Origin of the sequence: Paracoccus angustae, assembly GCF_042648745.1 — a bacterium.
Taxonomy (GTDB): Bacteria; Pseudomonadota; Alphaproteobacteria; order Rhodobacterales; family Rhodobacteraceae; genus Paracoccus; species Paracoccus angustae.
In genome coordinates, this window is sequence record NZ_JBHRXY010000002.1 from 108520 (window position 1) to 330212 (window position 221693).

A 221693-nucleotide genomic window follows, 5' to 3' on the forward strand; every position below is an offset into this window, starting at 1 on the left:
GTCAGCCCGGTGCCGGTCAGGTGCAGATGCGCCGGGTCGTCGTGATCCAGCGGCAGCAGGACGCGCCCGTCCGCCAGGGCGGCGGCCAGATCCACCGCCTCGCCCTGCCCGCGCGCCTTGACCTCATCGGCCAACCTGCGGCCGGCGGCGATGGCGGCCTGCGCCAGGTCGCGGGTGGATGCCGCGCCGGGCACGATCCAGGCCCTGTCGCCAGTCCGCGCGGCGACAGCCCGGTCCCCGCCGGGGCTTTTCAGTTGCGACAGAAACATGGCTCAGCCTTGCTTGTTCTTGTTGTAAACGTCGAAAATCACGGCGGCGAGCAGCACCAGCCCCTTGATGACCTGCTGGTAGTCGATGCCGATGCCCATGATCGACATGCCGTTGTTCATCACGCCCATGATCAGCGCGCCGACCACGACCCCGATGATGCGTCCCGATCCCCCCGCCATCGAGGCGCCGCCGATGAACACCGCCGCGATCACATCCAGTTCGAAGCCCACGCCCGCCTTGGGCGTGGCGCTGTTCAGGCGCGCGGTGACGATCATCCCCGCCAGCGAGGCCAGCACGCCCATGTTGACAAAGGTGAAGAACACCAGCCGCTCGGTCTTGATGCCCGACAGCTTCGCCGCCTTCTCGTTTCCGCCCAGGGCATAGATGCGCCGCCCGGTTGTCGTGCTTTCCGTGAAGAACGCATACAGCACGATCAGCACCGACATGATCAAGAGCACGTTCGGCAGGCCCCGGAAGCTGGCCAGCTTCCAGCCCACGAACAGCAGCGCGATCACCACCACCGCGTTGCGCGCCCAGAAGAAGCCCGAGGGTTCGGGGGCGATGCCGAACTCGGCCTCGCGCGCGCGGCCCCGGATGCCCGCCCAGACGATGGCGGCGGCGGCCACGGCGACCAGGATCAGCGCGGTGTAGTTCGGCTTGTCCGCCCCGAACAGGTCGGGGATGAAGCCGGTGGACAGCGCCTGGAACGAGCGTTCGAACGGGCCGATGTTCTGGCCGCCCAGCAGCCACAGCGTCAGGCCCCGGAACACCAGCATCCCCGCCAGCGTCACGATAAAGGACGGGATGCGCCAATAAGCGATCCAGTAGCCCTGCGCGGCGCCGATCACCCCGCCCACAACCAGCACCATGGGGATCACCAGCAGCACCGGCAGGTCGTATTGAACCAGCAGCATGGACGCCACCGCCCCGGTGAAGGCCGCGACGGACCCCACCGACAGGTCGATATGGCCCGCGACGATCACCAGCAGCATCCCCAAGGCCATGATGATGACGTAGCTGTTTTGCAGGAACAGGTTGGTGATGTTCTGCGCCGACAGGAAATCCACGCCCTGAACGGCGCGCACGATGATGAAGAAGAACAGGACGATGGCGATCAGCGCCAGCATCATCCCGTTCTCGCGCAGGTGGCTGCCCAGATGGGCGCCGATGCCCGTCGCGGCGGGCTTGTTGGTCTCGGCGGTGCTCATGCGGCCTCCCCCTTCATTCCGTCTTGCAGGATCAGGGCCATGATCCGTTCCTGGCTGGCCTCGGCGCGGGTCAGTTCGCCGGCGATCCGGCCCTCGTTCATGACATAGATGCGGTCGCACATGCCCAGCAGCTCGGGCATCTCGGAACTGATCATCACGACGCCGTGGCCCTGCCCCGCCAGTTCGTTCATGATGTTGTAGATCTCGAACTTGGCGCCCACGTCGATGCCGCGCGTGGGTTCGTCCAGGATCAGCACCTTGGGGTCGGTGAACAGCCACTTGGACAGCACCACCTTCTGCTGGTTGCCGCCCGACAGGTTCACGACCCGCTGGAACACCGTGGGCGTGCGGATGTTCATGGCCTTGCGGTATCGCTCGGCCACCTGCTGTTCGCGGCCCCGCGACAGCACCGCGCCCTTGGCGATGCCTTCAAGGTTGGCCAGCGAGATGTTGCGCAGGATCGGCTCGTCCAGGATCAGGCCCAGGGCCTTGCGGTCCTCGGTGACGTAGGCCAGGCCGGCGTCAATGGCCTTGGACACGGTGGACAGGTCGGGCCTGGCGCCCGCCAGGCTCACCTCGCCCTTGATGTCGCGGCCATAGGAGCGGCCGAACAGGCTCATGGCGAATTCGGTGCGACCCGACCCCATCAGGCCCGCGATGCCCACGATCTCGCCCTTGCGCACGGACAGCGACACGTCTCGGATCACCTGGCGCGGCTGGTCGGGGTGCATCACGGACCAGTTGCGCACCTCCATCAGCACCTCGCCGATCTTCGGCGCGCGGTCGGGATAGCGATGCGCCATGTCGCGGCCCACCATGTCGCGGATGATGCGGTCCTCGGTGATCTCGCTGCGGTCCAGGGTGGATACGGTGGACCCGTCGCGGATCACCGTCACGCGGTCGGCGACGCGGCGGATCTCGTTCAGCTTGTGGCTGATGATGATCTGGGTGACGCCCTGGCTTTTCAGTTCCAGCATCAGGTCCAACAGCTTCTGGCTGTCGTTTTCCTGAAGCGCGGCGGTGGGTTCGTCCAGGATCAGCAGGCGCACGTTCTTGGCCAGCGCCTTGGCGATCTCGACCAGCTGCTGCTTGCCCACGCCCAGCTTTTCGACCCTGGTGGTCGGCGCCTCGGTCAGGCCGACCTTTTTCAGCAGCGCCTCGGTCTTCTGATAGGCCAGCGGCCAGTTGATCACGCCGCCGGTGGCGACCTCGTTGCCCAGAAACAGGTTCTCGGCCACCGACAACAGCGGCACCAGCGCCAGTTCCTGATGGATGATGACGATGCCCGCGTGTTCGCTGTCGCGGATGTCGCGGAACCGGGCGGGCTTGCCGTCGTAAAGGATCTCGCCGTCGTAGCTGCCATGGGGATAGACGCCCGACAGCACCTTCATCAGCGTCGATTTGCCCGCGCCGTTCTCGCCGCAGATGGCGTGGATCTCGCCTTCCCGGACCGACAGGTTCACGTTGCTCAGCGCCTTGACGCCGGGAAAGGTCTTGGTGATGCCCTGCATCTCGAGGATGGCCGTCATCGCGTTCCTCCCTTCGGAACGCGGCCCCGGGCAGCGCCGGGGCCGCGACGCATCACTTCAGCTGGTCTTCGGTGTAATAGCCCGAATCGACCAGAACCTCGCGCCAGTTCTCCTTTGTGACCGGCACCGGCTCCAGCAGATAGGACGGGACCACCTTGACGCCGTTGTCATAGGTTTCGGTGTCGTTGATCTCGGGCTCGGTCCCTTTCAGGACGGCATCCACCATGCCGACCGTCACGCGGGCCAGTTCGCGGGTATCCTTGAAGATGGTGGAATACTGCTCGCCCGCCTCGATGGATTTCACCGACTGCACCTCGGCGTCCTGGCCGGTGACGATGGGCATCTGCATGTCGCCCGACCCGTAGCCCACGCCCTTCAGCGACGACAGGATGCCGATCGACAGCCCGTCATAGGGCGACAGCACCCCGTGGACCTGCTTGTCGGCATAGTTCGAGGACAGCAGGTTGTCCATCCGCGCCTGCGCCACGGCCGGATCCCATCGCAGCGTGCCAACCGTTTCCATGCCGGTCTGGCCCGACCCGATCACGATGGAGCCGTCGTCGATCAGCGGCTGGATCACCGACATCGCCCCGTCATAGAAGAAGAAGGCATTGTTGTCGTCGGGGCTGCCGCCGAACAGTTCGACGTTCCAGGGCTTCGCGTCGGGGAAGCGTTCCTTCAAGCCGTCCACCAGCGTGGTCGCCTGCTGGACGCCGACCTTGAAGTTGTCGAAGGTCGCGTAATAGTCCACATGTTCCGACCCGCGGATCAGCCGGTCATAGGCGATCACCTTGATGTCGGCGGCGGCGGCGTTTTCCAGCGCGTTCGACAGGGTGGTGCCGTCGATGGCGGCGATCACCAGGACGTTCACGCCCTTGGTGATCATGTTCTCGACCTGGGCCAGCTGGTTCGGAATGTCGTCCTCGGCATATTGCAGGTCGGTCTCGTAGCCGGCTTCCTGCAATTGCTTGACCATGTTGTTGCCGTCGTCGATCCAGCGGGCCGAGGATTTCGTGGGCATCGCGATGCCGATGGTTTCGGCCATGGCGCCGGTCGCCAGCCAGGAAACCCCGATCGCCAGCGCGACCGCAGCGGTTCTGAACTTCATCTGTATCCTCCCCTGGCGCGGCGTCGCCGGCCGCGCATCCTCCATAGGTCAGAAAGATGTAGCGCAAGGTCTTCATGCCGGTAAAATGATAAAATCGGCAATCTGCATACCGGATCGGATATGTCCTTCCACGCCCTGAAACCGGCCCAGCTTCGGTTGATCCACGAAGTCGCCCTGCACGGCCAGTTGCAGCTGGCCGCCGAGTCGCTGGCGATGACCCAACCCGCCGCATCGCGCATGCTGGCCGAGGCCGAACGCCAGATCGGCGCGCCCTTGTTCATCCGCCAGCCCAAGGGCATGGAGCCGACCGAGATCGGCACAACCGTTCTGCGCCGCGCCCGTGTGATCCTGCGCGAGATGGCCAGCATCGAGGCCGACGTGCGCGCGCTGCGCGGCGGCTATGCCGGGACGGTGCGGGTGGGCGCGGTGACGGGCCCGGCGATCAGCTATCTTGTCAGCGCGATCCGCCGCATCAAGGAGGAAAGCCCGGGGGCCGACATCACCGTGGACGTGATGCCGTCGCGCGACCTGCTGCTGCACCTGGCCGCCGGAGAGATGGATTTCGTTCTGGGCCGGATCCTGCCCGAATTCGACAGCGACAGCTTCAACATCCTGCCCATGGCGGATGAAAAGGTGGCGCTGATGGCCCGGGCCGACCATCCGCTGGCCCGCGCCCGGCTGGTCACGCTGACCGAACTGGTGGGCCAGCAATGGATCATGCAGCAGCGCGGCGCCCCCATCCGCGAGGCGACGCTGGCGGCCTTTGCCGGCGTCGGGCTGTCCGAGCCCGACAACATCGTCAACAGCCCCTCGCTTTTGCTGACCATCGCCTATCTGGCGCAGTCGAACGCGATCACGCCCGTGTCGCGCGAGGTCGCCGAACTGCTGATCCAGCCGCCGGTCGGGGCCGGGTTCACGATCCTGCCGACGCCTCGGCCGATCCGGGTGTCGCCTTATTTCCTGCTGGATCTGAAACGCCGCCCCTTGTCGCCCCTGGCGAAGCGGCTGCGGGACGCGGTGGCGCAGATGTCGCGCAGCCCCATCAGGAACGCGGCGGCGCTGTGACCTGCCTGCGCCGCGCGATCTCGTAGGCGATGGCGCCGATCACCGTGGCCGCGATGATGACCAGGGCCAGCGCGTTCACGGCAGGCGTCAGGCCGGTGCGGACCTTGGTGGCGATGAACACGGTCAAGGGCGTTTCAAAGCCGCGCACGAACAGGGTGGTGTTGTAGTTCTCCACCGATTGCAGCACCGCCAGCCCGCCCGAGGCCAGCAGCGCGGGCCGCAGAAAGGGCAGCAGCACGCGGCGGAACACCATGGGGCGGGACGCGCCCAGGCCAAGGGCCGCTTCCTCCTGCGTGCGGTCGAAGCGTTGCAGGCGGGCCATCACCATCAGCATCACATAGCAGATGATGAAGGTCGTCTGCGCCACCACGATCAGGGCGATGCCTCCGCCGACGCCCGCCTGCCGCCACAGGATCAGCGTGGAAATCCCGATCACCACCCCCGGCGTCAGCAGGGGCGAGACCATCACCGCATAGGCGAAGCCGCGCGCCCGCGCGTGCAGCGTGGTCAGCACCAATGCGGCGGCGGTGCCCACCGGCAGCGCCACCAGCACCACGAAAAACGCCACCACCGCCGAGGTCCGCAGCGACCGCCACATCGCCGCATCCGCCCACATGGCGAAAAACCAGTCCAGCGTCGTGCCCTGCCAGGGGATCACGGTCGGAAAGCGGCTTTCGTTGAAGGCCGCGATCCCCATGATGAGCAGCGGCGCGAACAGGTAAAGAACAAAGACCAGCAGATACAGGACGAACAATCCCCGGAAAATGCGGTCGGCGGTCACTTCGCCACATCCGTCAGGTTCACGCGGAACACCCGCAGCGTGACCAGCACCACGGCCAGGCACAAAACCAGCAGCGTCAGCGCATAGGCCGCGCCCCGGTTCCAGTCGCCGCCCTCGAAGAACCAGTTGTAGATGATCTCGGTGAACCAGCGGCTGCCGGGCGACCCCAGCAGCGCGGGCGCGACATAGGATCCAGCGGCCAGCATGAAGGTGAAGACGCAGCCCGTGGCGATGCCCGCCTTGGCATGGGGGATGACCACGCGCCGGTGGATGCGGACGGTTCCCGCGCCCAGGTCGCGCGCGGCCTCGAGCTGCGACTTGTCCAGGGATTCGATGGCGTTGTAGATCGGCAGCAGCATGAACAGGATATAGGCATAAACCATTCCCGCCAGCACGCCGCCGTCGCCCTGCCAGCGGACCGGCGCGTCGATCAGCCCGATCCCCTGCAACGCCGCGTTCAGCGGCCCGCGATAGGCCAGCAGGATGAACCAGGCCAGCGTCCGCAGCACCTCGTTGATGAAAAAGGGGATGATCACCAGCATCAGGGCCACGGACAACTGGCCCGGCGTCGCGCGCTGCGCCATCCAGAAGGCGACCGGATAGCAGACGGCCAGCGTCAGCGCCGCGACCAGCGCGCTGGCCCAGACCGTCTTGAAAAAGATCGCGCGATGCACGCCCTCGTTCGCCAGATACAGGAAGTTGTCCAGCGATCGCACGTCCCGCGGCCCGCCCTGCTGCAAGGGCGGCAGGTTCGGGCGCAGGGCATAGTCGATCATCATCAGGTTCGGCGCCAGCACCATCGCCGCCAGCCAGACCAGCACCAGCGCCAGGAAGACCGTTGCCAGCCCGCCCCCGAAGCGCGCGTAAAGATCACGCATCCGCCAGAACCACGGCATGTTCGGGGGCGAATGAAAAGCTGGCATCCGTTCCCGGCGCAGGCGCGTCGGCCAGCCGCGTGGACGGAACCGCCGCCGTCAGGGCCGCCCCGTCGGGAAACTGCCCGTGGACCAGGGCAAAGGCCCCTTCGAAATCCATGCGGCTGACGCGGGCGCGCAAGGTGTTGGGGCCGACGCCCGGCATCAGCGCCTCCGGGCGGACATAAAGGGTCGCGGCCTGCCCGATGGCGACCGCACCCTGCGCGCGCCCGTGCAGCGGACCCAGGGCGGTATCGACGCGGGCCATGCCCTCGCCCATGGCGCCGACGCGGCCCGGGATGGCGTTCGTCTCGCCCACGAAACGGGCCACGAAGGGGGTGGCGGGATTGTCGTAAAGCTCGCGCGGCGTGGCGACCTGTTGCAGCAAGCCGTTGCTCATCACCGCCACGCGGTCCGACATCGCCAAGGCCTCGGACTGGTCGTGGGTGATATAGATGAAGGTGACGCCCGTGCGCCTTTGCAGAGCGCGCAGTTCCGCCCGCATGTGCTGGCGCAGCTTCAGATCCAGCGCCGACAGCGGCTCGTCCAGCAGCAGCACGCCCGGTTCGACGGCCAGCGCGCGGGCAATGGCGACCCGCTGGCGCTGACCGCCCGACAGTTCGCCCGGCATCCGGTCGCCATAGCCCTCCAGCGCGATCAGGCGCAGCAACTCATCCGCCCGCTTGCGGCGCTCGGCCCGGCCCATGCCCCGCGCCTCCAGCCCGAAGGCGATGTTCTCCCAGACCGGCATCAGCGGGAACAGCGCCAGCGACTGGAAGATCATCGCGGTCGGCCGCTGGTTCGGGCCAAGCCCGCGCATGTCGCGCCCGCCGATCAGCACGCGGCCCTCGGTCGGCTCCAGAAAGCCCGCGATCATGCGCAGGATGGTGGTCTTGCCGCAGCCCGACGGCCCGAGGATGGAAAAGAACTCGCCCGCCTGAACGGCGAAGGACACGCCGCTGACCGCGCGCGTGGACCCGAAGCTCATCCCGATCCCGTCAAGCTCGACCGAATGCGACATCCGTCCCCCGTTGCGTCAAAGGCAGGGGGTCTGCCCCCTGCCCCGGTTTGTCAGGCCGACAGGAAACGGTCCTGGTATTCGTTGCGCTTGGTCACGTACCAGTTTTCCTGGATCGGCCACCACCACAGCTTGTCCAGCGCGTCGCCCGGATAGGCGGCGGCGAAAAAGGCCTTGGCCTGATCCGACAGCAGATCCGCCGATCCCACGGCGGTCGAGTTGATCGCCGTCGCGTTGGTGTACATCGCCCCGGCTTCCGGGGTCAGAAACCAGTTGATGAAGGCATAGGCGTTGTCCAGGTTCTCGGCCCCCGCCGGGATCGACAGCCCTTCCATCCAGGCCAGCGCGCCTTCCTTGGGCGCGACGAAGCCCACCGGCAGCCCTTCCCTGGACAGCGCGGCGGCGGTCGAATCCCAGGTCTGGCCGATCGCCGCGCCGTTGACGCGGAAGGCGCCCTGGGCCTCGTTCTCGTTGTTCCAGAACTGGATGATGTTGCCCTTGCGCGCCACGGCCTCGGCCAGGATCGCGTCGAAGATCTCGACCTGGGCTTCGGGCGTCTTGAAGGCGTCCAGCAGCGGGCGCGGCAGCTTGCCCTCGGCTTCCAGCCACAGGCCCAGGCCCACAAGCGCGGAATGGGCGCGCACCGTCGCCTTGCCCGCCGCCGATTCACCCCAGATGTCGCCATAGGAGGCGCTGCCGTATTCGAGCGGCATCTGGTCGCGGTCGAAAGCCACCGCCTCGGTCCCCCAGTCGGTCGGCACCTGATACCGCTTGCCGTCCACCACCGCGCCCAGATTGGTCGAGTTCTCCCAGGCCGAGGGCAGCACCTTCGCCACCTCGATCTTCGATTCGTCCAGGGGCTGGACCAGGCCGAACTCGACATAGTTCGGCACCCGGTCCACGGTCGGCCAGATCAGGTCGAAGCCCGCGCCGTTGTTGGCGCGAAGCTGGTTCAGCAGTTCGTCGTTGGTGCCATAGGGCGTGTAGTTCGGCTTGATCCCGGTGGCCTTTTCAAAGGCGCCCAGGATCTCGTCGTTCAGATAGCCCGCCCAGGCGAAGATGTTCACGGTGCCCGTCCCTTGGGCAAAGCCCGGCCGGGCGACCAGCGGCGCGGCCAGCGCGAGGCCCGCGGCGGCGCCCGCGCCCTTCAGAAGCCCGCGGCGATCAAGTCTGCTCATGTTTACCAACCCCCGATAGCGCCGCCCGGCCGGGCCTTGCCCGCAGGACGGCAGGATCCATGACCGGCCGCCCGGGGGCGCCGGTCAATCGGCGTGAAGCATATCCCGGCCATGTGACAGGTCAAAGACTCTTTGATCTTCCACCGGAAAAGCGGGCTGTTCTAGTGGCGCGACAGCAGGGCGGCGGGCCGGGACCGGGCCAGGGCCTGGGTGATCAGCCCGGTCAGCACCGCCTTGATGATGTCGCCGGGAACAAAGGCCACGACCAGCACGGCGCATTCGGCCAGGGTCTTGTCCAGCGCGATCGACATGCCGACGATGCCGAAGGCATAAAGCACGACAATGCCGCCGAGGATCGAGGCCAGGGCGACCGTCACCGCCAGCGACCCGCTGCGCAGCCGCTCGACGATCAACCCGGTCACGAAAGCCGCGACCGGCCAGCCCAGGAAAAAGCCCGAGGTCGGGGCGACGAATGCGCCAAGCCCGCCGCGCCCGCCCGCCAGAAGCGGCAGGCCAAGCGCCACCAGCGCCATGAACAGCAGCACCGCCAGCGCGCCGCGTTTCGCCCCCAGGATCGCGCCCGCCAGCATGACGCCCATGCTTTGCGCCGTGATCGGCACGCCAAAGGCCAGCGTCAGACTGGGAACCAGCCCAAGGGCCGCGATCAGCGCCGCGAACAGCGCGACCCGGGTCATGTTGCGTTCCATTCTCTCAGTCCCTCCCATCAGGAATGTCGTTCAGGATGCCGCCCCGCGCGCGCAGGGCCTCGGCCACGTGATCGGCGTCGTCCAAGGCCAGCGCCGCCATCGGCATCACGATCCGCCAGCCGGGCCTGCGCCGCGACCGGGCGCGCCAGGACAGGGCCAGCCGCTGGCCGTTTTCCACCAGCATCGGGGTAAAGCGCAGGACCATGGCGATGGCAAGCGTCACCGCGCGGGTGGGCAGGCCCAGGCGGCGCAGGGGCGCCAGCAGCCCCGTCAGCACGGCGATCATGTCGGTCAGCCGCGTGGTCATGGTCACGAAATTCGCCAGCGCCAGCGCGGCCAGCAGGCGCAGGGCGATAACGATGCCCGCCTGCGCCTGGCCGGTCAGCCCGTGCCACAGCCCGATCAGCAGCAGAAACGGCCAAAGCATCCGCAGATGCCGCAGCCCCTGCCGCAGGAAGGTCGGGCCTGCCGTCAGATACAGCGCCAGGATCGCCAGAAGGGCCATGGCCAGCACCCCGGGCCTGTCGGTCAGGAACAGCGCCACCGTCAAGGCCGACAGCGCCAGCAGCTTGCCCCCCGCCGGAATGCGGTGCGACCAGGTTTCAGCAGGCGAGGTGAGCGAGATCATCAAGGCCCCCCCAGTCCCGCATCTGCGCCTCGAACCGGGGCAGCACCGCGTCCGGCGGGCCGTCGGCGATCAGCCGCCCCCCGTCCAGCCATAAAATCCGGTCAAAGCCGCGAAGCTGGCCCGGATCGTGAGTGACCATCACCACCTGGGCCGCGATCCCGTCCAGATAGCGCATCAGTTGCAGCCGCGTCGGGATGTCCAGGCCCGAAAAGGGCTCGTCCATGACGATCACCCGGGGCTGCATCGCCAGCACGGACATCAGGCACAGAAGCTGTTTTTGCCCCTGCGACAGGCCGTGGGTGGCGGCGCTTTCCCAGTGGGCCTTGCCGAAGCGGTCCAGCATGGCCCGGGCCGCGGCCTCGGCATCGCGCTGACGCCGGCCCTGCTGGGTCAGGCCAAAGGCGATTTCCTCGAGAACGGTGGGAAAGATGATCTGGTGATCGGGATTCTGGAAAATGATTCCGACACTGGACAGCGCGGCGCGGCGGTCGGCGGCCATGTCGATCCCGCCGATCCGGGCCCGACCCGCATCCGGCGCGATCAGCCCGGCAATCACCCGCGCCAGCGTCGTCTTGCCCGAGCCGTTGCGCCCGACCACGCCCACGCGCGGTTCGTCCAGCCGGGCCGAGATCCCGTCCAGCACCGTCCGGCCCGCCATCGCCACGCCGATGGCCTGCAACTCCACACTCATCGCCCGCCGCTCCGGGCGGGCCGTTCTTCGGGTCGTGATCCCATCTGCCCAAGGCTTCCGCTGCGTCCACCCCGCGCATCTGCCCCGGAACGGGTCTTTCATGCAAGCCCGATGCCTTACTGATAGCTGCGCACCAGGGCCCCCGCGATCATCGACCAGCCGTCCACCGCGACAAAAAAGGCCAGCTTGAAGGGCAAGGACACGACCACCGGCGGCACCATCATCATGCCCATGGCCATCAGCACCGCCGAAACCACCAGGTCGATGATCAGGAAGGGCAGCGCGATCAGAAAGCCGATCTCGAAGGCGCGCTGGATTTCGGACAGCATGAAGGAGGGGATCAGGACCGACAGCTGCCCGCTGCGGTCGCCGCTGCCCGGCGCGATCTCGGCCAGGCCCGCCAGGGTGTCGGGATCGGTGCGCGCGGCCATGAAGTCCTGGAAAGGCACGATGCCGCGGCGGATCGCCTCGCCCAGGGTGATGGCGCCGTCCTGCAAGGGGGCGCCCGCGACGGACCAGGCCTCGCGCAGAACCGGGTCCATGATGAACCAGGTCAAAAACATCGCCAAGGCGACGATCAGCATGTTCGGGGGCGAGGATTGCAGCCCGATCGACTGGCGCAGGATCGACAGCACCGTGACGATAAAGGGAAAGCAGGTGATGGTGATGGCGATGCCCGGCGCCAGCGACAGCGCCGTCAGCGTGCCCACCAGCAGGATCGCGTTCTGGCCAAGGCCTTGACCCAGCTGCCCCGCGATCTGGCCCAGCCCGTCCTGCGCCAGGGCCGCGGCGGGCAGGAACCCCAGCCCCGCCGCCAAGGCGTATCTGCGGATCATGCGGCGCCGGGAACGGGCAGGATCCGCACGCAAAGCCGGTCCTCGGCCGAGCCGTCCGCCGTCAGCTCGCCCCGCGCGATAACCTTGTCGCCCACGCAGATCTCGACCCCCTCGTCGATGGACTGGTCCAGCAGAAGGATGTCGTCGGGCCGCAGCGCCGACAGCTGCGCGACGGTCTGGCGGGTGCGGCCAAGCCGCACGGTCACCTCCACCTGGATGGCGTCGGTGTCGATCAGGTGGTTCAATGCGTCCATGATGCTTCGTCTCCGTCCGGTTTGGGCCCGTTGATTTCGGCCATCAGCGCGCGGATGCCCTCGGCCACGCGCGCCGGTTCCAGTTCGATCCGGCCGCCTTGCAGCGACAAGGCGATGCGCTCGGATTCCGATTCGGCGACATCGATGCCCTCCAGCCCGCAATCGGCGAGGCAGCGCTCCACCATGGCGCGCAGCGACGGACCGCAGGCGATGGAGGCGCGCAGCGGGGACGCCAGGCGCGACAAGCGCAGCAGTTCGGCGCTCAGCGCCGCTTCCAGACGGCGCGATTCCGCGGCGGGGGCCAGGCAATCGAGGATCTGCGTCAGGATCGGGGCCAGCGCATCCACCGCCTCGCGGCGCAGCTCGGCCCGGCGCGTCTCGTCATCGGCAAGCGCCCGGGCCAGCCGGTCCAGCCCGGCGCTCAGGGTGCGGGCCTGTTCGTCCGCCTGGCGGGCGGCGCCTTCGGCCAGTCCGTCCGCATAGGCCTGGTCCAGCGCCTCGCGGCTGAAGGTCAGGGCCGCCCCCTGCGCCGCCACCGCGGCACCGAAGGATTCGAGTTTGAACACGGCAAGGGTCACAGCGCATTCTCCTTGTTGTCGATCCAGCCGGTCAGGATCTTGACGCTTTCGTCATGGCGTTCCTTCATCATGTTGCGCAGCCGGGCGACCGGATCGCCGGGGGGCAGCGCCAGCTGTTCGGGCGCGCGGGGGGCGGGCTGCGCGGCGGCCACGGGTTCCGCCACGGCCTCGGTTGCGGGCAGGATCGTGCCGGTCAGGGCGGGCGCGTCCAGCGCCGGGGGGCTGTTGTCCAGCGCGGGCCGGGCACGGCCCTTCAGAACCGGGCGCAGCACCAGGAACACCACCGCCAGCGCGAACAGGCCGATCATCAGGATCCGCGCCAGGCCGTTCAGCTCTAGCCGGTCCAGAAAGCCGGGCGCGGCGGCGGTTCCGGCCTCGCCCAGGCCCGCGAAGGGCAGCGACTTGACGGTGATCAGGTCGCCCCGCGCCTCGTCATAGCCCACCGCCGAGGCCACCAGTTCGCGCAGCACGTCCAGTTCGGCCTGCTGGCGCGGCACCATCTGCACCTCGCCTGCGGCGGTCTCCTCGGGGACGCCGTTGACCAGCACCGCAACCGTCAGCCGCCGCGTGGCTCCGGGCTGGCGCGACACCTCGCGCGTCACCCGCGTGACCTCGTAATTGGCCTGCTGGCGGGTTTCCTGGCGGTTCGCCTCGGACCGGTCGCCCTGGGCCTCGTTCCCGTCGGGCAGGTTCGAGGCCGCGGTCACCGCGCCCGATCCCGTGCTGTTGCTTTGATCCGTCGTTTCCTCGGTCACCTGCGAGATCATCGCCCGCCCTTCGGGATCGAAGCGCTGCTCGGTCAGCATCTCGGTCTCGGTCACCACGTCCAGGTTCAGCTCCACGATGGCGTTGCCGATGCCGACATGGGGTTCCAGGATGCGCTCGACATTGCGCTTCATCTCGGCCGCGCGGTCGGCGCCGGGCTCATCCTCCCCCGAGGCGACGATGCCGGTCCTGGTGTCGATCACCGTGACCGATTCGGGCGCCATGCCCGGCACGCCCGAGGAGATCAGGTATTTCAAGGCAGCCGCCTGGTCCCGGCTGACCGCCTGGCCGTTGGTGCCAATGGTGACGGAGGCGCTGCCCTTGCCGTCGCGGCGATAGCCGCGCCCCGATTCGATCGCCAGGTGGACGCGCGCGGTCTTCACGTTGGGCAGGGCCAGAATGGTCCGGGCCAGCTCGCCTTCCTTGGCGCGCCAATAGGCGGCGTCGAACATCTGCGAGGTCGTGCCGAAACCCGACATGCCGTCCAGCAGTTCGTATCCGGCGCCGCCCGCGGCGGGAAGGCCTTGCGCGGCCAGATCCATGCGCAGCTTGTCGCGGCTGGCGGCATCCACCCAGATCGCATCGCCGCGCACCTCGTAGGCCACGCCCGCGCGTTCGATCCCGGCCACCACCTCGCCCGCCTGGGCGGAATCCAGCCCGCCGTAAAGCAGGCTCATCGCCGGGCGGTTCGCCACCCAAGCAAAGCCCGCGACGGCCAGAAAGGTTGTCAGAAAGGCCGCCACCAGGATGGCCTTCTGTTGTGAGCTTCGCTCGTTCCAATAGTCCTGCAATTTTTGCAAAACCGGCCCCTTCGAATCAGCGTCAGGTTCTTTCGTCCCGCCTTTGATGACATGGCCCGCGTTAAGATTCGGTTAGTCGCGAAGTGCTAATTCCGTCTTGTCACGACGGAGAATCACCATGACCGATGCGACCGCCGCCGCCGATCCGCCCGCCAAGGCCTCCGGCAAGAAGAAGCTGATCCCGATCCTGGCCGCCGTGGCGCTGGCGGGGGGCGGCTTCGCCTCGACCTATCTGGGGCTGTGGTCGCCCGCCGCGATGCTGGCCCCCAAGCGGGAAGCCCCGGCCGTCCCCGCGACCGTGTTCGTCGCCGTTCCGGTGATCGAACTGGCCATTCCCGGCGGCTCGGGCCAGAGCCTCGTTCTTGCCGCCAGCATCGAGACCGACAGCGCCCACAAGGCCGAGGTCGTGCATCTGATGCCGCGCGTTCTGGACGCCTTCAACGCCTTCCTGTCGGGCATCGACCCGGCCGCCTACGACAAGCGCGGCGTGCTGGAGATCATCCGGGCCGAGCTGGTGACCCGGTCGCGCTATGTGCTGGGCAACGAGGCCCTCAAGGATTTGCTGATCACGGAGTTCCGCTTCAAATGACCCTGGACCATGCCTTTCAAGCCGCGCTTCTGGCGGCATCCCTGGGACTTGGCACCTTCTGCCTGATCCTGTCGCGCAGGTTGCGGCGGCTCAATGACCTGGAAACAGGCCTGGGCGGCGCCATCGCCGTGATGGCCTCCGAGGTGGACAGGCTGGAACGCGCCATCCGCAGCGCCAAGAGCGAGGCCACCGAGGCCGGCGAGACCCTGTCGCGCGAGATCGCCGCCGCCCGCAAGGAGCGGGCGCTGTGGGATCTGCGCCAGAAGATCACCCAGGCCCAGGCGGCGCCCGCCGTCCCCGCCCCGGTCGTGCCGCTGCGCCGGCTGCGCAAGCGCGTGGTGGCCGCCGATGCGTAGGCCCCTGCTGGCGCTGACCCTGGCCTTTGGCCTGCCCGCGGGCGCCGCGATCTGGCAAGGCGGGGACCTGTCGCGGTTCTTCGCGGCCCGGGCCAGTTCGGGCGATCTGCTGCAAGGCTGCACCGATGTCCCCGAGGCCGTGGCGCTGGCAACCGAACTGCGCGACCGCGCCCTGCGGATCGAGCGCTACATGGAGGCGCTGGAAACCAGAAAGGCCGAGATCGCCGCCGCCGAGGCCACGCTGCGCGCCCGTGCCGGCGAACTGCGTCAGCAGAAATCGGGACTCCAGTCGCGCCGCAACGGCGCGTCTCAGGCGGTGCGCGAGGACATCGACCGCCTGATCGCCGTGTACGACCAGATGAAGCCCGCCGAGGCGGCTGCCGTCCTGACCAACCTGCCCCCCGATTTCGCGGCCGAGATCCTGATGCGCGTCCAGCCGGAAACCGGCGCCCGCATCATCGCGGCGGTCGAGCCGCGCCAGGCCGCGCTGCTGACCGCCCAGATGGGCGCGCGCAGCGCCCGGAACGACTGAAGGAGAACGCCCATGTTCGGCATCGTAGGCATCGTCGTGACCTTTGCGATGGTTTTCGGCGGCTATATCCTCGCCGGGGGCAAGATGGGGGTGATCACGCATTCGCTGCCCTTCGAGATGATGATGATCGGGGGCTCGGCCGTCGGATCCTATCTGCTGACCAACGACAGCCACACGCTGAAGCATACGCCAAAGGGGATCATCCAGGCCTTCAAGGGCGCCAAGTGGACCGAATCCGACCACCAGGACGTGCTGTGCCTGATGTTCCAGCTGCTCAAGATCGCGCGCGAGAACCCCGTCGCGCTGGAACAGCATATCGAGAACCCGGCGGAATCGCCGATCTTCACCGCCTATCCCCGGCTTCTGGCCGATCACGACGTGGTGTCGCTGATCGCCGACACGCTGCGCTCGGCCAGCCTGAACTATGACGATCCCTACCAGGTCGAGGAGATCCTGGCCCGCCGCCTTGCCGGTCTGCGCGAGGATTCGATGCATGTCCCCCACGCGTTGCAGAACGTGGCGGACGCCCTGCCCGCGCTTGGCATCGTTGCCGCCGTTCTCGGCGTCATCAAGACCATGAGCGCGATCGACCAGCCCCCCGCCGTCCTGGGGGGCATGATCGGCGGCGCGCTGGTCGGCACCTTTCTGGGCGTGTTCCTGGCCTATGGCTTCGTGGCCCCGCTGGCAGGCCGGCTGGGCGGCGTCATCAAGCAGGATCTGGCCTTTTTCGACGTGATCAAGTCGGTGCTGATCGCGGGCCTTCACCAGCACGCCACCAACCTGTGCGTCGAGGTCGGCCGCCAGGCCGTGCCCGACCATGTGCGCCCCAGCTTCGACACGCTGGAAGCCGCGCTGCGCGACCTGAAGAAGGCCGCGTGATGATCGGGGCGCTGGTGATGGTGATGGGACTCGCGGGCACGGCGTCAGCCGATCCGGCCCTGCTGCCCCCTGCCGCGGCCCTGGCCGACGAGGCGACGGACTGGCTGCTCGAGGGCGAATCCCTGCCCCCCGACTATCGCACGCGCTTGATGCGCATGCCGCCCGAGGCGCGGCTTCAGGCGCTGGTCTTCCTGCGTCGCACGGGCCTTTTGACAACGGACCCCTGGACGCTGTCCGATGTGCTGGATCCCGCGCCCGCCGATACAGGTGACGAATGAGCGCCGCCTCCCGGCTCAGATCGCTCGACGCCTCGGTTCTCGTGACCGGGGGGCTGGTGCTGATCGTCATGTCGATGGTGATCCCGCTGCCGCCGGCGATCCTCGACTTCGGCTTCGCGCTGTCCATCGCGGCGGCAACGCTGATCCTGGTGATGGCCTCGCTGGTGGACCGGCCGACCGATTTCCAGGCCTTTCCCATGCTGCTGCTGGTCACGCTGGTGATCCGGCTGTCGCTGAACGTGTCGTCCACGCGGCTGATCCTGACCCAGGGCCAGACGGGCCCCGAGGCCGCGGGCCACATCATCAACGGCTTTGCCAGCTTTGTCGCGGGCGGGTCGCTGATGGTGGGGATCACGGTCTTCGCCGTGATCTCGATCGTGAACTTCGTGGTCATCACAAAGGGTTCGGGCCGCATGGCCGAGGTCGCGGCGCGCTTTGCGCTCGATTCGCTGCCGGGCAAGCAGCTGGCCATCGACGCGGATCTGAACGCCGGCGCCATCGACCACCAGGAAGCCAAGGCCCGCCGCCTGCGCGACCAGCAGGAGATCAACTTCTTCGGTTCGCTGGACGGAGCGTCGAAATTCGTCAAGGGCGACGCGGTGGCGGGCATCGTGATCACGCTGGTCAACCTGCTGGTGGGCCTGGGCATCGGCGTCGTGGCGCACGGAATGCCCGTGGGCGAGGCGATGGCCACATATTCCCACCTGACCATCGGCGACGGCCTGGTGGGCCAGATCCCCGCCGTGATCACCTCCATGGCGGCGGCGCTGCTGCTGTCGCGCGGGGGCGCGACCGAGACCACGGCGCGGCTTTTGTCCAGCCAGCTGATCCGGAGCTGGCAGCCTGCCGCCGTGGTCGGGGCGGCGATGCTGCTGATGTCCTTCGTGCCCGGCATGCCGCGCCTGCTGTTTCTGGCGATTGCCGGTGCGCTGGCGTTCAGCGCCTGGCGGCTTTACCGGAAAGGCATCCTTCCCGTTCTGCCCGAACCCGCGGCGGAAACCCCCGCCCCCCGCCCCGCCGCCCGCATCGGCGACGTGCTGGACACCGACGAGATCAGCGTCGAGATCGGCAGCGACCTGGTGCTGATCGCGCTGGACCAGGCGCGGGGCCTGGGCAGCCGGGTCACCAACCTGCGCATCCACATCGCCCGCGCCTACGGGCTGATCCTGCCCGACGTGCGCATCACCGACACGGACGACCTGCATCCCGGCGATTACCAGATCCGCATCCACGGCGTCGTGCGCGGACGCGGCAGCCTGCGACCGGGCGCGATCCTGGCGCTTGGCCCCGATCACGTGCTGCAAGGCCTGGCCGGCGATGCGGTGCGCGAGCCCGTTTATCTCAGCCCCGCGCGCTGGATCGACCGCAACGCCCAGGACGACGCCGCCACGCGCGGCGCCACCGTCGTGACCCCCATGGAGGTTCTGTCCACCCATCTGATGGAGGTCGTGAAGGCCAACCTGTCCGCGCTGCTGACGCTGGGCGCCATGCAGCGCCAGATCGAGGAGCTGAAGACCCTGTCCGACAGCGCGCGCGCCGAACGCAACCGGCGCTATTTCGACGGCATGATCCCCGACAAGGTCTCGCCCGAAACGCTGCTGGCGGTTCTGCGCGCGCTTCTGGACGAAAAGGTCTCGATCCGCAACCTGCCGCTGATCGTCGACGCCATGGCCGAGTTCCGCGGCATCGAGTCGATCGAAACGCTTTACGAACTGGTGCGCAAGCGGCTGCGCGGCCAGATCACCCAGCAATACAGCGATCCGGCGGGCGGCATCTCGGCCCTGCAACTGCACCCGGCGTGGGAGGCCGAGTTCGTCCGCGCCGACAGCGAGACCGGCCGCACGGGCGGCGGCGCGATGACCCCCGCCTTGTCGCGCAAGCTGCTGGAAGCCGCGCGCCGCGCCCTGGCGGCGGTGGAGCCGGCGCTGCAAACGGTGCTGGTCGCCCCCGACCACCGGCGCCGGATGCTGCGCGCGGTTCTGGGGTCGAACGGCATCGCCATCCCGGTGCTGGGGCTGGAGGAGATCGACCCCGGCGCGGAGCTGCGGCTGGTCGGCACCATCGAGGTCGGGTGATGGGGGACCAGCTTGCCCAACTGCTGCCGGGGTTCGGCTGGTCCTGGGTGCTGGTCTATCTGCGCGTGCAGGCGCTGGTGCTGGTGCTGCCCGGCCTGGGGGAACGCGCCATTCCTGTCCGCGTCCGCGCCGCCGCCGCCCTTGCCGTCACGCCGATGCTGGCCGGGCTGGTCCCGCCTGCCGCCGAGCCCGGCGGCCTGTTGCCGATCCTGGGCCAGGCCGCGGGGGAAACGCTGATCGGACTGGCCGCGGGCATGGGCCTGCGGCTGCTGGCCTTGTCGCTGGACATCGCGACCTCGGCTATCGCGGCCACCGCGTCCTTGTCGCAGCTGGTCGGCGGCCAGAACGAGGCCGCGCCCCATCCGATCGGCAATCTCGTCCACCTGGGGGGGCTGGCGGTCCTGATGGCGCTTGGCCTTCCGGTGATGCTGGTGCAGCTGATGGCCGACAGTTTCGCGGTCTGGCCCCCCGGCGGCTGGCCCGATGCGGAGGGCCTGGCGGCCGAGGCGATCCGCCTTGTCGCCCGCAGCTTCTGGATCGCCATGCTGCTGGCCGCGCCCTTCACGCTGGGCGGCTTCATGTTCCAGGCGTTGTCGGGCGTCATCAACCGGGTCATGCCCGCCCTGCCGGTGATCTTCATCGGCTCGCCCGCCGCGATCATGCTGGCCCTGGCGGCCCTGGCGCTGCTGGCGCCGGTGCTGGTCGGGCTCTGGGCCGACGCGATCCTGGGCCATGTCCTGCCGGGCGCGCCATGAGCGAGGAGAACGACGACAAGCCTTTCGAGGCTTCGGACCAGAAGCTGCGCAAGGCGCGCGAAAAGGGCGACATCCCCCGGTCGGCGGAACTGAATGTCGCCGCCATGTATCTGGGCGCCTGGCTGGCCTTCGCGGTGGGCGCGGGCCTTGCGGTCAGGGCCTGGCTGTCCATGGCGACCCGCGCCCTGGGGGCCGAGGGCTGGACGCCGGGCACCGCGGCGGCGACCGCAGCGGCTCTTGGCCAATACGCCGGATGGGCGGTTCTGGGGCTGGCGGCCGTGCCCGCGCTGGCGATCCTGGTGGCGCTGGTGGCGGTGCGCGGGCTGGTCTTCGCTCCGCAGAAGCTGGCCTTCGACCTGAACCGGATCAACCCGATGAAGACCGCCGCGCAGAAATTCGGCAAGTCGGGTCTGGTCAATTTCGCCATCTCGCTGGGCAAGGCGGCGCTGGTCTGCGCGGGCGGCTGGTTCCTGTTCCGCAGCCTTCTGGGGCATCTGGCGGCAAGCCCGCTGGCGGGCGACCGCTGGACCGCGGATCTGGGCGTCATTCTGGGGCGGGTGCTGGCCCTGGCGCTGGCGATCTCGGTCCTGTTCGCGGGGCTGGACATGGGCTGGCAGTGGTTCGACCACCGCCGCAAGAACCGCATGACCCGCAAGGAGATGGAGGACGAGTTCAAGGAGTCCGAGGGCGATCCGCATTTCAAGGCCGCCCGCCGCCAGCGCGCCGTGGACATCGCCACCAAGCAGATGCTGGCCGACGTGGCCCGGGCGGACGTGGTGATCGTGAACCCCACCCATTACGCCGTGGCGCTGGAATGGAAGCGCGGCAGCGGGCGCGCGCCGGTCTGCCTGGCCAAGGGCACCGACGAGGTCGCGGCCCGGATCCGCGAGCGTGCCCGGGAACACCGCGTGCCGATCTTCCCCGATCCGCCAAGCGCCCGCGCCATTCACGCCACCGTCGAGATCGGCCAGGAAATCCGCCGCGAACAGTTCGCCGCCGTCGCCGCCGCGATCCGCTTCGCCGAAAAGATGCGCGAAAAGGCGAAAGCCGGATGGTGAGAGGCACATGACAAAGGAAAGCGACAGGCTGGCGCAGCTCGAACGCATCGCTCGCATCAAGGCGGAACGCGAACTGAAACGCTTCGCGGCCTTCAGCCTGCACATGGCGCAGGCGCAGAACCACGCGGGCGCCATGCGCACCGCCCTGGACCAGAGCTATCGCAGCACCGCGCCCTTGTCGGTGGCCGAGGCGCGCATCGCCAACGCCCAGGCCGGCCGCAGCGCGCGCGAATTGCGCCAGGCCGAGGCCGAGGTCGCGCGGATGCTGCCGCGTTTCGACGCTGCCCGCCGCGACGCCGCCCGCGAATTCGGCCGGGCCGAGGTGCTGCTGTCCTTGTCGGCTTTGCGCCGCGCCGATGAAAAGGCGCCGCGCTACTGACCATGCCTTTCGCGGGGCGATGTTCGCATGGCGCGGTGCGGTGGCGTCGGGCGGGGCTTAACCCCCTTTCAGGCCCGGCGTGGCCGGACCAGGCAGCCCCGGGGGCGGCGAAAGCGGCTGCCCGGGCCGTCAGGCAGGGCGAGGCTCGACCCCATCATCGGCCGGCCGGGCGCAGCGGCACGGGCCGGCGAATGATCATTGATCGGCCTGCCCCGGGCCCATCGACTCCAGGTCGATGTCCACCCAGACCAGCCGGTGGTCCGAGGCAGCCTCGACCGCCGGCGCCAGCGGATCGCCCGGCGCGGGCCAGACCACGCCGCTGCCGGTGACGCGCAAGGTCTTGGCGGGCAGAATGTAGTCCACGCGCAGGTTGCCCGGGCCGGCGGGATCGAAGACGCCCGTGTCCAGCGCCGGATCGCCGCGATGCCCCGCGTTGACGCCGGTCTGTTCCGGCTGGAAAGCCCCCCTGGGCCGGGGATCCTGCGCGTGATCCAGCAGCGCCATCATCGCCTCGGGCCGTCCCTCGCCGTCGGCCAGATCCAGGTTCGGATTGCCCGCCAGCACAAAGGGTGCAGCGGGCAGGTGGCGCAGCCAGAAGGCGGCCTCGTCATGGTTGCGGCGGCCGTTGCGGTCCTCGGGGCCGTCGAAGACCGGAGGCGTGGCCGACCAGGCCAGCAGGTGCAGCGCGCCCCGTTCGGTCAGCACCGGCACGTCCCAATGCGCGGTCGAGGACAGGCGCTGGACCGCCGCCGCGTCGGGCGCCAGCGGGGGCATCAGTGCGCCGGGCAGGTCGCGCCACAGGACCGCCGAATGATCCGTCGCGGATCCCAGCGGCAGGCGCGACAGGATCGCCATGCCGTTCTGACCGGAAAACTGCCCGAAGCCCTGCGCGTCTTCGGCCCCGCCCCGCCGCCCATCGCCATTCGCGTCCAGGCCGGTCGGCATGCCGCTGTTCGGGCGGGCGGCAAAGCGGTGCGGCATGGGATGGCCCGCCTGTTCCAACGCCTCGGCAAAGGCGGCCAGCGCCAGCCCCTCGCCATCCCAGTCGATCCCGGTCAGCACGATCACGTCGGGCGCGGCGGCGGCGATCACCTGCGCCGCCGCCAGCACCTGCGGATCGGCCCGGCGGATGTCGCGCAGCAGCAGGCCCGGCCCCTTGCGGGTCAGGCCGGGGTCATAGGTCGCCACCCGCAGATCCTGCGCGGCGGCCCCGGTGGCCAGAAAGGCCGTCACGATCCAGACAAAGGCTTGCATCGCGCAGGAATTGCACGGGCCGCGCCCCGTGCCAAGCCCCGGACCGACATGCCTGCCGGCCCTTGCGCGTCGCGCCGGGCTTGCGGGCGTCCGCACCGCAAGCAGGCCCCGTCCAGATGCAGGACTGCGACGCCGCCGGGCAACAGGTGGCAACAGATTGCCCAAGGATCAAAGCCGGACTTGCATTTGCGCCAGAAGCAAACATGTGATGCCGCGCAAACGCCCCCTGGCCCCGAGTTCCCATGTCACCCCATCGTCCAAGCCGCCGTCACCTGTTGCAAGCCGCCCTGGGCAGCGGGGCGTTTCTCCTGCTGCCGCATCCGGCCCGGGCCCAGGGAACGGCAGGCGGCGAAAGCCTGCCCTTTTCCTTTGATCTGTTGCGCGGCATGGCGCGCGATCTGGCGGCCAAGCCCTATGCCGCCCCCGAAATCGCCGATCCCCAGATCCTCGATCAGGTGGACTACGACCGCCACAACCAGGTCCGCTTCCGCCCCGACCGCAGCCTGTGGCAGGGCCAGGGCGACATCTCGCCCGTGCAGGCCTTCTTTCCCGGCATGTATTTCCGCAATCCCGTGCGGATCCATACGGTTGAAAACGGCATGGCGACCGAGGTGCCCTTCTCGCTGGACCTGTTCGAGATCCCCGAGGGCAATCCGGCCCGCCAGCTGACCCGCACCAAGGGCTTTGCGGGCTTCCGGGTCCAGGACGCCAGAACCGGGATCGACTGGATGGCCTTTCTGGGCGCGTCCTACTGGCGCACCTCGGGATACAGCGGGCAGTTCGGCCTGTCGGCGCGGGGGCTGGCCATCGACACGGCGATCCCCGACGGACCCGAGGAGTTTCCGCTGTTCACCCAGTTCTGGCTGGAACCTGCCCGGAACGGCGACCTGACCGTTTATGCGCTGCTGGACAGCCCGCGCGCGACCGGCGCTTACCGGATCGAATCGCGCCGAGGCAACGGGGTCGCGCAGGATGTCACCGCCACGGTCTTTCTGCGCGACGCCGTGGAACGGCTGGGGATCGCGCCGCTGACCTCGATGTTCTGGTTCGGCAAGAACACGCCCCATGTTTCGCCCGACTGGCGGCCCGAGGTGCATGATTCCGACGGGCTGGAGATCCTGGCGGGCAACGGCGAACGCATCTGGCGGCCCTTGAACAACCCGCCGGGGACAATGGTGAACAGCTTCGCCGCGCCTTCGGTCAAGGGGTTCGGGCTGATGCAGCGGGAACGCGATTTCGCGCAATATCAGGACGACGGGGTGTTTTACGAGAAACGCGCCAGCGCTTGGATCACGCCCAAGGGCGATTGGGGCGACGGCGCGGTGGTGCTGGCGGAGCTGCGCACCGACGACGAGATCCACGACAACATCGTGGCCTTCTGGCAGCCCGCCGGCCCGACCGCGAAGGGCCAGCGGCACGATTTCGCCTATCGCCTGGATTGGGTGCGCGACAACCCGGCGGTCAGCCCCATCGCCCGTTTCATCGCCACCCGTCTTGGCGCGGGCGGCATTCCCGGCCAGCCCCGGCCCAAGGGCGTGGTCAAGGTCGTCTGCGACTTTGCCGGGCCGAACCTGAAGGGCCTGGACCGAGAGGACGGGCTGACCTTGTCCGTCTCGACCGGGCAGGCGCAGGTGTCGAACGCCGCGGTTTACCCGGTTGTCGGCACCGACTATTGGCGCGCGCTGTTCGACCTGTCCTTTGCGGAAACCGGCACGGCGCCCATCGACCTGCGCGCCTATGTCGATCAAGGCGGCACGGCGATGACGGAAACGCTGATCCTGCAACTGTTCCCGTCGCAGTTGCGCGCCCTGCTGGCCCGCACCCCGTAGGCGGTGCCCCGTCCCTTGGGGCGCGCATCAGTGCGCCAGCATATCCGCCACGATCCCCCGGGCATCCAGCGAAGCCGGATAATAGGTGGGCCAGTTCGTCACCTCGGCCAGCAGGGCGGCGCGGTTGTCGCCCCAATACAGGTGGAAATGGTCCGACGGCTCGGGCGCGATGCGGTGGTCGCTGAACTGGATGAAGCGCGGCGCGGCCGGGTCGCCCCCGGCCTTCCTGAAGACGAAGCGCACGCCCCGGTTGCCCTTGGCATAGGTCAGGATCTCGAACCCGTCGCCTTCATACCGGCCTTGCGCCGACTGCCCGCCCCGGTGGAACGTCACCCGGTCGCCGTGGAAACGAGACGGAGCGGGCCATGCCCGCCCCTGTGTCCGTGGTTCCCGCGATCCGCTCAGCGATACAGATCGCCGAACCGGTCGCGCAGCAGGTTCTTCTGCACCTTGCCCATGGTGTTGCGCGGCAGTTCGTCCACGAACAGCACGCGCTTGGGCTGCTTGAACTTGGCCAGCCGCCCGTCAAGCGCCGCCAGCACGTCCGGCTCGGTCAGGGCGTCCGTCCCGGTCGGCACCACCACCGCCGTCACCCCTTCGCCGAAGTCGCGGTGCGGCAGGCCGATCACGGCGGATTCGGCCACGCCGGGAAGGGCGTCGATCTCGGCCTCGATTTCCTTGGGATAAACGTTGTAGCCGCCGGTGATGATCAGATCCTTGCCGCGCCCGACGATGTGCAGATAGCCGCGTTCGTCGAACTTCCCCAGATCGCCGGTGATGAAGAACCCGTTCGGGCGCAATTCGGCGGCGGTCTTTTCCGGCATCTGCCAATAGCCCTTGAAGACGTTGGGGCCGCGCACCTCGATCATGCCGATCTCGCCCCGGGGCAGTTCGGCGCCGGTTTCGGGATCGGTCACGATGATCTCGACTCCCGGCAGGGGCAGGCCCACGGTTCCCGCGATCCGGTCCCCGTCATAGGGGTTGGACGCGTTCATGTTGGTTTCCGTCATGCCGTAGCGTTCCAGGATCGCGTGGCCGGTGCGGGCCTGCCATTCGCGGTGCGTTTCCGCCAGCAGCGGCGCCGAGCCCGAGATGAACAGCCGCATATGGGCGGTGGTGTCGCGGTTCAGCCGGTCGTCCTGCAACAGCCGGACATAGAAGGTGGGCACCCCCATCAGCACGGTTGCGCGCTCCATCAGCGCGATGACCCGGTCGGGGTCGAATTTCGGCAGGAAGATCATCGAGGCGCCGGAAAACAGCGTCACGTTGGTCGCCACGAACAGGCCGTGCGTGTGAAAGATCGGCAGCGCATGGATCAGCACGTCATCGGCGGCATAATGCCAGGCGTCGCGCAGGGCCGTCGCGTTGGACACCAGGTTGCCGTGGGTCAGCATCGCGCCCTTGGACCGCCCCGTCGTCCCCGAGGTGTAAAGCAGCGCCGCCAGATCGTCGGCCTTGCGCGGGACGGTGGCGAAATCCGGCGCGGCGCCGGCGGCGGCTTCCGTCAGGCTGCCCTGCCCGCCCGCGTCCAGCGTGACGATCCGCGCGCCTGCCCGGCTGGCGGCGTCGCGCAGGGCGTCGGCCCGGGCGGGATCGCAGACAAGCACCGCGGGGGTCGCGTCGCCGATGAAATAGTCGATCTCGGCGGGCGTATAGCCGGTGTTCAGCGGCAGGAAGACCGCGCCCGCGCGCAGGGTCGCCAGATACAGGATGATCGCCTCGACCGACTTTTCCACCTGCGCCGCCACCCGGTCGCCGGGCCGGACGCCCAGCGAGACAAGGGCGTTGGCCATGCGGCCGGCGCGCCCGATCAGGTCGCCATAGCTGATCCTCTCGCCCCCGGCGGTCTCGATGGCGGCGGCCTGCGCGTCGGCGATGCCGGTTTGCAGGATGTCGAACAGGTTGGCGTTCATGGCTTTTCTTTCTTGGTCGTGGTTTGTGCATCGGCCAGGTGGCGGCGCACCGCATCCGATGCGGCGATGTCCGTGCGTTCGGCGAAAGCCTCGTGGTTGGCCTCGATCCGGCTCGGATCGTAAAGGTAGTTGACCATCAGCCCGTGCGATTGCTTCAGGCCGTTGGCCGACACGTCGCCCCCGAAGTTCAGCCGCTCCAGGCAGGCGCCGTTGCCCAGGTGAAAGCGGGCGACGGGATCGACCGCGCGGCCCTTGGCGTCGCGGGCGCGCAGGAAATAGATCGCGGCCGCCGTCAGCAGCGGTTCGCGCAGCGCCTGCGCCGCCTGGGTGTCCACATGCCAGCCGGGCTGGTCCAAGGGCTTCAGCGCGGCGCGCAGGCCGTCGTCCAGCATGTCGCCCCCTTTCCGCGCCTGCGCCAGCCAGGCGGCAAAGCCCGGAACCGGGGACAGGGTGACAAAGGTTTGGATGTTCGGCAACTCGGCCTTCAGTTCCTCGACCACCTGCTTGATCAGGAAGTTGCCGAACGATACCCCCGCCAGCCCCTTCTGGGTGTTCGAGATGGAATAGAACACCGCCGTGGTGGCCTGATCCGCGTCGATGGGGGTGCGGTCTAGATCCAGCAGCGGCGCCACCGTTTCGGGAATGGCCCTGGTCAGCGCGACCTCGACGAAGATCAGCGGTTCGTCCACCAGCTGCGGGTGGAAAAAGCCGTAGCAGCGCCGGTCGGTCGGTTGCAGGCGGTTGCGAAGGTCGTCCCAGTTCTGGATGGCGTGGACGGCCTCGTAGCGGATGATCTTTTCCAGGATCGCGGCGGGGGTGTTCCAGTCGATATGGCGCAGCACCAGAAAGCCCCGGTTGAACCAAGACGCGAACAGATGCGCGAAATCGCCGTCCACCCGGCGCAGAACGGGGTTGTCCCCGAGGTGGCGCAGCAGTTCCTCTCGCATCCGCACAAGGGCCGCCGTGCCGCCGGGGGCGAGGTTCAGGCGGCGGAACAGTTCCTGGCGGCGGGGTTCGGCGGCCCGGTGCAGGGCCTCGATGGCCTCGGCGGAACCGGGGTCGCGCTGAAGGGCGGCCAGCGCCTTCTCGACGGCGGTGCCGTCGGGTCCGAAACGGTCGGCCAGCGTTGCCAGGAAGTCCAGGCGCTTGCCCTCGTCGGCTTCCTCGAAGGCGGTGACAAGGGCGCGGGCAAGGGCCACGCCCGAGGCCTCGCCCCGGCGCGACAGCAGCAGCTCGCCCATCTCGGGCAGGCCGGGGGGCGCCGTCACCTGCCCCGCCGGATCGCGCCAGCGCAGCAGGGCGCGGCCCCGGTCGGTCAGCATCTCGAACAGGTCTCCGAAGCGGCTTGGGCGGGGGGTCTGCACGGTCCTGGTCACGCTTGTCTCCTGTGAAAGGGTGCCGCCGGATCAGCCCGGCAGCACGACGAAGATCAGCCACAAGACCACCGGGGCGAGAACCGTCACAATGGCGCCATAGCTCAGCAGCTTGCGGAAAAAGGCCTGCCGGTCGGTGCCATGGGCATTGGCCAGCACCAGCGCGCCGTTGGTGGAAAACGGGCTGACATCGACAATGGTGGACGCGACCGCCATTCCGGCGATAAAGCCGATCGCGCCGACGCCGCTTTCGCCTTGCAGGAAGGGCACCGCCAGCGGGATCAGCGAACCCAGCACGGCGGTCGATGACGCAAAGGCCGACACCACCGCGCCGATGAAGAACAGCATCAGCGCGGCCAGCATGGGCGAGGCCATGCCCGCCACCGATTCGCCCACGAAGTCGATGGTGCCCATCCCTTGCAGCACCGCGACATAGGTGCTGACGCCGGTGATCAGCATGATCTCGGGCCAGGCGACCTGGGCCATGGCGCGTTTCTGCATGGTCGGGTTCCACAAGGCCAGCGCCAGCCCGATGGTCAGCGCGACAAAGCCGATGTCCAGGTTGAAGGCCAGCACCAGCACCGCCAGCAGAACCAGCCCGGCCAGGGTGAAGAACTGATAAGGGGTGCCGTCGGGCTGGTCGCCTTCCTCGACCTCGGCCACGAGGCGGTTCGAATCGCCGCCCGCTTCCTTGCTCACGCGCCTGGTCAGGGCCTGCGCCTCGCTGTCGCCGAAGATCTGCGGGCCGGTGGCGGCGCGGGCGATCTCGACATGGGGGACGCGCACGGCCTCGATGGTGTCGCGGGCCGACATCAGGCTGCGGCCGCCCAGGAAAACGAACAGGATCCCCGCCACCGCCGCGTTCACCAGAAAGCTGGCCGCAAAGGTGGTCAGCGCCGACAAGGGCAACCCGGCCTCCTGGACGACGCCGTTGGTGATGCCGCCATAGATGCTGATGGGCGAGAACCCCCCCGCCTGCGCGCCATGAACCACCATCAGGCCCATCAGCAGCGGGCTGATGTGATACCGGAAGGCAAAGCCAAGCGCGATGGGCGCCACAATGGCGACCGCGCCGGGGCTGACCGCGCCCACCGCGGTCAGCAGGGCCGAGATCCCGAACATGATCCAGGGGATCGCGCCGATGCGGCCCTTGACCGCGCGCACGGCCATGCGCACCAGCCAGTCGATGGTGCCGTTGTTCTGGGCCAGCGCGAACAGCCAGGTGATGCCGACAAGGGTCAGGAACAGCCCGCCCGGAAAGCCCGCGATGATGTCCTTGGTCGCCTGCCCGGCCAGCAGCGTGCCGACCAGAAAGGCCCCGACAAAGGCCAGAACGCCCATGTTGATGGGCCAAATGGTCGCAACCACGAACATCAGCACAAGGGCATAGATGGAAACAAGATGTGGTGTCATGCGGCTCTCCCCTTTTCCTGCATGAACGGCGTCGGGGATCCGCCTCCGCACGAATCCTCCTCCCGCAGGTCTTATACCGCTTGCCGAAAATGATGTATATAACAGGAGCGGTGATGGATGTTTCAGTGGACCTCGGCTAGGATGGCCGCACGGAGGATCAGCCCCTTGTCCAGCGTTCCGAACACCCTGCGCATCCGGCGCGCCCTGGAAGACGCCATTGTCCAGGGCCGTTTCCTGCCCGGCACCCGCCTGGATCCCGAGGCGCTGGAGCGCGAATTCGACTGTTCCCGCACCCCCATCCGCGAGGCGTTCCAGCAGCTGGAAGCCTCGGGCCTGGTGCGCGTCATGCCCAAGCGCGGCACCTTTGTGACGCAATGGTCGCCCGAGGAACTGGCCGAACGCTTCGAGGTCATGGCCGAGATCGAGGCAAGCTGCGCCCGCCTGGCGGCCCGGCGGATCAGCGAGGCCGAGCTGGCCGCCCTCCGGCAGGTGCATGACGACTGCCGCCGCCTGGCCCTCGCCGGCGAGGTCGAGGCCTATTACCACCGCAATTCCGACTTTCACCACTGCATCTACCGCGCCACGCACAACATGTTCCTGACGCAGGAAGCCGCCCGGCTGCACGCGATGCTGCAACCCTACCGGCGGATGCAGTTGCAGGTCCGCCATCGCATCGGCCGCTCGTTCACCGAACATGACGCCATTGTCGCGGCGATCGGGAACGGCGATGCCGCGGCGGCGGCCCGCGCGCTGCGCGATCATGTCATCGTGCAGGGCGACCGCTTTCACGACCTGATCGCGGCGATGCGGCAGACGCTGGCCTAGAACGCAGGGCGGGCTGCCCCCTTTGCAGGGTTCAGCCTTGGCCGCGGCGGCGGATCAGCCGGAACAGGATCGGCGCGCCGGTCAGCACCAGGATCACCCGGGCGATGTGATGGGCCACCACAAAGCCCAGATCGGCCCCCGCGATCAGGGCCAGCATCGACATTTCCGCCTGCCCGCCCGGCATAAAGGCCAGAAAGCCCTCGACCGGCGGGGCAAGCCCGGTCAGGGTCACGAATTCCGTCACCGCCCCGGCCAGGACCGCCAGGATCAGCACGAAAACCGCGCCGCCTGCAACGGTTTCGCGCAGCTCGCGCAGGGTCACGCCGACATAGCTCACGCCGATGCTGATGCCGATCAGGAACTGCGCGGCCAGCAGCGCCTCGCGCGGGGGGCGCATGTGCAGGATGCCCGCCAGCGACAGAACCGCCGCGACGATCAGCGGCCCCAGGATCGCGGCGCCGAACAGGCCGATCCGTTCAGCGCCCTTCCAGCCGACAATGGCCGCGGCGGCCATGATCAGAAGCTCGGACGGGGGGATGTCCCCGGCGGGCTGCCCGACCGGATGGGTCAGCTCGACCCCGTAGACGGTCACCAGCAGCAGCGGCCCGACCAGCATGATGACCAGCAGCCGCGTGACATGGACCAGCGAGACCTGGCGCACGTTGGCCCCCGCCTCGGCCCCGAAGATGGTCATGTCGGCCGCCCCGCCCGGCATGGCGGCATAAAAGGCCGTCACCAGGTCGAAACCGCAGAAGCGGCGAAAGAACGGCACGCCGACCAGGCCGATGGCGGCGATGTAGAACGGGACGATCGCGACCGAGGCCAGCATGGACGGCAGTTCCGCCACAAGCGCGGGCGTGACCGCCGCACCGATGGCCACGCCCAGCACCGACCGCGCAGCGACCGAGATCTGGCCCAGGCCGATCAGCCGAACGCCTGCCAGCGCCGCCGCCAGCGAAGCCACCATGGGGCCGAACAGGAAGGGCAGCGGCAGGCGCAGCAGCCAGAACAGCCCGACCCCGACCACGCCCACCAGCACCGTCGCCGCCTGCCGCGCGCGCCGACCGTCTGCCCTTTCCATCCGCACCCTCGTTCAGACCTCGTTCCGGCCTGACGCCAGGATGCAGAACAGCGTGATCACCGCCGCCGCCGCCATGTAGTAGCCGACATGGGCCAGGCCATGGTTCTGCTGCAACCAGGTCGCGGCATAGGGCGCCAGCGAGGCCCCGAAGATCCCCGCGAAGTTGAAGGTGATCGACGACCCGGTATAGCGCACCCGCGTCGGGAAAGGCGCGGCCAGCGCGGCGCCGATGACGCCATAGGTCAGGCCCATCAGGAACATGCCCATTGTCACGAACAGGTAAAGCCCGCCCTCGCCCCCGCCCGTCAGCGGCGCCAGAAAGAACGAAAAGCCGCCGATCAGCACCGTGACGACGATCAGGAAGGGCCTGCGCCCCACCGCATCCGCGATCCTGCCCGCGACGGGGATCGCGATGCCGAACACGACCGAGCCGTAGATCTGCATCAGCAGCGCGTCGGTAAAGGCGATCTGGCGCACCTTGACGTTGTAGGACAGCAACCAGGCCGAGCAGATGTAGAACAGCACGAAGGTCACCAGCGCCACGAAGGTGCCCAGGAACAGGCTGCGCTTGTGGTTGCGGAACAGCTCGACCACGGGAACGGACACGCGCTGGTCGCGCTTGACGGCCTCGGCGAATTCGGGCGTCTCGGTGATCGACAGGCGGACCCACAGGCCCATGACGATCAGAACGATCGAGGCCAGGAAGGGCAGGCGCCAGCCCCAGGCCAGCAGGTCGTCCTGGCTCATGAAATGCAGAAGCACCCAGAAGAAGCCCGAGGACAGGAACAGCCCGACCGGCGCGCCAAGCTGGGGGAACATGCCATACCAGCTGCGCTTTCCCTCGGGCGCGTTTTCGGTCGCCAGCAGGACCGCGCCGCCCCATTCGCCGCCCAGGCCGAAGCCCTGGCCGAAGCGGCACAGCGCCAAAAGCGCGGGCGCGGCGACGCCGATCTGCGCATGGGTCGGCAGCAGGCCGATGGCGACGGTGGAAATCCCCATCGTCAGCAGCGCCGCGACCAGCGTGGCCTTGCGCCCGACGCGGTCGCCGAAATGGCCAAAGACGATCGCGCCGAAGGGACGCGCGAAAAACGCGATGGAAAAGGTCGCAAAGGACGCCAGCAGCGCCGTTGTGGCGTCCGACGCCGGAAAGAACAGGGTCGGAAAGACCAGCACGGCGGCGGTCGCATAGACGTAGAAGTCGAAGAACTCGATCGTCGTGCCGATCAGGCTGGCCAGCAGCACCCGCGCCGGAGAGTTGACCGGGCTGCCGGCGCGCGCCGCCAAGGGCGCGGAAATCGTCTGATCAGTCATCGTTCATTGATCCGCTTGTTGCATAAAGGCCCGGCATCGCGGCAGATGCCGGCGCGGGGCCTGCGCTAGCGCAAACCCTGCGCAAGGGGAATGCCGGACGTGCCCGAAATTGCGCGCGCATGGCGGGTTTGCGGCCAAGGATTGCCCCGGTGGAGGGGGGGGCGGCGCCTGTCCGGTCAAGGGGCGGGCCAGGCGCGCTCCTCCGCCTCGGCCAGCTTTCCAAGGATGTCCTGGATTTGATACGGCTTGGTGGCGACCGGAATGTCCGAAAAGCTGTCGGGCAGGTCGAAGTCGCTGCCATAGCCGGTGGCGAAGACAAAGGGGATGCCCCGGCCCCGCAGCCGTTCGGCGACGGGCAGCGAGGTCTCGTCCGCCAGGTTGACATCCAGCACCGCCAGATCGGGCGGATCGCGGTCGATCACCGTCAGCGCCGCCTCGACCGAGGCGGCGCGCCCGCTCACCTCCAGCCCGTGGTCCTGCAACTCGGCCTCCAGGGACAGGGCGATCAGGGTCTGGTCCTCGACCAGCAGCACGCGCCGCCCGGCCAGCGGCGCGGCGGCAGGCCCGGCGGATGCGGCGCGGCCCGCGCGCGGGGCGGCCTGGACCCCGGCATGGCGCACGAAGCGGGCGGGCAGCATGAAGCGGGCGGCCACGCCGGTGGGGCGGAACTCGATCCGGCTTTCGCCTTCAAGGTCGAAGGGCAGCGATTGTTCCACAAGGGCGGATCCGAAGCCCGACCGCACCGGCGGGGTCAGCCCCTCCATCCCGCCTTCGGTCCAGTCGATGCGGCAGTTCCCGTCCCCGTCGAGGTGCCATGAGACCGACAGATGCCCGCTGGCCCGCGACAGCGCGCCGTATTTGGCGGCGTTTGTCGCCATCTCGTGCAGGATCAGTGCCATGACCGAAAAGGCCCGCCCGTCCAGGGCCACCGCCGGGCCGTCCAGGCGGATCGCCCGCCCCTCGCCCGCATAGGGGCCAAGCTCGGCCGCCAGAAGATCGCCCAGAAGGCCGCCCTCGTCGTCGCGGACGATCTGGTCATGGGCATAGGCCAGCGCCTGGATGCGGCCGCGCAGCGATCCGGCATAGCCTTCCAGCGTCTCGCCCTCGGCCGGCTTGCGGCTGACCAGGGACTGGATGACGGCCAGGATGTTCTTGACCCGGTGGTTCAGTTCCCGGTTCAGGACGCGCTGGCGCACCTCGGCCCGGGACCGCTCGTCGGCCAGCATCTCGCTGCTGAACAGCAGCACCTCGGCCACGGCGATGCGCAGGGCCTCGGCAAAGCGGCAATCGGCCTCGGACCAGGGGTGGCACTTGTCGCGGACGGTTTCCTTCCAGATCGCGAAGCTCTTGCGCGGGGTCAGGCGGTCGCCGAACCGGCCGGTGTCGTAGGTCTTGTTGGGATCGCCGCCCCAGTCCAGCGTTTGCACGGCTTCCTTGCGGAAATAGAACATGAAGTCGCGCGGCCGCCGGGACAAGGGAATAACCATCGCCCCGGCGGCCAGCCCCCAAAGCGCGGCGGCATCGGGCAGCAGGGCCATCAGATTGTCGGTGTGGAACACCTGCCCTTCCGGCAGATCGAGCGCCAGCGCCAGAAGGGGCGCGGCCTCGGTTTCGGACGGGGCGTGGCCGACGGCGGTCCAGTGGCCGTCGAACCACATGGCGACGCCGTCGGCGGGGATCAGCTCGGCCAGGTGCGGCAGGCGGTCCCGCAGGGCGGGGCCCGCGTCCTCGGCCCGGACCGCGTTGGCCAGCAGTTCGTCCAGCGCCCGGCGGGCGGCCAGTTCGGCATCGCGCGCGTGCCGGCGGTGCAGCGCGTCCAGGTGCATCGAGAAGAACTCGCCCACCATTTCCGCCGCCGCGCGGTCCGCCATGTTCAGCACCTTTGGCGCATAATGATGGCAGGCGATCAGCCCCCACAGCGCCCCGTCGATGATGACCGACACCGACATGGAGGCGGCCACCCCCATGTTGCGCAGGTATTCGCAATGGATGGGCGAGACGCTGCGCAGATGGGCATAGGACAGGTCCAGCGGCCCGGCCTGCGGCTCGAGCGACAGAACCGGGACGGGCGCATAGGACGCGTCGCCGATGACGCGGATCGGGTTTTGCAGATACAAGGCGCGCGCCTGCCGGGGGATGTCGCTGGCCGGGAAATACTGGCCGCGGAAGCTTTCGTGGCAGTCCAGCTTGGCCTCGGCCACGACCTTGCCCGCGCCGTCCTCGCCCAACTGATAGATCATCACCCGGTCATAGCCCAGTTGCGCCTGGATCAGCGGTGCGGCCATCTGGACCAGCCGGTCGGCGTCCGAGATGCCGCGCAGGCGCTCGACCACCGTGCGCGACAGGCTGATCTGCCGGCCAAGCCGGCTGGCGGCGGGCTCGAACTCGATAACCGTGCGGCTGTCGTGGCGGTGGATGGTGGCGTCCAGCGCGCGGCCGTTCACGTCCAGGCCGAAGACCACCGCCGGGCGCGGCCGGTTCCCCGAAGTGGCCAGCGCGTTCAGCAGCGCGTGCGCCGGCTCGCCGCCGATCGCCTCGGGCAGGGGCAGGTCCAGCGGCAGGCCGGGCAGGCCCAGCATCGCGGGGGCGTTTTCCGAACAGAACAGGATCCGCCGCGTGCCGTTGTCGCAGGCCAGCAGGCAGCCGTGCGGCTGGATGCTGCCGGGGATATGGATCGGCTCGCGGTCGCAATTGGTCAGGTCGATCGGCTGTCCGGCAAGCGCGGGATCAAAGGCGGTGTTGTCGTTCATGCAAGGGCTTTCACGCCATAGGCGCGCAGCGCCAGGCCGAAAACGGCGCGCGCGGCGGCGGTTGCCTGGGGCGCGGAAAAACCGCCCGCTTCCAGCCAGGCCAGAAAATCGCGCCAGCGCGCGGGGGATGCGGTCTGCGCCGCCAGATGCCGCGCGCCGTGATCGGGGCCGAAGCCCAGGGCCGCCGCGCGCCGCGCCAGCAGGCGCCCGCCAAGCGCCGAGCCTTCCAGCACATAGCAGGCCGCCGCCCGGGCGGCAGGGGTCGGCAGGGGCGACGCGTCGGGCGTGGCGGGCACGGGCAGGCGCAGGTCGGCCAGATCCTGCGCGATCAGGGGCGCCAGGGGCTGGATCCGCCACCCCTCGACCTGCGCCAGTTGCGGCTCCAGCGCGGCGCGGAAGGCATGGCTGCCCGCCAGAAAGGCGGCATAGGCTTTGGCATCGCCAAGACCGCCGATGTTCCGGTCCAGCGTCTCGTGCAGGTCACGCGTGGCCTTTGCCAGAGCGCGACGGAGTGTGCCGTCTTGCATCGATCCCGTGCCACATTGCAGATATTGCACAAGACATAGCGGGCATTGCGGAAAGGCCGCAATAGGGGTTTTTCGGGCCTCCGCTTAAGGAATGTTAAGCATTCGCGGGTCAATAGCCCTTCCGGCGATCCACCAGATGCAGAACGGGACGGCCCGCCATGGCGCGGCGCAGGTTCTCGACCGCGACGGGCGCGGCGGTTTCGGGGCGCGTCTCGGCGGCGATATGGGGGGTGACGGTGACCCGGGGATGGGACCAGAAGCGGTGGTCCGGGGGCAGCGGCTCGACCCGGAACACGTCCAGCACGGCATGGGCCAGGCAACCCCGATCCAGCGCGGCCAGAGCCGCGGCGTCGTCCAGCACCGTGCCCCGGCCCGGGTTGATCAGCCAGGCCCCCCGCGGCAGCAGCGCCAGCCGGTCCGCGTCCAGAAGGCCCCGCGTCTGCGGGGTGTCGGGCAGCAGGGTGATCAGGATCTCGGCCCTGGCCAGCGCCCGGTCCAGCCCGTCGGGGCCGAAGACCTCGACCCCCGGGACCGCCCGCCCCGAGGCGCTGAAGCCCGCGACGCGAAAGCCGATGCCGCCCAGCATGGCCGCCACGCTGCGGCCCAGTTCTCCCATCCCCAGGATCGTCACCTGCCGCCCGTCCGCCAGAGGCGGCGTCAGGCCGTTGCGCCAGGCGCCGTCCTGGGCATAGGCGTCCATCCCCAGATGCGCGCGCAGCGTCCAGCCGGTGCAGTATTCCGCCATGCCGCGCGCCAGCCCCGGATCGACCATGCGCGCCAGGGGCTGCGTCAGGGTCGGGTTTGTCACGATGCGCTCGACCCCGGCCCAAAGGCTTTGAACAAGCCGCGCGTTCACGAAGGGCGACAGGTCGTTGATGGGACCGCCCGGCGCATAGATGATCGCGTCGATGCCGGCCGGGTCGGCGTCGCGCACCAGTTCCATCTCGGGCGCAAGGCGCGTCAGGACGGGCGCCCAGTCCGGCCAGATCGCGTCGGGGGCGGCGAACAGGACGCGCATCGTCATCGTGGCCCCATCATCGCGGCCCCATTATCGCGGCCTGTGGACATGGGCGGCCTGCACCAGCCCGAAGCCCAGCAGCAGGATCATCAGCGAGGTGCCGCCATAGCTGACCAGCGGCAGGGGCGATCCCTTGGCGGGCAGCATCCCCATCACGGTGGCCATGTTGATCGCGAAATACAGAAAGAACGTGCCGCTGATGCCCACGGTGATCAGCGCGGCGAACCGGTCGCGGTTGGTCAGCGCCGAATACAGGCAAAAGCCGATGATCAGCGTGTAAAGCCCCAACAGCGACATCGCGCCCACGAAGCCGAACTCCTCGGCCAGAACGGTGAAGATGAAGTCGGTGTGCTTTTCGGGCAGGAAGTTCAGCCGCGACTGCGTGCCCTGCATGAAGCCCCGGCCCGACCAGCCGCCCGATCCCAGGGCGATCTGGCTCTGGATGATGTTGTAGCCCGCGCCCAGGGGATCGGCGGTCGGGTCCAGAAAGGTGTCGATGCGGCGGAACTGGTAGTCCTTCAAAAGCTGCCAGTCGGTGCCCCGGCTTTCCAGCACGGTCGCCACCAGCCCCACGGCGGCGGCGATCACCACGCCGAAATACCACAAGGACACGCCCGCCGCGAACATCACGATGCCGCCCCCCGCGACCAGCATGATCGAGGTGCCCAGATCCGGCTGGATCAGCACAAGCCCGGTCGGCGCCAGGATCAGCACCACCGGGATCAGCACCCACAGCGGGCGCGACACGCGATGGGGCGGCAGCCAGTCGTAATAGGCGGCCAGCAGCAGCACCTGCGAGATCTTCATCAGCTCGGACGGTTGCAGGCGGATCGGGCCGATGTCGATCCAGCGCTGCGCGCCCATGCCGATGGTGCCCACCAGTTCCACCGCGACCAGCAGCAGCACGCAGCCGACATAGGCGGGGATGGAAATGCCGCGCCAGAACCACATCGGCACAAAGGCAAGCGCGATCATGATCACCATGCCGGCGGCGAAACGGTACATCTGCGGCTCGGCCCAGGTATCGACCCGGCCGCCCGCGACCGAGATCAGCATCAGGAACCCGATGGAGGCCACCGCGGCGATCAGGAAGACCAGCGGCCAGTTCAGATACAGGATCTTGCGGATGCCGGTCGGGGTCTGGGCGACGGTATAATCGAGATAGGACATGGCGATCAGGCCCGCGTCAGACGGGGCGCATCGGGCGCGAACAGGTGCATGGCGTTGTGGCGTTCCTCCATCGCGGCGCGCTGATCGTCGGGCACCGCGTCCAGCGGCGGCAGGCCGCCGTTCAACGCATACAGCATGATGTCGCGGGCGACCGGCGCGGCCACCGCCGAGCCGCCGCCGCCATGTTCCACCACGACCGCCGCCGCATAGCGCGGCGCGTCAAAGGGCGCATAGCAGACGAACAGCGCATGGTCGCGGCGTTCCCAGGGCAACTGGTCGTTGGACACCACGCCCCGCGCCCGTTCGGCGGCGGTGATGTTGCGGACCTGGCTGGTGCCGGTCTTGCCGGCCATGCGCCAGTCCTCGCGGATGATGCGGGACCGGCGGGCGGTGCCGCTGGCCGAATTCATCACCTCGTCCATGCCCAGGCGGGCGACGCGCAGATGCGCGGGGTCGATGTCCAGGGCCGGAAAGTCCGGGACCGGCTGGGGCACGCCGTCGATGGCGCGGACCAGCCGGGGCTTCACCTCGCGCCCCGAGGCGATGCGCGCGGTCATCACCGCCAGTTGCAAGGGCGAGGCCAGCACATAGCCCTGCCCGATCGAGGCGTTGAGGCTGTCGCCCACCTGCCAGGCCTGCCCGTGCCGCGCCTGCTTCCAGGCCCGGTCCGGGGCGATCCCCTCGGCCACCGCCGACATGGGCAGATCGTGGCGCTGGCCCAGGCCCAGCTTGCGGGCCATGGCGGCGATCCGGTCGATGCCGACCTTTTGCGCCAGTTCATAGTAATACACGTCGCAGCTGTGCGACAGGCTGGTCACGGCATCGACGCTGCCATGGCCGCCCCTGCTCCAGCAATGGAAGCGGCGCCCGCCCGCCGTGGTGTAGCCGGGGCAGTAGAAGCGCGACCCCGCGTTGATCACGCCCGCCTCCAGCCCGGCCAGCAGCGTGACCATCTTGAAGGTCGAACCGGGCGGATAAACGCCCTGCACGGTCTTGTCGGCCAGCGGGCGGTGGTCATGGTTCATCAGCGCCCTGTAGTCGGCCGAGGAAATCCCCCGCACGAACTTGTTGGGATCGAAGGAGGGCGAGGAACAGATCGTCACGACGTCGCCCGTCTGGGCGTCGATCACCACGGCCGCGGCGCTTTCGGCGCCCATGCGCTGCGCGGCGTAGTTCTGCAACTGCGCGTCGATGGTCATCTGCACGGTCGCGCCCTGCTCGCCTTCCTGGCGCGACAGCTGCCGCATCTCGCGGCCGGCGCTGTTCACCTCGACCCGGCGCTGCCCGGCCTTGCCGCGCAGGTGATCCTCCATCCGGGCCTCGAAGCCGACCTTGCCCAGCTGGAACTCGGGCAGCATCAGGACGGGATCGGGGTTCTCGATCTTGGACAGGTCGTAATCCGAAACCGGCCCGACATAGCCCAGCACATGCGCCAGATCGCCCGCGCGCGGATACACGCGCGACAGGCCCGATTCGGGCGTGACCCCGGCCAGCGCGGGGGCGTTCACGGCGATGGAGCTGAACTGTTCCCAGGTAAGGCGGTCGGCCAGAACGATGGGCGTGATCGCGGTGCGCCTGGAAAACTCGTTCAGCAGTTCGGCCATGCGGGCGTCGCTGATCGGGATCAGCTGGGCCAGGCGGCGCAGCACCGGTTCCACGTCGCCGCCCGCTTCCTCGCGCGTCAGGGTGACGCGGTAGTTCTGCTCGTTTCCCGCGATGACGATGCCGTTGCGGTCGTGGATCAGCCCGCGCGCGGGCACCAGCAGGCGGATCTTGATCGAGTTGCCGTCGGCCAGCATCCGGTACTGCTCGGCATGTTCGACCTGCATGGAGCGCAGCTTCAGCGCCAGCGTCGTGACCACGCCCAGCTGGATGCCCGCCAGCATCAGTCCCCGACGCGTCAGGCCGCGGCCGCCTCCGTCGGTCTTGCGGGGCTTGCCGGTCATCGCGCGGCCCTTGTCTGCTCGGCCTCGCCCGGGGCGATGCGGCGCAACCCGATCAGCGCCCGCGCCGCCAGCACCACGGGCGGATAGGCGGCAACGGTCGCGATATAGTGCAGGATCACCTGGCCCAGGGCCGGAACCGGCATCATGAACAGCACCTGTATGATACGATAGCCCAGCATCATCATGCCCATCAGGACGGCGATGCGCAGCCATTCAACCACGAATGGCCCGTCGCGCCAACGCCCTTCACGCAAGCGTGCGGCCTCGGACCCCAACAGCACGATGGCGGGCCAAAGGCCCAGGGGATGGAACAGCACAATGTCCTGGACGACGAAAACCAGCGCGATCACCGGGGCCGCCAGCTGGTCGGGACGGCGCAGCACCCAGGCAAGCGTCAGGCACAAGCCCAGGTCGGGACCGGGCAGCCGCACCCCGCCCGCCGACAAGGGCAGCAGGCGCAGGAACAGCAAAACCGCCATTGCCGCGCAGAACAGAACCGTGCCGGCCAGCACCGGCCTTTTCATCACTCGGTCCCCGTGGCCAGGGGGTCGGACGCCGCCGCCGCCTCGACCGGCGATGTCGGCATCTGCGGGCCGATGAAGCCCCGCTCGCCCGGGGTGATGACCGCGTCCGAATCGGCCACGGTTTCCGCCGGATGGGACCGCAGCACGCGCAGGAATTCCAGCCGCCCGTAATCGGCGGCCATGCGCAGCCGCATCCGCCCGTCGCTGCCCTGCACCACCTGCCCCGCCAGCAGCCCCGGCGGGAACACGCCCCCGTCGCCCGAGGTCACGACCCGGTCGCCGGGCCGGACGTTGTCCGGCGTCTCGATGAAGTCCAGAAAGGGCAGCGGCGTGTTGTCGCCCGTCAGCAGCGCCCGTTCGCCCGAGGGCTGGATGGAGACGGGAATGCGCGAGGACGGATCGGTCAGCAGCACCACCCGGCTGGTCCGCTTGCCCACGCCCGAGATGCGGCCCACAAGCCCCAGCCCGTCCATGGTGGCCCAGCCTTCGACGATGCCGTCGTCCGCGCCCACGTTCAGCAGCACCGACTGCCGGAAGGCCGAGCCGCTGTCCACCATCACGGTCCCGGTGACGCTGGTCAGCGCCGGGTCGATGCGGACCTTGTTCAGCGCCATCAGCTTGGAGTTTTCCTGTTCAAGCTGAACCGCGGCTTCCTTCCAGGCCTGCATCTTCTGCAACTCTCGCCGCAGTTCCTGGTTCTGCTGGTAGATCCGGGCATAGGACTGGAACCCGCCGATCATCTGGCCTGCCTGCGTGACGGGGGCCATGGCCCAGTCGAAGGACGGCACCACCCGGTCGACGATGGCGATGCGCATCGCCTCGGCCCGGGGGCTGTCGATGCGCCAGAACAGGAACAGCGCGATCAGAACAAGCGTCATCAGCGCGATCAGCACGCGCCGGACGGGTGTGGCGAAATCTGGTCCCTTGCGTGCCATTCACGCAGCCTTTTTCCGGGCCGCCCTTCAGCTGTCGTAGTCGATGACGTGGCGCAGCTGCTTTTCGTATTCAAGCGCCTTGCCGGTGCCAAGCGCAACGCAGTTCATCGGCTGGTCGGCCAGCGTGATCGACAATCCTGTCTGCTCGCGCAGCGCCAGATCCAGATCGCCCAGCATCGCGCCCCCGCCCGTCAGGATCACGCCCCGGTCCACGATGTCGGCGGCCAGATCAGGGGGCGTGGCTTCCAGCGCGACCATCACGGCCTCGCAGATGGCCTGCATGGGTTCGGCCAGCGCCTCGGCCACCATGGCCTGGCTGATCTCGATTTCCTTGGGGATGCCGTTCAGCAGGTCGCGGCCGCGCACCATGATCGTGGCGCCGCGCCCGTCGTCGGGCATCCGCGCCGTGCCGATAGAGGTCTTGACCCGCTCGGCGGTCGATTCGCCGATCAGCATGTTCTGGTTGCGACGCAGATAGTTGATGATCGCCTCGTCCATCCGGTCCCCGCCGATGCGGACCGAACGGGCGTAAACCACGTCGCCCAGGGACAGCACCGCCACCTCGGTGGTGCCGCCGCCGATGTCCACCACCATGGAGCCAGTGGGTTCGGTGATGGGCATTCCCGCGCCGATGGCCGCCGCGATCGGCTCCGCGATCAGCCCGGCCCTGCGCGCGCCCGCCGACAGCACCGACTGGCGGATGGCGCGCTTTTCAACGGGGGTGGCGCCATGGGGCACGCAGACGATGACCTTGGGCTTGGAAAAGCCGCTGCGCTTGAACACCTTCTTGATGAAGTGCTTGATCATCTGCTCGGCGCTGTCGAAATCGGCGATGACGCCTTCGCGCATGGGCCGGATCGCCTCGATGGAACCGGGGGTGCGGCCCAGCATCAGTTTCGCGTCCTCGCCCACGGCCAGCACCTGCCGCTTGCCGTCCTTGACGTGATAGGCCACGACCGAGGGCTCGTTCAGGATGATGCCTTTGCCCTTGACATAGATCAGCGTGTTCGCCGTCCCGAGGTCGATTGCGATGTCGGTCGAAAACAAACCGCCGAATGCCATGCCCGTTATCCTTTCGCGCCGGTTTCACCGGCTGTGCCTGTTTCTTGCATTGCGCCATGGCCACGACGCGCAGGGGCGCACGCGGCGGTGCCACCATATAGAATCCTCCGGGGCGGCTTGAAAGCCCCGTTCAAGCATTGCCGCCGCGAAGGACAGGCAGGCCCCGGACGCATGAAAAAGGCGCCCATGACCGGCATGGGCGCCCTTGCGCGGGTCGGTTGGCGTCAACGGGCCTTGCGGCGGCGGCGCAGGAAGGCCAGGGCGGCCAGACCGGCGGGCAGCAGCGCCGCGCCGGCGGGCAGCGGCACCGGGGCGGGCTGCGTTTCGGCCACGGCATTGCCCGGCACGGCGATGTTGTAGGTCAGGCCACCATGCGACGTGTGGGTGTTGAACAGCATCAGATAAAGCGCGCCATCGAAATCGTCGCCCAGCGTCAGCGTATAGGTGAAGTCCTGGCCGCGATTCCAATGCTCCATGCTGAAATTGGCCAGATCGGTTCCTTCCCACGCGCTGTATTGCAGCGGCGAGAACTTGTAGAGCACCCGCCCGCCGGACGAGAAGCTGTTGTTCGACGTGTCGCCGGACACCTTGGGCGCGAACGACAGCGTGACGGTCTGGGCACCCTTCCTAAGCGAGGTAAAGGCAAGGATGTCATGATCGTTCTGCCACCCCCATGTGCCGGAAATGCTGTCGTTGCCCTCGGCAACCACCGTCGGGTTCGTCCAGTCGGCAGAAAATTCGCCGAAAGTTCCTTCGTTCAGCGTTGCGGCGGCGGAAGCACCCGCCGACAAAAGCGAAATCGTGGCGGCAAGACAAAAAGCTCGCATCTTCATCCTCGTGAACCGGCGCCCATGCGCCGCAAAACAATACCATAAAGACGCGACAGCCTTTTGCCTGCCACATCCGACACATTCGCCGTCAGTTTTGCTGATGATCGAAGTGCGGCCTGTATCGCACCGGTTAACGCATCCGTCAATCTGCCGGCACACGCATGACGGGTATCTTTTTGTACAGGGTTATTGCATGCATCCCTGCAACCGTCGGGGCCGGGGTGCGATCCGAATCAGAATGCCGCACCCCGCCTGTTCTTCGTGTCAGTGCGAATACATGCTGATTTCCTTGCCGTCCTTGCCCGCGCGGGTGCGCCGCACGATCAGGTGGTTCAGCGCGCCCACATAGGCCTTGACCGAGGCCAGGATGGTGTCGGTGTCGGCGGCCTGGCCGTTCACGATGCGGCCGTCCTCCTCCATCCGCACGGACACGGTGGCCTGCGCGTCGGTGCCCTCGGTCACGGCATGGACCTGATACAGCTTCAGCATGGCGTTGTGCGGGAAGATCTGCTTGACCGCGTTGAAGCAGGCATCGACCGGGCCGTCGCCCGTGGCGTGCACGGTCTTTTCCTGCCCGTCCACGATCATGGTCAGATCCGCCGACTGCCCGTCGCTGCCGCAAACGACGCGCAGGTGCTTGACCTGCAAGTGATCGTCGCCGGTATTGGCCGAGGCGTCCTGGACAAGCGCCACGATGTCCTCGTCGTAAACCTCTTTCTTGCGGTCGGCGAGCGCCTTGAAGCGGACAAAGATGTCCTTCAACTGGTTGTCGCCGACATCATAGCCCAGGTCGGCCAGCTTGGCGCGCAGCGCGGCGCGGCCCGAATGCTTGCCCATGGCGATGTTGGTCTCGTTCAACCCGATGTCGGCGGGGCGCATGATCTCGAAGGTCTCGACGTTCTTCAGCACGCCGTCCTGGTGGATGCCGGATTCGTGCAGGAACGCGTTCTTGCCGACGATGGCCTTGTTGAACTGGACCGGAAAGCCCGACACCTGCGCCACCCGGCGCGAGATGCCCATGATCCTGGTCGTGTCGATGCCGGTGGTGAAGGGCATGATGTCGTGGCGCACCTTGAGCGCCATCACCACCTCCTCCAGCGCGGTGTTGCCGGCGCGCTCGCCCAGGCCGTTGATGGTGCATTCGATCTGGCGGGCGCCGGCTTCCACGGCGGCCAGGGCGTTGGCGGTGGCCATGCCCAGGTCGTTGTGGCAATGGGTGGCGAAGACCACGTTTTCCGACCCCGGCACGCGCTCCAGCAGCATGCGGATCAGGTCGGCCGATTCGCGGGGGGCGGTATAGCCCACGGTGTCGGGGATGTTGATGGTGGTCGCGCCTGCCTTGATGGCGATTTCCACCACGCGGCACAGATAGTCGTGTTCGGTCCGGGTCGCGTCCATGGGCGACCATTGCACGTTGTCGCACAGGTTGCGGGCATGGGTCACGGTCTGCTCGATCCGCTCGGCCATCTGGTCCATGTCCAGGTTCGGGATCGCGCGGTGCAGGGGCGAGGTGCCGATAAAGGTGTGGATGCGCGGGCGGCGGGCGTGCCTGACCGCTTCCCAGCAGCGGTCGATGTCGGGCAGCTGCGCGCGGGCCAGGCCGCAGATCACGCTGTTCTTCGCCTGCCGGGCGATGGCGCTGACGGCGGCGAAGTCGCCTTCGGACGCGATGGGAAAGCCCGCCTCGATGATGTCCACGCCCATCTCGTCCAGCATCTGGGCGATTTCCAGCTTTTCCTCGTGGGACATGGTGGCGCCGGGCGACTGCTCGCCGTCGCGCAGCGTGGTGTCGAAAATGACGACGCGGTTCTTGTCGGTCATGGGGATGCTTTCTTACGGAGGTTCTGTTGCTGGGATGGCCCGGGCACGTCCTGGCTGAGCGGCGGCCCGGAGACCCGCTCAGCGCAGCGTAAGAAGCAGCAGACCGCGGAGGTTCACGGCCAGACGCGCGCCAAAGGGCGCGGTCGGGGCGGCGGGAATGTCCAGCATCCGGGTCATGGCGGGACTATGCCGTCATGGGTGCGGTTTGAAAAGGGGAAATTGCCCTGGGGCTGCGGCCCGAGGATCACCATCCGCGACCAGGCATTCTTCTCGAACAGGACAGCGACGCGTTCCGGTGACCTGCAATCCGAATGAAACCCCTGCTTCAGGTCCATCAAGCGCCATGAGATCGAAAGGTTAGCAAGCATCTTGCCTTTGCGATCAAACAGACCGACGCGAATAACACCGTTATCGCTGAAGTCCTGATCCATCTGGCCGATCAGGGCCGCATTGGGGGTCTCTTCGAACCCCGTATCGAAACAGGGCGCGACAAGGCAGACCGTCGCGGCGTCGGCCAAAAGGATGCGATCCAGCGTGACCGAGACACCTTTGGTGCGCAGGGTGCGAATGGCGGCACGGTCGAAAGGCCATGGGGCCGCGCCAGCAACCATCCGATCAGACCGAGCCCCGGCAAGCCAAAGACACCAGCGGCAGGCTTGGAAAGGCTCCCCGCAAATGCGGCCGGGTCATCACGCCGCCCCCCGGGCCTGGTCCAGATCGTCCAGCACCTGCCGCAGCCGGTCCCGGTCGGGCGCGGGCAGTCCGTCCAAGCCCCTTGAAACGGCGATCCGCAGTTGCGCCGCCGCCGCCTGCCGCGCGGTGTCCGGTCCGATGCGGGTCAGCGCGTCCAGCGCCTTGACCAGGCGGGTCAGCACGTCGATCTGGCCCGCCGCGTCGCGGGCGATCAGGCGGAAGGCGTCGTCGTGGATCTCGTCGTAACGCAGCGGCGGCACGCGCAGCCGGGGGTATTGCGCCCGGTGCAGTTCCGCCTTGTGCCAACCCTCGGACCACAGCGTCAGCAACCGCACCTGCCTTCCGATCACGTCGATGGCGGTGCCGGGGTCGTTCACGGCGGGGGACAAGGCGCGCAGGGCAACCTCGGCCAAGGCGATGATGCCGAAACGCGGATCCTGGTCGAAGGACCGCGCCGGGGCAATGGTGAAGGGGCGGCGGATGGCGGCGGCCAGATCCTCGGTGACGGGCTGGTCCACGATCACGGCCAAAGGGGTGCCGTGATACAGGAACGTGCCGGGAAGGACGCGGATGTCCAGGCGGAGATCGCGCTTTTCGCAAAGGTCGGACAGCGCGGCGGTGTCGATGAATTCGACATAGCCCACCTGGTCCGACAGGACGGCGGGCGCGGTCGGCGCGTCGGGGGGCAGCGGGCGGCCGCCCAGGAAGGGCAGATCCAGCCGCGCCTCCATGGACCGGCGGGTGGCCTCCTCCAGCCGGTCGATGGTGTCGCCCACCCGGCCCAGCTTGGTCAGCTGGTGGATCCAGCGCAGCAAGGCCAGCACGATCAGAACGATCACCAGCACCGTGGTCACGAACAGCAGCGCCCGGCCCTGCGGGCCGTAGACGCTGACCCGCAGCGCGACCAGGCCGACGATGCTGAACAGGAACGACCCGATAAAGGTCGCCAGCACCGACTGGATGAAGTCGTCCTCGGTCAGCAGGCGGGTGGCGCGGGGCGTGGCGTTCGAGGTGGCCGACCCATAGGCCGAGGTCAGCGCCGTGACCGAGAAGGTCGTGACCGCCAGCATGGACGAGGCGATGACGTTCAGCAGGCTGTCGATCGCCTCGGCGCTGATGTCGATGGGCAGCGGCCAGGGCAAATAGATGGCCAGGGTGGCGGCAATGGCCGCGAACACGCCAAGCACCGCATAAAGCGAGACGCGGACCCACAACGTCCGGCGCAGCCGCGACAGGATCCAGCGCAGCCGGGACATGCTAGGGGATCCACCGGACCTTGGTCAGGTCGTTGGCCTGCGTGGGGGCGTTTTCCCACAGGCCCTCGATCCGCGCGTCGGCCACGCCGGTCTTGGCCAGCTGGAACAGAAAGGCGTTGACGTGATCGCGGGCGATCATCTCTTGCGCCTGTTTGTACAGGTCGCCGCGCTGCTGCGGCGTCACCGCCGCCTGCAACCGGTCCATCAGCGCGACGAACTCGGGCCGGGCATAGCGGAAGTAGTAGTCGGGCCGGGCGTAGATGTCGATGTCCAGGGGCTCGGTATGGCTGATGACGGTCAGGTCGAAGTCGCCGTTCTTGAAAACCGTTTCCAGCCATTGCGCCCATTCCATGTTGTCGATCCGGGTCTGGATGCCGACAGCGGCAAGCTGGGCCTGCACGATCTCTCCGCCCCGCCGGGCGTAAGGCGTGGGCGGCAGGGCCAGGCGCAGGGCGATGGGGCCGACGCCCGCCTGGGCCAGCAGGGCCTTGGCCTTTTCGGGGTCGTGATCCGAAAGGCCGGTCAGATCGACGTAATCGGGGTGATGGGGCGCGAAATGGCTGCCGATGGGGGTGCCGTAGCCGAACATCGCGCCGTCGATGATGTCGGCGCGGTTGATCGCATGGGCGATGGCCTGGCGGACCTTGATGTCGTTCAAGGGCGCCCGAGCGTTGTTCATGGCCAGGATCGTCTCGCCCTCGGTGGTGCCGACCATCACCTTGAAGCGGGGATCGGCCTGCAATTGCGGCAGGGTTTCGGGCGCGGGATAGTTCGGAAAGGCGTCCACGTCGCCCGCCATGACCGCCGCGAAGGCCGCCGAGGGGTCGGGGATGAAGCGGAAGGTCGCCGTTTTCAAGGCGGGCTTTTCGCCCCAGTAGCCGTCAAAGGCGGACAGCACGATCCGGTCGCCCTGCACCCAGCGGTCGAACCGGAACGGGCCGGTGCCGACGGGCGTCGTCGCAAGGCTGGAGGCGCTGGCCGGATCCAGCATCACCGCATCGCCCCAGGCCATCTTGAAGGGAAAGTTGCCGTCGGGCGCCGCCAAAGTCACGCGCACGGTCAGCGGATCCAGGGCCTCGACCGCTTCGATGCCCTGGAACAGCACCTTCTGGGCATTGGTCGAACCGGGCGCCCGGGCGCGGTCCAGGGTGAAGACCACGTCGCCCGCGTCGAAGGCCGCGCCATCGTGGAAGCTCACGCCGTCGTGGAGGTGGAAGACATAGGTGCGGCCGTTGTTCTCGACATCCCAGCGTTCGGCAAGGGCGGGTTCGATGGTGCCGTTGGGGCCGAAGCGGGTCAGGCCTTCGAAGACATTGGCGTACACGACCTCGTCCGTGGCCGCCGCCGCCCCGCCGGTGGGGTCGAGGTTCGGCGGCTCCAGCACCATGCCCAGGGTGATGGCGTCCTGGGCGTTCGCGGGAAGCGCCAGCAGAACCAGCGCGGCGGCGGATTTCAGAAGATCACGCATGGTCGTCCCCTTCAGGCGCGTTCGGGTATAAGCTGCTGCGCGGCCCCCGCCAGCAGCAGCCACAGCGAGGTCACGACCAGACCCCAGTTGGCCCAGCTGTCGGGGTGAAACTCGACCCAGGCGGCGCGGGCGGCAAAGACGCACCACAGGATCGCGATCGGCAACGAGACCGCCCGCCAGCGTTCGGTGCGGACCGGGTGGATGAACTTGATGGGCAGAAACATCGCCACCGTCAGCGCCACGATGATCAGAAGGATCACCGTCCAGTGCGGGTCGGTCGCGAACAGCACCAGCACCACCATGTTCCAGCAGCCCGGAAAGCCGGAAAAGCTGTTGTCCCTGGTCTTCATCCGCGTGTCCGCGAAATAGATCACGCTGCCGTAAACGATGACAATGATCGCGAACCAGCCGGTCCAGCCGGACAGCAGGCCCGACTTGAACAGCGCATAGGCCGGAATGAACACATAGGTCAGATAGTCGATGATCAGGTCCATCAGCACGCCGTCGTAGTTCGGCGAGTGGATCTTGACGTCGTAGCGCCGCGCCAGCGGGCCGTCGATGCCGTCGACCACCAGGGCCACGACCAGCCACAGGAACATCAGCGACCACTTGCCCTCGACCGCGGCGAGCATCGCCAGCATGGACAGAACGGCGCCGGTGGCGGTCAGCAGGTGGACGGACAGGGCTTTGTGTTGCGTCTTCATGGGCAGGTTCTGGCAGCTTGGCGGGGATCACGCAACCGTGCTTGGACCCTCAGCGCAGGATCGGAGGGCCTTTCGGCCGGCTTGGCGGCTCGGCGGGCGGGGTCAGGTCGAAGCGCAGGACGCCCGCGGGCAGCGCGGAATCGGTAAAGCTGACATCGACGCCGCCGGGCTGCGGGGGCAGAAAGGCCAGCGTCTCGGCCAGGGCCTTGGCGATGGCGGGCTGGTGGGCGGGATCGGCGCCCGCGACCAGCACGACATGGCCGTTCCCCGCCCCGGCAAGCGCCGCGCCCGCGATCAGCCCGCGCATGTCGCCCAGGCGTTCCGCCAGGGGTTGCGCCAAGGCCTCGATCACGGCGGGCGCGGGCGGGATCAGGCGCAGGCGGACGTCGGCCGGTTCGGGCGCGGCGGAAAGCGCGCCGGTCAGCCAGTCCAGCATGGCCGCGTCCAGCAGCATTTCCGACGGATGGCCCGGATTGACCAGCAGCCCGGCGCCCCCGGATTTCAGCAGGCCCGCCAGCACCCGCCCCGGCATCGCCGCATAGGCCACGGGACCGCCGAAGAAGCCCGCCAGCCGGTCCTCGGTATCGCAGGCCAGGGCCACGGGGCCGGCGTCCAGCGGAAAGATGCGCAGTTCCACCCGGTCGTCCGCAGGCTCGGCCGCAAGGGCCACGGCCAGTTCGGTGTCCGCCAGCCGCGACAGCATCCGCGCGCGCTGCGGGGCGTCTGCATCGTGGAAGGGATACGGGGCAAGGTCGTCAAGCGCGGTCATGGCGGGCCTTTCGGCGAAAAGGGCATGACCCTGCCCTAGGACGGCCGTGGCGGATCGTCCAGCCCCCGGTTGGCCGGGGGATCAGGACATCCTCGGGTTTCCCCGCCCGCGGCGGGGGGCGGGCGCTGGCCGGGCCTTCCAGGCCCGGCGGCGTCGGGCCGACGCGACGTGGCGAAGACGGCGGCCTTTGCCGGTCCAGGCCCGGGGCTGACGCAAGCGTGATTCCGCAGCGACGGCGGGGGCGTCCATATATGGGCCATGAACCGCCGCGCCCTTCTGCTGACCGCCAGCCTGTCCCCGCTGCTTGCCGCGTCCGCCCTGGCGCAGGCGCGCCTGTCCCCGATCCTCGACGATGCGGAGCGCCTGGAAAACCTGCGCGCCATCGCCGTCTGGCGGGGGGGCGGGGAAATCGCCGCCCGGGGCTATCACGGCTTTACCCCCGACAGTCCGACCAACATCAAGTCGGCGTCGAAGTCGATCATCTCGGCCCTTGCCGGGATCGCCATAGACAAGGGCGAACTGGACGGCCCCGACCAGCCCATCGCGCCGATCCTGCGCGACGCGTTGCCAGCCGATCCCGACCCCCGCCTGGCCCGGGTGACGCTGGGCAACCTTTTGTCCATGCAGGCTGGGCTGGAACGGCAGTCGGGCGCGAACTACGGGGCCTGGGTCAGCAGCCGCAACTGGGTCCGCGCGGCGCTGGCCGCGCCCTTCACCCAGGATCCGGGCGGACGGATGCAGTATTCGACGGCCTCGACGCATCTGGTTTCGGCGATCCTGACGCGGGTGACGGGCCGGTCCACGCTGGATCTGGCGCGCGACTGGCTGGGCGCGGTGCCCGGTTTCCGCATCACGGGATGGGAGCGCGATCCCCAGGGCATCTACCTGGGCGGCAACCAGATGGCGATGAGCACGCGGTCCCTGCTGGCCTTCGGCGCGCTTTACGCCGACGGGGGCCGCGCGGGCGGGCAGCAGGTCGTGCCCCAAGGCTGGATCGCCGAAAGCTGGCGGCCGCGCACCGCGTCGATCTTCAGCGGGCAGGGCTACGGCTATGGCTGGTTCATCGGTCAGGCCAGCGGGCGTCCCGTGCGCTATGGCTGGGGCTATGGCGGGCAGATGATCTATGTCTTTCCCGCGGCGGGGCGCCAGCCCGCCGTGGCCGTGGCCGTGACCTCGGACCCCGACCAGCCCTCGGCGCGGACCGGGTATCGCAACGACCTGCACCTGCTGGCCGACCGGATCGTGCAGGCGGCATAGGGACAGGCCCCGGCGCCGGGAACAACCGCGCCCCGGCGGCGGTTGACCCCGCATCCCCTGCGCAGGAGGTGAGGATGCCCGACCCCGACAAGGATCCCGACAAGAACATGGACGACAAGAACATGGACATGGACCAGACCACGCGCCCTTCGCTGCGGAAAGGCGACGGCCCCGTCGAACCGTCCGGCAGCGCGCGCCAGCCCCGATACGACCGCAACACGACCCCCGACGCCGCCAGCGGCGACCCGACCGAATAGCGGCTTGGGGGGCGGTCGTCAGTCGACGATGTCTGCCGCCTGGAAATTGCCCAGGTTGCCCAGCAACTGCCCGATCAGCGAGATCTCGGTCACGCTGCCGTCGGTCACGCGGCGCGACAGGGTGACGACGCGGCCGCGTTCAAGCCCGAAGCGTTCGACATTGGTGACAACGCCGTCGGGGGCGAAGGACACGGCCACGACCTCCCGGCTGATCTCGCGCGGCTCCAGGGCGCCGTAATGGCGCCAACGGGAACCGACGTAATACCAGCCCGAGCCGGTCAGCAGGCCCTGCGCCGAGGGGCGGCCGATCAGGCCCTGCAACTCGTCCACGGTGGTCTGACCGACGACGACCTGCGACAGATCCTCGGGCGCGGGGATGAAGCCGTGGTTGCGATACACCGGCGCGCAGGCGGCAAGGCCAAGGACGGCCACGAAAGCCAGAACCATTAGATGCCGGATGGCTGTCATTCCGTCTTTCCTTTGCGCAGGGGCTGTTGACGCGGCCCGCCCGGCTTAGCAAACTCGGGCACCGCGCTCAAGAATGACAATCCCGCCGCGGGGTTGGCGCCGATCACACCGGCGGCAATCCCGCCGGCACCGCCCCCGAGGCCCGCCATGAACAGTCCCGCCCCGCAACCCGAACGCCTGCGCACGGCCCATCTGAACCCGCGCGCGCCGACCCCCTTTTCCCTGACGCCCGAAGCGCCGCGCTGCGCCGCCATCGCGGCCGAGCTGCGCATCGACGCGCTGTCGCAGCTGTCCTTCGAGGGCGAGATCCGCGCCGAGGGGGGCGACGCCTGGGCGCTGAAGGGCCGGCTGCGCGCCCGCGTGACGCAGCCCTGCGTGGTCACGCTGAAGCCCGTCAGGACCATCCTGGACGAACCGGTCGAGCGCCACTATTCGCCCCACCTGACCGCGCCCGAGGGCGACGAGGTCGAGATGCCCGACGACACGCTGGAGCCCTTGGGCCAGTTCATCGACCTGGCCGCCGTGATGATCGAGGAACTGGCGCTGGCCTTGCCCGAATACCCCCGCGCCGAAGGCGTGGCCTTCGACGCGGCGCCCGCCGATCCCGCGCCGGACACCCGCCGCCCGTTCGCCGGTCTCGACAAGCTGCTGCGCGGGGGGGGCGCGGATTAGGCGATTCCCCCGGCTGCCGCGCCACCGTGGCCTCCGCGCCACAGGGGGCCGGGTTTTCGCCGCCGGAACGCGGGCGGCGCTGGCGCAAACCGCGGCTTGCGGCGCAATAAGCCGGGCCTGCCCCGCCGCAAGGGGTTGCGGGCGGGGCCGTCATGGCGTATCTGCGCGGTTCATTTACGAATTCAATCCCAAAGGGTGCGCAAGGACGCATGCGCGTCGCACCCCGCCAAACCCGAGGTTGTGACATGGCTGTCCCTCAGAATCGCGTTACCCGGTCCCGCCGGAACATGCGCCGCGCCCACGATGCCCTGGTCGCCGGCAACCCCAACGAATGCTCGAACTGCGGCGAACTGAAGCGTCCGCATCACGTCTGCCCGTCCTGCGGCCATTACGCCGACCGCGAAGTCGTGGCCCAGGCGAACGCCATCGACCTGGACGACGACGCGGCCTGAGCCGGGTTTGGCATCCGCGCCAGATGACCGACCGTGACGTGACCCATCGTGAAACGCCTGCCTCCGGCACCGGGGGCGGCGTGGTGATTTCGGTCGATGCGATGGGCGGTGATCGCGGCCCCGCGGCGGTTGTCGCGGGCATGGCCGAAAGCGCGGCCAAGAACCCCGAGATCCGGTTCATCGTGCATGGCGACGAGGCCGAGCTTCGCCGCCTTGTCGGGCGCAGGAAGGCGCTGGCCGGACGCTGCGACATCCGCCATGCCGGGGGCGTCGTCACCATGGACGACAAGCCCAGCCAGGTGGTGCGCAAGGGCGACGGCACGTCCATGTGGTCGGCCCTCGAATCGGTCAAAACGGGCGAGGCCGGAGCCGCCGTCAGCTGCGGCAACACCGGCGCGCTGATGGCCTTGTCGATGCTGCGCCTGCGCAAGCTGCCGGGCGTGAACCGCCCCGCCATCGCCTGCCTGTGGCCGTCCTTGAACCCGCAGGGCTTCAACATCATGCTGGACGTGGGCGCCGACATCCGGGCCGATGCGCATGACCTGCTGCAATATGCGCTGATGGGCGCATCCTACGCCCGCAACGGCCTGGGCCTGGCGCAGCCGCGGGTCGGCCTGCTGAATGTCGGGACCGAGGAACACAAGGGCCGGGCCGAACTGAAGCAGGCCCAGGATCTGATCATGGCCGCGACCGAGGCGGGGCGGTTCGATTATGTGGGCTTCGTGGAAGGGGGCGACCTGCCCTCGGCGCGCGTGGATGTGATCGTCACGGACGGTTTCACCGGCAACATCGCCTTGAAGACCGGCGAAGGCACGGCCAAGCTGGTCGGCACCCTGCTGAAGGACGCCTTCGCGAATTCGATCATGTCCAAGTTTGCCGCCCTTCTGGCGATGACATCCCTCAAGCGCCTGCAAAAGCGGATCGACCCGCGACGCGTGAACGGCGGAATCTTTCTGGGCCTGAACGGCACGGTTGTGAAGTCGCACGGCTCGGCCGATGCGACGGGCGTGTCGGCGGCGATCAAGCTGGCCTTCACGCTGGCGAAATCGGGCTTCCAGGACCGGCTGGCCGCGCGCGTGGCGCAGGCCGCCGTTGCCGCCGCCCCAGATGCCGAGGCCGCATCGTGACGCTGCGTTCCGTGGTGCGCGGCACCGGCCATTACCTGCCCGAACGCGTGGTCCCGAACAGCTGGTTCGAGGAACGGCTGGACACGACCGACGACTGGATCCGCACCCGCACCGGGATCGAGCGGCGCCATTTCGCGGCCGAAGGCCAGGCCACCAGCGACATGGGCCTGCGCGCCGCGCGGGCGGCCCTGGACAGGGCGGGCCTTGGGCCCGACGACATCGACGGGATCGTTCTGGCGACCTCGACCCCCGACCACACCTTTCCGGCCTCGGCCACGATGATCCAGTACGGCCTGGGGATGACGCACGGCTTCGCCTATGACGTCCAGGCCGTTTGCGCGGGCTTCGTTTTCGCGCTGGCCAATGCGGACGCGATGATTCGCGGCGGCATGGCCCGGCGCGTCCTGGTTATCGGATCCGAGACCTTCTCGCGCATCATGGACTGGTCCGACCGCGGCACCTGCGTGCTGTTCGGCGACGGCGCGGGCGCCGTGGTGCTGGAGGCGCAGAACGGCGAAGGCACCAGCGACGACCGGGGCATTCTCGCCAGCGACCTCAACAGCGACGGCCAGTACCGCGAACTGCTTTATGTCGATGGCGGCGTGTCCACCACCGGCACGGCGGGGCAGTTGCGGATGCAGGGCAACCTGGTCTTCCGCCACGCGGTCGAGAAGCTGGCCAAGACCGCCCATGTCGCGCTGGACAAGGCCGGGCTGACGCCCGCGGACGTGGCCTGGCTGGTGCCCCACCAGGCCAACGCGCGGATCATCACGGCAACGGCGCAGAAGATGGGCCTGCCGATGGACAAGGTGATCCTGACGGTGGCCGACCACGGCAACACCTCGGCGGCCTCGATCCCGCTGGCGCTGTCCGTGGCCGACGGCCAGGGCCGTTTCAGCCCCGGCGACGTGATCCTGACCGAGGCGATCGGCGGCGGCCTCAGCTGGGGTTCGGTCGTCCTGCGCTGGTAGGCGGCTATTTCAGCTGCGAATCCTTGCTGGCGCGCCGGTTGATGCCGCCGGACGGGCGCCGGGCCTTGTCGTGCCCGGACTGGCATTCCACGCAAAGCCGCACGCCGGGAACGGCGCGGCGCCGCGCCTCGGGGATCGGCTCGTCGCAGTCGATGCAGGTGGCGGCGCTTTCGACGGCGGCAGCGACGCGGCCCGCGCGCAGGCGGGCGCGGGCCACGGCCTCGGCCGTGGTGATCTCGATCTGGTCGTTGACCGCGTCGTCGCGGGCCCATCCTCCGGCCATTTTCCTGTTCTCCGGCTTGGCGGAAAGATAGTCCGGCGGCGCCTTTTTCAACGTCCGCCCTTTTCCGCCGACCCCCGCAGCGGCCGATCCGGCGACCCGTGCTGGAACGAAAAGGCGCGCTTCTCGTTGACAGGCGAAAGAATTGCCACCATCCTTGTGAAATCTAAGGGGAAAAGTCATGAGTGACAAGACGCTGACTCGGATGGACCTCGCAGAGGCCGTCTTTCGGGACGTGGGTCTTTCGCGTCACGAATCCGCCCAGCTGGTCGAATCGGTGCTTGAACACATTTCCAACGCGCTTGTCAGGGGCGAACAGGTGAAGATCTCGTCCTTCGGCACCTTCAGCCTGCGCGACAAGAACGAACGCATCGGCCGCAATCCCAAGACGGGCGAGGAAGTGCCGATCACCCCCCGCCGCGTGCTGTCCTTCCGCCCCTCGCATCTGATGAAGGACCGCGTGGCGGCCGGAAACAAGGGCTGAGGGGCGGTTCGGACCGAATGACGAAGGGCGCAGACGCATTCCGGTCGATTGGCGAGGTCGCAAGGCTTCTGGGCGTGGCACCCCATGTGCTGCGCTATTGGGAAACCCAGTTCCCGCTGCTGAAACCGATGAAGCGCCCCGACGGGCGGCGCTATTACCGCCCCGAGGACGTGCGGCTGGCGGCGGGCCTTTGCACCGTGCTGCGCGACGAGGGCCTGACGATCCGGGGCGCCAAGAAGCTGCTGGCCCGCGACCGCGGCGCCACCGTCCGCGAACGCGGGCAAGAACGGCTGGCCGGTCTCGCCGACCTCGACGAGGCCGACGAGGCCGACGAACTCCTGCCCGAGACCGACGGCCCCGAAGCCGAAGGCGATGGGGCGCTTCATGGTCCCAGGTCGCGCCATCGCCGTCGCAGGACGGCACCGGGCAAGACGCCGCTGTCGGGATGGCTGGCCGATGTGGTCGCCCTGAACGCCCGCCTGCGCGATCTTCGCCCCGCCGATGCCGCCGCGCCCCGGCAGCGGGCGACGCTGGCCCGTTTGCGCGAGGCCCTGGCGCGGATTTGCTGACATTCCCGGGTCGTGACGCGCAGATTTCCGCATCGCGGCCCTTGTGCAGCGCCGCCGGATCGCTCTATACGGTGCGCGTCGGGCCGTGGCGCAGTCTGGTTAGCGCGTCCGTCTGGGGGGCGGAAGGCCGCGAGTTCGAATCTCGCCGGCCCGACCATTTCGAAAACGCCCATCCCCTTGCGGGGATGGGCGTTTTCGCATGAAGGGGACTGGCATGAACGGCGTTCTTCCCGACAGCGGCATCCGCGATCTGATCCAGAGCGGCGCGATCACAGCGGAGCCGGCGATCATCCCCGGGCAGATCCAGCCCGCCAGCCTCGACCTGCGGCTTGGAACGGTCGCCTATCGCCTGCGCGCCAGCTTTCTGGCCGGACGGGGAAGCCGGGTGATGGACCGGCTGGCCGACCTGCGAATGCACCAGATGGACCTGACCGGGGGCGCGGTGCTGGAACGCGGCTGCGTGTATCTGGTCCCGCTGCTGGAACGCTTGTCCCTGCCCGCCGGCCTGACGGCGGTCGCCAACGCCAAGTCCTCGACCGGCAGGCTGGATCTGCTGACCCGGCTGGTGGCGGATGGCGGCACCGAATTCGACCGCCTGCCGGAAGGCTATGACGGCCCCCTTTACGCCGAGATCTGCCCGCGCAGCTTTTCGGTGCTGGTCCGCCCGGGAATGCGGCTGAACCAGTTGCGGCTGCGGCGCGGCCAGGCGGTGCTGACGGATGCCGAACTGCGCGACCTGAACGCCCGCGAGCCTCTGGTGGGCGGCCCGGCGCTGATCGACCAGGGCCTGGGCTTTTCGGTCGACCTGAAGCCCTCCGGCGGCGATCTGGTGGGCTATCGCGCCCGTCCCCACAGCGGGGTGATCGACCTGGACCGGATCGGCGCCTATGAGGCGCGCGACTTCTGGGACGAACTGCGCACGGCGGACGGCCGCCTGATCCTCGACCCCGGCGCCTTCTACATCCTGGTCAGCCGCGAATCGGTGGCGATCCCTGCGGATTACGCGGCCGAGATGGCGCCCTATCTGGCCATGGTGGGCGAATTCCGCGTCCATTACGCGGGCTTCTTCGACCCCGGCTTCGGCGTCGGCACCGCAGGCACCGGCGCGCGCGGCGTGCTGGAGGTCCGCTGCCACGAGGCGCCCTTTGTCCTCGAACACGGCCAGGTCGTGGGCCGCCTGGTTTATGAACGCATGGCTGCCCGTCCCGACCGGCTTTACGGCGCGGGCATCAAGTCGAACTATCAGGGCCAGGGCCTGAAGCTCGCCAAGCAGTTCCGCTAGGGCTTTTCACCTTTGTCCATACATCCCACGGGGGTCCGGGGGTGTGAAACCCCCGGCCTTCGGGGGCTACAGCGTCCCCGTCTGCCACAGCCGGACCTTCAGCCCGCCATGCGCCACCACCGGCCCGGATTCCAGCGGCAGCCCGGTCGCCTTGGCCAGTCCCCCCTCGCCGGTCACGATCCCCACGCGCCAGCCCCCCAGACGTTCCTTGAACACCTGCCCCATCGCGGCGTGCAATCCGAACAGCGGACCCTTGTTGCCGATGCGCGCGCCGTAAGGGGGGTTCACGATGACGATGCCGGGCGGCCCGTCGGGGCGCTGCAACTCGCCGATGGCGCGGCATTCGAAGCGCGTCAGCCCCGCGACCCCCGCCCGCTCGGCATTCACCTGGCTCATGCGGATGGCGCCCGCATCGCGGTCGCTGCCGAAGAACTGCGGGGGCGCGGGGCGCGGCGAGGCGGCGGCCCGCATGCCTTCCCAGCCAGCGGGATCGAAGCTGGCAAGCTGCTGGAACCCGAAAGCCCGGCTGCGGCCCGGCGCAAGGCCCGCCGCGATCTCGGCCGCCTCGATCACGAAGGTGCCCGACCCACACATCGGATCCAGCACCGGCTGGCTGCCGTCGAACCCCATGGCGCGCAGGAACATCGCGGCCATGGTTTCGCGCATCGGGGCCTTGGCGACGGCTTCCTTGTGGCCGCGCTTGTGCAGCGACTCGCCGGTCGTATCGAGGCTGATCGTCACCAGATCGTCCTCGATCCGCGCCTTGACGACCAGGGCGGCGTCGGGGGCCAGGGGCGCGCCCAGTTCCTCGGCGATGGCACGCTCGATCCGCTGGGCGGCGGCGCCGGCGTGATAGATGCGGCTGGCCTTGCAGGCGGCTTCCACCCGCACCGGCACGTCGCGCCGCAGAACGGACGCCCAGGGGAACTTCCGCGCCCGCTTGTCCAGTTGCGCCAGATGCAGCGCGCGGAACTGGCCCACGCGCGCCAGCACCCGCGTGGCGCCGCGCAGCCACAGGTTCGCGCGCCACACGTCCGGCCAGCCGCCGGTGATCGTCACGCCGCCCGGCTGCACCACCGGTTTCCAGCCAAGCTCCGCGGCTTCGGCGGCCAGGGGCGCCTCCAGCCCGGGCGTCGCCACCAGAAAGATCTCGAATCGGTCATCCATCGCGCAGCCCTAGCCCGGCCGCGCGGCAAAGGCGAGGGTCAGCGCCCGATGCGGCGGGTCAGGCGGGCGGCCTGACGGGCGCGCTTGACGCCTGCGCGCATGTCGCGCGCCCGCTTGGCGGAAACCTTGGCGGGCTTGCCGCCGGATTTCGCGATCCGGCCGATGCCCTTGTTGATGCCCCAGGCCATGGCGCGGCGGGTGATCATGCGGGTCAGCATGTTGATGATGGAATCAAGGCTCATGCGGTCGGTCGTCCTCGAACAAATCCTCGGCAAAGGAGGCCGCAGCGATATTGTCATCCTCGTCCCCCGCGGCAAGGGGGGCGCGCAAGCCTTCGGCCGGCGGACGCGCCTCCAGCAGGCCCGCCGCGCGCAGTTCGGCAAGCCCCGGCAGGTCGCGCGCGGATTCCAGGCCGAAATGATCCAGAAAGGTTTCCGTCACCACGAATGTCGCGGGCCGTCCCGGAGTCATCCGCCTGCGGCCGATGCGGACCCATTCCATCTCGATCAGCTGGTCCAGGGTGCCGCGCGACACGGCCACGCCGCGGATTTCCTCGATCTCGGCGCGGGTCACGGGCTGGTGATAGGCGATGATCGCCAGCGTCTCGATGGCCGCGCGCGACAGGCGGCGCTGTTCCACCGTTTCCGTCTGCATCAGGAAGGACAGATCCGGCGCCGTGCGGAAGGCGTATCCGTCGCCGATCCGCTCCAGCACCACCCCGCGCCCGGCATAAGCGCGGCGCAGCCCCGCCAGCGCCTCGGCCGGATCGCAGCCCGCGGGCAGGCGACAGGCCAGTTCGCGCACCGTGACCGGGCGGGACGAGGCGAACAACAGCGCCTCGACCATGCGCTCCTGCTCGGCCATGGAGGGGGGGATAGCGGGCGCGATGGCCGGGGCGGCTTGGGTCGGGGGGGCTTGATCGGTCACGGCTGGTCGGGCGTCGGGGGTTTGCGGCGAAAGCGGATCGGCGCGAAAGGGTCGCTTTGCCGTATCTCGATCCGGCCCTGGCGCGCAAGCTCCAGCGAGGCGGCAAAGGTCGCCGCCGTGGCCGACCGGCGGCGCGCGCCCTTGGCGTCCCAGCCTTCGGGCAGGAAGTCGGACAGGTCCGTCCAGTCGCCCGCATAGCCGATCATCCCGCGCAGCCGTTCCAAGGCCTGCTCCATCGTGAAGACATCGCGCCGGTCGAAGGCATAAGGGCGGAACTCGCCGCGGGTCTTCAGCCGGGCATAGGCGCGCATCAGGTCGATCAGCCCCGCCTGCCATTCGGTGCGCCGCGTCCGAGCGACCGTTTCGGGCGCGCCGCGTGGAAACCGGCCGATCCCCAACCGGTCGCGCGCCATCAGCCGCGCCGCCGCCTGGCGCATGGCCTGCAGGCGCTCCAGCTGAAAGGCCAGGTGGGCGGCCATGTCCTCGGCGGTCGGGCCTTCGATTTCGGGGTCGGGGGGCAGAAGCAGGCGGGACTTCAGAAAGGCCAGCCAGGCGGCCATGACAAGGTAATCGGCGGCCAGTTCGATCCGCAGCGCGCGGGCCTGTTCGACAAAGGCCAGGTATTGCTCGGCCAGATGCAGCACCGAGATCCTCATCAGATCGACCTTCTGCACCCGCGCCAGCGTCAGCAGCAGATCCAGCGGGCCTTCGTAGCCGTCCACATCGACGATCAGGGCCTCGTCCGCGCGGCGCTGCGCCACGGTCTCGGCGTCGGGAACGGCGCGCAGATGGGGGATGTCGGATCGGGTCACGGGTTTTTTCGCCTTGGGCGGGGCGGCAAGGTGGGCGGGGCGGCAAGGGTCGGCCAGGGCGGCAGCCCTGTCAAGCGGGGATCAGATCAGGCGGTGGCCGCCGTCAGGCTGCGCCATTCGGCCATCAGGGCGGCCGGATCGCTGTCAGGCGGCGCGCGGCGCTGCGCCAGCGCGGCGGCCGCGCGGCGCCGTGCCTGGGGCGTCATCGCCCCGGCGGCGGCGGCGACCCCCTCCATGCTGGCGATCGTGCCGTTGCAATGCAGCACCAGGTCGCAGCCCGCGGCGATCGCGGCCGCCGCGCGTTCGGGTTCGGACCCCGAGAGCGCGTTCATGGTGATGTCGTCGGTCATCAGCAGCCCGTCAAAGCCGATGCGGTCCCGGATCAGTCCGATCATCCGGGCCGATGCCGTGGCGGGCGCGTCGTCCAGCGCGGTGAAGCGGATATGCGCGGTCATGCCCATGGGCAGGTCGCGCAGGGCGCGGAACGGGGCGAAGTCCATCGCGTCCAGGTCGTCCGGCCCGGCCGTGACGGTGGGCAGGCCGTGATGGCTGTCGGCCATGGCCCGGCCGTGGCCCGGCATGTGCTTCATCACCGGCAGGACGCCCGCCGCCAGCATTCCGTCGGCGGCGGCCCGGCCAAGGGCGGCAACGGTGCCGGGGTCCGCGCCGAGACAGCGGTTGCGCAGGAACGGATGGGTGTCGTCCTGCGCCACGTCCAGCGTGGGCGCGCAGTTGCTGTCGATGCCCGCGGCGCGCAGCTCCCGTCCGATCAGGTGATAGCGCAGCCACATCGCGCGCGGCCCGGCCGCGGCCTGATCCAGCGGCGCGGGCCAGTCGGTCCAGTGGGGGCCGCGCAGACGCTGGACCCGGCCGCCTTCCTGATCGACGGTGATGACCGCATCGCGCCCCACCGCATCGCGCAACTGGCCCGTCAGGCGGCGCAGCTGGCCGGGATTGTCCACGTTGCGCCCGAACAGGATGAATCCCCAGGGATCGGCCGCGCGGAAAAAGTCCCGCTCGGCCGCCGTCAGCGCGGTTCCGGCAATGCCCCCCAGGATGGTGGCGTTGGCAGGCATCAGTTCAGGGCAAGGCAGTCCGTGCCCGCCGATTTCAGGGCGGCGCAGAACTGGCGGGCTTCGGAAAGCGAATCGAAGCCCGCGACGCGCAGCCGCCAGAAGGTGCGGCCATTCGACTGATGCTGCTGGATGACCTGCTGCTTGCCGCCGAAAACGACATGCTTGTTCATCAGCCGGTTCCATTCGCTGGCGGCGATGGCGTTGCTGTCGAAGGCGCCCAGCTGGACCTGCGGGCCGCTGGCCTGCGACACGGCCGGGGCCGCCTCGGGGCGGTCTTCCGGGGCCTCGGCCGGGCGGCTTTCGGCAGCCACGGGGCGGGCATCGGTGGCGGTGGTGCCGGCGGAAGCCACGCGGGTGCTGCGCGGGCGCGGCGCGGGCCGGGTCGAGGCGGTCAGCACGCCGGGATTGGCCTCGGCCTGGGCCTGGACCAGGGCCTCGGCGATGGCCGCGGCCTGGGCGGGGGCGCCGTTCTCGTCGGTCAGGGCCTCGTTCACGGGGCCTTCGCTGGCGGGGGCGTCGATAATGGTGGCGTTCTGCACGGCGCTGTCGGCCAGGGCCAGCCGCTGGGCCTCGGCCTCGGCCCGGGCTTCGGCAAGGGCGCGGGCCTCGCTGTCGGACAGCGGCACGATGGGATCGCCCGCAAAGCTCAGCGGAACCTCGGGGGAGGTGGCAGGCTCGCGGGCGGTGGCGCCCAGCTGGCCCATGGCGACATCCTCGTCGGACAGGCCCACGGGCGCGGGGGCGATGGCGACCTGCTGGGCGGGCTGATGCTCGACCCCCTCGGCCACGGTGTTGACCGCATAGCCGGTGTAGTTGGTCAGCTCGCCGCCGGGTTCGGAAGGCGCGGTGCGGGCATCGCCCACGATGGCGCGGATCACCGGAACCCCCGACACGTCGCGCGACACCAGCTGCCAGCCCCAGACCATCAGCCCGACCATCAGCGCCACCGACGCGACCGCGCCCAGGTAATGGGTCAGCCGCGCGAAGCGGGCCGTCAGGCCCTCGCCGGTCTGCCCGTCCCCGCTTGGCCCGACCTGGTCGTCCCAGCCACGCTGATCATACGAGAATTCGCGCTTCACCTTGTGACGCGAGAACACATAGCCGCCTTCGCGGTAATCCATCACTGCCATAGCCTGCCTGCCTGCCGGTTGATCCGACTTGAACTTGACTGCCCGTTCCGACCGGCTGGGGCGCCTTGTATCTCAGCGCATTTCCTTGGCCGGCGTGACCCCAAGGATAGCAAGACCACTTGAAATAACAACGCCAACTGCACGCACCAGCGCGATTTTTGCTTGCGACGTGGCCGGATCGCCATCCTGCACGAAACGCAGGGACGTGTCGTCGTTGCCGCGATTCCACAGCGAATGCAGGTCGGAGGCGATGTCGTACAGGAAAAACGCCACCCGATGCGGCTCGTGGGCGCGGGCCGCATGTTCGACAAGCCGGGGCCATTCGGCAACTTTCCGCGCCAGATCCAGTTCCGCCGGATGCGCCAGAATCGCCAGATCGGCCGCAGCCAAAGCCGAATCACTCACGTCGATGCCTGATTCGGTCGCCCGGCGCAGCACCGAATGAACCCGTGCGCTGGCATACTGGACATACCAGACCGGGTTGTCCTTGGACTGTTCCAGCACCTTGGCGAAGTCGAAATCGAGCGCCGCGTCGTTCTTGCGCGTCAGCATGATGAAGCGGGTCACGTCGGCGCCCGCTTCCTCGACCACGTCGCGCAGGGTGACGAATGTGCCCGCGCGCTTGGACATCTTGAACGGCTCGCCGTTCTTGAACAGCTTCACCAGCTGGATCAGCTTGATGTCCAGCGGCACGCGCCCGTTCGACAACGCCGCCACCGCCGCCTGCATCCGCTTGACGTAACCGCCGTGATCGGCGCCGAACACGTCGATCAACTGGTCGAAGCCCCGGTCGATCTTGTCCCAGTGATAGGCGATGTCGGGGGCGAAATAGGTCCAGGCGCCGTCCGATTTCTGGATCGGCCGGTCCACGTCGTCGCCATGGGCGGTGGACCGGAACAAAAGCTGCTCGCGCTCCTCCCAGTCTTCGGGCAGCTTGCCCTTGGGCGGCTCCAGCACGCCGCGATAGATCAGGCCCATGGACCGCAGCCGCTCGATCGCGGCCTCGATCCGGCCGGTGCCGTAAAGCGCCTTTTCGCTGGAATACACGTCCATGCGGACGCCAAGTGCGGCCAGGTCGGCGCGGATCATCGCCATCATCGCCTCGGTGGCGAAATCGCGGACATCGGCCAGCCAGTCGGATTCGGGACGGTCCAGCAGACTGTCGCCGTATTTCGCCTTCAGCGCCTCGCCCACGGGGATCAGGTAGTCGCCGGGATAAAGCCCTTCGCGGATCTCGGGCTCCAGCCCGTTGGCCTCGCGGTAACGCTCATAAGCGGACCGGGCCAGCACGTCGACCTGAGCGCCGCCGTCGTTGATGTAGTATTCGCGCGTCACCTCATGGCCGGAAAACGACAGCAGGTTCGCCAGCGCATCGCCGAAGACCGCGCCGCGCACGTGGCCCACGTGCATCGGCCCCGTCGGGTTGGCGCTGACGAATTCCACGTTGACCCTTTGCCCCGCGCCGATAGCCGAGCGTCCGAACGCCGCGCCTTCGCGGATGGCGGCGCCGACCACGCCCTGCCAGACGGCAGGCGACAGGCGCAGGTTCAGAAAGCCCGGCCCCGCGACCTCGGCCGCCGCGATGCGGGGGTCGGTCAGGCGGGCGGCCAGCCGATCGGCGATCTCGCGCGGCTTCATGCCCGCCGGTTTCGCCAGCACCATCGCGGCGTTGGTGGCCATGTCGCCATGGGCGGGATCGCGCGGCGGCTCGACCGCGACATTGGCGAAATCAAGGCCCCGGGGCAGCTCGCCCGCCTGCGTCATCTGGTCCAGCGCGGCCAGGACGACGCCGCGCAGATCGGTGAATAGGTTCATGGTCGCTTTCCTGACTGTCGCCCGCCGGTTACCGCCTGGAACGGGGCATGGTCAACCGAAAGCCCCCGGAACGGGGCCATTTACGCAAGGTTTCCGGGCGAAAACATTGACGTGGCCGCCCGCTTGGTCTAAGTCGCTGCATGGCCCGCATCCGGCGGGCCGGCTGAGGGGGCGTTCGAGTCTTGCGTCCCATTGCAGGCCGCACCAGCCATCCGGGCAACGCGGCAATGGAACGCATCGCGCCAGACAAGCGGCGCGCAAGTCTTGGAAAGCCCCTGAATGACCAAATTTTCCGATCTGAAGCTGGACCCCAACGTCCTGAAGGCCGTGTCCGAGGCCGGGTACGAAACGCCGACGCCGATCCAGGCCGGCGCCATCCCGCCCGCGCTGGAAGGCCGCGACGTGCTTGGGATCGCGCAGACCGGCACCGGCAAGACGGCCAGCTTCGTGCTGCCGATGATCACCATGCTGGGCCGCGGCCGGGCGCGCGCGCGGATGCCGCGTTCCCTGGTGCTGTGCCCAACCCGCGAGCTGGCCGCCCAGGTGGCCGAGAATTTCGACACCTATGCCAGGCACACCCGCCTGACCAAGGCGCTGCTGATCGGCGGCGTCAGCTTCGGCGAACAGGACAAGCTGATCGACCGGGGCGTGGACGTGCTGATCGCCACGCCGGGCCGTCTGCTGGATCATTTCGAACGCGGCAAGCTGCTGCTGACCGGCGTGCAGATCATGGTCGTGGACGAGGCGGACCGGATGCTGGACATGGGCTTCATCCCCGACATCGAACGCATCTTCCAGCTGACCCCCTTTACCCGCCAGACGCTGTTCTTCTCCGCCACCATGGCGCCCGAGATCGAGCGGATCACCGACACCTTTCTGCACGCCCCCGAGCGGATCGAGGTCGCCCGCCAGGCCACCACAAGCGAGACGATCACCCAGAAGCTGGTCGAGCTGACGCCCTCGCGCCGGGATCTGGCCGCCAAGCAGAAGCGCGACCTGTTGCGCGCCCTGATCGACGCGGAAGGTGAGAAGGTCACAAACGCCATCATCTTCTGCAACCGCAAGACCGACGTGGACATCGTCGCCAAGTCGCTGGCCAAGCACGGCTATGACGCGGCGCCCATCCATGGCGACCTGGACCAAAGCCACCGCACCCGCACGCTGGACAATTTCCGCGACGGCAAGCTGCGCCTGCTGGTGGCCTCCGACGTGGCGGCGCGGGGCCTGGACATTCCCGCGGTCAGCCATGTGTTCAACTACGACCTGCCTTCCCATGCCGAGGATTACGTCCACCGCATCGGCCGCACCGGCCGCGCCGGACGCAAGGGCAGCGCCTTCAGCATTGCCACTCCGTCCGACGAGAAGTATTTGTCCGCCATCGAGAACCTCGTGAAGCAAACCTTGCCCCGCGCGCCTCTGCCCGAGGGCTTCACCCTGTCCGAAACCGACCGCAATGCCGGGCGCGAAGACCGCCGCGGCGGCCGCGACCGCGACAAGGGCCGGGGACGCGACAAGTCCCGCGGCCGCGACGAGGAACGGCGCGAGCCGCGCGAGGAACGCCCGGCCGAAGCGGCGCGCGAGGAACCGCGCCGCGAGGACCGGCGGGACGATCGCCGCGACCAGTCGCGCGACCGCCGGGGCCGCCGCGAAGACCACCGCGGCCCCGCGGTGGTCGGCATGGGCGATCATGTGCCGGAATTCATGCTGGTCGAACTGCGTCCGGCCCTGGCGTCCATTGCCGCCGAACCCGAGGAACGCGCCGAAAAGCCGGTCGAGGCCGTCGAGGCCGCCGCCCCGGCCGACAAGCCGCGCCGCGGCCGCAACCGCCGCAAGAAGGCCGATCCCCGGACCGACGCCGCGGCGCCCGCCGAGACGCCGGCAGCCGAAGCTGCCGAAGCCGTGACGGAAGTCCCGGCCCCCGCCGATCGGGACGAGCCCGCGGCCGAAGCCCCGGAGGCCGCGCCCGCCGAGACGGCAGCCGAACCCGCCGCCGGGACGTCCGAGGCCGATGCCCCCGCCGATGAGCCCCCTGCGGCCGAGCCGGTGGCCGCCGAAGCGCCCAAGCCCAAGCGCGTCCGCCGCAAGAAGGCCGAAGCCGAGGCTGCGGAACCTCCCGCCGAGCCTGCGGAAAAGCCTAAGCGCACCCGCCGCAAGAAGACCGAGGACACCGCCGAGGCGGAGGCCGCCGAAGCCCCCAAGCCCAAGCGCACCCGCCGCAAGAAGGCGGACGAGGCCCAGGCCGCCGAGCCTCAGCCCAACGCCGACGCGGACGCCTGATCGCCGCCCATGCGCGCCCTGACGGGACGAATGCCGCTGCGGCGGCTTGGGGTTGATCTGGCGCTTGGCCTGATCGCGGCCCTTGGCCTGCCGCCCTTCGGCCTCTGGATCGCCACGCCGGTGGCGCTTGCGCTGCTGATCCACCGCGCCGCCCGGACGGACAACGCCTTCTGGCCCCTGCTGGCCGGAGGCCTCGGCTGGTTCGGCCTGTCGATGAGCTGGATCGTCGAGCCGTTCCTGGTCGAGCCCGAAATTTATGGCTGGATGGCGCCCTTCGCGCTGGTCCTGCTGGCGCTTGGCGGCGCGCTGTTCTGGGCCGTTCCGGCGGGGCTGGCCGCACGCCTTGCACGCGGCGCCCCCCGCCGCGCCCTGGCCATTGGGGCGGCGCTGGTGCTGTCGGACTGGCTGCGCGGCTGGATCTTCACCGGCCTGCCCTGGTCGCTGACCGGCCATGTCTGGATCGACACGCCCGTTGCGCAAACCGCCGCCTGGACCGGGGCGATCGGGCTGAGCCTGATCACGCTGGCCCTGGCCGTTCTCCCCTCGCTGCTCCGCCTGCTGCCCGCCGCCGCCATGGCGCTGGCGCTGACCGGCGGGCTTTGGGCGGCGGGACTGGCGCGGCTCGCGCAGCCCCTGCCGCCGGACACGCGGACCGTTGTCCGCGTCGTCCAGCCCAATGCCGAACAGCGCCTGAAATGGGATCCCGAATGGGCAACGGCGTTCTTCCAGCGCCTGCTGGACCTGTCGGCGGCGCCCGGCCGGCGCGATCTGGTGATCTGGCCGGAAACGGCGGTGAACTTTCTTCTGGAGGATGCGGGTCCGGTCCTGCCCGCCATGGCCCAGGCGGCAGGCGCGCCGCTGGTGATGGGCATCCAGCGGCGGGACGGCAGCCGCTTCTACAACAGCCTGGTCACGCTGAACCCGGACGCGACGGTCGGCGTTCCCTATGACAAGTTCCACCTTGTCCCGTTCGGGGAATACGTCCCCTGGGGCGATGCGCTGGCCCGCGTCGGCATCGGCGCCTTTGCCGCGCAGCAAGGCAACGGCTATTCCGCGGGCCCCGGCCCGGCCATCATGTCCGCGCCGGGGGTGCCCCCCTTCCAGCCGCTGATCTGCTATGAAGCGATCTTCCCGCAGCACCTGCGCGAACTGGACCGCCGCCCGGCATGGCTGCTGCAAGCCACGAACGACGCCTGGTTCGGCCGGTTCTCGGGGCCTTATCAGCATCTCGCCCAGGCCCGGCTGCGGGCCATCGAATCCGGTCTGCCGCTGATCCGCGCGGCCAACACCGGGATCAGCGCGGTGATCGGCCCGCGCGGCCAGATCCGCCAGTCGCTTGGCCTTGGCGTCCAGGGCAAGATCGACGCCACCCTGCCCGCGCCCCTGCCCGAAACCTCGTGGATGGCCTGGGGCGGCGCCCCCGCCGTCCTGCTTGCCTTGGCCGCTCTCGCCGCCGCGCTTGTCCGCCGCAGGTCGGGCTGACCCCTTCTTCTTTGCACAAATACCCGCGGGGGAGTCCCCGTCAGGGGACGGGGGCGGCAGCCCCCCGCCCGCCTTCAATCCTTGAAGAACCGGCTGTCCTTGACCTGATCCCAGGCCCAGACGACCTCGGCCAGCCGATCCTCGTCCGAGCGGTCGCCGCCGTTCATGTCGGGATGCAGATCCTTGACCAGGGACTTGTATTGCTTGCGGATCTCGGCCCGCGTCCAGCTGTCCTTGGCCTCCAGGATGTCCAGCGCCTTGCGCTCGGTCGGCGGCAGCTTGCGGCTGGCCTTGGCGCGCGCCTCGGGCGCGGTGCCGTTGGCGCCCAGGATTTCCAGGGGGTCGCTGACGCCGTGACGCGCCCACTTGTCCTCTTGCGCGGCCCGGCCAAAGGGCTTGGTCGGGCGTTCCCAGACGGTGGCGTTGTCGATGAACTGCTGGAACTCTTCCTCGGACTGGCCCTGGAAATAGTTCCAGTTCGCGTTGTATTCGCGCACATGGTCCTTGCAGAACCAGAAATAGTCGTCCAGGTGCCGGGGGTTCTTGGGCGCGCGATACTGGCCGGGCTCGTCGCAGCCCTGCTTGTCGCAGATGCGGGTCGAGGTCTCGAAGGCGCCCGACATGCCGCGGCGACCCTTGTTCTTGCGCTTCTTGTCCTTCGCGGCCGAAATATCGAATCCGAACGGGTCGTTCCTGCTCATTGGGGCACCTTTGCGACTCGGAGGCGGCAGTTTAGGGTTTTTGACGCGACATGAAAGGTCTTGACGGATGATTGCCGACGAAATGCGCCAAAGGCTGGCTGTGCTGAACCCCACGCGGCTGGAGGTGATCGACGAAAGCGAAAGCCACCGCGGCCATGCGGGATACCGCGACGGCGGCCAGACCCATTTCCGCATCCGCATGGCCAGCCCCGCCTTTGCGGGCCTCGGCCGGGTGCAGCGGCACCGGCTGGTCCACCGGACCCTGGGCGACATCGTGGACCGCATCCATGCCCTGGCGCTCGACCTGTCCGAGGGGTGAGGCATCGGCGCCGACAGGCTTGCCGCCGCGGAATGGGCCGCGTAAGACCCGGGCAAGCTGTCGCAACGAGGGATGGACATGACCGCGCCGAAGGATTTCAACGACCGGATGCTTTCGCTGGGCCTGGCCCGCGTCAGCGAGGCTGCCGCCCATGCCTCGGCCCGGCTGATCGGGCGCGGCGACGAAAAGGCCGCCGACCAGGCCGCCGTGAACGCCATGCGCGACCAGTTGAACATGCTGGACATCAAGGGCATCGTGGTGATCGGCGAGGGCGAGCGGGACGAGGCCCCGATGCTCTATATCGGCGAGGAGGTCGGCACCGGCGAGGGCCCAGAGGTGGACATCGCGCTGGACCCGCTGGAGGGCACCACGCTGACCGCCAAGGACATGCCGAACGCGCTGACCGTGATCGCCATGGCCCCGCGCGGCACGCTGCTGCACGCGCCCGACGTTTACATGGAAAAGCTGGCCATCGGCCCGGGCTATCCGACCGACGTGGTCAGCCTTGAGATGTCGCCTTCGGAACGCGTCCGGGCCCTGGCCAGCGCGCGCGGCGTCGAGGACAGCGACATCACCGTCTGCATCCTGGAGCGCCCGCGCCACGAGGATCTGGTGGCCGAGGTCCGGTCCACCGGCGCGGCGATCCGGCTGATCACCGACGGCGACGTGGCGGGCGTGATCCACTGCGCCGAGGCCGAACTGACCGGCATCGACATGTACATGGGATCGGGCGGCGCGCCCGAGGGCGTGCTGGCGGCATCGGCGCTGAAATGCATGGGCGGGCAGATGTGGGGCAAGCTTCTGTTCCGCAACGACGACGAGCGGGGCCGGGCGCGCAAGGCGGGCATCGCCGACCTGGACCGCATCTATGCGCGCGACGAGCTGGTGACGGGCGACGTGATCTTCGCCGCGACGGGCGTGACAAACGGCTCCATCGTGGCGGGGGTGAAGCGGGAACCGAATTATCTTCAGACCGAGACGATCCTGATGCGGTCGAAAACCGGTTCGGTCCGGCGGATGATCTATCGCAACCCCATCAAGTAAGGGGGGCTTTGCCCCGCCGCGCGTTCCGCGCGGCTCCCCAGGGTATTTGGACAAAGAAGAAGGTGCAGGCGTGACGTTTCTGGGAATCGAGCGATCGCTGACGAACCGGCGGTGGATCGGCCCGGACAGCGCCGCCGACCGCCTGGCCGAGGGGCTGGCGCAGCGCACCGGCCTGCCTCTGGCGGTCGCGCGCATCCTGGCCGACCGGGGGGTCGGAGCCGATGGCGCCGAGGGTTTCCTGGCGCCCCGGCTGCGCGACCTTCTGCCCGATCCCTTGTCCCTGCGCGACATGGGGATCGCCGCGGAACGTCTGGTCGCGGCGGCGGTGAATGGCGAACGCATCGCCATCTTCGCCGATTACGACGTGGATGGCGGCAGTTCCGCCGCGCTTCTGCTGGACTGGCTGCGGGGCCAGGGGCGGGACGCGACGCTCTATGTCCCCGACCGCATCGACGAGGGCTATGGCCCGAACGCCCCGGCCATGGCCGGGCTGGCGGCAAGCCATGACCTGATCGTTTGCGTCGATTGCGGCACGCTGAGCCACGACGCCCTGGCCGCCGCGACGGGCACCGACATCGTCGTGCTGGACCACCATCTGGGCGGGGAAACCCTGCCCCCTGCCCTGGCGGTCGTGAACCCGAACCGCGCGGACGAGGACGGAGCCCTGGGCCATCTTTGCGCCGCCGGCGTGGTCTTCCTGACCCTGGTGCAGGCGGGCCGCGTTCTGCGCGCGCAGGGGCGGCCGGAACCCGACCTGATGGCGATGCTGGATCTGGTGGCGCTTGCGACCGTGGCCGATGTGGCCCCCCTGGTGGGCGTCAACCGCGCCTTTGTGCGGCAGGGCCTGGCGGTCATGGCGCGCAGGCGGCGGCCCGGCCTGGTGGCGCTGTCCGACGTGGCGCGCCTGGACGGGCCGCCGGGCGCGTTCCACCTGGGCTTCCTGCTGGGGCCGCGCATCAACGCGGGCGGCCGCGTGGGCCGCGCCGATCTGGGCGCGCTGTGCCTGTCGTGCCGCGATCCCCGCGAGGCCGGGCGGCTTGCCGCCGAGTTGGACATGCTCAACCGCGACCGCCGCGCCATCGAGGCCGCCGTGCGCGACGAGGCCCTGGCCCAGGTCGAGGCCCGCGCGGATGCCGGCCTGTCCTGGGCGGCGGGCCAGGGCTGGCACCCGGGCGTCGTGGGCATCGTCGCCGCGCGGGTGAAGGAGGCGACCGACCTTCCCTCGGTCGTGATCGGGATCGAGGGCGGGATCGGCAAGGGATCGGCGCGGTCGGTTCCCGGCGTGGACCTGGGCCGCGCGATCCATCGCCTGGCCCATGAGGGCCTGCTGATCAAGGGGGGCGGACACAGCATGGCCGCGGGCCTGACCGTTGCCGCCGAGATGATCCCCGCCGCCATGGCGCGCCTTTCCGACCTGATCGCGGACGACCTGTCGCAGCGGACGGGCGCGCGCGACCTGCGCATCTCGGGCCTGATGGAATGCGCGGGCGCCACGCCGCAGGTCTATCGCCAGCTCGAGGATGCCGGGCCTTACGGCCAGGCCGCCCCTGCGCCGCGCTTCGCCTTTGCCGATCAGCTGATCGACAGCGCCGGCACCATGGGCGACAGCCACCTGCGCCTGTCCTTCCGCAGCGCGGGCGGTCCCGCAATGGACGCCGTGGCCTGGGGCGCGATGAACGGCCCGCTTGGCCCGGCCCTGCTGGGCGCGCGGGGCCGGCGGTTCCATCTGGCGGGCAGGCTGGATCTGTCCACCTGGGGCGGGCGCGAAAGGCTGCGCCTGCGGCTGGAGGATGCGGCCCCCCTCTGATCCCGTCTGGTCACCGCCCGAGCCCGCCGCTAACCTGCCCCCCGACACGGACAAGGGAAACGCGATGAAACTGACCTGGCTTGGACATTCCGGCTTTCGCCTGGAGATCGAGAATGCCGTGATCCTGATCGACCCCTGGATTTCCGGCAACCCGGCCTTCCCCGAGGACCGGCGGGCCGAGGCCATCGGCGGCGCCACCCACATCCTGCTGACCCACGGCCATGGCGATCATTCCGGCGACACGCTGGCCATCGCCAAGGAGCTGAAGATTCCCGTTGCGGGCATCTATGACCTGATCAGCAGCTGGGTCACGCATCACGATGTCGAGGGGATCGGCTTCAACAAGGGCGGCACCGTCGATCTGGGCGGGGCCAGGGTGACCATGGTGAACGCCAGCCATTCCAGTTCGCTGACCGGGGCCGACGGGCCGATCTACGCGGGCCACGAATCGGGCTACATGATCGCGGGCGAAGGGCATGTGATCTATGTCTCGGGCGACACGGACATCATGGCCGACATGGCCTGGATGGGCGAATATCACAAGCCCGACATCGGCATTCTATGCGCCGGCGGGCATTTCACCATGGACATGAAGCGCGCGGCCTGGGCGGCGCGGAAATACTTCGACTTCAAGACGGTGATCCCTTGTCATTACAAGACCTTCCCGCTGCTGGAACAGTCGGCGCAGGCGCTGATCGAGGGGTTGCCCGGCGTGCAGGTCATCGAACCTCGGGTCATGAAGGCGATCGCGCTGTGAGCTTGCAGTCCTTCGACGACCCGGCGGGCGGCGCCGATCATCCGGCGCGGCTGGCGCAGTTGCGCGCGCGTCTTGCGGCGGACGGCCTGGACGGCTTCATCGTGCCGCGCGCCGATGCCCATCAGGGCGAATACGTGGCCGATGCCGATGCCCGGCTGGCTTGGCTGACGGGCTTCACCGGCAGCGCGGGATTCGCCATCGTGACGCCAGACCGGGCGGGCGTCTTTATCGACGGCCGGTACCGCGTGCAGGTCAAGGCGCAGGTGGATCCGGCGCATTTCACGCCCGTGCCCTGGCCGGACACCAAGCCCTCGGACTGGCTGCGCGAGGCCCTTCCCGCGGGCGGCCGGCTGGGCTTTGACCCGTGGCTGCACACCCGGCAGGAAATCGAGACGCTGGAAAAGGCGCTTGCGGACAGCGGCATCGGCCTGATCGCGGCGGACCGGAACCCGCTGGACGCGATCTGGGCCGACCGCCCCGCCCCGCCGGTGGGATGCGCGCGCGCCCATGACGACGCGATTGCAGGCGAGACCTCGGCCGAGAAGCGCGCCCGCCTGGCTGCCCGACTGCGCAAGGAAGGCCAGGCGGCGGCACTGCTGACCTTGCCCGATTCGATTTCCTGGCTGCTGAACATCCGGGGCAGCGACGTGCCCAAGAACCCGGTCGTGCAGTCCTTCGCGGTCCTGTCCGACGACGGCCACGTGGCCCTGTTCGCCGATCCCGCCAAGTTCGACGACGCCCTGCGTGCGCGTCTGGGCAACGAGGTCGCGATCCTGCACCCGGACGGGCTGTCCCCCGCCCTTCTGGACCTGGAAGGCCCGGTCCGCATCGACCCCGCCACCGCGCCCGAGGCCGCCTTCCGCCTGCTGGAAAGCGCCAACACCCAGATCGCGCGGGCCGCGGATCCCGCGATCCTGCCCAAGGCGCGCAAGAACGCCGCCGAACTGGACGGAATGCGCGCCGCCCATGAACGCGACGGCGTGGCCATGGTGCGTCTGCTGGCCTGGCTCGACGCCCAGGATCCGGCCGGCCTGACCGAGATCGACGTGGTCGAGAAACTCGAATCCCTGCGCCTTGAGGCCGGGATCATCGACACCAGTTTCGACACCATCTGCGGCGCGGGGCCGAACGCCGCCTTGCCCCATTACCGCGTCACCCGCGCCACCAACCGCCGCCTGGCGCAAGGCGAGGTCCTGCTGATCGATTCGGGCGGCCAATATCCCGACGGCACCACCGACATCACCCGCACCGTGCCCTTGGGCGATCCGCTGCCCGACGCCGCTGGCCCTTATACGGCGGTCCTGCGGGGCATGATCGCCCTCAGCCGGGCGCGCTTTCCCGCAGGGGTGGCCGGGGCGCACCTGGACGCGCTGGCGCGCCAGCATCTCTGGGCGCGGGGGCTGGACTATGACCACGGCACCGGCCATGGCGTCGGCGCGGCGCTTTGCGTCCACGAAGGGCCGGTGCGCATCAGCCGCGTCAGCACCCTGCCCCTGGAATCCGGCATGATCCTGTCCAATGAACCGGGCTACTACCGCGAAGGCGCCTTCGGCATCCGCATCGAGAACCTGATCGCCATCGTCGAAACCGAAGCCGAACCGGGCCGCGCCATGCTGGGCTTCGAGACGCTGACCCTGTGCCCCATCGACCGCCGCCTGATCGACATCGCGGCCTTGTCGCGGGACGAGGTCGAATGGCTGGACGCCTATCACGCGCGGGTCCGCGACACGCTGTCCCCGCATCTGGATGATGCCACGCGCAGCTGGCTGGATCAGGCAACCCGACCGCTGGATGTGTCCCGCATAAGGGAAAAATGCTGAGCCTGCTCATTGGCCACCTGGAAAAGAAGGCCGCTGGCCGCCCATGGTTGCGGGGCCTGATAGCGGCAATTCTCGCAGCCTTGTGGGCCTTGTTCCTTTATGGATTGATGCCCAGGAAGTGAAACGGATCGAACAGGATCAATGATCGGATTTCGGCAGGACGTGCCGGGATCGCCCTGCCGCCGCATCCATCATTCTTCTTTGTGAAAATACCCTCGGGGGTCCGGGGGCAGACAGCCCCCGGCGGTCGCGGGACGCAAATCACAGCGCGTCCAGGATTCGCGCCGCTTCGTCCTTGCAGGCCGTCAGCGCCCCCCGATCCTCGCCCGGAAAGAACCGGGCGCGCACGGCGGTGGGCATCGGCGCGGGTTCGGCGATGACCACGCGCGGCCCGATCTGGGCGGCCTCGGCCTGCCAGCTTCGGGCAAGCCCGATCTGGCCCGCCTTGGTTGCCCCATAGGCCCCGAAGAACTTCTGCCCCGCACGGGGATCGTCGAAAAACAGCGCCGTGCCGCCCCGCGCGCGCAGCAGCGGCTCCAGCAGCGCGATCAGCCCGCGCGTCACGTCCATGTTGACCAGCACGGACTTCGCCCAGTCCTTGCCATCGACATGCGGCGCGGGCGCCAGGGGCGCCGCATGGACCGCGCAATGCGCCCACAGATCCAATCCGCCCCAGCGGCCCAGCACGGCCTGCGCCAGTTGCTGCATCGCGGGCGCCTCGGCCACATCCATGGGGGCCAGGGTCGCGCTGCCGCCCGCACGGCGGATGCGGTTGTCCAGTTCCTCCAGGCCCCCGACGGTGCGGGCCACCGCCAGAACGTGAAAGCCGCGCGTGGCCAGGTCTTCCGCCAAGGCGGCGCCCAAGCCGCGCGATGCGCCGGTCACCAGCGCGATTTTCGAATTCTCTGTCATGGCCGATCCCTTGCCACCGGCCCTGCGCCTTCGCAAGACCCGCCATGCAAAGAGGCCCCCGAAGGGGCCTCTGACACACTGCGACCGATCAGCGCGCGCTGACGTCGATGTAATCGCGCTTGCCCTCGCCCACGTAAAGCTGGCGCGGGCGGCCGATCTTGTTCTGCGGATCGGCGATCATTTCCTTCCACTGCGCGATCCAGCCCACCGTGCGCGACAGCGCGAAGATCGGCGTGAACATCGAGGTCGGAAAGCCCATCGCCTCGAGGATGATGCCCGAATAGAAATCGACGTTGGGATAAAGCTTTTTCGAAACGAAATACTCGTCCTCCAGCGCGATCTTCTCCAGCTCCTTGGCGACTTGCAGCGTCGGGTTGTTGTGGACGCCCAGCAGATCCAGAACCTCGTCCGCCGATTCCTTCATCACCTTGGCGCGGGGGTCGAAGTTCTTGTAGACCCGGTGGCCGAAGCCCATCAGGCGGAACGGATCGTCCTTGTCCTTGGCCCGGGCGATGTATTCCGGGATGCGGTCCACGGTGCCGATCTCGCGCAGCATCTCCAGGCAGGCCTGGTTGGCGCCGCCATGGGCCGGACCCCACAGGCAGGCGATCCCCGCGGCGATGCAGGCGAAGGGGTTCGCACCCGACGACCCGGCCAGGCGCACGGTCGAGGTCGAGGCGTTCTGCTCGTGATCCGCGTGCAGCGTGAAGATGCGGTCCATGGCGCGGGCCAGGGCCGGATCGACGTGGTATTTCTCGGCCGGGACCGAAAAGCACATGTGCAGGAAATTGCTGGCGTAATCCAGTTCGTTCTGCGGATAGACGAAGGGCTGGCCGATCGAATACTTGTAGGCCATGGCGGCGATGGTCGGCACCTTGGCGATCAGCCGGATCGCCGCGACCTCGCGCTGCCAAGGGTCGTTGATGTCGGTCGAATCGTGATAAAATGCCGACATCGCGCCGATCACGCCCACCATGGTCGCCATCGGATGGGCGTCGCGGCGGAAGCCGCGGAAGAAGTTGTGCATCTGCTCGTGCACCATCGTGTGCCGGGTCACGCGGCGCTCGAAATCCTCCATCTGCGCGGCCGTGGGCAGGTTGCCGTAAAGCAGCAGATAGCAGACCTCCAGGTAATGCGACTGCGCCGCCAGCTGCTCGATGGGATAGCCGCGGTACCACAGCTCGCCCTTGTCGCCGTCGATAAAGGTGATGGTGGAATCGCAGCTTGCGGTCGAGGTGAAGCCGGGATCATAGGTGAACACGTCCGCCTGCCCGTAAAGCTTGCGGATATCCAGCACGTCCGGCCCCTGCGTGGGACGAAGGATCGGCAGCTCGTATTCGGCATCGTTGATCTTGAGTGTGGCGGTCGTCGCGTCGGCCATCCAAAGCATCCTTTCCGGCTGGGCCCGGCCGACCTTTGCGTTCGCGGTGGCGACTTCGCGCGGGACGACCTGGCAAGTGGGGACAGGCGGTCAGCCTGCCAAATCCGTCTGGTCCTGAAGCCGGGCCAGCGATTCCTCGCGGCCTAGCGCCGTCATCATGTCGAACACGCTGGGAGTCGCCGTCCGGCCGGCCAGGGCGGCCCGCAAGGGCGCCGCCAGCTTGCCCAACCCGACGCCGTTTTCCTCGGCGACCCGCTTGGCCGCCCCCTCCAGCTCGTCTCGCGTCCAGCTAACATGCTGCACTGCGGCAGTCAACGCGGACAGCATACCACGGGATACCGTGTCCAGAGACCTTGACGCCTTTTCGTCCAGATCCACCGGCCGGTCGATCAGCGCGAAACGCGCCTGCTCCAGCAGCTGCGGCAAGGTTTTCGCCTTTTCCTTCAGGGCGGAAAGCACGGGCGCCAGCCGGTCCTTCTGATGCTGCGCCAGGGGGGCCGCGCCGGTGTCCTGCAAGAACCGGTCCAGCGCCGCCAGCAGTTCGGCGTCCGGCATGGCGCCGATATGATGCCCGCTGACATGTTCCAGCTTCTTGAAGTCCAGCCGGGCAGGCGCCCTGTTGATGCCCGACAAATCGAACCAGGCGCGGGCCTGGGCGTCGTCGAACAGCTCGTCGTCGCCATGGCTCCAGCCCAGCCGCGCCAGGTAATTGCGCATCGCCGCCGGGGGATAGCCCAAGGCCGCGAATTCGTGCAGGCCCACGGCGCCATGGCGTTTCGACAGCTTCTTGCCGTCCTCGCCGTGGATCAGCGGGATATGGGCGAAGACCGGGCGCGGCCAGCCCATCGCGTCGAAGATCTGCACCTGCCGGAAGGTGTTGGTCAGGTGGTCGTCGCCCCGGATCACATGGGTGACGGCCATGTCGTGATCGTCCACCACCACCGCCAGCATATAGGTAGGCGTGCCGTCCGAGCGCAGGATGACCATGTCGTCCAGCTGGTCGTTGGCAACCCGGACCTGCCCCTGCACCGCGTCATCGATCGCCGTTTCCCCCTCGCGCGGCGCCCGCAGGCGGATCGCATGGGGGCCGGCCGGCAGGTCGGTCGCGTCGCGCCAGGGGCTTTGGAACGGCTGGCGGGGATTGTCCTCGCGCCATGCCGCGATCTCCTCGAGGGTCGAGAAGCACTTGTAGGCCGTGCCGTTCGCCAGCATCTGACGGGCCACCTCGGCATGGCGGTCGCGGCGCTGGAACTGGCTGATCGGCTCGCCGTCCCAGTCCAGGCCCAGCCAGGACAGGCCCTTCAGGATGGCCTCGGTCGCTTCGGGCGTGGACCGGGCGCGGTCGGTATCCTCGATCCGCAGCAGGAACTTGCCGCCCCGGCCCCGCGCGTAAAGCCAGTTGAACAGCGCCGTGCGCGCCCCGCCGATGTGCAGGTATCCCGTGGGCGAGGGGGCGAAGCGGGTAACGATCGGCGTGTCTGGCATGGCGGCTTTCCTCGGGTCGGGCATTAACGCTTTGGTAAGCTGTCCATGCCATCGTTCGGGCGCAGGAATAGAGAAGCCGGCGCGAAAGGACAAGAATGGCCGCCTCGGGCGACATGACGGCATTGCCGGGCTTTTCCGGGACGCGCGCGGCCCCGCGCCATGCGGATGCGCGGCCCGCCAGGCAGGCGGCCACGCTGCGCGCGGGGCTGTTTGCCTGGGTGCCGGTCTGCCTGGCCGCCGGGATCGCGCTGTGGTTCGCCCTGCCCGTCGCGCCAGGGCGCGCGACGTGGATCGCGCTCGGGTTTCTGGCGGCCGCGGCGCTTGGGGTCGGACAACTGGCCCTGCCCTGGGCCGAACGCGGGCGGATCGGCTGGCCCCTGGCCGACGGGCTGCGGATCGGGGCGACCGCGCTGCTGCTGGTGATCGCGGGCTTCGGCCTGATCGGGCTGCGGTCGGCCATGGTTGCCGCCCCCGTGATGGAATGGCGCTATTACGGCCCGGTCGAGGGGCGGCTGGTGGAAATCGACCGCTCCGCCCGCGACCGCATCCGCATCACGCTGGATCGGGTGGTGCTGCGCGACACCGGCCCCGACCGCACGCCCGCCAAGGTGCGGCTGTCGCTGACGGACGGCACCGACCCGCTGCCGCCCTTGGGGCAGCGGGTGATGCTGACCGGCCATCTTGGCCCGCCCCCCGCCCCGGCATCGCCGGGCTCCTTCGATTTCCGCTGGCTCGCCTGGTTCGAGGGATTGGGCGCCGTGGGTTACACCCGCACCCCCATCATGACCGTCGAACCGGCCGACGGCGGCCTTTGGGCCATGCACCGCGCCCGCATGGCGATCAGCCGGGCGATCCAGGACGGCATCGGCGGGCAGAAGGGCGCGGTGGCATCCGCCCTGATGACCGGCGACCGCTCGGGGATCGCCGAAGCCACGAACGAGGTCATGCGGGCCTCGAACCTGTATCACATCATCTCGATTTCCGGCCTGCACATGTCGATGCTGGCGGGCTTCGTTTACACCGCGCTGCGCATGGCCCTGGTTCTGGCGCAGGGACTGGGGGCGCCCCTGCCGCAGGCCGTCCACAAGATCGCCGCGCTTGGCGCGTTGCTGGCATCCGCCGCCTATCTGTGGCTGTCGGGCGGCGGGGTGGCGACCGAGCGCGCCTTTGTCATGGTGGCGGTGATGCTGCTGGCGATCATGGCCGACCGGCGGGCCATATCCCTGCGCACCGTGGCGCTCGCCGCGACGATCATCCTGGTCTACAGCCCCGAGGCCGTGACCCATCCCGGCTTCCAGATGAGCTTCGCGGCCACGGTGGCGCTGATCCTGTCGGCCGGTCCCTGGTCGCGCATATCGCACCATCTGCCCTTCTGGCTGCGGCCGGTGGCGATGCTGCTGGTGTCGTCGCTGGTGGCCTCGGTCGCGACCTCGCCGCTGGCTGCGGCGCATTTCAACCGGATGGCGCAATACGGGCTGATCGCAAACCTTCTGGCCGTGCCGGTGATGGGCGCCCTGGTGATGCCCGCGGGCGTGATCGGCGCGCTGCTGGCGCCCGTGGGCCTTGCGGGTCCGGCGCTGTGGGTGATGGGCCTGGGGACCGCCTGGATGCTGCGGGTCGCGGAATGGGTGGCGGGCCTCGGCGGCGCGGTGGTGGCCCTGCCCCTGCCGCCCGGGCCGGTGATCCCGCTGATGTGTTTCGGCGCGACGCTGGCGGTTCTGTGCTGGCGCGAGGGGCTGACCGCGCGCCGTCCCGGCCTGCCGGGCGCGGGCTTCCTGGCGGGGCTGGCGATGCTGGCGGCATCCGGGGCGATCTGGCTGACGGCCAGCCGACCCCTGCTGCTGGTCGCCCCGGAAGGCGAGGCGGCGGGCCTGATGACCATGCAGGGCCGCGCCGTGTCCAAGCCTTCCGGCGGGGCCTTCATCGTCGAGACCTGGCTGCAAGAGGACGGCGAGGTCGTCACGCAAGAGGAATCGGCCGCCCGTCCCGCCTGGCAGGGCGACAAGCGCGACCGCATGGCCGCGCTGCCGGGGGGCTGGCAGGTCTGGCATTTCACCGGCAAGGGGGCCGAGACGCGGGCGCCCGCCGCCTGCCTGCCGCAGCGGATCGTGGTCGTGGCGGCCAAGGTCGAAAAGGCCGACTGGCCCTGCGTGATGCTGGATCTCGGGCGGTTGCGGCGGACGGGGGCCGTCGCCGTCGATTTCGACGGCAACAACCCCGTCTTGCGCGGCGTCAACGACCTGCGCCGCAATCCGGGCTGACGCGGCTCAGATCCCGGCGTCGATGATCGCGCGGGCCAGAACCGGCACCGTGTCCCGGTTCAGCCCGGCGATGTTCAGCCGCGAATCGCCCACCATGTAGATCGCCGCGTCCGATTTCAGCTTCGCCACCTGCTCGGGCGTGGCCCCCAGGCGGGAGAACATGCCGCGATGCCGGCCGATGAAGTCGAAGCGGTCGCTGCCCGACAGGTCGCGCAGTTCCGACGCCAGTTGCGACCGCAGGCCCAGCATGGTGCCCCGGATCTCCTCGAGTTCCGCCGCCCAATCGGCACGCAGGGACTCATCGGACAGGATGGTGCTGACGATCCGCGCGCCGTGGTCGGGCGGGAAGGAATAGTTCTGCCGGTTCAGAAAAGCCATCGACCCCTGCGCCAGATCGCGCGCGGCGGTGTTTTCGGCCAGGGCGAACAGGATGCCGGTCCGTTCGCGGTAGATGCCGAAGTTCTTGGAGCAGGAGGCCGCGATCAGCGCCTCGGGCAGTCGCGCGGCGATCATGCGGGTGGCGGCCGCGTCTTCCTCCAGCCCGTCGCCGAAGCCCTGGTATGCCAGGTCGATCAGCGGGATCGCGCCGGATTGTTCCAGGATCGCCGCGACTTCCTCCCATTGCTCCATGGTCAGGTTGGCGCCGGTCGGGTTGTGGCAGCAGCCGTGCAGCAGCACGATGTCGCCCTTGCCCGCGCGGGCGATGTCGGCCTTCAGGCCGTCGAAATCGACGCCGCGGGTTTCGGCGTCGAAATAGCGGTATTCGACGAAGGGCAGGCCCATGAACTTCATGATCGACAGGTGGTTGGGCCAGGTCGGGTTCGAGACAAAGACCGTCGCCCCCGGATTGGCCAGGCGCGCCAGTTCCAGCGCCTGCCGGATCGCGCCGGTGCCGCCCACCGTCGCCAGCGACGCCAGCCGGTCGCCCGGCACGTCCTTCAGCACCATCCGCGCCATGGCGTTGCGGTATTCGGGTTCGCCCGCCAGCCCGGTATAGGCCTTGGTGGTCTGCGTGTCCCAGATCCGCCGTTCCGCCGCCTTGACCGCCCGCATGACCGGCGTGACCCCCTGCGGATCCTTGTAGACGCCGACGCCCAGGTCGATCTTGCCCTGCCGGGTGTCGGCCTTGAACTCCTCGATCAGCATCAGGATCGAATCGGGGGCTTGGGGTTGGAGGTTGGACAGCATTCAGGCGTCTCCGGTTGCGATGGGCAGGTCCGGGAAGCTGCCCCATTCGGTCCAGCTTCCGTCGTAAAGCGAGTGGTTGCGGTGCCCGATCCGTTCCAGCGCCAGGCTGAGAACGGCGGCTGTGATGCCGCTGCCGCAACTGGTGATCACGGGCTTCCCGAGGTCCACCCCGGCGTCCTCGAACGCGGCGCGCAGGGCGTCGGGCGATTTCATCGTGCCATCCGCGTTCAGCAGCCGTCCGAAGGGGACGTTGCGCGCGCCGGGGATATGGCCCGACCGCAGGCCGGGACGCGGCTCGGGCGCCTCGCCCCGGAAACGCCCGGGCGCTCGGGCGTCGACGATCCCGTGATCGCCCAGCTTGCTGGCCGCCGCCACCTGCGTCACGTCGCGCACAAGGCCCGCCTGGCGCTGCACGGTGATGTGGCGGTCGCGCAGAACCGGGGCCATGTCCTCGACCGGGCGGCCCTCGGCCTGCCACTTGGCGAAGCCGCCGTCCAGGACCGCCACGTCGGTCTTGCCCATCAGGCGGAAGGTCCACCAGACCCGCGCGGCGCTGCGCACGTCGGAATTGTCGTAAACCACGACCTGATGGCCGTCGCCCACGCCCATGGCGCGCATCCGCGAAACGAACATCTCGACCGGAGGGGCCATGTGCGGCAGGGCGGACCGCTTGTCGCTGATCGCGTCGATGTCGAAGAAGCGCGCCCCGGGGATATGGGCCGCGTCGTATTCGGCCCGCGCGTCGCGCCCGGTAGCGGGCATGTGCCAGCTTGCATCCAGGATGCGCAGGTCGGGATCGTTCCCGTGCGCCGCCAGCCATTCGGTCGAAACCAGCGTTTTCGGATCGTCCTGCATGGTCCCCCTCCGTCATGGCGCGGGACCGCTCTACAAGGGCGGCCGGGCTGGCGCAATGCTAACCCTGCTTCAGAAGCCGCTGCTTTTGCCGGTTCCAGTCGCGCTTGGCGTCGGTTTCGCGCTTGTCGTGGTTCTTCTTGCCCTTGGCCACGCCGATCTTCAGCTTCACAATGCCGCGGTGGTTGAAATACATCACCAGCGGGACCAGCGTCATCCCCTCGCGTCCGACGGCCTGCCACAGCCGCGCCAGTTCCTTGCGGCTGACCAGCAGCTTGCGCTTGCGTCGCTCCTCGTGGCCCCACACCCCGGCCTGCTTGTAGGCGGCGATATAGCCGTTGATCAGCCACAGCTCGCCGTCCTCGACCGAGGCATAGCTTTCGGCGATGTTCGACTGCCCGGTGCGCAGCGACTTCACCTCGGATCCGGTCAGGACGATGCCGGCCTCCAGATCGCTTTCGATGAAGTAATCGAAGCGCGCCCGCCGGTTTTCGGCGATGATCTTGTAGTTCTTGTCGGGGTCGTTAGCCATGGTGCTTTCAGATAGGCGCCGGACACCGTGCTGTAAAGGTGCACGAGAAAGGTGCACGAGGGTTGAAGGAAAAGGAACCGCCATGCTGGGACAGATCGCGTTCGGATCGGTTCTGATGCTGTGCAGCATCGGCATTGCCGGGCTGTGGATCTGGCTGCTGGAAACGGGCTTCGCCCGCTGGGAAGGATGGTTGGTGCGCGCGCCGCACCGGCCCAAGCTGATCCTGATCGTGCTGGCCTCCAGCCTGGCGGTGCTGGCCATGGTCACAATGTCGGTCTGGCTCTGGGCGGGGGCCTTTCACCTGCTGTCGATCTTCCGCGACTTCGAGGAGGCGATGTACTTCGCGCTGGTGACCTTTACCACGCTGGGCTACGGCGACGTGCTGATGCCGCCCGAATGGCGCATCCTGGGCGGGCTGGCCGCCGCCAACGGGCTGCTGAGCTTCGGGCTGATGACCGCGCTGATGGTGGAATCCCTGCGCCACGTGCGCGTGCGCCAGATCGAGTTCACGAGGAATGGCGCATGAGGCCGGGGCCGCTGAACCTGATCACCGACATCGAGGGCCTGCGGGTGGGCAACGCCGCCGACCCGCGCCTGAAATCCGGCGTCACCGTGCTAACCGGCGGCGCGCCCTTCGCGGCGGCGGTTCACGTCATGGGCGGCGCGCCGGGCACGCGGGAAACCGATCTGCTGGCCCCCGACAAGCTGGTGGCGCAGGTCGATGCGCTTGTGCTTTCGGGGGGATCGGCCTTCGGCCTGGCGGCCTGCGACGGGGTGATGGCGGGCCTGCGCGCGGCGGGGCGCGGGTTTGCGGTGGGTCCGGCGCGGGTGCCGATCGTGCCGGGGGCGATCGTCTTCGACCTGCTGAACGGCGGGAACAAGGGGTGGAACGACAACCCTTATCCCGCGCTTGGGCGGGCGGCCCTTGACGCCGCCGCCGCCGATTTCGTCCTGGGCACGGCGGGCGCCGGGACCGGGGCCGCGACGGGGAACCTCAAGGGCGGGCTCGGCTCGGCCTCGGCGGTGCTGACGAACGGGCTGACCGTGGGCGCCCTGGTTGTGGTCAATGCGCTTGGGCAGGCGACCGTGGGCCACACGCGGCAGTTCTGGGCCGCGCCCTGGGAATTGGAGGCCGAGTTCGGCGGCCTTGGCCTGCCCGCCAGCTTTCCCGCCGCCCGGGAACCGGCCCCGATGAAACGGATGGGAGAGGCCACAACCATCGCCATCGTCGCCACCGACGCGGCCTTGGACAAGCCGGCGCTGCACCGCCTTGCCATTGCCGCCCATGACGGCATGGCCCGCGCGCTGGTGCCCAGCCACACGCCTCTTGACGGCGATCTGATCTTCGCGGTTTCGACCGGGGCCAAGCCGCTGGCGGATCCGGTGGCCGGTTCCTTTCTGCTGGGCCACGCCGCCGCATCCTGCCTGGCGCGGGCCATCGCGCGGGGCGTCCATGCCGCGACCCCGGCGCCGGGCGACCGGCAACCCTGCTGGGGCGACCCGGGCGCATGAAAAAAGCGGCGCATGAAAAAGGGGCGGCGCGCGACCGGCGCACCGCCCCATCAGAGAGAGGGTCGCCAAGAGGGAAGGCTTAGCGATGTTCGTTCAACGCGGACATCCCCCGCAGGTTTCACGGCATGCGCGACTTTTTGACAACCGCGACACGCGCCGCGTGGTCCGCCTTGGCTTTGACAACGCCCGGCCTGCGTGGTGATCATCGGCCGACCGCCTTTGGAGCCACAGCCATGACCAAGCATTCCACCGACCTGAAGACGCTGCTGCGCGACCCCTCGCTTCTGGAAACCCGGGCCTTTGTGGCGGGCGAATGGGCCGATGCCGCGGACGGCGCGACCTTTGACGTGATCAACCCGGCGCGCGGCGACGTGATCGCCAAGGTGGCCGACCTGTCCCGCGCCGACGCAGCCCGCGCCATTCAGGCGGCGCACGAGGCGATGAAGGCCTGGGCCGCCCGCACCGCCAAGGACCGCGCGGGAGTGATGCGCCGGTGGTTCGACCTGATGATGGCGAACCAGGACGACCTGGCGCGCATCCTGACCGCCGAGATGGGCAAGCCCTTCCCCGAGGCCAAGGGCGAGATCGCCTATGGCGCCAGCTTCGTCGAATGGTTCGGCGAGGAAGCCAAGCGCGTTTATGGCGAGACGATCCCCGGCCACATGCCCGACAAGCGCCTCACGGTGATCCGCCAGCCGATCGGCGTGGTGGGCTCCATCACGCCCTGGAACTTTCCGAACGCCATGATCGCCCGCAAGGCCGCGCCCGCGCTGGCCGTGGGCTGCGGCTTTGTGGCCCGTCCCGCCGCCGAAACGCCGCTGTCGGCGCTGGCGATGGCGGTCTTGGGCGAACGCGCGGGCCTGCCCAAGGGGATTCTGTCGGTGATCACCTCGTCGCGGTCCAGCGATATCGGCAAGGAATTCTGCGAGAACCCGCTGGTGCGCAAGCTGACCTTCACCGGCAGCACCGAAGTCGGCCGCATCCTGCTGCGCCAGGCCGCCGACCAGGTGCTGAAATGTTCCATGGAGCTGGGCGGCAACGCCCCCTTTATCGTCTTCGACGACGCCGACCTGGATGCGGCGGTGGAAGGCGCGATGGCGTCCAAGTTCCGCAACAACGGCCAGACCTGCGTTTGCGCGAACCGCATCTATGTCCAGGCCGGCGTGTATGACGCCTTCGCGCAGAAGCTGGCGGCGGCGGTGGACAGGCTGCGCGTGGGCGACGGGCTGGACGACGGCGTGACCACCGGCCCGCTGATCAACGAGGACGCCGTGGAAAAGGTCGAGGAACATATCCGCGACGTGCTGGACGGCGGCGGTCAGGTCGTCACCGGAGGCACCCGGATGGAGGGGCTGTTCTTCCGGCCCACGGTTGTCACCGGCGTCACCGACCGCATGAAGGTCGCGACCGAGGAAACCTTCGGCCCCCTGGCCCCCTTGTTCCGCTTCGACACCGAGGAGGAGGTCGTGCGGAAAGCCAACGACACGATCTTCGGGCTGGCGTCCTATTTCTATGCCCGCGACATCGGCCGCATCACCCGCGTGCAGGAGGCGCTGGAATACGGAATCGTCGGCGTGAACACCGGAATCATCTCGACCGAGGTGGCGCCCTTCGGGGGCGTCAAGCAGTCGGGCCTGGGCCGCGAGGGCAGCCGCCACGGGATCGAGGATTACCTGGAATTGAAATACATCTGCCTGTCGATATGACAGTTCGCAACGATTTCGGGCGTTTGCGGGAACGCAAGGGGGGTGCCGCGCATTGACAGGCGAAGGCCCCGCCCTTTCGGTTCCGGCGGGGTCGGTTGGAAAAAGGGGAAGTGCATGGAAGGTTTTGGCTGGATCATGTCGATCATCCTGGGGGCTATCGCCGGGTGGATCGCGGAAAAGATCATGAAGACCGACACCGGTCTGCTGATGAACATCATCGTCGGCATCATCGGCGCGCTGATCGGTAATTTCATCTTCGACGCGCTGATCGGCAGCAGCGGCGAAGGCAGCATCATCGGGCAGCTGATCGTTGCCGTGATCGGCGCCTGCATCCTGATCTGGCTGGTGCGCATGGTGCGTGGCCGCGCCTGATCGTCCGCCGGAAAACGAAAAGGCCGGTGCGGCGATCCGCACCGGCCTTTTTCATGGCCCTTCGGAAGGGGCGGATCAGCGCCCCCCGTCCTCGTCGTCCTCGTCCCGTTCGGGCAGGTTGAAGAAGCTGTCCGCATTCAGATCCGGCTCGGGGGTCTTGTCCTCGTCCCGCGTCAGCGTGAAGCCTTCCAGGCCCGCGATGGACGAAGGCAGGCGCGGCTCGTCGCTCATCGCCAGCGAGGTTTCGGTGCTGACCAGCTTGCGGCGTTCGTCATCGCTCATCACCTCGCCCGAACCGCCCTTCTTGGCGGCCTTCTGGACGGCGGCGTCCAGCTCGGTCTGGCGGCACAGGCCCAGGGCCACCGGGTCGATGGGCTGCATGTTCTGGATGTTCCAGTGCGTGCGCTCGCGGATCGAGGCGATGGTGGGTTTGGTGGTGCCCACCAGCTTGGCGATGGCCGCGTCGGGAAGCTCGGGATGGAACTTGACCAGCCACAGGATCGCATTCGGACGGTCCTGGCGCTTGGACAGCGGGGTATAGCGCGGCCCGCGGCGCTTTTCCTCGCCCTCGGCGGCGGGGTTGTGCTTCAGGCGCAGCCTGTAGGCGGGGCTGGCCTCGCCCTTCCTGATCTCCTCGGCGTCCAGCTGGTGCGAGGCCACCGGGTCATAGCCCTTGACGCCCACGGCCACGTCGCCGTCGGCGATGCCCTGCACTTCCAGCTCGTGCAGACCGCAGAAATCGCCGATCTGCTTGAAGCTCAGCGTGGTATTGTCCACCAGCCAGACGGCGGTCGCCTTGGCCATCAGCGGCTTGCTCATGTCAATCTCCTTCGCATGTCTGCCCCGAACAGCAGGTTTCAGGCCGGAAAAACGGCTTTGGCGGGTGCCATTCCTCGTTTTCGGGGGGAATTGGCCGGTGATATAGCGATTTCGAGGCGCGGGGAAAAGAGGATTCGCATCGGAACCGTGGACGCGGCCGCGCCGGGCAGGCATGGTGCGGTCATGAAGGCTGCTTTTCTTGTCCCCGTTCTGGCCGCGCTGTGGCCCGCCCCCGCCCTGTCCGACGGCGTGGCGGGCGAATTCGACTATTACATCCTGTCGCTCAGCTGGCAGCCCGCCTGGTGCCGGACGACCGGCGACGGGCGGGACGCCCCGGAATGCCAGAACGGCAGCGGCCGGGACTTCGTGGTTCACGGGCTTTGGCCGCAATACGAACGGGGCTGGCCCGATCATTGCGAAACCCGCGAACGCGACCCGTCGCGGCGCGACACGCAGGCCATGGGCGACCTGATGGCCCCCGGCCTGGCGCTTTACCAGTGGCGCAAGCACGGCCGCTGTTCGGGCCTTTCGGCGGCGGGCTACTACGCGGCCCTGCGCGAGGCGGCCGAGGCGGTCCGAACCCCCGCTGTTTTCGACGACCTGCCGCGCGACATCGCCCTGCCCCCCGCCGTGGTCGAGGACGCCTTCATCGAGGCCAATCCCGGCCTGACGGCGGACGGCATCACCGTCACCTGCAAGGCCGAGGCCCTGGCCGAGGTGCGCATCTGCCTGACCCGGGATCTGGAACCCCGCGCCTGCGCCCCCGACGCCCGGCGCGATTGTGCCCGTTCCCGGGTGCTGATGGAACGGATTCGCTGATTGCCCTGGAACCCCGCCTCTGCCGGCGGTCTTGAACACGCCACAACACGGAACAGCCTGGACGCGCCATGAAGGAAATCGAACTCAAGCTGCACCTGACGGACGCCGCCGCCCGCGCCATCGAGGCCGCGGGCGTGCTGCCGGGCAAGCCGAAGACGGTCGCGCAGCGGTCCCTTTACTTCGACACGCCGGACCGGGCGCTGGCAAAGGCGGGGCTGTCCCTGCGGATCCGAAAGGCCAAGGGCAAGCGCGTCCAGACCGTCAAGCAGGCCGACCGGGGCGCCGCGGGGGTCTTTGCCCGGCCCGAACACGAGATGGCGGTCGCGGACGACAGGCCCGTCCTGGACGAGGCCACGCCGGTCGCCCGCGTTCTTGGCGCCAAGGCGTCCGAGCTTGCGCCGGTCTTCGCCCTATCCGCGAACCGCCGGATCTGGACGCTGGAGGAAGGCGGCGCCCGCATCCTGGCCATGATCGACCGGGGCGAGATCACGGCGGCCGACCGCCACAGCCCGCTTTGCGAATGCGAGCTCGAGCTGGTCTCGGGTCCGCCCGGCGCGCTTTTCGCCGTTGCCCGCCGCCTGGGCGCGGTGGCGCCGGTCAGGCTGGGCGTCCTGACCAAGTCCGAACGCGGCTATCGCCTGACGGGCTCCCTGCCCGTGGCGGTCAAGGCCGAGGAAGTGGCGCTTGACCGGGACATGACGGCGGCGCAGGCCTTTCAGCGGATCGTCCTGTCCTGTCTGCGGCAATTCCGCCTGAACGAGGATCTGCTGCTGGCCACCCGCACGCCCGAGCCCCTGCACCAGGCGCGGGTCGCACTGCGCCGGTTGCGGTCGGCCTTTACCATCTTCCGGCCGATGCTGGGCACGTCGGGCACCGCCCTGCGCGAGGAGTTGCGCTGGCTGGCGGGCAGCCTGGGGGATGCGCGCGACCTGGACGTGCTGCTGCCCCGCGCGCCGCGCGGACCGTTGCAGGACCGCATCCGCGCGGGCCGCGAGGCGGCCTATGACGCGCTGGCGGGGACGCTGGCGTCGGACCGCGCCCGGGCGCTGATGCTGGATCTGGCGGAATGGGTCGGCGGGGGCGACTGGCTGTCCGACCCGGACACGCGGGCCATGCGCGACAGCGACGCGCAGGATTTCGCCGCCGCGGCCTTGTCGCGGTTCCGGCGCAAGGTGAAAAAGGGCGGCCGCGATCTGGCGCATCTTGAAGACGAGGCCCGGCACGAATTGCGCAAGGACGCCAAGAAGCTGCGCTACGCGGCGGATTTCTTCGCGCCGCTGTTCGCGGGCGACCGGCGGAAAGGCCGCAGGCGATTCGGCGCGGCGCTTGCGGATTTCCAGGACCATCTGGGCGCGCTGAACGACCTGGCCGCGGCGCCCCTGGTGCTGGACCGCCTGGGCCTGGCCGACATGCCCGGGGCGGCGGACCTGGCCGATGCCGTGGACCGCGCGCCCCTGCTGGCTGCGGCCGAAAACGCCCACCGCGCCCTGGTCCGGGCGGAACGATACTGGACCTGAGGTCAGGCCGCCTCGTCCGCCACCTTCAGGACGATCTTGCCGATGTGCCGGCTGCTTTCCATGCGCCGATGCGCCTCGGCCGCGTCCGCCAGGGCGAATTCGCTGTCGATCGTCACCCGGACCGACCCGGCCGAGACCAGCGGCCACAGCCGCTTGCGCAGGGCCTCGGCGATCTCGGCCTTGGCGGCGTCCGACTGGGGGCGCAGGGTCGATCCGGTGACGGTCAGGCGCTTGGCCATGATGGGGGCGAAGTTCAGCTCGACCTTCGGGCCTTCCAGAAAGGCGATCATCACCAGCCGCCCGTCCGGCGCCAGGGCCTTGACGTTTCTGGCGATGTAGCTGCCGCCCACCATGTCGAGGATCAGGTCCGCCCCGCCCTCGGCGGCGACGACCTTGACGAAATCGTCCGTCCGATAGTTGATCGGCGTGGCGCCCAGGGCGGCGATGGCCGCGCATTTCCCGTCGCTGCCCGCGGTGGCGAAAACGCGCGCGCCCAGGGCGCGGGCGACCTGGATCGCCATCATCCCGATGCCCGAGGTGCCGCCATGAACCAGGAACCGCTCGCCCCCGGCCAAACCGCCGCGCGTCACCACGTTCGACCACACGGTGAAGGCGGTTTCCGGCAGGCAGGCGCCTTCGCGCAGCGACAGGCCATAAGGGATGCGCAGCGCGTGGTCGGCATGGCAGGCCACGTATTCGGCGTAACCCCCGCCGGGCACCAGGGCGCAGACCTGTTCGCCCTTGCGCCAGCGGGTGACGCCCACCCCCATGCCCACGATCTCGCCCGAAACCTCCAGCCCCGGCAGGTCGGACGCATCGGGCGGCGGCGCGTAAAGGCCCTGGCGTTGCAGCACGTCGGGGCGGTTCACCCCGGCATAGGCCACGCGGATCAGGATCTGGTCGTGGCGCGGCACCGGAACCGGGCGCAGGGCCGGGCGCAGCATGGTGGCGTCGCCGGGGTCCGCGATCTCGACCGCGTTCATGGAATCGGGGAACATCGTCTCTCCTGGTCAGGGTCGTGTGCGGCCGGGCAGGTCGCGCGGGCGGGGCGCGCGGATCCAGCCAAATGCCAAGCCGGCCAGCCTTTCCGCCCCGGGCAGCTTGCGCAAGCCGGATTTGATCTGTTCGAAGCGCATCACCCCGTCGATGCGGCGGTCGATGAAGGCGCGGGTCTCGGCATGGTCGGGCGAGGTGTCGCCCAGCCAGAACAGCACCGTGGCGCCGATCACCGCCGCCAGGGTCGCGCGCTTGGAATACCAGTTCACGTCGCGCGAGGTGTCGCCGAGCCCGGTCCAGATCACGTCCGCCGTTTCCCACACCAGCCGGGCCGCCAGCGCCGCGTTCTGCGGCAGGGACAGCGTGGCCGCCCCCGCGCGCACCAGTTCGGCATCGACCAGCATCAGCCGGCGCCAGATCGCCTCGGCCACGCGGTCGCGGAAGCGCCCGCCGGGCGGGGTCTGGGCCAGGCTGTCCCGCAGCATCGCGTCCGCGCGGCGGTGATAGGCGGCGGCCAGCCCCGCGCCGCCCTGGGGGAAATGCACCCGCGCCAGGTCGGGCGACATGTTCAGGTCGCGCGCCCCGGACAAAAGGGCGCGGTCGTTCATCCCCTCGAACGGGACATGGGTCAGGGCGGCGTCAAGAAGCGCGTCGCGGTCGGTCCGGGTCATGAAACAGCCTCCGTCTGGACAAGCGCGCCCGGCTTTGATAGGGGGGCGCATCCTGCAATCTTGCAACTCTAACCTAGGAAGGTGGTGACAACCACATGCAGGTCAACGTTCGCGACAACAACGTCGAACAGGCGCTTCGCGCCCTGAAGAAGAAACTTCAGCGCGAGGGCGTGTTCCGCGAAATGAAGCTTCGGCAGCATTTCGAAAAACCGTCGGTCAAGAAAGCCCGTGAGCAGGCCGAGGCCGTGCGCCGCGCCCGCAAGCTGGCCCGTAAAAAGGCGCAGCGCGAAGGCGCTCTCTGATCGCAGCGCGAAGGCGCTCTGCTAGACGACGCGATCCGCGTTATCTGCAAACCCCCGCAGCATCACGCCGCGGGGGTTTGCTTTCATCGCCACAGGTGCAGATCCAGCGCATCCGCCGTCGAGGGCACCATCAGCGAGCCGTGGTTTTCCCGCGGATAAGGGCGATACAGAACCTCCAGCCCGCCGACCCGCGACAGGATTTCCACCAGGGCGGTCGGATCATGCGGATGCCCTTGCCGCGCCCGCCCCGCCTGGGCGATCATCACCTGGATTGTCGGATCGACCGTTCCGCCCGCCGCCGCGACCCCTGCGGCGAAGGCCGCCGCCTCGCGCCGCGATTCGCCCGCGTTCCACCACACCGAAGGATCGGCGGCAACGAAACGCGCGAACAGCCGCGGGCGGCTGAACAGCGCGTGCAGCACGAACAACCCGCCCAGCGAATGGCCGTAGATCGTCATGTCGCGACGGTCGAGGGAATAGCGCCGGCCCAGTTCGGGCAGCAGGTCGCGCTCGATCATGGCCAGGAACGCGTCCCGCCCGCCGGTCTCGCGGTCGGCGGGGGCGGCGCGGTAAAAGGGGATCGGCACGACCGGCGCCATCGCGCGCGAGGTCAGGTCGCGCCAGCGGCGGTTCGCCCCCTTGTAGCCGATCCCGAACAGGATCACCGGCATCCGCGCCGCGCGGGCCTCGCGGTGGGCCCACAGATGGGGAAACGTCGTCGCCCCGTCCAGCGACAGGATCGCGGAATAGCCCTGCGGCGGCGGCGGGACATCCGGCAGGCCCACATGGATGCGCCATTGATCGCCGGCGGGGCCGAGGGCGAAACTGCTGGCGCGGGGATGAACGATCTCGGGGGGCGGGACGCGGCGGGGCTGCGCCAGGGCGGGGGCGGCGCCAGCCGCCGCCAGAAGGGCCAGCAGATGGCGGCGGCGCAGGCTCATCAGACCGGGATCGCGGTGGTGCGGAACACCGTGCGCAACGCGAACGACGAATGCATCTGCGCGACCCCCGGCAGGCGGGCCAGATGCTGGCGGTGGATGCGGGCGAAGTCGTCGGTATCCTCGACCACGATCTTCAGCAGGTAGTCGGCGGTCCCGGCCATCAGGTGGCATTCCAGCACGTCGGGAATGGCGCGCACGCCTTTTTCAAAGGCCTCCAGAACCTCGTCGGCCTGGCCGGACAGCGTTATTTCCACGAAAACGGTGGTCTGGCGGCGCAGCTTGCGGGCGTCCAGCAGCGCGACATAGCCGTGGATCACGCCCGCTTCCTCCAGCCGCTGGACGCGGCGGTGGCAGGCGGACGGGGACAAATGCACCCGCAGCGCCAGTTCGGCGTTGCTGATTCGCCCCTCTTTCTGAAGCAGGGACAGGATCCGGCGGTCTGTTGCATCAAGATCGGACATGGCGGGATATTCTTCGAAGAAACGTTCCGCCGCCAGAGGTTTTCCTTGTCCTGCCCGCCGTTCGGGCGGCAGCTTCGCAGCACCTTGCATCGGCCCCGTGCCAGACTGTCCGAAAACGAAGGGGGAGGAAGACGCCATGCAGATCGGCTGCCCGAAGGAAATCAAGCCGCAGGAATTCCGCGTGGGCCTGACGCCCGCCGCCGTGACCGAGGCCGCCTGTCGCGGCCACGGCGTGGTGGTGGAAACCGGCGCGGGCCTGGGCTCGGGGTTCACGGACCGGGATTATGCCGCCTCCGGGGCCAGCATCGCGCCGGACGCGAAATCGGTCTTCGATGCGGCCGACATGATCGTGAAGGTCAAGGAACCGCAGGCGGAGGAACGGCGGATGCTGCGCGACGGTCAGGTGCTGTTCACCTATCTGCACCTGGCCCCCGACCCCGACCAGACCCGCGACCTGCTGGAATCGGGCGTCACCGCCATCGCCTATGAAACGGTGACGGATGCGCGCGGCGGCCTGCCCCTGCTGGCCCCCATGTCCGAGGTGGCGGGTAGGCTGGCCCCGCAGGTCGGATCCTGGGCCTTGCAAAAGGCCAACGGGGGGCGCGGCGTGCTGCTGGGCGGCGTGCCCGGCGTGCGGCCCGCCAATGTCGTGATCATCGGCGGGGGCGTGGTGGGCACGGCGGCGGCGCGCGTGGCCGTGGGCATGGGCGCCAATGTCACGGTCACGGACCGGTCGGTGGCCCGGCTGTCCTATCTGGACGACATCTTCATGGGGCGGCTGACCACGCAGTATTCCAGCGCCGCGGCCACCGCCGAGCTGATCCGCGCCGCCGACATGGTGATCGGCGCGGTGCTGATCCCCGGCGCCGCCGCGCCCAAGCTGGTAAGCCGCGAGCAGCTGTCCGCGATGCAGCCCGGCGCGGTGCTGGTGGACGTGGCCATCGACCAGGGCGGCTGTTTCGAGACTTCGCGCGCCACCACCCACCAGGATCCGATCTATGAGGTGGACGGGATCGTGCATTACTGCGTGGCGAACATGCCGGGCGCGGTGGCGCGGACCTCGACCCAGGCGCTTGGCAACGCGACGCTGCCCTTTGTGCTGGCCCTGGCCGACAAGGGCTGGCGGCAGGCGGTGCTCGAGGATCCGCATCTGCGGGCCGGGCTGTCCACGCACGGGGGCCGCCTGACCTCGCCCCCCGTGGGCGAGGCCCTGGGGCTGGAGGCGATCACGCCCGATCAGCTCCTGGCCGGTTGACCGCCCTCAGGGCGCTTGCCCGTCCGGCCGGCGAAGGCCATCGCCTTGCCGTCACCGCCCGCGCCGGACTGGATGGACCCTTAAGGCCCGGCAGGCGCCCGCTTGCCGGTTCCGTCTGGCGGCGCGGTCGCAGGCGGGCGGGAAGACGCGCGCGTTTCCCGATCCCGCCGGGACCGCCGCGGATCTAAGGCCGGGGCAGCGGATAGTCCGAGGACCCCGACCGGTCGGCCAGAAGGTCGCGGATCTGGGCCAGCAGTTCTTCCTGGGTGGGGGCGGCCACGACGACCTCCTCCTGCTGGCGGACCGCCAGGCGTTGCAGGCGGTTCACGCCCTTGACCAGCAGGAACACCGCCCAGGCGATGATCAGGAAGTTCAGCACTGCCATCAGAAAGGCGCCATAGGCGAAGATCGGCGCCCCGGTCTCGCGGGCGGCGGCAAGGCTTGCATTCTCGGGGACGGCGATGTCGGTCGGCAGCACGAAATACAGGTTCGAGAAATCGACCCCCCCGGTCAGCACGCCGAGGATCGGATTGATGAGATCGGCCACCACCGAATTGACGATCGCGGTGAAGGCCGCGCCGATGATGATGCCGACGGCAAGGTCGATGACATTGCCGCGGGCGATGAACTCTCGGAACTCTCTGATCATTGGCAGGCTTTCCCATGTGACACGCGCCGCACCGGGCGCAAGGAAAGCATGCTGTCTGATCAATAAAAAAGCAATTCCGCGGATGAACTTGGCCCGCCCGCCGGGGCAGACGGGCCACGGCGCGGGATCAGTTCGCCTCGGCCAGCTTGCCGTCGATGATCTCCTTCATGTCCTCCCACGGCTGGTTCATGACCTTCTCGCCGCCGATGATGAAGGTGGGGGTCGCCTCGATCCCGTCAGCGGTGGCGTTCTGCTGAAAGGTCGCGATCAGCCGCTCGGCCTTGGCGGTGTCTTCCCAGCAAGCGGTCATCTGCTCCTCGGTCATGCCGGCCTTGAGCCCGATCTTGCGCAGGTTCGCGGCGATCTCCTCGCCCGTGCCGCCGGCCAGCCAGTCCTTCTGTTCGTCGAACAGCATGTCGGACACGGCATAGAACTTTTCGTCCCCGCCGCAGCGCGCGAGCACGCCCGCCCAAAGGCCCGGCTGGTCGAAGTAGACGTCGCGCTGGATGAACTTCACCTTGCCGGTATCGACATATTCGGCCTTCAGCTTCGGCCAGGTCTCGGCATGGAAATTCGCGCAATGGCCGCAGGTGAAGCTGGCATATTCGATCACCGTCAGCGGCGCGTCGTCGGACCCCAGGCTGATGTCGGGCAGGGTTTCGGCCTGCGCGGCGGGCGCGGCCTCCTGGGCCATGGCGGCCGGAGCGGCAAGGGCGAACGCCAGGGCGGCTGCGGCAGAGCGGATCAGCATGGAAAATCCTTTCGGTGGTTCCGGTGTCGTTTGGTTGCGATGTTCAGCGCCAGCCGGGCCATCGCCTCGGCCAGGGCGGGATCCTCGAACTGGCGGGCGACCTGGTCGGCGGCCTGGCGGCTGGCCGGATCGGGCGCGGCCGGCCTGGCGGCCGCCGGGGCGAAGACGGCCTGGCCTTCGGCGAACCCGCTGGCCGCCGTCTGGGTCAGCACGATCCGCTGCACGGCGTTGTAGCCGTAGCAGGCGTTCACCCGGTCGCGCAGCTGCGGCAGCTGCATCTCGACCAGGGGGGCGACGGGGCCGGTGGTCAGCAAGGTCAGCGTGGCGCCGAATCCGCCGCGCGCGTGGCTGATGCGCACGGGCCGGGTCATGGCGGCAAGCTGGGGTCCGGCGATCTCGGGCCAGTGGGTCAGCAGGCGGGCGACGGCGAAGCCCCGCCCCTCGGCGGCCTTCTGCACCCGGTCCGCCAGAAGCGTCGCCGCCTGCTGGAAGCCGCGCCTGCGGCGGGCCATGGGGGTGCGGGGGTGGTCGGGCGATCGTGCCATCATTGCCTGTCCGGGTATCACCCCCATATCCTTAATCAGCCCCGCCCCCGGAGGAAAGCGGGGGATCGGAACAAGGGCCTGAATATTGCGTGACACAAGGGTGATCGCCCCGCAGCTTCTGGACTGGTATGACCGCCACGCGCGCGTCCTGCCCTGGCGCGTGCCGCCGGGGGGCGGCGGGGCAGACCCTTATCGCGTCTGGCTGTCCGAGGTGATGCTGCAACAAACCACCGTGGCGGCGGTCAGGGCCTATTTCGAACGCTTCACGGCGCTGTGGCCGACGGTCCAGGATCTGGCCGCGGCGGACGACGCGCGGGTTATGGCCGAATGGGCGGGGCTCGGCTATTACGCCCGCGCCCGCAACCTGCTGGCCTGCGCCCGGGCGGTGTCCGCCATGGGCGGGTTCCCGCAAACGCGCGACGGCTTGCGCGGCCTGCCGGGGATCGGGGCCTATACCTCGGCCGCGATCGCCGCCATCGCCCATGACGCGCCGGAAACCGTGGTCGACGGCAATGTCGAACGCGTGGTGGCGCGGCTGTTCGCGGTGGAAACGCCCCTGCCCGCCGCCAAGTCCGAACTGGTGGCGCTGGCCGAAACGCTGACCCCGCAGCAGCGCCCCGGCGACTATGCCCAGGCGATGATGGATCTGGGCGCCACGATCTGCACGCCGCGCAACCCGGCCTGCGGCATCTGCCCGCTGATCCACCAGTGCGACGCCCGCGCCCTGGGCATCGCCGCCAGCCTGCCCCGCAAGGCGCCCAAGGCGGCCAAGCCCGACCGCGCCGGCATCGCCTGGGTGGCCCGCCACGGCGATGCCGTGGTGGTCGAGGAACGCCCGGCCAAGGGCCTGCTGGGGGGCACGCTGGCCTTCCCCTCGGCCCATTGGGACGGGCGCGACCTGCCGCCGCCCGGCGCCGCGGCGTGGCGAGAGATCGGCCATGTCCGCCATGTCTTCACCCATTTCAACCTGTCCTTGCAGGTGATGGCGGGCGATCTGGACGGCCCGCCCGCGCGCGGCCGTCTGGTGCCGCTGCGGCATATCGACCGGGACGCCCTGCCCGGTCTGATGCGCAAGGTCTGGGATATGGCGCGCGCGGAAATCGCCGCGTAACATCGCTGGCATGAGCGATTCAACCCCAAGCAGATTGCCGCCCGCGGCGCCTTTCTGGATGTCCCTGGTCATGCTGCCGTTGGTCGCCCTGGCGGCGGCCTGGGGCGGATCGTGGTGGATGCTGCTGCCCGCCTATGCCTGGTATCTGACGACCGCCCTGGACGGCGTGCTGGGGCTGAACACTGAAAACCCCGATCCCCGGACGGAAACCTCTGCGCTGTTCTGGCACCGCGCCGTGACGGTGATCTGGTTTCCGCTGCAATTCGCCGCGATCTTCGGCGGGATCTGGTATGCGACCCGTGCAGGCCACCTGTCGGGCCTTGAAAAGCTGGGGTTGTTCTTCGGCGCGGGCGTGCTGTCGGGCACCATCGGCATGGTTTACGCTCACGAGCTTCTGCACCAGAAAACCGCCGTGGAACGCTGGATGGGCGATCTGCTGCTGGCTTCGGTGCTGTATTCGCATTTCAGGACCGAGCATCTGCTGGTTCATCACGCCTGGGTCTCGACTCCCCGCGACGCGGTGTCGGCGCGCTATGACGAAAGCTTCTACGGCTTTTTCTGGCGGGTGCTGCGCGACGGCCCCGCCAGCGCCTGGCGGGCGGAAACACGGCTGCTGGCGCGGGCGGGCCGCGGCCCCCGGGACCGGCGCAATCCGTTCTGGCGCTACGGGGCGCTGCAAGGCGGGATGGTCCTGCTGGCCCTGGCCCTGGGCGGCGTGCAGGGCCTGGGGCTGTTCGCCTTTCAGGCCTTTGTCGCCGTTTGGCAGCTCGAGGTCGTGAACTATGTCGAACATTACGGCCTGACCCGAAAGCATCTGGGCGACGGGCGGTATGAACCTATCCTGCCGCGCCACAGCTGGAACGCCAGCCACACGGCCTCGAACTGGCTGCTGATCAACCTCCAACGCCATTCCGACCACCACTGCAAGCCCGACCGGCGCTTTCCCCTGCTGCAAACCTATGGCGAGAACGAGGCCCCGCAGCTGCCCTTCGGCTATCCGGCGATGACCTTTGCCGCCATGATCCCGCCCTGGTGGCGGCGGCGGATGAACCCGCGCGTCCGCGCCTGGCGCAGGCGGTTCTATCCCGAGGTGACGGATTGGGGACCGTATAACCGGGGCGAGCTGCCGATGCCGCGCAATGCGCTGTAGAGATGAACCGGCGAAGGCCGTCGCCTTCGCCACGCGATGCCCTGCCCATCAAGGCCGCCGGGCCCCGAAGGCCCGGCCGGCGCCCGCCCCCGCCCCCGACCCGCCCCCGGCGGGCGCTTTTCGCCCGCCGAGACGGGCGCCGGCCTACTGCGGTTGTGGTGCGGCACCGTTTTCAATGGCGCTGTCGCACCTGGGCAGGGGAAACGCAGTGCGTGTCCAGTTCCCGCCCATGCGAGCTTGCGCCACGACCACCCTTGTTCCCGGGGCGGCCCGCCGCGCGATCCATATCAGATCCCGCCTTGCAAAGGCGATGCACCCTTCGGTCCCAAAGCCCGGCCTGCGCCATTGATGCAGAAAGATCGCCGACCCCCGCCCCGGCACCGCCTCGGGCCAGTTCCAGTCGGTTGTCAGCACCAGGTCGTACAGCGGATCGGCCCGGCGCAGCCTTTCGTGGCTCGCCGCCAAGGGCGCGCGCGCGTGACGGTTGTATCCCGGATGGTCGGGGGCGTCGCACCACAGGTCGCCCGGGCCGATGGGTTGCGCCCATGCCGCAGGCCGCGCCAGGCGGTCGGGCCGGTACCACAGCCCGGTGATCCGCATCACCCCCGCAGGCGTGGCGCCATCCCCCTCGCGCTTGTCGCGCGCCACGCCGCGCTTGCCGATGCTGCACGGGAACAGCCGCCCGCGATACCGCACCCCCTGGGGCGTCAGCACCAGATCGTCCGGCCTCACAGCAGATGCCCCGACTTTTCGGCCTTTGTGTCCAGATACCCCTCGTTGAAGCGGTTGCGGCCGACCACCAGCGGCACGCGCTCGGTCACGGCGATCCCATGGCTTTCCATCATCGCCACCTTTCGCGGATTGTTGGTCATCAGCCGCGTCTGCGAAAACCCCATCCGCCGCAGCAGCGCCGCGCCGATGCGGAAATCGCGCTCGTCATCCTCGAACCCCAGGCGGTGATTGGCCTGCACCGTGTCGAAGCCCTGGTTCTGAAGCGCATAGGCGCGCATCTTGTTGGCCAGCCCGATCCCCCGGCCCTCCTGGTTCAGATACAGCAGCACCCCCTGCCCCGCCTGGCCCATGGTTGTCAGGGCCGCGTGCAGTTGCGGACCGCAGTCGCATTTCAGGCTGCCCAGCACGTCGCCCGTGAAGCAGGCCGAATGCAGCCGCGCCAACACCGGCGCGTCGCGCGGCGGGTCGCCGATCTCGATGGCGTAATGCTCGGCCCCGCCGTCGTCGGGGCGGAAGATGTGCAGGCGCGCGCGTTCCGCCGCGACCAGCGGCAGATTGGCGGCGGCGACCGGGGCCAAGGCGGCCTCGTGCGCCAGTTGCGCCAGCAGCGGTCCCGGCGCGACCTGCGTCAGACCCGGCAGGGGATCCGCCGCGACCACCAGCACGGCAGGCAAAAGCTGGGCCGATTTCGCCAGCGCCAGCCCGGCCAGATGCGGCGTGGCGTCGCCCTCGCGTTCGGTGAACAGCGGCCCTTTCATCGGCGTCATCAGATCGCCCGAAGGATCGGCCAGCGCCCGCAGCCAGGCGTGATCGGCGTCAGGCGGCACGATCACGCGGGCCAGCCCGTCGTCATAGGCCCGCGCCTTCAGCGTCTCGGCCCGCCGTTCGGTCAGCGCCAGCACGGGCCGCCCAAGCGCGCGGATCGCCTCCAGCCGCGCGGGCGCCAGCGTTTCCACCGCCGCGACCAGATGCCCGCCGATCATCACCGGCAGCCCCACGCGCAGATCGCTGCGCGCGCGCGACACGGTTTCGGCCAGGGTGGGGATCAGGCTCATCAAGGGTCCGGCAGGTTGAAACATTCTGAAACATAAGCGCCCTTCCCGACAACTCCATGTGAGATTTCCGACATGATGCTGGACGGGGCGGCGCGTCCTGCCCACCTGATCGCGCAACAAGCGAAGGGAGGCAACATGCCCGGACTGAAAAAGATCCTGCTGGTCGACGACGAGGAAGACCTGCGCGAGGCCTTGGCCGAACAGCTGATCGCCACCGACGAATTCGACGTGACCGAGGCGGGCACCGGCGCGGGCGCCGTGGACGCGGCCAAGGGCGCCATCTTCGACCTGGTGATCCTGGACGTGGGCCTGCCCGACACCGACGGGCGCGAGCTGTGCAAGAAGCTGCGCAAGCTGAACGTGAAATGCCCCATCGTCATGCTGACCGGCCACGACACCGACGCCGACACCATTCTGGGGCTGGACGCGGGCGCGAACGACTACATCACCAAGCCGTTCAAGTTCCCGGTCCTGCTGGCCCGCCTGCGCGCGCAACTGCGCACCCATGAACAGTCCGAGGACGCGATCTTCCAGCTTGGGCCTTATACCTTCAAGCCCGCGATGAAGATGCTGATCGACACGAAGGACCGCAAGATCCGCCTGACCGAGAAGGAAACCAACATCCTCAAGTTCCTGTACCGCGCGCAGGACGGCGTGGTCGCACGCGACGTGCTGCTGCACGAGGTCTGGGGCTACAACGCGGGCGTGACCACGCACACGCTGGAAACCCACATTTATCGCCTGCGCCAAAAGATCGAGCCCGATCCCAGCAATGCCAGGCTGCTGGTGACGGAATCGGGCGGGTATCGGCTGGTGGCGTGACGGAAAGGCCCGGCGATTGCGCCGGGCCTTTTAGTGGACAGATACCCACCCTTACGGCGCAGGCTCGAAGCGCAGCACGCCTGCCGGACACGGACCGGAACTCGTGTCCGACGGATGCGTAACGCCGTCCAGAACCGGCACCTCGGCGAAATCGAAGGGACTGATACCCTCGAGACAGGCCACATTGATGCCGAACTCCCGGGGGTTTGAACGCCTTTGGTGATGGGTGTAGATCCCGCAAGTCCTGCAAAAGTAGTGCTTCGCCGTGCCGGTGTTGAACTGATAAAGCGTAAGGTTATCCTCGCCGGCCAGGAACTGGATGTCTCCCAGCCTTGCCGAAACGGCAATCGCCCCGCGCATCCGGCAATAGGAACAGGTACAGCGGCGGATGGTGTTGAAGCCGTCCGCCAGATGGACCTGGAACCTGACCATGCCGCAGTGGCAAGCCGCGTTGAGCTTTCCGTCCTCGCTTGTCGCCATCAAAGCCTCCTGGTTTTCTTGCACCAGTCTGCAAGGGAATGTGTCGCCCGGCAACGCCTGTGCGCTCCGAGCGGAACCCGGCCGGGAAGCAGGCGTTGTAAGCACGAAGCCCAGTGGTCGGCGGATGCGGCCACGTCTCTCCCTCCCTTTCCCTGATGCCCCGGCGTTTTCCCGCGCCGGGGCTTCCTGTTGTCACCCCCGGCCATGCGGCGCGGTCCAGTCGATGTCCGGGCCGATGGGAATGATCCGGTGCGGGTTCACCATGTCGTGGCTAAAGTAGTAATGCCGCATGAAATGGTCGGGCCGCACCGTCTCGGCCACGCCGGGCACCTGATACAGTTCCCGCGCCCATCCCCACAGGTTCGGGTAATCCACGATCCGCCGCCGGTTGCACTTGAAATGCGTATGATAAACCGCATCGAAGCGGGCAATGGTGGTGAACAGGCGCCAGTCGGCCTCGGTGATGCGCTCGCCGGCCAGATAGCGGTTCTGGGCCAGGATGCCCTCGATCCAGTCCAGGCTGTCGAACAGCGGATGGACGGCCTTGTCATAGGCGTCCTGGCTGGTGGCGAAGCCCGCCTTGTAGACGCCGTTGTTCACCGTGTCGTAGATGCGGTCGTTCAGATGCCCGATCGCGTCGCGGAGTTCCCCGGGCCAGTAGTCGTCGCTGTTGCCCGTCACCCCGTCGAAGGCCCCGTTGAACATGCGGATGATGTCGGCGCTTTCGTTGGACACGATCCGGTCCCCGTCGCGGTCCCACAGCACCGGCACCGTCACCCGCCCCGAGGCCTTGGGATCGGCGCGCAGATACAGCTTGTAGAGATAAGGCTCGCCGAACAGCCGGTCGCCCGTCGCGCCGTCGAAGTCAGTGCGGAACTCCCACCCGTTCCACAGCATGTCGGGATGGACGACGGAAACGTCGATGTGATCCGCCAGCCCCTTCAGCGCCCGGAAGATCAGCGTCCGGTGCGCCCAGGGGCAGGCGTATGACACATACAGGTGGTATCGCCCGCTTTCCGCCTTGAAGCCGCCCTCGCCCGTGGGGCCGGGGCTGCCGTCGGCGGTCACCCAGTTGCGGTGCTTGGCGGTGTCGCGGACGAACTCTCCGCCGCTCGATCCGGTGTCGTACCATTCGTCCTTCCAGACGCCCTCGACCAGTTGGCCCATGCCTTTGTCCTCCTGTGACCGACAGGGCAACGGACCGCGCGGGCCTGCGGTTTCAGGCGATGGCCTGATCGCGCGTCTCGGTCCTGACCAGCAGCAGCGCCAAGGCCCCCAGCAGCAGCAGCGCGGCGAAGACGCCGATGGCAAAGCCGAAGCCCCGGGCGAAGACAAAGGCCAGCAGGCTGGGCGCCAGGATGCCGCCAAGCCGCGCCACCGCGCTGGCGGTGCCCATGCCGGTGCCGCGCAGGTGCGTGGGATAAAGTTCGGGCGTAAAGGCGTAAAGCGCGCCCCAGGTGCCCAGCAGCGCGAAACTCATCAGGATCAGCGCCCCCGCGACCATGGCGGTGCCGGCGGCCACCGTGAACAGCGCGCATCCGGCGGCGCTGAGCAGCAGAAAGCCCAGCAGCGTGGCGCGGCGGCCCACGGCCTCGACCCCCCATGCGGCCAGGGCATAGCCCGGCACCTGCGCAAGCGCCAGCACCACCAGGAATTCGTATCCGCGCACGAAGCCGAAGCCGTCGGTCGCAAGCTGGCCGGGCACCCAGACGAAGACGCCGTAATAGGACAGCGACACCAGGAACCACACCGCCAGCACGCCGACCGTCCGCGCCCGCAGCAGGTCCGAGAAGATCGAGGTCTCGGATCCCGTCGGAACCGCCGCCGGGACCAGTTCGGCATCCTGCGGCAGCGGCTGCATTCCGTTCGTCACCAGCACCTTGTCGATCACCGCCCTTGCGCCTGCTCCGTCCCCCTTGCGGATCAGGTACATGGGCGATTCCGGCACCCACAGCCGCAGGAAAATCCCGATCACCGCCGGGATCGCGGCCACCGCGAAGATCCACCGCCAGGGAGCCGCAGCCTCCTGGGCCACGGCGATCCAGGCCGTCAGCGCCACGACCACCGTGCCCACGGCCCAGAAGCCTTCCAGCCAGACCAGCCAGCGGCCCCGGTTCCGCGGCGGCAGGAATTCCGCCATCATCGCGTAATCCACCGGCAGCGTGCCGCCCACGGCCACGCCGGTCAGAAAGCGCAGCACCAGAAGCAGCGTGAAGTCCTGCGCGAACACCGACGCCAGTCCGAAGATCGCGTCCATTCCCACCGTCAGCACCAGGATGTTGCGCCGCCCGATCCGGTCCGCGATCCGGCCGAAGGCGAAGGCGCCCAGGAACATCCCCGCAAAGAACACCGTGCCGATCTGAAAGGCCGTCACCCGTTCGATCCCGAAGGTGGCGGCGACCGAGGGCGCGGCAAAGCCCACCGCGATCACCTGCATGGCGTCGGCGGCCCAGACCAGCCCGAAGATTCCCAGAAGCCGCCGCTGGAACCGTCCGGCCCCGCCGCGCGCCAAAGCCTCGTCCACCGTCAATCGCATTCTGTCCCCCTGGCTTGCCGGGGCATTGCTTAGCCGCAGTTTCCCCGATCACCAAGCAGCGATTGATGTTCCACGCTTTTTTCCTGCCGCCGCGTCAACTCGACTTTGGCCGCTCCCGCCGCTAGGGTCCGCGCCAAAGGAGCCTGCCGCATGTTCACCATCGCCACCTGGAACATCAACTCGGTCCGCCTGCGCGAGGGCCTGGTCGCCCGCTTGCTGCGCGAGGAGGCGCCGGACATCCTCTGCCTTCAGGAATGCAAGTCCCCGGTCGAGAAGATCCCCCTGGAGCAGTTCCGGGCGCTTGGCTACAACTGGATCGTGGCGCGCGGCCAAAAGGGCTACAACGGCGTGGCGATCCTGTCGCGCCTGCCGCTGGAAGATGCGGGCGACCGCGATTACGCGCGCCTTGGCCACGCCCGCCATGTCGCGGCCCGGCTGGAAAACGGCGTGACGATCCACAACATGTATGTGCCCGCGGGCGGCGAAATCCCCGACCGCACCGTGAACGAGAAGTTCGGCCAGAAGCTGGATTTCGTGGCCGAGATGCGCGACGTCTTTCACGCCGACAATCCGCGGAAGTCGATCCTGGTGGGCGACCTGAACATCGCCCCGCGCGAGGACGACGTGTGGTCCCACAAGCAGATGCTGAAGATCGTCAGCCACACCCCCGTCGAGGTCGATCATCTTCTGGCCGCCCAGGACGCGGGCAAATGGGTGGACGTGACGCGCCAGGACATCCCGGCGGGGCTGCTCTATTCCTGGTGGAGCTATCGCGCCAGGGATTGGGACGCCGCCGACAAGGGCCGCCGCCTGGACCACGTCTGGGCCAGCCCCGACATCGCCAATGCGGCGCATGCCAGCCGCATCCTGCGCCCCTGCCGAGGCTGGGACCAGCCCAGCGACCATGTGCCGGTGCTGGCATCCTTCGACCTTTGACGCCCATTCGTCTTCGCGCAGGTCTTTGCGGGGCTTCGAAGCGCCCTGGAAAAGGTCCGGCGGACCTTTTCCCGCGAAGAAGGGGCCGGCAGGCCCCAGGGGGGAGTGCGAAACCCCGGCCTTGCCGCCCCGAACAACCCTTCCCCTTCGGCGTTCCAACCCCCATATTGCCGCCAACCGTTCCGACCCGAACCATCTGGGGATCCCATGACCATGCTTTTCGACGGCGCGACCGACGCCCCCAAAACCGCCGATTTCATCAAGGACGTGACCGAGGCGACCTTCATGGCCGAGGTCGTGCAGGCCTCCATGGAGGTGCCGGTGATCGTCGATTTCTGGGCGCCCTGGTGCGGCCCCTGCAAGACCCTGGGACCGCAGCTTGAGGCCGAGGTCGCGCGCCACAAGGGCCGCGTCCGCATGGCCAAGGTCAATGTCGATGAAAACCAGATGATCGCCGCGCAACTGCGCGTGCAGTCGATCCCCACCGTTTACGCCTTTTTCCAGGGCCAGCCGGTCGATGCCTTCCAGGGCGCGGTTCCGCAAAGCCAGGTCAAGCAGTTCGTGGACAAGCTGGCCGCCCTGTCGGGCGACGACGGCGGGCTTGCCGAGGCCCTGGCCGCGGCCGAGCAGATGCTGGAGGAAGGCGCCTTCACGGACGCCGCCGAAACCTTTGCCGCCATCGCCGAGGAAGACCCCTCCAGCAACGACGCCTGGGCCGGCGTGGTCCGCGCCCATCTGGCGGCAGGCGATGCCGATGCCGCGCAGGCGGCGCTGGACCGGATCCCCGCCCCCGCCGCGACCAGCGCCCCGGTCGAGGCCGCGCGCGCCCGGCTGCACCTGGCCCGCCAGGCCGCCAAGGCCGGTCCGCTGGACGCCTTGCAGGCCCGGGTCGAGGCCGATCCCGACGACCAGCAAGCGCGGCTGGAATACGCCCAGGCCCTTCATGCCGCAGGCCAGGTGGCCGAAGCCATCGACATCCTTCTGGACAGCTTCCGCCGAGACCGCGACTGGAACGAAGGCGCGGCCAAGGCACAGCTTTTGACCATCTTCGACAGCCTCAAGCCCAACGACCCGCTGGTCCAGAAGGGCCGCCGCCGCCTGTCCTCGCTGATCTTCGCCTGATCCATGCTGTTCCGCTTCGATCTGCCCGCGCGCATCGCCCTGTTCCCCCTGCCCGGGGCGGTGCTGATGCCGCGCGCGCGGATCCCGCTGCACGTGTTCGAGCCGCGCTATCTGCAAATGCTCGACGACACGCTGAAGACCGACCACCGCCTGATCGGCCTGATCCAGCCCGAGGGTCAGAACGCTGACGGCGGACTGGCCGCCATTGGCTGCGCGGGCCGCGTGGTGGCCTTCTCGGAAACCGACGACGGGCGGCAGATGATCTCGCTGCGCGCCGTTTCGCGTTTCCGCCTGGCCGAGGTGAAGGACGGCTTCACCCCCTATCTGGTGGGCGAGGTGGACTGGTCCTCCTTCGGCCGCGACCTGAAGGGCCCCGAGGAGGATCCGGCGATGGACCGCGACGCGCTGTTCCCCCTCCTGCGCCGCTACATGGAGGCGCACGAGCTGTCCACCGACTGGGACGCCGCAGCCGAGGCCCAGGACGAGGCCCTGATCAATTCGCTGTCCATGGTGCTGCCCTTCTCGCCCGGCGACAAGCAGGCTCTGCTGGAAAGCCCGACCCTGGCGGATCGGCGCGAACTGCTGCAAGGGCTGATCGAATTCGCCCTGCATGGCGGCGACAACGAGGAACGACTGCAATGAGCCATCCCGACCACCCCGATGCCGGCCATCCCGGGTTCGACCGCCACATGCTCGAGGCGCTGGTCTGCCCCGTGACGCACGCGGCGCTGTCCTATGACGCCGCGCGGCAGGAACTGGTGTCGAAGGCCGCGGGGCTGGCCTTTCCGGTCCGCGCGGGGATTCCGATCATGCTGGTGGCCGAGGCCCGGCAGATCAAGGCGGATTGATGGTGGCCCCTTCGGACCCCTTTGTCGCCATCCGGGACGGGTTGCAGCCGCGCCTGCCCCTGTGGGTCAGGGGCGTGATCGTTCTGTGCTGCGCGATCCAGGGTCTGACGATCGCCGCCGACCTGTTGGGCTATCCCGTGGTCAGGCAGGCGGCCCTGATCTTCGGGGGCTTCTGGTCGCCGATCGTCTGGGCCGGGCACGGGGTCTTTCCCGGCCAGCTTCTGTCCATCTTCGTCACTTACGGCTTTCTGCATGGCGGGCTGCTGCACCTGGGCATGAACATGCTGTCGCTGGTGGCCTTGGCGCGGGAACTGAACCGCCTGATCGGCCCGCGCCGCATGGCGCTGGTTTATGCCGTCGCGCAGGTCGCCGCCGCCCTGCTGTTCGCGGCGATGACCCCCGACGGCGGGCCGATGATCGGCGCGTCGGGGGCGATCTTCGGGCTGGCGGGGGCGCTGATCGGCTTTGCCGCCGTGACCGGCTGGCGCCGCCGCCGTCCCCTGGGGCAGCTTTGGCGCGGCGTCGCGATGATGGTGGTGCTGAACGTGGCGCTGACCGTGCTGATGCCCTCGATCGCCTGGGAGGCGCATCTGGGCGGCACCCTGGCGGGCCTGGTCATGGGCGCGGCCATGGCCCTGACCCGCAGCCCGCGCTCCTCATTCTTCTGACGGCGTTTCCGCGCCTGCCTGCCCTTCCGCCGCGGCCAGGCGGCGCAGGGCCTGGCGGAACGGCTCGGCCGGAGCGGTTGCCAGCGAGGCGGCGGTAACGCCGGGATTTTGCGCAAGATGCTCGGCGACGATTTGGTGGCCCAGGCTGTGCCCGGTTCCCTTGCGCAGATCGCCCTTTCCGTTGAACCATCGGGCGTGGTCGTGATCGCGCCGCGCCCATTCGTTCATCGCCTGCCGCATCGCGCCCTGCGCAGGGCGGACGGCATCAAGGGCGTCCGGCTGCCCGCCCACGACCTGCAACACGAAATGTCCGGCCAGCCCCTCGCTGACCAGCGCCTCGCCCAGCGAACGGCCATAGCCCGGCCCGGTCCAGCGGACCAGATGCGCCGTCTGGCGGACCAGAACGCGGGCGTAGTGCGCGGGGTCGCAGCGGTCGGGGGTCACGGCGATCTCGATCACGCCGGGCGCGGGGCACTGGCCCTGGACCGCGCCATCGGCGGAACGGTCGGATTGCGGACGGACCACAAGATCGAAATCCGGCAGGTCGGCATGGTCCGACGCCCGCGCCACCGCTTCGCGGCTGGCGGCGCGCAGTTCCGACAGAACAGGCGTCAATTCCAGACGCGCGTTCAGAAAATGCAGGGTCCAGACGCTCATGACCGGCAACCTATACCGGAGCGCGGGCGGGCGCCAGCGCGGGCGCATGCACAAGATCATGGCGGATCGGCGAAGGCGTGCCAGGTTCGTTCCAGGGAACCGGCACGCAGGACCGCGGCGCGAGAGGTCACGGAAAGCCCGGAAAACGGGACGGAGGACATGATCATGCCCATGGACCTGGCGGACGACCCTGATCCTGATCCTGATCGCGATGGCCTTCGCCCTCACAGGCGCCCTCCGCCTGATCGCCTGGGCCTTTGCGCGACGGGGATCGAACCATTCGCGCCCGCCAGGCCCGTGGGCGAGATCTCAGGGCGTTTCTCGAAGCCAGCAGAACGCCTTTCCCCTTCCGCTTGTTGAGACCGAACAAGGAATTCGTCTACGCTTGCGGCCGGACGTCCCGCCAGCCGGGCGAGAAGCGGCCGGCGGATCCTGGAACATCACGCCAAGGAAGGAGGGTTATCATGAAAGCTGTCATCGCCATATTGCTCCTTTCCGCTCAAGGAGCATATGCCGCGTGGGATATCCGGCAATGCGCCGCGGATGTGAAAGACAGACACGGCATCAGAATCGAAGAAGCTATGAGGATTTGCGCCGGTTCCCAGGCAAAGCAAAGGGCACGGCGTCAGTGTGTCATCGAAAAGGTGAAAACCCAAGGCGTGACGCCAGAGACCGCTTTAAACATGTGCATGAACCGTTCGCAAAGATCGGATCAGTCGATCCAAGCTCCCCGGTTTGCCGTCATTCGATAAGCGGCAGTATCGTTCTTCAGGCAAAGCCGGGTCCATGGGCATTCCGGGCAGCCCATCGGCCGTGGCAGCAGCTTTCACGGTGCCCGGGCGAGCCTGCGGATCGGGGACCGGCGCTGATCCTGGGCGTGGACCGGCCGATGGAACATGATCCCCACGACGGCCTACATCTCCGGCGGCCCACATCTCCGGCGGCCCACATCGCCCGCGGCCGTCATCGCCCCCGATCTTTGCAAGGTCCGAAGGCTCACACCTCCGGCACCAGCACCTCGCGCTTGCCGACGTGGTTCGCCGCCGAGACCACCCCCTGCTCCTCCATCTGCTCGACCAGGCGGGCGGCCTTGTTGTAGCCGATGGCGAGCTTGCGCTGGATATAGCTGGTGGAACACTTGCGGTCCTTGGCGACGATCATCACCGCCTGGTCGTAAAGCGCATCGTCCCCGCCGTCGCCGCCCAGGCCCAGCACCGCGTCGATGTCGGAAGCCACCTCGTCCTCGGGGCCCTCGACCACGCCCGACTTGTAGGACGGCGGGCCGAAGGACTTCAGGTGCGTCACGACCTCCTCGACCTCCTCGTCGCTGACGAAGGGGCCGTGGATGCGGGTGATCCGCGCGCCGTTGCCCATGTAGAGCATGTCGCCCTGGCCCAGAAGCTGCTCGGCCCCTTGTTCGCCCAGGATAGTGCGCGAGTCGATCTTGGAGGTGACCTGGAAGGAAATCCGGGTCGGGAAGTTCGCCTTGATCGTGCCGGTGATCACATCGACCGAAGGCCGCTGCGTCGCCATGATCAGGTGGATGCCGGACGCCCGCGCCATCTGCGCAAGCCGCTGGATGCAGGCCTCGATCTCTTTTCCCGCAACCATCATCAGGTCGGCCATCTCGTCCACGATCACGACGATATAGGGGAAGGTCTCGGGCTTGAACTCCTCGGTTTCGAAGACCGGCTCGCCGGTGTCCTCGTCAAAGCCGGTCTGGACGGTGCGCTTGAACATCTCGTTCTTGGACAGGGCCTCGCGGACGCGGGTGTTGTAGCCCTCGATGTTGCGCACGCCCATCTTGGACATGCGGCGATACCGTTCCTCCATCTCGCCCACGACCCATTTCAGCGCCACCACGGCCTTTTTCGGGTCGGTGACGACGGGGGACAGCAGGTGCGGGATGCCGTCATAAACCGACAGTTCCAGCATCTTGGGATCGATCATGATCAGCCGGCATTCGTCGGGCGTCAGCTTGTACAGCAGCGACAGGATCATGGTGTTGATCGCGACCGACTTGCCGGACCCGGTTGTCCCGGCGATCAGCAGGTGGGGCATCTTGGCCAGGTTGGCCACCACCGGATCGCCGCCGATGTCCTTGCCCAAGGCCAGCGGCAAGGGCTGCGTGCCGTCGCCAAAGGCGCGGGACGCCAGGATCTCGCGCAGCAGCACCTTTTCGCGCCGCGCGTTCGGCAGCTCGATCCCGATCACGGTGCGGCCCGGCACGGTGCTGACGCGCGCCGACAGGGCCGACATGGACCGGGCGATGTCGTCCGACAGCCCGATCACGCGGCTGGCCTTCAGGCCCGGCGCGGGTTCCAGTTCGTAAAGCGTGACAACCGGGCCGGGACGGACCTCGGTGATCTGGCCCTTGACGCCATAGTCGTCCAGCACCGCTTCCAGCATCCGGGCGTTTTCCATCAGGACTTCCTCGGAGACCACCGCCTGGTCGCCCGCCGAGGGCGCGGTCAGCAGGTCCAGCGGCGGACGCTCGTAGGTGTCGAGCACGTCCTCGAAGGTCAGGTCCGGCCCGGCTCCCTCGCGCGCCGGGCGCGCGGGGGCGGGCTTCTTCACCGGCGGCATGGCGGCGCGCGGCGCGGTCGCGGGGGCGGCATCGGCCGGGGCCGGGGCCGATGCCGCCTCGCGGTCGTTTTCGCGCGTCAGGCGCGCCGCGACGACCGCCAGGACCGAGGGCTTGGCCCCCCGGGTGCGGATCGCGTCGCTGATGCGCCCGCTGACCTCCTCGGCCGAGGGCGCGTCGCCGTCGTAATCGGCGTCGCGCTCGATCAGTTCCGGCTCGGGCAGGTCTTCCTCCAGCTCGAAGGCGGGGGCGGCGGGCTTGCGGCGCGCGATGGTGGGCGCGCGCGGCGCCCGGTCCGGCGCGGCCTTGTTCTCGCGCCGCGCGGCCAGCCGATCCCTGATCCCGGCCGAGGCCGCCGCCCCTTGCCCGGCCGCCCGCACCGTCAGGTCAAGGGCGGTCAGCAGTCCGGTCACGAAGCGCCGCCAGAAGACGCGCAGCTCGGACCTTTCGAAGCCCAGAACGAAGGCCGCCATCGCCAGAACGCCCGCGGCGGCCAGCAGCCCGGCCAGGCGGATGCCGATCTGCGCCTTGACCGGCAGCAGGTTCAGCGTCGCGCCCATGATCATGTCGCCGAAATGCCCGCCCAGGCCATAGGATTGCTCCCATCCCGCGCCCGGCACCAGCGTGCTGCAATAAACCGAGGCCAGCGCCACCGCGATGGGCGTGAACAGCCCGCGCATGAACCGCTCCTCGCCCCGGTGCAGCATGAAGCGCAGGCCCCAGACACAGGCGGCAACGACCAGCATCCAGGATCCGTAGCCCGCGATCATCATCAGGGGCGAGGCGACATAAGCGCCGAAACTGCCAAGCGCGTTCTGCGCGGGTTCGTCGGTGGCGGACAGAAAGCTGGGATCCTCGGCCGACCAGCTGCCCAGCATCATGGCGATCACGATGCCCAGAACGATCAGAACCGCGCCCAGCAGCTCCTTGCCGCGCCGTTCCAGCGCCGCTTGGGTGGATTGGTCGAACAGCGGATCGCGGTGTTTTGCCTGCCAGCTTGCCATCGTCCCCTAGTCCTTCCCGCCGTTCGTTCCATCATACAGCACCGCGCGCAGCCGTTGCAGCGCCGGTTCCGTTTGTTCCGCGTCGGCCACCAAGGCCACGCGGATAAAGCCCTTGCCGGGATTGAGGCCGTCCACCTCTCGGGACAGATAGGCCCCCGGCAGCACCTGGATCCCCGCCTGCGCCCACAGGATCTTGGCGGCTTCCTCGCCATCCGGCACCGGCAGCCACAGGAAGAACCCGCCCTGGATCGGACGGTATCCGGGCACGTTGCCCAGCACCCGGTCGGCGATCGCGTATTTTCGTTGATACAGCGCGCGGCTGGCCGCCACATGCGCCTCGTCCCGCCAGGCGGCCTCGCTGACGGCCTGGGCGGGCAGCGGCAAGGGCGCCCCGGCATAGGCCCGCAGGCGGCGAATCAGGGCAATGCTTGCGGCGCTTCCCGCGACGAAGCCCGACCGCAGGCCGGGCAGGTTCGACCGCTTGGACAGCGAGTTGAAGATCACCACCCGGTCGGCCAGCCCCATCGCCGTCGCCACCGCCAGCGCGCCCGGCGGGGGGGCGTCACGCCAGATCTCGGAATAGCATTCGTCGGCAAAGACCAGGAAATCGTGCCGGTCCGCCAGGGCGATCAGGCATTCCAGATAATCCCGGTCCGCGATGGCCCCCTGCGGGTTGGCCGGCGAGCAGAGATAGGCGATGGCCGTCCGGTCCAGCACGGCCGGCGGCAGGGCGGCGTAATCGGGCAGGTTGCCGGTGTCGGGGGTGGCGGGCACGAAGACGGGCTCGGCCTGCACGGCCGCGGCGGCCACGGCATAGACCTGATAAAAGGGATTCGGGATCAGGATCGCGGGCCGCGCGCCGTTCTTGCGTTCCGGGCACAGCGCCAGCGCCGCGTTGAACAGCCCCTCTCGCGTGCCGTTCAGCGCCATGATGCGGTCAGGCGCCACGTCCAGACCATAGCGCGACCCCAGCCAGGCACCGATGGCCGACAACAGGCCCGGCGTGCCGTCGTTGGGCGGGTATTTCCCGAACCCCCCGATGCTGCCGGCCATCACGTCGGCCACGAATCCGGGCATGGCATGGCGCGGCTCGCCGATGGTCAGCACCGTCGGAGCCTCGCCGTCTTTCAAGCCCGGCTCGATGCCGGACAACAGCGCCCGCAAACGCGGGAACGCGTAGTCCGGCAGGTTCGAGAACCGCTCGGGGATCGCCATTCTGCCTCTCTTTCAGGGTCTTCGGCCCCGTTTATCACTGGAAACACTAGCGTGATCGCGCCCTTGCGTCCAGCGAAAGCCGGGCAGGAGGCCTTTCATCTTCGCGCAAACATCCTCGGGGATGGGTCCCGAAGGGACGGGGGGCAGACAGCCCCCTTCTTGCCGCCCTAACCCACCGCCAGCGCAGTCTCGATCCCTGCCGCGACATGCAGCAGATGCCCGTCCCGCCCCGCATGGCCCATCACCGAAAGCCCGCAGGCGGGGTGCCCGGTGGACAGCGTGCAGACCGGCAGCCCCAGCAGGTTGCCGATGCGGGTGTTGCGCAGGGTCAGGAGGTTCGCGCGGGCGAATTCGGCCCCGTCCGCCATCAGACGCGCGGCATCGGGCGGCAGGATCGGCACGGTAGGCAGCAGGATCGCGTCATGGCCCGAGGCCACCTCCTTGATCCACTTGCGCCGGATCCGCACCAGGCTTTCCCAGGCGGCGACGTAATCGGGGGCGCTGACATCGGCCCCGCCGCGGAAGCGGTCCAGGATCGGCTGCCACATCAGTTCCGGCGCATCCTCGATCTGCGCGCGCCAGATGCCATAGGCCTCGGGCGCGAACAGCGCGGGCGACAGCGGCATGGCCTTGGCCACCCAGTCCGAGGACAGCCGGGTGATCTGCGCGCCCGCCCGGGCCAGCCGGTCCACCGCATCCTCGAAGGCGGCGACGGGGCCTTCCTCGGCGTCCTCGAAGGGCAGGCCCTCCAGCACCATCAGGCGGCGCCCGGCGATGTCCGCGCCGGTCAGGTCGGCCGCCTTCGTTGCGGCCATCAGCGCGAACAGCTCGGCGCAGTCCTCGACCGTGCGGGCGATGGGGCCCACCACGTCGAACTTGCGGCACAAGGGCACCACGCCCTTTTCGGGCAGCGAATCATGCGTCGGCTTGAAGCCCACAAGGCCGTTCCAGGCCGCGGGCACCCGGATTGAGCCGCCCGTATCCGTTCCGATCGCCGCCGCCGCCAGACCCAGGGCCACCGACACCGCCGCCCCCGACGACGATCCGCCCGGCGCAAGGTCGGGGTCCAGGGCGTTCGGCGGCGTGGCCGTCCGGGGATTCAGCCCCAGGCCGGAAAAGGCCAGCTCCGTCATGTGGGTCTTGCCCAGGCAGATCGCGCCCTGGCGCGCGGCGCGGGCCAGCACAATGGCGTCCTTGCGCGGCACGCGGCCTTCCAGCAGCCTCGATCCGGCTTCCGTCACGGTGCCGCCGCTGTCGATGTTGTCCTTCCAGCTGATCGGCACCCCGTCCAGCAGCCCGCGGCGCTGTTCCAGCTTGGCCCGGTCATGGGCGGCCACGGCCTCGGACCGGGCGCGCGTCGCCGTGACGCGGGCATAGATGCGCTCGGCGTCGGGATGGGCCTTGACGGCGGCCAGATAGGCCTCGGTCTGGTCGATGGGATCCAGAAGCCCCGCCATGATCGCGCGCCCCTGCTGGGCCGCCGAGGCGCGCAGCCAGTCCATGCTCAGAAATCCACCGCGAGGCCGTTCTTTTCGTAATCGCCGAAGCGGACGGGTTCCGGCCCGTCGCGGCCGCCGTATTCCGGGGGCAAGGGCTGCGCGGCAGCGGCGGCCTTGCGGCGTTCGGCGGCCTCGGCCAGGGCGCGGATCGCCTCGGGCGGCAGGTCGGCCCGGTTGTCGTGCGAAAGCTCGCTCATGGAAACATCCTTCAACAAGGCGTATGGATCGCCATCAGTCTTTCAACAAGACATAGGCAAAGGAAAGCGGTTTGGCAAAGCAGGGCGTGGATATGGCTCGGTCGGGGGCATTGCGCCTGCTGGCGGGGGTGCGGGACGGGCTGTCGCTGGCGGACCAGGCGGGCGCGCTGAAGGGCCTGGCGCCCGCCGACCAGGCCCGCGCCGGGCGGCTTGCGGCCGCAGTCCTGCGCCACCGGTCGCGCGCCGACGCGGTGATCGCCGCCCATGTCAGCCGCAAGCCCGCCCCGCAGGTCGCCGACGTGCTGCGGCTGGCGGTGGTCGAGATGCTGGAACTGGGCGGCGCCGCGCACGGCGTCGTCGATGCGGCGGTGACGCTGACGCGCGGGCTCGGCCACAAGGGCCAGGCGGCGGCGGGCATGGTGAACGCCGTGCTGCGCAAGGCGGCGGGCCATGGCGGATGGCGCGACCTGCCCCCGCAGCCGATGCCGGGCTGGCTGCGAGAGCCCGTCGCCGCCGCTCATGGCGAAGCCGTGTCCCTGGCCATCGAGGCCGCGCATGGGGCAGGCGCCCCGCTGGACCTGACGCCGAAGCCGGGCGTGTCGGTCGAAGGCGCCGAGCCGCTGCCGACCGGATCCCTGCGCATTCACGGCCCCGTGCAGGTCTCGGCCCTGCCGGGATACGACCAGGGCGGCTGGTGGGTCCAGGATGCCGCCGCCGCCCTGCCCGCCCGCCTGCTGGATCCCCAGCCGGGCGAGCGAATCGCCGATCTTTGCGCCGCGCCCGGCGGCAAGACGCTGCAACTGGCGGCGGCAGGCGCCCGGGTGACGGCGGTGGACATCAGCCCCGCCCGCCTCCGCCGCGTGGCCGATAACCTGAGCCGCTGCGCCTTGTCGGCCGAACTGGTCGCGGCGGACGCGCTCGACTGGCGCCCCGATGCGATCCCGGACGCAGTCCTGCTCGACGCGCCCTGCTCGGCCACCGGCACGATCCGGCGCCACCCCGATCTGCCTTTCCTGCGCGACGGATCGGGCATCCCGGCGCTGGTGGACCTCCAGGCCCGCCTGATCGACCACGCCCTGTCCCTGATCCCGCCGGGCGGACGGATGGTCTATGCCGTCTGCTCGCTTCTGCCCGACGAAGGCGAGGCGCAGGTCGCCGCCGCCCTGGCCCGCCATCCGGGACTCGCAGTCGAGCAACCGTCCCTGCCCGGCACCGATCCCTCCTGGATCACCCCCGAGGGCGGCCTGCGCACGCGGCCCGACCATTGGCCGGACCGGGGCGGCATGGACGGCTTCTTCATGGCGCGGCTGCGCAAGCCGGGCTGACCGGCTCCTGCTGCGGACTTGAAGTATCCTCGGGGGGTCCGGGGGGCGAAGCGCCCCCGGGCGGCGCCACTGGACCTTTGGCCTCCATGGCGCTAAGCCACCGCCGAACCAGATGCGAGGCCCCCATGTCCCGTCCCGTGCCGATCCGACGCGCGCTGATTTCCGTTTCCGACAAGACCGGGCTGATCGACTTCGCCCGCAAGCTGGACGCGCGGGGGATCGAGATCCTGTCCACCGGCGGCAGCGCGAAATCACTGCGCGACGCGGGACTGACAGTTGTGGACGTGGCCGACGCGACGGGCTTCCCCGAGATGATGGACGGCCGCGTCAAGACGCTGCACCCGGCGGTCCACGGCGGCCTGCTGGCGCTGCGCGACAACGCCGAACACCTGGCCGCGATGGAGGCCCACGGCATCGGGCCGATCGACCTGCTGGTGGTGAACCTTTACCCCTTCGAGGAAACGGTCGCAAAGGGCGCCGCTTACGACGACTGCATCGAGAACATCGACATCGGCGGCCCGGCCATGATCCGCGCCGCGGCCAAGAACCACGGCTTCGTCACCGTGATCGTGGATGTGCACGACTACGACGCCCTGCTGGCCGAACTGGACGCCAACAACGACCGCACCACGCTGGCCTTCCGCCAGCGCCAGGCGCAGATCGCCTATGCGCGCACCGCCGCCTATGACGCCGCCGTCAGCACCTGGCTTGCCGGCGCCATCGGCGAGGAAACGCCCCGCCGCCGCGCCTTCGCGGGAACGCTGGCGCAGCCCCTGCGCTATGGCGAGAACCCGCACCAGCAAGCGGCCTTCTATGTCACGGGCGACAACCGCCCCGGCGTGGCGACCGCGAAGCAGTGGCAGGGCAAGGAACTGTCCTACAACAACATCAACGACACCGACGCGGCATTTGAGCTGGTCGCGGAATTCGACCCGGCCCAGGGCCCGGCCTGCGCGATCATCAAGCACGCCAATCCCTGCGGCGTGGCGCGGGGCGATTCGGCGCTGGATGCCTACAAGCGGGCCTTCGACTGCGACCGGACCTCGGCCTTCGGCGGCATCGTCGCGCTGAACCAGACGCTTGACGGGGCGACAGCGGAGGAGATCGCGAAGATCTTCACCGAAGTGGTCATTGCGCCGGACGCCGACGAGGACGCGAAACGCGTCTTCGCCGCCAAAAAGAACCTGCGCCTGCTGACCGCCGGCGGGCTGCCCGATCCGCGCGCCGGCGGGCTGGCCTTCCGCCAGGTGGCGGGCGGGTTCCTGGTGCAGGGGCGCGACAACGGCCATGTCGGGCTGTCCGACCTGAAGGTCGTCAGCGGCCGCCAGCCTTCCGGCGGCGAACTGAACGACATGCTGTTCGCCTGGACCGTCGCCAAGCACGTGAAATCCAACGCCATCGTTTATGCCAAGGACATGGCCACCGTGGGCATCGGCGCGGGCCAGATGAGCCGCGTGGACAGCACCCGCATCGGCCGCCGCAAATCCGAGGACATGGCCGAGGCGCTTGGCCTTGCACAGCCGCTGACGGTCGGCGCGGTTGTCGCGTCCGACGCCTTTTTTCCCTTTGCCGACGGGATCGAGGCCCTGGCGGAAGCCGGCGCCCGCGCCGTGATCCAGCCCGGCGGGTCCATGCGCGACGACGAGGTGATCGCCGCGGCGGACCGCCTGGGTCTGGCGATGGTCTTCACCGGCCAGCGGCATTTCCGGCACTGATGCAGCACGAACTTCCCCTTGATCCGACGCCCCCGGCACCGGCCCAGCACCAGGCGCCCAGGACGCGCAGGCCCCGCGCGCCGAAAAAGCCCGCGCCTCCGGTTCGCACGAACATGCGGCTGGTGGCCTGGACGGCGGGGCTGATCTTCCTGCTGGACCAGGCGCTGAAATACTGGGTTGTCCACGTGCTGCAACTGGACCGCCTGCGCGAGATCGACGTGCTGCCGCCCTGGCTGAACCTGCGCATGGCCTGGAACCAGGGCGTGAACTTCGGCCTGATGGCGTCGGATACCGACATCACCCGCTGGATCCTGATCGCGGTCGCGCTTGTCATCGTGGCCTGGGTCTGGATCTGGATCTGGCGGTCCGATGCGGGACGCTTCGCCCGCGTGGCGGCGGGGCTGCTGATCGGCGGCGCGCTTGGCAACGTGATCGACCGGCTTCTTTACGGCGCGGTGGCGGATTTCCTGAACATGTCGCTGCCGGGATGGCAGAACCCCTACAGCTTCAACGTGGCCGACATCGCCATCTTCGCGGGCGCCATCGGGCTGGTTCTGGTGCCGCAGAAGAAGGAAGCCGGAAAGCCCGCCCGCAAGCCGCAGGCGAGGCCCGCCGACAAGACCCGTGACGGCACCGGAAAATCCGGCTAGAACGGGGCGCAACAAAGGCAAGGGGCAGAACATGCAGGCTTTCGTCAGGGGCATCGCGGCAGCGGCCGTTCTGGGGCTTTCGGCCTGCGGCAGCAACCAGCTGATGAACATCGAGACCGGCCAGAACAGCCCGGACGAATTCGCCATCCTGCCGACCCGGCCCTTGTCCATGCCGCCCGACCTGGCGCTGCTGCCCACCCCCACGCCGGGCGGGGCCAACATCACCGACCCCAGCCCGAACGCCGATGCCGTGGCGGCCCTTGGCGGCAATCCGGCGCGGCTGTCCGACGGGGGCATCGCCGCCGCCGACGGCGCGCTGGTCGCCCATGCCGCGCGCCGCGGCAGCGACCCCGCCATCCGCCGGACGCTGGCCCAGGCCGATGCCGAATGGCGGTCGCGCAACAAGCGCCGCCCGCTGGAAGCCTTGTTCGGCACCACCGTGTATCAGCGCGCCTACCGCCCCATGGCGCTTGATTCGCGGACCGAACAGCAGCGCTGGCAACGCGCGGGGGCCATCACCCAGACCTCGCCCGCGCCCGTCGAGGAATGACGGCGGGCTTCGACCCTGCCCAACCCGGTTTCGGCGCGAACCCCTGGCCCGCTTATGCGCGGCTGCGGGCGGCGCCCGGCCTGCCCCTTTGGAACGGGTTCCGCCTGGCCGCGCGGTTCGCGGATGTGCGGGCCATCGCCTCGGACCGCCGGATGGTGCGGGGAACCGCGCTGTTCGCCCCCGAGATCCGGCGGCAGATGCAGGCGGCCGAGAATTTCCACGACATGCCGTTCCACGAACGCTTCGTGCAGACCTCGATGCTGGAACTGGACGGGCCGGACCACGACCGGCTGCGCCGGGCGGTTTTTCCCTTTTTCACCAAGACCCGGCTGGAAAGCCTGCGCTCCTTTGTCACCGGGTGGGTCGATGCCGCGCTGGACCGGCTGGTTGCGCGGGGCCGCTTCGACTTCATCGCCGATCTGGCCGCCCATCTGCCGGGACAGGTGATCGGCCATCTGATCGGCACCGATCCCGCGCTTGCCCCGCAGATGACGCGATGGTCCGAGGATACCGTCAGCTATTTCGACGTGAGCCGCCGCACGGCAGAGCGCAAGGCGCAGGCCGAAGGGGCGGTGCGCCTGTTCCACGACGCGCTGCTGGACCTCCATGCGGCCCGCCAGGCGCAGCCCCGCGACGACCTGATGACCGCGATGATCGGGGCGAAGAACGCGGGCCTGCTGAGCCATGACGAGCTGATCGCCACGATCATGCAGATCCTGCACGCGGGGCACGGATCGACCATCGACGTGATGGGCGGCGGGCTGCACGCGTTGCTGGCGCACCCGGACCAGATGGCCCGGCTGCGCGCCGATCCGGGCCTGATGCCGACGGCGGTGCAGGAAATGTTCCGCTTTGCCCCGCCGCTGATCTTCTTTCACCGCTACGCCGGCGAGGATCTGTCGATCTGCGGGCAGGCGTGGCCCAAGGGGGCGAAGTTCGGCCTGCTTTACGCCAGCGCCAACCGCGACCCCGAGGCCTTCCCGGACCCCGACCGCTTCGATGTGGCGCGCAGGCCGAACCTGCACCTGGCCTTCGGCGCGGGTCCGCATGTCTGCCTGGGCAACAACCTCGCGCGGTTGAACATGGAGATCCTGTTCGCCCGCCTGCTGGCCCGCACCCGCGCCATCGAACTTGCGGGCCCCGTCCCCTGGAAAACCGGCCTTCAGGCGCATGGCCCGCTGTCCCTGCCCATCACCATCGCCACACATTAGCGTCAGACAGGTTGCGCAATCTCCGGCGCCGGGCCAGATTTCCGCCCGAGCCCAAGGAGGTTTAGCCCCCATGCACCGCCCGACCCTGCCCGCGCTTCTGGTTCTGACCCTTGCCACCGCGCCCGCGCTGGCCGACATGCCCGAAGGCATCACCCATTTCACCCTGCCCAACGGCCTGGAAACCGTGGTGATCGAGGATCACCGCGCCCCCGTGGTCGTGCAGATGGTCTGGTACAAAATCGGTTCCGCCGACGAACAGCCCGGCAAGTCGGGAATCGCCCATTACCTGGAACACCTGATGTTCAAGGGCACCGACACGCTGGAACCCGGCGAACTGTCCAAGACCGTGACCGCCAACGGCGGTTCCGACAACGCCTTCACCTCCTATGACTACACCGCCTATTTCCAGCGCATCGCCTCGGACCGCCTGCCCCTGGTCATGGGAATGGAGGCCGACCGCATGGCCAACCTGCGCATCGGCGAGGACGACTGGCAGGCCGAACGCCAGGTCGTGCTGGAGGAACGGGCGCAACGCGTGGACAGCGACCCCGGCTCGCTGTTCGCCGAGGAGCGCAACGCCACCCTGTTCTACAACCACCCCTACGGCCGCCCTGTGATCGGCTGGCGCGCCGAGATGGAGGGGCTGACCCGCGACGACGCCCTGGCCTGGTACGACGATCATTATTCCCCGAACGAGGCGATCCTGATCCTCGCGGGCGACGTGACGCCCGAGCGCGCCCGCGAACTGGCCGAACGGTATTACGGCCCTATCCCCGCCAAGGGCGCCGCCGAACCCCGCGTCCGCCCGCAGGAACCCGTTCAACGGTCGCCCCGGCGGATGCAGATGACCGACCCCCGCGTGCCCCAGCCGGTGATGACGCGCAGTTACATCGCCCCCGAACGGAACCCCGGCGACCAAAAGGACGCCGCCGCCCTGACGGTGCTGGCGGAACTGCTGGGCGGGTCCATGCAGACCTCGGTTCTGGGACGGGAACTGGCGCTCAAGGGCAAGGCCCTGTGGGTGAACGCGGGCTATGACGGCTTTTCCGTCGATCCGACCAGCTTCGGCATTTCCCTGGTTCCCGCCGACGGCATGGCGCCCGAAGAGGCCGAGGCCGAACTGGACCGCGCGCTGGCGGACTTTCTGGAAACCGGCCCGGACCCCGCCGATCTGGACCGCGTCAAGACGCAGATCGAGGCCGCGCGGGTTTACACGCTCGATTCCGCGCATGGCCGGGCCTACGATTACGGGCAAGGTCTGGCGACCGGGCTGTCGGTCGAGGACGTGAACGACTGGCCCGACATCCTGGCCTCCGTCACCGCCGAGGACGTGATGGCCGCCGCCCGGCAGGTGCTGGGCAGCGAGGCCACAGTGACCGGCTGGCTGCTGCCCGCCGAGGCCGCGCAAACGCCCCCCGCCGCCCGAGCCGCACCCGCCCCTGCCCCCGCCCCGACCGACACCCCCAAGCCCGAGGTGCAAGGATGATCCGCGCCGCCATCGCCCTGTTGTTCGCCGTGCTGGCCGTGCCGGCCCATGCCATCGACATCCAGGAAGTCACCTCGCCTGGCGGCATCAAGGCCTGGCTGGTCGCCGACGACAGCATCCCCTTTGTCGCGGTGGAGTTCGACTTCAAGGGCGGCGCCAGCCTGGATGCCGAAGGAAAGCGCGGCGCCGTCAACCTGATGACCGCCACGCTTGAGGAAGGCGCGGGCAGCCGCGATTCCGTGGCCTTCGCCCAGGCGGTCGAGGATCTGGGGGCGCAGTTCTCCTTTGACGTGGGCGACGATTCGCTGTCGGTCGGGATGCGCGCCTTGTCCGAGAACCGCGACAAGGCCGCCGCTCTGCTGGCCGAGGCGCTGACCCAGCCCCGCTTCGACGATGCGGCGGTCGAGCGCGTGCGCGCGCAGGTGCAGTCGATCATCCGGGCCGAGGCGACCGATCCCCAAGCCATCGCCGCCAAGGAAATGTCCCGCCAGGCCTGGGGGGACCACCCCTATGCCACATCCATCAACGGCACGCGGGAAACGGTGGCCGCGCTGACGCGCCAGGATCTGGTCGCGGCCAAGAACCGCGTGCTGGCCCGCGACCGCGTGGTGGTGGGCGCGGCAGGCGACATCACCCCCGAGGAACTGGGCCTTTTGCTGGACAAGGTGCTGGGCGGCCTGCCGGAACAGGGCACCGCACCCTTGCCGGAACCTGCGCGGTTGCAGCTGACCGGCGGCGTCACGGTGATCGACTGGGACAGCCCGCAGACCGTTGTCAGCTTTGCCGGGCCGGGGCTGCCCATCGACGATCCCGATTACTTCGCGGCCTATGTGGCCAACCACATCCTGGGCGGCGGCGGCTTCAGTTCCCGCCTGATGGAGGAGATCCGCGAAAAGCGCGGGCTGACCTATGGCGTGGGCACCGCCCTGGCGACGGGCGTCTATGGCCAGACCTGGCAGGGCGGCATGGCGGGGTCGAACGCCACCACGGGCGAGGCCGTGGCGCTGATCCGGCAGGAATGGGACCGCATGTCGCAAGGCGTGACCGACAGGGAACTGGCCGACGCCAAGACCTTTCTGACGGGCGAATACCCCCTGCGCTTCGACGGCAACGGCAAGATCGCGGGGATCCTGGCCGGGATGCAGCTGATCGGCCTGCCCATCGACTATGTGAACACCCGCAACGCCAAGGTCGAGGCGGTCACCGCCGATGACGTGAAGCGCGTGGCAGGGCGGCTGCTGGATGCGGATGCGCTGCGCTTCGTGCTGGTCGGGCGGCCCGAAGGGATCGCGGCGACCGATGAGGCAGAGGCAAAGGCGGTGAACTGACCCGGGGGCTTGCGGAGCTTGCCGGATTTGTCCCGCGACGGCTCCGGCCGCGCCCGTCCGGGCGGTCACGCCCCCATTTGCGGAAACCCGGTCCGACGGCCCGCCCTGTCGCGCGCCTGCGACGGGGGGCCAATCGGTCCGGGGAATGTTCGCCGGACATCCGCCTGCCGGACATCGGCCACGGAATCTCTGGCCCCGCTGTCTTGCCCCTGCTAGATTTGGACGCATGAACACCCATGCCCACCATATCCGGCCCGTCATCCGGCAGCTGGACGAGGCCACCGCCAACCGCATCGCGGCCGGCGAGGTGGTGGAGCGTCCCGCCTCGGCGGTCAAGGAACTGGTGGAAAACGCGCTGGACGCCGGGGCCGCCCGCATCGACATCGCCATCGAGAACGGCGGCAGGCGGCTGATCCGGGTCTGCGACGACGGCTGCGGCATGATGCCGGAAGACCTGCCGCTGGCCTTGTCGCGCCATGCGACCAGCAAGATCGACGGCTCGGATCTGCTGGCGATCCGTTCCTTCGGCTTCCGGGGCGAGGCGCTGCCCTCCTTGGGCGCGGTCGGACGGCTGACGATCACCTCGCGGACGCGGGGCGGCGAGGGCGCGGTGATCGCGGTGGCAGGCGGAAAGGTCGCGCCCGCGCGGCCCGCCGCCGCCAATCCGGGCACGATCGTGGAACTGCGCGACCTGTTCTTCGCCACCCCCGCCCGGCTGAAATTCCTGCGCGGCGACCGGGCCGAAACGATGGCCGTGGCCGAATGCGTCCGCCGCCTGGCGATGGCCGAGCCTTTCGTGGGCTTCACGCTGACCGCCGACGGCAAGGAGATCTTCCGCGCCGATGCGGAAGGGGGCGCGTTGTTCGACGCGCTGAAAACCCGCCTGTCCCGCGTCATGGGCCGCGACTTCATCGACAACGCCATTGCCATCGACGCCGAACGCGACGGGCTGGTTCTGACCGGCTTTGCCGCGCTGCCCACCTATTCGCGCGGCGCGGCGGTGGCGCAGCATCTTTACGTGAACGGCCGGCCGGTGCGCGACAAGCTGCTGACCGGGGCGCTGCGGGCGGGATACATGGACGTGCTGGCCTCGGGGCGGCATCCGGCGGCGGTGCTGTATCTGACCTGCGACCCGCAGCTGGTGGACGTGAACGTCCATCCCGCCAAGGCCGAGGTCCGCTTCCGCGACCCGCAGGGCGCGCGGGGCCTGCTGGTCGGCGCCCTGCGGCACGGGCTGGCGAATGCCGGGCATCGCGCCTCGTCCACCCTGGGCGACGCGACGCTGGCGGCGTTTGCCGCCGAACCGGCGCCGCGCGCCTATCGGATGGACTACCGCCCCTCGGCCCCGGCGATCCGCGCCAGCCTGGATCTGCAAGCCCCCGTCGCGGGATTTGCCGAGGCCCCCTCGGCCCGCACCGAGGATCCGGCGCCGGTCCCGGCGGATGCCCCCCTGGGCGCGGCCCGGGCGCAGATCCACGAGAACTACATCATCGCCCAGACCGAGGACGGGCTGGTTATCGTCGATGCCCATGCCGCGCATGAACGGCTGGTTTATGAACGGCTGAAGGCCCAGGCGGCGGCCACAGGCATCGCCCGCCAGGCCCTGCTGATCCCCGAGATCGTGGATCTGTCCGAACCCGACGCCGCCCGCATCCTGGCGGTGGCGGCGGATTTGGCCGGCCTGGGCCTGGTGATCGAACCTTTCGGCGGCGGGGCCGTCGCGGTGCGCGAAACCCCCGCGATGCTGACCCCGCTGGACCTGCCCGCCCTGATCCGCGACATCCTGGACGATCTGGCGGACCAGGGCGCCTCGGACCGGCTGCGGGCGCGGCTGGATGCCGTCCTGTCGTCCATGGCCTGCCATGGCTCGGTCCGGTCGGGCCGGCGCATGGGGGCCGAGGAAATGAACGCCCTGCTGCGGGACATGGAGCGCACGCCCAAGTCCGGCCAGTGCAACCACGGCCGCCCCACCTGGGTCAAGCTGCGCTTGTCCGACATCGAGCGGCTGTTCGGGCGCAAGGATTGACCGCCGCCCCCAAGGGCGCGACAGTCGGCCCAATAAAGGAGCCGTGCCATGTTGCAGATCAGTCCTGAAAAGATCGCCCATATCATCATCCGCGCGCGCGAATACGACAGCGGCGTCAACCCTTGGGCGCATTCGGGCGGCAGGCGGCAGCACGGCGTCCAGAACGAGCTGCGCGGCTTCATCGCCAATCTCAACGAGGACGAGCAGGCCAGCCTGGTTGCCGTCATGTGGATCGGCCGCGAAAGCTTCGAGCCCGAGGAACTGGGCGAAGCCATCGAAACCGCCCGGATCGAGCGCACCACGCCCACCGAGGACTACCTGATGGGAGAGCCGCGCCTGGCCGACCTGCTGGAGGCGGGACTGGACGCCCTCGGCATCTCGCCCGAAGATGCCGAGGACGATCTGAACCGCCCCGTCTAGGACGCCTCTCCGGCGGGGGTGACGCGGATCAGCTTGCCGTTGTCCTCGTCGGTCAGCAGCATGATGGCGCCATCGCGGGCGACGGCCACTTCGCGCACGCGGCCGATGCCTTGCAGGTGCCGCGCCTCGCCCGTCACCCGGTCGCCGTCCAGTTCAAGGCGCACAAGCGCGCCCGCCTTCAGCCCGCCGGTCAGCAGGTCGCCCTGCCAGTCGGGAAACATCGCGCCGTCGTAAAAGGTCATCTGGCCCGGCGCGATCACCGGATCCCAGTAATAGACCGGCTGCTCGGTCCCCTCGAGCTGCGTGATCCCCTCGCCGATGGGTCCGCCGCTGTAGTCGATGCCATAGGTCACGCGCGGCCAGCCGTAGTTGCGGCCCGCCTGCGGGCGGTTCAGCTCGTCCCCGCCTTTCGGGCCATGCTCGATGGTCCACAGGCGTCCCTGGCCGTCCAGCGCCGCGCCCTGGATGTTGCGGTGGCCCCAGGACCAGATCTCGGGCAGGGCCTCGGCCACGCCGGGATCGCCCATGGGGGCGCCCGTTTCGGGGTCGATGCGCACCACCTTGCCAAGCGTCGTGGTCACGTTCTGCGACAAGACGCGCGCATCCGGGACGGATCGTTCGCCGGTGGTCACGAACAGCCCGCCCTGACCGTCATGGATCAGAACGGAACCGTAATGCTTGGTCGAATCCCAGGCGGGCTGCTGCTGCCAAATGACCTCGACGCCCTCCAGCGTGCCGTTGTCGGCCGACAGGGTGCCGGTGGCGACGGCAGTCGCGGTCTTGCCGCCGTCCCGAGGCTGGGCGAAGCTGATCCAGACGCGGCGGGTGTCCGCGAAATCCTCGGCAACGGTCACGTCCAGCAGCCCGCCCTGGTCGCGGGTGTCGATGTCCGGCAACCCGCCGATGGGGTCGGACAGGGCGCCGTCCGCGCCCACCATCCGCAGATTGCCCGCGCGTTCGGTCACAAGCCAGGCGCCGTCCGGCAGTTCGGCCAGGCCCCAGGGATGATCCAGCCCCTCGGCGATCACCGTCTGGTCCAGCGCCACGTCGCCTTCCAGCACCGGCGCGCGGGTCTGGTTCTCGAAGGCGGGCTGCTGGTCCGGGGCGTTGGGGGCGGCGGCGTTGAAATCCTGCGCCACGGCGCTTCCGGCAAGCAATGCCGCCGCGGCGGTCATGGCCGTCATGCTGGGAGAAAGTCGGGACATGCGAGTCTCCTGGATGTCGGGTGATCGCTGGCCGAACACCCCCGGGGGGCCGGCGTTCCGCCCCGCCCCATCACGTCTGTGTCAGGCCAGCCGCGCCATGCGGTCCTGGAACAAGGCGCCTGCCCGGCCCCATGGGCCTTCGTCGATCCGGTCCAGCCGCGCCAGCACCGGCAGAAGCTGCCGCGCGTAATCCTCGGAGCTTTCGCGCGGCAGCATCGAGGGCAGGTTGTCGATGGCCATCACGTCCAGGGGCGGATGGTCGGCCACCCGCAGCACCGGCTTGTCCCAGCCGGTCGTGCGGTCATAAACCCTGACCGGGGAAAAATCGCTGGTCGGATCGCAGGCCACGTCGCCGATGACCGTCAGGGCGCGGGCCAGAGTCGCGGCATCGGCGGGAACGAACACGGGCGCGCCTGGCTGGGCCAGGATCGCGTTGACGAACAGGTCATGGGCCAGAACCTCGGGGAAAGGGCCGCCATGGGCGGTTTCGGCCATGTCCCAGCGGGTGACGGGCACGTTCATCTCGGCCAGCAGGTCGGCGGCGCCGCTGCCCACGCGGCCCTTGGCGCCGATCACCAGGGCGCGCGGACGGGGACGGCCCGTGGCGTCCAGCTGCGCGCGGAGTTCGTCCAAAAGCCGCCCCTTGTCGGCTTGGGCGTGGACCGGCCCGCAGATCCCGCCCCGCTGCTGCGCCACCCAGGCCTTCAGGCTGACCGCCGCCCCCGCATAGCCCGCCCAGTGCCCGAAGGCCGCCAGGCGGCGGCCCGCGTCGTCCGTCAGGTATTCCAGGTCGTAAAGCCGCCCGCCCCCATCGGCGAACCGGCGCAGCAGAACCTGTCCCGCGGGCTGACCCTTGAAGGCATGGCCGAACATGACGTGGCGATGGCGCAGGGGGGTGCCGTCCTCGGGCAGCTCCTTCAGACCGAAGATGATGGCGTCACCGGGCGCGGTGGGCCAGCTTCCCTCGGGCGCGACAGCGGCGCCCGCGCGGGCATAGGCGTCCGTCGGCAGCACGCGGCGGGGGCTGTCCTCGACCGTGACGGCGAACCCTTGGGCAATCAGCGAGGCCACGCCGTCGGGGGTGATGCCCACCCGGTCCTCGTTCGGGCGGCTTTCGGCCCGCACCCACAGATGTGTCATCGCCAGTCCCCGATCCCTGATTGCACGGCCTTCTAGCGCGCCCCGTCAGGCGGCGGAAGGGAACCCCGCGGGCGCCATGCGTGTTCCACCCCGTTGCCATTCCCGTGCCCGGAGTTCTTCCGATGATCCTCAGCCGCCGCGCCAGCCTGATGCTGGGCCTTGCCACCGTCAGCGCCGCCGTCCTGCCCCGAATCGCCCTGGCCCAGACCGCAGCGCCCACCTCGTTCGCTTATCCCGTCGAAGGGGGCCAGGTCACCTTTCATCCGGTCGATCACGCCTCGATGGTGGTCGAAACGCCGGGCGGGGTGATCTATGTCGATCCGGTGGGGGGCGCGGATCTTTATCGCGGGATGCCGCAGCCCTCGCTGATCCTGATCACGCACGAGCATGGCGATCATTTCGACCTGCCGACGCTGCAAGCCCTGCCCCCTGTCGCGATCATCGCCAACCCGGCGGTCCACGGGATGCTGCCCGCCGACATGCAGTCGCGCGCGACCGCCATGGCCAATGGCGACCAGGCACAGGCCATGGGCATGGGGATCGAGGCGGTGCCCGCCTACAACACCAGCCCCGACAAGCAGCAGTTCCACCCGCAGGGACGCGACAACGGCTATGTCCTGACGGTCGGCGGCAAGCGGTTCTATATCGCGGGCGACACCGAGGACACGCCCGAGATGCGCGCGCTGGACGGCATCGACGTGGCCTTCCTGCCCATGAACCTGCCCTACACCATGACGGTCCAGCAGGCGGCCGACGCGGTCGCGGAGTTCAGGCCGGTTTCGGTCTTTCCTTATCACCACCGGGGCAGCGACGTGCAGGAATTCGCCCGCCTGGTCGAGGCGTCGGGCGCGGGCAGCCTGGTCGTTCTTGCCGACTGGTATCCCCGCGGCGAGGGCTGACGCGTCTTTACCGTTGCGGCGGGGCAGGTTAGCAATGCGGCCATGCTGCGATACCTGTCTCGCCGGATGATCGTGATGGGGCTGAGCCTGCTTGCGGCCTCGGCCCTGATCTTTTCCGTGACCGAGCTTGTGCCGGGCGACCCGGCCAGCTTCATGCTGGGAACCGGCGCGCAGCCTGAAACCCTGGCGGCCTTGCGTCAGCAGATGGGCCTGGACCGGCCCCTGGCCCTGCGCTACGCGGCCTGGGCGGGGGCGATCCTGCGGGGCGATTTCGGCACCAGCCTCACCTACAGGACGCCGGTTGCGGGCATGATCCTTGAACGGTTGCAGGTCTCGCTGCCGCTGGCGCTGATGGCGCTGGCCCTGGCGGGTGCCATGGCGCTGCCGGCCGGGCTTTACGCGGCGGGGCGGCGGGGCCGGGCGGGCGGCAGGCTGGTGATGGGGGCCACGCAGCTGGGCGTCGCGCTGCCCAACTTCTGGCTGGCGATGCTGCTGGTGCTGGTTTTCGCCGTCAAGCTGCGCTGGCTGCCCGCGGGCGGCTTTCCCGGCTGGTCCGATCCCCTGGCCGCGCTGCGGTCCCTGGTCCTGCCCAGCCTGGCACTCGCCTTGCCGCAGGGCGCGATCCTGGCCCGCGTGCTGCGGTCGGCCCTGGTTGAAACCATGGGCCAGGATTATATCCGCACCGCCCGCGCCAAGGGACTGACCAGCGGCCAGGCGCTGCGCCGCCATGCCCTGCGCAATGCGCTGATCCCGGTGCTGACGATCCTGGGGATGCAGTTCAGCTTCCTGCTGGCGGGCGCGATCATCATCGAGAACGTCTTCTACCTGCCGGGTCTGGGCCGGATGATCTTCCAGGCGATCACGCAGCGCGACCTGATCGTGGTGCAATCGGCCGTGCTGGTGCTGGTCGCCGCCGTGATCGCCGTGACCTTTCTGGTCGATCTGGCCTATGCCGCCGTGGATCCGAGGCTGCGCCGGGCATGAGGACCGGTCCCGTTCTTGGCCCCGTTCTTGGCCCCGTTCTTGGCGCCGCGCTGGCCGGGCTGGCGCTGGCGGCGGCCCTGCTGTCGGCGGTCTGGACCCCTTACGATGTCGGCCAGGTGGCCATTGCCGACAAGCTGCAACCGCCCTCGGCCGCGCATTGGCTGGGAACGGATCATTTCGGGCGCGACATCCTGTCCATGGCGATGCTGGGCGCGCAAAGCTCGATGGCGGTGGCGCTGGCCGCGGTCGCCATGGGCCTGGGCCTGGGCGTGCCGCTGGGCCTGCTGGCGGCGGCGCGGCGCGGCGGCTGGACGGACGATCTGGTGATGCGCGGCAACGACCTGGTCTTCGCCTTTCCGTCCCTGGTCATCGCGATCCTGATCGCCGCGGTCCGAGGGCCGTCGGCGCTGAACGCGATCGTCGCCATCGGCATCTTCAACATCCCGGTCTTTGCCCGCGTCACGCGCGGGGCGGCGCTGCCGATCTGGGTGCTGGACTACATCCGCGCGGCCCGGCTGGCGGGCAAGGGCGCGGCGCTGATCAGCCTGCAACACGTCCTGCCCAACATCGCCGGCCTTGTGATCGTGCAGGCCACCATCCAGTTCAGCCTGGCCATCCTGGCCGAGGCCGGGCTGTCCTATGTCGGCCTTGGCGCGCAGCCCCCCACCCCCAGCTGGGGCCGGATGCTGGCCGAGGCGCAGACCATGGTCACGCTGGCCCCCCATGCGGCGGTTATTCCCGGCCTGTGCATCCTGCTGACGGTGCTGGGCCTGAACCTGCTGGGCGACGGCTTGCGCGACGCGCTGGACCCGCGGCTGCGGGTGATGCGGTGATCCGGCTTGACGGCCTGTCCGTCGCCATCGGCGGGCATCCGGTCCTGGACGGGGTGTCGCTGGATCTGGCGCCGGGCACCATCACGGGTCTGGTCGGCGAATCCGGCAGCGGCAAGTCGATGACCGCGCTGGCGGTCATGGGACTGCTGCCCCGCCGGGCGCAGGCCTCGGGCCGGGTGACGCTGGACGGGCGGTCCCTGCTGGACCTGCCCGAACGCGCCATGTGCCGCATCCGGGGCCGACGCATCGGCATGATCTTCCAGGAGCCCATGACGGCGCTGAACCCGCTGATGCGCATCGGCGACCAGGTGGCCGAGGTGCTGCGCCTCCACAAAGGCCTGGGCCGCGCCGCCGCGCTGGCCCAGGCCCGCGAACGGCTGGACCGCGTGGGCCTTTCCGCGCCCCGCTTTCCCCTGGCGCTGTATCCGCACGAACTGTCGGGCGGGCAGCGCCAGCGGGTCGCCATTGCCATGGCGATTGCGCTGCGCCCCGGCCTGCTGATCGCGGACGAGCCGACCACGGCCCTGGACGTGACCACGCAGGCGCGCATCCTGGCCCTGCTGAGGTCTCTGGCGCGCCAGGAAGGCATGGCTCTGCTGTTGATCACGCATGACCTGGCCGTGGTGGCGGGCATGGCCGACCGGGTCGCGGTCATGAAATCCGGTCGCATCGTTGAAAGCGGGCCCACGGGCGCGGTGTTCCGCCAGCGCCGACATCCTTATACGCGGCAGCTGTTCGCGGCCTCGCGGCACAAGCCCGCGCGCAGCCCGCGCCCGGCCGCCGCACCGCTGCTGGAGGTCCGGGACGCCCTGCGCGAATACCGCCTGACCGGCGGCAGCCTGCGCGCGCTGGACGGCGTCAGCCTGACGGTCGGGCGCGGCGAAAGCGTCGGGCTGGTGGGCGAATCGGGCTGCGGGAAATCGACGCTGGCCCGGGCGGTCCTGGGGCTTGATCCCTTGCAGGGGGGGCGGATCCGGCTGGACGGGCTGGATGTCGCCGCCGGTTCGCGGATGCCGCCCGGCCTGCGGGCGCGGATGGGGGCGGTGTTCCAGGATCCCTTCGGCAGCTTTGATCCCCGCTGGCGGGTCGATCGCCTGCTGGCCGAGCCGTTCCACCTGACCGCCCGTCCCGCGGACTGGCGCGACCGCGTCGGCGCGGCGCTGGCCGAGGTCGGGCTTGGGCCGGGCGACGCCCGCAGGTTCATCCACGAGTTTTCGGGCGGCCAGCGCCAGCGGCTTGCCTTGGCGCGGGCGCTGATCATCCGTCCCGCGCTGATCGTGCTGGACGAGGCCGTCAGCGCGCTGGATGTCCGGGTCCGGGCGCAGGTGCTGGATCTGCTGGCCCGGTTGCAGGCCGATCACGGGCTGTCCTATCTGTTCATCAGCCACGATCTGTCGGTGGTGCGCGGCATCGCCGACCGCGTCCTGGTCATGCAGGCGGGCCGCATCGTCGAGGAAGGGCCGCCCGAGCAGGTCATCGGCGCGCCCCGGCATGATCATACGCGGTCGCTGGTGGCGGCCATGCCGGAAATTCCGGCAGAATGGAGGCAGGGCCGACCGGGCGGGTCTGGGAAACATGCGCTTCCCCCGCCGCCGTGATCGGGTGCCATCCCGCAACCCCGGCAGGCCGGCGCCCGACGGGGGCGGGGCGGGCGCCGACCGGGCCTCGGAGGCCTGGCGGCACTTGTGATGCCGGCATCGCGTGGCGAAGGCGGTGGGCTTCGCCAGCCGGGGTCAGCTCAGATACCCGCCATCCGAATCGTCGCCCGATTCCCCGACCAGCTGGGCGAAGTCCGGCAGGACAATGGTGCGCTTGCCCTGAAGCTCGATCACGCCCTCGCGCTTCAGCGCGCTGATCTGGCGGCTGACGGTTTCCAGGGTCAGGCCCAGGTAATCGGCCATCGCCTCGCGCGTCAGGGGCAGCTCGATCCGCATCCGTCCGCCCGGCTCGCGCTTTTGCAGCGCCGCCTCGCGCCGGGCGATGATCGCGATGAACGAGGCGATCTTTTCCCGCGCCGTCTTGCGGCCCAGCAGCAGCATCCATTCGCGGGCCGCGTCCAGTTCGTCCAGCGTCATTTCCAGCAGCCGGTGCGCGACATGGGGCGTGGCGCGCATCATCTGTTCGAACGGCTTGCGGCGGAAACAGCACATCACGACCTTTGTCGCGGCCGTCGCGTGATAGGCGGCGATCTCGCGGCTTGGCCGGCCCAGGAAATCGCTGGGCAGCAGCAGGCCCACCATCTGCGTGCGCCCGTCCTCCAGCGTCTGCGTCAGCGAGGCCACGCCGCTGACCACCGATCCCACGAAGTCCATCCGGTCGCCTTCCCAGACGATGGGCTGGCCCGGCTCGAAGGCCCGGTAGAACTTCATGTCCTCCAGCAGGGCAAGCTCGTCGGTCTCGCAATGCGCGCAAACGGCGCGATAGCGGATCGGGCAGTCGCCACAGCGTTCCCCGCCGTCCTGGCCGGTGGATTTCTGGTTGATCTGGGTCAAGGCAATCTCGCGCGTTTCCGTCTAGAACCTACCGCCATGAGCAATGTTTCGCAACTGAAGCGGCTGGGCCTGTTCGACGCGCGCGTCCCGCGCTACACGAGCTATCCCCCCGCCACGCAATTCAAGAACGGCGTGAACGCCAGTATGGCCGCGGGCTGGCTCGATTCCATCCCTGATGGCGCGGCGATCTCGCTTTATCTGCATGTGCCGTTTTGCCGCAGGTTGTGCTGGTTCTGCGCCTGCCGCACGCAGGGCACCAAGACGCTGGATCCGGTGATCGCCTATGTGGACACGGTTCTGGCCGAGCTGGCGCTGCTGCGCCGCCACCTGCCGCGCGGGGTGCGCCTGTCGCGGCTGCACTGGGGCGGGGGCACGCCGACGCTGCTGCCGCCCGACCAGATGCGGCGCGTGGCCGAGGCGATCTTCGACGCGGTGCCGATGGCCGAAGGGGCGGAATTCTCGGTCGAGATCGACCCTTCGGAAATCGACGCCCCGCGCATGGCGGCGCTTGCGGCGGCGGGGATGAACCGCGCCTCGATCGGGGTGCAGGACTTCGATCCGAAGATCCAGGACGCCATTGGCCGCCGGCAGCCGTTCGCGCTGACCGGCCAAGCGGCCGACCTGATCCGCGGCCACGGCATCGCCAGCCTGAACGCCGACATCCTTTACGGGCTGCCGCATCAGGACCGGAGCCGCATCTCCGAAACCGTGCAGAAGCTGCTGGCCTTGTCGCCGGACCGGGTGGCGCTCTACGGCTATGCCCATGTGCCCTGGATGTCCAAGCGCCAGGTGATGATCCCCGAGGACGCCCTGCCCGGCAACGAGGACCGGCTGGCCCTGTTCAACACCGCGCGCGACCTGTTCGTGGCCGACGGCTATGCCGAGATCGGCATCGACCATTTCGCCCGGCCCGGCGACGGGCTGGCGGTGGCCGCGAAAGCGGGCCGGCTGCGGCGCAACTTCCAGGGCTATACCGACGACGGAGCCGAGGTTCTGCTGGGTCTTGGCGCGTCGTCCATTTCCCGCTTTCCGCAAGGTTATGCGCAGAACGCGCCCGCGACCGGGGCCTATACGGCGGCGGTTCGCGACGGGCGGCTGCCCGTCACGCGGGGCCATGCCTTCACCCCCGAGGATCGCTGGCGCGGCCGGATGATCGAATCGCTGATGTGCAATTTCAGGATCGACGCGGAGGAGATGGCGCGCGGCTACGGCCTGACGCCCGCCCGCTTGCAAGAGGTCTTCGACCCGGTGATCGGGCAATTCGGCAACATGGTCGAGGTCGGTCCCTGCGGCCTGCGCATCGCGCCCGAGGGCCGCCCGCTGGCGCGCATGGTGGCGAACATGCTGGACAGCTACATGGCCGCCCCGACCAGCCATTCCTCGGCGGTTTGACGATGCGGGCTGCGCGCTCGCACCCAGCCTAGGCGTGATCGCGGTTCTTGCGATCAGCGCAGCTTTCGGGCGGCTCGATTTCGATGGTGGAGTGCGGGATGTCGAAGCGGCGGGCCAGCATGTCCTTGGCCGCGCGGGTGACGGCGAAGGGGGCGTCGCTTTCGACAACCAAATGCACGGATGCCGCCACGCGTTTCTCGTCGATCTGCCACAGGTGCAGGTGATGGGCGCCGCTGACGCCCGGCAACGCGCGCAAGGCCGACAGGACCGCGCCGGGATCGCTGCCCGGGGGGGCGGCCAGCATCAGGGTGCGGAACACCGGCCCGATTTCCATGCCGATATGCCACAGGATCACGGCGGAAATCGCCAGCGTCAGGATCGGGTCGGCCAGATGCCAGCCAAAGGCCCAGATCAGCAGGCCGCCCCCGATCACGGCGACCGACACTGCCGCATCGGCCACGTTGTGCAGGAACGCCGCGCGGATGTTGGCGCTGTTCTTCGATGCCCGCCAGACCAGCGCGGCTGTGGCCAGATCGACCGCCAGCGCGAAGGCGGCTAGCCCCACCACCAGACCACCCGCCACCTGCGGGGGATCGGCCAGGCGGCCAAGCGCCTCGACGGCCAGCCAGAGCGATATGGCGATCAGCGCCAGATAGTTGACAAAGGCCGCGACGATCTCGACCCGGCCCCAGCCATAGGACCAGTCGGGCGTGGCCGCCCGCCGCGCCAGCCTGCGCGCGCCGAAGGCCAGCACCAGGGCCAGCGCGTCGGACAGGTTGTGGATGCCGTCCGCGATCAGCGCGGTGGAATCGGCGGCATAGCCGCCTGCGATCTGCGCGGCGGTCAGGGCAAGGTTGACAACGACCGCCCAGCCGATGGCCGCGTCGCCGCCCTGTTGCCCATGCCCGTGCCCATGCCCGTGTCCATGCCCATGCGAATGGTTGTGTGCGTGTCCCATCAATGCGCCTCGGCCCAGTTCAGCCCGTGCCCGGCATCGACGACCAGCGGAACGGACAGTTTCACGGCGGGATCGGCGGCGCCCTCCATCACGGCGCGGGCGGCGGCGATGAGATCGTCCACGGCGTCCTCGCGCACCTCGAAGACCAGTTCGTCATGGACCTGCAACAGCATCCGCGCGGGCAGGTGCGCCACGGCCGCGGGCATGCGGATCATGGCGCGGCGGATGATGTCGGCGGCCGCCCCCTGGATCGGCGCGTTGATCGCCGCGCGGCGCGCGCCCCCCGCCGCCGGGCCGGACTGGTTGATCCCGGGCGTGTTGATGCGCCGCCCGAACAGGGTGCGCACCGAACCGTCGGCCTTCGCATCGGCCAGCGTGCGGTCCATATAGGCGCGGATTTCAGGAAAACGCTGGAAATAGGTGTCGATGAAGTCCTGCGCCTCGGCCCGCGGGATGCGCAGGTTGCGCGACAGCCCGAACGAGGAGATGCCATAGATCACCCCGAAGTTGATCGCCTTGGCGCGGCGGCGGATCATCGGATCCATGCCTTCGACGGGCACGCCGAACATCTGGCTGGCGGTCATGGCGTGGATGTCGATGCCTTCGCGGAACGCCTGCTTCAGCGCCGGGATGTCGGCCACATGGGCCAGGATCCGCAACTCGATCTGACTGTAGTCGAGGCTGACGAGCCGGTGCCCTTCGGCCGCGATGAAGGCCTCGCGGATGCGGCGGCCTTCCTCGGTCCGCACGGGGATGTTCTGGAGGTTCGGGTCGGTCGAGGCCAGCCGCCCGGTCTGCGCGCCCGCGATGGAATAGCTGGTATGGACGCGGCCCGTGTCCGGGTTCACGAAGGTCGGCAGGGCGTCGGTATAGGTCGATTTCAGCTTGGAGATCTGACGCCAGTCAAGGATGCGCGACGGCAGGTCGTGGCCTTCGGCCGCCAGATCCTCCAGCACGTCGGCGCTGGTGGAAAAGGCGCCGGTCTTGCCGGTCTTGCCGCCGGTCATGCCCATCTTGTCGAACAGGATTTCCCCAAGCTGCTTGGGGCTGCCGATGGTGAATTTCTGGCCTACCAGGGCGAAGATCTCGTCCTCCAGCGCCGCCATCTTCTGGGCGAAGGCGCCCGACATGCGTTTCAGCACGTCGCCGTCGATGCGGATGCCCGCCATCTCCATGTCGGCCAGAACCGGCACCATCGGGCGTTCGGTCAGCTCGTAGCTGGTCGTGACGCGTTCGACCGGCAGCAGGGGCGCGAAATGCTGGTAAAGACGCAGCGTGACATCGGCGTCTTCGGCGGCATAAGGGGCGGCCTTGTCGATGGGCACCTGCCCGAAGTTGATCTGCGCCTTGCCCGTGCCGATCAGATCCTTGATGGGGATGCACTTGTGGCCCAGGTAACGTTCGGCCAGCTCGTCCATGCCGTGGTTGTGGGTGCCCGCGTTCAGCGCATAGGACATCAGCATCGTGTCGGCCAGGGGCGTCATGCGGATGCCGTTCCGGGCGAGGATCTTCCAGTCGTATTTGAGGTTCTGGCCGATCTTCAGGATCGCCGGATCCTCCAGGAGCGGTTTTAGCGCGGCCAGAACCTCGGCCAGCGGCAGTTGGCCCGCAACCGGCGCGGACTGGCCGAACAGGTCGTCCCCGCCCGCCATGTGGCCCACGGGGACATAGCAGGCCTTGCCCGGCGCAACGGCCAGGCAGATGCCCACAAGGTCCGCCTGCATCTCGTCAAGGCCGGTGGTTTCGGTGTCGATGGCGACCTGGCCGGTGTCGCGGATCATCTGCATCCAACGGTCCAGCCCGGCGCGGTCTGTCACGGTTTCATACAGGCCGCGGTCGATGGGGGGCAGGTCCGGGGCGGCGGGCGCTTCGCGCGGGGGGGCGGAAACGACGGCGGGCGCCTCGGCCCCCAGGCGTTCGGCGACGCGGGCGGTGAGGGTGCGGAACTCCATTTCCGACAGGAAGGTCAGCAGGGTGGGCGCGTCGGGGGGGCGCACCTCCAGGCTTTCCAGCGTGAAATCCAGCGGCGTGTTGCAGTCCAGTTCGACCAGGCGCTTGGAGATGCGGATCTGTTCGGCATGGTCGATCAGGGTCTGGCGACGCTTGGGCTGCTTGATCTCGTCGGCGCGCGCCAGCAGGCTTTCCAGGTCGCCGAATTCGGTGATCAGTTGCGCGGCGGTCTTGATGCCGATGCCCGGCGCGCCCGGCACGTTGTCGGTCGGATCGCCCGCAAGCGCCTGCACGTCCACCACCCGGTCGGGGTAGACGCCGAACTTGGCGAAAACCTCGTCCCGGTCGATGGGCTTGCCCTTGATCGGATCCAGCATCTGCACGCCGTCGCCCACAAGCTGCATCAGATCCTTGTCGCTGCTGATGATCGTGACGGTGCCGCCCGCATCGCGCGCCTTGCAGGACAGCGCGGCGATGATGTCGTCGGCCTCGTAGCCCTCGGTTTCGATGCAGGCGATGTTGAAGGCGCGGGTGGCGTCGCGGGTCAGCGGGAATTGCGGGCGCAGATCCTCGGGCGGCTCGGGGCGGTTGGCCTTGTAGGCGTTGTAGATCTCATTGCGGAAGGTCTTGGACGAATAATCGAAGATCACCGCCGCATGGGTGGGCGCGTCGTGGCCCCGTTCGTCGGAAACGTATTTCCACAGCATGTTGCAAAAGCCCGCGACCGCGCCGACCGGCAGCCCGTCGGATTTGCGCGTCAGCGGCGGCAAGGCGTGATAGGCCCGGAAGATGAAGGCCGATCCGTCGATCAGGTGCAGGTGGTGGCCCTTACCGAATTTCGCGCCGAAGCTGTCCATGAAAGCGGTCCTTGTGCCGAGTCTTCGGGAACCGTTTTGGCAGAAAGCCGCGGGGGGCGCAAAGGGGCACGGTCGGAACCGGGGGCGCTTCGCCCCCCGGACCCCCCGGGGTACTTGGACAAAGAAGAAGCGGCCGGATGCCTCAGTGCTCGTCGTGGGCGTGGTCGCGGTCGATCACGAAGCGCTTGTCGCAGTAGCCGCAATCGACAAAGCCCGTTTCGGGCGAGATCGCCAGCCAGACGCGCGGATGGCCAAGCCCGCCCGCGTCGTCGCCGTCGCAGGCGACCTTCCAGGTGGTGACGATCTGCGTCGCGGGCGCGGGCAGCTTGAGTTCGGCCAGGCTGGTCTGTTCGGTCGAGAGCGAGTTCTCGGGAATGATGTACTTCGTCATGGCTGGCCTTCTTGTGGCGGCGGGCGGCATCTGGTCTAACGCCCCATACCGCAGCGCCGCCTGCCTTCGCAAGCTGTCGCAACCCGCCAGGGGAGACCAGACCCATGCCAAACGCCATCGACATCACAGGGTTGCGCAAGACCTATGCCGCCCAGGGAAACGCGCCGGCCAAGGAGGCGCTGAAGGGGATCGACCTTGCCATTCCGGCAGGCAGCATCTTCGGCCTGCTGGGGCCGAACGGGGCGGGCAAGTCGACGCTGATCAACATCCTGGCGGGGCTGGTCAACAAGACCGCGGGCCGCGTCACCATCTGGGGCTTCGACCAGGACGTGAACCCGCGCCAGTCGCGCGCCGCCATCGGGGTGATGCCGCAGGAGTTGAACATGGATCCGTTCTTCACCCCCCGCGCCAGCCTGGAGGTGCAGGCGGGGTTGTACGGCGTGCCCCGGTCCGAACGCTGGACCGACGAGCTTCTGGACCTGGTGGGACTGCGCGACCAGGCCAACGCCTATGCCCGCAACCTGTCGGGGGGCATGCGGCGGCGGCTGCTGCTGGCCAAGGCGCTGGTCCACCGCCCGCAGATCCTGGTGCTGGACGAGCCCACGGCGGGTGTGGACATCACCCTGCGCGAGATGCTGTGGCAGAATGTCCGGGCGCTGAACCGGCAGGGGATGACGATCATCCTGACCACCCATTACCTGGAGGAAGCCGAACAGATGTGCGACGAGATCGCCATCATCAACCACGGCGAACTGGTGGTGCGGCAGGACACCCGCAGCCTTTTGTCGCGCGCCGACGGCAAGACGCTGGTTCTGGACACGGGCGGGCGCGTCGCCCTGCCGGCGCTGCCCCCGGGCGCGCATCCCGACTGGCGGGGCGACGGGCGGCTGGCGATCAGCTATCCGCCCTCGCGCATTCGGGCCGACCAGTTGCTGGACGCGCTGCGCGGCGCAAACATTCCCATCCTGGATGTCGCGACCGAGCAGCCGGATCTGGAGGACGTGTTCGTTGAAATGACGCGGGGCTGAGGCGTCGGCCGGATGGATGCCCGGCACGGGCGGAAAAAACAAAATGCACGCGTTTGCCCGCCCGCCTGCGACGCTGCCACCGGAAAAGGCCGCCATTCCGCGACCGCGGCGGGCCGGCGTCCGCCGGGTGGGGACGGGCGCCGACCGGCGGCGCAGGCGATGGGCCTTGCCCGAGGACCGGACCTCCGAGGTGGCTAGCCGCGCAAGGACACCATCGGCCCCATTTCCCGCCCGCCCATGATGTGCAGGTGGTAATGCGGAACCTCCTGCACGCCGTGGGCGCCGGCATTGGTGATGGCGCGGAAGCCCTGGCCGTTCTCCAGCCCCACGCCTTCTGCCCGGACCACCTCGGCGCAAAGACGCGTAAAGGCCGCGATTTCCGCGTCCGCGGCATTGGCGGCGAAATCGTCGAAGCTGACATATCTGCCCTTGGGAATCACCAGCACATGGACCGGCGCCTTGGGGTTGATGTCGCGGAAGGCCAGGGCGTGGTCGTTCTCGGCCACGGTGTCGCAGGGGATCTCTCGGCGCAGGATCCGGGCGAAGATGTTGCTGTCGTCATAGGCAAGGGCCATGGGGCGTTCCTGTGGTCAATCGGTGAACAGATGCGAGGTCTGCGCCAGATCATGCGCGATGGCGGGGGAAACATCCAGAAAGCGCGCGATCGCCTCGGCATTGGCGGCGACGGAGCGTCCGGGGCCGATTGTGTCGAACTGCGCGAAGTCCATGTCGCGCAGCCGTTCGGCTTCGTGAGACAGGTCGCTTTCCACGATGGGCAGAAGTTGCGCGATCACCGCGTCGGGCGTCCCTTCGCCAACCAGGCCCACGCGGCGCACGTGGCCGCGCAGATAAGCCTCGTCGAAGTCGCTGTCGATGAACAGGATCCGCGTCCGGGTCCGGTCGCCCGCGAAATCCGCGATCAGCGCCAGGGCCGAGGGGTCGAGGCACAGAACCAACTGACGGGCGCCGAAATCGTCCAGAAGCAGCCGCACCAGCGCCCGGCGGTGCCGTTCCCGCTTGGCCACGGTCGAGGCGATGCCGCCCAGGTCGGGCAGCCCCGCGTCGCGTTCGTTGAAGATGTAGTCCACCGCCGGAATGCCGGTCAGCGCCCGGATGGCCGCGGTCAGCCGCTTGGCGACATGCCATTTCTTGGCGACGATCAGGCCGATCGCGTGGTCGCGGGACATGCCCTGGTCTTCCCAGAAACGCGGGGCAAAGCGGCGCCCGACACGGCCGCGCCCCGTCAGGAAGCGGAACAAGCGCGGCGCCTCGTTCGAGATGGCGAAGCCCACGCCTTCGGCCAGCCACAACGCGCCCAGCCTGGCGCGCAGCTCCTGCGCGTCCGAGCTGATCTTGCGCGCGAACAGGTAGTCCTGGCGGATCAGCAGGTCGTAATGGTCGTTGTAGAAGGTGACCGGCATCCCGTAGTCGGTGAACATCAGGCAGGTGGGCGAGCGGCGGCGGATCTGGTCCTTGGGCACGACATGGGCGACAAGGGTCTGGAAAAAGGTCTCGTCCGGGATCCAGGTCGTGCGGAAAAAGCGCACCAGATCAGGGCGGTCGTCGATCAGCGCCAGAACGGCCTCGACCGTTTGGCGGCGCAGGCACCACCATTGCGACCCGATCATGATCTGAAGACCCCTGGGCAGCCTGCGGTCCAGACCCAGCCTTTGCTGCGTCTTCATGCTGGCATAGAACAGGCGCTTGTTCTTGCGTTCGTTGAACCAGTGGCGATAGATCAGCCGTTCCTCCTTGATGCCGGTCTTGATCCAGTCGCTGTCGAAGAAGTCGAAGGATTCTATATAGTCGCAGTCGTCCCGGTCCAGAAAGGCGCGCGCGTGTTCCGCCGACTTGATCGGCATGCAGTCGCCCGACAGCATGTAGAAATGCGTGGCCCGGGGAAAGCGGCGCTCGGCCTCGCGCAGGGCAGACAAGGTGGCGGCGACCAGCGACCATTCGCCCCAACCGCACCGGAACCGCCGGGGCGCGAAGGCCACGCCCGGCTCATCGGCCAGCGCCTGCCGGATCAGGCGGCAATCCTCGGGCGGGGCGCCGCGGTCATAGTGAATGACGACATGATCGCCCGTGGCCGTCAGACGCCGCGCCTGGTCCACCACGCCCCGGGGATCCTTGTGGGTCAGCAGGATAAAGACGATGCGGGCCATGGGGACGCGAATTCCCGGTCAAATCCTGTGGTATCGGACGGCGTTCAAATCTTGCGCCTGCCCTGCTAACCGTGTGTAAACGCCTTTGACGTGTGCCGGCAAGCCGGACTGCAATCTTGGAGAACGACCGCCAATGGGCTTTCCCGGTGTCTGGATGACCGAAAGCGAAAGCCTGATCTATCGGGTGGTGCCGAAATGCGCCTGCTCGACGATCGGGCAGATCATGTTCTATTCCGATCACGGCCGCTTCTTCGACGGCGACATTCACGATTCCACCGCCGGGCTGCACAAGTGGTCGCAGGACGGCAGCAAGCCCTTGATCGAGAATGCGGTGGCCCGGGGCGAGGCCGTCACCTTCACCTGCGTGCGCAATCCTTACGCGCGGATCCTGTCGTCCTTTTTCGACAAGATCGCCGGCATCCAGCGCAACGGCAGACGCTATCGCGGCAATCTGGTGCCGCAGCTGGCGCAGCAATACGGCATCGACGTGGGCAGCCCGGACAACGGTTTCGACTTCGACCAGGTGGCCAGCTTCCGCCGCTTCCTGCTGTTTGCCCGCGACACCATCCGCTGGCGCCGCCCGATGGAGCCTGACATCCACTGGTCGTCCATGTCGGGCCATATCGCCACCTTTATCGCGAACGGCGGCCGCTACGACCGGATCTTCTTCACGGAGGACTTCGGCGCCGGCATGGCGCAGGTGCTTGGATCGGCCCGGACGCCGGTTCCCGTCGATCTGGACGCCGTGCCGCGCTTCAACGAATCCGAAGGCCACGGGCCCAGGCGGGCCCACGAGGTCAGCGCCTATTTCGACGACCTGTCGCGGCATCTGGTCTGGGAAATCTACAAGGACGATTTCCAGCTGTTCCGCTATGACTTCGACGATCCCGACAACAGGATGCCCCTGGGCGAGGTCGATCTGGACAGGGTTCACGCCAGGCTGGGCCGCTGAGGTTTGTGGCGGCCATCACTCCAGATGGCTTTCCAGGAACCACAGATCCTTGTCCACCGTGCGCGAGGCGGCGGTCAGGATGTCGGCAGTGTCGGCATCCCCCGCCTCGTCCGTGGCGTCGATGGCCGCGCGCAGCTTTTCGCCATGATCGCGATAGCGTTCCGACAGCGCCCGGATGTGATCCTCGGCCTTGGTCAGGTCGGTCGGGTATTCGGGCAGGCCGCTGTCCGCCGCGACCTTCTGCGCCGTGCCGATTGCGATGCCGTCCAGTTGCTGCACGCGCTCGGCCATGGTGTCGACATGGCCTTGCAGGTTGGCATGAAGCATGTCCAGCAGCTCATGGACCGCGATGAAGTTGCGGCCCTTCACGTTCCAATGCGCCTGCTTGACCGCCAGCGCCAACGCGATCGAATCGGCCAGCCGCCCGTTCAGTTCCGAGATCGCGGTCTTGCGGGCATTGTCGGTCAGGCCCTTCAGTTCGACAGCCATGGTCGGCTCCTTCCATTCCGTGTTGCGCGGTCCAACGGCGCGCCGCCGCCCGCGGTTCCGGCAAGGCCGCCATGCGCCAATGGAAAACGGCGCCCCTGCCGGTGCAAGGACGCCGCCCGAATGGTGCCGGCGATCGGCGGGAAGCGGATCAGACCGCGCCCTTGATGAAGGTCACCGCGTCGCCGACGGTCTGGATGGTTTCGGCGGCGTCGTCGGGGATCTCGATCCCGAATTCCTCCTCGAACGCCATGACCAGCTCGACGGTGTCGAGGCTGTCGGCCCCCAGATCGTCGATAAAGGACGCGGATTCGACCACCTTGTCCTCCTCGACGCCCAGATGCTCGACCACGATCTTCTTCACGCGATCAGCGATATCGCTCATGTCCTATCCTCATTCTCGCGGGCATCCGCCCAATTGATCCGCGGATACGCGATCCGCTTCGGCACAGGGCGGTTTCCCTGCTGCTCAAGGCCGGGATATAGCACCCGCTTGCCCTGTTGCAACCGCTTTCGCGTGCCGGCGCCCGCGTCAGACCATCGCCATGCCGCCGTTCACGTGCAGCGTGGCGCCGGTGACATAAGCGGCTTCGGGACTGGCCAGATACAGCGCCGCCGCCGCGATCTCGGCGGGCGCGCCCATGCGGCCCACGGGGATCTGGTCCAGGATCTTGCCCTTCTGGTCGTCGCTCAGCTTGTCGGTCATGGCCGTGGCGATAAAGCCGGGCGCGACGCAGTTGACTGTGATCCCGCGCGAGGCGACCTCATGGGCCAGCGATTTCGACATGCCGACCAGCCCCGCCTTGGCGGCGGCATAGTTGCCCTGCCCCGGATTGCCCGTGGACCCCACAACCGAGGTGATGTTGACGATCCGCCCCCAGCGGGCCTTCATCATGCCGCGCAATGCGGCGCGCGACAGGCGGAAGACGCTGGTCAGGTTCACGTCCATGACCTGCGCCCATTCCTCGTCCGACATGCGCATGAACAGGTTGTCGCGCGTGATGCCCGCGTTGTTGACCAGAACATCGACCGAGCCCATGGCTGCGGACGCGTCCTTGATCAGCCCGGCCGCCGCTTCGGGCTGCGACAGGTTGGCGGGCACCACATGCGCCCGCTCGCCCAATCGCGCCGCCAGCTCCTGCAACGGCCCCTCGCGCGTGCCGGACAAGGCGACGGTGGCGCCCGCGCCGTGCAGCGCCTCGGCAATGGCGCCGCCGATGCCGCCCGATGCGCCCGTGACCAATGCCGTCCTGCCTGTCAGATCGAACATGCCCGTTCCTTCTTCTTTGTCCAAATACCCGAAAGGCATCCTCAGCCCTTCAGCGCCGCGACATCCGCCGGAACGCCGACATTCCGCACGGCCGCGTCCCTGGCGATCCGCTTGATCATCCCCGACAGCGCCTTGCCGGCGCCGATCTCCCAGAACTCGGCAACGCCCGCTTGCGCCATGTTGGCGACGGATTCGCGCCAGCGCACGGTGCCCGTCACCTGTTCGACCAGCAGCCGCCGGATCGCGCCGGGTTCCGTGACCGCCTCGGCGCGGACATTGGCCACCAGCGGCACGGCGGGGGGCTGGATGTCCACGCCCGCCAGCGCCTCGGCCATCACGGCGGCGGCAGGCTGCATAAGCACCGAATGGAAGGGCGCCGAGACCGGCAGCATCAGCGCCCGCTTGGCGCCCGCCTCCTTCATCGCCGCGGCCGCGCGCTCCACCGCGCCCTTGTGACCCGAGATCACCACCTGCCCCGGATCGTTGTCGTTGGCGGCCTGCACGACCTCCTCGCCCGCGACCTCGCGCGCGATCCGGTCCACGGTGGCGAAGTCCAGCCCCAGGATCGCCGCCATCGCGCCCTGGCCGACCGGCACGGCCTCCTGCATGGCCTGGCCGCGCAGCCGCAAGAGCCGCGCCGCATCCTCCAGCGTCAGCGACCCCGCCGCGCACAGCGCCGAGTACTCCCCCAGCGAATGCCCCGCCACGAAATTCGCGTCCCGGATGGTGATCCCCTCGGCCTCCAGCGCCCGGAACGCCGCCATCGAGGCCGCCATCAACGCCGGCTGCGCGTTCCGCGTCAGCGTCAGCGTGTCGATATCCCCGTCCCAGATCAGGTCCGAGAGCTTTTCCCCAAGCGCCTCGTCCACCCGCTCGAAGACCTCGCGGGCGGATGGATAGACCTCGGCCAACTCGCGCCCCATGCCGATGCTTTGCGCCCCCTGGCCGGGAAAAACGAACGCGCGCATGTGGGGGCCTCCTCGGAATGATGCTGGTGCGCAGGGATAGCGCGCGGGGGTCGGCGGCGCAACGGGGATGGGACGGACCAGCCGCCGGGCATGTGGCCCCCCTCAGATGTTCTTCTGCTGCCCCAGCTCCACCACCCGGTTCGACGGCAGCCGGTAATAGTTCGTCGGCTCCGCCGCGGACCGGTACAGCCGCACGAAGATCCGGCTCATCCAATGGGGCATCAGCGTGCCCTTGCCCGACCGCAGCGTGCGTCGGTTCAGGAAGAACGAGGTGGACATGATGTCGAACTTCAACCCCTCGCGCTTGGCCTCGGCCAGGGCGCGGGGGACGTTGGGCTGCTCCATGTAGCCAAAGGACAGCCAGGCCCGCCAAAAGCCGGGGGCGATGTTTTCCAGGCGCAGGCGGGCGTCGTCGGGGACGCGGGGGGTGGTGGCGCTTTCGACCTTCACGATGAAGTTGCGCTCGTGCAGGACGCGGTTGTGCTTGAGGTTGTGCAGCAGCGCGGGCGGGGCCGCCATCGGGTCGGCCGTCAGAAAGACCGCCGTGCCCGGCACGATCACGGGGGGCGATTTCACCAGCTTGCCCGCCAGCAGGTCCATGGCGATGCTTTCGGCGGCCAGCTTGTCCTGCAACCGGCGCATCCCCTCGACCCAGATCAGCATCAGAACGATCGCGAAGCAGGCGAAAAGCAGCGGGATATAGCCGCCGTCCAGAAGCTTCATCAGGTTGGCCGAAAAGAAGATCAGCTCGATCCCCAGAACCGGCACCATCACGGCGGCGACCAGCGGCCATGTCCAGTTCCAGGCCCAGCGGAACACCACAACCGCCAGGATCGAGGTGATCACCATGTCCCCCGTCACCGCGATGCCATAGGCGCTGGCCAGCCGGGCGGAGGATCCGAAGGCCAGCACCAGCGCCGCCACGCCGATCATCAGCACCGCGTTGACCTTGGGCAGGTAGATCTGCCCCGCCTGGGTGTCCGAGGTGTACTTGATGTGCAGGCGCGGCAGCAGGCCCATCTGCACCGCCTGCGCCGCGACCGAGAACGCGCCCGAGATCACCGCCTGCGAGGCGATCACCGTGGCCGCCGTGGCCAGGATCACCAGGGGCACCAGGAACCATTCGGGCGCCATCAGGAAAAAAGGGTTCGACACGGTTTCGGGATTGGCCAGCACCATGGCGCCCTGGCCCAGATAGGACAGCGCGAGGGCGGGAAAGACCAGCACGCTCCAGGCGGTGCGGATGGCGCTGCGGCCGAAATGGCCCATGTCGGCGTAAAGCGCCTCGGCCCCGGTGACGGCCAGGAAGACCGAACCCAGAACCGGCATCGCGGCCATGCCGTAGTCGGTCAGAAAGCCCGCCGCGCGCAGCGGGTTCAGCGCCTGGAGGATGCGCGCGTCGTCGGCGATATGGCCCAGGCCCAGGATCGCCATGGTGGAAAACCACACCAGCATGACCGGCCCGAACAGCCGGGCGATCCGGTCGGTGCCGCCGCGCTGGACCCAGAACAGCACAATCACGATCGCCAGCGTCGCCGGCACCACCCAGGGTCCGAAACCCGGTTCGACCAGGGTCAGCCCTTCGACCGCGGACAGGACCGACATCGCCGGGGTGATCATGCAGTCGCCGAAGAACAGCGACACCCCCACGATCCCCAGCAGCAGCAGCAGCCGGCGCCGCCGCGCGTCGGGTCCGGCCTTCAGCGCGCCCTGCGCCTTGGCGACCAGCGACAGGGTGCCCCCCTCGCCGTTGTTGTCGGCGCGCAGGATCAGGATCACGTATTTCACCGTCACGATCAGCACCACCGTCCAGAACAGCAGCGACACGATGCCGATCACCGCCGTTTCGGGCAGGCCTTCCTCGCGCGCGTGGACAAGCGACTCGCGCAGGGCATAAAGCGGCGAGGTGCCGATGTCGCCGTAAACGACGCCCAGGCAGGCCAGCACAAGGGCGGGCGTCAGCTTCGACGGGGTATGGGGTTCACGCGCATGGTCCGCCGCAGACGGGCCGGTTGCGGCTTCTTCGCTGGCCATTCCGGCACTCCGACTGCGATTCCGCGGTGATATGCGCCCGTTGAGAGGGCGGTTCAAGAAAAATTTATCGCTCCGCCGTTCCGGCGTCTCGCAGGCATGAAGTCCCCGTTGACGCAAGGCGCGCTTGGCCCGAGGCTTCGGGGATGCGCAAGTCCTGGCCCGTCCGCCCGCTGCATCCCGTCGTGCCGTCGTTGCCGGTCTGGACCGGCCTTGCCCTGTCCGCAGGACTTGCGGCGGCGCTGGCCTGGATAACGGCGCGGACCCTCGGGGCAAGCGGGGCGGCGGGGGCGGGAACGGTTGCGGGCTTTCTGGGGGCGGCGGCGGGCATCGGGATCCTGATGCGGCGGCATTACCCGCATTCCCGCATGGGGGCCTGCAACATGGTCACGCTGGGGCGCGCGGCCCTTGTGTGCGCGCTGCTTGCCCCGCTTGCCGACGGCCGCGGTGCAGGCTGGGCGGCGGCCGCCGTGGCCGGGCTGGCGCTGGCGCTGGACGGGGCCGATGGCTGGCTGGCGCGCCGCGCGGGGCTTGTGTCGCGCTTCGGCGCCCGCTTCGACATGGAGGTCGATGCGGCCATGGCCCTGGTTCTGTCCCTGCACGTCCTGGTCGGCACGGCCCTGGGCCCCGAGGTTCTGCTGCTGGGCCTGGCCCGATACGGCTTTGTCGCGGCGGGGCTGGCCCTGCCCTGGCTGCGGGCCGACCTGCCGCCGAGCCTGGGGCGCAAGACGGTCTGCGTGGCGCAACTGGCGGCGCTGATCCTGCTGCAAACCCCCTTGCCGACCGAGACGCAGGCGGTCTGGCTGACGCGCCTGACCGTTCTGGCGCTGCTGTGGTCCTTTGGCCGCGACATCCTGTGGCTGCAAGGACGCCGGGGGTGAGGGCGCCGGTCCGGCCCGGCCTGCCGGGGGCGATCCTGGCGATCCATGCCGTTCTGGCGCTGCCCACGGCGCCGGGCCGGTTCGGCGGGGCATGGCTGGCCGTGGACGCGGACCTGCCGGTCCTGGTGCTGGCCCTGGCCTGGCTGGGCTTTGCCGGGATGGGCCTTGCCGGGCGGATCGCGGCCACCGGGGCCTTGTGGCTGCTGGCCGTGCAGAAGCTGGCCGATCTGGGCATGGGTCATGTCCTTGGCAGGCCCTTCGCCCCGGCTGCGGACCTGCCGCTGATCGGGTCGGGGTTCGAGGTTCTTGCAGGCGCCTTCGGCACCCCCGCGGCGGTGGCGGCCGCGGCGGGCGCCGTGGGCCTGGCCGGCGGGCTTGCCCTGGCCTTGTGGCGGGCCTGCGGCATTCTGGCCCGGCTGCGGCCCCGGCAGGCCGTGGCGCCTGCCGGGGCCCTGGCCGTTCTTGCCGTTCTTGCGCTCGTCCTGGGCGATCACCGCCCTTCCAACGGCGCCTATGCCCTGGGCAAGATCGCGGAAGCCCGCCAGATGCGGGCCGATCTGGGGAAACTGCGCCGGGCCGGCGCGCGTGACCCGTTTCAAGGCGCGCCCGGCCTGCTGGAGGCGATCAACCGCGACGTGATCGTGATCTTTGTCGAAAGCTATGGCCGCACCAGCTTCGACACGCCGTTTTACGCCGCCCGCCATCTGGAAACCCTGCGGCAGGCGCAGGCCCGGCTTGGTGCGGCGGGCCTTGCCATGCGGTCGGGCTTTGTCGCGGCGCCGACGCAAGGCGGGCAAAGCTGGCTGTCCCATGCGACCTTCGCCAGCGGGCTGTGGATCGACAACCAGACGCGCTATCGCGCGATCCTGGCCAGCGGCCGCGCGGGGCTGTTCCACCATGCGCGCCGCGCGGGCTTTCGCACGGCGGCGGTGATGCCCGCGATCACCCGCCCCTGGCCCGAGGCCCGGACCCTGGGCTTCGACCGGATCCTTGCCGCCGACGACCTCGGCTATCGCGGAAAACCCTTCAACTGGGTGACGATGCCCGACCAGTTCACGCTGGCGGCCACCGACCGGCTGCTGCGCAGGCAGCCGGACCGGCCGCGCCTGTTCGCGCAGGTCGCGCTGATCTCGTCCCACGCGCCCTGGGTTCCCGTGCCGCGCCTGCTGGACTGGGACCGGCTGGGCGACGGCCGGGTCTTCGACGCCATGGCCGCGGCGGGCGATCCGCCCGAGGTCGTCTGGCGCGACCCGGCCCGCGTCCGGCGGCAGTACCGCGACGCGCTGGACTACTCCCTGGCCACGGTCATGGACTATGCGCTGCGCCATGCCGCCGATCCGCCGCTGCTGATCGTGCTGGGCGACCACCAGGCGGCCCCCGCCATCGCCCTGGACAACCGGCCCGAGACCGTGCTGCACCTGATCGGCCCCCCATCCCTGGTCGACCGGGCCGCCGCCTGGGGGCTGACCTGCGGGTTGATCCCGCCCGGCACCGGCAAGGCCCCGCCCATGGACCGGTTGCGCGACCTGATCCTGGGCGGCTTCGGCACGGGCGGCGGGCCGGGTGCCGCCGCCCTGCCAGGCCATCCGGCGGACGATCCGGCGCCATTCGCTTCCACGAACGGGCGCGCCCCGGGGTCCATCGGAAACAGACCCGACCAAGCCCGGGAACGGCCCGCCCCGCCGCCGACGGGCGGGGGCAGGGCTTGCGAAGCCCGTCGGCGTTGAAGGCGGAGGCGTCGAAACGAACGCCAGGCGCCACGGGTCCGCGAAAGAAGAAGGGGGCCGCGCGGCCCCCTTTCCGTCGCATCCGTCCGGCGATCAGCCGACCAGTTCAAGCCCCGAAAAGAAGAACGCGATCTCCTCCCTGGCCGTTTCCGGCGCGTCCGAGCCGTGAACCGAGTTTTCGCCCACCGACAGCGCGAATTCCTTGCGGATGGTGCCCTCCTCGGCCTGGGCGGGGTTGGTCGCGCCCATCACCTCGCGGTTCCTGGCAATGGCGTTCTCGCCTTCCAGCACCTGCACCACGACGGGTTCCGAGGCCATGAACTCGACCAGCTCGCCGTAGAAGGGGCGGTCCTTGTGGACTTCGTAGAACTTGCCCGCCTGCTCGGCCGACAGCTTGATGCGCTTTTGCGCGACGATGCGCAGGCCCGCGTCCTCGAACTTGGCGTTGATCCTGCCGGTCAGGTTGCGGCGGGTGGCGTCGGGCTTGATGATGGAAAGCGTGCGTTCGATGGCCATGGGTCTGTCCCTTTGCTGTGGCAGGCGGGCCAGCCCCGCCCGGTCATGAAATCCGCGCCCGGTTATCAGGGATGGTATCTGCGGGCAAGGCAGGCATGATGCGCGCGAAACAGACGAAAGGCCCCCGCATGACCGACCGTCCCGCCGTTCCCGACCCCGCTCCGCAGCCCCGCCTGCGTCCCGGCCCCATCGCCATCGTTTTTGCCGCGGCGCTGCTGCTGGCCGCCGCCTGGCAGTGGTCGAACGTGCTGCTGATGGGCTTCGGCGCGATCCTGATCGCCATCGCGCTGCGGGCGGGGGCGGCCTTGCTGAACCGGCGCGCGGGCCTCGCCTTCAAGCCGGGGGTGCTGCTCTGCGCCCTTGCCGCCATTCTGGCCGTCGCCGGGATCGCGGCATGGGCGGGGCCGTCGATCTCGGAGCAGTTCCGCCAGCTGATCGGCAGCCTGCCCGACGCCTGGCGCCAGGTCGAGGACTGGATGGGCGAAAGCTCCGTCGGCCAGTTCCTGGAACGGCGGATGGAGAACGCCCAGGCCGGCGGCGGCGCGGCGCCCACGGGCAGCCTGCCCTCGGTCTTCGGCTATCTGACGGGAACGCTGACCACGGTTTTCGGCAGCCTGGCGAATCTGGTGCTGCTTGTGACGGTGGCGATCTTCCTGGCGCTGGACGCGCCGATGTATCGGGGCGGCGCGCTGCGGCTGGTGCCGCCCTTTTACCGCGCCCGCGCGGCCCGGATCGCCGATGAACTCGCCCGCGCCCTGGGCCGCTGGATGGGGGGACAGGCGCTGGACATGGTGCTGGTGGCCCTGGTCACGGGCCTTGGCCTGTGGCTTCTGGGCGTGCCGCTGGCGCTGGTGCTGGGCCTGATCGCCGGGCTGACCAACATCATCCCGGTGGTCGGCCCCTTTCTGTCGGGGATCCCGGCCGTGCTGTTCGCCATGACCCAGGGCTTCGAGTTGGCGATCTATGTCGCGCTTCTGTTCGTGGTCGTCCAGCAGCTGGAAGGCAACCTGCTGATGCCCCTGATCCAGCGTTTCGCAGCCGACCTGCCCCCCGCGCTGACGGTGCTGGCGATCCTGGCCTTCGGCAGCCTGTTCGGCTTTGCCGGGGTGGTGCTGGCGACGCCGCTGCTTTTGGTCTCGATCATCCTGGTCAAGCGCATCTATGTCGAGGATGTGCTGGGCGACCGGGAAGACGGCTAGATTTTTCCGCGCCTTTGCCGCGCCAGAGCGGTATGATCGCCCGAGCTGTTCCAGGGGCGCCACATGCAACCGATGCGAAAAGGCCGGTATCTGGCCCGGCTGGCCGAGACCTCCGCCGACCTGCGCGCCGCGCAGCGCCTGCGCTGGCTGTGCTTCGTGGCCCGCGAGGGCGCGTCGGACGCCGCCGCGCGGCTGGAGGCCGACGCCCTGGACGCCCGCTGCCGCCACGTGCTGGTGGAGGATGCGGCGACAGGCCGGCTGGCCTGCTGCTTTCGCTTCCTGCCGCTGGCGGACGGGGGCGACATCGCCCGCAGCTATTCGGCGCAGTTCTACGACCTGTCGGCGCTGGAGGCCTTTGACCGCCCGATGCTGGAAATCGGGCGCTTCTGCGTCCGCCCCGGCCTGTGCGATCCCGACATCATCCGCATCGCCTGGGCCGCCCTGACCCGCCTGGTCGATGAAACCGGCGTCCAGATGCTGTTCGGCTGCTCGTCCTTCATCGGGACCGAACCCGCCCCCCATGCCGAGGCCTTTGCCGTGCTGCGCGCCCGCCACCTCGCCCCCCGCCGCTGGTGGCCGCGCATCAAGGCGCCCCATGTGTTCCGCTTCGCCCGGGCGCTGCTGCCCGGCCAGCCCGATCCCCGGCGCGCCATGGCCGCGATGCCGCCCCTGCTGCGCAGCTATCTGGCGCTTGGCGGATGGGTCAGCGACCACGCCGTCGTGGACCAGGGCCTGCGGACCATGCATGTCTTCACCGGGGTCGAGATCCGGGCGATCCCCCCGGCCCGGCGCAGGCTGCTGCAAACGGCGGCGCATCGACCGGTTCCAACCCTGCGCGCCTTTTGAGCAGTCAGCCCTTTTGATGGGCAGGCCCGGCCCTGCCGCCTGTCCGGCAGGCATGGCCCGGACACGGCCCGATTGACCTTTCCGGCAGCGGGACGCCCTGTCGGGGCATGTTCGTCAGCGCCGTTCCCTTCCACCCCCATCAGCGCAGCCAGGGCGCCGCGCATGTGGTCATGGGGCCGCGCGGACTGGCCGATCTGGCGCAGCGCGGATCGGCCAAGGCGATGCTGCCGCGCGTGCCGGTGGGACCGCCGGAGATCGTGTTTCTCAACACGGCGGGCGGTCTGGCCTCGGGCGACCGGCTGTCCTTCGCGGTCACGCTGCGGCCCGGGGCGCGCGCGCTTGCCACGACGCAGACGGCGGAACGCGCCTACCGCGCCGAGGGTCCGGCGGCCCGCGCCGAGGTCCGCCTCGAGGTGGGCGAGAATGGCTGGCTGGACTGGCTGCCGCAGGAAACCATCCTGTTCGACGGCGCGCGGCTGGACCGGGACACCGCCGTGGATCTGGCCCCCGGCGCGGGCTGCCTGCTGGTGGAGATGATCGTGCTGGGCCGCCTGGCCAGGGGCGAACAGCCCCGCCGCCTGCACCTGCGCGACCGCCGCGTGGTGCGCCAGGGGGGCCGGACCGTTCATCACGACGCCATGGCCCTGGACGATGCCGCCCTGCCCCGGCTGGACGGCCCCGCCCTGCTGAACGGCGCGCGCTGCCTGGCGACGCTGGCGGTGATCGCGCCTCACGCGCCCGACCTTCTGGGCCCCGCCCGCGCCGCGCTGGACCAGCCGGGCGTCACATCGGCCGCCAGCGCGCCTCCGGGCCGGCTGGTGATCCGGTGCCTCGCCCGGGACGACTGGCCCCTGCGGCGGCAGGTCAACCGGCTGCTGACCATGCTGCGTCCCGATCCCCTTCCCCGCATCTGGCAGGTCTGACGATGAACCTTTCCCCCCGCGAACGCGAGAAGCTGCTGGTGTCCGTCGCCGCGATGGTGGCCCGCGGCCGCCTGGCCCGCGGCGTCAAGCTGAACCACCCCGAGGCCATCGCGCTGATCACCGATTTCGTGGTCGAAGGCGCGCGCGACGGCCGCAGCGTCGCCGACCTGATGGGGGCGGGCGCGCATGTGATCACCGCCGACCAATGCATGCCCGGCGTGCCCGACATGATCGAATCGGTCCAGGTCGAGGCCACCTTTCCCGACGGAACCAAGCTCGTCACCGTTCACCACCCCATCCGCCACGAGGCCTGAATGAAAAGATTTTCCATCCTTGCCGCCGCCGTTCTGTTGCCGCAGGCCGCCTTGGCCCATGTCGGCCATCCCGGCCGGGGCCAGTTCGCCGACGGCCTGGCCCATCCCGCCGGCGGGGCCGACCACCTGCTGGCGATGGTTGCGCTTGGGCTTCTGGCGGCCCAGATCGGCGGGCGGGCGATGTGGGCGCTGCCCCTGGCCTTTGTGGGCAGCATGGTCGCGGGCGGGCTTGCGGGCGTCGGCGGGCTGCCCTTTCCGGGGGTCGAGCCGATGATCCTTGCCTCCGTCATCGTTCTGGGCGCGCTTGTGGCCACGGCCGCGCGTCCACCGCTGGCGCTGCTGGCGCCGGGGGCGGCGGTTTTCGGCTTTGCCCATGGCTGGGCGCATGGCGCCGAAGGCCCGTCCCAGGGGCTGGCTGCCTATGCGGCGGGCTTCGCGCTTGCCACCCTGGCGCTGCATCTTGCGGGCATGGCCGCGGGCAAGGCCTTGAACCATGGCGCCCTGCTGCGCGGCCTGGGCGGCGGCACCGCCGTGGCGGGCCTTGCCCTGGCCATGGGGGCCTGAATGATCCCCGGCGAGATTCTGACCGCTCCCGGCGAGATCGTCCTGAACCAAGGCCGCGATCCCGTCGCCGTGATGGTGGCGAACACCGGCGACCGCCCGATCCAGGTCGGCAGCCATTACCACTTTGCCGAAACCAATCCGGCGCTGGAGTTCGACCGCGCGGCTGCGCGCGGCATGCGCCTGTCCATTCCCGCAGGCACCGCCGTCCGCTTCGAGCCGGGCCAGTCCCGCGAAGTCCGCCTGATCGCCTTTGCGGGCGGCCGGGTCGTGCAGGGCTTCCGCAAAGACGTGATGGGGGCGCTATGACCCGCCTGTCCCGCGCCGATTACGCCGCGCTTTACGGTCCCACCACCGGCGACCGCATCCGCCTGGCCGATACCGAACTGCTGATCGAGGTCGAGCGCGACCTGACCGTCCCCGGCGAGGAGGTCAAGTTCGGCGGCGGCAAGGTCGTCCGCGACGGCATGGGCCAGTCCCAGGTCACGCGCGCGAACGGCGCGATGGACACCGTGATCACCGGCGTCGTGGTTTTCGACCACCAAGGCATCACCAAGGCCGACGTGGGTCTGCGCGATGGCCGCATTGCCGGCATCGGCAAGGCGGGCAACCCCGACACGCAGCCGGGCGTCACGCTGATCATCGGGCCGGGCACGGAAATCATCGCGGGCGAGGGGCGTATCCTGACGCCCGGCGGCTTTGACTGCCACATCCACTACATCTGTCCGCAGCAGGTGGACCACGCCTTGCATTCCGGCGTCACGACCCTGCTGGGCGGCGGCACCGGACCCGCGCACGGCACGCTGGCCACCACCTGCACCCCCGGCCCCTGGCACATCGCCCGGATGATGGAGGCCTGCGCGGACCTGCCCGTCAACATCGGCATCGCGGGCAAGGGCAACGCCTCGGTCCCCGCGCCGCTGGAGGAACAGATCCGCGCCGGAGCCTGCGCGCTGAAGCTGCACGAGGACTGGGGCACCACCCCCGCCGCCATCGACAACTGCCTGTCCGTCGCGGACCGCATGGACGTGCAGGTGATGATCCACACCGACACGCTGAACGAATCCGGTTTCGTCGAGGACACGATGGCCGCCATCGCGGGCCGCACCATCCACGCCTATCACACCGAGGGCGCGGGCGGCGGCCATGCCCCCGACATCATCCGCATGGTCGGCATGGGCAATGTCCTGCCGTCATCGACCAACCCGACGCGGCCCTATACGGCCAACACGGTCGAGGAACATCTCGACATGCTGATGGTCTGCCACCACCTCGACCGCCGCGTCCCCGAGGACGTGGCCTTCGCCGAATCGCGCATCCGCCGCGAAACCATCGCGGCCGAGGACATCCTGCACGACCTCGGCGCGTTTTCCGTGATCTCCTCGGACAGCCAGGCCATGGGCCGGATCGGCGAGGTCATCATCCGCACCTGGCAGACGGCCTCGAAGATGCGCCGCCAGCGCGGCCGGCTGCCCGATGAACAGGGCCGGAACGACAACAAGCGCGCCCGGCGATACATCGCCAAATACACGATCAACCCGGCCATCGCGCACGGCGTCGGCGCCCATATCGGAAGCATCTCCCCCGGCAAGCGCGCCGACCTGGTGCTGTGGTCCCCGGCCTTCTTCGGCGTCAAGCCCGAGATGGTTCTGGTCGGCGGCCAGATCAGCGTGGCCCAGATGGGCGATCCCAACGGATCCATCCCCGTGCAGCCGATCTTTTCCCGCCCGATGTGGGGACATGCGGGCCGCGCCTCGGCCCTGTTCGTCAGCAGGGCGGGACTGGAAGACGGCGCGGGCGAGGGGCTGTCGAAGACCCTGATCGCGGTGGAAAACACCCGCAACATCGGCAAGGCCGACATGGTGCTGAACGACGCCATGCCCCGGATCGAGGTCGATCCCGAAACCTACGAGGTCCGCGCCGACGGACAGTTGCTGACCTGCGAACCGGTCACGGAACTGCCGATGGCCCAACGCTATTTCCTCTTCTGAGGGAGAACCGCCATGATCACCGCCACCAGCATCGTCCGAAACGCCCCCGGACCCTTCCAGGGCGAGGTTTCGCTGGATTACGAAGGCCGCCTTTTGCGGCGCAAGAAGCTGTCCTGCACGACGGATTTCGGCTGCGCCGACTTTCTGGTCGATCTGCCCGAAACGACCAGCCTCGAGGACGGCGACGCCTTTGAGTTGTCCGACGGCCGTCAGGTCGTGGTGCGCGCCCGGCCCGAACCCGTGATGGTGATCCGGGGCCATCTGGCGCGCCTGGCCTGGCACATCGGCAACCGCCACACCCCCTGCCGGATCGAGGCCGACCGCCTGATCATCCGCCAGGATCACGTGCTGGAGGCGATGCTGCGCAAGCTGGGGGCCGAGATCTGCCACAAGGACCTGCCCTTCCGTCCCGAAGGCGGCGCCTACGGCCACGGCCGCACCTTCGGCCATTCGCATGGCCCCCTGGACGAACACGCGCATGACCAACCCCCCGCCGAAGGCCACAGCCATTCCCATCACCACCTCGCCTGAGGCCGCGCGCCTGCATCTGGCGCAAGTGCTGTCGCCCGCCTTTCCGGTGGGCGGCTTCGCCTGGTCGCAAGGCCTGGAATGGGCGATGGACGGGGGAACCGTCACCCGCGCGACCCTGCCGCAGTGGCTGGCCGACTGGCTGGACCACGGCGCGGGCTGGACCGATGCCGTCTTGGCCGCGCTGTCCCTGCGGGCCACGGATCACGCGGCCCTGGACGATCTGGCCCGCGCGGCCTGCCTGACCTCGCAGCGCCTGGCCGAAACGGCGGAACAGGGCGCCGCCTTCGCCGCCAACATGGCCGCGCTGACCGGCCAGCCGCAGCCCGCGGCATGCCTGCCCGTGGCCTTCGGCCGCGCCTGCGCCGCGCTGCCCCTGCCACACCCCGAGATCATCGCGGCCTTTCTGCAAGCCCAGGCCGCCTCGCTGGTTTCCGCCGCCGTGCGCTTCATGCCCCTTGGCCCGGTCGAAGGCCAGCGGATGCTGGCCGCCCTGCAACCGGCGATCCTTTCCGCCGCCGCCCGCGCGGCCGCCGCGACCGAGGCCGACCTTGCCGGCGCGGCCTGGGGCGCGGACATCGCCGCCATGCGCCACGAAACCATGCCCGTCAGGATATTCCGATCATGAGCGACAACCGACCCCGCCATGGACCCTTGCGCGTCGGCATCGGCGGCCCCGTCGGCGCGGGCAAGACCACGCTGACCGAACAGCTGGCCCGCGCCCTGGCCCCCCGCCTGTCCATGGCCGTCATCACCAACGACATCTACACGCGCGAGGACGCCGAGGCGCTGATGCGCGCCCAGGTTCTGCCGCAGGACCGCATCCGGGGCGTGGAAACCGGCGGCTGTCCCCACACCGCGATCCGCGAAGACGCCAGCATCAACCTGGCCGCCATCGCCGACCTGAATGGGGCCTTCCCGGACCTGGATCTGATCCTGATCGAATCGGGCGGCGACAATCTGGCCGCGACCTTTTCCCCGGAACTGGCGGACCTGACCATCTATGTCATCGACACCGCCGCGGGCCAGGACATCCCCCGCAAGCGCGGGCCGGGCCTGGCGCGGTCGGACCTGCTGGTGGTGAACAAGACGGATCTCGCCCCCCATGTCGGCGTGGACGCGGGCCTGCTGGAATCCGACGCGCGGAACGCGCGCGGTGCCCGTCCGGTGGTCATGGCGCAGCTGCGCCACGGCAAGGGCGTGAAAGAGATCGTCGATTTCCTGATCGACCAGGGCGGCTTGCAGCCCCGCGCCGCCTGAACCTGCCTGCCGCGCGGGCAGTTGCCCGCCATCCTGCCCGCGCGCGAACCACTTTCCGCATCCCCCCGGTCAAATCCGCCAGAAGCCTGTTCAGCCCCCCGAAAACCCGTCTTGCTGCACATGCGAAGGCCTTGCGCCTTCAGGAAAACAACAGGGGCACAGGGCCGAACGGCCGGGAAAGGTGATGATGACAAGACTGTCCGCGATGCTGGCGCTGACCACCGCCATGGCCTTGGCCACGGGCGCGATGGCGCAGAACGGCGAGCCGATCAGGATCGGCGTGCTGCATTCGCTGTCGGGCACAATGGCGATTTCCGAGACCACGCTGAAGGACACGGTTCTGATGATGGTCGAACGGCAGAACGCCAAGGGCGGCCTTCTGGGCCGCCCGCTGGAAGCGGTGGTCGTTGACCCAGCGTCCGACTGGCCGCTGTTTGCGGAAAAGGCGCGCGAGCTGCTGACCGTCAGCGACGTGGACGCGATCTTCGGCTGCTGGACCTCGGTGTCGCGCAAGTCCGTGCTGCCGGTGATCGAGGAGCTGAACGGGCTGCTGTTCTATCCCGTCCAGTACGAGGGCGAGGAATCGTCCAAGAACGTGATCTACACCGGCGCCGCCCCGAACCAGCAGGCGATCCCGGCGGTGGACTACATGGCCGAGGAACTGGGCGTCGAGAAATGGGCGCTGCTGGGCACGGATTACGTTTATCCGCGCACCACGAACAACATCCTGGACGCCTATCTCAAGGGCAAGGGCGTGGCGGAAGCCGACATCTTCGTCAACTACACCCCCTTCGGCCATTCCGACTGGTCCAAGATCGTGGCCGACGTGGTGGCGCTTGGCGCGGACGGCAAGAAGGTGGGCGTCGTGTCCACCATCAACGGCGATGCCAACGTGGGCTTCTACAAGGAACTGGCGGCGGCGGGCGTGTCGGCCGACGACATCCCGGTCATGGCCTTTTCGGTCGGGGAAGAAGAATTGGCGGGTCTGGACACCGCGAACCTGGTCGGCCACCTGGCCGCCTGGAACTATTTCCAGACCGCCGAATCCGATGCCAACGCCGCCTTTATCGACGAATGGAAAAAGTTCATCGGCGACGAGGACCGCGTGACCAACGACCCGATGGAGGCCACCGTGATCGGCTTCAACGCCTGGGTCGCGGCGGTGGAAAAGGCCGGCACCACCGATGTCGATCCGGTCCTGGACGCCATCGTGGGCGTCGAGGTTCCGAACCTGACCGGCGGCACCGCCACGGTCCTGCCGAACCACCACCTGACCAAGCCCGTCCTGATCGGAGAGATCCGCGAGGACGGCCAGTTCGACATCGTCAGCCAGACCGAGCCCGTGCCGGGCGACGCCTGGACCGACTTCCTGCCAGAATCGGCCAAGCTCGAGGCCGACTGGCCGGGCCAGGACTGCGGCATGTTCAACACGGAAACGGACACCTGCGTGCAGGTCCAGTCGAACTATTGATCCCTGCCGGGGGCGGCCTTGTCCGCCCCCCAACCATCGGGAACGCGCCCATGATCCGCCCGCTGATCGTTCTTGTCCTGACGCTGCTTGCCGCGGCGCCCGCCGCGGCCAACCCCGCGCTGGAGGCGGTGATCGCCGGGAATCTGGACGGCATCGAACGCCCGTCCCGGCGCACGGTCGAGCCGCTGGTGGCCCAGATCGCCGCCACGGGCCCCGAGGGGCTGGCACTGTTGTCGGCCTGGGCCAACCGGTCGCTGGGCCTTGCCGACAACGGACGGCTGCTGATCGTGGACGGCGACACGGCGACAGATGCCGTCACGGGCCAGCCTGTCCCCAATGCCGATCCGAAGATGCTGCGTCCCAATTCGGGCGTGCGCGGCGTCATCGCGTCCGCCCTTGTCGCGGGCGAGATCGCCAGCCCCGACCCCGCCCGCCGCGCGAGCGCCCTGGCATCCATCGCCCGCGACGGCACCCCCGGGCATCTGGAAGCCCTGCGGACCGCCGCGCCCGAGGACGATCCGGCCCTGGCAGCGCAGCGCGAGCGTGTCACCAACCTGCTGGCGATCCGTTTCGACCCCGACCCCGCCGCCCGGGTCGCCGCCATCGAGAGCATGGCGGGGGACGTGGGCCTCGATTTCCGCGCCGCGCTGAACCCGCTGCTGGCGACGACCCGCATCGCCGCGCCCGCCGAACCCCAGGCCAACATCGCCCGCGAACTGGCCGTGGGCGACGGCGATTTCCCGCGCGAGGCCGCTATCGCCCTGCTGACCAGTCAGGCTGTCCTGCAACCTCGCCTGACCCCGGCCGATCAGCGCAACGCCCTTGCCGCGAACATCACGAACGGCGCCGTGGGCGGCATTCCGGTCGCGGATCTCTCGGACCCGGCCGCCCGCGACCGCGCCTACGAGGCGCTGGAGGCCGCGGGCCTCGTGCCCCCCGCCGCGACCGAGGCCGAGGCCGATGCCGCCATCGCCGCCAACCGCTTCTTCGAAACCTATGCCGAACCGGACCGCGACGTGACCGAGGCCGCCCGCGCGGCCCAGACCCGCGCGCAGGTGCGGCTGGCGGCGATGACCGGCCTCGACCTGGGGCTGGACGCGCTGTCCTTGGCCTCGATCTATTTCCTGGCGGCGATCGGGCTTGCCGTCACCTTCGGGGTGATGCGCGTCATCAACATGGCCCATGGCGAATTCATCATGATGGGCGCCTATACCGGCTATGTCGTCCAGACCCTGGTGGCCGACCGCACCCTGTCGCTGGTGGTGGCGCTGCCGCTGGCCTTCGCCGTGACGTTTGGCGCTGGCGTCCTGCTGTACCGGCTGGTGATCCGGCATCTGGCGCGGCGTCCGCTGGAAACGCTGCTGGCGACCTTCGGCGTCTCCATCGCGCTGCAACAGCTTGCCAAGAACATCTTCGGCACCCAGGCCCGCCCGCTCACCGCGCCCGCCTGGCTGGAAGGGGCGATCACGGTCAACGACGTGATCTCGATCAGTTCGATCCGGGTGGCGATCTTCGTGCTGGCCCTGCTGTTCCTGGGATTGTTCCTGTTCATCATGAAGCGCACTCGCCTGGGGCTGGAGGTCCGCGCCGTCACCCAGAACCCCGGCATGGCGGCAAGCATGGGCATCAACCCCGACCGCATCGCCATGATGACCTTCGGCCTGGGGTCCGGCATCGCGGGGATCGCGGGCGTGGCCATCGGGCTGTTCGCGCAGGTCACGTCGGAACTGGGCCAGCAATACATCGTGCAAAGCTTCATGACCGTGGTGGTGGGCGGCGTCGGCACCATCTGGGGCACGCTGGCGGGCGCGGGCCTGATCGGCGGGCTGTCCAAGGTGATCGAGTTCATGAACCCCGCCAACACGCTGGCCGCGCAGACCTTTATGATCCTGTTCATCATCATCTTCATCCAGTTCCGTCCGCGCGGCATCATCCCGCAGCGCGGCCGCGCGGCAGAGGCGCAAGCATGACCCCCCGGCCCTTCATCCTGCGAAACCCGTCCATCCTGGTGGTGCTGGCGGTCCTTGCGGCCTTTACAGCCGCCGTCACGCTGCTGAGCCAGGCCTACGGCACCGGCGCGATCCCGACATCGACCGTCAAGGTGCTGGGCAAGACCCTGTGCCTGGCGCTGGCGGCGGTCGCCATGGATCTGGTCTGGGGCTATCTGGGCATCCTGTCGTTGGGGCAGATGGCGTTCTTCGCCCTTGGCGGCTATCTGATCGGCCAATGGCTGATGTATGCGCGGACCGAAGGCATCGTCGCCGCATCCTTGGCAACGAACCCGATCCCGCCCACCCCCGCCGAGTTGCAGGAAGGCGTGGCGAACCAGATCTTCGGCGTGGTGGGGTCGTCCGACCTGCCGCTGGCCTGGTCCTTCGCCCATTCCCTGCCGCTGCAACTGGTGCTGGTGCTGGCGGTGCCCGGCCTGCTGGCGCTGGTGTTCGGCTGGCTCGCGTTCCGGTCCCGCGTGAACGGGGTCTACCTGTCGATCCTGACCCAGGCGATGACGCTGGCGCTGGCCTTGTGGCTGTTCCAGAACGACAGCGGCTTTCGCGGCAACAACGGGCTGTCGGGGTTGCAGAACATCCCCGGCCTGGACGCGGTGGATCAGGCCACGCTGTCGGTCTGGTTCCTGTGGGCATCCGCCGCCGCCCTGGCGCTGGCCTATGTGCTGGCGGCCTGGACCGTCAGCGGCAAGTTCGGCAGCGTGGTCCGCGCGATCCGCGATGACGAAACACGCGTGCGCTTCCTCGGCTATCCGGTCGAAGGGTTCAAGCTGGTGGTCTTCACCCTGGCCGCGATGATCACCGCCGTCGCCGGGGCGCTGTATTACCCGCAGGCCGGCATCATCAACCCGGCGGAACTGATGCCCATCGCCTCGATCTACCTCGCCGTCTGGGTCGCCATCGGCGGACGCGGGCGCTTGTATGGCGCGATCGTCGGCGCGGTGGTCGTGTCGCTGCTGTCAAGCTGGTTCACCGGGGGACGCGCGCCCGGGATCCGCCTGCCGAACTATACCGTCGAATGGGTGGACTGGTGGCAGGTGGCGCTTGGCCTGTGCTTCGTGCTGGTCACGCTGTTCGCGCCCAAGGGCATCGCCGGCATCGTCGATCGGCTGGGCGGATTGCGCCCGCCGCAGCGGCATGGCCGCGGCCTTGGTCCCGACCGGGGCGCGTTGCAGGAACAGGAGGCCAAGGCATGAGCGCGCTTCTGGAGGTGGACAGCATCTCGGTCAGCTTCGACGGGTTTCGGGCGATCAACAACCTGTCCTTCAACATCGGCGAGGCGGAACTGCGCGCCGTGATCGGCCCCAACGGCGCGGGCAAGACCACCTTCATGGACATCGTGACCGGCAAGACCCGCCCGGACAGCGGCGACGTGAAATGGGGCACGCCGCCGAAATCGCTTTTGCGCATGAACGAGGCGCAGATCGCGCGCGAGGGCGTCGGCCGCAAGTTCCAGCGTCCCACCGTGTTCGAGGACCAGACCGTGGCCGAAAACCTGACCATGGCGCTGAAAGCGAGCCGCAACCCCTTCGCGGTGCTGGGCTGGCGTCCGTCGCGCGCCTCGGCGGAACGCGTGGCGGACCTCGCCTCCGAGGTCGGGCTTGCCGCCCAGGTCGCGCGCAAGGCGGGCGAGCTGTCGCACGGCCAGAAGCAATGGCTGGAGATCGGGATGCTGCTGGCGCAGGAGCCGCGCCTGCTGCTGGTCGATGAACCCGCCGCCGGAATGACGCTGGCGGAACGGGAACAGACCACCGCGCTGCTGGTGCGGCTGGCGCGGACGCGGGCCGTGGTGGTGGTGGAACACGACATGGACTTCGTGCGCCGCCTGAACTGCAAGGTCACGGTGCTGCACCAGGGATCGGTCCTGGCCGAAGGGTCGCTGGACCACGTGACCCGCAATCCCGACGTGATCGAAGTCTATCTGGGGCGCTGAGATGCTGGAAGCCGCGAACCTGACCCTGCAGTACGGCGGCAGCCAGATCCTGCACGGGATCGACATTGCCGCCCGGCCCGGTTCCGTCACCTGCGTGATGGGCAACAACGGCGTGGGCAAGACCTCGCTGATGAACCTGCTGGCCGGACGGCATCCACGGTCGGGCGGGACCGTCCGCTTCGACGGCAAGGACCTGGGCCGGATCACCGCGCAGCAGATGGCGCGGATGGGCGTGGGCTATGTCCCGCAGGGCCGGGCGATCTTTCCCATGCTGACCGTGCGCGAGAACCTGGAAACGGGCTTCGCCTGCCTGCCCCGCGCCGAGCGCCGCATCCCCGACGCGATCTTCGACAGCTTCCCCGTCCTGGCCGAGATGGCGCACCGGCGCGGCGGCGACCTGTCGGGCGGCCAGCAGCAGCAGTTGGCCATCGCCCGCGCGCTGATCACCAAGCCCCGCGTCCTGCTGCTGGACGAGCCGACCGAAGGCATCCAGCCTAACATCATCGCGCAGATCGGCCGCGTCATCGCCGGTCTGCGCGACCGGGGCGACATGGCCATCGTCCTGGTGGAACAGTTCTTCGATTTCGCCTGGGATCTGGGGGACGACTTCCTGGTGCTGGAACGGGGCCGCGCGGTGATGCAGGGGCCCAAGGCCAGCCTGCGGCGCGCGGATCTGCACGCCCGGCTGGCCGGACACGCGGCGGCGTGATCAGGCCGCGGCCCGCATCCGCAGCAGATCGACCGCCAGGAAGAAGGCCAGGCTGATCCCCAGCACCGGCAGCCCCCAGCCAAACCCCGCCGCCAGGGCCGCCCAGAACAGGCGCTGCCCCGGTGTCAGGCGCCGCCAGGTGGCCCACAGCGGCTCGCCCCCGGCGGGACGGCGCGACCACCACATGCGGTATCCGTAAACGATCATCACCATCAGCCCCATCGCCAGACCCGCCATCAGCATCTGGTTCGCCACCCCGAACAGCACCCCCATATGGGCGTCGATGCCCCAGCGGATCAGCTTGGGGATCAAGGGAAAGGTCGCGAAATCGGCGCGGCTGGTGATCTGCAACGTGTCGGGGTGGATCGCCACGGTGTCGACCTGGGTGGGCCAGCTGCGGTCGTATTCGCGCACCACCCAGGCCTGGCCGGGCTTGGGCAGGCGGATCTCCATCAGCGGGGAATCGATGCCGCCCGCGCGGGCGGCGGCGGCCACGGCGTCCAGCCGGTCCAGCCGGTCCTCGCGCGCCGCAAGGCCGTGACCCCCATGGGCACCGTGATCGCCATGGTCCGAGGCGGGCAGCGCAGGACCCGCCAGTGCCGTGCTGGCGGATGGCGTGACCCAGCCAAGCTGCGTCCGCAGGGCGTCGATGCGCGCGCCGCCCGCCTGCGACCAGGTCAGCCCCGTCAGCGACACGAACAGCAACGCCAGCGACAGAACCACGCCGATGGCGGAATGCAGCCAGCGGCGGCGCTGCGGGGCGGGCATGGCGGCCACGGCCCGGCGGCGGCGCGGCCCGGTGGCCCACAACGCGACGCCGCCCAACACCGCGACCCACAGCCAGCTTGCCGCCAGTTCGCTGTAATAGCGCCCGAAACCGCCCAGCATCATGTTGCGGTGCAGGTAATCCAGCGCGATGCGGAAGGGCAGGATGCCCGAGGTGCCATAGGTGGTCAGCTCGCCCCGGACTTCCAGCGTGGCGGGATCGACGAACAGCGTCCGGTTCTCCGATTCGCCCAGCGAGGGATCCGAGAACATGATCCGCGTGGTGGTGCCCGGCGCGGTGGCGGGACGCACGGCCGACACCGCAAGATTGGCGCCCAGGGCGTTCCGCGCGGCCAGCGCCTGATCGGCCAGCCTGCGGGACGGGCCGGTGCTGCCGGTGTAAAGCGCGTCCCGGTACAGCCAGGATTCGACCTGCGGGGTCAGGACGTAAAGCAGCCCGGTCAGGGCGGCGACGAAGATAAAGGGGCCAACGAAAAGCCCGACATGGAAATGCATCCGCAACAGGAACGGACGCAGCGCGGTGCGGGCGGCATCGGCCCGCGCGGAATGGGTGATCTGTGACATTGGCTCGACCTGAAGAACAAGGGCATGTGCCACCCTGCGGGCGGCGCGGCTTTGGATTCAGATCAGGTGCGGCGGGCCGCGCTTCGGGACGGCGGGATCGCGCGCATGACCCGCAGCGCGGCGGATCTGCGGCAGGACGACCCGGGCCAGGATGCGCCGTTCAGCATCCAGCAGGGACGCCGCGACGGGCGGCAGGCCGATCGGCGCGGCCAGGTTGCACAGGGGACAATGGTTGGCCCGGTGGTCCGCGCCGTGATCGCCGCAAAGATCGTCCAGCGACCCGCCCGCCATCGTCCAGGCTTCCAGACGCAGATCCATCTCGGAAGGGACGGGACGCGCGGTCATGCCCGCCGCGAGGGCGAGGATGAGCAGGCCGATAAAGGCCAGATTCCACGGCTGACGGACCAGGCGGCGCATGGCGCAAGCGATGCACGATATGCCTCTGGCATGGCAAGATCGAAATTGCCGCAGGGGCGCGCCCGGAAAAGGGTCCGGCGGATCCCTTTCGGCGGCGGCGGACGGGCACATCCTTGGGTGGGCGATTCACGCTGCACCCTTGCCGCGACGCAAAGGCAGCGGCTTTCGCCATGAAGGCCCGCAGGGCTTCGCCAGACGCCGTGGACGCAAGCGGCGCTCCGGATGGATCGCGACGTTCTGCCAAAGGCCCGGCGGGCCTTGCGGCCGGCGCGGCCGGCTGTTCACGCAGGCATGCCGCCGAACGAAACGCAATGGCCGCCGGTCCTTTGCCGCCCCGGATGCGGACAGGCGGCCCGTGGCGGGATCTGCCCGACGGCCCGGCGGTTGGGGCCTTCCGGCGGTTCAGCGGCTGGCGCGAAGCTGATTGGCTGCAAGCGCGTGTCGATGCCCTGACGGACGGGCCGGACAATCCGGCGCGCTTTCGCCTGATGCCGGAAAGCCGCCGGGATGCGTCTGCGCCCGCAGGCCAGGCCGGATCCTCGCGGCAGCGGCCTGTCCCGCCGCACGCGTCGTCGCCGGCGATGAAACCCCGCGGGCCCAAGGGGCCAGCCTTATCTTTTCCGTTCCCACCGCCCCGATTCCTCGGACCAGTATTCCGCCGCCACACCCGCGCCGGTCAGCACGCGCCACTGGTCGCGCGCCCGCGCCGTGGCCCCGGCATCGCCGCCGTCGAAGATGATGCAGGCGCGCGACAGGGCCTCGCATTCGGCGGGCGCGACCTCGGCCCCGTCCAGCGCCATCAGGCAGGCGGGGCGGTTCGCGGCCGCCTGGCCCGCCAGCGTCAGCAGCACGGGCTGGCGCGCGTCGTGCGGCCCGCCCGCCAGCCCGTGCGGCAGAAAGCCGTCGCCCCCCCACAGATGCAGATCCAGCCGCTCCATCCGGGCCGGATCGGTGCCGCGCAGTTCCACATGCCATCCCGCCGCCAGCGACTTACCGATCAGCACCGGCAAAAGGCTTTCGGCGGGCGAGCGGAGGAGGTGATAGAACAGCGCGTTGCCCATCGGGGCTTACCGGGCCTCGTAGCGGTCGCGGATCAGGCGGTCCAGCGTCATCACCCCCCAGCCGGTCGCGCCCTTGGGGGCCAGATCGGTGGCCCCCGGCGGCAGCGCCACGCCCGCGATGTCGATATGCGCCCAGGGCGTGCCCTTGCGGATGAAGCGTTGCAGGAACTGCGCCGCCGTGATGGATCCCGCCGCGCGGCCGCCGGTGTTCTTCATGTCGGCCAGGCGCGACTTGATCAGATTGTCGTAGGACTGGCCCAGGGGCAGGCGCCAGGCGCCCTCGCCCTCGGCCCGGGCGGCGGCCAGGATGCTGTCGGCCAGCGCGTCGTCATTGGCGAAAACGCCCGCGTTGTCGTGACCAAGCGCGATGATCACCGCCCCGGTCAGCGTCGCCAGGTCGATCACGGCGGACGGGTCGAAGCGGGTCTGCGCGTACCACAGCACGTCGGCCAGAACCAGACGCCCCTCGGCGTCGGTGTTGATCACCTCGATCGTGTCGCCCTTCATGGATTTCACGATGTCGCCCGGACGCTGCGCCTTGCCGTCGGGCATGTTTTCCACAAGGCCCACCAGACCCACGACATTGGCCTTCGCCCGGCGCAGCGCCAGCGTCCGCATGACCCCCGCGACCACGCCCGCGCCACCCATGTCCATGGTCATCTCCTCCATGCCCGCCGCGGGCTTGATGGAAATGCCGCCGGTGTCGAAAACGACGCCCTTTCCGACCAGGGCCAGGGGCGCCTGGTCCCCGCCGCCGTTCCAGCGCATCACCACCACCTTGGAAGGGCTTTCAGACCCCTGGCCCACGCCCAGCAGCGCGCGCATGCCCAGGTCGGCAAGCTGGTCCTCCTCCAGCACCTCGACGGTCAGGCCGATCTCCTCCATGGCCTTCAGGCGGTCGGCGAAATCGGTGGTGGTCAGGATATTGGCCGGTTCGTTGACCAGATCGCGGGTGAAGAACACGCCTTCGGCCACCGCCGCGGCGTCCCGGGCGTTTCTTGCCAAGGCTTCGGGATCCCCGACCATGAAGGTCACGCGGGCCTTTTCGGATACCGGCTCGTCCGGCGCCTCGGGCGTGCTGTCGGCCTGGGCGTCGGCGATCACCGCATTGTCGGCCTCGTGGGTGACGCTTTGCGGGATCGGGTCGGCGCCCGCGTCCTCGCCCCCCTCGGCAGGCTTGGTCTGATAAACCGAGAAGTCGTAGCCCCGCAGGGCGATGCCAAGCGCGATCTCGTTCGCCAGCGGGTGATCGCCCGCCAGAACAAGGGTGTGCGCCTTTCCCAGCTTGGCGCCGATGGCCGCGCCCGCCTTGCGGGCCTGCGCCACGTCGGCGTCACGGGGCAGCGCCACCAGCATCAGCGCGTCCGCCGCCATGCCCGCCGGAAAGGCCAGTTCCAGCGCCGCGCCGGGCTTCAGGCCCTTGCCCGCCTTCGACGCCATCGCCCGCCGCGCCGCCTGGAGGGCCGCGTCCGGCAGGCCCGGCGGCAGATCCCCCCCCGGCTGGACGATCATCGCCACCCGTCCTTCGTGCCCGGCCAGACGGTCGGCGGCGGTTTCGGTGAAGGTGATTTCGACAGGGTGGGTCATCGCGTCCTCATCATTCTGCGGAAGAAAGCCTAGACGCCCCGCGCACCCTTTTCCAGAGCCGCCCTTGCCGCTAAGCAAGACGTGACCGCCGCCCCCGACATGGCTTCAAGGACAACCCCCGCGACATGCCCCGGATCAACCGCTACATTCTCGGCCAGTTGCTGACGCTGTTCGGGTTCTTCGCGCTGGTGCTGGTGTCGATCTACTGGATCAACCGCGCCGTCAGCCTGTTCGACGATCTTCTGAGCGACGGGCAGACCGCGCTGGTGGTGCTGGAATTCACGGCGCTGACGCTGCCGCTGGTGATCTCGGTCGTGCTGCCGGTCGCGGCCTTCGCGGCCACGGCTTATGGCACGAACCGGCTGTCGGGCGAATCCGAGCTGGTGGCGATGCAGGCGGCGGGATTGTCGCCCTGGCGGCTGGCGCGGCCGGTGCTGGTCTTCGGGGTCTTCGTGGGGCTGATGGTCGCGGTGCTGGTCCACGGGCTGGTGCCCCTGGCCCGCGCCCGGCTGGCCGACCGGCAGGCGGAACTGGCCCAGGACGTGACCGAGCAGTTTCTGCGCCCCGGCACCTTCCAGTATCCGGCCGAGGGCATCACCCTGTTCATCCGCGACACCGCCACCGACGGCCGCCTGCTGGATCTGTTCATCGAGGACGCGCGCGATCCCGCGAACCAGACCATCTACACCTCCGAGGAGGCCCTGGTCGTCCGGGCCGAAACCGGCCCCGTGCTGATCCTGCTGCGCGGCATGTCGCAGAACCTGCGGCAACGGGGGGACCGGCAGACGCTGGCCGTCACCCGGTTCGACGAATTCAGCTACGACATCGGCGCGCTGTTCGCCGGCGGCGGGCGGAAAGGCCGCGACCTGCGCGATTATGGCACGCTGCGGCTGCTGAACCCCGATGCCGCCCTGCTGGCCGCGACCGGGGCCAGCCCCGCCGATGCCCGCCGCGAGGCGCATGAGCGCATCGCCCAACCCCTTTTGTCGCCCGTCGCCGCGATGATCGGCTTTGCCACGCTGCTGATCGGCGGCTATTCGCGCTTCGGCGTCTGGCGGCAGGTCTTGTGGGCCATTCTGGGGCTGATCGCGGTGCAGTTCCTGACCAATGCCGCCGCCAATCAGGCGGGGCGCGACCCTGGGCTGTGGCCCGTCCTGTATGCGCCCGCCCTGATCGGCGCGGCGCTGTGCTGCGGGCTGCTGCGGCTAGCGGCCGGGCCGCGGCGGCTGAAGCGCCGGGAGGCCGCCGCATGATCCTGGCCCGCTATGTCGCGCGGCGCTTCCTGCGGTCCTTTCTGACCATCGCGGGGGTGTTCCTGCTGATCCTGCTGCTGATCGACATGATCGAGATGATCCGCCGCTTTTCCGACCGCGACATCGGCTTGGGCGGCGCCTTCGGGCTGGCGGCGCTGAACGTGGCCGCAAGCTTTTACTCGATCCTGCCGCTGCTGACCGTGCTGGCGGGGATCGCGCTGTTCCTGAACCTGGCGCGCACGTCGGAAATGGTGGCGATCCGCGCCTCGGGGCGGTCGGCGCTGAAGGTGGTGACGGCGCCCGCGATCACGGCGGTGCTGGTGGGGGCGCTGACCGTGGCCTTTCTGAACCCCCTGGTCGCCGTGACCGGCGCGCGCTTCGATCGGGCCGTGGCCGAGATCGAGCGCGCCAGCCGCCAGACCGTGTCCGTGGGCGACAGCGCGGTCTGGCTGCGCCAGGCCGTGGTGGAGGGATCCCAGGAAGCGGGCCAGATCGTTATCCGCGCCCGCCGCGCCAGCCCGGATGCGACGACGCTTTACGACGCGACCTTCATGGTTTTCGACGAAACCCTGGGTCCCGTGCGCCGGGTCGAGGCGCGCGAAGCCCGGCTGGTTCCCGGAAAGTGGGAACTGACCGATGTGCGCGACTATCCCCTGACCGAGGCGAACCCCCAAGCCGCCGCCGCGACGGCCGCGCGGATGGAGCTTGCCTCGGACCTGACCGCGCAGCGCATCCGCGAAGGCTTCGGCCGCCCCGAAGCCGTGCCGGTCTGGCAGCTGCCGGGCTTCATCGCGGGGCTGGAACGGGCGGGCTTTTCGGCGGCGCGCCACAAGGTCTGGTTGCAGATGGAACTGGCCCGGCCCTTTCTGATGGCCGCAATGGTGCTGATCGCCGCGGCCTTCACCATGCAGCATGTGCGGGGCAGGAACACCGGCGGGGCGGTGCTGCTGGCCTTCGGGGCGGGGATCGGGCTGTTCTTCCTGCGCAATCTGGCGCAGGTTCTGGGCGACAACGGCCAGGTGCCGCCCTGGCTTGCGGGCTGGACGCCGCCCCTGGTGGGCGGCCTGCTGGCCATGGCGCTGATCCTGGCGCGGGAGGACGGATGAAGGGCCACATCTTGAAGGCTTGGACCCTGGGGCTGGCGCTGCTGCCGGGGTTCGCGCTTGGCCAGACGGTGCTGACGCGGGATCCGGGCCTGGGCGCGGGCAGCATCGGCGGATCGGGCACCCTGGGGTGGAGCGACGAGGCCGCCCTTGCCCCGACCGCCGCGCCGCTTGGCAACAGCATCCTGGGCGACCGCACCCCCGGCGCCGCCCCTCTTCAGGCCGTCGCCCCCGATGCCGACGTGACCCTGCCCGGCCGCGACGCCGGGGGGCCGCCCGACGACGCGGCCACGGTGCTGGCCGACACCTTTGTCATACAAGGCGACCGGACGCTGATCGCGGCGGGAGGCGTGGTGGCCTGGTACCAGGGGGCGCGGCTGGTGGCGTCCCGCATCGTCGTGAACGGCGCGACGGGCGAGCTGACCCTCGAAGGCCCCATCCACCTGTCCCGCCCCGGCGCCGCCGACCCCGAGGCCGAGGCCGTGCTGATCGCCGATTCGGGCCAGATCGACCGCCGCTTGCAGGACGGCATCATCCGCGGCGCGCGGCTGGTGCTGGCGCGCGAATTGCAGCTGGCCGCGACCGAGCTGACGCGCACGGGCAACGGGCGCATGACCAACCTGCGCCATGTCGTGGCGTCGTCCTGCCAGGTTTGCGCCAGCGATCCGACGCCCTTGTGGGAAATCCGGGCGCGCAACATCACCCATGACGCCGAAACCCGGCTGATCACCTTCGACCGCCCGCAGTTCCGCGCCTTCGGCCTGCCCCTGGCCGCCGCGCCCTTCGCGCTGACCGCGCCCGATCCCACGGTGGAACGCCGCACGGGCTTTCTGCGGCCGGAATTCCGCACCACCTCCAACCTGGGCTTCGGCATCAAGCTGCCTTACTTCGTCACCCTGGGCGATCACGCGGACGTGACGGTCACACCCTATGTCTCGGCCAGCCGGACCCGGACGCTGGAGCTGCGCTATCGCCAGGCCTGGGCGAACGGCGTCACCGAATGGAACGGCGCGATCAGCCGCGACGACATCGAGCCGGGCGAGACCCGCGGATACCTGTTCGGCAACGCCCTGTTCGAGCTGCCGCGCGGCTATCGCCTGGGCGTGCAGGTGCAGGCGGCGTCGGACCGGGGCTATCTGCTGGACTACGACATCACCGAGGCCGACCGGCTGTGGAGCGGCTTCACCCTGGAGCGCGTGACCCGCGACAAGCTGTTCTTCGGACGGACCGGCAACTATCACTCGCTTCGCGACGACGAGAACAACGAAACCTCGCCCGCCCAGGTGGCCGACGTGATCTGGCAGCGCCGCTTCACCCCCGACTATATCGGCGGGGAAGGGCTGCTGGAATGGTCGGTTCACGCGCATCGCCGCCCTTCGGACCGGGACGGAGCGGGCCGCGACATCGCCCGCGCCTCGGTGGGCCTCGACTGGCGGCGCAGCGAGATCCTGCCGGGCGGCGTGGTCGGCGCGGCCCTGGCCGGGATCGACGCCGACATTTACCGCATCGCGCAGGACAGCCGCTATGACGACCTGGTGGCCCGCGGCGATCCGATGGTGGGGGCGGAACTGCGCTGGCCCCTGATCGGCGGCGCCGACGGCGTGACCCACATGGTCGAACCCGTGGCGCAGATCCTTTATTCGCCCCCGGGCCGCGACGACGACATCCCCAACGAGGACAGCCGCCTGATCGAGTTCGACGAGGGCAACCTGTTTTCCGACAACCGCTTTCCCGGATGGGACGCCCGCGAAAGCGGGCTGCGCGCCAATCTGGGCGTGACCTGGACGCGGTTCGATCCGACCGGATGGTCGCTGGCCCTGACCGGGGGCCGCGTGCTGCGCGCCGACCCGGACGAGGCCTTTCCCGATGACTCGGCCCTGTCCGGCACCAGCTCCGACTGGCTGGTTTCGGCGCAATACGACAGCGGCATCGGCCTTGCCATCGCCAACCGGGCGCTGTTCGACGACAATCTGGACATGTCGCGCAACGAACTGCGCCTTGGCTGGCTGCGCGACGACCTGCAACTGTCGGCGGGCCATCTGTGGCTGGACGGCGACAGCCGGGCCGAGGTCGAGCTTCCCGACATCAGCGAACTGGTCGCCAATGTCGGCTGGCAGATCCGCGCCGGCTGGTGGGGCCGCGCCGAAACCCGTTACGACTTCGCGGCCGACCGGGCGCAGCGCGCCTCGCTGGACCTGACCTATCGCAACGAATGCCTGACGGTGGACATGGGCGTGTCGCGCCGCTTCACCAGTTCGGACAGCGTGAACCCGGAAACCAGCGTCGGCCTGTCGGTCCGGCTGGGCGGCTTCGGCACCAGCCAGGACGACCTGCCGGGCACGGTGGCGCGCCGGTCCTGCATGCGCTAATCTTGCGCCAAGAAACAATACGAAGGGGCAGCAGATGCGGCATTTCCTTTCCGGCCTCGCCTTGGCGGCGACCCTGGCGGCAGGGCCAGCGCCGATCCTGGCGCAGAACCTGTTCGAGCCGGTGATCTACATCAACAATGCCGCCATCACCCGCTACGAGGTCCAGCAGCGCCAGGCGTTCATGCGGATTCTCGGCGCCCCCGGCACCACGGAAGCCGAAGCGCAGGACGCCCTGATCGACGACCGCCTGCGCAGCTTCGCAGCCCGCCAGCTGGGCATCGCGCCGACCGAGGAAGGCCTGCAGAACGGGCTGGAGGAATTCGCGGGCCGCGCGGGCCTGTCGGCGGCGGAATTCACCGCCGCCCTTGAGAACGCCGGCGTGGAACCCCAGGCCTATCGCGATTTCGTCAGCGCGGGCCTTGTCTGGCGGTCCGTCATCCGCGAACGCGTGGTCCCCCGGATCGAGGTTTCGGACGCCGAGGTGGACCAGGAACTGCGCCGCGCCGTCGAAACGCCGATCGTTTCCCGGGTGCTGATTTCCGAACTGATCATTCCCGCCCCGCCGGGCCAGGAACAGCAGGCGCTGGACCTGGGCCGCCAGATCGCCGGGGCCGATCTGTCGTCCGACGAATTCGAGGCCGCGGCCCGCCGGTATTCCGCCGCCGAATCGGCCGGCTCCGGCGGGCGGCTGGCCTGGGTGGACATCGACAACCTGCCCCCGGCCTTGCGCCAGGTCATCGGCGGGTTGCAGCCCGGCCAGACCACGCAGCCCCTGACCGTCGAGGGCGCGGTTGTGCTGTTCCACCTCCGCGACAGCCAGGGCACCCTGCGCCCCGGCGCAACCGAGCAGGTGATCGACTATGCGACCCTGCGCCTTGCGTCCGCGGCCGAGGCCGCGGCGCTGGCCGCGCGGACGCGCGGCTGCGACGACCTTTACGTCCAGGCCGGACAGGCGGCCCCGCAGGTGCAGCGCCAGACCGTGCCCCAAGGCGCCATCCCGGCGCTGATCGCCACGCGGCTGGCGACGATGGACGCGGACGAGGCGGGCGTGGTCGATTACGGCAACGGCGCGGATCTGGTGATGCTCTGTTCGCGCCAGCCCGCCCTGGTGGCCGGCATCGCGGATGACGTGGCCACCACCGCCCTGCCCCCCGACGGGGTCGAGGCCGCGGTGCCCGACACCGACGCCCTGCCCACGCGCGAAGCCGTCCGCGACGAGATCTTCAACCGCAAGGCCAATGCCGCGGCCGAAGCCTATCTGGCCGAACTGCGCGCCGACGCCGTCATCCGCCGCCCGTGACCGTTCGCCGCATCATCCTGACCTGTGGCGAGCCTGCGGGCGTCGGCCCGGAACTGGCTCCGCAGGCGTTGGCCTCGGGCGTCGATTTCGCCTGGATGGGCGACCCGCGCCACCTGCCCGCGGGCACGGCCTTCACCGAAATCGCCGCGCCCGGCGACCCGGTGCCTGCGGGCCGTCTGCCCGTCCTGCGCCACGACTTCGCCGCCCCCGCGGTGCCGGGCCGCCCCGACCCCGCGAACGCGGCGGGCGTGATCGGCGCGATCGCCCGCGCGGTGGATCTGGTCATGCGCCGACAGGCGGCGGCCGTCTGCACCCTGCCGATCAGCAAGCAGGCGCTGAAGGAAGGCGCGGGCTTCGCCTTTCCGGGCCATACCGAATACCTCGCCCATCTGGCGGGGGACGTGCCGGTCGTGATGATGCTGGCCTCGACCACGGTGACGCCGCCCTGCCGCGTGGTGCCCGCGACGATCCACATCCCGTTGCAGGACGTGCCCGCCGCCCTGACCGATGCCGTTCTGGAACAGGCGATCCGCATCACCCATGCCGCGCTGATCCGCGACTTCGGCATTCCCGCGCCCCGCATCGCGGTCGCGGGCCTCAACCCCCACGCGGGCGAGGGCGGCGCCATGGGCCGCCAGGAAACCGGCTGGATGGCCCCCCTGTTGGGCCGCCTGCGGGCCGAGGGCCTGGACCTGACCGGCCCCCTGCCCGCCGACACGATGTTCCACGCCCCCGCCCGCGCGCGGTATGACGCGGCGGTCTGCGCTTATCACGACCAGGCGCTGATCCCGATCAAGACGCTGGATTTCGAGGGCGGCGTGAACGTCACCCTTGGCCTGCCCTTTATCCGCACCTCGCCCGACCACGGCACGGCCTTCGACATCGCGGGCAGGGGGCTTGCCAGCCCCGCCTCGACCGTCGCCGCCCTGCGCATGGCCCGCGACATGGCGGCGGCGCGCGGCGCTTGATGCTTCTTCTTTGTCCAAATACCCATCCGAACGCGCCACGATGAGCACCATCGACGACCTGCCCCCCCTGCGAGAGGTGATCGCCCGCCACGAGCTGCGGGCGAAGAAGCAGCTGGGCCAGAACTTCCTGCTGGACCTGAACCTGACCGCCAAGATCGCGCGCCAGGCGGGCGACATGAGCCGATGCGACGTGCTGGAGATCGGCCCCGGTCCCGGCGGCCTGACGCGCGGTCTTTTGGCCGAAGGGGCGCGCCATGTCCTTGCCATCGAAAAGGACGCCCGCGCCCTGCCCGCCTTGCAGGAGATCGCCGACCGCTATCCGGACCGCCTGACGGTGATCCACGGCGACGCGCTGGAGATCGACCCCCTGGCGCACCTGACCCCGCCGATCCGCGTGGCGGCCAACCTGCCCTACAACGTCGGCACCGAATTGCTGATCCGCTGGCTGACGCCGCCCGACTGGCCGCCCTTCTGGCAGTCGCTGACCCTGATGTTCCAGAAAGAGGTCGCCGAGCGGATCGTCGCCGCGCCCGGCTCCAAGGCCTACGGGCGCCTGGCGCTGCTGGCCCAATGGCGGGCGGATGCGCGCATCGTCATGACCCTGCCGCCCGAGGCTTTCGTGCCCGCGCCCAAGGTCCATTCCGCGGTGGTCCACCTGACCGCCCTGCCCGCACCCCGCTTTCCCGCCGACCCTGCCGTCCTGTCGCAGGTCACGGCGGCGGCCTTCAACCAGCGGCGCAAGATGCTGCGCGCGTCCTTGCGGGGGCTGCATCCGCGAATCGAGACCCTGCTGGAACAGGCCGGGATTCCGCCCACAGCCCGCGCCGAGGAGATCGGCCTTGAACGCTTCTGCGCGCTGGCCCGCGCGCTGGACGCCGCGCGCCGGGGACACTGAAGCCAGAACAAGTGAAGCCACGGCCACTGAAAAGGGCCGCCGGCTGAACGCCGCGGCCCTTTTCCCTTATTCCTCGCTGGCAGCGGGCGTTTCCTCGGCCTCCGCCTTCGCACCCCCCTCGGGGGACTTGCGTCGGGTCCGGGGCGCGCGCGGCGGACTGGGCTTTTCGCTCCGCTCGCTCCGGGGCGCGCGCGGCGCGCGGCTGCGGGCAGGCTTGGCCGAGGCTTCGGGCGTCTCGACGGGACCGGCCGCCTCGTCCTCGGAGGTGGTCACGGCGTCCGGCAGACCCTCGGGCTGAACCTCGACACCTGGTTCCGGCTGGGGCGAGGGCTGCTCGTCCTCGCGGCGCTCGACCGGCGCCGGTTCCGGGCGCGGCTGTTCGCGGCTGCCCTGTTCGCGGGTGGCCTGATCGCGATGCTGATCGCGCGGACCGTTGTCGCGATAACCGTTCTCGCGCGGACCATGGTCACGGGCACCATGGTCACGGGCGCCATTCTCGCGGTTCCCATTTTCGCGGGAACCGTTGTCGCGGCGGTTGTCGTCGCGCCCATGGGGTTCGCGCGCCGCCCCGTCGCGCTGCTGCTGGCCGTTGCCGCCGTTCGGCTGGCTTTCTCGGCCCTCGTCGCCGTCCTGGCGGTTCTGGTGGAACTGCTGGCGTTCGGCCATCTCGCGCTGCGCCTCGCCCAGCATGCGGGTGTAGTGCTCGGCGTGTTGCAGAAAGGCCTGTTCGGCCACGCGGTCGCCCGACAGCTGCGCGTCACGCGCCAGCGTCAGGTATTTGTCGATGATCTGCTGGGGCGTCCCGCGCACCTTGCCCTCGGGGCCCGAGCTGTCGAAGACGCGGTTGACGATGTTGCCCAGCGTGCGCTGGCGGTTCGACTTGTTGCGCGAGCGGGATTTCGATGATCTCATCAGTTTTGTCTGTTTGTGTTCCAGTTGATCCGGCTTTCCAGGGATCTGGACGGCTTCGCGGGCGGCGGCAGCGGTTCAAGGGGCTCGCCCTGCCGTTCAGCCCGCGCCTTGCACCCGAACGAACGCAGAGCGGCGTTCATCACGGAATCGGCTTTTTCCAGGCTGACCCGTGCCTGGGCATCGCTGCCCCCTGCACAAGGGCGAATAAACACGCCCCGTCCCCCCTGACAAGCGAAATCGTGACGAAAACCCGCGATTCCCGGCTTTCAGGCGGAAAAGCGTGCCAGGACGACACGATCCCGGCCATCCAGGTCGACGATCACGCGCGCCTCCGCCCCAGCAGCCGCCAGGATCGCGCAGACCGCCTCGCCCTGGGTCGGCCCGATCTCGACCAGCACATGCCCGCCCGGGGCCAGATGGTCCCGCGCCCCCGCCGCGATGGCGCGATAGGCGGTCAGCCCGTCGTCCCCGTCGGTCAGCGCGCCGCGCGGTTCCCAGTCCCGCACGTCGGGGGAAAGGCCCGCCATTTCCGAAAGCGCGATGTAAGGCGGATTCGAGACGATCAGGTCAAAGCGGCCCGCGATCCCGTGGTACCAGTCGGCCGGAACGAAATCCGCCGTCACGCCGATCATCTGGGCATTGCCCCGCGCCACATCAAGGGCCGCGCCCGAGATGTCGGTGCCAAGCCCCCTCGCCCCCGGCCGCGCCGCCAGAAGCGAGACAAGGATCGCCCCGCTTCCCGTTCCCAAGTCCAGCACGCTGGCCCAAGGCAGATCCAGCGCCGCCCGGACCAGCACCTCGGTTTCCGGGCGGGGGTCCAGCGTGTCGCGCGTGACCCGGAACCGGTGGGCATAGAAGTCGCGAAAGCCCACGATCTGCGCGACCGGCTGGCGGGCGGCGCGGGCGGCAAGGCCGCTCTCCAGCCGGGCCAGCTCCTCGCCCGTCAGGCCGCGGTCATCCATGACCCGCAACCGCCCCGGCTCGATCCCCAGAACGGCCGCCAGGATCCGGTCGGCGTCGCGCGCCGCACCCGCGATGCCGGCGGCGGCCAGCCGCCGGGCGGCGTCCCGGCGGGCTTGGGACAGCCTCATCCCTCTGCGGCCAGGCGGGCGGCCTGGTCATGGGCGGTCAGGGCGTCGATGATCTCGCCCAGATCGCCCGCCATGATCCGGTCCAGCGCGTAAAGCGTCAGGTTGATGCGGTGGTCGGTCATCCGCCCCTGCGGAAAGTTGTAGGTGCGGATCCGCTCGCTGCGATCGCCCGACCCGACCTGCGACTTGCGGTCGGCGGCCCGTTCGGCGTCGGCGCGGCTGCGCTCCATGTCGTAAAGCCGCGCGCGCAGCACGGCCATGGCGTTGGCGCGGTTCTGGTGCTGCGACTTCTCGCTGCTGGTGACCACGATGCCGGTCGGCAGATGGGTGATGCGCACCGCCGAATCGGTGGTGTTCACATGCTGCCCGCCCGCGCCGCTGGCCCGCATGGTGTCGATGCGGATGTCGCCCGCAGGAATGTCGATGTCGACCTCGGCGGCCTCGGGCAGAACGGCCACGGTGGCGGCGCTGGTGTGGATGCGCCCGCCCGATTCGGTTTCGGGCACCCGCTGGACGCGGTGAACGCCGGATTCGTACTTCAGCCGGGCAAAGACCCCTTCGCCCTCGACCCGCGCGACGGCCTCCTTGACGCCCCCCAGTTCGGTTTCCGTCAGATCCAGCATCTGAAAGGTCCAGCCCTGCTGTTCGGCATGGCGGCGGTACATGGACAAAAGATCGCCCGCGAACAGCGCGGCCTCGTCCCCCCCGGTGCCGGGGCGGATCTCGATAATGGCGGGGCGGGCGTCCGCCGCGTCCTTGGGCAGCAGGGCAATGCGCAGCGCCTGTTCCAGCGCGGGCATCTCGCTGCGCAGCCGGGCCAGCTCGTCTTCGGCCAGTTCGCGCATCTCGGGGTCCGCCAGCATCGCCTCGGCCTCGGCCAGCCCGTCCCGGGCCGCGCGCCAGCGGCCGATCTGTTCGACCACGGGCTTCAGTTCGGCATATTCCCGGCTGACCCGGGCGATCTGGTCGGGCGCCGCGCCGGCATTCAGCTGCGCTTCGAGAAATTCGAACCGCTGGACGATCTGGGACAGGCGATCTTCGGGCAACATGGCGGGGGATTACCCGGGCGCCACGAAACCGGCAAGCCTGCTTTGGACGACAAATATCCTCGGGGGGTCCGGGGGGCGAAGCGCCCCCGGCCGCCGCGGGACGCGATCAGCGCCGCCTCCAGCCGTAAAGCGCGATCAGTTCCGCCGCCACATGCGCCCCCGCGATGGCGGTGGCCCCCGTCGCGTCGTAAGGGGGCGAAACCTCGACCACGTCGCCGCCGATCAGATCCGCCCCCGCCAGCCCGCGCAGCAGCGCCGCCGCCTGCCAGGATGCCAGCCCGCCCCAGACCGGCGTGCCCGTGCCGGGCGCAAAGGCCGGATCCAGGGCGTCGATGTCGAAGGTGACATACACAGGCCGGTCGCCCACCGCGGCGCGGACCCTTGCCAGCGTGGCCTCCACGCCGTCCCGATGCACGCCCGCCGCGTCCAGGATGGTCACGCCCAGGGTGTCGGGGTTCTCGGTGCGGATGCCGATGCTGACGCTGGCCGCCGGATCCACCGCCCCCTCGCGGATGGCCTTGTAAAGAAACGTCCCGTGGTCGATCCGGTCGGGATCGTCGTCCGCCCAGGTGTCGGAATGGGCGTCGAACTGGATCAGCGCCACCGGCCCGCGACGGGCGGCCACCGCGCGCAGGATCGGCAGGGTGATGGAATGATCGCCCCCCAGCGTCACGGGTGCGGCGCCCGCGTCCAGGATGGCGCCCAGATGCGCCTCGATCCGGGCGGGCACCTCGCGCACGTTGGCATAATCGAAGGCCATGTCGCCGTAGTCGATCACCGTCAGCGCCGACAGCGGGTCGTAGCCCCAGCCATAGGGCGGATCGTAGGGCTGCAAGGCGGACGCCTCGCGGATGGCGCGGGGGCCGAAGCGGGCGCCGGGGCGATGCGTCACCGCCTGGTCGAAGGGAATCCCCGTCACCGCCACGTCCACCCCGGCCAGATCCTTGCTGTAGCGCCGCCGCAGAAAGCTGGTGGCGCCGCCAAAGGCGTTCTCGAAGGACGGCCCGCGCGGGTCTTTCCGCGTAAAGGCCTGATCCACCTGATGCTTGGCATCCTCCAGCGCCATCTCCGCCCCTCGCTCGCCGCCGCCCCGAGGCATCGTGACGCAGCCGCCGCCGCGCCGCAAGCGCCGCGTCTTGATCTGCATCATGGCGCAGCCGCGCCCATTCGCTAGGCCGGGAACCGGGCGCGCGAGTTCCGCAATCGAGAGACATCCATGAAGACCTTCCTTCTTGCCATCGCCGCGCTTGGCGCGCTGCCCCTGCCGGCCCTTGCCCAGACCGGGCTTCCGCCGGATGCCGAACTGCGCGCCGCCGCGCTGGAATGGTTCGAGCCGATCCCCGACGCCCCCCAGGCACCTCCGGGCAACGTGCTGGCGCCCGAGCGGGTCGCGCTTGGCGCGATGCTGTTCTTCGATCCGCGCATGTCGCGCTCGGGCGTGTTCTCGTGCCAGTCCTGCCACAACGTGGGGCTTGGCGGGGTGGACGGGCTGACCACCTCGATCGGGCATGGCTGGCAGCAGGGGCCGCGCAACGCGCCGACCATGCTGAACGCGATCTTCAACGTCGCGCAGTTCTGGGACGGTCGCGCGCCCGACTTGGCCGCCCAGGCCAAGGGTCCGGTCCAGGCCGGGGTCGAGATGAACAACACCCCCGAAAACCTTCTGGGCACGCTGAAGTCGATGCCGGGCTATGTCGAGGCCTTCGAGGCCGCCTTTCCCGACGAGGCGGCCCCCGTCAGCTTCGACAACTTCGCCCGCGCCATTGAAGCCTTCGAGGCGACCCTGATCACCCCCGACAGCGCCTTCGACCGGTACCTCAAGGGCGACGATGCCGCCATGTCCGATCAGCAAAAGCGCGGGCTGGCGGCCTTCATGGATACCGGCTGCACGGCCTGCCACGCGGGCCGCAACGTCGGCGGGCAGGATTACCATCCCTTCGGCGTGGCCGAACGGCCCGGCGGATCGGTCCTGCCCGAAAGCGACCGGGGCCGCTTCGCCGTGACGCAGACGGCGGACGACGACTATGTCTTCCGCGCCGCGCCCCTGCGCAACGTGGCCCTGACCGCGCCTTATTTCCATTCCGGCGCCGTCTGGGATCTGCGCGAGGCGGTCAGCATCATGTCCTCGTCCCAGCTGGGCACGGAACTGGCCGAACCGCAGATCGACGAGATCGTGGCCTTTCTGGGCACGCTGACCGGCCGGCAGCCCCGGATCGTCCACCCGATCCTGCCGGTGCGCGACGCGGCGACCCCGCAGCCCCAGCCGATGGCGCGGTGACGCCCGGCCCGGTCCGGCGCGCCCGGGCCGGGCCTTCCCCGAATCACCTTGCATCCCCGGCATTCGCCGCTATAAAGCCGCATCCTTCCGCCGAGATCTTGCCACCGGCGCAGCCTCTCGTGACGGGTGCGGAAGGGCTGGCCCGTCGATGAAATGCGCCCGACAATCGAAAGGGATGCCATGCCTCTGTACGAGCATGTGCTGATCGCCCGCCAGGACCTGTCGAACACGCAGGCCGAAGGGCTGATCGAACATTTCGGGACCGTGCTGGCCGACAACGGCGGCCGGGTCGTCGAAAACGAATACTGGGGCGTTCGCACCCTGGCCTACAAGATCAACAAGAACCGCAAGGGCCATTACGCCTTTCTGCGTTCGGACGCGCCCTCGGCCGCCGTGCAGGAGATGGAACGCCTGGCCCGGCTGCACGACGACGTGATGCGCGTCATGACCGTGCGCGTGGACAAGCACGAGGAAGGCCCCTCGGTCCAGATGCAGAAGCGCGACGACCGCGACCGGGGCGAGCGTGGGGACCGCGGCGACCGTGGCGACCGCCCGCGCGGCGACCGCGACCGGGGCGACCGCGCCGACCGCGGCGGCGACCGCGGCGAGCGCCGCGAGCGGACTGAAAGGATCTGACCATGGCCAACAAACCGTTCTTCCGCCGCCGCAAGGTTTGCCCCTTCTCGGGCGAAAACGCGCCTGCCATCGACTACAAGGACACGCGCCTGCTCCAGCGGTACATTTCCGAACGCGGCAAGATCGTGCCCTCGCGCATCACCGCCGTTTCGGCCAAGAAGCAGCGCGAGCTGGCCCGCGCCATCAAGCGCGCCCGCTTCCTGGCCCTGCTGCCCTATGTCGTGAAGTAAGGAGACGGGGACATGCAAGTCATCCTGCTGGAACGCGTGGCCAAGCTTGGCCAGATGGGCGAAGTCGTCCGCGTCAAAGAAGGCTATGCCCGCAACTTCCTGCTGCCGCAGGGCAAGGCGCTGCGCGCATCCGAGGCCAACATCAAGTCCTTCGAGAACCGCAAGGTCCAACTGGAGGCCCAGAACGCCGAATCCAAGGCCGAAGCGCAGAAGATCGCCGACAAGCTGAACGGCCAGACCTTTGTGATCATCCGGTCCGCATCGGATGCCGGCGCCCTGTATGGTTCCGTGACCACCCGCGACGCGGCCGAGGCCGCGACCGAGGCCGGCTTCACGCTTGACCGCAAGCAGGTCGTGCTGAACCAGCCGATCAAGGAACTGGGCCTGCACGAGGTCAGCGTCGTGCTGCACCCCGAGGTGGACGCGACCATCGTCCTGAACGTCGCCCGTTCCGTCGAAGAGGCCGAACTGCAAGCGCAGGGCAAGTCGATCCAGGATCTGGCCGCCGAGGCCGATGCCGCCGCCGAATTCGAGATCGCCGAGCTGTTCGACGACATCGGCGGCGCGTCCGGGGACGAAGGCGACGACCGCTAAGGCGGCTCTTCGCACACGCAAAGTTCAAGGCCGCGGCGGGAAACCGGTGCGGCCTTTTTTCGTTCCGGTCCAAATTGTTTCCTGCCGGAACCAGACGTATCATGGACTTGATGATTGGTAGCCGTCCCTGGACGGACATTTCGCATTATGCTGAAGGACAGCCGATGCCCGACCCTCTCAGCCAGCTTCTTGCCAGCCGCGGCTGGCTCATGGCGGACGGGGCGACGGGAACCAACCTGTTCAACATGGGCCTGGCGTCGAACGTCGCGCCCGAGCTGTGGAACATCGACCAGCCCGAAAAGGTGCGCCGCCTGTACCGCGATTCGGTGGAAGCCGGGGCCGACCTGTTCCTGACAAACACCTTTGGCGGCAATGCCAGCCGCCTGCGGCTGCAAGGCGCGGCCCATCGCGTGCGCGAGCTGAACCGGACGGGCGCCGCCATGGCGCGCGACATCGCCGACGCCGCGGGGCGCACGGTCGTTGTGGCCGGCAACATCGGCCCCACGGGCGAGATCATGGCCCCCATCGGCACCCTGTCCCATGCCCGCGCGGTCGAGATGTTCCACGAACAGGCCGAGGCGCTGAAGGAAGGCGGCGCCGACGTGCTGTGGGTGGAAACCATCAGCTCGGCCGAGGAATTCCGCGCCGCGGCCGAGGCCGCCCATCTGGCCGACATGCCCTGGTGCGGCATGATGAGCTTCGACACCGCGGGCCGCACGATCATGGGCGTGACCTCGGCCCAGTTGTCGGCGCTGGTGGAACGGCTGCCGAACCCGCCCTTGGCCTATGGCGCCAATTGCGGCGTGGGCGCGGCGGATCTGCTGCGCACGGTGCGCGATTTCGTGGCCTCGGGCAACGAACGGCCGATCATCGCCAAGGGCAACGCGGGCATCCCACATCTGGAGGACGGGCACCTGCATTACGACGGCACGCCCGCCGTCATGGCCGATTACGCCTGCCTGGCCCGCGACCTGGGGGTGCGGATCATCGGCGGCTGCTGCGGAACCACGCCCGCCCATCTGCGCGCCATGCGCGAGGCGCTGGAAACGCGCCCCGCCGGCCCACGCCCCTCGCTGGAGGAAATCGCGGCGCGGCTTGGCGGGTTCAGCTCGGTCGGCAACGGTTCCCGGGAATCGCCTTTGGCGCGGTGATTGGACGCATCCCAACGGGGTTCCGCCCGGTTTAGGGCCGAAGGAAACCAGCAAAGGCGGACAGGACCATGACCGAGGAACGCGACAGCAGGACAGCCATCACCCGGGGCTTGCTGAACCAGTGCCCGAACTGCGGCAAGGGGAAACTGCTGCACGGATACCTGGGCGTTCCCTCGGAATGCGCGGTCTGCCATGCCCCCTTGGGCCGCTATCCCGCCGCCGACGGGCCTGCCTTCTTCACCATGACGATCATGCTGCTTTTGCTGATCCCGCTGATCGGCTTCACCTGGGTGCTGTTCCGCCCGTCGCCCGTGATGCTGCTGGCGATCACGGGGGCCATCACCACGCTTGTGACGCTGATCCTGCTGCGCTTCGTCAAGGGCGCCTTTATCGGCTATCTCTGGGCCAAGAACGAGCAGGATCGGGGCGCCTAGAACAGCGCCAGCTGCTCGCCCGCCTTGGGCGGCGGGCCGAAGCGGCTGCAATCGAGCGGCGCGCCGTTCCCTTGATAGCCCAGCCGCCTGCGCGCCAGACGGAAGCGTTGAAGCGCCAGGTCCGCCTCGGCCCCCTGCCCGCGAAAGCGGTGGCCGAAGCGCGGGTCGTTGTCGCGTCCGCCCCGCATGGCCCGGATGCGGTTCATCACATGCGCGGCCATGCCGGGCCGGTGGCGGTCCAGCCAGTCGCGGAACAGGGGCGCCACCTCCAGCGGCAGGCGCAGGGGGATCATGCTGGCGGTGGTGGCGCCTGCCTCGCGCGCCGCGGTCAGGATCGACTCGATCTCGGGTTCGGTCAGCACGGGGATGACGGGGGCGACCATCACCCGCACCGGCACCCCGGCGGCGGACAGTTCGCGGATCATCCGCAGGCGCGTGGCGGGCGTGGGCGCGCGCGGCTCCATCGCGCGGGCAAGGCCCGTGTCCAGCGTGGTGATGCTGACGCCCACGGCCGCCATCCGCTTGGCGGCCAGTTCCGCCCACAGGTGGAGGTCGCGCAGAACGGCCTGCCCGCGCGTGACCAGCGTCGCCGGATGGTTCCAGTCCGACAGGACCCGCAGGATCCCCGGCATGATCGCCAGTTTCGATTCGACGGGCTGGTAGGGATCGGTGTTGGTGCCAAGCGCGACCGGCGCGGGCCGATAGGACGGCCGCGCCAGCTCGCGCGCCAGCAGCAGCGCCGCGTCGGGCTTGGCGGTGATCTTTGTTTCGAAGTCCAGGCCCGGCGACAGCCCGAGATAGGCGTGGGTCGGGCGGGCATAGCAATAGATGCAGCCATGCTCGCACCCGCGATAGGGATTGATCGAGCGGTCAAAGGAAACGTCGGGCGAGGTGTTGCGCGTGATGATGCTGCGCGGACGTTCCGTCACGACCTGGGTCCGCAGCAGGTGTTCGTCCTCGGGCATGTCCCAGCCATCGGCTTCGCGGGTCCGCCGATGCGGCTCGAACCGTCCGTCGGGGCGGGTGTCCGCGCCTCGGGCTTTCAGGCGTTCGTCGGGATCGCGGGGCGGCAACATGGCGCCAGACTAGAACATATCAGGAACATACGCCAGCGTTTTGATGGGTTGATGTTCGCACGGCCTGCCCGCATCCTGCGCCCGAACCAGCGTCAGGAGGCGTCATGACCGACGATTACACCCCGCCCAAGGTCTGGACCCAGAAGGGCGAAAACGGCGGCCAGTTCGCCAGCATCAACCGGCCCGTGGCAGGCCCGACCCATGACAAGGATCTGCCGGTGGGCAAGCACCCCTTGCAGCTGTATTCGCTGGCCACCCCCAACGGGCAGAAGGTCACGATCCTGCTCGAGGAATTGCTGGAAGCGGGCCATGACGCCGAATACGACGCCTGGCTGATCCGCATCGGCGAAGGCGACCAGTTCGGCAGCGGCTTCGTGGCGGTGAACCCCAATTCCAAGATACCCGCGCTGATGGACCATGGGGTGACGCCGCCGCGCCGGGTCTTCGAGTCGGGATCCATCCTGTTCTATCTGGCCGAGAAGTTCGGCGCCTTTCTGCCCGCCGATCCCGCCGCCCGGACCGAGGCGATGAACTGGCTGTTCTGGCAGATGGGCTCTGCGCCCTTTCTGGGCGGCGGCTTCGGCCATTTCTATGCCTATGCGCCGGTCAAGATCGAATACGCCATCGACCGCTATACCATGGAGGTCAAGCGCCAGCTGGACGTGCTGAACCGGCATCTGGCCCGCAACCGCTTCATGGCGGGCGAGGAATACTCGATCGCCGACATGGCGATCTGGCCCTGGTACGGGCAGGTCGTGGCGGGCAAGCTTTACGGCGACGCGGCGACCTTCCTGGACGCGGGCATTTACGACAACGTGCGCCGCTGGCGTGACCAGATCGCCGCCCGTCCCGCCGTTCAGCGCGGGATCATGGTCAACAACACCTCGGGCGATCCGTCGCGGCAGTTGTGGGAACGCCACGACGCCGGCGATTTCCAGACCCGGACGCAGGACAAGATCGGAACGGAATGAAGAAGAAGGGGGGCGTTGCCCCCCGTCCTTCGGACTCCCCCCAGGATATTTTCGGTCCGTCGCAGGCCTGCTTTGGACGTCAAATATCCCACGGGGGTCCGGGGGTATGAAACCCCCGGAACGGATCAGTTCCGCGCGCGATCGACCATCTTGCCCTTGGAAATCCAGGGCATCATCTCGCGCAGCTTCGCGCCGACCTTCTCGATCTGGTGTTCGTCGTTGGCGCGGCGCGATGCCTTCAGCGTCGGCTGGCCTACGGCGTTCTCCATCATGAAGTCGCGCACGAACTTGCCCTGCTGGATGTCGGCCAGAACCGCCTTCATGCGGGCCTTGGTTTCCTCGTAGGGCAGGATGCGCGGGCCGGTGACATACTGGCCGTATTCCGCCGTGTTCGAGATCGAGTAGTCCATGTTGGCGATGCCGCCTTCATAGATCAGGTCCACGATCAGCTTCACCTCGTGCAGGCATTCGAAATAGGCCATCTCGGGTTCGTAGCCCGCCTCGACCAGCGTTTCGAAGCCCAGGCGGATCAGTTCGACCAGACCGCCGCACAGCACCGCCTGTTCGCCGAACAGATCGGTTTCGCATTCCTCGCGGAAGTTCGTCTCGATGATGCCCGAGCGTCCGCCGCCGATGGCCGAGCAATAGGACAGGCCCAGATCCATGGCCTTGCCGGTCGCGTCCTGGTGGACCGCCACCAGGCAGGGCACGCCGCCGCCCTTGGTGTATTCGCCGCGCACGGTGTGGCCGGGACCCTTGGGGGCCATCATGATGACATCGACGCCGGGCTTCGGCTCGATCAGGCCGAAATGCACGTTCAGGCCGTGGGCAAAGGCGATCGCCGCGCCTTCGCGCAGGTTGTCGTGAACGTATTTCTTGTAGGTTTCGGCCTGCAACTCGTCCGGCATGGTGAACATGATCAGGTCGGCCCAGGCGGCGGCCTCGGCGATGCCCATCACCTTCAGGCCCTCGCCTTCTGCCTTCTTGGCCGAGGGGCTGCCCTCGCGCAGGGCGACAACGACGTTCTTTGCGCCCGAATCGCGCAGGTTCAGCGCATGGGCATGGCCTTGCGACCCATAGCCCAGGATCGCGACCTTTTTGTCCTTGATCAGGTTCACGTCGCAATCGCGGTCATAGTAAACGCGCATGGAATGGTCCTTTCCTCTCCGATGCGGGCTTTCTAAGCGGCAAAAGAGCTGAACCGGCATCTATTTCTATCACGGCAGCCGCATTTTCCGCGATGGACATGCCGCCGTTTCACCTTTAATGAAAAGTTCATGCCCGACGCAGCCGATCTCCGCATTCTTCGCCACCTGCTGGCCGACCCCGAGGCGCCGAACGCGGTCCTTGCCGAACGCGCGGGCCTGGCCCCGGCCAGCCTGTGGCGCCGCCTTGAAAAGCTGCGCGAAACCGGCGTGATCGCCGCCGTTCAGGGACGCATCGACTGGCGCGCGCTTGGATACGAGGTGCAGGTCAGCCTGCGCTTCACGCTGGACAAGACCGATCCTCGCGCCTTTGACGGATTCATCGCCGCCGCCCGCCAGGTGCCCGAGGTGACCGAGATCCAGACCTTTCTGGGCAGCGTCGATCTGCGCCTGTCGGTGATCGCGCGCGACATGGCCCATTGGCAGCAGATCTATCGCGACCGCATCCTGACCCTGCCGCATGTGTCCGACAGCGACGCGCTGATGCTGGTCAGCACCATAAAGGACAGCGGGGAGCTGCCGTTGTGAGCGGGCTGGACGCGACCGATCTGGCAATCCTGCGCATCCTGGCGGGCGATGCCACCAGAAGCGCGGCCGAGGTGGGCCGCGCCGTCGGCATCGGCCAGCCCGCCGCCTGGCGCCGCATCAAGCGGCTGACGGACGGCGGGATCCTCGCCGGGCGGCGCGTGATCGTGGACAATGCCGCGCTTGGCTTCGGGGTGACGGTTTTCCTGGGCATCCGCCTGGCCGCCAAGGGCCGCACCAGCCTGGAGGATTTCGAACGCGCCGTGACCGCCATCCCCGAGGTGCAGACCGTCCAGCACGTGCTGGGCCAGTTCGACTATCGCCTGCGCATCACCGCCCGCGACATCAGCGATTTCGAACGCATCCTGCGCCGCCGGATCATGACCCTGCCGGGCGTGGGGCAGGTCGAAGCCAACGTCATGCTGTCCGAGGAACGGCGGCCCGGACCGCTCGGCGCGCCGGACGGCAAGTGAAACCTTTCGACGGCTCGCCTGTTGGGCCACAGTCCACAAGAGGTCGCACCATGAGCTATCTGCGCTTTTTCGGCACCATTGCCGTTTCAACCGTCGTGATGTTCGCGATGATGTATCTCAACACCTATGCGCTGGATCATGTCTGGTTCAGCCAGACCCGCGCCTGGATGGCTCTTTACATGGGCGGCGGCATGGCAGTGGTGATGCTGGCCGCGATGTGGTCGATGTTTCCAAGCGCGGGCAAGTCCGTCGCGGCGCTTGCGGTCGCGGTTCTGGTTTTCGCACTGGGGCTGTTCATGGTGCGCAGCCAGGCCACCGTGGACCAGATCTCGTGGATGAAGGCGATGATCCCGCATCATTCGATCGCCATCCTGACCAGCACGCGCGCCGACATCAGCGATCTCCGCGTCCGCGCCTTGGCCGACCAGATCATCGAGACGCAGCGGCGCGAGATCGCCGAAATGGAGGCGCTGATCGCCGACCTGGAGGGCGGCTCCGCGGCGGCGCCGGACGCGGACGGGGGATGACAAGGATTTGGCTGGTCCGGCCTGACGCCGCAAGATAAGGATGGACCATGCAAAGGATCACGCTTTCCGAACGGCCCTACTGGCGCGAGACCGCGAAAGAGGTGGGCTTCACCTTCGCCGACATGCATGGCGAGCCTTATTGGGACGAGACCTCGGCCTATCGGTTCACGCTGCGCCAGATCGAGACCGACATCGAGGATCCCTCGACCGACCTTCATGCCATGTGCCGCGATGCCGTGGCCGAGATCGTGGCCAGCCAGGACATGATGGACCGGCTGGGCATCCCGGCGCAGCACCGCGACCTGATCGCCGACAGCTGGCGGCGCAACGAGCCCGAGATTTATGGCCGCCTGGACCTGGCCTATGACGGCAAGGGTCCGGCAAAGCTGCTGGAATACAACGCGGACACGCCGACATCGCTTTACGAAAGCGCGGCCTTTCAGTGGCAATGGCTTGAGGATCAGCTTGCGGCGGGCGTGCTGCCGCGCGGGGCCGACCAGTTCAACGGCATCCACGAGGCCCTGGTCGAACGTTTCCGCGCGCTGTTCGACCGCGACACCGACATCCATTTCACCGCCGTGGCGAACAACCCCGAGGATTACGCCACCGTCGAGGCCATGGCCTGGGCCGCGCGAGAGGCGGGGATGGGCGCGCATTACTGCGATCTGGACAAGCTGGGCGTGACCAAAAAGGGCCAGTTCGTCGATGCCGAGGACCGGGTGATCGGCACGCTGTTCAAGCTTTATCCCTGGGAGGATCTGCTGCGCGACGATTACGCGCGCCACATCGGGGGGTCGGGCTGCCTGTTTCTTGAACCGGCCTGGAAGGCGCTGGTGTCGAACAAGGGCATCCTGGCAGTGCTGTGGCAGATGTTTCCGGGCCATCCGAACCTGCTGCCCGCCTTTTTCGCCGACGACGTGGCCGATGCGCTGGTGGCGGGGGGCCGTCCGGCGCCTGCCGTGGCCGCGGCCTTCGACAAGGTGGCCGACCAGTTCAAGCGCGGCCATGTGGTCAAGCCGATCTTTTCGCGCGAAGGCGCGGGCGTCAGCATCGTCGAAAACGGCGATGTGACCGAAGCCTCGGCCAATACCGATTACAATGACCATCCGCGCATCGTTCAGGCCTATGCGCCCTTGCCCGACTTCGACGGCTTCCGGCCCGTTGTCGGCGCCTGGATCGTCGGCGATGCCTGCGTCGGCATGGGCCTGCGCGAGGACCGGTCCCGCATCACGCAGGACTTGTCGCGCTTCAAGCCGCATTTCATTGCGGACCAAGAGGGAATGCCATGAGGAAACGTTCCAGAACCGTCGCGCTGACCATCCTGGGCGCCGCCAGCTTCGCCATCGCCGGCTGCCGCGAGGAACAGGTGGACGCCCAAGCCTTTCCCGACCTGAACGCCTGCCTGGCTGCGGCCGATGAAAACGCGCTGTTCACCGCCGACGAATGCCGCCAGTCTTTTGCCGAGGCCGAACAGCTTCATGTCGAATCCGCCCCCCGATACGACAGCCTGCAAGTCTGCGAGGAACAGCACGGCGTCGGCAATTGCGGATCCGAGGCAAGCCAGACCAATGGCGGATCGGGCGGCATCTTCATGCCGCTGCTGGCGGGATACCTGATCGGGTCGATGCTGGGCGGGGGCGGGCTGTCGCGGTCCCAGCCGATGTACCGCACGCCCCAGGGCGGCTATACCAATGCGGCGCGGACCAGCACGTTTTCCAGCAACACCGGCCGCGCGGCGCTGAACAGCAGCCAGTTCGCCCGTCCCGCCGCAACCGTCGGGCAGCCGCCGATGTCGCGCGCCACCGCCGCCTCTCGCGGCGGGTTCGGAACGACCGGGGGCGGCCGGTCCTTTGGCGGTTGACCGTTTGCGGATTTAAGGGAACCCTGACCGGGCCGGCGCGTCTTGCCCATGCGCCCTTGTCAGGAGTTCTGCCCATGTCCCGTTTCGCCCCGCTGGTTGCCACCCTGCTGATGGCGGCGACGCCGCTTGCCGCGCAGGACATCGTTGTGTCGTCCAAGATCGACACCGAAGGCGGCCTTCTGGGCAACATGATCCTTTTGGCGCTGCGCGACGCGGGGCTGCCGGTGCAGGACCGCCTGCAACTGGGCGGCACGCCGATCATGCGCGACGCGATCACCGCGGGCCAGATCGACATCTATCCCGAATACACCGCCAACGGCGCCTTCTTCTTCAACGAGGCCGACAGCCCGGTCTGGAAGGACGCCGCCCAGGGCTATGCCCGGGTGGCCGAACTGGACAAGCAGCAGAACGACATCGTGTGGCTGACGCCCGCGCCCGCCAACAACACCTGGGCCATCGCCCTGCGCCAGGACGTGGCCGAGCCGAACGGGCTGACCACCATGACCCAGATGGGCGAATGGATCGCAGGCGGGGGCGAGGTGAAGCTTGCCGCCTCGACCGAATTCGTGACCTCGCCCGCCGCCCTTCCCGCGTTCCAGGAAACCTATGGCTTCGCGCTGACGCCCGATCAGCTGGTTCAGCTTGCGGGCGGCGACACGGCGGCGACCATCGCGGCGGCGGCGCAGGGAACCTCGGGCGTGAACGCGGCGATGGTCTATGGCACCGACGGTGCGATCGCCGAGGCGGGCCTGCTGGTGATGGAGGATGACAAGGGCGTCCAGCCCGTCTATCAGCCCGCCCCCATCGTCCGCGCATCCGTGCTGGAGGCCCATCCCGGCATCGCCGAGGTTCTGGAGCCGATCTTCGCCTCGCTGACCTTGCAGACGCTGCAAACGCTGAACGGCCGCATCCAGGTCGGCGGAGAGCCCGCCGCGGCGGTCGCCCGGGATTACCTGACGCAGGCGGGATTCCTGGACTGATCCGGTGGCGCGGCTGTCGCCTCCGGCCCTTCTGTTCGCCGTGATCGGGCTGGCCGGGCTGGCCCTGCCCTTGGCGCAATTCAAGCCGAACCGGATCGTGCCGGGCGACGGCGTCGGGCTTGCCGCCTTGCCGGGAGGCATCGGGGCCATGCTGGCCCTTGGCGCCGTTCTGGCCGCCGCCTGCTGGTCCGGCTGGCCCGCCGCGCTGCGGCTGGCGGCGGCGGTCGGGGGATTGGTCGCGGCCACGCTGTCGCTTGGCGCGGCGGCGGCGCATCTTGTGCCCCAGGGCAACATGCTGGCCCGCGTCTCGCCCTCTGGGGGGTTCTGGCTGCTGCTGCTGGCTTTCGGGCTGATGGGGGCCGATGGGGTGAACCGGCTGCGCCCCGGGCTGGCGGGGCGTTGGCTGATGCTGGCGGGCGCGGTGGCGCTCGCGGCGGCGATCCTGGCTTCGGGCGCGCTGGACGGGGTTTCGGTGATGCGTGAATACGCCACCCGGCGCGACCTGTTCGAACGCGAGGCGCAGGCCCATCTGGCGCTGGCCTTCGGATCGCTGGGGCTGGCGCTGCTGGTCGGGATTCCGGCGGGGATCGCGATCTTTCAGGCGCCGCGCCTGCGCGGGCCGGTGCTGGGAGTGCTGAACATCCTGCAAACCATCCCCTCGCTGGCGCTGTTCGGGATCATGATCCCGATCTTTGGCTGGATCGCCGCGACCCTGCCGGGCGCGGCGCAGATGGGCGTGTCGGGCATCGGCGTCTTTCCGGCCCTGGTGGCGCTGTTTCTGTATTCCCTGCTGCCGGTCGTGTCGAACACGCTGGCGGGGCTGTCGGGCGTGCCCGCCGCCACGCGCGACGCGGCCCTCGGCCTCGGCATGACCCGCGCGCAGCTTCTGGTCCAGGTGCTGATCCCGCTGGCGCTGCCGGTGCTGCTGGCGGCCGTGCGGATCGTGCTGGTCCAGAACATCGGGCTTGCCGTGATCGCGGGGCTGATCGGCGGCGGCGGCTTCGGCACCTTCGTCTTTCAGGGGCTGAACCAGACGGCCATGGACCTGGTGCTGCTGGGCGCGCTGCCCACCATCGCGCTGGCCCTGGTCGCGGGCATCGCGCTGGACCTGCTGGTTCAGGGGGCGCGCAGGGGCGCCGCATGATCAGCATCCAGAACCTGACCCGCCTTTACGGGCCCACGGCCGTGGTGGACGATGTCAGCCTGACTGTGGACAAGGGCCAGCTTCTGGTTCTGGTCGGCACCTCGGGGTCGGGCAAGACCACGCTGCTGCGGATGATCAACCGCCTGGTCGAGCCTTCGGCGGGCCGCGTTCTGATCGAGGGCGTGGACACCGCCACCCTGCCCGCGCATCTGCTGCGCCGCCGGATCGGCTATGCCATCCAGGGCCATGGGCTGTTCCCGCACCGCACGGTGGCGCAGAACATCGCCACCGTGCCGCGCCTGCTGGGCTGGCCCCGCGCGCAGATCGACGCCCGCGTGGACGAGCTGCTGGACCTGTTCCAGCTGGACCCGGCGGCCTTCCGCGACCGGATGCCCCACCAGTTGTCGGGGGGCCAGGCGCAGCGCGTGGGGGTGGCGCGGGCGCTTGCCGCAAGGCCCGACCTTCTGCTGATGGACGAACCCTTCGGCGCGCTGGACCCGCTGATCCGGGCCAAGGCGCAGGCCGACCTGAAGACCATCCAGCGCCGGCTTGGCACCACGCTGATCCTGGTCACGCACGACATGGCCGAGGCCGTGGCCCTGGGCGACCGGATCGCCGTGATGGAGGGCGGCAAGCTGTTGCAGGACGAAAGGCCCGCCCGCATCCTGACCGACCCGGCGACGCCCTTTGTGGCCGAACTGATCGGCACCGCCGACCGGGCGCTGCGGCTGCTGTCGCTGATCCCGGTCGGCGATGTCGCGGTTCCGGGCGATGCCGAGGGCGCCCCCATTCCCCCCGACGCCAGCCTGCGCGACGCCCTGGCCGAATGCCTGTGGAGCGGCCGGGCCGCCCTGCCCGTCGAAGGCGGCGGCATGGTCACGCTCGAGGCCCTGCGCGCGCAGGCGCGGCGCCCATGACCGGCCGCATCCTGCTGGCCGGGGCGGCTGCGTTCCTGCTGGCCTTTCTGATCGCGCCCGCCAGCTTTGCCCCGCTGTTCCAGCCCTTCACCCGCAACGGCGCCCCGGCGATCTACGCGCAGACCAGCCTTCTGTCGCTGACCCTGTCGCACCTGGCCATCGTGGCCGCGGCGGTGGCGGGTTCGACCGTTGTCGGGCTGGTGCTGGCGGTGCTGGTGACGCGGCGCGCGGGGCGCGAGTTCCTGCCCCTGGCCCGCACCGTCACGGCCATAGGGCAGACCTTTCCGCCGGTCGCGGTGCTGGCGCTGGCCGTGCCGCTGATGGGCTTCGGGACCGGACCGACGCTGGTGGCGCTGTTCCTGTACGGGTTGCTGCCGGTGTTCGAGAACGCGATGGCCGGGCTGACCGGCCAGCCGCCGCACGTGACCGAGGCCGCGCGCGGCATGGGCCTGACCCCGGGCCAGCGGCTGCGGCAGATCGACCTGCCGCTGGCCCTGCCCCTGCTGCTGGCGGGGATGCGGCTGACGGCGGTGATCTCGCTGGGAACCGCGACCATCGGCTCGACCGTGGCGGCCCGCACCCTGGGCGAGGTGATCATCGCCGGGCTGCTGTCGTCCAACACCGCCTTTGTGCTGCAAGGCGGGCTGGTCGTGGGCATTCTGGCGGTGCTGATCCACCACGGTTTCCAGGGATTGGAGAACCGCGTGCGGCGGCGGATGGGGGTGGACTAGGGCCCGGCTGACCGGCGCGGGCCGCCGCCTTCGCCCGCCGCCGCCCGCACCGGGCGGGGCCTCGGGGGCCGGACCGGCGCCCGCCTTCCGGGGCGCTTCGCCCGTTCGCCGCCGAAAAAGCGTCCGCCGGACCTTTTTTCCCGGCGCCCCTCGCCCCCTCCTCCGGCGGCGGGGGAAGCCCGCGCGTTTCCTGGTCCCGTCCGTGCCTGGACGCCCCTAGATCGCCACCGGCCGCACGTTCCAGATGTCGGTCATGTATCCCCGGATCGTCCGGTCCGACGAAAAGAAGCCCGCCCGCGCGATGTTGAGCGCCGCCATCCGGTCCCAGGACGCGCTGTCGCGATAAGCGGCGTCCACCCGCCGCTGCGTGGCGAAATAGTCGTCGAAATCGCTGGCGACCAGAAAGGGATCGTCGTTCCAGGTTCGGTCCAGCAGCGTGTAATAGCTGTCGGCCCGGCCGAAGCGCCCTTCGGCGATCAGGTGCAGCGCCGCCCGCAGATCCCCGCTTTTCTCGATGGCCGCGCGGGCATGGCCGGGGGTGGCTGCCTCGCGGGCGGCTTCCTCGGCCGTCAGGCCGAACAGGAAGAAGTTCTCGGACCCCACCAGTTCGCGGATTTCCACGTTGGCGCCGTCCAGGGTGCCGACCGTCAGCGCGCCGTTCAGGGTGAATTTCATGTTGCCGGTGCCGGACGCCTCTTTTCCGGCGGTGCTGATCTGCTCGGAAAGATCCGCGGCGGGAATCAGATCCTCGGCCATCGAGACGTTGTAGTTCGGCGGATAGGCGATTTGCAGAAAGCGCGACGTGACCGGATCGTTGTTGATCGTCGCGGCCACGTCGTTGATCAGGTGGATCACCGATTTCGCGAGCCAATAGGCGGGCGCGGCCTTGCCGCCGAAGATCTTGACGCGCGGCGTCCAGTCGCCGTTGGGATCGTCGTGGATCCGCTTCCACAGGGCGATGGCTTCCAGGATGTTCAGAAGCTGGCGCTTGTATTCGTGGATGCGCTTGACCTGGATGTCGAAGATCGCGTCCGGGTCGGCCTTGATGCCCAGGTTCGCCAAGACGCCGTTCGACAGCCAGACCTTGTTGGCGCGCTTGACCTGGCCAAGCGCCTCGCGGAAGCCCGCGTCCCCGGCATGGGGCTCAAGGGCGCGCAGCTGGTCCAGGTCGGCGGTCCAGCCTTCGCCGATGGTGTCGTCCAGAAGCTGGGCCAGGCCCGGATTGGCCATGCGCAGCCAGCGGCGCGGAGTGACGCCGTTGGTCTGGTTCACGATCCGGCCGGGATGCAGCCTGTGCAGGTCGGCGAAAACCGTGTCCTTGACCAGTTCGGTATGCAGCGCCGAGACGCCGTTCACCTTGCCCGCCATGATAAAGGCCAGATCGCCCATCCGCACCTGATCCTGCTGCAAGATGCCCACATGGGAAGGCCGGTTGGTGGTCGCGCGGTGGTGGTCGTCGATCATCTGGATGATCTGCATGTGGCGCGGCAGCACGCCGCCCATCAGCCAGGTGGACCACCGCTCCAGCGCCTCGGGCATCAGGGTGTGGTTGGTATAGTTCAGCGTGCGCTGCGCCAGCTCGTGCGCCTGCTCGAAGGGCAGGCCGTGGTCGTCCGTCAGCAGGCGGATCAGCTCCGGCCCGGCGATCGCGGGATGGGTGTCGTTCAGCTGCATCGCCACCTTGTCGGGCAGCAGCCGGAGATCGCCATGTTCCTGAAGGAAGCGCCGCAGGATGTCCTGCAAGGATGCCGAGGTCAGGAAGTATTCCTGCTTCAGCCGCAGCTCCTTGCCCGCATCCGTCGTGTCGTCGGGGTAAAGCACGCGCGAAAGCGTCCGCGCCAGGGCCTCGGGTTCCGCGGCCGCCGTGTGATCGCCCGCGTTGAAGCGGTGCAGATCCAGAAGCGTCGTCGGATGCGCCCCCCACAGGCGCAGGGTGTTGGCCCAGCCGCCGCCCCAGCCGATCACCGGCGTGTCATAGGCGCGCGCGATCACGCTTTCGCCGGGATGCCAGACGGCCCGGCCATCGACCTTCTCGACATGCCCCTTGAAGCCCACCGTGTAGCTGTAGTCGAGCTTCACGAACTCCCAGGGATGGGGCTGGTTCAGCCAGTCCTCGGGCGTCTCGACCTGCTGGCCGCCCTCGAACCGCTGGCGGAACAGCCCGTGTTCGTAGCGGATGCCATAGCCGAAGGCGGGGCATTGCAGCGACGACAGCGATTCCATGAAGCAGGCCGCCAGCCGCCCCAAACCGCCATTGCCAAGCGCGGCGTCGGGTTCGTTGTCCAGGATTTCCTGCCGGTCGAGGCCCAGCATCCGCAGCGCCTCGTCCATGGGCTTTTCCAGCCGCAGGTTGATGATCGCGTCGTCCAGGATGCGCCCGATCAGGAATTCCATCGACAGATAGCAGACCCGCTTGGCCCCCTGGTCGCGGGCGGCGCGAAAGGCATTGACCCAGGTTCCCGCGATCAGGTCGCGCACGGTGTAGCTGACGGCAAGCCGCCAGTCGAAGGTGGTGGCGAATTCGGCCCCGCGCCCCTGGCTGTGGGTCAGGTGGTGGAGGATCTGGTCGCGCAAGGCCAATGCCGTCGGAGGAGTTTTCAACATCAAGCCTCGCAAGGGGCGGGAAACGGGGACGTTCTGACGATGGCGCCCGGGCGTTTTCCACCGCCGGGCTAACTTTTGTTGCCAGCTTTCGGTGCGGTTGAAAAGCCCCGGCCTGACGCCCTGCCGCTGCGTCCTGCGGCTGCCTGCGCATCGGATGGCCTGCCCGGGCCGAACGCCGCGATTTCAGGCATCCGCCGCAGGCCCGCACAGGACAAAGGCCGCCACGCTTTGCGCGGCGATCGTCTCGGCCGGGTTTGCAGGGTCGTCGGGCGGCCGGTCCCGCGCGCTGTCCAGCCGCCTGCGCCAATGGCCGTCCTGCGGGGGGTCGGGCAGGCGCACGACGGTCTGGGGACCGTTGTTGAAGACCAGAAAGACCGCGCCGGGCAGCGCGGCATAGGCGGGCGTCCCCGAGGCCATGCGCAGTTCCGCCGCCAGCAGCCGCGCGTCGGGATCGGACCAGTCGGCCAGCGTCATCGGCCGGCCGTCGGCGCGGCGCCAGAACAGGTCGGGCAGCCCGTCCTGCTCGCGCGGCTGGCTGTGCAGGAAGCGGCGCTGGCGCAGGATGGGATGGGCCTTTCGAAAGGCGATCGCCTGGCGGCAGAAATCCAGAAAGCCGGGATCCGCCCCGTCCCAGTCCACCCATCCCGTGGGGTTGTCCTGGCAATAGGCGTTGTTGTTGCCCCCCTGCGAATTGCCCAGCTCGTCCCCGCCCAGGATCATGGGGGTGCCCTGGCTCAGCATCAGGGTGGCGAACAGGTTGCGGCGGCGGCGGGCGCGGCGGGCGCGGATGGCGGGGTCGTCGGCCGGACCTTCGGCGCCCATGTTGTCGGACAGGTTGTGGCCGTGGCCGTCGCGGTTTTCCTCGCCATTGGCCTCGTTGTGCTTGCGGGCATAGCTGACGGTGTCCATCAGCGTGAAGCCGTCATGGGCGGCGACGAAGTTCACCGACGACGTGGCCGCCCGCCCGTCATGGTCGAAGCGCGCCGCCGAACCCGCGATGCGCTTGGCCAAGGTGCCGATCTGGCCGCCATCGCCGCGCCAGAAGGCCCGCACCCCATCGCGGAAGCGGTCGTTCCATTCGCAAAAGGGCGCGGGATAGGCGCCCAGCCGGTAGCCCTCCTCGCCCAGATCCCACGGCTCGGCGATCAGCTTGACGCGGTTCAGGACCGGATCCTGGCGCACCGCGCGGAAGAACGGCCCGTCAGGGTCGAAGACCCCGCGCGTGCGGCCCAGAACGGAACACAGGTCGAAGCGGAAGCCGTCAATATGCATCGCCTCGACCCAGTAGCGCAGCGAATCCATCACCAGCCGCAGCGCGAAGGGGTTGTCGAGATCCAGGACATTGCCGGTTCCCGCATCGTTGGCGTAAAAGCGCCGGTCGGCCATAAGCCGGTAATAGGCGGCGTTGTCGATGCCGCGCAAGGACAGGGTCGGGCCAAGCTCGTCCCCCTCGGCGGTGTGGTTGTAGACCACGTCCAGGATCACCTCGATCCCGGCCCCGTGAAGGCGGGCGACCATCTGCTGGAACTCGGCGATGTCGCCCGCCTGCATGTAGCGCGGTTCGGGCGCGAAGAAACCGCAGGACATGTAGCCCCAGTAGTTGGTCAGCCCCCGGTCGGTCAGAAAGCGGCTGTCGGCAAAGGCATGAACGGGCAGCAGCTCGACGGCCGTGACGCCCAGGGCGGTCAGGTGGTCCAGGATCGGATCCGAGGCCAGGGCCAGATAGGTGCCGGGACGCTGCACCCCGGGGTGCAGCATGGTCAGACCTTTCACATGCGCCTCGTAGATGACGGTTTCCGTCAGGGGCCTGCGCAGGGGGCGGTCCTCGCCCCAGCTGAAGGCCGGGTCCACCACCACGCAGCGCGGCATGTGGGGGGCGCTGTCGCGGCGGTCGAAGGACAGGTCGGCGTCGGGATGGCCCGCCCGGTATCCGAACAGCGCGTCATGGATGCGCGGGGGGCCGGTCAACTGCTTGGCGTAAGGGTCGATCAGCAGCTTGTTGGGGTTGAAGCGATGCCCGTCCTTCGGACGATAAGGCCCGCGGATGCGGTATCCATAATGCTGCCCCGGCGCCAGCCCGGCGACATGGCCGTGCCAGATGTGCCCTTCGCGCTCGGGCAGGGGGATGCGGGTTTCCCGGTTCTCGCCGTCGAACAGGCACAGCACGACCTGCTCCGCGTGCCGCGAGAAGATGGCGAAGTTGACCCCGCCCCCGTCAAAGGACGCGCCAAGCGGGAAAGGATGGCCCGCCGTGACCGCGTGGTTCATCGGGCCGCCGTCAGCCGGGCGTATAGCGCGGCATAGGCCCGTGCCGACTGGTCCCAGCCGACCGGCTGGTCCATCCCGTTCGCCACCAGCCGGGACCAGGTGTCCCGGTCCCGGTAAAGCTGGCACAGCCGGGCCAGCGCGAATCCAAGCGCCCCCGCCGTCACGGGCGAGAATTGCAGCCCCGTCGCCACCCCCCGCGCCAGCGCGGCGGGAGATGCGTTGATCACCGTATCGGCCAGCCCCCCGGTCAGCGCCACGACCGGCACCGTGCCATAGCGCAGCCCGTACATCTGCGTCAGCCCGCAGGGCTCGAACCGCGAGGGCACCAGGATCGCGTCTCCCCCGGCGATCATCCGGTGCGACAGCGCCTCGTCATAGCCGATGCGGACGGCGACCTGGGGGTTCCGGTCGCCCAGGCTGCGGAAGGCGTGTTCCAGCGCCGGGTCGCCCGACCCCAGCACGGCCAGCTGCCCGCCATGCTCCAGCAGCGCGGGCAAGGCCTCGGGCACCAGATCCAGGCCCTTCTGGTGGCTCATCCGGGACACGATCACGCAGAGCGGACCGTCCGCGTCCGGCAGGCCCATCTCGGCCCGCAGGGCGGCGGTGTTCGCGGCCTTGCCGTTTCCGTCGCGGTAAGGCCGGATCGCGGGATCGGTGGCGGGGTTCCAGGCATCCGTGTCGATGCCGTTCAGGATGCCGGTCAGCGATTCGCGCCGGTGCCGCATCACCCCGTCCAGGCCCATGCCGTATTCGGGCGTCATCAGTTCGGCGGCATAGGTAGGCGACACGGTGGTCAGCGCGTCCGCGCCCATCAGCCCGGCCTTCAGCGCCGAGATGCCGCCGTAGAATTCATAGCCCTCCATGTGGAAGCGCCAGGGATCCAGGCGCAGCGATCCGATCCGGCCGGGGTCGGTGGATCCGGTAAAGGCGATGTTGTGGATGGTCAGCACCGTGGCGGGGCCGCCGCCCATCTGGCGCAGGTATTCGGTAACAAGGCCCGCCTGCCAGTCGTGGCCGTGCAGCACCTGGGGATGCCAGCCAAGCGCGCCATGGACGCCCACATGCGCGCCGACCCAGGACAGGGCGGCAAAGCGTTCGGGGTTGTCGGGCCAGTCGCGCCCGTCCGCGTCCAGGTAGGGGTTGCCCGGGCGGGCGAACAGATGGGGCGCGTCGATCGCCAGCAGATCGAGACCCGCCGCCTGCCCCGCCATCAGCCGCGCGGGCGCGCCGAACAGGTCGTGGAAATAATAAACCTCGGACACGTCCTGCAACGCGGCCATCACGGCGGGATAGCCGGGCAGCAGGGTCCGCATCCAGACCCCCTCGGCCCGCAAGGCGGCGGGCAAGGCGCCCGCCACGTCGGCCAGTCCGCCCGTCTTGACCAAGGGCGCGCATTCCGAGGCGATCGACAGAACCCGCATCACAGGCTTGCCGCCCGCCGGTCCAGCATGTCCTGGGTGATCAGGGTGATGCCTCCTTCGCTGACACGGAACCACCGGGCGTCCTCGGCGTGATCCTCTCCGACAACCAGGCCGTCGGGGATGACCACGCCCCGGTCGATCACCGCGCGCGTCAGACGCGCCCTCCGGTTCACCGTGACATAGGGCAGCGCGACGACATGGTCCAGTTGGGCATAGCTGTTGGTATGGACCTGAGTGAACAGCAGCGAGTTGCGGATTTCCGTCCCCGAGATGATGCAGCCCCCCGACACCATCGAGGATATGGCGATCCCGCGCCGGTCCCGTTCGTCATGGATGAACTTGGCGGGCGGCGTCGCCTCGGAATAGGTCCAGATCGGCCAGTCCTTGTCCCAAAGGTTCAGCTCGGGCGTGAAATCGGTCAGGTCGATGTTGGCCTTCCAGAAGGCGTCCACCGTGCCCACGTCCTTCCAGTATGCGGGCGCGCCGGGATCGCGCACGCAGGACACGTCGAAGCGGTGCGCCATGGCCTTGCCGTTCCTGACAATGGCAGGGATCAGGTCATGGCCGAAATCGTGGCTGGAATTCGGATCCTCGGCGTCGCGGATCAGAAGGTCGCGCAGAAAGGGCCAGCTGAAGACATAGATCCCCATGGACGCCAGCGCGCTGTCGGGATCGTCGGGCATTCCCGGCGGATCGGCGGGCTTTTCCAGGAAGGACGTGATGCGCCCGGTCTCGTCCACCGCCATGACGCCGAAGGCCACGGCGTCCATCCGGGGCACGGTCAGGCAGCCGACCGTCACGTCCGCGCGGCTTTCGCAATGCTCGCGCAGCATGATCTCGTAATCCATCTTGTAGATGTGGTCGCCCGCCAGGATGACGATGTAATCCACGTCATAGCTGTCCACGATGTCGATGTTCTGGGCCACCGCATCGGCCGTGCCGCGATACCACATGGATTCGTCATAGCGCTGGCTGGCGGGCAGGATGTCCATGAATTCGTTGCGTTCGGCGCGAAAGAAGTCCCAGCCGCGCTGCACATGCCGGATCAGGCTGTGGGCCTTGTATTGCGTGGCGACGGCGATCTTGCGGATCCCCGAATTCATCGCGTTCGACAGCGCGAAGTCGATGATGCGGGTCTTGCCGCCGAAATAAACCGCCGGTTTGACCCGGCGGTCGGTCAGTTCCTTCAATCGGCTGCCGCGTCCCCCGGCCAGAACAAAGGCCATCGCGCGGCGGGTCAATCTCAGTTCGCTCATTAAACATCCTCCCCTTCAACACCGTTGCCTGCCACAAGGATCACCGTCGACAAGGGCGGCAGCGTCACCGCCGCCGAGGCGGGCTGACCGTCCCGGGGCCTTTCCTCGGCCCTCACCCCGCCCAGATTGCCCATCCCGCTGCCGCCGTAAACCTGCGCATCGGTGTTGATCGCCTCGCGCCAGGGGCCCGCCTGCGGCACGCCGATGCAAAAGCCGGGGCGCGGGACGGGCGTGAAGTTGCAAAGAACGACAACCGGCGGATCGTCCGCATTGCCCCGCCGGATCCAGGCGAATGTCGATTGCGCGGGATCGGTGGCGATCCACTGGAAGCCCTCGGGCTCGGCATCCTTGCGGTAAAGCGCGGGGGTCGCGCGATACAGCCGGTTCAGGTCGCGCACCAGCGCCTGCACGCCCTGGTGGCGGGGCTGGCTTGCGGCGGACCAGTTCAATTCGCCATTGTGGTTCCATTCCTCGGGCTGGCCCCAGTCGCAGCCCATGAACAAGAGCTTCTTGCCCGGATGGCCCCACATGAAGCCGTAAAAGGCGCGCAGGTTCGCGAATTGCCGCCATTCGTCCCCGGGCATCTTGCGCAGCATCGACCCCTTGCCGTGCACGACCTCATCGTGGCTGATCGGCAGGATGAAGTTTTCGCTGAATGCATACATCAGACCGAAGGTCATCAGGTCGTGGTGGTGCTTGCGATGCACCGGGTCGCGGCTCATGTAGCGCAGGGTGTCGTTCATCCAGCCCATGTTCCACTTGAAGCCGAAGCCCAGGCCGCCCGCATCCACCGGGGCCGACACTTTCGGAAACGAGGTGCTTTCCTCGGCCGCGGTCATGACGCCGGGGCTGCCGCGATAGGCGGCCGCGTTCATGTCGCGCAGGAAGTCGATGGCTTCCAGGTTTTCCCGGCCGCCGTGGCGGTTGGGGATCCATTGCCCTTCGGGCCGGGAATAGTCGCGATACAGCATGGAGGCCACCGCATCCACGCGCAGCCCGTCGATGTGGTATTCCTCCAGCCAGTAGAGCGCGTTGGCGATCAGATAGTTGCGGACCTCGGTCCGGCCGTGGTTGTAGATCAGCGTGTTCCAGTCCTGGTGGAACCCTTCGCGCGGATCGGCATGTTCGTAAAGCGCCGTCCCGTCAAAGCGCGCCAGGCCATGCGCGTCGGACGGGAAATGGCCGGGAACCCAGTCCAGCAGCACGCCCAGGCCCGCCTGGTGCGCGGCATCCACCAGATCGCGAAATTCGTGCGGCGGGCCAAAGCGGATGGTGGGCGCGTAAAGGCCCACCGGCTGGTATCCCCAGGAACCGTCAAAGGGAAACTCGCTGACCGGCAGCAGTTCCAGATGGGTGAACCCCATGTCCACGGCATAGGCCACCAGATCGCGCGCCAGTTCCCTGTAGGACAGGGGCCGCCCGCCCTGATCCAGGCGACGGCGCCAGGAACCCAGATGCACCTCGTAGATGCTGATCGGCGCGGCGCGGTCCTGGGCGGCGGCGCGGCGCGCCATCCAGGGGGCGTCCTTCCAGCCGTAACCGGAAATGTCGCGCACCACGCTGGCCTTTTCGGGCGGATGCTGGCTGCCGAACCCCACCGGATCGGCCTTCATCAGCAGCCCGCCGTCCGCGCCCAGGATCTCGTATTTGTAAAGCGCGCCCTCGGCCACGCCCGGCAGGAAGATTTCCCAGATGCCGCTGCCGCCCGCCCGGCGCATCGGATGGCGCCGCCCGTCCCAGGCGTTGAACGGTCCCACCACCGACACGCGCCGGGCATTGGGCGCCCAGACCGCGAAATGCGTGCCCGCCACGCCTTCATGCGCCATCACATGCGCGCCAAGGGCCCGCCACAAGCGGCGATGCGTGCCCTCGCCCAGCAGGTGCAGGTCGATCTCGCCCAGAACGGGACCGAAACGATAAGGGTCGTCGAAGACCTGTTCGACCCCGTCGCCCGACCGCGCCTTCAGCCGATAGGGACCGCTCACCCGTCCCTGGAACAGGTCGCCCGAGACGCGCTCCAGCGGCATCTCGCCCGCATCCGCAAGGGCGCTCAGTGCGGCGATGCCGGGGTGGTAAACGGTCAGCCAGCCTTCATGCGGGCCAAGCAGATCGAACGGGCGGTCGCAGCGCCCGCCGGCCAGGGCGGCGATGTCGTCATGCGTCAGCCGTGACAGGTCAGGCACTTGTCCCATTTCCCCACTCTAACCCGCCTGCGGTGCAGGGCAATCCGTTCGTGACGCCGAAACCGCCTTTCTGTTGCGGCCTCCATCGTGTTCAATCCGCCCCAGAACAACCCGACAGGAGAGCCGAATGACGGAATGGTGGCGCGACGCGGTGATTTACCAGATCTATCCCCGCAGCTTTCAGGACAGCAATGGCGACGGCATCGGCGACCTGCCCGGCATCACCCGGCGGCTGGACCATGTGGCTTCGCTGGGCGTGGATGCGATCTGGCTGTCGCCGATCTTCACCTCGCCCATGAAGGACATGGGCTATGATGTCAGCGACTATTGCGACATCGATCCGCTGTTCGGCACGCTGGCCGATTTCGACGCCATGGTGGCGCGCGCCCACGCCCTGGGCCTCAAGGTGATCATCGACCAGGTGCTCAGCCATTCCAGCGACCGCCATCCCTGGTTCGCGCAAAGCCGCGCCAGCCGCGACAACGACCGGGCCGACTGGTATGTCTGGGCCGATCCCAACCCCGACGGCACGCCGCCCAACAACTGGCCCTCGGTTTTCGGCGGCCCGGCCTGGGAATGGGAGCCGCGGCGGCGCCAGTATTACCTCCACAACTTCCTGATCGAGCAGCCCGACCTGAACCTGTGGAACCGAGAGGTGCAGGACGCCCTGCTGGACACGATGCGCTTTTGGCTGGACCGGGGCGTGGACGGCTTCCGGCTGGACACGGTGAACTTCTATTTCCATGACGCAAGGCTGCGCGACAACCCGCCCAACCCCGACAACGCCGCGCCCGACACCTACAACATGCAGCGCCACGTTTATTCCAAGAACCGGCCGGAAAACATCGCCTTTCTGAAGCGGATGCGCAGGCTGACCGACCGATACGACGCCCGCATGATGGTCGGAGAGGTCGGCGAAAGCGGCGACACCTCGATCCGCATCATGGCCGAATACACCGCCGGCACCGACCGCCTGCACATGTGCTACAGCTTCGAGATGCTGAGCCACCAGTTCACCGCCCGCCATTTCCGCCACACGATCGAGGGCGTCCACCAGAAAGCGCCCGACAGCCATGCCTGCTGGTCCTTTTCCAACCACGACGTGTTCCGCCATGTCACCCGCTGGCTGCCCCATGCGGAATCGCCCGAAGCCCTGGCCCGGCAGGCGGCGGCGATGCTCTTGTCCTTTCCCGGCACCATCTGCCTTTATCAGGGCGAGGAACTGGGCCAGACCGAGACCGAACTGCTCTACGAAGAACTGACCGACCCCCCGGCCCTGCGCTTCTGGCCCGAGATCAAGGGCCGCGACGGCTGCCGCACGCCGATGGTCTGGGACAACAGCGAAAACGCGGGCTTTTCGACCGCAAGGCCCTGGCTGCCGGTCAAGCGGCCCCAGGCGGCGCGCCATGCGGCGGGCCAGGCGGCCGACAACGACAGCGTGCTGTCGGCCTATCGCGCGACCATCGCCTTCCGCAAGGCGCAGATGCCGCTGCGGGTGGGCCAGACCTCGTTTCTGGACCTGCCGGAACCGATCCTGGCCTTTTACCGGGGCGCCGAGGGGCAGGCGCTGACCTGCGTCTTCAACCTGTCCGCCGCGCCCGCGGCCCTGACCCTGGCCGAGGACGCGGCCCTGGTCGGACCGTCGCGCGCCACGCTGTCGGGCCGGGCGCTGGATCTGCCGCCCAACGGCTTTGCCTGGCTCGACCGTGCGGTCGGGCTGTCGGCCTAGGTCAATCCGGCCTGCGCCGGACGAACAGCTCGTAAGCCAGGTAAATCCCGGCAGCCCCCGACAAGACCGCCCAGAAGGGGCTGCCGGTGTAAAGCTCGACCCCCGCCCAGGCCAGGGGCACGGCCACGCACAGCACCCGCACCCACAGGTGCCGGAAGAAAGGCGCATTCGGATCAACCAGCATCTGTCAGGCTCCTGCTTTGGACTGCAAATATCCCACGGGGGTCCGGGGGTGTGAAACCCCCGGCCTTGCCACCCTCACACCCCCGCCAGCCAGGGCGGCGCCCCGGAAAAGGCCCGGGCCACATGGTCGACAAAGGCGCGCGTCTTGCGCGGCATCGGCCGGACCGGCGGCCAGACCACGCTGACGGGCAGCGGCCGCTGCGGCAGATGGGGCAGCAGCCGCACCAGCCGCCCGTCGCGCAAGGCGTCGTGGACGATGAACATCGGCAACAGCGCCAGCCCCAACCCGCCCACCGCCATGTCGCGGATCGCGTCGCCGTTGTTGGCGGTGATCCGCCCCAGCGGCAACGGCGTCACATCGGCAAAGGGCCACAGATCGCCCATCCGCGCATTCAGATAGCCGATGGCGCGGTGCCCGGCCAGGTCGGCGGGCGCCGCGACGGCGCCATGCACCGCCAGGTAATCGGGGCTGGCCACCAGGACGCGGGGATCCTCGCAGACCCTGCGGGCCATCAGGCTGCTGTCCTTCAGCTCGCCGATGCGCAGGCCCACGTCAAAGCCCGCCCGTCCCAGGTCGGCCAGCTGGTCGTCGTAATCCAGCACGATCTCCAGCCCCGGATGGGCGCGGGCGAAACCGGCGATCACGGGACCCAGGTGGCGGATGCCGAAGCTCATCGGGGCGGCGATGGCCAGACGGCCGCGCAGTTCGGCCTCGGCGCCGACGCTTTCGGTCGCCGCGATCAGTTCGGCCAAGGCGGGGCGCAGGCGGTCGGCCAAGGCCAGCGCGCTGTCGGTGGGCGCGATCCGGCCTGCATGGCGGACAAACAGCGCCACGCCAAGCGCGGCCTCGAAATCGCTGATCCGCTTGCTGACCACCGATTTCGACAGGTCGGCCCGCGCCGCGGCCGCGGAAATGCTGCCCGCGTCCAGCACCGCCAGGAATGTCTGAATGTCGCTGATCGACCAGTCCATCGCGGCACCATAGCCGGGACAGGGGCGTTCGCAAGAACCGAACGCCGGATTGCCGCGCAGGCGGCTGTCCCGAACAATCCGGCCGGGCCATATTGGTCCCGGCGAAACAAGAGGCGCATCATGCAACTGACCGGCATCCACCACCTGACCGCGATCACGGCGGACGCGGCGGGCAACAACCGCTTCTATACCGACACGCTCGGGCTGCGCCGGGTCAAGAAGACGGTGAACCAGGACGACACCTCGGCCTATCACCTGTTCTTCGCCGACGGCGCGGGCACGCCCGGCACGGACATCACCTTCTTCGACTGGCCGGCGGCCCGCGAACGGCGCGGCACCCGTTCGATCAGCCGCACCGGGCTGCGGGTGGCCGAAAGCAGCCTCGACTGGTGGGCCGCGCGCCTGTCCGGCCGGGGCGTTCCGACCGGCAGGGTCGCGACGCTCGACGGCCGCGCCAGCCTGGACGTGGAAGATCCCGAAGGCCAGCGCCTGCGCCTTGTCGGCGCCCCCGACCCGGCGGGGCAGCCCTGGAACCAGAGCCCGGTGCCCGCGCAGCACCGGATCCAGGGCCTGGGCCCAATCACCATCTCGGTTCCCGACCTGGCCCCGACCGAGGCCGTGCTGACAGAGGTGATGAACATGACCCGCGTCCGCGACTATCCCGACCCGGATAACGAGGGGCAGGTCCACGTCTTCCAGATGAGTCCGGGCGGGGCGGCGGCGGAACTGCATGTGGCGGTCCAGCCCGGCCTGCCCGTGGCGCGCCAGGGCGCGGGCGGTGTCCACCACGTCGCCTTTCGCGTTCCCGACACGGGCGCGCTGACCGAATGGACGGCGCGGCTGCGCGACTTCCGCGTTCCGAACTCGGGCGAGGTCGAGCGGTTCTACTTCCGCTCGCTTTATTTCCGCGAACCGGGCGGCATCCTGTTCGAACTGGCGACCGACGGTCCCGGCTTCGACGTGGACGAACCGCGCGACAGCATGGGCCAAGGCCTGTCCCTGCCGCCCTTCCTGGAAGGCCGCCGCGCCGCCATCGAGGCCGGGCTGAAACCGCTGGACTGAACCCTGCGCCGGGCGCACCCTGCCCCCGGCCTTGTCACAGGAGACCACGCATGACCACCATCCTCGGCCTGTCGGGCAGCTTGCGCCGCGCCTCGTTCAACAGCGGCCTGCTGAGGGCCGCGCGGGACGTGGCGCCCGAAGGCGTGCGGATCGTCGTCGGCGACATTTCCGCCGTGCCGCTTTACAACGGCGACGAGGAAGCCGCCCATGGCATGCCGCCCGCGGTCGCCGCCCTCAACGCGCACCTGGCCGAGGCCGACGGGCTGTTGCTGGTCACGCCGGAATACAACAACGGGATCCCGGGCGTCTTCAAGAACGCCATCGACTGGATGTCCCGGGGCGAGGGGCTGCGGCTTTTCGCAGGCAAGCCCGTGGCGGTCATCGGCGCCTCGCCCGGGGGGTTCGGAACCACGCAGGCGCAGACGCATTGGTGGCCCGTGCTGCGCACCCTGCGCACCCGGCCCTGGTGGGACGGCCGCCTGATGGTGTCCCGCGCCGGCGGGCTGTTCGACGCGGACGGCACCCTGACCGACGACAAGACCCGCGGGCAGCTTGCCGAGTTCGTCGCGGGCTTTGCGGCCGGATTGCGAAAGGACCGGCCGTGACCCCCGCCATCGACCATGTGGTCCTGACCGTGCGCGACCTGCCCGGCATGGCGGGTTTTTACCGCGACGCGCTTGGCCTGGCCCCGCTGGGCGGCGATGGCGGAACCGCACGGCTTGGCGCGGGCAGCCGCACCCTGCTGGAACTGCGCCGCGATCCCGCCGCCCGGCCCCGCGATCCCCGCCAGGCGGGACTGTTCCACACGGCTTTCCTTTTGCCCGACCGCGCGGCCCTTGCCCGCTGGCTGCGTCATGCGGCCGACAACGGCATCCGCCTGTCGGGGGCCAGCGACCACGGCGTCAGCGAGGCGCTGTATCTGGAAGACCCCGAGGGCAACGGCATCGAGATCTATCGCGACCGCCCCGAATCGGACTGGAGCCGCGACGGCGGCCGCATCGCCATGTTCACCCGCCGCCTGGATCTGGACAGCCTGCTATCGGCGGCGGATGGCGCCTGGCGGGGCGCGCCCGAGGGCAGCACCGTGGGCCATGTCCACCTTCAGGTCGGCGATCTTGACCGGGCGGACGAATTCTTCGCGGGCGATTTGGGCCTGGCGCGGACCTTCGACGCGGCGGGCGGGGCCTGGTACGGCTGGAACGGCTATCACCACCACCTTGCGGGCAATACCTGGAACAGCCTGGGCGCCGGGATGCGCGGTCCCGCAACGGCGGGCCTGGCCGAGGTCGTGATCCACGATCCCCGCCGCGCGGGCGAAACGGTTGCCGACCCCTGGGGAACCCCGTTCCGCTTCGTCCAGGCCGAGGTTCCGCCCCCGCCCCGGTGAAAGGCGGGTGGAACCGCGCCCTACGGGCCGACGCGCTCTCCCGGCGCGGTGGCGAAGGCATCCGCCCAATCCGGGTGCTTGGCATAGCGCGACAGCACATAGGGACACAGCGGCACGATCCGAAAGCCCTGCTTGCGGGCATCCGCCACCATCGCCGCGACCAACGCACCCGCAGCGCCGGTGCCGCGCAACCCTTCGGGCGCGCCGGTATGGTCGGCGCTGATCCGGTCGGGACCGCGGCGGGTGAAGGTCAGTTCGGCCTCGGCGTCGATCCCGGCCATGCGGGCGACATAGCGGCCATGGCGGGCGTCGATCTCCTCCTTGGTGATGGTCAGGTCAGGCATTGGTCACTCCTTGCATCCATTCCGCGGCGGCGGTCAGGTCGTCGGCCACGATGTCGTGCCCGGCCTGCACGACGCGGGCGTCCAGGGCCGCGCCTTGAGCGGCCAGCCATTCGTTCAAGCGCGGCGCGTGGGGGCCATATGGATCGCGCGCTCCGGTCAGGGTCAGCGCCGACACGCCCGCCAGATCGGCCTGCGGCAGATCCTCCAGCGCCGCCATCGCCCGCATCAGGATCGCGCGCCGGATCAGCCCGGGATGCAGGCCCATCACGGCGGCCGCGAAGTTCGCGCCGTTGGAATAGCCCATCACCGTGATCCGCGCGGGATCCAGGCCATAGGCCGCGACCGCGCCCTTCCAGAAGGCGGCAAAGGCGTCGGCCTCGTTTCGGATGTCGTCCTGGTCGAAGCTGGTCATCGAGAGGCGGCGGAAAAAGCGCGGGGCGCCTTCCTCGGTCGAGCGGCCGCGCACGCCCAGAAGCGTGGCACGGGGCGCGATCCGGTGGGCCAGCGGCATCAGGTCCGTCTCGTTTCCGCCCGATCCGTGCAGCAGCACCACCGCCGAGCCGTCGGGACGGTCGGGCTGGCGAAGCCGGTGAACGAAGGGAAGCTTTCTCATCCGTGTCCTTTCCTCGTCCGGCCGGGCGAATTGCGGCAAGCGCAGCCGCAGGTCGCCGTTGTCGGCGACATGCGGGGGAATCATCAGGGTCCGGCCCAGATTACCCGCCTCCTCGTCCGCCGCCATGCCCGGACCGTCGGTGGCAAGCTCGACCAGCGCATCCCCCGGCTCGCGGACGTAAAGCGAGGCGAAATAAAGGCGGTCATGCACCCTCACCTCGCCCGCGTTGCGCGTTTTCAAGGCATCGTGGCGGGCCTGCAAGGCGGCAAGGTCGGGCACCCGCAGGGCGACATGGTCGATCACGCCGGTGCCGGGAATGCCGGAAACGAAGCCCGAGGCATCGCGGATGTCGATGGCGTCGGTATCCGAAACCAGACGCGTCAGCCCGCCCTCGGTCGCGCCGTCGCGATAGCCCAAGGGGCGCAGAAAGGCGGCGGTCTGTTCGGGCACCGCCGACCAGATCGTCACCGCGCCGATCCGGGCGGGCGCGGCGGGCCAGCCGGTGTCGGCGATGTCCGCGCCCGCCAGCTTGACGATGATGCCGTCGGGATCCTTCAGGCGCAGCACCGGCTCTCCCCATTCGCGCGTCGGGCCTTCGATGCGCAGCCCGAGCTGCATGGCGCGGGTCAGCCAGTCGCCGATGCGCGCGCGGGGAACCGCCAGCGCGATCTCGGCCACGCGGCCGTGCCCCACGCGGCCCGGCGCGCCGTCCTGCCAGACCAGAAAGCTGACAAGCGTTCCGGGGGCGCCCGCCGGATCGCCGTAGAACAGGTGCAGCTGCGCGGCATCCTCGAAGCCCGCCGTCTGCTTGACAAGCGACAGGCCCAGAAAGCCCATCCAGAAATCGACATTCGCCTGCACGTCGCGGGTGATCGCCGTCACATGATGAATTCCGCTGGTCATCGCGCACCTCTGCCCCAAAAACATCCGCGCCGAAGATGCGGTTCCGGCGCGCCGCGCGCCATCGGTGCCGGCGAAAACCCGGCGTTCGTCGGGCGCGAACGTTTCCGCGCTTGGCGGTTCGCGACGCGCGGACCTATCTTGGGGGCAGCCCAAGGAGGACATGCCATGAGCTGGAACCCCGCCCTGGCCCCCGGCTGCCCCGACGCGGCAGGCCCGGACGCCATCGAAACGCTGATCATCCCGCGCGCCCGCGACCTGGGCGGGTTCGAGGTCCGCCGCGCGCTGCCCGCGCCCCGGCGGCAGATGGTCGGGCCGTTCATCTTCTTCGACCAGATGGGCCCGGCCGAGTTCCTGACGGGCCGGGGCATCGACGTGCGCCCCCATCCCCATATCGGGCTTGGCACGGTGACCTATCTGTATCGCGGCCATTTCCACCACCGCGACAGCACCGGCGCCGACCAGGTGATCGCCCCCGGCGCGCTGAACTGGATGGTGGCGGGCAAGGGCGTCACCCATTCCGAACGCACCGCGGCCACCGACCGCGGCGGGCCGCACGGCCTGTTCGGCATCCAGACCTGGATCGCCCTGCCCGAAGCGCAGGAAGACATGGAGCCGGTGTTCGAGCATCACGGGCGCGAGGCCCTGCCGGTGATCCGCGGCGCGGGCGTCGAGGCGCGGCTGATCCTGGGCCGCGCCTATGGCGAGACCGCGCCCGCGCGGCTTTATTCCGACACCTTCTACCTGGACGTGGCGCTGGAGCCCCGCGCCCGCTTTCCCCTGCCCAGGGATCACGAGGATCGCGGCATCTATGTCACGGAAGGCTCCATCCGAATCGCGGGGCAGGAATTCGAGGCCGGGCGGATGATGGTGTTCCGCCCCGCCGATCCGATCACCGTGCAGGCGGGCGACCGGGGGGCGCGGCTGATGGCGCTTGGCGGGGAAACGCTGGACGGGCCGCGCCATATCTGGTGGAACTTCGTGGCGTCCTCGCGCGAGCGGATCGAGGAGGCGAAACGCCAATGGCGGGCGGAACGCTGGGGCCAGGGCCTGTTCGACCTGCCGCCCACGGACCGCGCCGAGCATATCCCGCTGCCGGAAAGGAGCTGACCCATGACGATCAAGACCGCCCCCGACGTGCTGGAATTCTGGTTTTCCCCCGACATGGAGCCGCACTGGTTCGCCAAGTCGGACGCCATCGACGCCCGCATCCGCGACGGCTTCGCCGACACCTACCGGGCCGCGCATCACCGCGACCTGGACCGCTGGGCCGAAACGCCCGAAGGCGCGCTGGCCCTGGCGATCCTGCTGGACCAGGTTCCGCGCAACATCTTCCGCGGCACGCCCCGCGCCTTCGAATCGGACGAGCTTGCGCTGGAACACGCCCGCGCCGCCGTGGACGCGGGCTTCGACCAGCAGATCGACGCCAAGCGGCGGGTGTTTCTCTATCTGCCCTTCGAACACAGCGAGGATCTGCCCGACCAGACCCGCTCGGTCGAGCTGTTCGAGGCCCTGGGCGATCCGGGCTATCTGGACTATGCCGTCCAGCACCGCGACATCATCGAGAAATTCGGCCGCTTTCCGCACCGCAACGCGATCCTGGACCGCCCGAACACTCCCGACGAGGAGGAGTTCCTGAAGACCCACAAGGGCTTCTGACCACGCCTGACCGCCGTGCCGCCGAAGGCCATCGCCTTCGCCGCCGCGTGACCTGGGCATCCGAACCGCCGGGCCGCGAAGGTCCGGCCGGCGCCCGCGCCCCCTTGGCGGCAGTCGGCCTGAACGGCGCCGTTTTCAACGGAACCCGGTCACGCGGGCGGGCGAAACGCATCCGTTTCCCTGTCCCGCCCCGGAGGCCTTTTATCCCGCCCGGCCGATCCGCTGGATCGCCGTGAACCCCTCGAAGCGGGGGCCGCCCTCGTACAGCTTCTTCGTTTCGCCCGCGCGGGCATGGGCGTCGCGGAACTGCTGGCTGCGGGTCCAGCCGCGGAAATGCTCCTCGCTCTCCCAGACGGTGTGCGAGGCGTAAAGGCGGCGTCCGTCCTCCTCGGGGCCTTTCAGCATGTGGAATTCGACAAAGCCCGGAAGCTCGTCCAGCTTGCTGTCGCGGGACAGCCACAGGGCCTCGAACTCGGCGGCATTCTCGACGGGCACGGTGAAGCGGTTCATGGCGATGAACATGGGCGTCCTTTCCGATGATCTTGCAGGCATCATCGGGCCGCCGGCGCGCCAGCGACAGCCCTGTCACGCGGTTGTGAGCCGCGCGGGACGTTGCGGCTTTGGGCGCCCGGCCGATCCGCGCTAGCCTTTCCCCGTCACGCCACGGAGGATGCCATGCGCCTTGCGATCCTTGCCCTGCTTCTGACCGTGCCCTTGGCCGTCCAGGCGCAGGAACGGCGGCCCAGCCACTGCATCGCCATCGCGGGCGGGCCGGAACGGGTCCGGCAGGCCGCCTGGTCCGACCCGGTGCCGGAACGCTCGGTCCGGCTGTCCTATCTGGGCCACTCGATGTTCCTGATCCAGACGGAAGGGGGACTCGACATCGTCACCGATTACAACGGCGGCCTGCCCGCCGGCGCCCCCGCCCCGGACGCGGTGACGATGAACCACGCCCATTCGTCCCATTGGACCGACGCGGTCGAGGGCATCCCGCATGTGCTGCGCGGCTGGTCCGACCGGTTCGGCATCGCCGCCGACCATTACCTGACCCTGGGCGACACGCTGATCCGCAACGTGCCGACCGACATCCGGTCCTGGGGCACGGTCGAGGAGAACGGCAATTCCATCTTCGTCTTCGAGGCGGGGGGCCTTTGCATCGGCCATCTGGGCCATCTCCATCACGAGCCGACCGACGAGCAATATGCGGCCCTGGGCCGGGTGGACGTGCTGCTGGTGCCGGTGGACGGCAGCTATACGATGGAACAGGCGGCGATGATGCGGGTGGTCAGCCGCTTGAACAGTTCCGTCGTGATCCCCATGCACTGGTTCGGCCCCGCCCGGCTGGAGGCCTTTCTGACCGGCATGTCGGGCCAGTTCGACATCCGGCGTCCGGGCGGCAGCGAATACCTGGCGTCCCTGCGCGGGCTGCCTGACCGGCCCACGGTGGTTGTGCTGGAACCCTTGTCCCAGGGGCGCAACTGGCCTTGACGGGAACGGGCGGGCCGAACAGTCTGCCCGGCGGAACAACCGGAAGATGCCATGCCCGACTTCGTGATCCCCCCCGCCGCCGTTTCCTCGGTTCCCGTGGCGGGCGGCGGCCGCTTTCCGGTGCGCCGGATCTATTGCGTGGGCCGCAACTATGCCGAACACGCCCGCGAGATGGGCCACGATCCCGACCGGGAGCCGCCGTTCTTCTTTTCCAAGCCCGCGGACACGCTGCTGACCGATGGGGCCGACCTGCCCTATCCGCCGCAGACCGCCGACCTGCATTTCGAGGCCGAGCTGGTCGTGGCGCTTGGCGGCGGCGGTGCGGGCATCGACCCCGCCGATGCGCCGGGGCTCATCTGGGGCTATGCGGCGGGCAACGATTTCACCCGCCGCGACATGCAGGCGGCGGCGAAAAAAGCCGGGCGGCCGTGGGATCTGGCCAAGGGGTTCGACCTGTCGGCGGCTTGCGGGCTGCTGCATCCGGCCGCGAAGACCGGGGCGCTGAACAGCGGGCGGATCGCGCTGACGGTCGACGGCGCCGTGCGGCAGGAATCGGATCTGTCGCGGATGATCTGGCCGGTGGCGGACGTGATCGCCCATCTGTCGCGATCGGTGCGGCTGGAGGCGGGGGATCTGATCTTCACCGGCACTCCGGCGGGGGTGGGCGCGGTGTCGCGGGGCCAGGAGGTCGCGGTCGAGATCGCGGGACTGACGCCGCTGGTGACGCGGGTGGTCTGACGGGGGTGGCGTGACGGAGCCAGCGCCCGCCGGTGTCGAGGCGGGCGCGGCCGGGCCTTTGAAACCCGTCCGGTGCAACCGGCGATGGCGCGGCGAAAGCGGCGGCCCTTGCCCGTCAGGCGTCCAGAGCGCCCTGCCGCGACCCCGCCCCGGTGGCGATCTGCAAGGTCGCCCATTCCTTGGCGGCCGCATTCCGCGCCTGCGCCGCAGCCAGGCGGGCGGAAGCACGGGACCGATCCGCCTCGAGCAGATCGACCAGGGCCAGGGCGCCCGCCTCGAAGTTCTGCCGGGCCAGGGCATAGGCGCGGTCATATGACGCCGCCGCCCCGTCCAGCGTGGCGGCGCGCTGGCGATAGCGGCGCAGGTTGGACTGCGCCGTCTGCACGTCCTCGACCGCCGCGGCGATGGCGGATTTCCAGGCGATCTCGGCCCCGCGCGCCTCGGACAGGCGGCGGGCGCGGGTGGCCTGCAAGGCGCCCTGGTTCAGGACCGGCAACGACAGGCCCGGGCCGAATCCCCAGCTGGCCGCGCCGCGCGTGTCGCTGACGGTCCCGGTCAACTGGATCGCGGGCAACAGGTCGGCGGTCGCGACGCCCACGGCGGCCAGCGCCGCCGCGTAATCGGCCTGCGCCACGCGGATGTCGGGGCGGGACCGCAAAAGGTCGGCGGGAACGCCGGTGCCCGGGCCGGGCGGCGTGCGCAGGGGCGCCGACCCGCCCCGCATCCGCGCCATCAGCGGCGCGGCCTGCACGTTCAGCAACGTGGACAGGCGGTAAACCTGGGCGTTGAACTGCGCCTCGTAGTTCGGCAGGTCGGCGCGGGCGGTTTGCAGCAGCGCCTCGGTCTGGGCCACGTCGTATTCGGTGGCGATGCCCACCGACCGGCTGTTGCGGGTCACATCCAGGGTTTCTTCGCGGGTGCGGATCGTGTCGCGCGTCAGGGCCAGCGCCTGCTGGAAGAAGCGCGCATCGGCATAGGCGGCGATCACCTCGGCCAGCCAGGCAAGCCGCACCGTCTGCGCATCGGCCCGGGCCGATTGCAGATCGGCCCGGGCCCCTTCGCGGGCGCGGCGGGCGCCGCCGAACAGGTCGAAAACGAAGCTGGCCGACAGGGTGGCGGTGTTGGCGGTCGCGGCGGCAAGGCCGTCGCCGCCCGCGCGCTCGCGTCCTGCCGTGGTTGTCCCGCCCACCTGCGAGGCCAGCACGCCCGCGCCCGCCAGATCCGCCTGAGCCGCGCGGATGCGTTCGTTGGCGGCCATGATGTCGAAGCTTTGGCCCAGGCCCTGCCCGACCAGCCGGTTCAGCATGGCGTCGTTGTAGCCCGACCAGAACGCCGCCTGCGCGGGGGTCGGGGCGCCGTCGCCTTCCGCGAAACCGGCAGGAACGGCGGGGGTCGGCAGGTCGGCCGGGTCCGGCCCGACCGCCGCGCAGGCCCCGAGGGCTAAGGCAGATCCCAGCAGCGCGCGGCGATGCAGTCCCGTTCTCATGCGGGTTTTCCTTTTCGTCTTGTCACAAGCTCGACCGCCTTCAGAACGGCCACATAGAAGACCGGCACCAGAAAGATCCCGATCACGGCGGACGACGCCATGCCCCCCAGAACCCCGATCCCGATCGAGTTCTGCGCCCCCGCCCCCGCGCCGGACGCGATCGCCAACGGCAGCACCCCCAGCATGAAGGCGAAGGTGGTCATCAGGATCGGGCGCAGCCGCATCTTGGACGCCTCGATGGCGGCCTCCATCAGCGGGCGGCCCTGGGCCACCAGCGATTGCGCGAATTCCACGATCAGGATGGCGTTGCGCGCGGCAAGGCCGATGGTCGTCAGCAAGCCCACCTTGAAGTAGACATCGTTGGTCTGGTCGAAGAACAGCGCCGCGGCCAGCGCGCCCAGGACGCCGACGGGCACGGTCAGCATCACCGCCAGCGGCACCGTCCAGCTTTCGTAAAGCGCGGCCAGGGCCAGAAAGACGACCAGGGCCGACAGCGCGAACAGCACCGGCGCCTGGTTGCCCGACAGCCGCTCCTGATAGGACAGGCCCGTCCAGGCGGTGCCGTAACCGCCCGGCATGTCGGCCACCATCTCCTCCATCGCCGTCATCGCCGCGCCCGAGGACAGGCCCTGCGCCGCAGCGCCCGACAGTTCCAGCGCCCGCGTGCCGCCATAGCGCGCCAGGGCCTGCGGCTCCTGGTCCCAGGCCCGGGTCGTGAAGGCGCCGAAGTTCACCATGTCGCCGTCCGCGTTGCGGGCGAACCAGCGGTCGATGTCCTCGGGTTGGGACCGGGCATAGGCCTCGCCCTGGACGATCACGGGGCGCAGTTCGGTGCCCAGGGCGAAGTCGTTCACCTCGCGCCCCGAGAAGATCACCGACAGCATGGCGTTCACCTCGGAAATCGACAGGCCGAAGGCGGCCGCCTTCTGCTGGTCGATGTCCAGCCGCAGGGATGTCTCGAACGGGGCCTCGTTGCCGCGCAGGTTGGTGACGCGGCCGTCGTCTTGCGCGGCGGCGACCAGCCGGTCGGCGGCGGCGGAAAGTTCCTCCTGCCCCCGTCCCGACTGGTCCACCAGATACATCGAAAAGCCCGAGGACGCGCCCATGCCGGGGATCGAGGGGGGTTGCAGGAAATAGGCCTGCCCCGCGCGGTTGTTCATGAAGAAATACCCGTTCGCGCGCGATACCAGCGAGGCCACGTCGAGGCCGGGCCGGTCCTCGTAGTCGCGCAGCTTGGCAAACAGCATGGCGTTGTTCTGGCCCGAGCCCCCGAAGCTGAAGCCCAGGACCGAGAAGGTCGATTCCACCGTGTCGGCTTCCTGGACCCGCAGATAGTCCTCGACCTTTTCGACCAGGGCCCGGGTCTGGGCGGTGGTCGATCCGTCGGGCGTCTCGATCATCACCATCATCACGCCCTGATCCTCGTCGGGCAGGAAGGATCCGGGCAGCTTCTGGTAAAGCGCCGCGACCCCGAAGCCGATAACGGCCAGCACGACCAGCATGCGGAAGGGGCGTCGCACCAGCCGGGCCACGGCCGCGCCATAGCCGTTGGTCGCGCGGTCCAGGTTGCGGTTGAACCATCGCGCGGGCGCGATCCCGCCGCCGTGCTTGCGCGGGCGCAGAAGGCTGGCGCACATGGCGGGGGTCAGGATCACGGCCACGCCCAGCGACAGCACCATGGCGGTGATGATCGTCAGCGAGAACTGGCGATAGATCACCCCCGTCGCGCCCCCCATGAAGGCCATGGGCAGAAACACCGCCGACAGCACCATGACGATGCCGACCAGGGCCGAGGTGATCTCGTCCATGCTTTTCTGCGTGGCCTCGACCGGGCCGAGGCCTTCCTCCTCCATCACGCGCTCGACGTTTTCGACCACAACGATGGCGTCGTCGACCAGCAGGCCGATGGCCAGCACCAGCGCGAACATGGTCAGCGTGTTGATGGAAAAGCCCGCGACCGCCAGCACGCCGAAGGTGCCCAGCAGCACGACCGGAATGGCGATCACCGGAATGATCGTCGCGCGCCAGCTTTGCAGAAAGGCCAGGATCACCAGAAAGACCAACACCACGGCCTCAGCCAGGGTGTGATACACCTGGGTGATCGATTCCTCGACAAAGGGCGAGGTGTCGTAGGGATAGACGACCTCGACCCCCGCGGGCAGCGACGGCGCGATGCCCGCGATCACCTCGCGCACGGCGTGGGCGGTGTCCACGGCATTGGCGCCGGTCGCCAGGTTCACGCCGAAGCCCGCCGCCGGATTGCCGTTGTAGCGCGCGGCCCCGCCATAGCTTTCCTGGCCGATCTCGACTCGGGCAACGTCGCCCAGGAAAACGGTCGATCCGTCGGGATCCACGCGCAGAAGGATGCGTTCGAATTCGGCGGCGGAACTGAACTGGGACTGCGCCGACAGGGTCAGGGTCAGCCGCTGGCCCTCGGCAGAGGGTTCGGCGCCCAGGTCGCCCACGGTGACGTTGGTGTTCTGTTCGGACACGGCGGCGGTCACGTCGGCGGGCGTCACCTGATACTGCGCCATCTTCATCGGATCCAGCCAGATGCGCATCGCATAGCCCGACCCGAAGGTGTTGATCGAGCCCACACCGGGCGTCCGCTTGACCGGATCCTCGATCATCTGGGACACCAGGTCGCCCAGCTGGACGGACGAATAGCTGCCGTCGGTGCTGGTCAGCGCCCCCACCAGCAGGATCGAGGAGGTCGAGCGCGAGACGTTCACCCCCTGCTGCTGCACGATGTCGGGTAGCTGGCTCGTGACCAGTTGCAGCTTGTTCTGGACCTGCACCTGGGCGATGTCGGGATCGACCGTGTCGTCAAAGGTCAACGACACCGAGGCCGACCCGGGCGTCGAGCCGGAGGTCATGTAGATCAGCCCGTCGATCCCGGTCATCGCGTCCTCGATGACGGTGGTGACCGAGTTTTCCACGATCTCGGCCGAGGCGCCGGTATAGGTCGCGCCGATGCGCACGGTGGTGGGGGCGATCTGGGGATACTGCTCGATGGCCAGGGATTGCAGGCCAAGGGCGCCCACCAGCATGGTCACGAAGGCCAGAACCCAGGCGAAGACGGGACGGTGGATGAAAAAGCGCGCCATGGGGGATCACTCCGCCGCCGGGGCGGGCCGGGCTTGCGCCGGGGCTTCGGCCGCCGGTTCCCGGACCACGCCGTTTTCGTCCAGAGTGACGGGCACGGGCGTCACCGCGGCCCCCTCGGACAAGGCGGACAGGTTGTCCACCGCCAGAAGGTCGCCCGGCTCCAGCCCCTCGGTCACGATCCAGTGGTGCCGGTAGGTGCCGTTGTCGGTCAGTTCCACCTGCGCGGCCTTGCCGTCGCGGACCACCCAGGCGGACAGCTGGCCCGTCTTGTCGCGCGTCGCGGCGTTCTGCGTGACCAGAAAGGCATCGGTCGTGCCCAGGTTGATCTGGCCGCGCAGGAACATGCCGGGCAGAAGCAGCCGGCGCGGGTTGTCAAAGCGGAACCGCGTGTCCACCGCTCCGGTCGAGGTCGAGACGGTGAAGCCCGG

The 221693-nt window shown here is 69.1% G+C and carries 215 protein-coding genes, 1 tRNA gene and 2 pseudogenes (2 of these 218 only partly in view); 110 read left to right on the plus strand and 108 right to left on the minus strand.

The features are described from left to right. The 4 genes in view from araD1 to chvE are tightly spaced (at most 52 nt apart) and all read right to left on the minus strand, a layout consistent with a single transcriptional unit that may run on beyond the window. Nucleotides 1–269, minus strand: the start of a protein-coding gene (gene araD1 / locus ACFOM8_RS03590; protein ID WP_377759389.1) for an AraD1 family protein. The gene continues 718 nt to the left of window position 1, outside the view; 269 of the gene's 987 nt are visible here — the first part of the coding sequence; its start codon is at nucleotides 267–269; the stop codon falls past the left edge of the window. Nucleotides 270–272: 3 nt separating this feature from the next. After that, complete coding sequence (gene mmsB, locus ACFOM8_RS03595; RefSeq protein ID WP_377759390.1) at nucleotides 273–1478, minus strand: multiple monosaccharide ABC transporter permease; 1206 nt, start codon at nucleotides 1476–1478, stop codon at nucleotides 273–275. Continuing rightward, complete coding sequence (mmsA, locus tag ACFOM8_RS03600) at nucleotides 1475–3007, minus strand: multiple monosaccharide ABC transporter ATP-binding protein (RefSeq protein WP_377759392.1); 1533 nt, start codon at nucleotides 3005–3007, stop codon at nucleotides 1475–1477. The genes mmsB and mmsA overlap by 4 nt, the downstream gene beginning before the upstream one ends. Nucleotides 3008–3059: 52 nt before the next feature. Further along, nucleotides 3060–4115 (minus strand): multiple monosaccharide ABC transporter substrate-binding protein, encoded by a 1056-nt coding sequence (chvE, locus tag ACFOM8_RS03605; RefSeq protein ID WP_377759393.1) that lies wholly within the window; start codon nucleotides 4113–4115, stop codon nucleotides 3060–3062. Between the two features lie 120 nt (nucleotides 4116–4235). On the opposite strand from chvE, the gene ACFOM8_RS03610 reads away from it, so the two are divergent. After that, nucleotides 4236–5180: a LysR family transcriptional regulator gene (locus ACFOM8_RS03610; RefSeq protein ID WP_377759395.1), complete on the plus strand. Its 945-nt coding sequence runs from the start codon at nucleotides 4236–4238 to the stop codon at nucleotides 5178–5180. Here the strand turns inward: ACFOM8_RS03610 and ACFOM8_RS03615 are convergent. The 11 genes from ACFOM8_RS03615 to fliF all read right to left on the minus strand — a co-directional run bounded on the left by ACFOM8_RS03615 (nucleotide 5158) and on the right by fliF (nucleotide 14330). Next, nucleotides 5158–5961, minus strand: a complete 804-nt coding sequence (locus ACFOM8_RS03615; RefSeq protein ID WP_377759397.1) for an ABC transporter permease — start codon at nucleotides 5959–5961, stop codon at nucleotides 5158–5160. The genes ACFOM8_RS03610 and ACFOM8_RS03615 overlap by 23 nt on opposite strands. Beyond that, nucleotides 5958–6839 carry an ABC transporter permease gene (locus tag ACFOM8_RS03620; protein ID WP_377759399.1) on the minus strand — a complete coding sequence of 294 codons (882 nt, stop codon included), beginning with the start codon at nucleotides 6837–6839 and terminating at the stop codon, nucleotides 5958–5960. The genes ACFOM8_RS03615 and ACFOM8_RS03620 overlap by 4 nt, the downstream gene beginning before the upstream one ends. Continuing rightward, the gene (locus ACFOM8_RS03625) at nucleotides 6832–7896 is read right to left on the minus strand and encodes an ABC transporter ATP-binding protein (RefSeq protein ID WP_377759401.1); all 1065 of its coding nucleotides are present in this window, start codon (nucleotides 7894–7896) and stop codon (nucleotides 6832–6834) included. Before ACFOM8_RS03625 ends, ACFOM8_RS03620 begins: the two co-directional genes overlap by 8 nt. A gap of 50 nt (nucleotides 7897–7946) precedes the next feature. Continuing rightward, nucleotides 7947–9071, minus strand: a complete 1125-nt coding sequence (locus ACFOM8_RS03630; RefSeq protein ID WP_377759403.1) for an extracellular solute-binding protein — start codon at nucleotides 9069–9071, stop codon at nucleotides 7947–7949. A gap of 161 nt (nucleotides 9072–9232) precedes the next feature. After that, entirely contained in the window at nucleotides 9233–9778 is a 546-nt protein-coding gene (locus tag ACFOM8_RS03635) for a biotin transporter BioY (RefSeq protein WP_377759405.1), read from the minus strand. 4 nt (nucleotides 9779–9782) lie between these two features. After that, on the minus strand, nucleotides 9783–10406 hold the full coding sequence (locus ACFOM8_RS03640; protein WP_377759407.1) for a CbiQ family ECF transporter T component: 624 nt from the start codon (nucleotides 10404–10406) through the stop codon (nucleotides 9783–9785). Then, nucleotides 10381–11097 (minus strand): energy-coupling factor ABC transporter ATP-binding protein, encoded by a 717-nt coding sequence (locus ACFOM8_RS03645; protein ID WP_377759409.1) that lies wholly within the window; start codon nucleotides 11095–11097, stop codon nucleotides 10381–10383. The genes ACFOM8_RS03640 and ACFOM8_RS03645 overlap by 26 nt, the downstream gene beginning before the upstream one ends. A 116-nt stretch (nucleotides 11098–11213) precedes the next feature. Beyond that, on the minus strand, nucleotides 11214–11933 hold the full coding sequence (gene fliP / locus ACFOM8_RS03650) for a flagellar type III secretion system pore protein FliP (RefSeq protein WP_377759411.1): 720 nt from the start codon (nucleotides 11931–11933) through the stop codon (nucleotides 11214–11216). Continuing rightward, nucleotides 11930–12187, minus strand: coding sequence for a FliM/FliN family flagellar motor C-terminal domain-containing protein (locus ACFOM8_RS03655; RefSeq protein WP_377759413.1), 258 nt, complete (start codon nucleotides 12185–12187; stop codon nucleotides 11930–11932). The genes fliP and ACFOM8_RS03655 overlap by 4 nt, the downstream gene beginning before the upstream one ends. Further along, nucleotides 12175–12765: a hypothetical protein gene (locus ACFOM8_RS03660; protein ID WP_377759415.1), complete on the minus strand. Its 591-nt coding sequence runs from the start codon at nucleotides 12763–12765 to the stop codon at nucleotides 12175–12177. The genes ACFOM8_RS03655 and ACFOM8_RS03660 overlap by 13 nt, the downstream gene beginning before the upstream one ends. After that, nucleotides 12762–14330, minus strand: coding sequence for a flagellar basal-body MS-ring/collar protein FliF (fliF, locus tag ACFOM8_RS03665; protein WP_377759416.1), 1569 nt, complete (start codon nucleotides 14328–14330; stop codon nucleotides 12762–12764). The genes ACFOM8_RS03660 and fliF overlap by 4 nt, the downstream gene beginning before the upstream one ends. A 118-nt stretch (nucleotides 14331–14448) precedes the next feature. Here fliF and ACFOM8_RS03670 point away from each other — a divergent pair, with 118 nt between their 5' ends. From ACFOM8_RS03670 to ACFOM8_RS03710, 9 genes are read left to right on the plus strand one after another with little or no spacing between them, the layout of a single operon-like run. Beyond that, entirely contained in the window at nucleotides 14449–14919 is a 471-nt protein-coding gene (locus ACFOM8_RS03670) for a flagellar basal body-associated FliL family protein (protein WP_377759418.1), read from the plus strand. Further along, nucleotides 14916–15275 (plus strand): hypothetical protein, encoded by a 360-nt coding sequence (locus tag ACFOM8_RS03675; protein WP_377759420.1) that lies wholly within the window; start codon nucleotides 14916–14918, stop codon nucleotides 15273–15275. Before ACFOM8_RS03670 ends, ACFOM8_RS03675 begins: the two co-directional genes overlap by 4 nt. Then, entirely contained in the window at nucleotides 15268–15807 is a 540-nt protein-coding gene (locus tag ACFOM8_RS03680; RefSeq protein ID WP_377759421.1) for a MotE family protein, read from the plus strand. Before ACFOM8_RS03675 ends, ACFOM8_RS03680 begins: the two co-directional genes overlap by 8 nt. 12 nt (nucleotides 15808–15819) lie before the next feature. After that, nucleotides 15820–16686: a flagellar motor stator protein MotA gene (gene motA, locus ACFOM8_RS03685; RefSeq protein WP_377759423.1), complete on the plus strand. Its 867-nt coding sequence runs from the start codon at nucleotides 15820–15822 to the stop codon at nucleotides 16684–16686. Continuing rightward, a complete protein-coding gene (locus ACFOM8_RS03690) occupies nucleotides 16686–16964 on the plus strand; it encodes a hypothetical protein (protein ID WP_377759424.1) in 279 nt (92 codons plus the stop codon). The genes motA and ACFOM8_RS03690 overlap by 1 nt, the downstream gene beginning before the upstream one ends. Then, nucleotides 16961–19039 (plus strand): flagellar biosynthesis protein FlhA, encoded by a 2079-nt coding sequence (locus tag ACFOM8_RS03695; RefSeq protein WP_377759426.1) that lies wholly within the window; start codon nucleotides 16961–16963, stop codon nucleotides 19037–19039. Before ACFOM8_RS03690 ends, ACFOM8_RS03695 begins: the two co-directional genes overlap by 4 nt. Next, nucleotides 19039–19794 carry a flagellar biosynthetic protein FliR gene (locus tag ACFOM8_RS03700; protein ID WP_377759428.1) on the plus strand — a complete coding sequence of 252 codons (756 nt, stop codon included), beginning with the start codon at nucleotides 19039–19041 and terminating at the stop codon, nucleotides 19792–19794. Before ACFOM8_RS03695 ends, ACFOM8_RS03700 begins: the two co-directional genes overlap by 1 nt. Further along, complete coding sequence (gene flhB / locus ACFOM8_RS03705; protein ID WP_377759430.1) at nucleotides 19791–20852, plus strand: flagellar type III secretion system protein FlhB; 1062 nt, start codon at nucleotides 19791–19793, stop codon at nucleotides 20850–20852. Before ACFOM8_RS03700 ends, flhB begins: the two co-directional genes overlap by 4 nt. Before the next feature lie 7 nt (nucleotides 20853–20859). After that, nucleotides 20860–21231 carry a hypothetical protein gene (locus tag ACFOM8_RS03710; RefSeq protein ID WP_377759431.1) on the plus strand — a complete coding sequence of 124 codons (372 nt, stop codon included), beginning with the start codon at nucleotides 20860–20862 and terminating at the stop codon, nucleotides 21229–21231. A gap of 195 nt (nucleotides 21232–21426) precedes the next feature. Here the strand turns inward: ACFOM8_RS03710 and ACFOM8_RS03715 are convergent, their stop codons facing one another. Then, on the minus strand, nucleotides 21427–22485 hold the full coding sequence (locus ACFOM8_RS03715) for an endonuclease/exonuclease/phosphatase family protein (RefSeq protein WP_377759433.1): 1059 nt from the start codon (nucleotides 22483–22485) through the stop codon (nucleotides 21427–21429). A gap of 242 nt (nucleotides 22486–22727) precedes the next feature. Between ACFOM8_RS03715 and ACFOM8_RS03720 the strand changes: the two genes are divergently transcribed. After that, the gene (locus ACFOM8_RS03720) at nucleotides 22728–24314 is read left to right on the plus strand and encodes a glucan biosynthesis protein (RefSeq protein WP_377759435.1); all 1587 of its coding nucleotides are present in this window, start codon (nucleotides 22728–22730) and stop codon (nucleotides 24312–24314) included. 27 nt (nucleotides 24315–24341) lie between these two features. Here the strand turns inward: ACFOM8_RS03720 and ACFOM8_RS03725 are convergent. The 4 genes and pseudogenes from ACFOM8_RS03725 to ACFOM8_RS03740 form a co-directional block, all read right to left on the minus strand. After that, nucleotides 24342–24656 (minus strand): annotated as a pseudogene (locus ACFOM8_RS03725) (ZinT family metal-binding protein); the annotation flags it as partial. Nucleotides 24657–24715: 59 nt separating this feature from the next. Further along, entirely contained in the window at nucleotides 24716–26227 is a 1512-nt protein-coding gene (locus ACFOM8_RS03730; protein WP_377759437.1) for a malonate--CoA ligase, read from the minus strand. Beyond that, nucleotides 26224–27603 carry a malonyl-CoA decarboxylase gene (locus ACFOM8_RS03735; RefSeq protein WP_377759439.1) on the minus strand — a complete coding sequence of 460 codons (1380 nt, stop codon included), beginning with the start codon at nucleotides 27601–27603 and terminating at the stop codon, nucleotides 26224–26226. The genes ACFOM8_RS03730 and ACFOM8_RS03735 overlap by 4 nt, the downstream gene beginning before the upstream one ends. 30 nt (nucleotides 27604–27633) lie before the next feature. Beyond that, complete coding sequence (locus ACFOM8_RS03740; RefSeq protein WP_377759441.1) at nucleotides 27634–29013, minus strand: SLC13 family permease; 1380 nt, start codon at nucleotides 29011–29013, stop codon at nucleotides 27634–27636. A gap of 165 nt (nucleotides 29014–29178) precedes the next feature. Between ACFOM8_RS03740 and ACFOM8_RS03745 the strand changes: the two genes are divergently transcribed. Continuing rightward, on the plus strand, nucleotides 29179–29838 hold the full coding sequence (locus tag ACFOM8_RS03745) for a GntR family transcriptional regulator (protein ID WP_377759442.1): 660 nt from the start codon (nucleotides 29179–29181) through the stop codon (nucleotides 29836–29838). Between the two features lie 31 nt (nucleotides 29839–29869). Here the strand turns inward: ACFOM8_RS03745 and ACFOM8_RS03750 are convergent, their stop codons facing one another. The 17 genes from ACFOM8_RS03750 to ACFOM8_RS03830 all read right to left on the minus strand — a co-directional run bounded on the left by ACFOM8_RS03750 (nucleotide 29870) and on the right by ACFOM8_RS03830 (nucleotide 49703). After that, the gene (locus tag ACFOM8_RS03750) at nucleotides 29870–30919 is read right to left on the minus strand and encodes an AbrB family transcriptional regulator (protein ID WP_377759443.1); all 1050 of its coding nucleotides are present in this window, start codon (nucleotides 30917–30919) and stop codon (nucleotides 29870–29872) included. A gap of 12 nt (nucleotides 30920–30931) precedes the next feature. Further along, a complete protein-coding gene (locus ACFOM8_RS03755; RefSeq protein ID WP_377759445.1) occupies nucleotides 30932–32230 on the minus strand; it encodes an MFS transporter in 1299 nt (432 codons plus the stop codon). Nucleotides 32231–32406: 176 nt separating this feature from the next. Beyond that, nucleotides 32407–34980: an HWE histidine kinase domain-containing protein gene (locus tag ACFOM8_RS03760; protein WP_377759447.1), complete on the minus strand. Its 2574-nt coding sequence runs from the start codon at nucleotides 34978–34980 to the stop codon at nucleotides 32407–32409. Then, nucleotides 34977–35507 carry a biliverdin-producing heme oxygenase gene (locus ACFOM8_RS03765; RefSeq protein ID WP_377759449.1) on the minus strand — a complete coding sequence of 177 codons (531 nt, stop codon included), beginning with the start codon at nucleotides 35505–35507 and terminating at the stop codon, nucleotides 34977–34979. The genes ACFOM8_RS03760 and ACFOM8_RS03765 overlap by 4 nt, the downstream gene beginning before the upstream one ends. Before the next feature lie 109 nt (nucleotides 35508–35616). Next, complete coding sequence (locus ACFOM8_RS03770; protein ID WP_377760058.1) at nucleotides 35617–36525, minus strand: 2-hydroxyacid dehydrogenase; 909 nt, start codon at nucleotides 36523–36525, stop codon at nucleotides 35617–35619. 30 nt (nucleotides 36526–36555) lie between these two features. Next, nucleotides 36556–37695: a rod shape-determining protein RodA gene (gene rodA, locus ACFOM8_RS03775; protein ID WP_377759450.1), complete on the minus strand. Its 1140-nt coding sequence runs from the start codon at nucleotides 37693–37695 to the stop codon at nucleotides 36556–36558. Nucleotides 37696–37700: 5 nt separating this feature from the next. Then, nucleotides 37701–39641 carry a penicillin-binding protein 2 gene (gene mrdA, locus ACFOM8_RS03780; protein ID WP_377759451.1) on the minus strand — a complete coding sequence of 647 codons (1941 nt, stop codon included), beginning with the start codon at nucleotides 39639–39641 and terminating at the stop codon, nucleotides 37701–37703. Continuing rightward, entirely contained in the window at nucleotides 39638–40165 is a 528-nt protein-coding gene (locus ACFOM8_RS03785) for a rod shape-determining protein MreD (RefSeq protein WP_377759453.1), read from the minus strand. The genes mrdA and ACFOM8_RS03785 overlap by 4 nt, the downstream gene beginning before the upstream one ends. Continuing rightward, nucleotides 40165–41100 carry a rod shape-determining protein MreC gene (gene mreC, locus ACFOM8_RS03790; protein WP_377759454.1) on the minus strand — a complete coding sequence of 312 codons (936 nt, stop codon included), beginning with the start codon at nucleotides 41098–41100 and terminating at the stop codon, nucleotides 40165–40167. The genes ACFOM8_RS03785 and mreC overlap by 1 nt, the downstream gene beginning before the upstream one ends. 27 nt (nucleotides 41101–41127) lie before the next feature. Next, nucleotides 41128–42162 (minus strand): rod shape-determining protein, encoded by a 1035-nt coding sequence (locus tag ACFOM8_RS03795; protein ID WP_103173449.1) that lies wholly within the window; start codon nucleotides 42160–42162, stop codon nucleotides 41128–41130. 224 nt (nucleotides 42163–42386) lie between these two features. After that, nucleotides 42387–42989 (minus strand): VPLPA-CTERM sorting domain-containing protein, encoded by a 603-nt coding sequence (locus ACFOM8_RS03800; protein ID WP_377759457.1) that lies wholly within the window; start codon nucleotides 42987–42989, stop codon nucleotides 42387–42389. A 267-nt stretch (nucleotides 42990–43256) separates the two neighbouring features. Beyond that, complete coding sequence (locus tag ACFOM8_RS03805) at nucleotides 43257–44813, minus strand: 2-isopropylmalate synthase (RefSeq protein ID WP_377759459.1); 1557 nt, start codon at nucleotides 44811–44813, stop codon at nucleotides 43257–43259. 173 nt (nucleotides 44814–44986) lie between these two features. After that, nucleotides 44987–45424, minus strand: coding sequence for a hypothetical protein (locus tag ACFOM8_RS03810; protein WP_377759461.1), 438 nt, complete (start codon nucleotides 45422–45424; stop codon nucleotides 44987–44989). A 78-nt stretch (nucleotides 45425–45502) separates the two neighbouring features. Continuing rightward, on the minus strand, nucleotides 45503–46762 hold the full coding sequence (locus ACFOM8_RS03815) for a DUF2254 domain-containing protein (RefSeq protein WP_377759463.1): 1260 nt from the start codon (nucleotides 46760–46762) through the stop codon (nucleotides 45503–45505). Nucleotide 46763: 1 nt separating this feature from the next. Next, nucleotides 46764–48230, minus strand: a complete 1467-nt coding sequence (locus tag ACFOM8_RS03820) for an ABC transporter substrate-binding protein (RefSeq protein ID WP_377759465.1) — start codon at nucleotides 48228–48230, stop codon at nucleotides 46764–46766. An 11-nt stretch (nucleotides 48231–48241) separates the two neighbouring features. After that, on the minus strand, nucleotides 48242–48934 hold the full coding sequence (locus tag ACFOM8_RS03825; protein ID WP_377759466.1) for a CDP-alcohol phosphatidyltransferase family protein: 693 nt from the start codon (nucleotides 48932–48934) through the stop codon (nucleotides 48242–48244). Between the two features lie 49 nt (nucleotides 48935–48983). Beyond that, entirely contained in the window at nucleotides 48984–49703 is a 720-nt protein-coding gene (locus ACFOM8_RS03830) for an SseB family protein (RefSeq protein WP_377759468.1), read from the minus strand. 258 nt (nucleotides 49704–49961) lie between these two features. Between ACFOM8_RS03830 and ACFOM8_RS03835 the strand changes: the two genes are divergently transcribed. Both ACFOM8_RS03835 and ACFOM8_RS03840 read left to right on the plus strand, forming a co-directional pair. Continuing rightward, on the plus strand, nucleotides 49962–50960 hold the full coding sequence (locus tag ACFOM8_RS03835; protein WP_377759470.1) for a serine hydrolase domain-containing protein: 999 nt from the start codon (nucleotides 49962–49964) through the stop codon (nucleotides 50958–50960). 74 nt (nucleotides 50961–51034) lie between these two features. Continuing rightward, complete coding sequence (locus ACFOM8_RS03840) at nucleotides 51035–51217, plus strand: hypothetical protein (protein ID WP_377759471.1); 183 nt, start codon at nucleotides 51035–51037, stop codon at nucleotides 51215–51217. 18 nt (nucleotides 51218–51235) lie between these two features. Here the strand turns inward: ACFOM8_RS03840 and ACFOM8_RS03845 are convergent, their stop codons facing one another. Then, nucleotides 51236–51685, minus strand: a complete 450-nt coding sequence (locus ACFOM8_RS03845; RefSeq protein WP_377759473.1) for an outer membrane protein assembly factor BamE — start codon at nucleotides 51683–51685, stop codon at nucleotides 51236–51238. A gap of 147 nt (nucleotides 51686–51832) precedes the next feature. Here ACFOM8_RS03845 and ACFOM8_RS03850 point away from each other — a divergent pair, with 147 nt between their 5' ends. From ACFOM8_RS03850 to ACFOM8_RS03865, 4 genes are all read left to right on the plus strand, one after another. Continuing rightward, complete coding sequence (locus tag ACFOM8_RS03850; protein WP_377759475.1) at nucleotides 51833–52357, plus strand: YceD family protein; 525 nt, start codon at nucleotides 51833–51835, stop codon at nucleotides 52355–52357. A gap of 245 nt (nucleotides 52358–52602) precedes the next feature. Then, a complete protein-coding gene (rpmF, locus tag ACFOM8_RS03855; RefSeq protein ID WP_377759477.1) occupies nucleotides 52603–52809 on the plus strand; it encodes a 50S ribosomal protein L32 in 207 nt (68 codons plus the stop codon). A 23-nt stretch (nucleotides 52810–52832) separates the two neighbouring features. Then, the gene (gene plsX, locus ACFOM8_RS03860) at nucleotides 52833–53936 is read left to right on the plus strand and encodes a phosphate acyltransferase PlsX (protein WP_377759479.1); all 1104 of its coding nucleotides are present in this window, start codon (nucleotides 52833–52835) and stop codon (nucleotides 53934–53936) included. Then, nucleotides 53933–54907, plus strand: a complete 975-nt coding sequence (locus ACFOM8_RS03865) for a beta-ketoacyl-ACP synthase III (RefSeq protein ID WP_377759480.1) — start codon at nucleotides 53933–53935, stop codon at nucleotides 54905–54907. The genes plsX and ACFOM8_RS03865 overlap by 4 nt, the downstream gene beginning before the upstream one ends. Before the next feature lie 4 nt (nucleotides 54908–54911). On the opposite strand, the gene ACFOM8_RS03870 is transcribed toward ACFOM8_RS03865, so the two are convergent. Beyond that, complete coding sequence (locus ACFOM8_RS03870) at nucleotides 54912–55190, minus strand: DksA/TraR family C4-type zinc finger protein (RefSeq protein WP_377759482.1); 279 nt, start codon at nucleotides 55188–55190, stop codon at nucleotides 54912–54914. 178 nt (nucleotides 55191–55368) lie between these two features. On the opposite strand from ACFOM8_RS03870, the gene ihfA reads away from it, so the two are divergent. From ihfA to ACFOM8_RS03890, 4 genes are all read left to right on the plus strand, one after another. Further along, nucleotides 55369–55671, plus strand: coding sequence for an integration host factor subunit alpha (gene ihfA, locus ACFOM8_RS03875; protein WP_103173462.1), 303 nt, complete (start codon nucleotides 55369–55371; stop codon nucleotides 55669–55671). Between the two features lie 17 nt (nucleotides 55672–55688). Further along, the gene (locus ACFOM8_RS03880) at nucleotides 55689–56240 is read left to right on the plus strand and encodes a MerR family transcriptional regulator (RefSeq protein ID WP_377759484.1); all 552 of its coding nucleotides are present in this window, start codon (nucleotides 55689–55691) and stop codon (nucleotides 56238–56240) included. A 79-nt stretch (nucleotides 56241–56319) separates the two neighbouring features. Then, nucleotides 56320–56397, plus strand: a tRNA-Pro gene (locus ACFOM8_RS03885). Nucleotides 56398–56454: 57 nt separating this feature from the next. Further along, nucleotides 56455–57522, plus strand: coding sequence for a 2'-deoxycytidine 5'-triphosphate deaminase (locus ACFOM8_RS03890; protein ID WP_377759486.1), 1068 nt, complete (start codon nucleotides 56455–56457; stop codon nucleotides 57520–57522). Between the two features lie 66 nt (nucleotides 57523–57588). On the opposite strand, the gene ACFOM8_RS03895 is transcribed toward ACFOM8_RS03890, so the two are convergent. The 7 genes from ACFOM8_RS03895 to argS form a co-directional block, all read right to left on the minus strand. Further along, nucleotides 57589–58689 carry a THUMP domain-containing class I SAM-dependent RNA methyltransferase gene (locus tag ACFOM8_RS03895; RefSeq protein WP_377759487.1) on the minus strand — a complete coding sequence of 367 codons (1101 nt, stop codon included), beginning with the start codon at nucleotides 58687–58689 and terminating at the stop codon, nucleotides 57589–57591. Between the two features lie 38 nt (nucleotides 58690–58727). Continuing rightward, on the minus strand, nucleotides 58728–58931 hold the full coding sequence (locus ACFOM8_RS03900; protein WP_377759489.1) for a hypothetical protein: 204 nt from the start codon (nucleotides 58929–58931) through the stop codon (nucleotides 58728–58730). Further along, nucleotides 58921–59553 (minus strand): SMC-Scp complex subunit ScpB, encoded by a 633-nt coding sequence (scpB, locus tag ACFOM8_RS03905; protein WP_377760060.1) that lies wholly within the window; start codon nucleotides 59551–59553, stop codon nucleotides 58921–58923. The genes ACFOM8_RS03900 and scpB overlap by 11 nt, the downstream gene beginning before the upstream one ends. Nucleotides 59554–59612: 59 nt before the next feature. Continuing rightward, nucleotides 59613–60428, minus strand: coding sequence for a segregation and condensation protein A (locus ACFOM8_RS03910; RefSeq protein WP_377759491.1), 816 nt, complete (start codon nucleotides 60426–60428; stop codon nucleotides 59613–59615). 86 nt (nucleotides 60429–60514) lie between these two features. Further along, nucleotides 60515–61504: a glycoside hydrolase family 3 N-terminal domain-containing protein gene (locus ACFOM8_RS03915; RefSeq protein WP_377759492.1), complete on the minus strand. Its 990-nt coding sequence runs from the start codon at nucleotides 61502–61504 to the stop codon at nucleotides 60515–60517. Then, a complete protein-coding gene (locus ACFOM8_RS03920; RefSeq protein ID WP_377759494.1) occupies nucleotides 61504–62634 on the minus strand; it encodes an SPOR domain-containing protein in 1131 nt (376 codons plus the stop codon). The genes ACFOM8_RS03915 and ACFOM8_RS03920 overlap by 1 nt, the downstream gene beginning before the upstream one ends. A gap of 72 nt (nucleotides 62635–62706) precedes the next feature. Beyond that, nucleotides 62707–64449 carry an arginine--tRNA ligase gene (argS, locus tag ACFOM8_RS03925; RefSeq protein WP_377759496.1) on the minus strand — a complete coding sequence of 581 codons (1743 nt, stop codon included), beginning with the start codon at nucleotides 64447–64449 and terminating at the stop codon, nucleotides 62707–62709. Nucleotides 64450–64728: 279 nt separating this feature from the next. On the opposite strand from argS, the gene ACFOM8_RS03930 reads away from it, so the two are divergent. Both ACFOM8_RS03930 and lnt read left to right on the plus strand, forming a co-directional pair. After that, on the plus strand, nucleotides 64729–66726 hold the full coding sequence (locus ACFOM8_RS03930; protein ID WP_377759498.1) for a DEAD/DEAH box helicase: 1998 nt from the start codon (nucleotides 64729–64731) through the stop codon (nucleotides 66724–66726). 9 nt (nucleotides 66727–66735) lie between these two features. Further along, complete coding sequence (lnt, locus tag ACFOM8_RS03935) at nucleotides 66736–68208, plus strand: apolipoprotein N-acyltransferase (protein ID WP_377759500.1); 1473 nt, start codon at nucleotides 66736–66738, stop codon at nucleotides 68206–68208. Nucleotides 68209–68282: 74 nt separating this feature from the next. Here the strand turns inward: lnt and ACFOM8_RS03940 are convergent, their stop codons facing one another. Next, entirely contained in the window at nucleotides 68283–68909 is a 627-nt protein-coding gene (locus tag ACFOM8_RS03940; RefSeq protein ID WP_377759502.1) for a DnaJ domain-containing protein, read from the minus strand. A 67-nt stretch (nucleotides 68910–68976) separates the two neighbouring features. Between ACFOM8_RS03940 and ACFOM8_RS03945 the strand changes: the two genes are divergently transcribed. The 5 genes from ACFOM8_RS03945 (at nucleotide 68977) to ACFOM8_RS03965 (ending at nucleotide 74656) form a co-directional block, all read left to right on the plus strand. Next, nucleotides 68977–69228 (plus strand): BolA family protein, encoded by a 252-nt coding sequence (locus tag ACFOM8_RS03945; RefSeq protein WP_377759504.1) that lies wholly within the window; start codon nucleotides 68977–68979, stop codon nucleotides 69226–69228. A 78-nt stretch (nucleotides 69229–69306) separates the two neighbouring features. Further along, nucleotides 69307–70272 (plus strand): class II fructose-bisphosphatase, encoded by a 966-nt coding sequence (glpX, locus tag ACFOM8_RS03950; RefSeq protein WP_377759506.1) that lies wholly within the window; start codon nucleotides 69307–69309, stop codon nucleotides 70270–70272. A gap of 70 nt (nucleotides 70273–70342) precedes the next feature. Beyond that, the gene (recJ, locus tag ACFOM8_RS03955) at nucleotides 70343–72079 is read left to right on the plus strand and encodes a single-stranded-DNA-specific exonuclease RecJ (RefSeq protein ID WP_377759508.1); all 1737 of its coding nucleotides are present in this window, start codon (nucleotides 70343–70345) and stop codon (nucleotides 72077–72079) included. 64 nt (nucleotides 72080–72143) lie between these two features. Then, complete coding sequence (locus tag ACFOM8_RS03960; protein ID WP_377759510.1) at nucleotides 72144–72836, plus strand: metal-dependent hydrolase; 693 nt, start codon at nucleotides 72144–72146, stop codon at nucleotides 72834–72836. After that, nucleotides 72833–74656: an aminopeptidase P family protein gene (locus tag ACFOM8_RS03965; RefSeq protein WP_377759512.1), complete on the plus strand. Its 1824-nt coding sequence runs from the start codon at nucleotides 72833–72835 to the stop codon at nucleotides 74654–74656. The genes ACFOM8_RS03960 and ACFOM8_RS03965 overlap by 4 nt, the downstream gene beginning before the upstream one ends. A 261-nt stretch (nucleotides 74657–74917) precedes the next feature. On the opposite strand, the gene ACFOM8_RS03970 is transcribed toward ACFOM8_RS03965, so the two are convergent. The 3 genes from ACFOM8_RS03970 to gltX form a co-directional block, all read right to left on the minus strand. After that, nucleotides 74918–75568, minus strand: a complete 651-nt coding sequence (locus tag ACFOM8_RS03970) for an SDR family NAD(P)-dependent oxidoreductase (RefSeq protein WP_377759514.1) — start codon at nucleotides 75566–75568, stop codon at nucleotides 74918–74920. A gap of 88 nt (nucleotides 75569–75656) precedes the next feature. Continuing rightward, nucleotides 75657–76949, minus strand: coding sequence for a citrate synthase (gene gltA / locus ACFOM8_RS03975; protein ID WP_377759516.1), 1293 nt, complete (start codon nucleotides 76947–76949; stop codon nucleotides 75657–75659). A 90-nt stretch (nucleotides 76950–77039) separates the two neighbouring features. After that, a complete protein-coding gene (gene gltX, locus ACFOM8_RS03980; RefSeq protein WP_377759518.1) occupies nucleotides 77040–78434 on the minus strand; it encodes a glutamate--tRNA ligase in 1395 nt (464 codons plus the stop codon). A gap of 95 nt (nucleotides 78435–78529) precedes the next feature. Between gltX and ACFOM8_RS03985 the strand changes: the two genes are divergently transcribed. Beyond that, nucleotides 78530–80695, plus strand: coding sequence for a ComEC/Rec2 family competence protein (locus ACFOM8_RS03985; RefSeq protein WP_377759520.1), 2166 nt, complete (start codon nucleotides 78530–78532; stop codon nucleotides 80693–80695). A 6-nt stretch (nucleotides 80696–80701) separates the two neighbouring features. Here ACFOM8_RS03985 and ACFOM8_RS03990 read toward each other — a convergent pair whose 3' ends face one another. The 3 genes from ACFOM8_RS03990 to smpB are packed head-to-tail and all read right to left on the minus strand — an operon-like array spanning nucleotide 80702 to nucleotide 83267. Beyond that, nucleotides 80702–81883, minus strand: a complete 1182-nt coding sequence (locus tag ACFOM8_RS03990) for an amino acid aminotransferase (protein WP_377759522.1) — start codon at nucleotides 81881–81883, stop codon at nucleotides 80702–80704. Further along, nucleotides 81884–82738 carry a 3-mercaptopyruvate sulfurtransferase gene (sseA, locus tag ACFOM8_RS03995; protein WP_377759524.1) on the minus strand — a complete coding sequence of 285 codons (855 nt, stop codon included), beginning with the start codon at nucleotides 82736–82738 and terminating at the stop codon, nucleotides 81884–81886. A gap of 58 nt (nucleotides 82739–82796) precedes the next feature. Next, the gene (gene smpB / locus ACFOM8_RS04000; RefSeq protein WP_377759527.1) at nucleotides 82797–83267 is read right to left on the minus strand and encodes an SsrA-binding protein SmpB; all 471 of its coding nucleotides are present in this window, start codon (nucleotides 83265–83267) and stop codon (nucleotides 82797–82799) included. 82 nt (nucleotides 83268–83349) lie between these two features. Between smpB and ACFOM8_RS04005 the strand changes: the two genes are divergently transcribed. The 4 genes from ACFOM8_RS04005 to ACFOM8_RS04020 all read left to right on the plus strand — a co-directional run bounded on the left by ACFOM8_RS04005 (nucleotide 83350) and on the right by ACFOM8_RS04020 (nucleotide 86857). Next, on the plus strand, nucleotides 83350–83793 hold the full coding sequence (locus tag ACFOM8_RS04005) for an ion channel (protein WP_377759528.1): 444 nt from the start codon (nucleotides 83350–83352) through the stop codon (nucleotides 83791–83793). Next, nucleotides 83790–84779 (plus strand): P1 family peptidase, encoded by a 990-nt coding sequence (locus ACFOM8_RS04010; protein ID WP_377759530.1) that lies wholly within the window; start codon nucleotides 83790–83792, stop codon nucleotides 84777–84779. Before ACFOM8_RS04005 ends, ACFOM8_RS04010 begins: the two co-directional genes overlap by 4 nt. A 233-nt stretch (nucleotides 84780–85012) precedes the next feature. Next, nucleotides 85013–86485, plus strand: a complete 1473-nt coding sequence (locus ACFOM8_RS04015; RefSeq protein ID WP_377759532.1) for an NAD-dependent succinate-semialdehyde dehydrogenase — start codon at nucleotides 85013–85015, stop codon at nucleotides 86483–86485. 114 nt (nucleotides 86486–86599) lie between these two features. Then, a complete protein-coding gene (locus ACFOM8_RS04020; RefSeq protein ID WP_377759534.1) occupies nucleotides 86600–86857 on the plus strand; it encodes a GlsB/YeaQ/YmgE family stress response membrane protein in 258 nt (85 codons plus the stop codon). 75 nt (nucleotides 86858–86932) lie between these two features. Here the strand turns inward: ACFOM8_RS04020 and ACFOM8_RS04025 are convergent, their stop codons facing one another. After that, on the minus strand, nucleotides 86933–87676 hold the full coding sequence (locus ACFOM8_RS04025; protein WP_377759536.1) for a DUF1013 domain-containing protein: 744 nt from the start codon (nucleotides 87674–87676) through the stop codon (nucleotides 86933–86935). A 183-nt stretch (nucleotides 87677–87859) separates the two neighbouring features. Between ACFOM8_RS04025 and ACFOM8_RS04030 the strand changes: the two genes are divergently transcribed. Continuing rightward, nucleotides 87860–88495: a ribonuclease T2 family protein gene (locus ACFOM8_RS04030; RefSeq protein ID WP_377759538.1), complete on the plus strand. Its 636-nt coding sequence runs from the start codon at nucleotides 87860–87862 to the stop codon at nucleotides 88493–88495. A 68-nt stretch (nucleotides 88496–88563) separates the two neighbouring features. Next, nucleotides 88564–90012: a CYTH and CHAD domain-containing protein gene (locus ACFOM8_RS04035; RefSeq protein WP_377759540.1), complete on the plus strand. Its 1449-nt coding sequence runs from the start codon at nucleotides 88564–88566 to the stop codon at nucleotides 90010–90012. Between the two features lie 2 nt (nucleotides 90013–90014). Here ACFOM8_RS04035 and ACFOM8_RS04040 read toward each other — a convergent pair whose 3' ends face one another. Together ACFOM8_RS04040 and ACFOM8_RS04045 are read right to left on the minus strand one after the other, a co-directional pair. Next, nucleotides 90015–91010, minus strand: a complete 996-nt coding sequence (locus ACFOM8_RS04040) for an NAD(P)H-quinone oxidoreductase (protein WP_377759542.1) — start codon at nucleotides 91008–91010, stop codon at nucleotides 90015–90017. A 12-nt stretch (nucleotides 91011–91022) separates the two neighbouring features. After that, on the minus strand, nucleotides 91023–91679 hold the full coding sequence (locus ACFOM8_RS04045; RefSeq protein WP_377759544.1) for a COQ9 family protein: 657 nt from the start codon (nucleotides 91677–91679) through the stop codon (nucleotides 91023–91025). A 95-nt stretch (nucleotides 91680–91774) separates the two neighbouring features. Here ACFOM8_RS04045 and rpsU point away from each other — a divergent pair, with 95 nt between their 5' ends. Further along, complete coding sequence (gene rpsU / locus ACFOM8_RS04050) at nucleotides 91775–91981, plus strand: 30S ribosomal protein S21 (protein ID WP_103173489.1); 207 nt, start codon at nucleotides 91775–91777, stop codon at nucleotides 91979–91981. An 83-nt stretch (nucleotides 91982–92064) separates the two neighbouring features. Here the strand turns inward: rpsU and ACFOM8_RS04055 are convergent, their stop codons facing one another. Continuing rightward, nucleotides 92065–92922: an alpha/beta hydrolase gene (locus ACFOM8_RS04055; protein WP_377759546.1), complete on the minus strand. Its 858-nt coding sequence runs from the start codon at nucleotides 92920–92922 to the stop codon at nucleotides 92065–92067. Next, the gene (locus ACFOM8_RS04060) at nucleotides 92922–93383 is read right to left on the minus strand and encodes an Lrp/AsnC family transcriptional regulator (protein WP_377759548.1); all 462 of its coding nucleotides are present in this window, start codon (nucleotides 93381–93383) and stop codon (nucleotides 92922–92924) included. Before ACFOM8_RS04060 ends, ACFOM8_RS04055 begins: the two co-directional genes overlap by 1 nt. 136 nt (nucleotides 93384–93519) lie before the next feature. Between ACFOM8_RS04060 and ald the strand changes: the two genes are divergently transcribed. After that, a complete protein-coding gene (gene ald / locus ACFOM8_RS04065; protein ID WP_377759550.1) occupies nucleotides 93520–94638 on the plus strand; it encodes an alanine dehydrogenase in 1119 nt (372 codons plus the stop codon). Between the two features lie 184 nt (nucleotides 94639–94822). Here the strand turns inward: ald and mscL are convergent, their stop codons facing one another. The 3 genes from mscL to ACFOM8_RS04080 form a co-directional block, all read right to left on the minus strand. Beyond that, a complete protein-coding gene (gene mscL, locus ACFOM8_RS04070) occupies nucleotides 94823–95293 on the minus strand; it encodes a large conductance mechanosensitive channel protein MscL (RefSeq protein WP_377760061.1) in 471 nt (156 codons plus the stop codon). 121 nt (nucleotides 95294–95414) lie between these two features. Continuing rightward, a complete protein-coding gene (locus ACFOM8_RS04075; protein ID WP_377759552.1) occupies nucleotides 95415–96038 on the minus strand; it encodes a DsbA family protein in 624 nt (207 codons plus the stop codon). Then, nucleotides 96032–96583 carry a DUF721 domain-containing protein gene (locus ACFOM8_RS04080; RefSeq protein ID WP_377759554.1) on the minus strand — a complete coding sequence of 184 codons (552 nt, stop codon included), beginning with the start codon at nucleotides 96581–96583 and terminating at the stop codon, nucleotides 96032–96034. The genes ACFOM8_RS04075 and ACFOM8_RS04080 overlap by 7 nt, the downstream gene beginning before the upstream one ends. Nucleotides 96584–96668: 85 nt before the next feature. Here ACFOM8_RS04080 and ACFOM8_RS04085 point away from each other — a divergent pair, with 85 nt between their 5' ends. Both ACFOM8_RS04085 and ACFOM8_RS04090 read left to right on the plus strand, forming a co-directional pair. Beyond that, nucleotides 96669–97694 carry an A/G-specific adenine glycosylase gene (locus ACFOM8_RS04085; RefSeq protein ID WP_377759555.1) on the plus strand — a complete coding sequence of 342 codons (1026 nt, stop codon included), beginning with the start codon at nucleotides 96669–96671 and terminating at the stop codon, nucleotides 97692–97694. Between the two features lie 70 nt (nucleotides 97695–97764). Beyond that, nucleotides 97765–98844 carry an alkane 1-monooxygenase gene (locus ACFOM8_RS04090; protein WP_377759557.1) on the plus strand — a complete coding sequence of 360 codons (1080 nt, stop codon included), beginning with the start codon at nucleotides 97765–97767 and terminating at the stop codon, nucleotides 98842–98844. Nucleotides 98845–99084: 240 nt separating this feature from the next. On the opposite strand, the pseudogene ACFOM8_RS04095 reads toward ACFOM8_RS04090, so the two are convergent. Continuing rightward, nucleotides 99085–99576 (minus strand): annotated as a pseudogene (locus ACFOM8_RS04095) (L,D-transpeptidase family protein); the annotation flags it as partial. Further along, entirely contained in the window at nucleotides 99573–100631 is a 1059-nt protein-coding gene (gene ribA / locus ACFOM8_RS04100) for a GTP cyclohydrolase II (protein WP_377759559.1), read from the minus strand. The gene ribA and the pseudogene ACFOM8_RS04095, both read right to left, overlap by 4 nt. A gap of 135 nt (nucleotides 100632–100766) precedes the next feature. Here ribA and ACFOM8_RS04105 point away from each other — a divergent pair, with 135 nt between their 5' ends. Continuing rightward, nucleotides 100767–101453 carry a response regulator transcription factor gene (locus ACFOM8_RS04105; RefSeq protein ID WP_377759561.1) on the plus strand — a complete coding sequence of 229 codons (687 nt, stop codon included), beginning with the start codon at nucleotides 100767–100769 and terminating at the stop codon, nucleotides 101451–101453. A gap of 51 nt (nucleotides 101454–101504) precedes the next feature. Here the strand turns inward: ACFOM8_RS04105 and ACFOM8_RS04110 are convergent, their stop codons facing one another. The 3 genes from ACFOM8_RS04110 to ACFOM8_RS04120 all read right to left on the minus strand — a co-directional run bounded on the left by ACFOM8_RS04110 (nucleotide 101505) and on the right by ACFOM8_RS04120 (nucleotide 104469). Further along, nucleotides 101505–101933, minus strand: coding sequence for a GFA family protein (locus tag ACFOM8_RS04110; RefSeq protein ID WP_377759563.1), 429 nt, complete (start codon nucleotides 101931–101933; stop codon nucleotides 101505–101507). Between the two features lie 192 nt (nucleotides 101934–102125). Further along, nucleotides 102126–103100, minus strand: coding sequence for a glutathione S-transferase family protein (locus ACFOM8_RS04115; RefSeq protein WP_377759565.1), 975 nt, complete (start codon nucleotides 103098–103100; stop codon nucleotides 102126–102128). A gap of 52 nt (nucleotides 103101–103152) precedes the next feature. Then, on the minus strand, nucleotides 103153–104469 hold the full coding sequence (locus ACFOM8_RS04120; RefSeq protein WP_377759567.1) for an MFS transporter: 1317 nt from the start codon (nucleotides 104467–104469) through the stop codon (nucleotides 103153–103155). Between the two features lie 150 nt (nucleotides 104470–104619). On the opposite strand from ACFOM8_RS04120, the gene ACFOM8_RS04125 reads away from it, so the two are divergent. From ACFOM8_RS04125 to ACFOM8_RS04145, 5 genes are all read left to right on the plus strand, one after another. Then, a complete protein-coding gene (locus tag ACFOM8_RS04125; RefSeq protein ID WP_377759569.1) occupies nucleotides 104620–105405 on the plus strand; it encodes an exodeoxyribonuclease III in 786 nt (261 codons plus the stop codon). Between the two features lie 213 nt (nucleotides 105406–105618). Continuing rightward, the gene (trxA, locus tag ACFOM8_RS04130) at nucleotides 105619–106527 is read left to right on the plus strand and encodes a thioredoxin (protein ID WP_377760063.1); all 909 of its coding nucleotides are present in this window, start codon (nucleotides 105619–105621) and stop codon (nucleotides 106525–106527) included. Nucleotides 106528–106530: 3 nt separating this feature from the next. Then, nucleotides 106531–107169 carry an LON peptidase substrate-binding domain-containing protein gene (locus ACFOM8_RS04135; RefSeq protein WP_377759571.1) on the plus strand — a complete coding sequence of 213 codons (639 nt, stop codon included), beginning with the start codon at nucleotides 106531–106533 and terminating at the stop codon, nucleotides 107167–107169. Then, the gene (locus ACFOM8_RS04140; RefSeq protein ID WP_377759573.1) at nucleotides 107166–107375 is read left to right on the plus strand and encodes a Trm112 family protein; all 210 of its coding nucleotides are present in this window, start codon (nucleotides 107166–107168) and stop codon (nucleotides 107373–107375) included. The genes ACFOM8_RS04135 and ACFOM8_RS04140 overlap by 4 nt, the downstream gene beginning before the upstream one ends. Then, complete coding sequence (locus ACFOM8_RS04145) at nucleotides 107375–108043, plus strand: rhomboid family intramembrane serine protease (protein WP_377759575.1); 669 nt, start codon at nucleotides 107375–107377, stop codon at nucleotides 108041–108043. Before ACFOM8_RS04140 ends, ACFOM8_RS04145 begins: the two co-directional genes overlap by 1 nt. Here ACFOM8_RS04145 and ACFOM8_RS04150 read toward each other — a convergent pair. After that, nucleotides 108032–108700, minus strand: coding sequence for a DUF2268 domain-containing putative Zn-dependent protease (locus ACFOM8_RS04150; protein WP_377759577.1), 669 nt, complete (start codon nucleotides 108698–108700; stop codon nucleotides 108032–108034). The genes ACFOM8_RS04145 and ACFOM8_RS04150 overlap by 12 nt on opposite strands. A gap of 464 nt (nucleotides 108701–109164) precedes the next feature. Here ACFOM8_RS04150 and ACFOM8_RS04155 point away from each other — a divergent pair, with 464 nt between their 5' ends. Continuing rightward, nucleotides 109165–109452, plus strand: a complete 288-nt coding sequence (locus ACFOM8_RS04155; protein ID WP_377759579.1) for a hypothetical protein — start codon at nucleotides 109165–109167, stop codon at nucleotides 109450–109452. 244 nt (nucleotides 109453–109696) lie between these two features. Here ACFOM8_RS04155 and ACFOM8_RS04160 read toward each other — a convergent pair whose 3' ends face one another. The 4 genes from ACFOM8_RS04160 to ACFOM8_RS04175 form a co-directional block, all read right to left on the minus strand. Continuing rightward, a complete protein-coding gene (locus ACFOM8_RS04160) occupies nucleotides 109697–112288 on the minus strand; it encodes a DNA translocase FtsK (RefSeq protein WP_377759580.1) in 2592 nt (863 codons plus the stop codon). 6 nt (nucleotides 112289–112294) lie between these two features. Next, nucleotides 112295–113503 (minus strand): aminotransferase class I/II-fold pyridoxal phosphate-dependent enzyme, encoded by a 1209-nt coding sequence (locus ACFOM8_RS04165; protein ID WP_377759582.1) that lies wholly within the window; start codon nucleotides 113501–113503, stop codon nucleotides 112295–112297. A 167-nt stretch (nucleotides 113504–113670) separates the two neighbouring features. Continuing rightward, nucleotides 113671–115005: an amidase gene (locus ACFOM8_RS04170; RefSeq protein ID WP_377759584.1), complete on the minus strand. Its 1335-nt coding sequence runs from the start codon at nucleotides 115003–115005 to the stop codon at nucleotides 113671–113673. Nucleotides 115006–115007: 2 nt separating this feature from the next. Then, entirely contained in the window at nucleotides 115008–115199 is a 192-nt protein-coding gene (locus tag ACFOM8_RS04175) for a DUF1674 domain-containing protein (RefSeq protein ID WP_377759586.1), read from the minus strand. A 92-nt stretch (nucleotides 115200–115291) separates the two neighbouring features. Between ACFOM8_RS04175 and ACFOM8_RS04180 the strand changes: the two genes are divergently transcribed. From ACFOM8_RS04180 to ACFOM8_RS04220, 9 genes are all read left to right on the plus strand, one after another. Then, nucleotides 115292–116524 carry an RsmB/NOP family class I SAM-dependent RNA methyltransferase gene (locus ACFOM8_RS04180; RefSeq protein WP_377760065.1) on the plus strand — a complete coding sequence of 411 codons (1233 nt, stop codon included), beginning with the start codon at nucleotides 115292–115294 and terminating at the stop codon, nucleotides 116522–116524. Nucleotides 116525–116649: 125 nt separating this feature from the next. Next, the gene (gene purH / locus ACFOM8_RS04185; RefSeq protein ID WP_377759588.1) at nucleotides 116650–118239 is read left to right on the plus strand and encodes a bifunctional phosphoribosylaminoimidazolecarboxamide formyltransferase/IMP cyclohydrolase; all 1590 of its coding nucleotides are present in this window, start codon (nucleotides 116650–116652) and stop codon (nucleotides 118237–118239) included. A 113-nt stretch (nucleotides 118240–118352) separates the two neighbouring features. Continuing rightward, nucleotides 118353–118889, plus strand: a complete 537-nt coding sequence (gene lspA, locus ACFOM8_RS04190) for a signal peptidase II (protein WP_377760066.1) — start codon at nucleotides 118353–118355, stop codon at nucleotides 118887–118889. A gap of 31 nt (nucleotides 118890–118920) precedes the next feature. Continuing rightward, nucleotides 118921–119439 carry a DUF3035 domain-containing protein gene (locus ACFOM8_RS04195; RefSeq protein WP_377759590.1) on the plus strand — a complete coding sequence of 173 codons (519 nt, stop codon included), beginning with the start codon at nucleotides 118921–118923 and terminating at the stop codon, nucleotides 119437–119439. After that, nucleotides 119436–120650 carry a cytochrome P450 gene (locus ACFOM8_RS04200; RefSeq protein ID WP_377759591.1) on the plus strand — a complete coding sequence of 405 codons (1215 nt, stop codon included), beginning with the start codon at nucleotides 119436–119438 and terminating at the stop codon, nucleotides 120648–120650. The genes ACFOM8_RS04195 and ACFOM8_RS04200 overlap by 4 nt, the downstream gene beginning before the upstream one ends. 70 nt (nucleotides 120651–120720) lie before the next feature. Beyond that, nucleotides 120721–122136 carry a M16 family metallopeptidase gene (locus tag ACFOM8_RS04205; protein WP_377759593.1) on the plus strand — a complete coding sequence of 472 codons (1416 nt, stop codon included), beginning with the start codon at nucleotides 120721–120723 and terminating at the stop codon, nucleotides 122134–122136. Beyond that, complete coding sequence (locus tag ACFOM8_RS04210) at nucleotides 122133–123464, plus strand: M16 family metallopeptidase (RefSeq protein ID WP_377759594.1); 1332 nt, start codon at nucleotides 122133–122135, stop codon at nucleotides 123462–123464. The genes ACFOM8_RS04205 and ACFOM8_RS04210 overlap by 4 nt, the downstream gene beginning before the upstream one ends. A gap of 226 nt (nucleotides 123465–123690) precedes the next feature. Continuing rightward, nucleotides 123691–125490 (plus strand): DNA mismatch repair endonuclease MutL, encoded by a 1800-nt coding sequence (gene mutL / locus ACFOM8_RS04215; protein WP_377759596.1) that lies wholly within the window; start codon nucleotides 123691–123693, stop codon nucleotides 125488–125490. A gap of 48 nt (nucleotides 125491–125538) precedes the next feature. Then, nucleotides 125539–125910, plus strand: a complete 372-nt coding sequence (locus ACFOM8_RS04220) for a DUF3775 domain-containing protein (protein WP_377759597.1) — start codon at nucleotides 125539–125541, stop codon at nucleotides 125908–125910. Here the strand turns inward: ACFOM8_RS04220 and ACFOM8_RS04225 are convergent. Further along, nucleotides 125907–127115 (minus strand): PQQ-dependent sugar dehydrogenase, encoded by a 1209-nt coding sequence (locus tag ACFOM8_RS04225; RefSeq protein ID WP_377759599.1) that lies wholly within the window; start codon nucleotides 127113–127115, stop codon nucleotides 125907–125909. The genes ACFOM8_RS04220 and ACFOM8_RS04225 overlap by 4 nt on opposite strands. Before the next feature lie 81 nt (nucleotides 127116–127196). After that, nucleotides 127197–128255, minus strand: a complete 1059-nt coding sequence (locus tag ACFOM8_RS04230) for a saccharopine dehydrogenase (protein WP_377759600.1) — start codon at nucleotides 128253–128255, stop codon at nucleotides 127197–127199. A gap of 122 nt (nucleotides 128256–128377) precedes the next feature. Between ACFOM8_RS04230 and ACFOM8_RS04235 the strand changes: the two genes are divergently transcribed. From ACFOM8_RS04235 to ACFOM8_RS04250, 4 genes are read left to right on the plus strand one after another with little or no spacing between them, the layout of a single operon-like run. Next, on the plus strand, nucleotides 128378–129154 hold the full coding sequence (locus ACFOM8_RS04235; RefSeq protein ID WP_377759602.1) for an MBL fold metallo-hydrolase: 777 nt from the start codon (nucleotides 128378–128380) through the stop codon (nucleotides 129152–129154). A 42-nt stretch (nucleotides 129155–129196) separates the two neighbouring features. Further along, complete coding sequence (locus tag ACFOM8_RS04240) at nucleotides 129197–130138, plus strand: ABC transporter permease (RefSeq protein ID WP_377759603.1); 942 nt, start codon at nucleotides 129197–129199, stop codon at nucleotides 130136–130138. Beyond that, complete coding sequence (locus ACFOM8_RS04245) at nucleotides 130135–130971, plus strand: ABC transporter permease (protein WP_377759605.1); 837 nt, start codon at nucleotides 130135–130137, stop codon at nucleotides 130969–130971. Before ACFOM8_RS04240 ends, ACFOM8_RS04245 begins: the two co-directional genes overlap by 4 nt. Then, nucleotides 130968–132569: an ABC transporter ATP-binding protein gene (locus ACFOM8_RS04250; RefSeq protein WP_377759607.1), complete on the plus strand. Its 1602-nt coding sequence runs from the start codon at nucleotides 130968–130970 to the stop codon at nucleotides 132567–132569. The genes ACFOM8_RS04245 and ACFOM8_RS04250 overlap by 4 nt, the downstream gene beginning before the upstream one ends. Before the next feature lie 135 nt (nucleotides 132570–132704). Here ACFOM8_RS04250 and fnrL read toward each other — a convergent pair whose 3' ends face one another. Then, nucleotides 132705–133454, minus strand: coding sequence for a transcriptional regulator FnrL (gene fnrL, locus ACFOM8_RS04255; RefSeq protein WP_377760068.1), 750 nt, complete (start codon nucleotides 133452–133454; stop codon nucleotides 132705–132707). A 45-nt stretch (nucleotides 133455–133499) separates the two neighbouring features. Here fnrL and hemN point away from each other — a divergent pair, with 45 nt between their 5' ends. Next, the gene (hemN, locus tag ACFOM8_RS04260) at nucleotides 133500–134855 is read left to right on the plus strand and encodes an oxygen-independent coproporphyrinogen III oxidase (protein ID WP_377759609.1); all 1356 of its coding nucleotides are present in this window, start codon (nucleotides 133500–133502) and stop codon (nucleotides 134853–134855) included. A gap of 28 nt (nucleotides 134856–134883) precedes the next feature. Here hemN and ACFOM8_RS04265 read toward each other — a convergent pair whose 3' ends face one another. The 3 genes from ACFOM8_RS04265 to ACFOM8_RS04275 form a co-directional block, all read right to left on the minus strand. Then, nucleotides 134884–135813, minus strand: a complete 930-nt coding sequence (locus ACFOM8_RS04265) for a cation diffusion facilitator family transporter (RefSeq protein WP_377759611.1) — start codon at nucleotides 135811–135813, stop codon at nucleotides 134884–134886. After that, a complete protein-coding gene (polA, locus tag ACFOM8_RS04270; protein WP_377759613.1) occupies nucleotides 135813–138620 on the minus strand; it encodes a DNA polymerase I in 2808 nt (935 codons plus the stop codon). Before polA ends, ACFOM8_RS04265 begins: the two co-directional genes overlap by 1 nt. 142 nt (nucleotides 138621–138762) lie before the next feature. Beyond that, complete coding sequence (locus ACFOM8_RS04275; protein WP_377759615.1) at nucleotides 138763–139011, minus strand: zinc-finger domain-containing protein; 249 nt, start codon at nucleotides 139009–139011, stop codon at nucleotides 138763–138765. A gap of 104 nt (nucleotides 139012–139115) precedes the next feature. Between ACFOM8_RS04275 and ACFOM8_RS04280 the strand changes: the two genes are divergently transcribed. Then, nucleotides 139116–140039 carry an ABC transporter ATP-binding protein gene (locus ACFOM8_RS04280; RefSeq protein WP_377759617.1) on the plus strand — a complete coding sequence of 308 codons (924 nt, stop codon included), beginning with the start codon at nucleotides 139116–139118 and terminating at the stop codon, nucleotides 140037–140039. A gap of 194 nt (nucleotides 140040–140233) precedes the next feature. On the opposite strand, the gene ACFOM8_RS04285 is transcribed toward ACFOM8_RS04280, so the two are convergent. Continuing rightward, complete coding sequence (locus ACFOM8_RS04285; protein WP_377759619.1) at nucleotides 140234–140614, minus strand: HIT domain-containing protein; 381 nt, start codon at nucleotides 140612–140614, stop codon at nucleotides 140234–140236. A 15-nt stretch (nucleotides 140615–140629) separates the two neighbouring features. Then, nucleotides 140630–142204 carry a DUF5928 domain-containing protein gene (locus ACFOM8_RS04290; RefSeq protein ID WP_377759621.1) on the minus strand — a complete coding sequence of 525 codons (1575 nt, stop codon included), beginning with the start codon at nucleotides 142202–142204 and terminating at the stop codon, nucleotides 140630–140632. A 133-nt stretch (nucleotides 142205–142337) separates the two neighbouring features. Here ACFOM8_RS04290 and ACFOM8_RS04295 point away from each other — a divergent pair, with 133 nt between their 5' ends. Then, the gene (locus ACFOM8_RS04295) at nucleotides 142338–143156 is read left to right on the plus strand and encodes a sulfotransferase family protein (protein ID WP_377759623.1); all 819 of its coding nucleotides are present in this window, start codon (nucleotides 142338–142340) and stop codon (nucleotides 143154–143156) included. A gap of 15 nt (nucleotides 143157–143171) precedes the next feature. On the opposite strand, the gene dps is transcribed toward ACFOM8_RS04295, so the two are convergent. The 5 genes from dps to ACFOM8_RS04320 all read right to left on the minus strand — a co-directional run bounded on the left by dps (nucleotide 143172) and on the right by ACFOM8_RS04320 (nucleotide 147914). After that, nucleotides 143172–143645 (minus strand): DNA starvation/stationary phase protection protein Dps, encoded by a 474-nt coding sequence (dps, locus tag ACFOM8_RS04300; protein WP_377759625.1) that lies wholly within the window; start codon nucleotides 143643–143645, stop codon nucleotides 143172–143174. Nucleotides 143646–143793: 148 nt separating this feature from the next. Beyond that, nucleotides 143794–144027: an acyl carrier protein gene (locus ACFOM8_RS04305; RefSeq protein ID WP_089387089.1), complete on the minus strand. Its 234-nt coding sequence runs from the start codon at nucleotides 144025–144027 to the stop codon at nucleotides 143794–143796. A gap of 147 nt (nucleotides 144028–144174) precedes the next feature. After that, nucleotides 144175–144912: a 3-oxoacyl-ACP reductase FabG gene (gene fabG / locus ACFOM8_RS04310; RefSeq protein ID WP_377759627.1), complete on the minus strand. Its 738-nt coding sequence runs from the start codon at nucleotides 144910–144912 to the stop codon at nucleotides 144175–144177. 41 nt (nucleotides 144913–144953) lie between these two features. Continuing rightward, nucleotides 144954–145880 carry an ACP S-malonyltransferase gene (fabD, locus tag ACFOM8_RS04315; protein ID WP_377759629.1) on the minus strand — a complete coding sequence of 309 codons (927 nt, stop codon included), beginning with the start codon at nucleotides 145878–145880 and terminating at the stop codon, nucleotides 144954–144956. Between the two features lie 102 nt (nucleotides 145881–145982). After that, nucleotides 145983–147914: a potassium transporter Kup gene (locus ACFOM8_RS04320; protein WP_377759631.1), complete on the minus strand. Its 1932-nt coding sequence runs from the start codon at nucleotides 147912–147914 to the stop codon at nucleotides 145983–145985. A 143-nt stretch (nucleotides 147915–148057) separates the two neighbouring features. Between ACFOM8_RS04320 and ACFOM8_RS04325 the strand changes: the two genes are divergently transcribed. Both ACFOM8_RS04325 and ACFOM8_RS04330 read left to right on the plus strand, forming a co-directional pair. Next, on the plus strand, nucleotides 148058–148792 hold the full coding sequence (locus ACFOM8_RS04325) for a CDP-alcohol phosphatidyltransferase family protein (RefSeq protein WP_377759632.1): 735 nt from the start codon (nucleotides 148058–148060) through the stop codon (nucleotides 148790–148792). Continuing rightward, nucleotides 148789–150519 carry a sulfatase gene (locus tag ACFOM8_RS04330; RefSeq protein ID WP_377759634.1) on the plus strand — a complete coding sequence of 577 codons (1731 nt, stop codon included), beginning with the start codon at nucleotides 148789–148791 and terminating at the stop codon, nucleotides 150517–150519. Before ACFOM8_RS04325 ends, ACFOM8_RS04330 begins: the two co-directional genes overlap by 4 nt. Before the next feature lie 93 nt (nucleotides 150520–150612). On the opposite strand, the gene ndk is transcribed toward ACFOM8_RS04330, so the two are convergent. Then, a complete protein-coding gene (gene ndk, locus ACFOM8_RS04335) occupies nucleotides 150613–151035 on the minus strand; it encodes a nucleoside-diphosphate kinase (RefSeq protein ID WP_377759636.1) in 423 nt (140 codons plus the stop codon). Between the two features lie 128 nt (nucleotides 151036–151163). Between ndk and ACFOM8_RS04340 the strand changes: the two genes are divergently transcribed. The 15 genes from ACFOM8_RS04340 to urtE all read left to right on the plus strand — a co-directional run bounded on the left by ACFOM8_RS04340 (nucleotide 151164) and on the right by urtE (nucleotide 164776). Beyond that, nucleotides 151164–152234, plus strand: coding sequence for an AI-2E family transporter (locus ACFOM8_RS04340; protein WP_377759638.1), 1071 nt, complete (start codon nucleotides 151164–151166; stop codon nucleotides 152232–152234). A gap of 63 nt (nucleotides 152235–152297) precedes the next feature. Further along, on the plus strand, nucleotides 152298–153080 hold the full coding sequence (locus ACFOM8_RS04345) for a GNAT family N-acetyltransferase (protein WP_377759640.1): 783 nt from the start codon (nucleotides 152298–152300) through the stop codon (nucleotides 153078–153080). 107 nt (nucleotides 153081–153187) lie between these two features. Continuing rightward, entirely contained in the window at nucleotides 153188–154003 is an 816-nt protein-coding gene (locus ACFOM8_RS04350; RefSeq protein WP_377759642.1) for an urease accessory protein UreD, read from the plus strand. Nucleotides 154004–154005: 2 nt separating this feature from the next. Next, the gene (locus ACFOM8_RS04355; protein ID WP_377759644.1) at nucleotides 154006–154317 is read left to right on the plus strand and encodes an urease subunit gamma; all 312 of its coding nucleotides are present in this window, start codon (nucleotides 154006–154008) and stop codon (nucleotides 154315–154317) included. Beyond that, the gene (locus ACFOM8_RS04360; RefSeq protein WP_377759646.1) at nucleotides 154318–154881 is read left to right on the plus strand and encodes a HupE/UreJ family protein; all 564 of its coding nucleotides are present in this window, start codon (nucleotides 154318–154320) and stop codon (nucleotides 154879–154881) included. Next, nucleotides 154882–155187 (plus strand): urease subunit beta, encoded by a 306-nt coding sequence (locus tag ACFOM8_RS04365; protein WP_377759648.1) that lies wholly within the window; start codon nucleotides 154882–154884, stop codon nucleotides 155185–155187. It begins immediately after the preceding gene. After that, the gene (gene ureC, locus ACFOM8_RS04370; RefSeq protein WP_377759650.1) at nucleotides 155184–156869 is read left to right on the plus strand and encodes an urease subunit alpha; all 1686 of its coding nucleotides are present in this window, start codon (nucleotides 155184–155186) and stop codon (nucleotides 156867–156869) included. Before ACFOM8_RS04365 ends, ureC begins: the two co-directional genes overlap by 4 nt. A 12-nt stretch (nucleotides 156870–156881) precedes the next feature. Further along, entirely contained in the window at nucleotides 156882–157400 is a 519-nt protein-coding gene (locus ACFOM8_RS04375) for an urease accessory protein UreE (protein WP_377759652.1), read from the plus strand. After that, the gene (locus tag ACFOM8_RS04380) at nucleotides 157348–158025 is read left to right on the plus strand and encodes an urease accessory protein UreF (RefSeq protein ID WP_377759654.1); all 678 of its coding nucleotides are present in this window, start codon (nucleotides 157348–157350) and stop codon (nucleotides 158023–158025) included. Before ACFOM8_RS04375 ends, ACFOM8_RS04380 begins: the two co-directional genes overlap by 53 nt. After that, the gene (ureG, locus tag ACFOM8_RS04385; RefSeq protein WP_377759656.1) at nucleotides 158022–158657 is read left to right on the plus strand and encodes an urease accessory protein UreG; all 636 of its coding nucleotides are present in this window, start codon (nucleotides 158022–158024) and stop codon (nucleotides 158655–158657) included. The genes ACFOM8_RS04380 and ureG overlap by 4 nt, the downstream gene beginning before the upstream one ends. A 187-nt stretch (nucleotides 158658–158844) precedes the next feature. Further along, complete coding sequence (gene urtA / locus ACFOM8_RS04390) at nucleotides 158845–160128, plus strand: urea ABC transporter substrate-binding protein (protein ID WP_377759657.1); 1284 nt, start codon at nucleotides 158845–158847, stop codon at nucleotides 160126–160128. A 53-nt stretch (nucleotides 160129–160181) separates the two neighbouring features. After that, nucleotides 160182–162098, plus strand: a complete 1917-nt coding sequence (gene urtB / locus ACFOM8_RS04395) for an urea ABC transporter permease subunit UrtB (RefSeq protein ID WP_377760070.1) — start codon at nucleotides 160182–160184, stop codon at nucleotides 162096–162098. After that, the gene (gene urtC / locus ACFOM8_RS04400; RefSeq protein WP_377759658.1) at nucleotides 162095–163330 is read left to right on the plus strand and encodes an urea ABC transporter permease subunit UrtC; all 1236 of its coding nucleotides are present in this window, start codon (nucleotides 162095–162097) and stop codon (nucleotides 163328–163330) included. The genes urtB and urtC overlap by 4 nt, the downstream gene beginning before the upstream one ends. Next, nucleotides 163327–164067 carry an urea ABC transporter ATP-binding protein UrtD gene (gene urtD, locus ACFOM8_RS04405; protein WP_377759660.1) on the plus strand — a complete coding sequence of 247 codons (741 nt, stop codon included), beginning with the start codon at nucleotides 163327–163329 and terminating at the stop codon, nucleotides 164065–164067. Before urtC ends, urtD begins: the two co-directional genes overlap by 4 nt. Before the next feature lies 1 nt (nucleotide 164068). Next, a complete protein-coding gene (gene urtE / locus ACFOM8_RS04410) occupies nucleotides 164069–164776 on the plus strand; it encodes an urea ABC transporter ATP-binding subunit UrtE (RefSeq protein ID WP_377759662.1) in 708 nt (235 codons plus the stop codon). Here the strand turns inward: urtE and ACFOM8_RS04415 are convergent, their stop codons facing one another. The 4 genes from ACFOM8_RS04415 to ACFOM8_RS04430 form a co-directional block, all read right to left on the minus strand. Next, nucleotides 164777–166126, minus strand: a complete 1350-nt coding sequence (locus tag ACFOM8_RS04415; RefSeq protein WP_377759663.1) for a PepSY-associated TM helix domain-containing protein — start codon at nucleotides 166124–166126, stop codon at nucleotides 164777–164779. A gap of 57 nt (nucleotides 166127–166183) precedes the next feature. Beyond that, the gene (locus tag ACFOM8_RS04420; protein WP_377759665.1) at nucleotides 166184–166543 is read right to left on the minus strand and encodes a DUF2946 family protein; all 360 of its coding nucleotides are present in this window, start codon (nucleotides 166541–166543) and stop codon (nucleotides 166184–166186) included. 611 nt (nucleotides 166544–167154) lie between these two features. Further along, a complete protein-coding gene (locus ACFOM8_RS04425; protein WP_377759666.1) occupies nucleotides 167155–167604 on the minus strand; it encodes a DNA polymerase III subunit chi in 450 nt (149 codons plus the stop codon). A gap of 6 nt (nucleotides 167605–167610) precedes the next feature. Next, nucleotides 167611–169191 carry a leucyl aminopeptidase gene (locus ACFOM8_RS04430; protein ID WP_377759668.1) on the minus strand — a complete coding sequence of 527 codons (1581 nt, stop codon included), beginning with the start codon at nucleotides 169189–169191 and terminating at the stop codon, nucleotides 167611–167613. A gap of 125 nt (nucleotides 169192–169316) precedes the next feature. Here ACFOM8_RS04430 and lptF point away from each other — a divergent pair, with 125 nt between their 5' ends. Genes lptF through rsmA form a run of 6 tightly spaced genes read left to right on the plus strand, consistent with a single transcriptional unit; the run spans nucleotide 169317 to nucleotide 177079 of the window. Further along, entirely contained in the window at nucleotides 169317–170444 is a 1128-nt protein-coding gene (gene lptF / locus ACFOM8_RS04435; RefSeq protein ID WP_377759670.1) for an LPS export ABC transporter permease LptF, read from the plus strand. Then, nucleotides 170441–171550, plus strand: coding sequence for an LPS export ABC transporter permease LptG (gene lptG, locus ACFOM8_RS04440; RefSeq protein WP_377759672.1), 1110 nt, complete (start codon nucleotides 170441–170443; stop codon nucleotides 171548–171550). Before lptF ends, lptG begins: the two co-directional genes overlap by 4 nt. Then, nucleotides 171547–173916, plus strand: coding sequence for an LPS-assembly protein LptD (locus ACFOM8_RS04445; RefSeq protein ID WP_377759674.1), 2370 nt, complete (start codon nucleotides 171547–171549; stop codon nucleotides 173914–173916). The genes lptG and ACFOM8_RS04445 overlap by 4 nt, the downstream gene beginning before the upstream one ends. Before the next feature lie 34 nt (nucleotides 173917–173950). Further along, the gene (locus ACFOM8_RS04450) at nucleotides 173951–175216 is read left to right on the plus strand and encodes a peptidylprolyl isomerase (protein ID WP_377759676.1); all 1266 of its coding nucleotides are present in this window, start codon (nucleotides 173951–173953) and stop codon (nucleotides 175214–175216) included. Next, nucleotides 175213–176184 (plus strand): 4-hydroxythreonine-4-phosphate dehydrogenase PdxA, encoded by a 972-nt coding sequence (pdxA, locus tag ACFOM8_RS04455; RefSeq protein ID WP_377759677.1) that lies wholly within the window; start codon nucleotides 175213–175215, stop codon nucleotides 176182–176184. Before ACFOM8_RS04450 ends, pdxA begins: the two co-directional genes overlap by 4 nt. A 40-nt stretch (nucleotides 176185–176224) precedes the next feature. After that, a complete protein-coding gene (rsmA, locus tag ACFOM8_RS04460) occupies nucleotides 176225–177079 on the plus strand; it encodes a 16S rRNA (adenine(1518)-N(6)/adenine(1519)-N(6))-dimethyltransferase RsmA (RefSeq protein WP_377759679.1) in 855 nt (284 codons plus the stop codon). Between the two features lie 66 nt (nucleotides 177080–177145). Here rsmA and ACFOM8_RS04465 read toward each other — a convergent pair whose 3' ends face one another. The 4 genes from ACFOM8_RS04465 to speB all read right to left on the minus strand — a co-directional run bounded on the left by ACFOM8_RS04465 (nucleotide 177146) and on the right by speB (nucleotide 181197). Further along, entirely contained in the window at nucleotides 177146–177991 is an 846-nt protein-coding gene (locus ACFOM8_RS04465) for a DUF4167 domain-containing protein (RefSeq protein WP_377759681.1), read from the minus strand. Between the two features lie 266 nt (nucleotides 177992–178257). Beyond that, nucleotides 178258–179082 carry a peptide chain release factor N(5)-glutamine methyltransferase gene (prmC, locus tag ACFOM8_RS04470; RefSeq protein WP_377759683.1) on the minus strand — a complete coding sequence of 275 codons (825 nt, stop codon included), beginning with the start codon at nucleotides 179080–179082 and terminating at the stop codon, nucleotides 178258–178260. After that, nucleotides 179079–180131 carry a peptide chain release factor 1 gene (prfA, locus tag ACFOM8_RS04475; protein WP_377759684.1) on the minus strand — a complete coding sequence of 351 codons (1053 nt, stop codon included), beginning with the start codon at nucleotides 180129–180131 and terminating at the stop codon, nucleotides 179079–179081. Before prfA ends, prmC begins: the two co-directional genes overlap by 4 nt. 106 nt (nucleotides 180132–180237) lie before the next feature. Beyond that, nucleotides 180238–181197 carry an agmatinase gene (gene speB, locus ACFOM8_RS04480; protein WP_377760071.1) on the minus strand — a complete coding sequence of 320 codons (960 nt, stop codon included), beginning with the start codon at nucleotides 181195–181197 and terminating at the stop codon, nucleotides 180238–180240. Between the two features lie 150 nt (nucleotides 181198–181347). On the opposite strand from speB, the gene ACFOM8_RS04485 reads away from it, so the two are divergent. The 6 genes from ACFOM8_RS04485 (at nucleotide 181348) to ACFOM8_RS04510 (ending at nucleotide 185454) form a co-directional block, all read left to right on the plus strand. Then, nucleotides 181348–182409: a cytochrome-c peroxidase gene (locus tag ACFOM8_RS04485; protein ID WP_377759686.1), complete on the plus strand. Its 1062-nt coding sequence runs from the start codon at nucleotides 181348–181350 to the stop codon at nucleotides 182407–182409. 180 nt (nucleotides 182410–182589) lie between these two features. Further along, nucleotides 182590–183045: a 30S ribosomal protein S6 gene (gene rpsF / locus ACFOM8_RS04490; RefSeq protein ID WP_377759688.1), complete on the plus strand. Its 456-nt coding sequence runs from the start codon at nucleotides 182590–182592 to the stop codon at nucleotides 183043–183045. 2 nt (nucleotides 183046–183047) lie between these two features. After that, nucleotides 183048–183275, plus strand: coding sequence for a 30S ribosomal protein S18 (gene rpsR, locus ACFOM8_RS04495; protein WP_103173059.1), 228 nt, complete (start codon nucleotides 183048–183050; stop codon nucleotides 183273–183275). A 12-nt stretch (nucleotides 183276–183287) separates the two neighbouring features. Then, nucleotides 183288–183869, plus strand: a complete 582-nt coding sequence (gene rplI / locus ACFOM8_RS04500) for a 50S ribosomal protein L9 (protein WP_377759690.1) — start codon at nucleotides 183288–183290, stop codon at nucleotides 183867–183869. A 164-nt stretch (nucleotides 183870–184033) separates the two neighbouring features. Continuing rightward, a complete protein-coding gene (gene bmt / locus ACFOM8_RS04505) occupies nucleotides 184034–185020 on the plus strand; it encodes a betaine--homocysteine S-methyltransferase (RefSeq protein ID WP_377759691.1) in 987 nt (328 codons plus the stop codon). A 68-nt stretch (nucleotides 185021–185088) separates the two neighbouring features. After that, on the plus strand, nucleotides 185089–185454 hold the full coding sequence (locus ACFOM8_RS04510) for a DUF983 domain-containing protein (protein WP_377759693.1): 366 nt from the start codon (nucleotides 185089–185091) through the stop codon (nucleotides 185452–185454). Here ACFOM8_RS04510 and ACFOM8_RS04515 read toward each other — a convergent pair. Then, nucleotides 185451–186530: a PA0069 family radical SAM protein gene (locus ACFOM8_RS04515; RefSeq protein WP_377759695.1), complete on the minus strand. Its 1080-nt coding sequence runs from the start codon at nucleotides 186528–186530 to the stop codon at nucleotides 185451–185453. The two genes, ACFOM8_RS04510 and ACFOM8_RS04515, sit on opposite strands and share 4 nt — an antisense overlap. Nucleotides 186531–186634: 104 nt before the next feature. Between ACFOM8_RS04515 and yghU the strand changes: the two genes are divergently transcribed. Next, the gene (gene yghU / locus ACFOM8_RS04520) at nucleotides 186635–187501 is read left to right on the plus strand and encodes a glutathione-dependent disulfide-bond oxidoreductase (RefSeq protein ID WP_377759697.1); all 867 of its coding nucleotides are present in this window, start codon (nucleotides 186635–186637) and stop codon (nucleotides 187499–187501) included. A gap of 125 nt (nucleotides 187502–187626) precedes the next feature. Here yghU and ilvC read toward each other — a convergent pair whose 3' ends face one another. Beyond that, nucleotides 187627–188649, minus strand: coding sequence for a ketol-acid reductoisomerase (gene ilvC, locus ACFOM8_RS04525; protein WP_377759699.1), 1023 nt, complete (start codon nucleotides 188647–188649; stop codon nucleotides 187627–187629). Between the two features lie 129 nt (nucleotides 188650–188778). Here ilvC and ACFOM8_RS04530 point away from each other — a divergent pair, with 129 nt between their 5' ends. The 9 genes from ACFOM8_RS04530 (at nucleotide 188779) to ACFOM8_RS04570 (ending at nucleotide 195864) form a co-directional block, all read left to right on the plus strand. Beyond that, entirely contained in the window at nucleotides 188779–189234 is a 456-nt protein-coding gene (locus tag ACFOM8_RS04530) for an Lrp/AsnC family transcriptional regulator (protein ID WP_377759701.1), read from the plus strand. Then, nucleotides 189231–189704, plus strand: coding sequence for an Lrp/AsnC family transcriptional regulator (locus tag ACFOM8_RS04535; RefSeq protein WP_377759703.1), 474 nt, complete (start codon nucleotides 189231–189233; stop codon nucleotides 189702–189704). Before ACFOM8_RS04530 ends, ACFOM8_RS04535 begins: the two co-directional genes overlap by 4 nt. 50 nt (nucleotides 189705–189754) lie before the next feature. Further along, nucleotides 189755–190231 carry a DUF305 domain-containing protein gene (locus ACFOM8_RS04540; protein WP_377759705.1) on the plus strand — a complete coding sequence of 159 codons (477 nt, stop codon included), beginning with the start codon at nucleotides 189755–189757 and terminating at the stop codon, nucleotides 190229–190231. A gap of 47 nt (nucleotides 190232–190278) precedes the next feature. Further along, nucleotides 190279–191520 carry a glutathionylspermidine synthase family protein gene (locus ACFOM8_RS04545; protein ID WP_377759706.1) on the plus strand — a complete coding sequence of 414 codons (1242 nt, stop codon included), beginning with the start codon at nucleotides 190279–190281 and terminating at the stop codon, nucleotides 191518–191520. Further along, nucleotides 191517–192092, plus strand: coding sequence for a DUF1190 domain-containing protein (locus ACFOM8_RS04550; RefSeq protein WP_377759708.1), 576 nt, complete (start codon nucleotides 191517–191519; stop codon nucleotides 192090–192092). The genes ACFOM8_RS04545 and ACFOM8_RS04550 overlap by 4 nt, the downstream gene beginning before the upstream one ends. A 74-nt stretch (nucleotides 192093–192166) precedes the next feature. After that, complete coding sequence (gene osmF, locus ACFOM8_RS04555) at nucleotides 192167–193072, plus strand: glycine betaine ABC transporter substrate-binding protein OsmF (protein WP_377759710.1); 906 nt, start codon at nucleotides 192167–192169, stop codon at nucleotides 193070–193072. Nucleotides 193073–193076: 4 nt separating this feature from the next. After that, nucleotides 193077–194216 (plus strand): ABC transporter permease, encoded by a 1140-nt coding sequence (locus ACFOM8_RS04560; RefSeq protein WP_377759712.1) that lies wholly within the window; start codon nucleotides 193077–193079, stop codon nucleotides 194214–194216. Then, nucleotides 194213–195133, plus strand: coding sequence for an ABC transporter ATP-binding protein (locus ACFOM8_RS04565; protein WP_377759714.1), 921 nt, complete (start codon nucleotides 194213–194215; stop codon nucleotides 195131–195133). The genes ACFOM8_RS04560 and ACFOM8_RS04565 overlap by 4 nt, the downstream gene beginning before the upstream one ends. Next, on the plus strand, nucleotides 195130–195864 hold the full coding sequence (locus ACFOM8_RS04570; protein ID WP_377759715.1) for an ABC transporter permease: 735 nt from the start codon (nucleotides 195130–195132) through the stop codon (nucleotides 195862–195864). Before ACFOM8_RS04565 ends, ACFOM8_RS04570 begins: the two co-directional genes overlap by 4 nt. A gap of 216 nt (nucleotides 195865–196080) precedes the next feature. Here the strand turns inward: ACFOM8_RS04570 and ACFOM8_RS04575 are convergent, their stop codons facing one another. The 5 genes from ACFOM8_RS04575 to glgB all read right to left on the minus strand — a co-directional run bounded on the left by ACFOM8_RS04575 (nucleotide 196081) and on the right by glgB (nucleotide 205605). Further along, the gene (locus ACFOM8_RS04575; protein ID WP_377759717.1) at nucleotides 196081–198468 is read right to left on the minus strand and encodes a glycogen/starch/alpha-glucan phosphorylase; all 2388 of its coding nucleotides are present in this window, start codon (nucleotides 198466–198468) and stop codon (nucleotides 196081–196083) included. Nucleotides 198469–198651: 183 nt separating this feature from the next. Then, the gene (gene glgX, locus ACFOM8_RS04580; protein WP_377759719.1) at nucleotides 198652–200736 is read right to left on the minus strand and encodes a glycogen debranching protein GlgX; all 2085 of its coding nucleotides are present in this window, start codon (nucleotides 200734–200736) and stop codon (nucleotides 198652–198654) included. After that, the gene (gene glgA, locus ACFOM8_RS04585; RefSeq protein WP_377759721.1) at nucleotides 200733–202157 is read right to left on the minus strand and encodes a glycogen synthase GlgA; all 1425 of its coding nucleotides are present in this window, start codon (nucleotides 202155–202157) and stop codon (nucleotides 200733–200735) included. Before glgA ends, glgX begins: the two co-directional genes overlap by 4 nt. Next, on the minus strand, nucleotides 202157–203413 hold the full coding sequence (gene glgC, locus ACFOM8_RS04590; protein WP_377759723.1) for a glucose-1-phosphate adenylyltransferase: 1257 nt from the start codon (nucleotides 203411–203413) through the stop codon (nucleotides 202157–202159). The genes glgA and glgC overlap by 1 nt, the downstream gene beginning before the upstream one ends. Then, the gene (gene glgB / locus ACFOM8_RS04595) at nucleotides 203413–205605 is read right to left on the minus strand and encodes a 1,4-alpha-glucan branching protein GlgB (RefSeq protein WP_377759725.1); all 2193 of its coding nucleotides are present in this window, start codon (nucleotides 205603–205605) and stop codon (nucleotides 203413–203415) included. The genes glgC and glgB overlap by 1 nt, the downstream gene beginning before the upstream one ends. Nucleotides 205606–205723: 118 nt before the next feature. Here glgB and ACFOM8_RS04600 point away from each other — a divergent pair, with 118 nt between their 5' ends. Continuing rightward, entirely contained in the window at nucleotides 205724–207325 is a 1602-nt protein-coding gene (locus tag ACFOM8_RS04600; RefSeq protein WP_377759727.1) for an alpha-glucosidase family protein, read from the plus strand. Nucleotide 207326: 1 nt separating this feature from the next. Here ACFOM8_RS04600 and ACFOM8_RS04605 read toward each other — a convergent pair whose 3' ends face one another. Further along, a complete protein-coding gene (locus ACFOM8_RS04605; protein ID WP_377759729.1) occupies nucleotides 207327–207509 on the minus strand; it encodes a hypothetical protein in 183 nt (60 codons plus the stop codon). 74 nt (nucleotides 207510–207583) lie between these two features. Continuing rightward, on the minus strand, nucleotides 207584–208480 hold the full coding sequence (locus ACFOM8_RS04610; RefSeq protein WP_377759730.1) for a LysR family transcriptional regulator: 897 nt from the start codon (nucleotides 208478–208480) through the stop codon (nucleotides 207584–207586). Between the two features lie 120 nt (nucleotides 208481–208600). Here ACFOM8_RS04610 and ACFOM8_RS04615 point away from each other — a divergent pair, with 120 nt between their 5' ends. Genes ACFOM8_RS04615 through ACFOM8_RS04625 form a run of 3 tightly spaced genes read left to right on the plus strand, consistent with a single transcriptional unit; the run spans nucleotide 208601 to nucleotide 210929 of the window. Continuing rightward, on the plus strand, nucleotides 208601–209542 hold the full coding sequence (locus ACFOM8_RS04615) for a ring-cleaving dioxygenase (protein WP_377759732.1): 942 nt from the start codon (nucleotides 208601–208603) through the stop codon (nucleotides 209540–209542). A 50-nt stretch (nucleotides 209543–209592) separates the two neighbouring features. Further along, on the plus strand, nucleotides 209593–210147 hold the full coding sequence (locus tag ACFOM8_RS04620; protein WP_377759733.1) for an NADPH-dependent FMN reductase: 555 nt from the start codon (nucleotides 209593–209595) through the stop codon (nucleotides 210145–210147). After that, nucleotides 210144–210929 (plus strand): VOC family protein, encoded by a 786-nt coding sequence (locus ACFOM8_RS04625; RefSeq protein WP_377759735.1) that lies wholly within the window; start codon nucleotides 210144–210146, stop codon nucleotides 210927–210929. Before ACFOM8_RS04620 ends, ACFOM8_RS04625 begins: the two co-directional genes overlap by 4 nt. A gap of 20 nt (nucleotides 210930–210949) precedes the next feature. Here the strand turns inward: ACFOM8_RS04625 and ACFOM8_RS04630 are convergent, their stop codons facing one another. Next, the gene (locus ACFOM8_RS04630; RefSeq protein WP_377759737.1) at nucleotides 210950–211273 is read right to left on the minus strand and encodes a GNAT family N-acetyltransferase; all 324 of its coding nucleotides are present in this window, start codon (nucleotides 211271–211273) and stop codon (nucleotides 210950–210952) included. After that, the gene (locus ACFOM8_RS04635) at nucleotides 211266–212789 is read right to left on the minus strand and encodes a VOC family protein (RefSeq protein WP_377759739.1); all 1524 of its coding nucleotides are present in this window, start codon (nucleotides 212787–212789) and stop codon (nucleotides 211266–211268) included. Before ACFOM8_RS04635 ends, ACFOM8_RS04630 begins: the two co-directional genes overlap by 8 nt. 165 nt (nucleotides 212790–212954) lie before the next feature. Here ACFOM8_RS04635 and ACFOM8_RS04640 point away from each other — a divergent pair, with 165 nt between their 5' ends. Together ACFOM8_RS04640 and ACFOM8_RS04645 are read left to right on the plus strand one after the other, a co-directional pair. Continuing rightward, complete coding sequence (locus tag ACFOM8_RS04640; RefSeq protein ID WP_377759741.1) at nucleotides 212955–213896, plus strand: pirin family protein; 942 nt, start codon at nucleotides 212955–212957, stop codon at nucleotides 213894–213896. Nucleotides 213897–213899: 3 nt separating this feature from the next. Continuing rightward, complete coding sequence (locus ACFOM8_RS04645; protein WP_377759743.1) at nucleotides 213900–214445, plus strand: DUF924 family protein; 546 nt, start codon at nucleotides 213900–213902, stop codon at nucleotides 214443–214445. Between the two features lie 201 nt (nucleotides 214446–214646). On the opposite strand, the gene ACFOM8_RS04650 is transcribed toward ACFOM8_RS04645, so the two are convergent. Then, the gene (locus tag ACFOM8_RS04650; RefSeq protein WP_377759745.1) at nucleotides 214647–214967 is read right to left on the minus strand and encodes an antibiotic biosynthesis monooxygenase family protein; all 321 of its coding nucleotides are present in this window, start codon (nucleotides 214965–214967) and stop codon (nucleotides 214647–214649) included. Nucleotides 214968–215120: 153 nt separating this feature from the next. On the opposite strand from ACFOM8_RS04650, the gene ACFOM8_RS04655 reads away from it, so the two are divergent. Both ACFOM8_RS04655 and ACFOM8_RS04660 read left to right on the plus strand, forming a co-directional pair. Next, complete coding sequence (locus ACFOM8_RS04655) at nucleotides 215121–215933, plus strand: MBL fold metallo-hydrolase (protein ID WP_377759747.1); 813 nt, start codon at nucleotides 215121–215123, stop codon at nucleotides 215931–215933. 51 nt (nucleotides 215934–215984) lie between these two features. Beyond that, nucleotides 215985–216671 (plus strand): fumarylacetoacetate hydrolase family protein, encoded by a 687-nt coding sequence (locus tag ACFOM8_RS04660; protein WP_377759749.1) that lies wholly within the window; start codon nucleotides 215985–215987, stop codon nucleotides 216669–216671. Between the two features lie 115 nt (nucleotides 216672–216786). Here the strand turns inward: ACFOM8_RS04660 and ACFOM8_RS04665 are convergent, their stop codons facing one another. The 3 genes in view from ACFOM8_RS04665 to ACFOM8_RS04675 are tightly spaced (at most 6 nt apart) and all read right to left on the minus strand, a layout consistent with a single transcriptional unit that may run on beyond the window. Beyond that, complete coding sequence (locus ACFOM8_RS04665; protein WP_377759751.1) at nucleotides 216787–218157, minus strand: efflux transporter outer membrane subunit; 1371 nt, start codon at nucleotides 218155–218157, stop codon at nucleotides 216787–216789. Next, on the minus strand, nucleotides 218154–221264 hold the full coding sequence (locus ACFOM8_RS04670) for an efflux RND transporter permease subunit (protein WP_377759753.1): 3111 nt from the start codon (nucleotides 221262–221264) through the stop codon (nucleotides 218154–218156). The genes ACFOM8_RS04665 and ACFOM8_RS04670 overlap by 4 nt, the downstream gene beginning before the upstream one ends. 6 nt (nucleotides 221265–221270) lie before the next feature. Then, nucleotides 221271–221693, minus strand: partial view of an efflux RND transporter periplasmic adaptor subunit gene (locus ACFOM8_RS04675; RefSeq protein WP_377759754.1) — the end only. Its footprint extends 762 nt past the window's final position; 423 of the gene's 1185 nt are visible here — the last part of the coding sequence; the start codon falls outside the window, past its right edge; it ends in the stop codon at nucleotides 221271–221273.

Bases quoted from the DNA above. Each gene is read 5' to 3' on its own strand.
- rpsF (WP_377759688.1), top strand. From the start codon at position 182,590: ATGCCTCTGTACGAGCATGTGCTGATCGCCCGCCAGGACCTGTCGAAC.
- ACFOM8_RS03620 (WP_377759399.1), bottom strand. From the start codon at position 6,839: ATGCGTGATCTTTACGCGCGCTTCGGGGGCGGGCTGGCAACGGTCTTC.
- ACFOM8_RS04630 (WP_377759737.1), bottom strand. From the start codon at position 211,273: ATGCCTGACCTGACCATCACCAAGGAGGAGATCGACGCCCGCCATGGC.
- osmF (WP_377759710.1), top strand. From the start codon at position 192,167: ATGTCCCGTTTCGCCCCGCTGGTTGCCACCCTGCTGATGGCGGCGACG.
- ACFOM8_RS03720 (WP_377759435.1), top strand. From the start codon at position 22,728: ATGTCACCCCATCGTCCAAGCCGCCGTCACCTGTTGCAAGCCGCCCTG.
- ACFOM8_RS03830 (WP_377759468.1), bottom strand. From the start codon at position 49,703: ATGACCGCGCTTGACGACCTTGCCCCGTATCCCTTCCACGATGCAGAC.
- ACFOM8_RS04135 (WP_377759571.1), top strand. From the start codon at position 106,531: ATGCTGTTCCGCTTCGATCTGCCCGCGCGCATCGCCCTGTTCCCCCTG.
- chvE (WP_377759393.1), bottom strand. From the start codon at position 4,115: ATGAAGTTCAGAACCGCTGCGGTCGCGCTGGCGATCGGGGTTTCCTGG.
- rpsU (WP_103173489.1), top strand. From the start codon at position 91,775: ATGCAGGTCAACGTTCGCGACAACAACGTCGAACAGGCGCTTCGCGCC.
- ACFOM8_RS04515 (WP_377759695.1), bottom strand. From the start codon at position 186,530: ATGTTGCCGCCCCGCGATCCCGACGAACGCCTGAAAGCCCGAGGCGCG.
- ACFOM8_RS04280 (WP_377759617.1), top strand. From the start codon at position 139,116: ATGCCAAACGCCATCGACATCACAGGGTTGCGCAAGACCTATGCCGCC.
- ACFOM8_RS03715 (WP_377759433.1), bottom strand. From the start codon at position 22,485: ATGCAAGCCTTTGTCTGGATCGTGACGGCCTTTCTGGCCACCGGGGCC.
- ACFOM8_RS04175 (WP_377759586.1), bottom strand. From the start codon at position 115,199: ATGAGCGAGCTTTCGCACGACAACCGGGCCGACCTGCCGCCCGAGGCG.
- ACFOM8_RS03740 (WP_377759441.1), bottom strand. From the start codon at position 29,013: ATGACACCACATCTTGTTTCCATCTATGCCCTTGTGCTGATGTTCGTG.
- ACFOM8_RS03610 (WP_377759395.1), top strand. From the start codon at position 4,236: ATGTCCTTCCACGCCCTGAAACCGGCCCAGCTTCGGTTGATCCACGAA.
- ACFOM8_RS04365 (WP_377759648.1), top strand. From the start codon at position 154,882: ATGATCCCCGGCGAGATTCTGACCGCTCCCGGCGAGATCGTCCTGAAC.
- glgX (WP_377759719.1), bottom strand. From the start codon at position 200,736: ATGAACCACGCGGTCACGGCGGGCCATCCTTTCCCGCTTGGCGCGTCC.
- urtE (WP_377759662.1), top strand. From the start codon at position 164,069: ATGCTGGAAGCCGCGAACCTGACCCTGCAGTACGGCGGCAGCCAGATC.
- sseA (WP_377759524.1), bottom strand. From the start codon at position 82,738: ATGCAGGACGATCCGAAAACGCTGGTTTCGACCGAATGGCTGGCGGCG.
- ACFOM8_RS04665 (WP_377759751.1), bottom strand. From the start codon at position 218,157: ATGAGAACGGGACTGCATCGCCGCGCGCTGCTGGGATCTGCCTTAGCC.
- ACFOM8_RS03805 (WP_377759459.1), bottom strand. From the start codon at position 44,813: ATGACCGACAAGAACCGCGTCGTCATTTTCGACACCACGCTGCGCGAC.
- lptF (WP_377759670.1), top strand. From the start codon at position 169,317: ATGCCCCGGATCAACCGCTACATTCTCGGCCAGTTGCTGACGCTGTTC.
- ACFOM8_RS03895 (WP_377759487.1), bottom strand. From the start codon at position 58,689: ATGGATGACCGATTCGAGATCTTTCTGGTGGCGACGCCCGGGCTGGAG.
- ACFOM8_RS04140 (WP_377759573.1), top strand. From the start codon at position 107,166: ATGAGCCATCCCGACCACCCCGATGCCGGCCATCCCGGGTTCGACCGC.
- ACFOM8_RS04045 (WP_377759544.1), bottom strand. From the start codon at position 91,679: ATGACCCGGACCGACCGCGACGCGCTTCTTGACGCCGCCCTGACCCAT.
- ACFOM8_RS04645 (WP_377759743.1), top strand. From the start codon at position 213,900: ATGACGATCAAGACCGCCCCCGACGTGCTGGAATTCTGGTTTTCCCCC.
- ACFOM8_RS04120 (WP_377759567.1), bottom strand. From the start codon at position 104,469: ATGCGATTGACGGTGGACGAGGCTTTGGCGCGCGGCGGGGCCGGACGG.
- ACFOM8_RS04510 (WP_377759693.1), top strand. From the start codon at position 185,089: ATGACCGAGGAACGCGACAGCAGGACAGCCATCACCCGGGGCTTGCTG.
- ACFOM8_RS04670 (WP_377759753.1), bottom strand. From the start codon at position 221,264: ATGGCGCGCTTTTTCATCCACCGTCCCGTCTTCGCCTGGGTTCTGGCC.
- ACFOM8_RS03670 (WP_377759418.1), top strand. From the start codon at position 14,449: ATGACCGATGCGACCGCCGCCGCCGATCCGCCCGCCAAGGCCTCCGGC.
- ACFOM8_RS04325 (WP_377759632.1), top strand. From the start codon at position 148,058: ATGCGCAAGTCCTGGCCCGTCCGCCCGCTGCATCCCGTCGTGCCGTCG.
- ACFOM8_RS04235 (WP_377759602.1), top strand. From the start codon at position 128,378: ATGATCCTCAGCCGCCGCGCCAGCCTGATGCTGGGCCTTGCCACCGTC.
- ACFOM8_RS03880 (WP_377759484.1), top strand. From the start codon at position 55,689: ATGACGAAGGGCGCAGACGCATTCCGGTCGATTGGCGAGGTCGCAAGG.
- ACFOM8_RS04195 (WP_377759590.1), top strand. From the start codon at position 118,921: ATGCAGGCTTTCGTCAGGGGCATCGCGGCAGCGGCCGTTCTGGGGCTT.
- ACFOM8_RS03700 (WP_377759428.1), top strand. From the start codon at position 19,039: ATGGGGGACCAGCTTGCCCAACTGCTGCCGGGGTTCGGCTGGTCCTGG.
- ACFOM8_RS04115 (WP_377759565.1), bottom strand. From the start codon at position 103,100: ATGGGCCAACTGGTCGAGGGCGTCTGGAAGGACGAATGGTACGACACC.
- ACFOM8_RS04360 (WP_377759646.1), top strand. From the start codon at position 154,318: ATGAAAAGATTTTCCATCCTTGCCGCCGCCGTTCTGTTGCCGCAGGCC.
- ACFOM8_RS04110 (WP_377759563.1), bottom strand. From the start codon at position 101,933: ATGGCGACAAGCGAGGACGGAAAGCTCAACGCGGCTTGCCACTGCGGC.
- ACFOM8_RS03675 (WP_377759420.1), top strand. From the start codon at position 14,916: ATGACCCTGGACCATGCCTTTCAAGCCGCGCTTCTGGCGGCATCCCTG.
- ACFOM8_RS04660 (WP_377759749.1), top strand. From the start codon at position 215,985: ATGCCCGACTTCGTGATCCCCCCCGCCGCCGTTTCCTCGGTTCCCGTG.
- ACFOM8_RS04010 (WP_377759530.1), top strand. From the start codon at position 83,790: ATGAGGCCGGGGCCGCTGAACCTGATCACCGACATCGAGGGCCTGCGG.
- ACFOM8_RS04275 (WP_377759615.1), bottom strand. From the start codon at position 139,011: ATGACGAAGTACATCATTCCCGAGAACTCGCTCTCGACCGAACAGACC.
- ACFOM8_RS04155 (WP_377759579.1), top strand. From the start codon at position 109,165: ATGAAAGCTGTCATCGCCATATTGCTCCTTTCCGCTCAAGGAGCATAT.
- ACFOM8_RS04655 (WP_377759747.1), top strand. From the start codon at position 215,121: ATGCGCCTTGCGATCCTTGCCCTGCTTCTGACCGTGCCCTTGGCCGTC.
- ACFOM8_RS04345 (WP_377759640.1), top strand. From the start codon at position 152,298: ATGCAACCGATGCGAAAAGGCCGGTATCTGGCCCGGCTGGCCGAGACC.
- ilvC (WP_377759699.1), bottom strand. From the start codon at position 188,649: ATGCGCGTTTACTATGACCGCGATTGCGACGTGAACCTGATCAAGGAC.
- mreC (WP_377759454.1), bottom strand. From the start codon at position 41,100: ATGGCACGCAAGGGACCAGATTTCGCCACACCCGTCCGGCGCGTGCTG.
- ACFOM8_RS04060 (WP_377759548.1), bottom strand. From the start codon at position 93,383: ATGTCCGATCTTGATGCAACAGACCGCCGGATCCTGTCCCTGCTTCAG.
- ACFOM8_RS03870 (WP_377759482.1), bottom strand. From the start codon at position 55,190: ATGGCCGGAGGATGGGCCCGCGACGACGCGGTCAACGACCAGATCGAG.
- ACFOM8_RS03810 (WP_377759461.1), bottom strand. From the start codon at position 45,424: ATGGTTGCTGGCGCGGCCCCATGGCCTTTCGACCGTGCCGCCATTCGC.
- ACFOM8_RS04105 (WP_377759561.1), top strand. From the start codon at position 100,767: ATGCCCGGACTGAAAAAGATCCTGCTGGTCGACGACGAGGAAGACCTG.
- ACFOM8_RS04020 (WP_377759534.1), top strand. From the start codon at position 86,600: ATGGAAGGTTTTGGCTGGATCATGTCGATCATCCTGGGGGCTATCGCC.
- rpsR (WP_103173059.1), top strand. From the start codon at position 183,048: ATGGCCAACAAACCGTTCTTCCGCCGCCGCAAGGTTTGCCCCTTCTCG.
- ACFOM8_RS04620 (WP_377759733.1), top strand. From the start codon at position 209,593: ATGACCACCATCCTCGGCCTGTCGGGCAGCTTGCGCCGCGCCTCGTTC.
- ACFOM8_RS04375 (WP_377759652.1), top strand. From the start codon at position 156,882: ATGATCACCGCCACCAGCATCGTCCGAAACGCCCCCGGACCCTTCCAG.
- ACFOM8_RS04550 (WP_377759708.1), top strand. From the start codon at position 191,517: ATGAGGAAACGTTCCAGAACCGTCGCGCTGACCATCCTGGGCGCCGCC.
- ACFOM8_RS03845 (WP_377759473.1), bottom strand. From the start codon at position 51,685: ATGACAGCCATCCGGCATCTAATGGTTCTGGCTTTCGTGGCCGTCCTT.
- ACFOM8_RS03750 (WP_377759443.1), bottom strand. From the start codon at position 30,919: ATGGAAAGGGCAGACGGTCGGCGCGCGCGGCAGGCGGCGACGGTGCTG.
- ihfA (WP_103173462.1), top strand. From the start codon at position 55,369: ATGAGTGACAAGACGCTGACTCGGATGGACCTCGCAGAGGCCGTCTTT.
- smpB (WP_377759527.1), bottom strand. From the start codon at position 83,267: ATGGCTAACGACCCCGACAAGAACTACAAGATCATCGCCGAAAACCGG.
- bmt (WP_377759691.1), top strand. From the start codon at position 184,034: ATGCCCGACCCTCTCAGCCAGCTTCTTGCCAGCCGCGGCTGGCTCATG.
- ACFOM8_RS04600 (WP_377759727.1), top strand. From the start codon at position 205,724: ATGACGGAATGGTGGCGCGACGCGGTGATTTACCAGATCTATCCCCGC.
- ACFOM8_RS04320 (WP_377759631.1), bottom strand. From the start codon at position 147,914: ATGGCCAGCGAAGAAGCCGCAACCGGCCCGTCTGCGGCGGACCATGCG.
- polA (WP_377759613.1), bottom strand. From the start codon at position 138,620: ATGGACAGCTTCGGCGCGAAATTCGGTAAGGGCCACCACCTGCACCTG.
- ureG (WP_377759656.1), top strand. From the start codon at position 158,022: ATGAGCGACAACCGACCCCGCCATGGACCCTTGCGCGTCGGCATCGGC.
- scpB (WP_377760060.1), bottom strand. From the start codon at position 59,553: ATGGCCGAGCAGGAGCGCATGGTCGAGGCGCTGTTGTTCGCCTCGTCC.
- ACFOM8_RS04350 (WP_377759642.1), top strand. From the start codon at position 153,188: ATGTTCGTCAGCGCCGTTCCCTTCCACCCCCATCAGCGCAGCCAGGGC.
- ACFOM8_RS04640 (WP_377759741.1), top strand. From the start codon at position 212,955: ATGAGCTGGAACCCCGCCCTGGCCCCCGGCTGCCCCGACGCGGCAGGC.
- ACFOM8_RS03680 (WP_377759421.1), top strand. From the start codon at position 15,268: ATGCGTAGGCCCCTGCTGGCGCTGACCCTGGCCTTTGGCCTGCCCGCG.
- ACFOM8_RS04445 (WP_377759674.1), top strand. From the start codon at position 171,547: ATGAAGGGCCACATCTTGAAGGCTTGGACCCTGGGGCTGGCGCTGCTG.
- ACFOM8_RS03770 (WP_377760058.1), bottom strand. From the start codon at position 36,525: ATGCGCGTCCTGTTCGCCGCCCCCGACGCGATCTGGCCGGACTGGGCG.
- ACFOM8_RS03760 (WP_377759447.1), bottom strand. From the start codon at position 34,980: ATGAACGACAACACCGCCTTTGATCCCGCGCTTGCCGGACAGCCGATC.
- mutL (WP_377759596.1), top strand. From the start codon at position 123,691: ATGAACACCCATGCCCACCATATCCGGCCCGTCATCCGGCAGCTGGAC.
- hemN (WP_377759609.1), top strand. From the start codon at position 133,500: ATGAGCAATGTTTCGCAACTGAAGCGGCTGGGCCTGTTCGACGCGCGC.
- ACFOM8_RS03970 (WP_377759514.1), bottom strand. From the start codon at position 75,568: ATGACAGAGAATTCGAAAATCGCGCTGGTGACCGGCGCATCGCGCGGC.
- fabG (WP_377759627.1), bottom strand. From the start codon at position 144,912: ATGTTCGATCTGACAGGCAGGACGGCATTGGTCACGGGCGCATCGGGC.
- lspA (WP_377760066.1), top strand. From the start codon at position 118,353: ATGCGGCTGGTGGCCTGGACGGCGGGGCTGATCTTCCTGCTGGACCAG.
- ACFOM8_RS03695 (WP_377759426.1), top strand. From the start codon at position 16,961: ATGAGCGCCGCCTCCCGGCTCAGATCGCTCGACGCCTCGGTTCTCGTG.
- ACFOM8_RS04420 (WP_377759665.1), bottom strand. From the start codon at position 166,543: ATGCGCCGCCTGGTCCGTCAGCCGTGGAATCTGGCCTTTATCGGCCTG.
- mmsA (WP_377759392.1), bottom strand. From the start codon at position 3,007: ATGACGGCCATCCTCGAGATGCAGGGCATCACCAAGACCTTTCCCGGC.
- ACFOM8_RS04200 (WP_377759591.1), top strand. From the start codon at position 119,436: ATGACGGCGGGCTTCGACCCTGCCCAACCCGGTTTCGGCGCGAACCCC.
- rpmF (WP_377759477.1), top strand. From the start codon at position 52,603: ATGGCTGTCCCTCAGAATCGCGTTACCCGGTCCCGCCGGAACATGCGC.
- rodA (WP_377759450.1), bottom strand. From the start codon at position 37,695: ATGTCCTATCTCGATTATACCGTCGCCCAGACCCCGACCGGCATCCGC.
- ACFOM8_RS04605 (WP_377759729.1), bottom strand. From the start codon at position 207,509: ATGCTGGTTGATCCGAATGCGCCTTTCTTCCGGCACCTGTGGGTGCGG.
- ACFOM8_RS04570 (WP_377759715.1), top strand. From the start codon at position 195,130: ATGACCGGCCGCATCCTGCTGGCCGGGGCGGCTGCGTTCCTGCTGGCC.
- ACFOM8_RS04180 (WP_377760065.1), top strand. From the start codon at position 115,292: ATGGCTCGGTCGGGGGCATTGCGCCTGCTGGCGGGGGTGCGGGACGGG.
- ACFOM8_RS04165 (WP_377759582.1), bottom strand. From the start codon at position 113,503: ATGGCGATCCCCGAGCGGTTCTCGAACCTGCCGGACTACGCGTTCCCG.
- ACFOM8_RS04290 (WP_377759621.1), bottom strand. From the start codon at position 142,204: ATGGCCCGCATCGTCTTTATCCTGCTGACCCACAAGGATCCCCGGGGC.
- ACFOM8_RS03835 (WP_377759470.1), top strand. From the start codon at position 49,962: ATGAACCGCCGCGCCCTTCTGCTGACCGCCAGCCTGTCCCCGCTGCTT.
- glpX (WP_377759506.1), top strand. From the start codon at position 69,307: ATGACCGCGCCGAAGGATTTCAACGACCGGATGCTTTCGCTGGGCCTG.
- ACFOM8_RS04055 (WP_377759546.1), bottom strand. From the start codon at position 92,922: ATGAGCCTGCGCCGCCGCCATCTGCTGGCCCTTCTGGCGGCGGCTGGC.
- ACFOM8_RS03815 (WP_377759463.1), bottom strand. From the start codon at position 46,762: ATGTCCCGGCTGCGCTGGATCCTGTCGCGGCTGCGCCGGACGTTGTGG.
- ACFOM8_RS04285 (WP_377759619.1), bottom strand. From the start codon at position 140,614: ATGGCCCTTGCCTATGACGACAGCAACATCTTCGCCCGGATCCTGCGC.
- ACFOM8_RS03785 (WP_377759453.1), bottom strand. From the start codon at position 40,165: ATGAAAAGGCCGGTGCTGGCCGGCACGGTTCTGTTCTGCGCGGCAATG.
- ACFOM8_RS03710 (WP_377759431.1), top strand. From the start codon at position 20,860: ATGACAAAGGAAAGCGACAGGCTGGCGCAGCTCGAACGCATCGCTCGC.
- ACFOM8_RS04005 (WP_377759528.1), top strand. From the start codon at position 83,350: ATGCTGGGACAGATCGCGTTCGGATCGGTTCTGATGCTGTGCAGCATC.
- ACFOM8_RS03930 (WP_377759498.1), top strand. From the start codon at position 64,729: ATGACCAAATTTTCCGATCTGAAGCTGGACCCCAACGTCCTGAAGGCC.
- ACFOM8_RS03800 (WP_377759457.1), bottom strand. From the start codon at position 42,989: ATGCGAGCTTTTTGTCTTGCCGCCACGATTTCGCTTTTGTCGGCGGGT.
- ACFOM8_RS04430 (WP_377759668.1), bottom strand. From the start codon at position 169,191: ATGACCCACCCTGTCGAAATCACCTTCACCGAAACCGCCGCCGACCGT.
- ACFOM8_RS03900 (WP_377759489.1), bottom strand. From the start codon at position 58,931: ATGAGCCTTGATTCCATCATCAACATGCTGACCCGCATGATCACCCGC.
- ACFOM8_RS03985 (WP_377759520.1), top strand. From the start codon at position 78,530: ATGGCCGCCTCGGGCGACATGACGGCATTGCCGGGCTTTTCCGGGACG.
- ACFOM8_RS03850 (WP_377759475.1), top strand. From the start codon at position 51,833: ATGAACAGTCCCGCCCCGCAACCCGAACGCCTGCGCACGGCCCATCTG.
- speB (WP_377760071.1), bottom strand. From the start codon at position 181,197: ATGGCGCTGGAGGATGCCAAGCATCAGGTGGATCAGGCCTTTACGCGG.
- glgB (WP_377759725.1), bottom strand. From the start codon at position 205,605: ATGGGACAAGTGCCTGACCTGTCACGGCTGACGCATGACGACATCGCC.
- ACFOM8_RS03655 (WP_377759413.1), bottom strand. From the start codon at position 12,187: ATGGACGCATTGAACCACCTGATCGACACCGACGCCATCCAGGTGGAG.
- ACFOM8_RS03890 (WP_377759486.1), top strand. From the start codon at position 56,455: ATGAACGGCGTTCTTCCCGACAGCGGCATCCGCGATCTGATCCAGAGC.
- flhB (WP_377759430.1), top strand. From the start codon at position 19,791: ATGAGCGAGGAGAACGACGACAAGCCTTTCGAGGCTTCGGACCAGAAG.
- lnt (WP_377759500.1), top strand. From the start codon at position 66,736: ATGCGCGCCCTGACGGGACGAATGCCGCTGCGGCGGCTTGGGGTTGAT.
- gltX (WP_377759518.1), bottom strand. From the start codon at position 78,434: ATGCCAGACACGCCGATCGTTACCCGCTTCGCCCCCTCGCCCACGGGA.
- rplI (WP_377759690.1), top strand. From the start codon at position 183,288: ATGCAAGTCATCCTGCTGGAACGCGTGGCCAAGCTTGGCCAGATGGGC.
- ACFOM8_RS04295 (WP_377759623.1), top strand. From the start codon at position 142,338: ATGGGCTTTCCCGGTGTCTGGATGACCGAAAGCGAAAGCCTGATCTAT.
- fabD (WP_377759629.1), bottom strand. From the start codon at position 145,880: ATGCGCGCGTTCGTTTTTCCCGGCCAGGGGGCGCAAAGCATCGGCATG.
- ACFOM8_RS04220 (WP_377759597.1), top strand. From the start codon at position 125,539: ATGTTGCAGATCAGTCCTGAAAAGATCGCCCATATCATCATCCGCGCG.
- ACFOM8_RS04355 (WP_377759644.1), top strand. From the start codon at position 154,006: ATGAACCTTTCCCCCCGCGAACGCGAGAAGCTGCTGGTGTCCGTCGCC.
- ACFOM8_RS04530 (WP_377759701.1), top strand. From the start codon at position 188,779: ATGCCCGACGCAGCCGATCTCCGCATTCTTCGCCACCTGCTGGCCGAC.
- lptG (WP_377759672.1), top strand. From the start codon at position 170,441: ATGATCCTGGCCCGCTATGTCGCGCGGCGCTTCCTGCGGTCCTTTCTG.
- ACFOM8_RS03765 (WP_377759449.1), bottom strand. From the start codon at position 35,507: ATGCAAGACGGCACACTCCGTCGCGCTCTGGCAAAGGCCACGCGTGAC.
- glgA (WP_377759721.1), bottom strand. From the start codon at position 202,157: ATGCGGGTTCTGTCGATCGCCTCGGAATGCGCGCCCTTGGTCAAGACG.
- ACFOM8_RS03920 (WP_377759494.1), bottom strand. From the start codon at position 62,634: ATGGCAGTGATGGATTACCGCGAAGGCGGCTATGTGTTCTCGCGTCAC.
- argS (WP_377759496.1), bottom strand. From the start codon at position 64,449: ATGAACCTATTCACCGATCTGCGCGGCGTCGTCCTGGCCGCGCTGGAC.
- urtD (WP_377759660.1), top strand. From the start codon at position 163,327: ATGAGCGCGCTTCTGGAGGTGGACAGCATCTCGGTCAGCTTCGACGGG.
- ACFOM8_RS04125 (WP_377759569.1), top strand. From the start codon at position 104,620: ATGTTCACCATCGCCACCTGGAACATCAACTCGGTCCGCCTGCGCGAG.
- ureC (WP_377759650.1), top strand. From the start codon at position 155,184: ATGACCCGCCTGTCCCGCGCCGATTACGCCGCGCTTTACGGTCCCACC.
- ACFOM8_RS04575 (WP_377759717.1), bottom strand. From the start codon at position 198,468: ATGTTGAAAACTCCTCCGACGGCATTGGCCTTGCGCGACCAGATCCTC.
- ACFOM8_RS04075 (WP_377759552.1), bottom strand. From the start codon at position 96,038: ATGCTGATCCGCTCTGCCGCAGCCGCCCTGGCGTTCGCCCTTGCCGCT.
- prmC (WP_377759683.1), bottom strand. From the start codon at position 179,082: ATGAGGCTGTCCCAAGCCCGCCGGGACGCCGCCCGGCGGCTGGCCGCC.
- ACFOM8_RS03630 (WP_377759403.1), bottom strand. From the start codon at position 9,071: ATGAGCAGACTTGATCGCCGCGGGCTTCTGAAGGGCGCGGGCGCCGCC.
- ACFOM8_RS04545 (WP_377759706.1), top strand. From the start codon at position 190,279: ATGCAAAGGATCACGCTTTCCGAACGGCCCTACTGGCGCGAGACCGCG.
- ACFOM8_RS04080 (WP_377759554.1), bottom strand. From the start codon at position 96,583: ATGGCACGATCGCCCGACCACCCCCGCACCCCCATGGCCCGCCGCAGG.
- ACFOM8_RS03690 (WP_377759424.1), top strand. From the start codon at position 16,686: ATGATCGGGGCGCTGGTGATGGTGATGGGACTCGCGGGCACGGCGTCA.
- ACFOM8_RS04415 (WP_377759663.1), bottom strand. From the start codon at position 166,126: ATGTCACAGATCACCCATTCCGCGCGGGCCGATGCCGCCCGCACCGCG.
- ribA (WP_377759559.1), bottom strand. From the start codon at position 100,631: ATGAGCCTGATCCCCACCCTGGCCGAAACCGTGTCGCGCGCGCGCAGC.
- ACFOM8_RS03730 (WP_377759437.1), bottom strand. From the start codon at position 26,227: ATGAACGCCAACCTGTTCGACATCCTGCAAACCGGCATCGCCGACGCG.
- ACFOM8_RS04025 (WP_377759536.1), bottom strand. From the start codon at position 87,676: ATGAGCAAGCCGCTGATGGCCAAGGCGACCGCCGTCTGGCTGGTGGAC.
- fliP (WP_377759411.1), bottom strand. From the start codon at position 11,933: ATGATCCGCAGATACGCCTTGGCGGCGGGGCTGGGGTTCCTGCCCGCC.
- ACFOM8_RS03625 (WP_377759401.1), bottom strand. From the start codon at position 7,896: ATGTCGCATTCGGTCGAGCTTGACGGGATCGGGATGAGCTTCGGGTCC.
- yghU (WP_377759697.1), top strand. From the start codon at position 186,635: ATGACCGACGATTACACCCCGCCCAAGGTCTGGACCCAGAAGGGCGAA.
- ACFOM8_RS04205 (WP_377759593.1), top strand. From the start codon at position 120,721: ATGCACCGCCCGACCCTGCCCGCGCTTCTGGTTCTGACCCTTGCCACC.
- ACFOM8_RS04225 (WP_377759599.1), bottom strand. From the start codon at position 127,115: ATGTCCCGACTTTCTCCCAGCATGACGGCCATGACCGCCGCGGCGGCA.
- prfA (WP_377759684.1), bottom strand. From the start codon at position 180,131: ATGTTGCCCGAAGATCGCCTGTCCCAGATCGTCCAGCGGTTCGAATTT.
- ACFOM8_RS03635 (WP_377759405.1), bottom strand. From the start codon at position 9,778: ATGGAACGCAACATGACCCGGGTCGCGCTGTTCGCGGCGCTGATCGCG.
- trxA (WP_377760063.1), top strand. From the start codon at position 105,619: ATGCTTTTCGACGGCGCGACCGACGCCCCCAAAACCGCCGATTTCATC.
- mrdA (WP_377759451.1), bottom strand. From the start codon at position 39,641: ATGACCGGCAAGCCCCGCAAGACCGACGGAGGCGGCCGCGGCCTGACG.
- mmsB (WP_377759390.1), bottom strand. From the start codon at position 1,478: ATGAGCACCGCCGAGACCAACAAGCCCGCCGCGACGGGCATCGGCGCC.
- ACFOM8_RS03940 (WP_377759502.1), bottom strand. From the start codon at position 68,909: ATGAGCAGGAACGACCCGTTCGGATTCGATATTTCGGCCGCGAAGGAC.
- ACFOM8_RS04650 (WP_377759745.1), bottom strand. From the start codon at position 214,967: ATGTTCATCGCCATGAACCGCTTCACCGTGCCCGTCGAGAATGCCGCC.
- ACFOM8_RS03945 (WP_377759504.1), top strand. From the start codon at position 68,977: ATGATTGCCGACGAAATGCGCCAAAGGCTGGCTGTGCTGAACCCCACG.
- ACFOM8_RS04145 (WP_377759575.1), top strand. From the start codon at position 107,375: ATGGTGGCCCCTTCGGACCCCTTTGTCGCCATCCGGGACGGGTTGCAG.
- urtA (WP_377759657.1), top strand. From the start codon at position 158,845: ATGACAAGACTGTCCGCGATGCTGGCGCTGACCACCGCCATGGCCTTG.
- ACFOM8_RS04610 (WP_377759730.1), bottom strand. From the start codon at position 208,480: ATGGACTGGTCGATCAGCGACATTCAGACATTCCTGGCGGTGCTGGAC.
- ACFOM8_RS04040 (WP_377759542.1), bottom strand. From the start codon at position 91,010: ATGTTCCCCGATTCCATGAACGCGGTCGAGATCGCGGACCCCGGCGAC.
- ACFOM8_RS04245 (WP_377759605.1), top strand. From the start codon at position 130,135: ATGAGGACCGGTCCCGTTCTTGGCCCCGTTCTTGGCCCCGTTCTTGGC.
- ACFOM8_RS03755 (WP_377759445.1), bottom strand. From the start codon at position 32,230: ATGACTGATCAGACGATTTCCGCGCCCTTGGCGGCGCGCGCCGGCAGC.
- ACFOM8_RS04565 (WP_377759714.1), top strand. From the start codon at position 194,213: ATGATCAGCATCCAGAACCTGACCCGCCTTTACGGGCCCACGGCCGTG.
- ACFOM8_RS04485 (WP_377759686.1), top strand. From the start codon at position 181,348: ATGAAGACCTTCCTTCTTGCCATCGCCGCGCTTGGCGCGCTGCCCCTG.
- gltA (WP_377759516.1), bottom strand. From the start codon at position 76,949: ATGGCCGACGCGACGACCGCCACACTCAAGATCAACGATGCCGAATAC.
- ACFOM8_RS04465 (WP_377759681.1), bottom strand. From the start codon at position 177,991: ATGAGATCATCGAAATCCCGCTCGCGCAACAAGTCGAACCGCCAGCGC.
- ACFOM8_RS03645 (WP_377759409.1), bottom strand. From the start codon at position 11,097: ATGAGTGTGGAGTTGCAGGCCATCGGCGTGGCGATGGCGGGCCGGACG.
- ndk (WP_377759636.1), bottom strand. From the start codon at position 151,035: ATGGCCATCGAACGCACGCTTTCCATCATCAAGCCCGACGCCACCCGC.
- ACFOM8_RS04540 (WP_377759705.1), top strand. From the start codon at position 189,755: ATGAGCTATCTGCGCTTTTTCGGCACCATTGCCGTTTCAACCGTCGTG.
- purH (WP_377759588.1), top strand. From the start codon at position 116,650: ATGTCCCGTCCCGTGCCGATCCGACGCGCGCTGATTTCCGTTTCCGAC.
- ACFOM8_RS04030 (WP_377759538.1), top strand. From the start codon at position 87,860: ATGAAGGCTGCTTTTCTTGTCCCCGTTCTGGCCGCGCTGTGGCCCGCC.
- ACFOM8_RS04230 (WP_377759600.1), bottom strand. From the start codon at position 128,255: ATGACACATCTGTGGGTGCGGGCCGAAAGCCGCCCGAACGAGGACCGG.
- ACFOM8_RS04305 (WP_089387089.1), bottom strand. From the start codon at position 144,027: ATGAGCGATATCGCTGATCGCGTGAAGAAGATCGTGGTCGAGCATCTG.
- ACFOM8_RS03640 (WP_377759407.1), bottom strand. From the start codon at position 10,406: ATGATCTCGCTCACCTCGCCTGCTGAAACCTGGTCGCACCGCATTCCG.
- ACFOM8_RS03825 (WP_377759466.1), bottom strand. From the start codon at position 48,934: ATGAAGACGCAACACAAAGCCCTGTCCGTCCACCTGCTGACCGCCACC.
- rsmA (WP_377759679.1), top strand. From the start codon at position 176,225: ATGAGCACCATCGACGACCTGCCCCCCCTGCGAGAGGTGATCGCCCGC.
- ACFOM8_RS04380 (WP_377759654.1), top strand. From the start codon at position 157,348: ATGACCAACCCCCCGCCGAAGGCCACAGCCATTCCCATCACCACCTCG.
- ACFOM8_RS04240 (WP_377759603.1), top strand. From the start codon at position 129,197: ATGCTGCGATACCTGTCTCGCCGGATGATCGTGATGGGGCTGAGCCTG.
- ACFOM8_RS04265 (WP_377759611.1), bottom strand. From the start codon at position 135,813: ATGGGACACGCACACAACCATTCGCATGGGCATGGACACGGGCATGGG.
- ACFOM8_RS04210 (WP_377759594.1), top strand. From the start codon at position 122,133: ATGATCCGCGCCGCCATCGCCCTGTTGTTCGCCGTGCTGGCCGTGCCG.
- ACFOM8_RS04035 (WP_377759540.1), top strand. From the start codon at position 88,564: ATGAAGGAAATCGAACTCAAGCTGCACCTGACGGACGCCGCCGCCCGC.
- plsX (WP_377759479.1), top strand. From the start codon at position 52,833: ATGACCGACCGTGACGTGACCCATCGTGAAACGCCTGCCTCCGGCACC.
- ACFOM8_RS03990 (WP_377759522.1), bottom strand. From the start codon at position 81,883: ATGCTGTCCAACCTCCAACCCCAAGCCCCCGATTCGATCCTGATGCTG.
- ACFOM8_RS04160 (WP_377759580.1), bottom strand. From the start codon at position 112,288: ATGGCAAGCTGGCAGGCAAAACACCGCGATCCGCTGTTCGACCAATCC.
- ACFOM8_RS04450 (WP_377759676.1), top strand. From the start codon at position 173,951: ATGCGGCATTTCCTTTCCGGCCTCGCCTTGGCGGCGACCCTGGCGGCA.
- ACFOM8_RS03840 (WP_377759471.1), top strand. From the start codon at position 51,035: ATGCCCGACCCCGACAAGGATCCCGACAAGAACATGGACGACAAGAAC.
- ACFOM8_RS04170 (WP_377759584.1), bottom strand. From the start codon at position 115,005: ATGGACTGGCTGCGCGCCTCGGCGGCCCAGCAGGGGCGCGCGATCATG.
- motA (WP_377759423.1), top strand. From the start codon at position 15,820: ATGTTCGGCATCGTAGGCATCGTCGTGACCTTTGCGATGGTTTTCGGC.
- ACFOM8_RS04150 (WP_377759577.1), bottom strand. From the start codon at position 108,700: ATGAGCGTCTGGACCCTGCATTTTCTGAACGCGCGTCTGGAATTGACG.
- dps (WP_377759625.1), bottom strand. From the start codon at position 143,645: ATGGCTGTCGAACTGAAGGGCCTGACCGACAATGCCCGCAAGACCGCG.
- ACFOM8_RS03820 (WP_377759465.1), bottom strand. From the start codon at position 48,230: ATGCGTGATCTTCTGAAATCCGCCGCCGCGCTGGTTCTGCTGGCGCTT.
- ACFOM8_RS04615 (WP_377759732.1), top strand. From the start codon at position 208,601: ATGCAACTGACCGGCATCCACCACCTGACCGCGATCACGGCGGACGCG.
- ald (WP_377759550.1), top strand. From the start codon at position 93,520: ATGCAGATCGGCTGCCCGAAGGAAATCAAGCCGCAGGAATTCCGCGTG.
- ACFOM8_RS03915 (WP_377759492.1), bottom strand. From the start codon at position 61,504: ATGCCTGCCAACGCCACCATCCTGGGGGGCATTGCCGGAACCGCGCTG.
- glgC (WP_377759723.1), bottom strand. From the start codon at position 203,413: ATGAGCGAACTGAGATTGACCCGCCGCGCGATGGCCTTTGTTCTGGCC.
- ACFOM8_RS03795 (WP_103173449.1), bottom strand. From the start codon at position 42,162: ATGGCATTCGGCGGTTTGTTTTCGACCGACATCGCAATCGACCTCGGG.
- ACFOM8_RS03960 (WP_377759510.1), top strand. From the start codon at position 72,144: ATGAAACTGACCTGGCTTGGACATTCCGGCTTTCGCCTGGAGATCGAG.
- ACFOM8_RS04425 (WP_377759666.1), bottom strand. From the start codon at position 167,604: ATGGGCAACGCGCTGTTCTATCACCTCCTCCGCTCGCCCGCCGAAAGC.
- urtC (WP_377759658.1), top strand. From the start codon at position 162,095: ATGACCCCCCGGCCCTTCATCCTGCGAAACCCGTCCATCCTGGTGGTG.
- ACFOM8_RS04015 (WP_377759532.1), top strand. From the start codon at position 85,013: ATGACCAAGCATTCCACCGACCTGAAGACGCTGCTGCGCGACCCCTCG.
- ACFOM8_RS04635 (WP_377759739.1), bottom strand. From the start codon at position 212,789: ATGACCAGCGGAATTCATCATGTGACGGCGATCACCCGCGACGTGCAG.
- ACFOM8_RS04340 (WP_377759638.1), top strand. From the start codon at position 151,164: ATGACCGACCGTCCCGCCGTTCCCGACCCCGCTCCGCAGCCCCGCCTG.
- ACFOM8_RS04090 (WP_377759557.1), top strand. From the start codon at position 97,765: ATGCTGCCGTTGGTCGCCCTGGCGGCGGCCTGGGGCGGATCGTGGTGG.